Annotated in this window: 214 protein-coding genes, 3 pseudogenes and 1 riboswitch (1 of these 218 running past the window's edge); of the genes and pseudogenes, 105 read left to right on the top strand and 112 right to left on the bottom strand. The window is 62.5% G+C overall.

The features are described 5' to 3' along the window. The 3 genes from BLU35_RS10785 to BLU35_RS10775 all read left to right on the top strand — a co-directional run. Positions 1-371 carry the 3' portion of a M23 family metallopeptidase gene (locus BLU35_RS10785; RefSeq protein WP_093233045.1) on the top strand. It extends 961 nt beyond the left edge of the window, so the window shows 371 of its 1,332 coding nt (coding positions 962-1,332); its start codon lies beyond the left edge, outside the window; the stop codon is at positions 369-371. 199 nt (positions 372-570) lie between these two features. Then, complete coding sequence (locus tag BLU35_RS10780) at positions 571-2,085, top strand: DEAD/DEAH box helicase (protein ID WP_093233044.1); 1,515 nt, start codon at positions 571-573, stop codon at positions 2,083-2,085. Between the two features lie 8 nt (positions 2,086-2,093). Next, positions 2,094-2,561, top strand: a complete 468-nt coding sequence (locus BLU35_RS10775; RefSeq protein ID WP_058324141.1) for an NUDIX domain-containing protein — start codon at positions 2,094-2,096, stop codon at positions 2,559-2,561. A gap of 97 nt (positions 2,562-2,658) precedes the next feature. On the opposite strand, the gene BLU35_RS10770 is transcribed toward BLU35_RS10775, so the two are convergent. The 7 genes from BLU35_RS10770 to BLU35_RS10740 all read right to left on the bottom strand — a co-directional run bounded on the left by BLU35_RS10770 (position 2,659) and on the right by BLU35_RS10740 (position 8,422). Then, on the bottom strand, positions 2,659-2,976 hold the full coding sequence (locus BLU35_RS10770; RefSeq protein ID WP_058324140.1) for a TfoX/Sxy family protein: 318 nt from the start codon (positions 2,974-2,976) through the stop codon (positions 2,659-2,661). 4 nt (positions 2,977-2,980) lie between these two features. Next, entirely contained in the window at positions 2,981-4,597 is a 1,617-nt protein-coding gene (locus tag BLU35_RS10765) for an NTP transferase domain-containing protein (protein WP_058324139.1), read from the bottom strand. Beyond that, the gene (locus BLU35_RS10760; RefSeq protein WP_058324138.1) at positions 4,594-5,301 is read right to left on the bottom strand and encodes an XdhC family protein; all 708 of its coding nucleotides are present in this window, start codon (positions 5,299-5,301) and stop codon (positions 4,594-4,596) included. Before BLU35_RS10760 ends, BLU35_RS10765 begins: the two co-directional genes overlap by 4 nt. 2 nt (positions 5,302-5,303) lie before the next feature. Next, positions 5,304-5,636, bottom strand: a complete 333-nt coding sequence (locus BLU35_RS10755) for an XdhC family protein (RefSeq protein ID WP_058324137.1) — start codon at positions 5,634-5,636, stop codon at positions 5,304-5,306. A 24-nt stretch (positions 5,637-5,660) separates the two neighbouring features. Then, the gene (locus tag BLU35_RS10750) at positions 5,661-6,914 is read right to left on the bottom strand and encodes a vWA domain-containing protein (protein ID WP_093233043.1); all 1,254 of its coding nucleotides are present in this window, start codon (positions 6,912-6,914) and stop codon (positions 5,661-5,663) included. Between the two features lie 2 nt (positions 6,915-6,916). Next, positions 6,917-7,846 carry an AAA family ATPase gene (locus BLU35_RS10745; RefSeq protein ID WP_058324135.1) on the bottom strand — a complete coding sequence of 310 codons (930 nt, stop codon included), beginning with the start codon at positions 7,844-7,846 and terminating at the stop codon, positions 6,917-6,919. Positions 7,847-7,972: 126 nt separating this feature from the next. Next, positions 7,973-8,422: a flavin reductase family protein gene (locus BLU35_RS10740; RefSeq protein WP_093233067.1), complete on the bottom strand. Its 450-nt coding sequence runs from the start codon at positions 8,420-8,422 to the stop codon at positions 7,973-7,975. Positions 8,423-8,753: 331 nt separating this feature from the next. On the opposite strand from BLU35_RS10740, the gene BLU35_RS10735 reads away from it, so the two are divergent. The 7 genes from BLU35_RS10735 to BLU35_RS10705 all read left to right on the top strand — a co-directional run bounded on the left by BLU35_RS10735 (position 8,754) and on the right by BLU35_RS10705 (position 14,718). Continuing rightward, complete coding sequence (locus tag BLU35_RS10735) at positions 8,754-9,842, top strand: branched-chain amino acid ABC transporter substrate-binding protein (RefSeq protein ID WP_093233042.1); 1,089 nt, start codon at positions 8,754-8,756, stop codon at positions 9,840-9,842. Further along, positions 9,839-10,846, top strand: coding sequence for a P1 family peptidase (locus BLU35_RS10730; protein ID WP_176907204.1), 1,008 nt, complete (start codon positions 9,839-9,841; stop codon positions 10,844-10,846). Before BLU35_RS10735 ends, BLU35_RS10730 begins: the two co-directional genes overlap by 4 nt. Before the next feature lie 75 nt (positions 10,847-10,921). Continuing rightward, entirely contained in the window at positions 10,922-11,599 is a 678-nt protein-coding gene (gene rpe, locus BLU35_RS10725) for a ribulose-phosphate 3-epimerase (RefSeq protein WP_057250174.1), read from the top strand. Beyond that, complete coding sequence (locus BLU35_RS10720) at positions 11,596-12,339, top strand: DUF2259 domain-containing protein (protein WP_093233041.1); 744 nt, start codon at positions 11,596-11,598, stop codon at positions 12,337-12,339. The genes rpe and BLU35_RS10720 overlap by 4 nt, the downstream gene beginning before the upstream one ends. Next, positions 12,336-12,896 (top strand): hypothetical protein, encoded by a 561-nt coding sequence (locus BLU35_RS10715; protein WP_502688147.1) that lies wholly within the window; start codon positions 12,336-12,338, stop codon positions 12,894-12,896. The genes BLU35_RS10720 and BLU35_RS10715 overlap by 4 nt, the downstream gene beginning before the upstream one ends. Positions 12,897-12,958: 62 nt before the next feature. Next, the gene (purB, locus tag BLU35_RS10710; protein ID WP_057250170.1) at positions 12,959-14,260 is read left to right on the top strand and encodes an adenylosuccinate lyase; all 1,302 of its coding nucleotides are present in this window, start codon (positions 12,959-12,961) and stop codon (positions 14,258-14,260) included. A 152-nt stretch (positions 14,261-14,412) separates the two neighbouring features. Continuing rightward, entirely contained in the window at positions 14,413-14,718 is a 306-nt protein-coding gene (locus tag BLU35_RS10705) for a PilZ domain-containing protein (RefSeq protein ID WP_093233040.1), read from the top strand. A 194-nt stretch (positions 14,719-14,912) separates the two neighbouring features. Here BLU35_RS10705 and BLU35_RS10700 read toward each other — a convergent pair whose 3' ends face one another. Then, complete coding sequence (locus tag BLU35_RS10700; RefSeq protein ID WP_057248964.1) at positions 14,913-15,728, bottom strand: DUF2189 domain-containing protein; 816 nt, start codon at positions 15,726-15,728, stop codon at positions 14,913-14,915. Positions 15,729-15,985: 257 nt separating this feature from the next. Between BLU35_RS10700 and BLU35_RS10695 the strand changes: the two genes are divergently transcribed. Further along, the gene (locus BLU35_RS10695; RefSeq protein WP_057248963.1) at positions 15,986-16,540 is read left to right on the top strand and encodes an RBBP9/YdeN family alpha/beta hydrolase; all 555 of its coding nucleotides are present in this window, start codon (positions 15,986-15,988) and stop codon (positions 16,538-16,540) included. A 194-nt stretch (positions 16,541-16,734) separates the two neighbouring features. Next, complete coding sequence (locus tag BLU35_RS10690) at positions 16,735-19,269, top strand: EAL domain-containing protein (RefSeq protein ID WP_093233039.1); 2,535 nt, start codon at positions 16,735-16,737, stop codon at positions 19,267-19,269. A gap of 53 nt (positions 19,270-19,322) precedes the next feature. On the opposite strand, the gene BLU35_RS10685 is transcribed toward BLU35_RS10690, so the two are convergent. After that, positions 19,323-19,637 (bottom strand): DUF1476 domain-containing protein, encoded by a 315-nt coding sequence (locus BLU35_RS10685; RefSeq protein WP_057248961.1) that lies wholly within the window; start codon positions 19,635-19,637, stop codon positions 19,323-19,325. A 336-nt stretch (positions 19,638-19,973) separates the two neighbouring features. On the opposite strand from BLU35_RS10685, the gene purC reads away from it, so the two are divergent. From purC to BLU35_RS10665, 4 genes are all read left to right on the top strand, one after another. Next, positions 19,974-20,738, top strand: a complete 765-nt coding sequence (gene purC / locus BLU35_RS10680) for a phosphoribosylaminoimidazolesuccinocarboxamide synthase (RefSeq protein ID WP_057248960.1) — start codon at positions 19,974-19,976, stop codon at positions 20,736-20,738. A gap of 18 nt (positions 20,739-20,756) precedes the next feature. Next, positions 20,757-20,999, top strand: coding sequence for a phosphoribosylformylglycinamidine synthase subunit PurS (gene purS / locus BLU35_RS10675; protein WP_057248959.1), 243 nt, complete (start codon positions 20,757-20,759; stop codon positions 20,997-20,999). A gap of 165 nt (positions 21,000-21,164) precedes the next feature. After that, a complete protein-coding gene (purQ, locus tag BLU35_RS10670; RefSeq protein WP_058324126.1) occupies positions 21,165-21,836 on the top strand; it encodes a phosphoribosylformylglycinamidine synthase subunit PurQ in 672 nt (223 codons plus the stop codon). A 56-nt stretch (positions 21,837-21,892) separates the two neighbouring features. Next, positions 21,893-22,300: a hypothetical protein gene (locus BLU35_RS10665; protein ID WP_058324125.1), complete on the top strand. Its 408-nt coding sequence runs from the start codon at positions 21,893-21,895 to the stop codon at positions 22,298-22,300. Positions 22,301-22,396: 96 nt separating this feature from the next. Here the strand turns inward: BLU35_RS10665 and BLU35_RS36100 are convergent, their stop codons facing one another. After that, on the bottom strand, positions 22,397-22,651 hold the full coding sequence (locus BLU35_RS36100; protein WP_286161495.1) for a DUF1127 domain-containing protein: 255 nt from the start codon (positions 22,649-22,651) through the stop codon (positions 22,397-22,399). Between the two features lie 82 nt (positions 22,652-22,733). On the opposite strand from BLU35_RS36100, the gene BLU35_RS10655 reads away from it, so the two are divergent. The 8 genes from BLU35_RS10655 (at position 22,734) to BLU35_RS10620 (ending at position 31,588) form a co-directional block, all read left to right on the top strand. After that, positions 22,734-24,152, top strand: a complete 1,419-nt coding sequence (locus BLU35_RS10655) for an aminotransferase-like domain-containing protein (protein ID WP_058324124.1) — start codon at positions 22,734-22,736, stop codon at positions 24,150-24,152. 91 nt (positions 24,153-24,243) lie between these two features. Next, positions 24,244-24,825, top strand: a complete 582-nt coding sequence (locus BLU35_RS10650; RefSeq protein ID WP_093233038.1) for an acyloxyacyl hydrolase — start codon at positions 24,244-24,246, stop codon at positions 24,823-24,825. A gap of 196 nt (positions 24,826-25,021) precedes the next feature. Then, on the top strand, positions 25,022-27,253 hold the full coding sequence (gene purL / locus BLU35_RS10645; protein ID WP_093233037.1) for a phosphoribosylformylglycinamidine synthase subunit PurL: 2,232 nt from the start codon (positions 25,022-25,024) through the stop codon (positions 27,251-27,253). A gap of 234 nt (positions 27,254-27,487) precedes the next feature. Beyond that, positions 27,488-27,721: a BolA family protein gene (locus BLU35_RS10640; RefSeq protein ID WP_057248940.1), complete on the top strand. Its 234-nt coding sequence runs from the start codon at positions 27,488-27,490 to the stop codon at positions 27,719-27,721. A gap of 6 nt (positions 27,722-27,727) precedes the next feature. Continuing rightward, the gene (locus BLU35_RS10635; RefSeq protein WP_057248939.1) at positions 27,728-27,973 is read left to right on the top strand and encodes a hypothetical protein; all 246 of its coding nucleotides are present in this window, start codon (positions 27,728-27,730) and stop codon (positions 27,971-27,973) included. A gap of 234 nt (positions 27,974-28,207) precedes the next feature. Next, a complete protein-coding gene (gene grxD / locus BLU35_RS10630) occupies positions 28,208-28,546 on the top strand; it encodes a Grx4 family monothiol glutaredoxin (RefSeq protein WP_057248938.1) in 339 nt (112 codons plus the stop codon). A 461-nt stretch (positions 28,547-29,007) separates the two neighbouring features. Next, positions 29,008-30,246, top strand: coding sequence for a multidrug effflux MFS transporter (locus tag BLU35_RS10625; protein ID WP_057248937.1), 1,239 nt, complete (start codon positions 29,008-29,010; stop codon positions 30,244-30,246). 49 nt (positions 30,247-30,295) lie between these two features. Further along, the gene (locus tag BLU35_RS10620) at positions 30,296-31,588 is read left to right on the top strand and encodes a multidrug effflux MFS transporter (protein WP_057248936.1); all 1,293 of its coding nucleotides are present in this window, start codon (positions 30,296-30,298) and stop codon (positions 31,586-31,588) included. 79 nt (positions 31,589-31,667) lie between these two features. Here BLU35_RS10620 and BLU35_RS10615 read toward each other — a convergent pair whose 3' ends face one another. From BLU35_RS10615 to BLU35_RS10595, 5 genes are all read right to left on the bottom strand, one after another. Next, positions 31,668-32,492: an inositol monophosphatase family protein gene (locus BLU35_RS10615; RefSeq protein WP_057248935.1), complete on the bottom strand. Its 825-nt coding sequence runs from the start codon at positions 32,490-32,492 to the stop codon at positions 31,668-31,670. Beyond that, positions 32,489-33,373: a tRNA 2-thiocytidine(32) synthetase TtcA gene (ttcA, locus tag BLU35_RS10610; RefSeq protein ID WP_093233036.1), complete on the bottom strand. Its 885-nt coding sequence runs from the start codon at positions 33,371-33,373 to the stop codon at positions 32,489-32,491. Before ttcA ends, BLU35_RS10615 begins: the two co-directional genes overlap by 4 nt. A 129-nt stretch (positions 33,374-33,502) precedes the next feature. Beyond that, complete coding sequence (locus tag BLU35_RS10605; RefSeq protein ID WP_093233035.1) at positions 33,503-34,450, bottom strand: glutaminase; 948 nt, start codon at positions 34,448-34,450, stop codon at positions 33,503-33,505. Positions 34,451-34,586: 136 nt separating this feature from the next. Further along, positions 34,587-35,204, bottom strand: a complete 618-nt coding sequence (gene rpsD / locus BLU35_RS10600; protein ID WP_057248932.1) for a 30S ribosomal protein S4 — start codon at positions 35,202-35,204, stop codon at positions 34,587-34,589. A gap of 227 nt (positions 35,205-35,431) precedes the next feature. Continuing rightward, on the bottom strand, positions 35,432-35,959 hold the full coding sequence (locus BLU35_RS10595) for a MarR family winged helix-turn-helix transcriptional regulator (RefSeq protein ID WP_057248931.1): 528 nt from the start codon (positions 35,957-35,959) through the stop codon (positions 35,432-35,434). A 115-nt stretch (positions 35,960-36,074) separates the two neighbouring features. On the opposite strand from BLU35_RS10595, the gene BLU35_RS10590 reads away from it, so the two are divergent. Next, positions 36,075-36,410 carry a cupin domain-containing protein gene (locus tag BLU35_RS10590; protein ID WP_162730482.1) on the top strand — a complete coding sequence of 112 codons (336 nt, stop codon included), beginning with the start codon at positions 36,075-36,077 and terminating at the stop codon, positions 36,408-36,410. Between the two features lie 55 nt (positions 36,411-36,465). Here BLU35_RS10590 and BLU35_RS10585 read toward each other — a convergent pair whose 3' ends face one another. Beyond that, positions 36,466-37,983 carry a helicase HerA domain-containing protein gene (locus BLU35_RS10585; RefSeq protein WP_058328261.1) on the bottom strand — a complete coding sequence of 506 codons (1,518 nt, stop codon included), beginning with the start codon at positions 37,981-37,983 and terminating at the stop codon, positions 36,466-36,468. 329 nt (positions 37,984-38,312) lie between these two features. Here BLU35_RS10585 and BLU35_RS10580 point away from each other — a divergent pair, with 329 nt between their 5' ends. Then, on the top strand, positions 38,313-38,498 hold the full coding sequence (locus BLU35_RS10580) for a hypothetical protein (protein WP_093233033.1): 186 nt from the start codon (positions 38,313-38,315) through the stop codon (positions 38,496-38,498). On the opposite strand, the gene murI is transcribed toward BLU35_RS10580, so the two are convergent. The 3 genes from murI to BLU35_RS10565 all read right to left on the bottom strand — a co-directional run bounded on the left by murI (position 38,495) and on the right by BLU35_RS10565 (position 42,214). Next, a complete protein-coding gene (gene murI / locus BLU35_RS10575) occupies positions 38,495-39,340 on the bottom strand; it encodes a glutamate racemase (protein WP_093233032.1) in 846 nt (281 codons plus the stop codon). The two genes, BLU35_RS10580 and murI, sit on opposite strands and share 4 nt — an antisense overlap. After that, positions 39,327-40,172, bottom strand: a complete 846-nt coding sequence (locus BLU35_RS10570) for an RNA methyltransferase (RefSeq protein WP_093233031.1) — start codon at positions 40,170-40,172, stop codon at positions 39,327-39,329. The genes murI and BLU35_RS10570 overlap by 14 nt, the downstream gene beginning before the upstream one ends. A 65-nt stretch (positions 40,173-40,237) precedes the next feature. Continuing rightward, the gene (locus BLU35_RS10565) at positions 40,238-42,214 is read right to left on the bottom strand and encodes an FUSC family protein (protein ID WP_093233030.1); all 1,977 of its coding nucleotides are present in this window, start codon (positions 42,212-42,214) and stop codon (positions 40,238-40,240) included. A 275-nt stretch (positions 42,215-42,489) separates the two neighbouring features. Between BLU35_RS10565 and BLU35_RS10560 the strand changes: the two genes are divergently transcribed. Then, positions 42,490-43,704 carry an NADP-dependent isocitrate dehydrogenase gene (locus tag BLU35_RS10560; protein ID WP_057248926.1) on the top strand — a complete coding sequence of 405 codons (1,215 nt, stop codon included), beginning with the start codon at positions 42,490-42,492 and terminating at the stop codon, positions 43,702-43,704. A 146-nt stretch (positions 43,705-43,850) separates the two neighbouring features. Further along, positions 43,851-44,312, top strand: coding sequence for a GNAT family N-acetyltransferase (locus BLU35_RS10555; RefSeq protein ID WP_210185128.1), 462 nt, complete (start codon positions 43,851-43,853; stop codon positions 44,310-44,312). 237 nt (positions 44,313-44,549) lie between these two features. Here the strand turns inward: BLU35_RS10555 and BLU35_RS10550 are convergent, their stop codons facing one another. Then, on the bottom strand, positions 44,550-45,401 hold the full coding sequence (locus tag BLU35_RS10550) for an AraC family transcriptional regulator (RefSeq protein WP_057248924.1): 852 nt from the start codon (positions 45,399-45,401) through the stop codon (positions 44,550-44,552). A 191-nt stretch (positions 45,402-45,592) separates the two neighbouring features. Here BLU35_RS10550 and BLU35_RS10545 point away from each other — a divergent pair. Next, positions 45,593-47,250 (top strand): annotated as a pseudogene (locus BLU35_RS10545) (SulP family inorganic anion transporter). Between the two features lie 96 nt (positions 47,251-47,346). Here the strand turns inward: BLU35_RS10545 and alaS are convergent. Next, on the bottom strand, positions 47,347-50,010 hold the full coding sequence (alaS, locus tag BLU35_RS10540; RefSeq protein WP_093233028.1) for an alanine--tRNA ligase: 2,664 nt from the start codon (positions 50,008-50,010) through the stop codon (positions 47,347-47,349). Between the two features lie 228 nt (positions 50,011-50,238). Continuing rightward, positions 50,239-51,330 (bottom strand): recombinase RecA, encoded by a 1,092-nt coding sequence (gene recA / locus BLU35_RS10535; protein WP_057248921.1) that lies wholly within the window; start codon positions 51,328-51,330, stop codon positions 50,239-50,241. A 321-nt stretch (positions 51,331-51,651) separates the two neighbouring features. Between recA and BLU35_RS10530 the strand changes: the two genes are divergently transcribed. Together BLU35_RS10530 and BLU35_RS10525 are read left to right on the top strand one after the other, a co-directional pair. Continuing rightward, entirely contained in the window at positions 51,652-52,599 is a 948-nt protein-coding gene (locus BLU35_RS10530) for a carbohydrate kinase family protein (RefSeq protein ID WP_093233027.1), read from the top strand. Between the two features lie 31 nt (positions 52,600-52,630). Further along, entirely contained in the window at positions 52,631-53,560 is a 930-nt protein-coding gene (locus BLU35_RS10525) for a pseudouridine-5'-phosphate glycosidase (protein WP_057248919.1), read from the top strand. 99 nt (positions 53,561-53,659) lie between these two features. Here the strand turns inward: BLU35_RS10525 and cckA are convergent, their stop codons facing one another. Then, positions 53,660-56,287 (bottom strand): cell cycle histidine kinase CckA, encoded by a 2,628-nt coding sequence (gene cckA, locus BLU35_RS10520; protein ID WP_093233026.1) that lies wholly within the window; start codon positions 56,285-56,287, stop codon positions 53,660-53,662. Positions 56,288-56,551: 264 nt separating this feature from the next. Here cckA and BLU35_RS10515 point away from each other — a divergent pair, with 264 nt between their 5' ends. Beyond that, positions 56,552-57,553: a flagellar biosynthetic protein FliO gene (locus BLU35_RS10515; RefSeq protein ID WP_093233025.1), complete on the top strand. Its 1,002-nt coding sequence runs from the start codon at positions 56,552-56,554 to the stop codon at positions 57,551-57,553. Positions 57,554-57,679: 126 nt separating this feature from the next. Here the strand turns inward: BLU35_RS10515 and dksA are convergent, their stop codons facing one another. Then, positions 57,680-58,099 (bottom strand): RNA polymerase-binding protein DksA, encoded by a 420-nt coding sequence (gene dksA / locus BLU35_RS10510; RefSeq protein ID WP_034794589.1) that lies wholly within the window; start codon positions 58,097-58,099, stop codon positions 57,680-57,682. A gap of 416 nt (positions 58,100-58,515) precedes the next feature. On the opposite strand from dksA, the gene BLU35_RS10500 reads away from it, so the two are divergent. The 3 genes from BLU35_RS10500 to BLU35_RS10490 all read left to right on the top strand — a co-directional run bounded on the left by BLU35_RS10500 (position 58,516) and on the right by BLU35_RS10490 (position 61,744). Next, a complete protein-coding gene (locus BLU35_RS10500) occupies positions 58,516-59,034 on the top strand; it encodes a SixA phosphatase family protein (protein WP_093233024.1) in 519 nt (172 codons plus the stop codon). A gap of 131 nt (positions 59,035-59,165) precedes the next feature. Further along, positions 59,166-60,662, top strand: coding sequence for a YcjX family GTP-binding protein (locus tag BLU35_RS10495; RefSeq protein WP_093233023.1), 1,497 nt, complete (start codon positions 59,166-59,168; stop codon positions 60,660-60,662). Then, positions 60,659-61,744, top strand: a complete 1,086-nt coding sequence (locus tag BLU35_RS10490; protein WP_093233022.1) for a YcjF family protein — start codon at positions 60,659-60,661, stop codon at positions 61,742-61,744. Before BLU35_RS10495 ends, BLU35_RS10490 begins: the two co-directional genes overlap by 4 nt. 120 nt (positions 61,745-61,864) lie before the next feature. On the opposite strand, the gene BLU35_RS10485 is transcribed toward BLU35_RS10490, so the two are convergent. Together BLU35_RS10485 and BLU35_RS10480 are read right to left on the bottom strand one after the other, a co-directional pair. Beyond that, positions 61,865-62,656 (bottom strand): molybdopterin-binding protein, encoded by a 792-nt coding sequence (locus tag BLU35_RS10485; protein WP_093233021.1) that lies wholly within the window; start codon positions 62,654-62,656, stop codon positions 61,865-61,867. Continuing rightward, the gene (locus BLU35_RS10480; protein WP_057248911.1) at positions 62,653-63,516 is read right to left on the bottom strand and encodes a cytochrome b/b6 domain-containing protein; all 864 of its coding nucleotides are present in this window, start codon (positions 63,514-63,516) and stop codon (positions 62,653-62,655) included. The genes BLU35_RS10485 and BLU35_RS10480 overlap by 4 nt, the downstream gene beginning before the upstream one ends. Before the next feature lie 237 nt (positions 63,517-63,753). On the opposite strand from BLU35_RS10480, the gene BLU35_RS10475 reads away from it, so the two are divergent. Further along, entirely contained in the window at positions 63,754-64,305 is a 552-nt protein-coding gene (locus BLU35_RS10475; protein WP_057248910.1) for a hypothetical protein, read from the top strand. 89 nt (positions 64,306-64,394) lie between these two features. Here BLU35_RS10475 and folK read toward each other — a convergent pair whose 3' ends face one another. The 3 genes from folK to folP all read right to left on the bottom strand — a co-directional run bounded on the left by folK (position 64,395) and on the right by folP (position 66,254). Continuing rightward, positions 64,395-64,919, bottom strand: coding sequence for a 2-amino-4-hydroxy-6-hydroxymethyldihydropteridine diphosphokinase (folK, locus tag BLU35_RS10470; protein WP_058324103.1), 525 nt, complete (start codon positions 64,917-64,919; stop codon positions 64,395-64,397). Continuing rightward, a complete protein-coding gene (folB, locus tag BLU35_RS10465) occupies positions 64,909-65,277 on the bottom strand; it encodes a dihydroneopterin aldolase (RefSeq protein ID WP_093233020.1) in 369 nt (122 codons plus the stop codon). The genes folK and folB overlap by 11 nt, the downstream gene beginning before the upstream one ends. 125 nt (positions 65,278-65,402) lie before the next feature. Further along, the gene (folP, locus tag BLU35_RS10460) at positions 65,403-66,254 is read right to left on the bottom strand and encodes a dihydropteroate synthase (RefSeq protein WP_058324102.1); all 852 of its coding nucleotides are present in this window, start codon (positions 66,252-66,254) and stop codon (positions 65,403-65,405) included. 107 nt (positions 66,255-66,361) lie between these two features. Between folP and BLU35_RS10455 the strand changes: the two genes are divergently transcribed. After that, positions 66,362-66,991 carry a DUF922 domain-containing Zn-dependent protease gene (locus tag BLU35_RS10455; RefSeq protein WP_093233019.1) on the top strand — a complete coding sequence of 210 codons (630 nt, stop codon included), beginning with the start codon at positions 66,362-66,364 and terminating at the stop codon, positions 66,989-66,991. 532 nt (positions 66,992-67,523) lie between these two features. On the opposite strand, the gene BLU35_RS10450 is transcribed toward BLU35_RS10455, so the two are convergent. Further along, the gene (locus tag BLU35_RS10450) at positions 67,524-67,844 is read right to left on the bottom strand and encodes a 2Fe-2S iron-sulfur cluster-binding protein (RefSeq protein ID WP_058324100.1); all 321 of its coding nucleotides are present in this window, start codon (positions 67,842-67,844) and stop codon (positions 67,524-67,526) included. Between the two features lie 222 nt (positions 67,845-68,066). After that, positions 68,067-68,435 carry an Hpt domain-containing protein gene (locus BLU35_RS10445; protein ID WP_057248904.1) on the bottom strand — a complete coding sequence of 123 codons (369 nt, stop codon included), beginning with the start codon at positions 68,433-68,435 and terminating at the stop codon, positions 68,067-68,069. 538 nt (positions 68,436-68,973) lie between these two features. Here BLU35_RS10445 and BLU35_RS10440 point away from each other — a divergent pair. Continuing rightward, the gene (locus BLU35_RS10440) at positions 68,974-75,732 is read left to right on the top strand and encodes an apolipoprotein A-IV repeat region-like domain-containing protein (protein ID WP_093233018.1); all 6,759 of its coding nucleotides are present in this window, start codon (positions 68,974-68,976) and stop codon (positions 75,730-75,732) included. A 241-nt stretch (positions 75,733-75,973) separates the two neighbouring features. Then, entirely contained in the window at positions 75,974-76,396 is a 423-nt protein-coding gene (locus BLU35_RS10435) for a VOC family protein (protein ID WP_057248902.1), read from the top strand. A 92-nt stretch (positions 76,397-76,488) separates the two neighbouring features. Here the strand turns inward: BLU35_RS10435 and BLU35_RS10430 are convergent, their stop codons facing one another. After that, positions 76,489-77,421: a ribose-phosphate pyrophosphokinase gene (locus BLU35_RS10430; protein ID WP_058328275.1), complete on the bottom strand. Its 933-nt coding sequence runs from the start codon at positions 77,419-77,421 to the stop codon at positions 76,489-76,491. A gap of 267 nt (positions 77,422-77,688) precedes the next feature. Between BLU35_RS10430 and BLU35_RS10425 the strand changes: the two genes are divergently transcribed. Further along, a complete protein-coding gene (locus tag BLU35_RS10425; protein ID WP_210185127.1) occupies positions 77,689-78,231 on the top strand; it encodes a GrpB family protein in 543 nt (180 codons plus the stop codon). A 167-nt stretch (positions 78,232-78,398) separates the two neighbouring features. Here the strand turns inward: BLU35_RS10425 and BLU35_RS10420 are convergent, their stop codons facing one another. The 6 genes from BLU35_RS10420 to BLU35_RS34935 all read right to left on the bottom strand — a co-directional run bounded on the left by BLU35_RS10420 (position 78,399) and on the right by BLU35_RS34935 (position 85,807). Beyond that, on the bottom strand, positions 78,399-79,268 hold the full coding sequence (locus tag BLU35_RS10420; protein ID WP_057248900.1) for a cytochrome c1: 870 nt from the start codon (positions 79,266-79,268) through the stop codon (positions 78,399-78,401). 32 nt (positions 79,269-79,300) lie between these two features. Beyond that, entirely contained in the window at positions 79,301-80,581 is a 1,281-nt protein-coding gene (locus tag BLU35_RS10415) for a cytochrome b (protein ID WP_058324095.1), read from the bottom strand. A 14-nt stretch (positions 80,582-80,595) separates the two neighbouring features. Continuing rightward, positions 80,596-81,174 carry a ubiquinol-cytochrome c reductase iron-sulfur subunit gene (gene petA / locus BLU35_RS10410; RefSeq protein WP_057248898.1) on the bottom strand — a complete coding sequence of 193 codons (579 nt, stop codon included), beginning with the start codon at positions 81,172-81,174 and terminating at the stop codon, positions 80,596-80,598. Between the two features lie 369 nt (positions 81,175-81,543). Further along, entirely contained in the window at positions 81,544-83,409 is a 1,866-nt protein-coding gene (locus tag BLU35_RS10405; protein ID WP_093233016.1) for an ABC transporter ATP-binding protein, read from the bottom strand. A gap of 120 nt (positions 83,410-83,529) precedes the next feature. Next, a complete protein-coding gene (locus BLU35_RS10400; RefSeq protein ID WP_057248896.1) occupies positions 83,530-85,383 on the bottom strand; it encodes an ABC transporter ATP-binding protein in 1,854 nt (617 codons plus the stop codon). Beyond that, positions 85,367-85,807, bottom strand: coding sequence for a hypothetical protein (locus BLU35_RS34935; RefSeq protein WP_143032916.1), 441 nt, complete (start codon positions 85,805-85,807; stop codon positions 85,367-85,369). Before BLU35_RS34935 ends, BLU35_RS10400 begins: the two co-directional genes overlap by 17 nt. Here BLU35_RS34935 and BLU35_RS10395 point away from each other — a divergent pair. After that, entirely contained in the window at positions 85,795-86,367 is a 573-nt protein-coding gene (locus BLU35_RS10395) for a GNAT family N-acetyltransferase (RefSeq protein WP_093233015.1), read from the top strand. The two genes, BLU35_RS34935 and BLU35_RS10395, sit on opposite strands and share 13 nt — an antisense overlap. A 6-nt stretch (positions 86,368-86,373) precedes the next feature. Then, positions 86,374-86,835, top strand: coding sequence for a tRNA (cytidine(34)-2'-O)-methyltransferase (locus BLU35_RS10390; RefSeq protein WP_057248894.1), 462 nt, complete (start codon positions 86,374-86,376; stop codon positions 86,833-86,835). Positions 86,836-86,915: 80 nt separating this feature from the next. On the opposite strand, the gene BLU35_RS10385 is transcribed toward BLU35_RS10390, so the two are convergent. Further along, positions 86,916-87,491: an NADPH-dependent FMN reductase gene (locus BLU35_RS10385; RefSeq protein ID WP_058324092.1), complete on the bottom strand. Its 576-nt coding sequence runs from the start codon at positions 87,489-87,491 to the stop codon at positions 86,916-86,918. Positions 87,492-87,567: 76 nt separating this feature from the next. Here BLU35_RS10385 and soxR point away from each other — a divergent pair, with 76 nt between their 5' ends. Further along, positions 87,568-88,038, top strand: coding sequence for a redox-sensitive transcriptional activator SoxR (gene soxR / locus BLU35_RS10380; protein WP_093233014.1), 471 nt, complete (start codon positions 87,568-87,570; stop codon positions 88,036-88,038). A gap of 15 nt (positions 88,039-88,053) precedes the next feature. Here the strand turns inward: soxR and BLU35_RS10375 are convergent, their stop codons facing one another. Beyond that, positions 88,054-88,314: a hypothetical protein gene (locus BLU35_RS10375; protein ID WP_057248891.1), complete on the bottom strand. Its 261-nt coding sequence runs from the start codon at positions 88,312-88,314 to the stop codon at positions 88,054-88,056. Positions 88,315-88,531: 217 nt separating this feature from the next. Between BLU35_RS10375 and hemF the strand changes: the two genes are divergently transcribed. Continuing rightward, positions 88,532-89,443, top strand: a complete 912-nt coding sequence (gene hemF, locus BLU35_RS10370; protein ID WP_093233013.1) for an oxygen-dependent coproporphyrinogen oxidase — start codon at positions 88,532-88,534, stop codon at positions 89,441-89,443. 46 nt (positions 89,444-89,489) lie between these two features. Here hemF and BLU35_RS35595 read toward each other — a convergent pair whose 3' ends face one another. After that, positions 89,490-89,666, bottom strand: a complete 177-nt coding sequence (locus tag BLU35_RS35595) for a hypothetical protein (RefSeq protein ID WP_156433193.1) — start codon at positions 89,664-89,666, stop codon at positions 89,490-89,492. 153 nt (positions 89,667-89,819) lie between these two features. On the opposite strand from BLU35_RS35595, the gene BLU35_RS10365 reads away from it, so the two are divergent. Continuing rightward, a complete protein-coding gene (locus tag BLU35_RS10365) occupies positions 89,820-90,092 on the top strand; it encodes a BON domain-containing protein (RefSeq protein WP_058324195.1) in 273 nt (90 codons plus the stop codon). A 6-nt stretch (positions 90,093-90,098) separates the two neighbouring features. Here the strand turns inward: BLU35_RS10365 and BLU35_RS10360 are convergent, their stop codons facing one another. The 4 genes from BLU35_RS10360 to BLU35_RS10345 form a co-directional block, all read right to left on the bottom strand. After that, positions 90,099-90,713 carry an ABC-type transport auxiliary lipoprotein family protein gene (locus BLU35_RS10360; protein ID WP_058324090.1) on the bottom strand — a complete coding sequence of 205 codons (615 nt, stop codon included), beginning with the start codon at positions 90,711-90,713 and terminating at the stop codon, positions 90,099-90,101. An 87-nt stretch (positions 90,714-90,800) separates the two neighbouring features. Next, positions 90,801-92,171 (bottom strand): MlaD family protein, encoded by a 1,371-nt coding sequence (locus tag BLU35_RS10355; RefSeq protein ID WP_057248888.1) that lies wholly within the window; start codon positions 92,169-92,171, stop codon positions 90,801-90,803. A gap of 80 nt (positions 92,172-92,251) precedes the next feature. Further along, on the bottom strand, positions 92,252-93,061 hold the full coding sequence (locus BLU35_RS10350) for an ABC transporter ATP-binding protein (protein ID WP_058324089.1): 810 nt from the start codon (positions 93,059-93,061) through the stop codon (positions 92,252-92,254). Between the two features lie 22 nt (positions 93,062-93,083). Then, positions 93,084-94,211: an ABC transporter permease gene (locus tag BLU35_RS10345; RefSeq protein WP_082641105.1), complete on the bottom strand. Its 1,128-nt coding sequence runs from the start codon at positions 94,209-94,211 to the stop codon at positions 93,084-93,086. Positions 94,212-94,467: 256 nt separating this feature from the next. On the opposite strand from BLU35_RS10345, the gene dgcA reads away from it, so the two are divergent. Beyond that, positions 94,468-95,451: an N-acetyl-D-Glu racemase DgcA gene (gene dgcA, locus BLU35_RS10340; RefSeq protein WP_093233012.1), complete on the top strand. Its 984-nt coding sequence runs from the start codon at positions 94,468-94,470 to the stop codon at positions 95,449-95,451. On the opposite strand, the gene BLU35_RS10335 is transcribed toward dgcA, so the two are convergent. Then, a complete protein-coding gene (locus tag BLU35_RS10335) occupies positions 95,403-96,623 on the bottom strand; it encodes an MFS transporter (RefSeq protein WP_093233011.1) in 1,221 nt (406 codons plus the stop codon). The genes dgcA and BLU35_RS10335 overlap by 49 nt on opposite strands. Positions 96,624-96,720: 97 nt before the next feature. Then, positions 96,721-97,557 (bottom strand): UDP-2,3-diacylglucosamine diphosphatase, encoded by an 837-nt coding sequence (locus BLU35_RS10330; protein WP_058324085.1) that lies wholly within the window; start codon positions 97,555-97,557, stop codon positions 96,721-96,723. Positions 97,558-97,730: 173 nt separating this feature from the next. On the opposite strand from BLU35_RS10330, the gene BLU35_RS10325 reads away from it, so the two are divergent. The 4 genes from BLU35_RS10325 to BLU35_RS10310 all read left to right on the top strand — a co-directional run bounded on the left by BLU35_RS10325 (position 97,731) and on the right by BLU35_RS10310 (position 103,081). After that, entirely contained in the window at positions 97,731-100,043 is a 2,313-nt protein-coding gene (locus BLU35_RS10325) for an NADP-dependent malic enzyme (protein WP_057248882.1), read from the top strand. 282 nt (positions 100,044-100,325) lie between these two features. Continuing rightward, complete coding sequence (locus BLU35_RS10320; protein WP_057248881.1) at positions 100,326-101,063, top strand: helix-turn-helix transcriptional regulator; 738 nt, start codon at positions 100,326-100,328, stop codon at positions 101,061-101,063. Between the two features lie 142 nt (positions 101,064-101,205). After that, positions 101,206-101,847 (top strand): acyl-homoserine-lactone synthase, encoded by a 642-nt coding sequence (locus BLU35_RS10315; protein WP_058324083.1) that lies wholly within the window; start codon positions 101,206-101,208, stop codon positions 101,845-101,847. Positions 101,848-101,974: 127 nt separating this feature from the next. Next, positions 101,975-103,081 (top strand): DUF2865 domain-containing protein, encoded by a 1,107-nt coding sequence (locus BLU35_RS10310; RefSeq protein WP_093233010.1) that lies wholly within the window; start codon positions 101,975-101,977, stop codon positions 103,079-103,081. 117 nt (positions 103,082-103,198) lie between these two features. Here BLU35_RS10310 and bluB read toward each other — a convergent pair whose 3' ends face one another. The 3 genes and pseudogenes from bluB to BLU35_RS10295 form a co-directional block, all read right to left on the bottom strand. Continuing rightward, entirely contained in the window at positions 103,199-103,894 is a 696-nt protein-coding gene (bluB, locus tag BLU35_RS10305) for a 5,6-dimethylbenzimidazole synthase (RefSeq protein ID WP_093233009.1), read from the bottom strand. 46 nt (positions 103,895-103,940) lie between these two features. Next, positions 103,941-104,152, bottom strand: a riboswitch (cobalamin riboswitch). Positions 104,153-104,293: 141 nt separating this feature from the next. Next, positions 104,294-105,106 (bottom strand): SDR family oxidoreductase, encoded by an 813-nt coding sequence (locus tag BLU35_RS10300; protein WP_093233008.1) that lies wholly within the window; start codon positions 105,104-105,106, stop codon positions 104,294-104,296. A gap of 35 nt (positions 105,107-105,141) precedes the next feature. Beyond that, a pseudogene (locus tag BLU35_RS10295) lies at positions 105,142-106,381 on the bottom strand (phytanoyl-CoA dioxygenase family protein). A gap of 104 nt (positions 106,382-106,485) precedes the next feature. Here BLU35_RS10295 and BLU35_RS10290 point away from each other — a divergent pair. Further along, a complete protein-coding gene (locus tag BLU35_RS10290; RefSeq protein WP_093233007.1) occupies positions 106,486-107,505 on the top strand; it encodes a LacI family DNA-binding transcriptional regulator in 1,020 nt (339 codons plus the stop codon). Here BLU35_RS10290 and BLU35_RS10285 read toward each other — a convergent pair. From BLU35_RS10285 to BLU35_RS10260, 6 genes are all read right to left on the bottom strand, one after another. Then, on the bottom strand, positions 107,480-108,004 hold the full coding sequence (locus tag BLU35_RS10285; protein WP_286161494.1) for a GGDEF domain-containing protein: 525 nt from the start codon (positions 108,002-108,004) through the stop codon (positions 107,480-107,482). The two genes, BLU35_RS10290 and BLU35_RS10285, sit on opposite strands and share 26 nt — an antisense overlap. Next, positions 107,919-108,998 (bottom strand): CHASE4 domain-containing protein, encoded by a 1,080-nt coding sequence (locus BLU35_RS34930; protein ID WP_143032915.1) that lies wholly within the window; start codon positions 108,996-108,998, stop codon positions 107,919-107,921. The genes BLU35_RS10285 and BLU35_RS34930 overlap by 86 nt, the downstream gene beginning before the upstream one ends. 245 nt (positions 108,999-109,243) lie before the next feature. After that, positions 109,244-110,977, bottom strand: a complete 1,734-nt coding sequence (locus BLU35_RS10275; RefSeq protein ID WP_093233004.1) for an ankyrin repeat domain-containing protein — start codon at positions 110,975-110,977, stop codon at positions 109,244-109,246. A gap of 165 nt (positions 110,978-111,142) precedes the next feature. Then, positions 111,143-111,970, bottom strand: coding sequence for a TolB family protein (locus BLU35_RS10270; protein ID WP_057248872.1), 828 nt, complete (start codon positions 111,968-111,970; stop codon positions 111,143-111,145). Positions 111,971-111,997: 27 nt separating this feature from the next. Next, the gene (locus tag BLU35_RS10265; RefSeq protein WP_093233003.1) at positions 111,998-112,333 is read right to left on the bottom strand and encodes a hypothetical protein; all 336 of its coding nucleotides are present in this window, start codon (positions 112,331-112,333) and stop codon (positions 111,998-112,000) included. Positions 112,334-112,336: 3 nt separating this feature from the next. Next, positions 112,337-114,019, bottom strand: a complete 1,683-nt coding sequence (locus tag BLU35_RS10260; protein WP_057248870.1) for an NAD+ synthase — start codon at positions 114,017-114,019, stop codon at positions 112,337-112,339. Between the two features lie 268 nt (positions 114,020-114,287). On the opposite strand from BLU35_RS10260, the gene BLU35_RS10255 reads away from it, so the two are divergent. The 5 genes from BLU35_RS10255 (at position 114,288) to BLU35_RS10235 (ending at position 120,366) form a co-directional block, all read left to right on the top strand. Then, the gene (locus BLU35_RS10255) at positions 114,288-116,219 is read left to right on the top strand and encodes an LTA synthase family protein (protein ID WP_082615755.1); all 1,932 of its coding nucleotides are present in this window, start codon (positions 114,288-114,290) and stop codon (positions 116,217-116,219) included. Positions 116,220-116,356: 137 nt separating this feature from the next. Beyond that, complete coding sequence (locus tag BLU35_RS10250; protein ID WP_093233001.1) at positions 116,357-116,905, top strand: DUF1003 domain-containing protein; 549 nt, start codon at positions 116,357-116,359, stop codon at positions 116,903-116,905. Positions 116,906-117,090: 185 nt separating this feature from the next. Next, positions 117,091-117,513, top strand: coding sequence for a TadE/TadG family type IV pilus assembly protein (locus tag BLU35_RS10245; protein ID WP_058324072.1), 423 nt, complete (start codon positions 117,091-117,093; stop codon positions 117,511-117,513). A gap of 1 nt (position 117,514) precedes the next feature. Next, positions 117,515-119,254, top strand: a complete 1,740-nt coding sequence (locus BLU35_RS10240; protein ID WP_093233000.1) for a pilus assembly protein TadG-related protein — start codon at positions 117,515-117,517, stop codon at positions 119,252-119,254. A gap of 194 nt (positions 119,255-119,448) precedes the next feature. Continuing rightward, positions 119,449-120,366: a helix-turn-helix domain-containing protein gene (locus BLU35_RS10235; protein WP_093232999.1), complete on the top strand. Its 918-nt coding sequence runs from the start codon at positions 119,449-119,451 to the stop codon at positions 120,364-120,366. Positions 120,367-120,370: 4 nt separating this feature from the next. Here the strand turns inward: BLU35_RS10235 and BLU35_RS10230 are convergent, their stop codons facing one another. From BLU35_RS10230 to rpiA, 5 genes are all read right to left on the bottom strand, one after another. Continuing rightward, positions 120,371-120,769 carry a GFA family protein gene (locus BLU35_RS10230; protein WP_057248864.1) on the bottom strand — a complete coding sequence of 133 codons (399 nt, stop codon included), beginning with the start codon at positions 120,767-120,769 and terminating at the stop codon, positions 120,371-120,373. 187 nt (positions 120,770-120,956) lie between these two features. Further along, positions 120,957-122,330 carry a class II 3-deoxy-7-phosphoheptulonate synthase gene (locus BLU35_RS10225; protein ID WP_058324194.1) on the bottom strand — a complete coding sequence of 458 codons (1,374 nt, stop codon included), beginning with the start codon at positions 122,328-122,330 and terminating at the stop codon, positions 120,957-120,959. A 256-nt stretch (positions 122,331-122,586) separates the two neighbouring features. After that, the gene (gene gor, locus BLU35_RS10220) at positions 122,587-123,975 is read right to left on the bottom strand and encodes a glutathione-disulfide reductase (protein WP_093233064.1); all 1,389 of its coding nucleotides are present in this window, start codon (positions 123,973-123,975) and stop codon (positions 122,587-122,589) included. 187 nt (positions 123,976-124,162) lie between these two features. Beyond that, entirely contained in the window at positions 124,163-124,708 is a 546-nt protein-coding gene (locus BLU35_RS10215; protein WP_058328291.1) for a DUF2059 domain-containing protein, read from the bottom strand. A 121-nt stretch (positions 124,709-124,829) separates the two neighbouring features. Beyond that, positions 124,830-125,525 carry a ribose-5-phosphate isomerase RpiA gene (gene rpiA / locus BLU35_RS10210; protein WP_057248861.1) on the bottom strand — a complete coding sequence of 232 codons (696 nt, stop codon included), beginning with the start codon at positions 125,523-125,525 and terminating at the stop codon, positions 124,830-124,832. Between the two features lie 224 nt (positions 125,526-125,749). Here rpiA and BLU35_RS10205 point away from each other — a divergent pair, with 224 nt between their 5' ends. Beyond that, positions 125,750-126,427: an HAD family hydrolase gene (locus BLU35_RS10205; RefSeq protein ID WP_058328292.1), complete on the top strand. Its 678-nt coding sequence runs from the start codon at positions 125,750-125,752 to the stop codon at positions 126,425-126,427. 49 nt (positions 126,428-126,476) lie between these two features. Here BLU35_RS10205 and BLU35_RS10200 read toward each other — a convergent pair whose 3' ends face one another. Beyond that, positions 126,477-128,366, bottom strand: coding sequence for a L,D-transpeptidase family protein (locus BLU35_RS10200; protein WP_093232998.1), 1,890 nt, complete (start codon positions 128,364-128,366; stop codon positions 126,477-126,479). 345 nt (positions 128,367-128,711) lie between these two features. Here BLU35_RS10200 and fumC point away from each other — a divergent pair. Then, positions 128,712-130,269, top strand: a pseudogene (gene fumC, locus BLU35_RS10195) (class II fumarate hydratase). A gap of 191 nt (positions 130,270-130,460) precedes the next feature. Further along, entirely contained in the window at positions 130,461-131,531 is a 1,071-nt protein-coding gene (locus BLU35_RS10190) for a GGDEF domain-containing protein (RefSeq protein WP_093232996.1), read from the top strand. 107 nt (positions 131,532-131,638) lie between these two features. Here the strand turns inward: BLU35_RS10190 and BLU35_RS10185 are convergent, their stop codons facing one another. The 3 genes from BLU35_RS10185 to BLU35_RS10175 all read right to left on the bottom strand — a co-directional run bounded on the left by BLU35_RS10185 (position 131,639) and on the right by BLU35_RS10175 (position 134,143). Further along, on the bottom strand, positions 131,639-132,436 hold the full coding sequence (locus BLU35_RS10185) for a M15 family metallopeptidase (RefSeq protein ID WP_286161493.1): 798 nt from the start codon (positions 132,434-132,436) through the stop codon (positions 131,639-131,641). A 62-nt stretch (positions 132,437-132,498) separates the two neighbouring features. Next, positions 132,499-133,107 (bottom strand): pyridoxamine 5'-phosphate oxidase family protein, encoded by a 609-nt coding sequence (locus tag BLU35_RS10180; RefSeq protein WP_093232994.1) that lies wholly within the window; start codon positions 133,105-133,107, stop codon positions 132,499-132,501. A gap of 127 nt (positions 133,108-133,234) precedes the next feature. Beyond that, positions 133,235-134,143 (bottom strand): alpha/beta fold hydrolase, encoded by a 909-nt coding sequence (locus tag BLU35_RS10175; protein WP_057248855.1) that lies wholly within the window; start codon positions 134,141-134,143, stop codon positions 133,235-133,237. A 17-nt stretch (positions 134,144-134,160) separates the two neighbouring features. Here BLU35_RS10175 and BLU35_RS10170 point away from each other — a divergent pair, with 17 nt between their 5' ends. After that, positions 134,161-134,673 (top strand): MarR family winged helix-turn-helix transcriptional regulator, encoded by a 513-nt coding sequence (locus BLU35_RS10170; protein WP_093232993.1) that lies wholly within the window; start codon positions 134,161-134,163, stop codon positions 134,671-134,673. 18 nt (positions 134,674-134,691) lie between these two features. On the opposite strand, the gene BLU35_RS10165 is transcribed toward BLU35_RS10170, so the two are convergent. Continuing rightward, entirely contained in the window at positions 134,692-135,066 is a 375-nt protein-coding gene (locus tag BLU35_RS10165) for a gamma-butyrobetaine hydroxylase family protein (RefSeq protein WP_057248853.1), read from the bottom strand. A gap of 253 nt (positions 135,067-135,319) precedes the next feature. Between BLU35_RS10165 and moaA the strand changes: the two genes are divergently transcribed. Next, positions 135,320-136,369, top strand: a complete 1,050-nt coding sequence (gene moaA, locus BLU35_RS10160; protein WP_093232992.1) for a GTP 3',8-cyclase MoaA — start codon at positions 135,320-135,322, stop codon at positions 136,367-136,369. Positions 136,370-136,653: 284 nt separating this feature from the next. On the opposite strand, the gene BLU35_RS10155 is transcribed toward moaA, so the two are convergent. Further along, the gene (locus tag BLU35_RS10155) at positions 136,654-139,197 is read right to left on the bottom strand and encodes a methyl-accepting chemotaxis protein (protein ID WP_093232991.1); all 2,544 of its coding nucleotides are present in this window, start codon (positions 139,195-139,197) and stop codon (positions 136,654-136,656) included. A gap of 452 nt (positions 139,198-139,649) precedes the next feature. On the opposite strand from BLU35_RS10155, the gene BLU35_RS10150 reads away from it, so the two are divergent. From BLU35_RS10150 to mobB, 3 genes are read left to right on the top strand one after another with little or no spacing between them, the layout of a single operon-like run. Continuing rightward, positions 139,650-140,558: a DMT family transporter gene (locus tag BLU35_RS10150; protein ID WP_093232990.1), complete on the top strand. Its 909-nt coding sequence runs from the start codon at positions 139,650-139,652 to the stop codon at positions 140,556-140,558. 10 nt (positions 140,559-140,568) lie between these two features. Further along, positions 140,569-141,231, top strand: coding sequence for a molybdenum cofactor guanylyltransferase MobA (gene mobA, locus BLU35_RS10145; protein WP_058328845.1), 663 nt, complete (start codon positions 140,569-140,571; stop codon positions 141,229-141,231). Beyond that, positions 141,228-141,749 carry a molybdopterin-guanine dinucleotide biosynthesis protein B gene (gene mobB, locus BLU35_RS10140; protein WP_058328846.1) on the top strand — a complete coding sequence of 174 codons (522 nt, stop codon included), beginning with the start codon at positions 141,228-141,230 and terminating at the stop codon, positions 141,747-141,749. The genes mobA and mobB overlap by 4 nt, the downstream gene beginning before the upstream one ends. A gap of 22 nt (positions 141,750-141,771) precedes the next feature. Here mobB and BLU35_RS10135 read toward each other — a convergent pair whose 3' ends face one another. From BLU35_RS10135 to BLU35_RS10120, 4 genes are all read right to left on the bottom strand, one after another. Beyond that, on the bottom strand, positions 141,772-142,959 hold the full coding sequence (locus BLU35_RS10135) for a tetratricopeptide repeat protein (RefSeq protein ID WP_093232989.1): 1,188 nt from the start codon (positions 142,957-142,959) through the stop codon (positions 141,772-141,774). Further along, positions 142,847-143,356: a tetratricopeptide repeat protein gene (locus BLU35_RS10130; RefSeq protein WP_176907202.1), complete on the bottom strand. Its 510-nt coding sequence runs from the start codon at positions 143,354-143,356 to the stop codon at positions 142,847-142,849. The genes BLU35_RS10135 and BLU35_RS10130 overlap by 113 nt, the downstream gene beginning before the upstream one ends. Positions 143,357-143,625: 269 nt before the next feature. Further along, positions 143,626-144,273 carry a polysaccharide deacetylase family protein gene (locus BLU35_RS10125; RefSeq protein WP_093232987.1) on the bottom strand — a complete coding sequence of 216 codons (648 nt, stop codon included), beginning with the start codon at positions 144,271-144,273 and terminating at the stop codon, positions 143,626-143,628. A gap of 145 nt (positions 144,274-144,418) precedes the next feature. Next, the gene (locus BLU35_RS10120) at positions 144,419-146,743 is read right to left on the bottom strand and encodes an OmpA family protein (protein ID WP_093232986.1); all 2,325 of its coding nucleotides are present in this window, start codon (positions 146,741-146,743) and stop codon (positions 144,419-144,421) included. Positions 146,744-147,160: 417 nt separating this feature from the next. Between BLU35_RS10120 and BLU35_RS10115 the strand changes: the two genes are divergently transcribed. The 4 genes from BLU35_RS10115 (at position 147,161) to BLU35_RS10100 (ending at position 150,174) form a co-directional block, all read left to right on the top strand. Next, positions 147,161-147,943, top strand: a complete 783-nt coding sequence (locus BLU35_RS10115; RefSeq protein ID WP_057248843.1) for an ABC transporter substrate-binding protein — start codon at positions 147,161-147,163, stop codon at positions 147,941-147,943. Positions 147,944-148,111: 168 nt separating this feature from the next. Continuing rightward, positions 148,112-148,915 (top strand): ABC transporter permease, encoded by an 804-nt coding sequence (locus BLU35_RS10110; protein ID WP_057248842.1) that lies wholly within the window; start codon positions 148,112-148,114, stop codon positions 148,913-148,915. Next, positions 148,912-149,742 carry an ABC transporter permease gene (locus tag BLU35_RS10105; protein WP_057248841.1) on the top strand — a complete coding sequence of 277 codons (831 nt, stop codon included), beginning with the start codon at positions 148,912-148,914 and terminating at the stop codon, positions 149,740-149,742. Before BLU35_RS10110 ends, BLU35_RS10105 begins: the two co-directional genes overlap by 4 nt. A gap of 165 nt (positions 149,743-149,907) precedes the next feature. After that, the gene (locus BLU35_RS10100) at positions 149,908-150,174 is read left to right on the top strand and encodes an usg protein (protein WP_057248840.1); all 267 of its coding nucleotides are present in this window, start codon (positions 149,908-149,910) and stop codon (positions 150,172-150,174) included. A gap of 118 nt (positions 150,175-150,292) precedes the next feature. Here the strand turns inward: BLU35_RS10100 and BLU35_RS10095 are convergent, their stop codons facing one another. Next, positions 150,293-151,018 carry a DUF2270 domain-containing protein gene (locus tag BLU35_RS10095; RefSeq protein ID WP_057248839.1) on the bottom strand — a complete coding sequence of 242 codons (726 nt, stop codon included), beginning with the start codon at positions 151,016-151,018 and terminating at the stop codon, positions 150,293-150,295. A gap of 203 nt (positions 151,019-151,221) precedes the next feature. Between BLU35_RS10095 and BLU35_RS10090 the strand changes: the two genes are divergently transcribed. Further along, a complete protein-coding gene (locus BLU35_RS10090; protein ID WP_057248838.1) occupies positions 151,222-152,049 on the top strand; it encodes a class I SAM-dependent methyltransferase in 828 nt (275 codons plus the stop codon). A 205-nt stretch (positions 152,050-152,254) separates the two neighbouring features. Here BLU35_RS10090 and BLU35_RS10085 read toward each other — a convergent pair whose 3' ends face one another. After that, positions 152,255-153,223, bottom strand: coding sequence for a DMT family transporter (locus BLU35_RS10085; RefSeq protein ID WP_093232985.1), 969 nt, complete (start codon positions 153,221-153,223; stop codon positions 152,255-152,257). A gap of 401 nt (positions 153,224-153,624) precedes the next feature. Here BLU35_RS10085 and BLU35_RS10080 point away from each other — a divergent pair, with 401 nt between their 5' ends. Together BLU35_RS10080 and BLU35_RS10075 are read left to right on the top strand one after the other, a co-directional pair. Then, a complete protein-coding gene (locus BLU35_RS10080) occupies positions 153,625-154,494 on the top strand; it encodes an NAD(P)-dependent oxidoreductase (RefSeq protein WP_093232984.1) in 870 nt (289 codons plus the stop codon). Next, positions 154,491-155,192 (top strand): DNA alkylation repair protein, encoded by a 702-nt coding sequence (locus tag BLU35_RS10075; protein ID WP_058324056.1) that lies wholly within the window; start codon positions 154,491-154,493, stop codon positions 155,190-155,192. Before BLU35_RS10080 ends, BLU35_RS10075 begins: the two co-directional genes overlap by 4 nt. Positions 155,193-155,211: 19 nt before the next feature. On the opposite strand, the gene BLU35_RS10070 is transcribed toward BLU35_RS10075, so the two are convergent. The 3 genes from BLU35_RS10070 to BLU35_RS10060 all read right to left on the bottom strand — a co-directional run bounded on the left by BLU35_RS10070 (position 155,212) and on the right by BLU35_RS10060 (position 157,071). Then, complete coding sequence (locus BLU35_RS10070) at positions 155,212-155,700, bottom strand: Lrp/AsnC family transcriptional regulator (RefSeq protein WP_057248834.1); 489 nt, start codon at positions 155,698-155,700, stop codon at positions 155,212-155,214. 65 nt (positions 155,701-155,765) lie between these two features. Then, complete coding sequence (locus BLU35_RS10065) at positions 155,766-156,404, bottom strand: uracil-DNA glycosylase family protein (protein WP_093232983.1); 639 nt, start codon at positions 156,402-156,404, stop codon at positions 155,766-155,768. Continuing rightward, positions 156,397-157,071 carry a thermonuclease family protein gene (locus BLU35_RS10060; protein ID WP_286161491.1) on the bottom strand — a complete coding sequence of 225 codons (675 nt, stop codon included), beginning with the start codon at positions 157,069-157,071 and terminating at the stop codon, positions 156,397-156,399. Before BLU35_RS10060 ends, BLU35_RS10065 begins: the two co-directional genes overlap by 8 nt. A 227-nt stretch (positions 157,072-157,298) precedes the next feature. Between BLU35_RS10060 and BLU35_RS10055 the strand changes: the two genes are divergently transcribed. Further along, positions 157,299-158,834 carry a sensor histidine kinase gene (locus BLU35_RS10055; protein ID WP_058324053.1) on the top strand — a complete coding sequence of 512 codons (1,536 nt, stop codon included), beginning with the start codon at positions 157,299-157,301 and terminating at the stop codon, positions 158,832-158,834. Positions 158,835-158,837: 3 nt separating this feature from the next. Further along, a complete protein-coding gene (locus tag BLU35_RS10050; RefSeq protein WP_093232981.1) occupies positions 158,838-159,383 on the top strand; it encodes a GNAT family N-acetyltransferase in 546 nt (181 codons plus the stop codon). Positions 159,384-159,387: 4 nt separating this feature from the next. Here the strand turns inward: BLU35_RS10050 and BLU35_RS10045 are convergent, their stop codons facing one another. Then, positions 159,388-159,801: a diacylglycerol kinase gene (locus BLU35_RS10045; protein ID WP_058324051.1), complete on the bottom strand. Its 414-nt coding sequence runs from the start codon at positions 159,799-159,801 to the stop codon at positions 159,388-159,390. 331 nt (positions 159,802-160,132) lie between these two features. Then, entirely contained in the window at positions 160,133-161,149 is a 1,017-nt protein-coding gene (gene cobT / locus BLU35_RS10040; RefSeq protein ID WP_093232980.1) for a nicotinate-nucleotide--dimethylbenzimidazole phosphoribosyltransferase, read from the bottom strand. Between the two features lie 213 nt (positions 161,150-161,362). On the opposite strand from cobT, the gene BLU35_RS10035 reads away from it, so the two are divergent. From BLU35_RS10035 to BLU35_RS10025, 3 genes are read left to right on the top strand one after another with little or no spacing between them, the layout of a single operon-like run. Next, entirely contained in the window at positions 161,363-162,151 is a 789-nt protein-coding gene (locus tag BLU35_RS10035) for an adenosylcobinamide-GDP ribazoletransferase (RefSeq protein ID WP_058324050.1), read from the top strand. Positions 162,152-162,187: 36 nt separating this feature from the next. Continuing rightward, positions 162,188-162,409, top strand: a complete 222-nt coding sequence (locus BLU35_RS10030; RefSeq protein ID WP_093232979.1) for a DUF1289 domain-containing protein — start codon at positions 162,188-162,190, stop codon at positions 162,407-162,409. Beyond that, complete coding sequence (locus BLU35_RS10025; RefSeq protein ID WP_093232978.1) at positions 162,406-163,107, top strand: retropepsin-like aspartic protease family protein; 702 nt, start codon at positions 162,406-162,408, stop codon at positions 163,105-163,107. The genes BLU35_RS10030 and BLU35_RS10025 overlap by 4 nt, the downstream gene beginning before the upstream one ends. 38 nt (positions 163,108-163,145) lie before the next feature. Here BLU35_RS10025 and BLU35_RS10020 read toward each other — a convergent pair whose 3' ends face one another. The 8 genes from BLU35_RS10020 to BLU35_RS09985 form a co-directional block, all read right to left on the bottom strand. After that, a complete protein-coding gene (locus tag BLU35_RS10020) occupies positions 163,146-163,907 on the bottom strand; it encodes an ABC transporter permease (RefSeq protein ID WP_057248824.1) in 762 nt (253 codons plus the stop codon). Continuing rightward, on the bottom strand, positions 163,904-164,830 hold the full coding sequence (locus BLU35_RS10015; protein ID WP_057248823.1) for an ABC transporter ATP-binding protein: 927 nt from the start codon (positions 164,828-164,830) through the stop codon (positions 163,904-163,906). Before BLU35_RS10015 ends, BLU35_RS10020 begins: the two co-directional genes overlap by 4 nt. A gap of 105 nt (positions 164,831-164,935) precedes the next feature. After that, positions 164,936-165,418: a YeeE/YedE family protein gene (locus tag BLU35_RS10010; RefSeq protein ID WP_093232977.1), complete on the bottom strand. Its 483-nt coding sequence runs from the start codon at positions 165,416-165,418 to the stop codon at positions 164,936-164,938. Continuing rightward, entirely contained in the window at positions 165,415-165,822 is a 408-nt protein-coding gene (locus BLU35_RS10005; RefSeq protein WP_058328861.1) for a YeeE/YedE family protein, read from the bottom strand. The genes BLU35_RS10010 and BLU35_RS10005 overlap by 4 nt, the downstream gene beginning before the upstream one ends. Further along, complete coding sequence (locus BLU35_RS10000) at positions 165,819-166,151, bottom strand: ArsR/SmtB family transcription factor (RefSeq protein WP_057248820.1); 333 nt, start codon at positions 166,149-166,151, stop codon at positions 165,819-165,821. The genes BLU35_RS10005 and BLU35_RS10000 overlap by 4 nt, the downstream gene beginning before the upstream one ends. 634 nt (positions 166,152-166,785) lie before the next feature. Continuing rightward, the gene (locus BLU35_RS09995; protein ID WP_058328862.1) at positions 166,786-168,042 is read right to left on the bottom strand and encodes an extensin-like domain-containing protein; all 1,257 of its coding nucleotides are present in this window, start codon (positions 168,040-168,042) and stop codon (positions 166,786-166,788) included. A 320-nt stretch (positions 168,043-168,362) separates the two neighbouring features. Then, a complete protein-coding gene (locus BLU35_RS09990; protein ID WP_057248818.1) occupies positions 168,363-168,914 on the bottom strand; it encodes a Kazal-type serine protease inhibitor family protein in 552 nt (183 codons plus the stop codon). 268 nt (positions 168,915-169,182) lie between these two features. After that, the gene (locus BLU35_RS09985) at positions 169,183-170,997 is read right to left on the bottom strand and encodes a methyl-accepting chemotaxis protein (RefSeq protein WP_093232976.1); all 1,815 of its coding nucleotides are present in this window, start codon (positions 170,995-170,997) and stop codon (positions 169,183-169,185) included. A gap of 275 nt (positions 170,998-171,272) precedes the next feature. Between BLU35_RS09985 and BLU35_RS09980 the strand changes: the two genes are divergently transcribed. The 3 genes from BLU35_RS09980 (at position 171,273) to BLU35_RS09970 (ending at position 173,039) form a co-directional block, all read left to right on the top strand. Beyond that, complete coding sequence (locus tag BLU35_RS09980) at positions 171,273-171,665, top strand: acyl-CoA thioesterase (RefSeq protein WP_057248816.1); 393 nt, start codon at positions 171,273-171,275, stop codon at positions 171,663-171,665. A gap of 68 nt (positions 171,666-171,733) precedes the next feature. Continuing rightward, positions 171,734-172,267 (top strand): hypothetical protein, encoded by a 534-nt coding sequence (locus tag BLU35_RS09975; RefSeq protein ID WP_210334465.1) that lies wholly within the window; start codon positions 171,734-171,736, stop codon positions 172,265-172,267. A 136-nt stretch (positions 172,268-172,403) separates the two neighbouring features. After that, positions 172,404-173,039, top strand: coding sequence for a TerC family protein (locus BLU35_RS09970; protein WP_058324041.1), 636 nt, complete (start codon positions 172,404-172,406; stop codon positions 173,037-173,039). A gap of 104 nt (positions 173,040-173,143) precedes the next feature. Here BLU35_RS09970 and BLU35_RS09965 read toward each other — a convergent pair whose 3' ends face one another. Continuing rightward, on the bottom strand, positions 173,144-173,497 hold the full coding sequence (locus BLU35_RS09965) for a DMT family protein (RefSeq protein ID WP_057248813.1): 354 nt from the start codon (positions 173,495-173,497) through the stop codon (positions 173,144-173,146). 485 nt (positions 173,498-173,982) lie between these two features. On the opposite strand from BLU35_RS09965, the gene BLU35_RS09960 reads away from it, so the two are divergent. Next, on the top strand, positions 173,983-174,426 hold the full coding sequence (locus BLU35_RS09960) for a TIGR02594 family protein (protein ID WP_093232975.1): 444 nt from the start codon (positions 173,983-173,985) through the stop codon (positions 174,424-174,426). A 217-nt stretch (positions 174,427-174,643) separates the two neighbouring features. On the opposite strand, the gene BLU35_RS09955 is transcribed toward BLU35_RS09960, so the two are convergent. Beyond that, positions 174,644-175,120 carry a GNAT family N-acetyltransferase gene (locus tag BLU35_RS09955; RefSeq protein ID WP_210185126.1) on the bottom strand — a complete coding sequence of 159 codons (477 nt, stop codon included), beginning with the start codon at positions 175,118-175,120 and terminating at the stop codon, positions 174,644-174,646. A gap of 138 nt (positions 175,121-175,258) precedes the next feature. Then, positions 175,259-175,996 carry an aspartate/glutamate racemase family protein gene (locus BLU35_RS09950; RefSeq protein ID WP_286161490.1) on the bottom strand — a complete coding sequence of 246 codons (738 nt, stop codon included), beginning with the start codon at positions 175,994-175,996 and terminating at the stop codon, positions 175,259-175,261. Positions 175,997-176,144: 148 nt separating this feature from the next. On the opposite strand from BLU35_RS09950, the gene BLU35_RS09945 reads away from it, so the two are divergent. Together BLU35_RS09945 and BLU35_RS09940 are read left to right on the top strand one after the other, a co-directional pair. Beyond that, entirely contained in the window at positions 176,145-177,899 is a 1,755-nt protein-coding gene (locus BLU35_RS09945; protein WP_093232972.1) for an adenylate/guanylate cyclase domain-containing protein, read from the top strand. A 6-nt stretch (positions 177,900-177,905) separates the two neighbouring features. Then, positions 177,906-180,077: a CHASE2 domain-containing protein gene (locus BLU35_RS09940; protein ID WP_093232971.1), complete on the top strand. Its 2,172-nt coding sequence runs from the start codon at positions 177,906-177,908 to the stop codon at positions 180,075-180,077. A gap of 202 nt (positions 180,078-180,279) precedes the next feature. Here BLU35_RS09940 and BLU35_RS09935 read toward each other — a convergent pair whose 3' ends face one another. Together BLU35_RS09935 and BLU35_RS09930 are read right to left on the bottom strand one after the other, a co-directional pair. Further along, a complete protein-coding gene (locus BLU35_RS09935) occupies positions 180,280-181,296 on the bottom strand; it encodes a FecR family protein (RefSeq protein ID WP_093232970.1) in 1,017 nt (338 codons plus the stop codon). Between the two features lie 183 nt (positions 181,297-181,479). Continuing rightward, positions 181,480-182,454, bottom strand: a complete 975-nt coding sequence (locus BLU35_RS09930) for a FecR family protein (RefSeq protein ID WP_058324037.1) — start codon at positions 182,452-182,454, stop codon at positions 181,480-181,482. 320 nt (positions 182,455-182,774) lie between these two features. On the opposite strand from BLU35_RS09930, the gene uvrB reads away from it, so the two are divergent. From uvrB to tyrS, 3 genes are all read left to right on the top strand, one after another. Then, complete coding sequence (uvrB, locus tag BLU35_RS09925; RefSeq protein WP_093232969.1) at positions 182,775-185,732, top strand: excinuclease ABC subunit UvrB; 2,958 nt, start codon at positions 182,775-182,777, stop codon at positions 185,730-185,732. A 157-nt stretch (positions 185,733-185,889) separates the two neighbouring features. Next, a complete protein-coding gene (locus BLU35_RS09920; RefSeq protein WP_093232968.1) occupies positions 185,890-187,278 on the top strand; it encodes an RNA/DNA-binding domain-containing protein in 1,389 nt (462 codons plus the stop codon). A 224-nt stretch (positions 187,279-187,502) separates the two neighbouring features. Next, entirely contained in the window at positions 187,503-188,765 is a 1,263-nt protein-coding gene (tyrS, locus tag BLU35_RS09915; protein ID WP_093232967.1) for a tyrosine--tRNA ligase, read from the top strand. 637 nt (positions 188,766-189,402) lie between these two features. On the opposite strand, the gene BLU35_RS09910 is transcribed toward tyrS, so the two are convergent. Continuing rightward, a complete protein-coding gene (locus BLU35_RS09910; RefSeq protein ID WP_286161489.1) occupies positions 189,403-189,756 on the bottom strand; it encodes a winged helix-turn-helix transcriptional regulator in 354 nt (117 codons plus the stop codon). Between the two features lie 164 nt (positions 189,757-189,920). On the opposite strand from BLU35_RS09910, the gene BLU35_RS09905 reads away from it, so the two are divergent. Next, on the top strand, positions 189,921-190,805 hold the full coding sequence (locus tag BLU35_RS09905; protein ID WP_093232966.1) for an NAD(P)-dependent oxidoreductase: 885 nt from the start codon (positions 189,921-189,923) through the stop codon (positions 190,803-190,805). 59 nt (positions 190,806-190,864) lie between these two features. On the opposite strand, the gene BLU35_RS09900 is transcribed toward BLU35_RS09905, so the two are convergent. Together BLU35_RS09900 and BLU35_RS09895 are read right to left on the bottom strand one after the other, a co-directional pair. Then, positions 190,865-191,599 (bottom strand): LssY C-terminal domain-containing protein, encoded by a 735-nt coding sequence (locus tag BLU35_RS09900; RefSeq protein WP_093232965.1) that lies wholly within the window; start codon positions 191,597-191,599, stop codon positions 190,865-190,867. 216 nt (positions 191,600-191,815) lie between these two features. After that, complete coding sequence (locus BLU35_RS09895) at positions 191,816-192,457, bottom strand: J domain-containing protein (RefSeq protein WP_093232964.1); 642 nt, start codon at positions 192,455-192,457, stop codon at positions 191,816-191,818. 645 nt (positions 192,458-193,102) lie between these two features. Between BLU35_RS09895 and BLU35_RS09885 the strand changes: the two genes are divergently transcribed. Next, on the top strand, positions 193,103-193,315 hold the full coding sequence (locus tag BLU35_RS09885; protein WP_034788487.1) for a cold-shock protein: 213 nt from the start codon (positions 193,103-193,105) through the stop codon (positions 193,313-193,315). 267 nt (positions 193,316-193,582) lie between these two features. Here the strand turns inward: BLU35_RS09885 and dusA are convergent, their stop codons facing one another. Then, positions 193,583-194,680 carry a tRNA dihydrouridine(20/20a) synthase DusA gene (gene dusA / locus BLU35_RS09880; protein WP_093232963.1) on the bottom strand — a complete coding sequence of 366 codons (1,098 nt, stop codon included), beginning with the start codon at positions 194,678-194,680 and terminating at the stop codon, positions 193,583-193,585. Between the two features lie 291 nt (positions 194,681-194,971). Between dusA and BLU35_RS09875 the strand changes: the two genes are divergently transcribed. The 9 genes from BLU35_RS09875 to BLU35_RS09840 all read left to right on the top strand — a co-directional run bounded on the left by BLU35_RS09875 (position 194,972) and on the right by BLU35_RS09840 (position 199,541). After that, the gene (locus BLU35_RS09875; protein ID WP_093232962.1) at positions 194,972-195,355 is read left to right on the top strand and encodes a hypothetical protein; all 384 of its coding nucleotides are present in this window, start codon (positions 194,972-194,974) and stop codon (positions 195,353-195,355) included. Between the two features lie 143 nt (positions 195,356-195,498). Next, positions 195,499-195,621, top strand: a complete 123-nt coding sequence (locus tag BLU35_RS36095; protein ID WP_255570991.1) for a hypothetical protein — start codon at positions 195,499-195,501, stop codon at positions 195,619-195,621. 156 nt (positions 195,622-195,777) lie between these two features. Then, positions 195,778-196,068: a hypothetical protein gene (locus BLU35_RS09870; RefSeq protein WP_093232961.1), complete on the top strand. Its 291-nt coding sequence runs from the start codon at positions 195,778-195,780 to the stop codon at positions 196,066-196,068. A 206-nt stretch (positions 196,069-196,274) separates the two neighbouring features. After that, entirely contained in the window at positions 196,275-196,667 is a 393-nt protein-coding gene (locus tag BLU35_RS09865; protein WP_057254290.1) for a hypothetical protein, read from the top strand. A 115-nt stretch (positions 196,668-196,782) separates the two neighbouring features. Then, the gene (locus BLU35_RS09860; protein WP_093232960.1) at positions 196,783-197,019 is read left to right on the top strand and encodes a hypothetical protein; all 237 of its coding nucleotides are present in this window, start codon (positions 196,783-196,785) and stop codon (positions 197,017-197,019) included. 197 nt (positions 197,020-197,216) lie between these two features. Next, a complete protein-coding gene (locus BLU35_RS09855; protein WP_082616090.1) occupies positions 197,217-197,453 on the top strand; it encodes a DUF982 domain-containing protein in 237 nt (78 codons plus the stop codon). Positions 197,454-197,787: 334 nt separating this feature from the next. Then, on the top strand, positions 197,788-197,994 hold the full coding sequence (locus BLU35_RS09850) for a hypothetical protein (RefSeq protein WP_057254287.1): 207 nt from the start codon (positions 197,788-197,790) through the stop codon (positions 197,992-197,994). Between the two features lie 252 nt (positions 197,995-198,246). Continuing rightward, positions 198,247-198,933 carry a fumarylacetoacetate hydrolase family protein gene (locus BLU35_RS09845; protein WP_058328739.1) on the top strand — a complete coding sequence of 229 codons (687 nt, stop codon included), beginning with the start codon at positions 198,247-198,249 and terminating at the stop codon, positions 198,931-198,933. A gap of 77 nt (positions 198,934-199,010) precedes the next feature. After that, a complete protein-coding gene (locus BLU35_RS09840) occupies positions 199,011-199,541 on the top strand; it encodes a gamma carbonic anhydrase family protein (RefSeq protein ID WP_058324218.1) in 531 nt (176 codons plus the stop codon). Positions 199,542-199,592: 51 nt separating this feature from the next. Here BLU35_RS09840 and BLU35_RS09835 read toward each other — a convergent pair whose 3' ends face one another. Genes BLU35_RS09835 through BLU35_RS09825 form a run of 3 tightly spaced genes read right to left on the bottom strand, consistent with a single transcriptional unit; the run spans position 199,593 to position 201,716 of the window. After that, positions 199,593-199,988 (bottom strand): Fur family transcriptional regulator, encoded by a 396-nt coding sequence (locus tag BLU35_RS09835; protein WP_057254283.1) that lies wholly within the window; start codon positions 199,986-199,988, stop codon positions 199,593-199,595. After that, positions 199,988-200,818, bottom strand: coding sequence for a zinc ABC transporter permease subunit ZnuB (znuB, locus tag BLU35_RS09830; protein ID WP_058324217.1), 831 nt, complete (start codon positions 200,816-200,818; stop codon positions 199,988-199,990). The genes BLU35_RS09835 and znuB overlap by 1 nt, the downstream gene beginning before the upstream one ends. After that, entirely contained in the window at positions 200,811-201,716 is a 906-nt protein-coding gene (locus tag BLU35_RS09825; RefSeq protein ID WP_093232959.1) for an ATP-binding cassette domain-containing protein, read from the bottom strand. The genes znuB and BLU35_RS09825 overlap by 8 nt, the downstream gene beginning before the upstream one ends. Before the next feature lie 184 nt (positions 201,717-201,900). On the opposite strand from BLU35_RS09825, the gene znuA reads away from it, so the two are divergent. The 3 genes from znuA to BLU35_RS34925 all read left to right on the top strand — a co-directional run bounded on the left by znuA (position 201,901) and on the right by BLU35_RS34925 (position 204,703). Continuing rightward, complete coding sequence (gene znuA, locus BLU35_RS09820; RefSeq protein WP_093232958.1) at positions 201,901-202,923, top strand: zinc ABC transporter substrate-binding protein ZnuA; 1,023 nt, start codon at positions 201,901-201,903, stop codon at positions 202,921-202,923. A 365-nt stretch (positions 202,924-203,288) separates the two neighbouring features. After that, entirely contained in the window at positions 203,289-204,491 is a 1,203-nt protein-coding gene (zigA, locus tag BLU35_RS09815; protein WP_093232957.1) for a zinc metallochaperone GTPase ZigA, read from the top strand. Continuing rightward, positions 204,491-204,703, top strand: a complete 213-nt coding sequence (locus BLU35_RS34925) for a hypothetical protein (RefSeq protein WP_110878712.1) — start codon at positions 204,491-204,493, stop codon at positions 204,701-204,703. Before zigA ends, BLU35_RS34925 begins: the two co-directional genes overlap by 1 nt. A gap of 294 nt (positions 204,704-204,997) precedes the next feature. Here BLU35_RS34925 and BLU35_RS09805 read toward each other — a convergent pair whose 3' ends face one another. Both BLU35_RS09805 and BLU35_RS09800 read right to left on the bottom strand, forming a co-directional pair. After that, the gene (locus BLU35_RS09805) at positions 204,998-205,399 is read right to left on the bottom strand and encodes an RcnB family protein (protein ID WP_058324214.1); all 402 of its coding nucleotides are present in this window, start codon (positions 205,397-205,399) and stop codon (positions 204,998-205,000) included. A 125-nt stretch (positions 205,400-205,524) separates the two neighbouring features. Next, on the bottom strand, positions 205,525-207,144 hold the full coding sequence (locus tag BLU35_RS09800) for a glycoside hydrolase family 43 protein (RefSeq protein ID WP_502688149.1): 1,620 nt from the start codon (positions 207,142-207,144) through the stop codon (positions 205,525-205,527). 356 nt (positions 207,145-207,500) lie between these two features. Between BLU35_RS09800 and BLU35_RS09795 the strand changes: the two genes are divergently transcribed. Both BLU35_RS09795 and BLU35_RS09790 read left to right on the top strand, forming a co-directional pair. After that, the gene (locus BLU35_RS09795; RefSeq protein WP_058324212.1) at positions 207,501-208,076 is read left to right on the top strand and encodes a TRAP transporter small permease subunit; all 576 of its coding nucleotides are present in this window, start codon (positions 207,501-207,503) and stop codon (positions 208,074-208,076) included. Further along, positions 208,073-209,926, top strand: coding sequence for a TRAP transporter large permease (locus tag BLU35_RS09790; protein ID WP_093232954.1), 1,854 nt, complete (start codon positions 208,073-208,075; stop codon positions 209,924-209,926). Before BLU35_RS09795 ends, BLU35_RS09790 begins: the two co-directional genes overlap by 4 nt. A 305-nt stretch (positions 209,927-210,231) precedes the next feature. Here the strand turns inward: BLU35_RS09790 and BLU35_RS09785 are convergent, their stop codons facing one another. From BLU35_RS09785 to BLU35_RS09735, 11 genes are all read right to left on the bottom strand, one after another. Beyond that, complete coding sequence (locus BLU35_RS09785; RefSeq protein ID WP_057254267.1) at positions 210,232-210,645, bottom strand: cupin domain-containing protein; 414 nt, start codon at positions 210,643-210,645, stop codon at positions 210,232-210,234. A 186-nt stretch (positions 210,646-210,831) separates the two neighbouring features. Next, complete coding sequence (locus BLU35_RS09780) at positions 210,832-211,938, bottom strand: TRAP transporter substrate-binding protein (protein WP_057254265.1); 1,107 nt, start codon at positions 211,936-211,938, stop codon at positions 210,832-210,834. Between the two features lie 275 nt (positions 211,939-212,213). Next, positions 212,214-213,242 carry an L-glyceraldehyde 3-phosphate reductase gene (gene mgrA / locus BLU35_RS09775; protein ID WP_058328731.1) on the bottom strand — a complete coding sequence of 343 codons (1,029 nt, stop codon included), beginning with the start codon at positions 213,240-213,242 and terminating at the stop codon, positions 212,214-212,216. 364 nt (positions 213,243-213,606) lie between these two features. After that, positions 213,607-214,785, bottom strand: a complete 1,179-nt coding sequence (locus BLU35_RS09770) for a Gfo/Idh/MocA family protein (RefSeq protein ID WP_093232953.1) — start codon at positions 214,783-214,785, stop codon at positions 213,607-213,609. Positions 214,786-214,800: 15 nt separating this feature from the next. Further along, positions 214,801-215,562 carry a sugar phosphate isomerase/epimerase family protein gene (locus BLU35_RS09765; RefSeq protein ID WP_093232952.1) on the bottom strand — a complete coding sequence of 254 codons (762 nt, stop codon included), beginning with the start codon at positions 215,560-215,562 and terminating at the stop codon, positions 214,801-214,803. 64 nt (positions 215,563-215,626) lie between these two features. Then, positions 215,627-216,316: a D-lyxose/D-mannose family sugar isomerase gene (locus BLU35_RS09760; protein WP_093232951.1), complete on the bottom strand. Its 690-nt coding sequence runs from the start codon at positions 216,314-216,316 to the stop codon at positions 215,627-215,629. Positions 216,317-216,321: 5 nt separating this feature from the next. After that, positions 216,322-218,796 carry a beta-mannosidase gene (locus BLU35_RS09755; protein ID WP_093232950.1) on the bottom strand — a complete coding sequence of 825 codons (2,475 nt, stop codon included), beginning with the start codon at positions 218,794-218,796 and terminating at the stop codon, positions 216,322-216,324. Between the two features lie 90 nt (positions 218,797-218,886). Continuing rightward, positions 218,887-219,981 carry an ABC transporter ATP-binding protein gene (locus BLU35_RS09750; protein ID WP_093232949.1) on the bottom strand — a complete coding sequence of 365 codons (1,095 nt, stop codon included), beginning with the start codon at positions 219,979-219,981 and terminating at the stop codon, positions 218,887-218,889. 4 nt (positions 219,982-219,985) lie between these two features. Further along, a complete protein-coding gene (locus BLU35_RS09745) occupies positions 219,986-220,936 on the bottom strand; it encodes a carbohydrate ABC transporter permease (protein WP_057254252.1) in 951 nt (316 codons plus the stop codon). Then, positions 220,929-221,837, bottom strand: coding sequence for a carbohydrate ABC transporter permease (locus BLU35_RS09740; RefSeq protein WP_093232948.1), 909 nt, complete (start codon positions 221,835-221,837; stop codon positions 220,929-220,931). The genes BLU35_RS09745 and BLU35_RS09740 overlap by 8 nt, the downstream gene beginning before the upstream one ends. 208 nt (positions 221,838-222,045) lie before the next feature. After that, entirely contained in the window at positions 222,046-223,281 is a 1,236-nt protein-coding gene (locus tag BLU35_RS09735; protein ID WP_058324202.1) for an ABC transporter substrate-binding protein, read from the bottom strand. Between the two features lie 520 nt (positions 223,282-223,801). On the opposite strand from BLU35_RS09735, the gene BLU35_RS09725 reads away from it, so the two are divergent. The 4 genes from BLU35_RS09725 (at position 223,802) to BLU35_RS09710 (ending at position 227,745) form a co-directional block, all read left to right on the top strand. After that, complete coding sequence (locus BLU35_RS09725; RefSeq protein ID WP_057254246.1) at positions 223,802-224,857, top strand: LacI family transcriptional regulator; 1,056 nt, start codon at positions 223,802-223,804, stop codon at positions 224,855-224,857. 307 nt (positions 224,858-225,164) lie between these two features. Next, positions 225,165-226,787 (top strand): ABC-F family ATP-binding cassette domain-containing protein, encoded by a 1,623-nt coding sequence (locus BLU35_RS09720; protein WP_093232946.1) that lies wholly within the window; start codon positions 225,165-225,167, stop codon positions 226,785-226,787. 370 nt (positions 226,788-227,157) lie between these two features. After that, the gene (locus BLU35_RS09715; protein ID WP_058328736.1) at positions 227,158-227,388 is read left to right on the top strand and encodes a hypothetical protein; all 231 of its coding nucleotides are present in this window, start codon (positions 227,158-227,160) and stop codon (positions 227,386-227,388) included. A 168-nt stretch (positions 227,389-227,556) separates the two neighbouring features. Continuing rightward, positions 227,557-227,745 carry a hypothetical protein gene (locus BLU35_RS09710; RefSeq protein WP_058328737.1) on the top strand — a complete coding sequence of 63 codons (189 nt, stop codon included), beginning with the start codon at positions 227,557-227,559 and terminating at the stop codon, positions 227,743-227,745. A 294-nt stretch (positions 227,746-228,039) separates the two neighbouring features. Here the strand turns inward: BLU35_RS09710 and BLU35_RS09705 are convergent. Beyond that, the coding region (locus tag BLU35_RS09705; protein WP_143032913.1) for a hypothetical protein at positions 228,040-228,146 on the bottom strand (107 nt) is incomplete at its 5' end.

Genomic DNA, 228,146 nt, shown 5'->3' with positions numbered 1-228,146 from the left:
TCGGCAACCGTCTTGATCCGTTCCTCGGTCGCCTGGCGCTCCATGCCGGCATCGACTTCCGCGCGACGGTCGGCACGCGCATTCGCGCGGCCGCGCCCGGCACCGTGACGAATGCCGGCCTGACCGGCGGCTACGGGAACATGGTCGAAATCGACCACGGAAACGGCGTGTCGGGCCGATACGCCCACCTTTCCGCCGTTCTGGTGAAGGTTGGCGACCAGGTGACGGAAGGTGAAGTCATTGCCAAGTCCGGCAATACGGGTCGTTCCACCGGTCCGCACCTTCATTATGAAATCCGCCTGAATGGCGAGGCGGTGGATCCCATGCGCTTTCTCGATGCCAGCCGGAAGCTCGCCTCCTACATGAACTGACGGGTCGTTTGGCTGTCTCCAGGTCTTGCGCGGCTTGACAAGAAATGCGACAGATTCGCCACTATTTACCTTTTGCTGCTTCAACGTGCTGGATTTCTTGACTTTCAGCGACGTTCAGCTTATGAGCGCGGCCACGTCTCGTGCGTTTTCCATCGATCGATCAGTGTTCTATTGAACCGGAACGGAAACAGATTTCCCTTTGACCAATTTTGCTGACCTTGGCCTGAGCCAAAAAGTTCTCTCCGCTGTCACCGATGCGGGCTACACAATCCCGACCCCGATCCAGGCTGGCGCCATTCCGCCGGCCCTGCAGCGTCGTGACATTCTGGGCATCGCCCAGACGGGAACGGGTAAGACCGCTTCGTTCGTGCTGCCGATGTTGACGCTGCTGGAAAAGGGCCGCGCGCGCGCCCGCATGCCGCGCACGCTCATCCTGGAGCCGACGCGCGAACTCGCCGCCCAGGTCGCGGAGAACTTCGACAAGTACGGCAAGAACCACAAGCTCAACATCGCGCTTCTGATCGGCGGCGTTTCGTTCGATGAGCAGGATCGCAAGCTCGAGCGCGGCGCAGACGTTCTGATCTGCACGCCCGGCCGCCTGCTTGATCACTTCGAGCGCGGCAAGCTGCTGATGACCGGCGTCGAGATCCTGGTCATCGACGAAGCCGACCGCATGCTCGACATGGGCTTCATTCCCGACATCGAACGCATCGCCAAGATGATCCCGTTCACGCGTCAGACTCTGTTCTTCTCGGCGACCATGCCGCCGGAAATCCAGAAGCTCGCCGATCGCTTCCTGCAGAACCCGGAGCGCGTCGAAGTCGCCCGCCCGGCCTCCACGGCACAGACGGTGACACAGCGCTTCGTCGCGGCGCACGCCAAGGATTACGAAAAGCGCGCGGTGCTGCGCGATCTGATTCGCGCCCAGGACGATCTGAAGAACGCCATCATCTTCTGCAACCGCAAGAAGGATGTCGCCGACCTCTTTCGGTCGCTCGAGCGTCATGGCTTCTCGGTCGGCGCCCTGCATGGTGACATGGACCAGCGCTCGCGCATGGCCATGCTTGCCGGCTTCAAGGACAACAATATCACGCTGCTCGTTGCATCCGATGTTGCTGCCCGCGGCCTCGACATCCCCGATGTCAGCCATGTCTTCAACTTCGACGTTCCGATCCATGCGGAAGACTATGTTCACCGGATCGGCCGCACCGGCCGTGCCGGTCGCTCTGGCGCCTCCTTCACGCTTGTGACCAAGCGCGACACGAAGTTCTCCGATGCGATCGAGAAGCTGATCGGCCAGAAGGTCGAATGGCTGAACGGCGACCTTTCCAATTTGCCCGAGCCGTTGGAAAGCCACGACAGCGGTCGCCGCGATCGCGGTCGCGATCGCGATGGCCGCAAGGACCGGAAAAAAGATGGGGATCGCGGCCCGAGGGCTCGCGCCGATCATAAATCCGATACCGTGCGTGTCGATAGTGAGGCCGAAGTTGCAACAGTCGTGGAAAGGGCGGAATCGGTGAAACCGGCACGCAGCGCAGAAAACAAGCAGGGACAGAACAACCGCGCCGATCGTCCGGTGCGCGCATCGAACCCGGCCAACGATGACAATCGCGATCGCCGCAACCGTCACCGCCGCGACTATGATGACGGCCCGACGCCCGTTGGCTTCGGTGACGAAATCCCCGCTTTCATGCTGATTGCCGGCAAGGCCTGATTAAACCTATGGGCCTGCCGGGCATCGATTTTCCGGGTCTCGGCTGCGGACTTGCAATCGTGCGCGACGGCAAGATCCTGCTCTACAAGCGCGTTAACGCGCCTGAAGCCGAGCACTGGAACATCGTCGGCGGCAAGGTCGATCATATGGAACGCTCGGAAGCCGCAGCGCGGCGCGAGGCCGAAGAGGAAAGCGGCCTCCAGATCCGTTCGAGCGAGTTCCTCTGCCTCAGCGAACAGGTGATCGAGGCTGACCGCCAGCACTGGATCTCGATGATCTATGTGACCCGGGACTTTATCGGCGAGCCTGAACTCACCGAGCCGGACAAGCTTTCCGCTCTCGGCTGGTTCGATCTCGATGCCCTGCCCCAGCCGCTGTCACGTTTTACGGCCGACGCAGTCGATGCGTTGCGCAGGCTGGAACACAAGAGCGCCGTGCGTTCAAGCGAAGGCACAAAGGACGCTCTAGCACTTTGATTATAGAGCATCTTTCCGCCTCCAGTGATTCCACTTGAGAGCGGGATCCTCCAGCGGCGCAGTCGTCGCGGATTGCCTCCGCCGGCGGGTTTATCCTCTATTTTCTCGATCGTAACGCTGCTTCATAGGCAAGCCGCACCCAGCGCGCCATCTCGTCGGGGTCGTCAAAGGCGTCGTCCGGTATGCTCCAATAGGGCATCTTCACCGGCTTGCCCTTGCCATCATAGGCCCATTGCCGGGAGCCGGCCGCCTCGAAGGTCGGCGCCGTCTGCTCGTCCCCCTTCAGGAGGATTTCTCCGTCCACCTCGAGTGCGAAGATGATGCCCTGGCAATAGATCCCCTTGCCGCCGAACATCCGCTTGATGGTCACCGGCCCCAGCGTCTCGAACATCTCCTCGATGGCAGCATTGTCCACGCGTTCATTCCTCCAGGATACCGCCGGCAGCCACAATCTGCTCCGGCGTGTCGAGATCAAGCCGCGCCGCCGAACCAAGCTCGACATCGATGACCGGCAGTCCGCACTTCTCGATGATGTGCCTTGCGCCAACGTCTCCAACCAAAAGACGGACAGCGGAAAAGGTTTGCCGCGGCAGGATGACCGGATTGCCGCGTTGCCCATCGGCGGTTGCCCGAATGACGGCGCGGCCGCCTTCGGCCGCAAAACGATCGAGCAACCTGCGCAGATCGCCGCTGCTGACGCCCGGCATGTCGGCGAGCATGACCAACATGCCCGCGGATCGCTCGTTGATGGCCGAAAGTCCAATCGTCAGAGATGAGGCCATTCCGGACATGTAGTCTGGATTCGAGACGAGCTTCGCGGGCAGACCCTCCAACGCAGCGCGGATATCGGTCTCGCGGTGGCCGGTGACCACGACAACCCCGCCGGGGGCCGCAGCAATCGCTGCCTCGACGCTGCGGCGAACCAGCGGCACGCCGTCAAAGGTCGCCAGCAGCTTGTGCCCGCCGTCCGGTCCCATCCGGCTGGCGCGGCCGGCGGCCAGAACGACGATCTCGACCGGTCCTAACGGCAACGCCGTTGCTTTTTCACGCGGCTGCGGCCGGGTCGGGATTTCGCCGAGCAAACCACCGACGCCAAGGCCGGTTATGTCGTCGAAGCTCGGCCACTCGCCGGCGAGGATACGGTCGAGGATCCAGTCGAATCCGTTCTCGCGCGGGCTGCGGGCGCATCCGGGAGCCCCGATCACGGGGATCTCGCCGACACGGCCAAGAACGAGAAGATTGCCGGGATCGACGGGCATGCCGACATGATCGACGACGCCGCCTGCCCGACGAACCGCCGCGGGAATCACATCATCCGGATCGGCGACAGCGGAAGCACCGAAGACCACCAGCAGGTCATGGTCGGCCTGGAGTTCGTCGATTGCCGCGGCGACCGCGCCTTCCGTGTGTGCGACGCGTCGCTCGGTCACAAGCTCGCTTCCCGATTGCCGCAGGCGAGCCGCCAGGATGGTTTTCGTCTTGTCCATGACCTGGGGTTTCAGTGTCGGCAACTGAGTTGCTATTAGCGCTGCGCGTCGCGCGGAAAAGGGTTTTACTTCGAAGGCGGCATGGCTCCGGAGCAGCTTCTGTGCTTCCTCGACGAGTTGGCCGGCCACGGCGAGTGGAATGATCTTGATCGTCGCGACCATGTCGCCGGCCTGCACAGGCACATGGTCGGCAAGGCAGGCGAGCGTGATGGCGGGATCGATGCGGTTCAATCGGTTGACGGTGTCGCGCTTCGCGACGAAGAGGCCGGCAACCCGAGAGTAGACGTTCACACGCCCGGTTGCCGCCTGAGAGAAGCGCAGGTGGTCGGGTGCAATTGCCGCCGCAATGCGCGTTGCGGCCTCGTCTTCCATGAGATCGCCGGGGTCAAGGCGCGCAACAACCACCTCCAGCGTGCCGCAGGCGATCAAGGCGGCGATATCGGCGGGCGAAAGCCGGTGACCCTTCGGCAGCCGGATCTCATCCGTCTTGACCGCATGCGCCAGCATGGCGCCCTCCGCTTCGCTGGTCTTGACCGGCCCGAACCTCACGCAATCACTCCTTTGACATGGCTGGTATCGCGGCGCCGTAGCGCCTCGATGATTTCGGCCAGGATGGCGACGGCGATCTCGGCCGGGCTCGCCGCACCGATATCGAGGCCGATCGGTGCGCGGATGCGGGCTATGTCAACATCGGAAACACCGGCCTGTCGCAACCGTTCGACCCGTGTCGCATGGGTTTTCCGGCTGCCGAGCGCGCCGACGTAGAAACAGCCGGCTGCAAGGGCGACCCGGATTGGTTCGTCGTCGATTTTCGGATCATGGGTGACGGCCAGCACGGCGGTGAAGCGGTCGAGCGGCCTCTGTTTCAGGGCATCCTCGGGCCATTCGGCGATGAGCTCGACGCCTGCGAAACGTTCCGGCGTTGCGAAGGCAGTACGCGGATCGATGATCGTCATGTCGAAACCGGCAACGGGCGCCAGCTGGGCCAAGGCCTGTGAAATATGCACGGCGCCGATGACGAGAATGCGTGGCGGCGGCAAGTAGACATTGAGGAAGAAAGAGCCCTGCTCCGTCTCCACGATCCCGGCCTTGCCGGATTGCAGGGCGCGCGCGACCGGGCCGCGCCAGACATCCGGACAATCATCGCCCTCGAGATAGACCTGGCTGCTGCTGCCGGCTAGAGCGCTGACAGTGACAACCGCCCGACGCGCCGAACGCGCCGCATTGAGTGCTTCAAGAATCCTCCGTTCCATCGCTAGCCTTCGACCCGTTCAACAAGGACCCGGATCCTGCCGCCGCAGGAAAGTCCCACGCGCCAGGCGGTTTCGTCCGCAACGCCGAAATCGAGGATCCTTGGCGCGCCCGAAGCGATGACATCTGCCGCTTCGGTGATGACGGCGCCTTCGACGCAGCCGCCGGAAACCGAGCCCTGAAAATTGCCGTCGCCGTCGATCACCAGATGGCTGCCGACGGGGCGCGGCGCCGAGCCCCAGGTTTCGATCACGGTGGCAATCGCCACCTTACGCCCTTCCTTCATCCAGGCTTGGGCGATGTCGAGCGGATCCAGAACATTTGCAGCTTCCAGCATGTTGCCACCCTCCCGCCGGACAGATCAAGATCTGAGGAACCGCCGCGGGTTAGCCTGCCGGGAACCCTGCCCGGAAAGCGCCTTCACCAGTTCCCCAATCGATTCAAGATTGTGCACCGCCCGGAATTCGTCAACATGCGGCAGCATCGCTCTGACGCCGCGCGCACGCGCCTCGAAGCCGTCGAAGCGCAGCAGCGGGTTGAGCCAGATCAGCCGGCGGCAGGACCGGTGCAGTCGATCGATTTCGATTTCAAGATCGCCCACATCGTCACGCTCCAGGCCATCGGTGATCATCAGCACGATGGCGCCTTGTCCGAGCACGCGCCGCGACCAGCGTCTGTTGAATTCATGCAGCGTTTCGCCAATGCGCGTACCGCCGGACCAGTCCTTCACCGCAGCCACGCAGTCGTCGATCGCGGCATCCGGATCGCGATTGCGCAACTGGCGGGAGACATTGGTCAGCCGTGTGCCGAACAGGAAGGTGTGCACGCGCCGCCGCTCCTCGGTCAACGCATGCAGGAAATGCAGAAAGATGCGGGTGTACTGGCTCATCGAGCCCGAGATGTCGGCAAGCACGACGAGCGGTGGATGCACCACACGCCGCTCCCGGAACCGCGGCAGGATCAGTTCCCCGCCGAAACGCATCGCGTCACGCACGGTGGCGCGCGGGTCGATGCGGATCTGCCTCTTCGATGGGCGGAAGCGACGGGTTACGACACGGTCCATCGGCAGCGTCAGCGCGGCAAGGGCGCGTTTCGCCTCGGCAAGTTCGGCAGCACTCATCTGCGCGAAATCGGCCCGACGCAGCAGCTCGCGGCCCGAAACCGTGAAGCGCGCATCGATATCGATCTCGGGTTCCTCACGTGGCGGTCGATCCGCTTCGTGCCCGGAAAGCAACGCATCGCTGACGCGTGTCTCGCCGGCACGCCGCTGGTGCCGCTCGCTTTCGCGCTCCGGCGCCAGCGGCGACATCATCGCGATCATCTTCTCGACGAGGCCGCGCGAGCGCCAGAACAGCCGAAAGGCTTCGTCGAACACCGGCTGGTCCTCGTGGCGCTTCACGAAGACGCATTGCAGTGCGGCGTAAAACGCATCCCGGCCGCCGATTCCGATCAGTGCCACCGCATCGATGGCATCGGCGATGGCACCGGGCCCGATCTTGATGCCGGCGCGACGCAGGGCGCGTGCGAAGAAGACGATGTTGTCGGCAAGCCGGCCGTCGCTTTCCCCAAGCGGCGGGACAATGGCACCATCCCTGTGCTCCTCCCGCTCCTTCATGGTCAGCCCGCCGCCAGCAGTTCCGCCTTGACTTCGGCGAGCAGCTTGCGCCCCTCGGCACCCTCGATCCTGGCGATGTCGTCCTGATACTTGAGCAATGTTCCGAGCGTATCGGCGATCGTTTCCGGATCGAGCGCCAGCCGGTCGAGTTCCGTCAGGGCCGTTGCCCAGTCGATCGTTTCGGCGACGCCGGGGTTCTTGAAGAGGTCGATTGTCCGCAGCCGCTGCACATAGGCGATGACCTCGCGCGACAGCGTCGCGTTGCAGCCGGGTACCTTGCGGCGGATGATTTCCAGCTCCTGCGCCGCCTTGGGATAATCGACCCAATGATAGAGGCAGCGTCGCTTGAGCGCGTCATGGATTTCGCGGGTGCGGTTGGTGGTGATGATGACGATTGGCGGTTCGTCCGCCCGGATTGTTCCAAGTTCCGGTATCGTGACCTGAAAATCGGACAAAACTTCGAGCAGGAACGCCTCGAAGGCCTCATCTGTCCGGTCAAGCTCGTCGATCAGGAAGACAGGCGCGCGGCCCGCGCTGGAAGAAATTGCCTGCAGGACCGGGCGGCGGATCAGGAAGCGTTCGGAAAAGATATCGCTTTCGATCCGTTTTCGATCGACCTTGCCGGCTGCTTCCGATAGGCGGATTTCCAGCATCTGTGCCGGATAGTTCCATTCGTAGACGGCCGAGGCGACGTCGAGGCCCTCATAACATTGCAGCCGGATCAGAGGCCGATCGAGCGCCTTTGCCAGAACCTTGGCGATCTCGGTCTTGCCGACGCCTGCTTCGCCCTCGAGAAAGAGCGGGCGCTTCATCCTGAGCGCCAGAAACAGCACCGTCGCCAGCGCCGTTCCCGCGAGATAGTCATGCGCCTCCAGCAGCGCCATCGTCTCCTCGATGGACTGCGGCAGGGCTGTGGTCGCCTGTGTCGCCATGTCTCCTCCGCCACGGCTCGAATCGATAACTTGATGTTGAAAAGCGAATGAATTCACTCTTCCAACTCAAAGGCTTACGGCGATCTTCTCATGTCTCGATGGGCACGAAATCTCGCCACGTAAAACTTATAGCGAGTGGTATCCGCGGTCCACATAAATGAGTGGCGGCCGCGCCGGCCCGATAGCGACATCGACGACCTCGCCGAACAGCACCAGATGCGTGGCGATCGTCTTCACCTCGATGAGCCGGCAATCGAACGAAGCGATCGCGTTGGTGAAGATCGGAGAGCCTGTCGTCAGCTTGGTCCACTGGCCAAGGGCAAAGCGCAGATTCATGTCGAGTTGATCGCGGCCGGAAAAAGCGTGTGCCATGGCGCGATGTTCATCGCCAAGCAGATTGAGCGCGAAACTGTCGCTGCGCGTGAAGATCTCATTGCGCGGATTGGCGCCGTTGAGGCAGGCCAGAACCGTCGGCGGACTGTCGGACACGGAGCAGGATGCGGTGACCGTGACACCGCGCCGCTCGACACCATCGGCCACGGTGATGATCTGCACGTGACCGGCCAGGCGACTCATGGCGTCGCGATAACTGATGGGGTCCAGCCGGCTCTTGTCCAACAATTCTTTCTCCGAGCGAAGTCAGCCACATACATAGACAGTACCGGGAAATATGAAACCCGCTGCAAGGAGAATCTTGCAGATCTGCGACACGGCAGCGACGCGGATAGAACCATCCGCGTCCGAAGTCACATCTTTTCCTTTGACGCGGTAGGGCACATCCTTAAAACATATGGCCACTACCGTGCCGCGCGCCAGTCGCGACCGGCACGGAAAAGGCAACGTAAGGGCTCGCCGCGGGGTCAGGATCCCTCCTGATCCGGGGAAAATGCGGCAGCGGAGAAAATGGATGCTTCGATCGATCGTCGCCAGCCTTGTCGTGGCCGGACTGGTACAGGCCGCACCCGCCGCGGCAGCCGGCATCAAGGTGGCCGTCGTCGCGCCGGTCGAAGGCCCGTTTGCACCTCTCGGCAAGCAGATCATCGATGGCGCCGCGTTCCAGGCCGGCGATCGCGGCAGTGAGATCGTCGTCATTCCAGAGACTTGCGATACGGCCGGCAACGAAGCGCTGACCAAGGCGCTGCTTGCGGCAGGCGCCGAGGCAGCGATCGGGTTTCTCTGCACCGAAAGCCTGGACGCCACACTTCCGGCACTTGCCGAAGCGGGCCTTCCCGCCATCACCCTCAGTGTGCGTTCCGATGTCCTGATGGAAGATGCGCTGAAGAAGAAGTGGCCGCTCTTCCGTCTTGCGCCGAGCGGCAACGCCGAGGCTGCCAGCATCGTCGACACCATCGTCCAGCGCTGGAAGGACAAGCCGATCGCGTTGATCGACGATGGAACCATCCACAGCCGGGAACTGGTCGAAAGCGTGCGCTCCGCCCTCGGCGAAATTGGGCTGACACCGGTCTTCACCGACACCTATCGGCCCGCCCAGGAGCAGCAGGTCAACCTGGTGCGGCGACTGGTGAAGAGCGGCGCGACCCATGTCTTTACCGGTGGCGACAGGCAGGACACGGCGGTGATCGCGCGCGATGCGCAAGGCGAAGGCGCGAGCCTCACCTTGCTCGGCGGAGACGCGCTGAATGCCGCCGATCTCACCGTGCCGCTCGCCGATGGCGTTTTCGCGGTCACCCTGCCGGACGCATCGCAATCGCCCGAGGGCAAGCCGGTCGCGGACGCCTTGCGGGCCGCCGGAACCGAACCGGATGGCTACGTATTGTCCGCCTTTGCGGCGGTCTCCCTGCTCGAGCAAGCCAAGGACCAGGCGGAAAAGGACGACAAGCCCCTTCTCGACGCATTCGCCAAGGGACCCTACCCGACCGTGCTCGGCCCCATTGCCTTCAACGCGCAGCACGAGCGCGCCGAAAATCCCTATCGCCTGATGCAGTGGCAAGGCGGCCGCTTCGTGCCAGTGCCCGCCGAAGGAACCGCCCAATGATGCGCACCGGACCGCTGAACCTGATTACCGACGTCGCGGGCCTGACGGTCGGCAATGCCGAGGACCACCGACTGAAGTCCGGCGTCACCGCCATCGTCTGCGATCCGCCGGCAACCGCTGCGGTTCAGGTGCTGGGCGGCGCGCCCGGAACGCGGGAAACCGATCTGCTCGACCCGCACAATACGGTGCAGACAGTCGACGCCCTGGTGCTTTCCGGCGGTTCGGCCTTTGGCCTCGATGCTGCGTCCGGAGCCCAGGCCGCGCTAAGAGAAATGGGCCGCGGCTTTGCCGTCGGTCCGCACCGGATACCGATCGTGCCCACCGCCATCCTGTTCGACCTGATCAACGGCGGCGACAAGGATTGGGGACGTTACCCGCCCTATCGCGAACTCGGCTTCGAGGCGGTTCGTTGCGCCGGCCCGTCGTTCGCGACCGGAACCGCCGGCGCCGGTACCGGCGCTCTGACCGCCGCCTTCAAGGGCGGCCTCGGCTCGGCATCGACCGTTCTGCCAAGCGGCATCACCATCGGCGCGCTGGTTGCGGTCAACGCGCTCGGTTCGGCGACCGTTGGTGATAGTAGGCATTTCTGGTCCGCACCCTTCGAGCTTGACGGCGAGTTCGGTGCGCTCGGCCTGCCGCATCCACTGCCCGCTGACGCCGCCGATATCCGCATCAAGTTCCGGGACCGGCAGTCCGCAGCCGCCAACACGACGATCGCCGTCATCGCGACGGATGCGGTGCTTACAAAGGCCGAAGCGAAGCGCCTGGCAATCGCCGCCCATGACGGTTTTTCCCGAGCGCTCTGGCCGGCGCACACGCCGCTCGATGGCGATCTCATCTTTGCGCTTGCCACCGGCGCCAGCGGCAAGACCCCCACACTAGAGGATTTCATCGATCTCGGCGCGGTGGCGGCATCGACGATGGCACGCGCCATCGCCCGTGGCGTTCATGACGCGGCCCCGGCCGAAAACGACCTCATGCCGTGTTGGTCGCAGCTCAGGTGACGCAGCTTTGATCGCGAGCATGTTGTTTGCGCGGCCAGCCGGTGCTATTGCGCGGAAAACACGCTGGAGTGCGCCATGACCCATCCTATCCGCATTGCTCCGTCGATCCTGGCGGCCGATTTCTCCAAGCTCGGACAGGAAGTCCGCGACGTCGTCGATGCCGGCGCCGACTGGATCCATCTCGATGTCATGGACGGGCACTTCGTGCCGAACATCACCTTCGGCCCCGACGTGATCAAGTCGTTGCGCCGCTACACCGATGCGACGTTCGATTGCCACCTGATGATTTCGCCCGCCGATCCGTTCCTCGAAGCCTTTGCGAAAGCCGGCTGCGATATCCTCACCGTGCATGCCGAAGCCGGTCCGCACCTTCACCGTTCGCTGCAGACCGTCCGGTCGCTCGGCAAGAAGGCCGGTGTCTCGCTCAACCCGGCAACGCCGGAAAGCGCCATCGAATACGTGCTCGATCAGGTTGATCTCATCCTGGTCATGACCGTGAACCCGGGCTTTGGCGGACAGAAGTTCATCGAAGCTACGGCGGAAAAGATTCGCCGCATCAAGGCGATGATCGGCGATCGTCCGATCGAGATCGAAGTCGACGGCGGCATTACGCCCGACACGGCGGCTTTCGCAACCGGCGCCGGCGCCAACGTTCTCGTCGCCGGTTCGGCGATCTTCAAGGGCGGCTCCGTCGAAGCCTATCGCACGGCGATCGAGGCGATCCGCACGCCGGCAGAGAAGGCCTATCGATGACGCCGCGCGCGGCACTGCCCGGCGTGCTTTTGCTGGGCGCTGCGGCAGCCGCAGCGCCGGCCTTGGCGGGCGACTATGCCGCGCTCCAGCCGATCGGCTTTTCGGCCGACGGCAATGTCTTCGCCTTCGAGGAATACGGCGTTCAGGATGGCTCCGGCTTTCCCTATTCGACCATCTATGTGATCGATACGCGCAATGACAGCTTCTTGCCCGGTGCGCCGGTGCGCGCCGTCAGCCGCGAAGATGGCAGCCCGCTCTCCAAGGCGCGTCACGAGGCACGCCGCCGTGCGGCACCCTTGATCGACGCCTATCGCCTGGCTGATGCACCCGGGCTGCTTGCCGCCTTCAATCCGATCACCGAGGCGAACGCCAAGCCGCTGGCGCTGACCTACTATTCCTTTGCGGCCGACGAAGGGTTCCGCGAGACCTATTCGGTGACGCTCGAAGAGAAGACCTTCGAGCCCGAAGGCATCTGCAAGGACTTCCTGAAGGAGGTCAAAGGCTTTCGTCTGTCGATGACGATGAAGGCGGGCAAGCCGGCGACCGACGTCCTGCAGGAGGACAGCCGTTTGCCCGAGAGCCGCCGCTGCCCCACCGGCTATCAGGTCGGTGGCGCCGTCACCCATCGGAATGACGATGGCTCCGAAACCCACGTCATCATGGTTCTCGTCAAGTCGCTCGGCTTCGAAGGCACGACCGATGGACGCTGGATCGCGATCCCGACTCGGATCGCGAAATGAACGACGCGGTGGCCGGCGTCGAGGCAAAAGCAGATCTGGCGCCGGTAGGTGTCCTGCATCGGCGCCGGCTCGCCCAATCCCTTCCGACGATGCGGGCGCTTGTCATCGGCGCGCCACTCTGGGGCGGCGCGATGGCGTTTTCGGCCTGGTGCGGCCTCTGGCTTCGCGAGCGTGCTCTCACCTTTCATCTGTCCGAGCTGCTTCTGATCTTCGGCTTCGGGGCGCTTCTGGCCTGGGCGCCATCGCTGTTCCTGGCTCGACTTGCAGCCTTGGGGCGTCGGCCGGAAACGCGTTTTGCGGCTTACTTCTTCTTCCTTTCGCTAGGCACCGTCGCGATGACGGCGATGCTCTATGCTCTCGACTACCGGCAGTTTTACGCCCAATGGCACGCGCCTGCCGGCACCAGGACCTGGTTTTTCCAGCTCGCCTTCACCTCGCTCATCGCGTTCTACCAGTTTCTGGTGATGGGGCTTCGCCTCTATCTGCCCCTCGGTGGTGCTATACTCGTCGGCGTCAGCCTGTGGCTGGCGAGCGAGCGCACGAGCCAAACGCGTTGAGCTTCACGGCTATCTTTGCTAGAGGCACGGCCATCCTCCACTGACGACGAAAGCTAAAGCCCATGATCCCGCGCTACTCCCGTCCGGAAATGGTGGCCATCTGGTCGCCGGAAACCAAGTTCCGCATCTGGTTCGAGATCGAGGCTCATGCCTGCGATGCGCTTGCCGAAATCGGTGTGATCCCGAAGGATGCGGCCCGCACGATCTGGGAGAAGGGCGGCGCTGCCACCTTCGACGTCGCGCGCATCGATGAGATCGAAGCCGTCACCAAGCATGACGTCATCGCCTTCCTGACGCATCTTGCCGAATTCGTCGGCCCGGACAGCCGCTTCATCCACCAGGGCATGACCTCGTCCGACGTGCTCGACACCTGCTTCAACGTCCAGCTCGTCCGCGCGACCGATCTGCTGCTCGCGGATCTCGACCATCTGCTCGAAGCTCTGAAGCGCCGCGCTTTTGAACACAAGGACACGGTGACGATCGGCCGTTCGCACGGTATCCACGCCGAACCGACGACGTTCGGCGTCAAGCTGGCGCTTGCCTATGCCGAGTTCGACCGCTGCAAGCAACGCCTGCTGGCCGCACGTGAGGAAGTCGCCACCTGCGCGATCTCCGGCGCAGTCGGCACCTTCGCCAACATCGATCCGCGCGTGGAAGAACATGTCGCCAAGGCGCTTGGCCTGAAGCCGGAACCGGTTTCGACACAGGTCATCCCGCGCGACCGTCATGCCATGTACTTCGCCACCCTCGGCGTCATCGCCTCGTCGATCGAGCGCCTGGCGACGGAAATCCGTCACCTGCAGCGCACCGAAGTGCTCGAAGCCGAAGAGTATTTCTCGCCGGGCCAGAAGGGCTCGTCGGCAATGCCGCACAAGCGCAACCCTGTTCTGACCGAGAACCTGACGGGTCTCGCCCGCATGGTCCGCGCCTTCTCGGTACCCGCAATGGAAAACGTTGCCCTCTGGCACGAGCGCGACATCTCGCACTCCTCTGTCGAGCGCATGATCGGACCGGATGCGACGGTGACGCTCGACTTCGCGCTTGCCCGCCTGACCGGCGTGATCGACAAGTTGCTCGTCTACCCCGAGAACATGATCAAGAACATGAACAAGTTCCGCGGTCTGGTTCATTCGCAGCGCGTGCTGCTGGCGCTGACCCAGGCAGGGGTATCGCGTGAGGATGCCTACCGCCTCGTGCAGCGCAACGCCATGAAGGTCTGGGAACAGGGCAAGGACTTCCTTGAGGAACTGCTGGCCGATACGGAAGTCCGTGCGGCGCTTTCCGAGGAAGACATCCGCGAGAAGTTCGATCTTGGCTACCACACCAAGCACGTCGACACGATTTTCAAGCGCGTCTTCGGCTGAGCCTGACAGTGCGCGGGTCACACGCCCGCGTTGCGCCTCATGAATATGCCCGCATTTGGCGCACATCGCTCAAATGCGGGCTTTTCTTTTAGCGCGATATTCAGTGATCGTGTGTGACGATCCGGGCCTGTCAATTCAGGTTCGAGGATCACATGGCCTACAAGGACAGCACGGAGCGTGCGGGAGCACGCACACAGACGAAGATCACTGGCATGGTCACCTGCAAGACCGGGTCCAGCAACGGCGTCGTCAAGGACCTTTCGGACGAAGGCATGTGTTTCCAGCTCTATTTCGACATCGGCGCCAAGACGGGGCAGGAAGTGACGATCAGGAGCGAGGAACTGGGCTTCCTGACCGGCATGGTACGCTGGTACCGCGGCGACAAGATCGGCATCAAGCTCAATCTGTCGTCCAACACGGCGGCGCAGATTTCCTCCTACTACAAGCACTTTCGCTAGAGCAATTCCAGGAAAAGTGCGAAACGGTTTTCCGTCCGGAATTGCGTAATTTCAAAGACCTAGATCACTTCATTGTTTCGATGAAACAATGAAGTGATCTAGGCCGTAAGACCGGTCTTCGCTCACGCTTGAAAGCGCCGCAAGTCGATTGACCTGCGGCGCTTTTCGCGTTGATAGGTTGCGCCGTGACTCGCCTATCGTGAACCGGCGCGCGGACCTGGCTCCACCATCTTGCGATAGATATGCCATGTGGCGTGGCCGAAGATCGGCATGATGACGGCAAGACCGACGAAGACCGGGATCGAGCCGATCACCAAGCCAGCCGCGATGATGAAGCCCCAGAGCGCGACGGGTACCGGATTGACGAGGGTCGCGCGGATCGACGTTTCCACCGCCGCGACGGCGCCGACATCGCGATCGATCAGCAAGGGGAAGGATACGACCGTTGTCGCGAGCACGATGACCGCGAAGACGAAGCCGACGGCGTTGCCGACGAGGATCAGGTTCCAGCCCTGTTCGGTACCGATGATGCCGTTCCAGAAGGCAGCGATCGAAGCCGGCGGTTCGGCCCCGAAGATTTGTACGTAGAGCGCCTGGGCCACCAGCAGCCAAACAATGAAGACCACGAAAAGCATGGCGGCAACGGCCATGATCGATGGCAAGGCTGGAGAGCGATGCAGGCGAAGCGCATGCGGCCATGAATAGTCCATGCCGAGTTCACGCCGTCGACTGATTTCGTAAAGACCGATCGCCGCGACAGGGCCGATCAGGGCAAAGCCCGAGACCAGCGGATAAAGCAGCGGCAGCATGTTTGCGCCTGCGCTCCAGGTAATCAGCACGGCGCCGGCAATCGGGTAGATCAGGCATAGAAAGACGTAGTGCGACGGCTTTTCGCGAAAATCTTCAAATCCGAGACGCAAGGCGTCGAACACATCCGAGACACCAATCTTCTTTATCCCGGGGTGGGCGACACTCGCATCCGCCCCCGACAGAACATGGAATGTTGTCATGGCTCACTCCTCAACGAACTAGAGCGGCCGCGGAACAGAGATGCGACGAAACAAAGTCGCACCAACCGCGACCGTCATGCCGATTATACAGAAAATGAAGGCGCTGTCGCCTGCTGCCTGTTTCTCCAGGTCGTCACCGATCCAGGGATGAAAACAACAGTCCTTCGAAGTGTTGCGGCGACCATGGCGCCTCTCAAATAGCGCACGGCGTTGCAGGTCTTGACTTCGGCCGCTTTCAGCGCCACATCGCGGCCACTATGAAAGTATCCGACGCCCATATCCTCATTGTCCCTGGCTACACCAACTCCGGACCGGAGCACTGGCAGACCCGCTGGGAGCGCAAGATGTCCACCGCGCGCCGCGTCGAGCAGGCGGAGTGGGCAAAGCCCGTGCGTGAAGATTGGGTGGCGCGCATGATCGAAGAGGTCAATGCGGCGGAAAAGCCGGTCGTCATCGTCGCCCATTCGCTTGGCGTCGCGACTGCGGTGCACGCCCTGCCCCACTTCAACAAGCCGATCGCTGGCGCCTTCCTGGTAGCACCTCCGGATGTGGCCAATCCGACGATCCGCCCGAAGCATCTGATGACATTCGGCCCCTATCCGCGTGATCCCCTGCCGTTCCCGTCGCTGATGGTTGCAAGCCGCAACGATCCTTTCGGTTCCTACGAACACGCAGACGATATCGCCAAGGCCTGGGGTTCGCTGCTCGTCGACGCCGGCGAATCGGGCCATATCAACACCGAGTCCGGGCATGGCCCCTGGCCGGAGGGAACGATGGTGTTCGCTCAGTTCCTGAGCCGCCTGAAGCCCTGATGCTTCGCCGCCCCGGTTGACGGCTGCTGCGACTTCCCATTAATCCGACGTTCATTGTCCGCGGTCATCATCGGTCGGCATGGCAACGTGACTCGTCGTCAAAGGGCGTTGAGCGCTGTCGAATCTTGATTTGCAGCCTGATTTCCGGCTCCCGTGCCTTGGAAATGCGGCCGCAAACGCTGGACATGGGATAAGTGGCCGTTAACGAAGGTCTCACCAAAGGTGCGCGTGGTGCGCCAGCGAATTCGGATGTTCTCACGCAGGCCGCTCTGGAGCGCTTGCCGGCCGGAGCAATCATTGCCAATGATCTGGGACGGATCATAACGACCAACGCGCGCGCCGGCGAACTGCTGCCAAGGACACCCGCTTCGCTCCGCAAAGCCCTTCTCGCAGATCTCGTGCTGGATGAGGACCGGCCGCTGTTGCCGGCGCGGAACATCTTGGCGCCCACGACGACCGCGTCCACGACGCTCCGTTTCGAAAGCCTCTCCGGTCCGCTGCCGATGCTTGTCTCCTGGTCACCCGTGCTTTTTGCCGACCAGGACGCCTTTCTCCTGTTGATGCTCCCCGCCCATGAGCTCGTCGACGAAATCGCCGGTCTGCGCAACGACGAAACCCGCTGGAAATATGCGCTCGACAGCGCACTTGAAGGCGTGTGGGATCACGACTTCGAAACCGGGAACCTGTTTTACTCCACTACCTGGAAGCGGCTTCGTGGCCTGCCCGACGATGCCGAAGTCGACGGTAGTCTTGAGACCTGGATCCAGAACGTCCACCCCGACGACCACGCGCATGTGCGTGCCGCAATCGAGCGTCAGGATTCCGGCGAGGCTGTGTTCAACACCTTCGAGTACCGCGAGCGCCATGCGGACGGGCATTGGGTCTGGATCGAGAGCCGTGGCGCGTCCGTTGCCTATTGGCCGGATGGCAGACCCTCCCGCATCATCGGGACGGACACGGACATCACGGCGCGCAAGGAGGCGGAGGCCCGTCTCGAAGAGGTCTCTCGCCGCCTGAGGCTCGCTCTCGGCGTTTCGAAGATCGGCGTGTTCGACTTCAACCTCGACGCCCAGAGGGACGACTGGGACGAGCGCATGTTCGAGATCTACGGCCTCGACCCAAGTGATGGGCCGCCGAGCTCCGAAGCCTGGGAGAGCACGCTGCATCCCGACGACCGCGACAAGGTCATCGCTCGGACCAACGTAGGCATCGCTTCCGGCAAGCCCTACAGCAATGCCTTTCGGATCGTGCGCCCGGACGGCACGATCCGGCATATCCGCTCCAATGCGGCGACCTATATCGATCATCTCGGGACGCGAAAGCTCATCGGGGCGAACTGGGACGTCACCGAAGACATCGCTTTGCAGGAGGACTTGCGCCAGGCCCAGGCTTCCGCCGAAGCGCGCAACCGCGAGCTCGAGCTGGCGCGGATAAGGATCGAATACAACGCCCTGCACGACTACCTGACGGATCTGCCCAACCGGCGCTACCTCGACCAGATGCTGGCGGAAAACGTCGCGGTCAACGCCATCCTGCATATCGACCTTGATCGTTTCAAACAGATCAACGACACGCTTGGGCACCAGGCTGGTGATGCCATGCTGACCCATGCCGCTGCCATCCTTCGCGCGCACGCGCGACATGACGATTTCATTGCCCGCATCGGCGGCGACGAATTCGTCATTCTCTGCCGCCGCGGTCGCAACCTGCCGCAGCTCTCCGAGCTTGCCGAGCGTATCGTGCACGCCTTCCGTCGCCCCATTCCCTACGAGGGCCAGCTCTGCCGCCTGGGCGCGAGCATCGGCATTGCCTGGAAAGGGCATGACGATTTCGATGCGAAGCAGTTGTTGATGAATGCCGACATCGCGCTCTACCGGGCAAAGAGCCTCGGCCGGGACCGGGTCGAAGCCTTTTCTGAGCAGATCCAGACACAAATTCTGACAGCCAAACGGATCGGCGACGATATTCGCCAGGCGATCGAGGAAGGGCAGTTCACGGTTTACTATCAGCCGCAGTTCGATGCGCGTTCACTCGAGATAACCGGTGTCGAGGCTCTGGTTCGCTGGAACCATCCTGAGCGCGGGGTGCTTACCCCCTTCCATTTCCTGAAGGTCGCGGAGGAGATTAATGTCCTGCCGGCCATCGACCGAAAGGTCGTGGAGCTCGCCTATGCCGACTTTCAGTCCTGGCGGCAGTCCGGCTTCGCCATTCCCAAGATCTCGGTCAACATGTCGTCGCCGCGCCTGCGTGATCCCGGCCTGATCGCCGACCTGCGTGATCTGCAGATCGCCCCTGGCGTCCTCTCGTTCGAATTGCTCGAATCCATCTTCCTCGACGATCCGGAAGATGAGATCGCCGAGACCATCTCGGCCCTCGGCGCGCTTGGGATCGAGGTGGAGATCGACGACTTCGGCACCGGGCACGCCTCGATCATCGGCCTGCTCAATCTCAATCCGGCGCGGCTCAAGATCGACCGGGCGCTGGTCGGACCGATGACGGAGAGCCCGAAACAGGCCAAGCTGGTCCGCGCGATCATCGACATCGGCCATTCGCTCAACATCGAGGTCGTCGGCGAAGGCGTCGAGACCTGGGAGCATGCAGCGATGCTGCGGGATCTCGGCTGCGATGTGCTGCAGGGCTACGCGCTGGCCCGCCCGATGGATCGTCTGGAGCTTGAGCGGCGCCTGCGGCGCGGATGGAAGCCGGTCTTCGGCACGGAGGACAAATAAAAACGCCCGGCTTCATGGCCGGGCGTGAATGGTCGGCATTGGTGCCTGAAGGCTTACTTGTTCTGGATCTGCTGGACGGCTTCGCCGAGAAGCTCGAGCATCCGCAAGCGGATCTGATCTTCCGTCTGGGCAACGCCTGCAGCGTCAAAGTCGGCCTTGATCTTGCGGACGACGTCTTCGTGGCCGGCCTCTTCGAAATCGGCAACTACCACTTCGTTGGCGTAGGCGTCGGCGTCGGCCTTGCCGAGCAGACCGGCAGCCCAGAGACCGACAAGCTTGTTGCGGCGCGCTTCAGCCTTGAACTTCAGTTCTTCGTCCAGCGCAAACTTCGCCTCGAAGGCCTTTTCGCGATCCTGCATCGTCGTCATCAATCGATCTCCCTGAAAATTCCATGCCGGAAACAGTTATCGCCATAAACCAAAACGGAGGTCAAACTGCAATGCGTAGTTTTCCGGTTTGATGACTTTCATGTTACCCTCCGTATGGTTCCTGAAATCGCCTTCGATTCAAGGACTACAAACGTCGCAGCGCCCAAAGTGACACGGCGACCTTGACGCGTCCAGGTAGAGACGCGCGGGCGCCCTATGCAAATCAGGGGACGGGAAGATACGCCGATTGTGAAATCCGTTCTTTTCGGTTATGGACCCCGAGAGATATTCCACGCGCGCGACCCAAGAGCGCCAACAACCACAGAGACAGAATCCATGAATCGTCGCCGCCGTATCTACGAGGGCAAGGCCAAGATCCTCTATGAGGGTCCGGAGCCAGGTACGCTCATCCAATTTTTCAAGGACGACGCGACCGCCTTCAACAAGAAAAAGCATGACGTCATCGACGGCAAAGGCGTGCTGAACAACCGTATTTCCGAGTACATCTTCACGCATCTCAACAAGATCGGCATCCCCACACACTTCATCCGCCGCCTCAACATGCGCGAGCAGTTGATCAAGGAAGTCGAGATCATCCCGCTCGAGATTGTCGTGCGCAACGTTGCCGCCGGCTCGCTGTCCAAGCGCCTCGGCATCGAGGAAGGCACCGTTCTCCCCCGTTCGATCATCGAGTTCTACTACAAGGCCGATGCACTGGAAGACCCGATGGTCTCCGAAGAGCACATCACCGCCTTCGGCTGGGCAAGCCCCCAGGAACTCGACGACATCATGGCGCTCGCCATCCGCATCAACGACTTCCTTTCGGGCCTGTTCCTGGGCGTCGGCATTCAGCTCGTCGACTTCAAGATCGAGTGCGGCCGTCTGTTCGAGGGCGACATGATGCGCATCGTGCTCGCCGACGAGATCTCGCCGGATAGCTGCCGTCTCTGGGACATCGAGACCCGCGAGAAGCTCGACAAGGACCGCTTCCGCCGCGACCTTGGCGGCCTCGTCGAGGCCTACCAGGAAGTCGCCCGCCGTCTTGGCATCATGAACGAGAACGAACCCGTGCGCGGCACCGGTCCGGTTCTGGTGAAATAACTTTCGGGGAAAATCAAAGTGATCAAGGCACGTGTAACCGTGACGCTGAAGAACGGCGTTCTCGATCCGCAGGGCAAGGCAATCGAAGGTGCGCTCGGCGCACTCGGCTTCGACGGCATCGGCCAGGTCCGTCAGGGCAAGGTTTTCGATCTGCAGATCGAATCCACAGACAAGGCCAAGGCCGAAGAAGACCTCAAGGCGATGTGCGAAAAGCTGCTCGCCAACACGGTGATCGAGAACTACAGCATCTCGTTCGCCTGATCGATCAGGCATGAAGATCGGTCCGTGCCTTCGGGCGCGGATCCAGACGTTAAGAAACGCCGAAGCAGCACGAACGCCCAACGGAGCGGTGCTGCGATCGGGAGATGCCTGGCTCGTCGGGGTGGGGCATCAAGATTTGATCTCGCCGCTAACGGAGACAGAGATATGAAGTCAGCCGTCGTTCAGCTTCCGGGCCTCAACCGCGACCGCGACATGATCGCGGCCCTCACCAAGATTTCCGGCAAGGCTCCGGTCACCGTCTGGCAGACGGAAACGGATATCCCCGATGTCGATCTGATCGTCATCCCGGGCGGCTTCTCCTATGGCGACTATCTGCGCTGTGGCGCGATCGCAGCGCGCATGCCGGTCATGCAGGCGATCAAGGCCAAGGCGGAAAAGGGCGTCAAGGTTCTCGGCGTCTGCAACGGCTTCCAGATCCTCGTCGAGGCCGGCCTCCTGCCAGGCGCGCTGATGCGCAATGCCTCGCTCAAGTTCGTCTGCCGCGAGATCAAGCTCGAAGTGGTCAATGCCGAGACCGACTTCACCCGCGCCTATTCGAAGGGCCAGATCATCCGCTCGCCGGTCGCCCACCACGACGGCAACTACTTCGCCGATGCCGAGACGCTGAAGACGATCGAAGGCAATGGCCAGGTGGTGTTCCGCTATGCCGAAGGCACCAACCCGAACGGCTCGATGAACGATATCGCCGGCGTGATGAATGCCGAGGGCAACGTGCTCGGCATGATGCCGCATCCGGAAAACCTGATCGAAGCGGCGCATGGCGGCTCCGACGGCCGCGGCCTCTTCGCTTCGGCGCTCGAAGTAATCGCCGCTTAACCATCCGGCTGATAGAAGGCATCCGACCGACCCCCCAAATGCGAGCGAGACCGTCGATGCCTTCATTTGTCCCTGCACGCCTGGCCGGCCTTGCCTGCGCAACGTTTGGCCTGACCCTTCTCGCTTCGTGCCAATCGCCGAAGCCGCCGGCACCGAGCCCGAACACGGCTGCACTGCCGACCATGGAGCGCGTGGCGCTTGGCGCCAACGGCTGCTGGTTCAAATCGGGCGATTCCGAGTTCAAGTCCTATCGCCTGGCGCCGGAGCTTAATTCCTTCTCCGGCCGCCCGCGCATACTGATCGTGCCGCGCAAATCGCCGGAAGCACGCCCGCTCGCCGTCGTTCAGGCTGAGGGCAACCCGGCACGCCTGCAGGCCTTCGGACCGTTAATGAGCGAACCCGTCGGCACGCGCATGGCCGCCGATATCAAGCGCTGGGCTGCCGGCGGACAGGGCTGCAAGTAGACCTCAGTCGAATTGGCGAATTGATCCAAGGGCCGGTGCACCTCAGCGATGCGCCGGCCCTTTTGTATTGTTCTTGAGTGGTTCTTGCCCGAAAGGCTAGCGCCAGAACGGGACAGTCGATTCCTGGCGCGCGTCCCTCTCGGAAACACCGATGTCCCTAAGCTGCCAATCGCTCATTTCCCCGAGCGCCATGCGACCGCGTCGCTTCGCCGCCAGTTCGCAATAGAGCCCCCATAGGCGCCTCAGCACGCTTTCGCGTTCCTCCGAATAGTCGCCACCAAACAATGTGCTGGTGCGCTCAACGGATTTCGCTTCCGGGCGGGACAAACAAATTGTATCTATTGTACTCATTGATAACCCCAATGCAGCGATTGCTATCGTTGTCTTGGTAATAATTGACATATTTCGCGCTGTAATCTAAAGAATTGTCACTATGACAAATTGGCTCCCAGACATTCAGCAGGGTCACGGTCCGCTCTATGCGCGAATTGCTGACCAGATCGAACAGGCAATTGGCAACGGCGCCCTGCCCGTCGGCGCCAAATTGCCACCGCAGCGCAACCTCGCCTACGACATCGGCGTGACAATCGGCACGATTGGACGCGCCTATAACATCGTCCGCGAACGCGGACTTGTGAGCGGTGAAGTCGGTCGCGGCACCTATGTACTAGATCATCCCGAAAGCCGTCCGCCGGAGCAGGCGGATCCGCTGACGACTTCGCTCGCCGGCACCCGGCCGCTTGTGGCGCCTGCCGGCAAGTTGAGGTTCGACAGCACAGCGGCGCCCGATATCGGCCAGGGCACGGTCTTGAGCGAGGTGCTTGGCGAGATCAGTCACGACCACCATGCGGACATCGCAAGCTACGCCCGCAACTTCCCGGACCATTGGTTCGAGGCGGGTTGCCTATGGCTGGCGCGCGGCGGCTTCCGCCCGAAGCCGGAAAACATCGTGCCGACGCTCGGTGCCCATGCGGGTGTGGTTGCCGTCATCACTGCGGTTACCGCGCCTGGCGACCGTATCGCCTTCGAGACGCTCACCTATTCGCAGGTGAGCCGCAGCGCCGGCCTGGTCGGTCGCCGGACGACGCTGGTCGAAAGCGACGAGTTTGGCATGATCCCCGAGGATTTCGAGCGCGTCTGCGCGCAGCAGCATCCGAAGCTCGCGTTCCTGATGCCCAGCGCACAAAACCCGACGGTTGCCGTCATGCCGCTTGCGCGCCGCCAGGCGATCGCCGACATCGCCCGCAAATACGGTGTCTGGCTTGTTGAGGACGATCTCTATGGCGCCATGACCGGTGATCAGACGCCGCTCTTGGCCGAGCTTGCGCCGGAACGCACCTTCCTGGTTGGCGGTCTTTCGAAGTCGGTCGCTGCCGGTGTCCGTGGCGGCTGGGTCGCCTGCCCTCCGCATTTCAGCCAGCGTATTCGCATTGCCCACAAAATGGTGAGCGGCGGCTTGCCGTTCATTCTCGCTGAGCTCTGCGCGCGCCTCGTGCTTTCCGGTTCGGCTGCAATCCTGCGCAGCAAGGGCATTGAAGAGGTGCGCGCCCGCGAGGCGATGGCCCGCGAAATTTTCGAAGGCATCGAGTTCACCTCGCACCCCTGTATTCCGTTCCTTTGGATGAAGCTGCCCGACCCCTGGCTTTCAGGTACCTTCAAGCAGGCGGCTTTGCAGGAGGGTGTGCTTGTCGACGACGAGGACGAGTTCAAGGCCGGACGAACCGACCGCGTTTTCCATCGCATTCGCATCGGTTTTTCCTCGCCGCCGGACCGAGCCCAGGTAAGAGCAGGTTTTCAGGCGCTGAAGCGGCTGCTCGACAGCGGGCGGGCGGGCTACGACAGTTTTGAGTGACTATAGAAATCCACGGGGTGACTTTCGGGCAAGGTTGAGCAACATACTACTTTAGCAGTTTGCGCACATGATTCGCCTCTAAGGATTCCGCATGCCGCTACCGTTCAGCCCCGCCTTGTCGCATCGCATCGCATATCTTCTTCTCGCCACCACCACGTTGACCGCCGCCGCACCGGCTCTTGCCGCGGACGGTGTTTTCGACGAAATGCGCTTCGGCGTGACGACGTCGATCGCCGCCGGCGATAAGCAGGAAGACGGGGTCTTTCCGTCATTCACCGTGTATTTCGACCCGTTCGACGCCGATGGGGCGACCGACCTCGGCGAAAAACTGCTGCGCCCACGGGTCTATGCCGGCGCAGCGGTTGCGACGTCGTCTAACGGGGTCAATCAGGCCTATGGCGGTTTGAGCTGGACCTTCGACATGACTCAGCGCCTGTTTGTCGAATTCGGCGCCGGCGGCACGATTCATGACGGCGACCTCGATGAACCCAATGGTTCCGGTCCCCAACTCGGCTGCCGCGTCCTCTTCCGCGAATACGCTGCTACCGGCGTCCGCCTTGACGAGCACTGGAACGTCTCGGCGACCGTGGAACATGCTTCGCATGCCAATCTGTGCGACGGTCCGAACAACGGCCTGACACGCGCCGGCCTTGCGCTCGGCTACAAGTTCTGACGCTGGTCGCCGCACTGCCTTCTGCAAAGCTTTATACGGGCGTCAACCGCTGTTGATCGCCCGTATTTTTCTGTCGCGCCGCGCCGCAGCATAGGCTAAAGAAGCCGCAAAGCGCTCCCTGTGTCTGTTGCGGTTCGCACGCGCCATATTCCTCTTAAGTGGATTGCGCGCCGCCCGAAGGATTTGACGGTCGACGATGACGATTTCGAACACCCGCCCCATCACCCCGGACCTCATCGCATCGCACGGGCTGAAGCCCGACGAATACGAGCGCATCCTGAGCCTGATCGGGCGCGAGCCAACCTTCACGGAGCTCGGCATCTTTTCGGCGATGTGGAACGAGCACTGCTCCTACAAGTCTTCGAAGAAGTGGCTGCGCACGCTGCCGACCAAAGGCCCGCGCGTCATCCAGGGTCCGGGTGAAAATGCCGGTGTGGTGGATATCGGTGATGGCGATTGCGTCGTCTTCAAGATGGAGAGCCATAACCACCCGTCCTATATCGAACCCTACCAGGGCGCGGCGACCGGTGTCGGCGGCATCCTGCGTGACGTCTTCACCATGGGCGCCCGTCCGGTTGCGGCGATGAATGCGCTGCGCTTCGGCGCGCCGGACCATCCGAAGACCCGCCACCTCGTCTCCGGCGTCGTTGCCGGCGTCGGCGGCTACGGCAATTCCTTCGGTGTTCCGACCGTCGGCGGCGAAGTCGAGTTCGATGCCCGCTACAACGGCAACATCCTCGTCAACGCCTTTGCTGCCGGTCTCGCCAAGAGCGATGCGATCTTCTACTCCAAGGCCGAAGGCGTAGGTCTCCCCGTCGTCTATCTCGGCGCCAAGACCGGCCGCGATGGCGTCGGCGGCGCGACCATGGCCTCGGCCGAGTTCGACGAGTCGATCGAAGAGAAGCGCCCGACCGTGCAGGTCGGCGATCCCTTCACCGAAAAATGCCTGCTGGAAGCCTGCCTCGAGCTGATGCAGACGGGTGCGGTCATCGCCATCCAGGACATGGGTGCGGCAGGCCTCACCTGCTCGGCCGTCGAAATGGGCGCCAAGGGCGACCTCGGCATCGAGCTCAACCTTGATAGCGTTCCCGTTCGCGAAGAACGCATGACCGCTTACGAGATGATGCTGTCGGAAAGCCAGGAGCGCATGCTCATGGTGCTCGAGCCCGCCAAGGAAGAAGTCGCCAAGGCGATCTTCGTCAAGTGGGGCCTCGATTTCGCGATCGTCGGCAAGACCACAGACGATCTGCGCTTCCGCATCCTGCACCAGGGCGAAGAAGTGGCGAACCTGCCGATCAAGGAACTGGGCGACGAAGCGCCGGAATATGATCGTCCCTGGACCCCTGCCAAGACCTCGACTCCGCTGGCAACCAACGACATCCCGGCTGCTGACGTCGCCGACGCACTCGTGAAGCTCGTCGGTTCGGCCAACAACTCCTCGCGCCGCTGGGTCTACGAACAGTACGACACCCTGATCCAGGGCAACTCGCTGCAGCTTCCGGGCGGTGACGCTGGCGTCGTGCGCGTCGAGGGTCACGTCTCCAAGGCGCTGGCCTTCTCCTCCGACGTAACGCCGCGTTACGTCGAAGCCGATCCGTTCGAAGGCGGCAAGCAGGCGGTCGCCGAATGCTGGCGCAACCTGACGGCAACCGGCGCGCTGCCGCTGGCAGCCACCGACAACCTCAACTTCGGCAACCCGGAACGCCCGGAAATCATGAGCCAGCTGGTCCATGCCATCAAGGGCATCGGCGAAGCATGCACCGCGCTCGACTTTCCGATCGTTTCCGGCAACGTCTCGCTCTACAACGAGACCAATGGCCAGGCGATCCTGCCGACCCCGACCATCGGCGGCGTGGGCCTGATCAAGGACTGGTCGAAGATGGCGCGCATCCGCTTTGCTGCGGAAGGCGAAACTATCCTGCTTGCCGGTGCACCTGTTGGCCTGGGCGCCCACATCGCCCAGTCGGTCTACATGCGAGACGTTCACGGCCGTACCGACGGTCCGGCGCCGCATGTCGATCTGGCGCATGAACGCAAGGTCGGCGATTTCGTCCGCAGCCTCATCATCGATGGCCTCGTGACGGCCGTTCACGATTGCTCGTCGGGTGGCCTGGCGCTTGCGGTCGCCGAAATGGCGATGGCCTCGGGCATTGGCGCCACGGTTGATGCCGTCGCCGGTCACGACCCGATCGCGACCTTCTATGGCGAAGATCAGGGCCGCTACGTCGTAACTGTTGCCGCTGGCGCACTCGACGCGGTTACCGCCCGCGCTAAGGCCGCAGGCGTTGCCCTGCCCGTCGTCGGCAAGACCGCTGGCGATGCCGTCAAGCTCGGCGATGCCAGGGCGGTTTCGGTCGCTGAGCTGCGCTCGACCCACGAAGGCTGGTTCCCGGAATTCATGCAGGGCGATCTCGCTCCCGAGAACTGAGAAACGACGACGGGAGCCGCTGATCGGCGGCTCCCGTCTGGCTCTTCGCATGCCTCGAAAGGTGTCATCTGGGGACGCGATCAAGCGTGATCATCTGATCGTACCGGCGCCAGCAACTGGCCGCCCTCACCCAATTCAGCAATTGCGTTCCGCCCCTGAATCGTGGTTCCCTAATTTCATGGATGGCGTCGGCAGGCTGCTGACGTTGCAGAATAAAAAGGGAGTTGGCGTATCATGCCCATGACACCAGGCGACATCGAAGACATGATCAAGGCAGGGATTCCCGGTGCCAAGGTCACGATCCGCGATCTGGCCGGTGACGGCGACCACTATGCCGCCGAAGTCGTGGCCGAGGCGTTTCGTGGCAAGACCCGCGTGCAGCAGCACCAGATGGTCTACAACGCACTCAAGGGCAACATGGGCGGTGTTCTACACGCCCTCGCCCTGCAGACGAGCGCGCCGGAGTAAGCCGGAATGGCTGACCTGATCAAGGAACTCGTCAGCGGCGTCGTTGACAGTGCATTGAAGGAAATCCTCAAGAAGACCGGCGTCAAGCGAACCTCGACCAAGCGGACAAAGCGCCGGACGCGGACGACTTCGTCCGGCGGCGGCATCCTCGCGGATATCCTCGAAGCGGCCATTCGCAAGCCGGCCAAGAAGCAGGTCAGCCGTCGCAAAACGGCTGCGGCGCGCAGCAAGACCCGGCGCCGCACCGCTTGACTGCATGTTTCCTTAACTCGTCGCGGATTTATGGACGAAAACATGCAGAAAATCAAAGTGCTACAGCGACCTTTGCGCGCCTGAGAAGACGCGCGGCGCTGTAGTGGTAATAAAACCACATCTTGAGGCCCATCAATATTTGTTGCGATTGGGTGGTGAAAATCACCAATATGCATGCTATCTAGAACCCAATCGATATCCGGCCCTTGAAGCCGGCGCAGGAAGGAAGACGAGATGAGCGGAATTCACGAATTCATCGACAACGAAGTCAAGACAAACGATGTGGTGCTCTTCATGAAGGGTACGCCGCAGTTCCCGCAGTGCGGCTTCTCCGGTCAGGTTGTCCAGATTCTCGACTACATCGGTGTCGACTACAAGGGCGTCAACGTGCTCGCCGATGCTGACCTGCGCCAGGGCATCAAGGATTACTCCAACTGGCCGACGATCCCGCAGCTCTACGTCAAGGGCGAATTCGTCGGCGGTTGCGACATCGTGCGTGAAATGTTCCAGGCCGGAGAACTGCAGTCCCACCTTGAGGCGCAGGGCGTTGCCGTCAAGGGCGCCGCCGCCTGATCTAAGGACGCCTCGTCCCGATCTTTCGGAGAAGGCGGGCAACCGCCTTTTTTGATTCTGGCCGTAATTCCGCATCGCCTAATTTTCGTTGACCTTCAGAAGGACTTGCGCGTGCGATTCGCGCAGGTGCCGCCAAGATACGTTCAGAGCGTGCTTCCTTCGGGGAGCGAAGGGCCGGATGTCCGGCCTGTCATGAATCGGTTGCGATCGTTCGGCATAAGCTGCCTGTAGAGGGTCTCGCCTCGCCCCTTGGCGCCCGGAAAGTCCGGTCCCTGCCGCTCGACGCTTCCTACGCTTCATGCCGGCCCGGTCCATGCGGTTGGTTTCCAATCGCCCCGGCTGCCCCCGCTCAATTTCGATATGTCTGCTGGCATGGCGTCAGCCGACACCCTTCTTTTCCGGATTTGCTCCGGACCAACCTGTTTCGCTTGCGCCCGGTGCGCCGCTAGGACTTTTTGCAAATGACCAGCACGACCAACGAAGACGCCCGGCCCGGGGTCACGAAATTCCAGTTCATCGCGCTGATGGCCATGCTGATGGCAACCAACGCCATCTCGATTGACATCATGTTGCCAGGTCTGCAGCAGATCGGAGCCAGCCTCGGCGTCGCCTCTGAAAATGAGCGGCAGTACATCATCACCGCCTATCTGCTCGGCATGGGGGTGGCACAGCTGTTCTTCGGCCCGCTTTCGGATCGCTTCGGGCGTAAGCCACCGCTGATTGCCGGCCTTGCCCTCTATGCGCTCTGCGCGCTGGCGATCGCGATCGTACCGAGCTTCGGCCTCATGCTGGCGCTGCGCTTCGTGCAGGGCGCCGGTGCTGCGGCGACGCGCGTCATCACCATCTCGATCGTCCGCGACGTCTATGGCGGCCGACAGATGGCTGAGGTCATGTCTCTGGTCATGATGGTGTTCATGATCGTGCCAGTTGTGGCGCCTTCGATCGGCCAGCTCATCATCAGCCTTGCCGATTGGCACATGATCTTTGTCGTCGTCGCACTCTATGCCGTGATGAACATTGCAATCGTCGTGTCGAAACTCGGAGAGACGCTCGATCCGGCCCATCGCCGCGCCTTCACGCCGGCGGTCATCCTCAGCGGTTTCCGCATCGTGCTGACGAACCGGGTGTCGCTGCTTTACACGCTCGCGACCTCGGTGATCCTTGGTGCACTGTTCGGCTTCATCAACTCGGCGCAGCAGGTGCTCGTCGGCGTCTACGACCTCGGCGTGTGGTTTCCGCTTGTCTTCGCCGCCTTTGCCAGTATGATGGCGGTCGCTTCCTTCACCAATTCCCGCCTCGTCCGCCGCTTCGGCATGCGGCCGCTATCCCATGCGGCACTCATCGGCTTCACGCTGGCGAGCTTCGTCTGGATGTCGGCCTCGCTCTATGCGCCGCTGCCCTTCCCGGTCTTCGTGGTCCTCTACTGCGCCACGATGTTCCAGTTCGGGCTGATCGCGCCGAACTTCAACGCCATGGCCATGGAGCCGCTCGGCCACGTTGCCGGTACAGCGTCGTCCGTACTCGGCTTCATGCAGACGATCGGCGGCAGCGTGATCGGAGCCTTCATCGGCCAGTCCTTCGACGGCACAGCCACGCCGCTCGCCACTGGCTACTTCACTGTCGCCGCAATCGGTCTCGTTTTCGTTCTGATTGCCGAACGCGGCAAGCTCTTCAAACCGCACCATCAGCCGGCCGGTTGATCCCAGAACCGGCCAGTCCTCATTTTTGAAGAATTTACGGGCTCACCCAATGACCACCATCACCAATCAATCCGAACATATCGACGGGGTTTCCGGGGCTCAGCGCCTCAACATGGGCATCGTCGAGTTCATCATCACCATCGCCGTCATGACGGCGAGTGTCGCCATCGCCATCGACAGCATGTTGCCGGCGTTGCCGGCGATCGGCCAGTCTCTGAACGTCGCCAACACCAATGATAGCCAGTTGGTGATCGGCGTCTTCTTCCTCGGCTTCGGCATTTCGCAGATCTTCTTCGGCAGCCTCTCCGATGCCTTCGGCCGACGCCGCGTGCTGCTCGGCGGCCTCGCCTTCTTTACCGTGTCGATGTTCGCCGCCGCTCTCACCCAGAGCTTCGAGACGCTGCTCATCCTGCGTTTCATTCAGGGCATCGGCGCGGCCGCGATCCGCATCACCACCATGGCGATCGTGCGCGATTGCTTCGGCGGCCGCGAGATGGCGCGCGTCATGTCCTATGTCATGATCGTCTTCATGATCGTTCCGATCGTTGCACCCTCGATCGGCCAGCTCGTGATCCTTTATGCCAACTGGCACTGGATCTTCATCCTGATCGGCGTCATCGGCGCGATCCTGTTCGTCTGGGCCTTTTCCCGCATGAAGGAGTCCCTGCCGCGCGAGGAGCGCATGCCGCTCTCCGTCGGGGCGGTTGCCTCGGGCTTCAAGACCGTTCTCACCAACCGCATCACCTGCGGCTACATGATCGGCATGACGCTCTTCACCGCGGTCATCTGCGCCTACATCGTCACGGTTCAGCAGATCTTCGGCGAGGTCTATGGCCTCGGTGACTGGCTGCCGATCGCCTTTGCCGGCACGGCCGGCGGCATCGCGGTCGCGAACTTCGCCAACGGCTTCTTCGTCCGCAGCTTCGGCATGCGCCGGATCTCGCACGTCTCGATGATCCTGTTCACGCTGCTTTCGGTCGTCGGCTTCGTGATGTCGCTCTCCGGCACGCCGGCCTTCGTCGTCAGCTACCTGATGTTCTCGGTGCTCCTGATGTTCTTTGCGGTGATCGCGACGAACTTCACCGCGATCAGCCTTGAGCCGATGGGGCACCTTGCCGGCACGGCGACGGCGATCACCGGCTTTGTCTCGACCACCGGTGGCGCCTTGATCGGCGGCACCGTCGGCCAGCTCTTCAACGGTACGCTGCAGCCGCTCTTTGGCGGCTTTGCCCTCTTCGGCATTCTGACGGTTCTGGCGACGCTCTGGGCCGAGAAGGGGAAGCTCTTCACCCATCCTGGCGACAAGGACGTCACCATGGATCACGGTGGCGGCCATATGTGATTGGCAGCCGCATGGCAAAAACAAAACCCGCCCGGAGCGATCCGGGCGGGCTTTTCATTTGCAGTCGGCTTCAAACGGCTTAGACCGTGAAGACCTCGCGGCGAAGCGTCTCCCAGCTCTCCTTGTCGGTCGCGAGCAGCAGGCCGCCGTTGAGATGGGCAGGCAGATAGGGCGAACCGTCGAAGCGGGCCGCATAGGCACCGGCTTCCTGCGAAATCAGCGTTCCCGCCAAGTGATCCCAGGGCATCAACTTCTGGTACATCAGGAAGTGCAGATGCCCAGCCGCGAAGATGCGATACTCGTGCGCCGCACAGCGGTAGCTGGTGGCCATACGCACCTTGGCCATATTGGCCATGACTTCGCGCCGTGCTTCCTGCTGGTAAAAGCCAGTCGAGGCACCGCCGACCATGGTTTCCAGCGGCACGCCCGCCGTCACCGACATACGCTCCTGCGAGCCGTCAGGGCGGCACATCCAGGCGCCCGAGCCCTTCTCCGCGATCACCCAGTCGTTGCCGAGCGGATCGTAGATGATGCCAGCGACCGTCTCACCCTTGGAGACCACGCTCGCCATCACGCCGAAGAGCGGCAGGCCAGCGGCGAAGTTGAAGGTGCCGTCGATCGGGTCGACGACGACGGCGAGATCGGTCTCGTTGAGCTTGTCGAGAAGGGTCGGATCGGCCGCTACCGATTCTTCGCCGACGAACAGAGCGCCCGGTGCCACCTCTTCGATACGTGACTTGATCAGCCGTTCGGCCGCCTCGTCGCCTTCGGTCACGAGATCGATCGCTTCGGACTTCATCCGGACATCGCCTGCATCAAGATTGCGGAACCGCGGCAGGATCTCTTTGACCGCCGCTTCCTGCAGGAGGTTGGCAAGGCCGGCGATGTCAACGGAATGGCTCATTCTTTGGGCTCCGGTGTGAGGGACAGGAAATCGAACAGCTTGGGATCGAGCAGATGCGACGGGTTCACGTGACCGAGCGCGCGCAGCATCGTGTCCTTGCGGCCGGGCATGCGCCGCTCGATATCGGCCAGCATCGCCTTCATCGCATTGCGCTCGAGACCATCCTGCGAGCCGCAAAGGTCGCAAGGGATGATCGGAAACTCCATCGCGGAGGCAAACTTGGAAAGATCGTCCTCGGCCGCATAGGCGAGCGGGCGAAGCAACATCAGATCGCCTTCGTCGTTCAGCAGCTTTGCCGGCATCGAGGCGAGCCGGCCACCATGGAAGAAGTTCATGAAGAAGGTTTCGAGGATGTCCTCGCGGTGGTGGCCGAGCACCAGTGCGTCGCACCCCTCTTCGCGCGCAATGCGATAGAGGTTGCCGCGGCGCAGCCGCGAACAGAGCGAACAGTAGGTTGCCCCCGTCGGTACCTTTTCCTTCACGATCGAATAGGTGTCGCGATACTCGATGCGATGCTTGACGCCGATCGATTGCAGATATTCCGGCAAGATATGCTTCGGGAAGTTCGGCTGGCCCTGGTCGAGATTGCAGGCGATGAGCTCCACCGGCAGCAGCCCGCGCCATTGCAGGTCCATCAAGAGCGCCAGCAGGCTGTAGCTGTCCTTGCCGCCGGAAAGGCCGATCAGCCAGCGCTTCGCGCCCTTCAGCATGCCGAAGTCGTCGAGCGCCTGCCGCGTCTGGCGCAGGAGGCGCTTGCGCAGCTTGTTGAACGAGACGGAGGACGGCATGCGGCTGAACAGCGGATGCGCGCCGGCGTCGATCTCGCCCTCACCGAAAGTGGTTTCGGCCTGGTCTTGCGACACGTTAAGCGAAAGGTCCATGGCGGGGATCCTGTGCGGCAGGCACGGGCGCAACCCGCGCCCGGCAAATCTTGGCCTGCACTTGCCCGCTCCGGCCGTCAAGATCAAGGGAAATCGGCCGGATTGTGCTGGTTGATGACGCAGAAGGTTCTAGGACCCGAAGACCGACCAGCCGGTGCGCGCTGCCAGCATCTCAAGCGCCAGCGAGCCGAGCAACGAGTTGCCGTTTTCGTTGAGACCAGGAGACCAGACGGCAACGGACGCCTTGCCCGGCGCCACCGCCAGAATGCCGCCACCCACGCCGCTCTTGCCCGGCAAGCCGACGCGGTAGGCAAAATCGCCCGAGCCGTCATAGTGGCCGCAGGTCAGCATCAGCGCGTTGATGCGCCGCGCCCGCTGGCGCGAGACGACGTTATGGCCCGTCAGCGGATTGCTGCCGCCAGCGGCCAGAAACAGGCCGGCCTTGGCCAGCTGGCTGCAGGTCATAGCCAGGGCGCAATGGTGGAAATAGACGCCGAGTACATGCTCCACCGGATGGTCGAGCTTGCCGAAGGAGCGCATGAAATTGGCAAGCGCGAAGTTCCTGTAGCCGGTGGCCGTCTCCGAACGTGCCACCTCGTGGTCGATGACGATCTCGTCGTCGTCGGCAAGATAGCGAATGAACTGCACGATTTCGCCGATCAGTTCCCGCGGCGTATGGCCGGCGAGGATCAGGTCGCTGATGGTGATGGCGCCGGCGTTGATGAAGGGATTGCGCGGCTTGCCGCCTTCCTGCTCGAGCTGGACGATGGAGTTGAAGGCCGAACCGGATGGCTCGCGGCCGACACGGTGCCAGATGTTCTCGCCATGTTTGCCGAGTGCCAGCGTCAGCGTGAACACCTTGGAGACGCTCTGGATCGAAAACGGCACTTCGGCATCGCCGACCCGGTAGAGCTTGCCGTCGGTCGTCACGATCGCCATGCCGAAATGCTTGGCGTCGACGCGCGCGAGCTGTGGGATGTAGTCGGCAACCTTGCCCTGGCCGAACCGCGGGCTCAGTTCCCGATGGATGTCCTCGATGATCGCTTGCAAGTCTTGCGGAGCGTTCTGCTCAGGCATCGGCTTCCCTCTCACTCATCGCCTGTCGAAGGGATGAAATCGCGCCATGGACGGCAGCGCCACGGTAATCGCTACCGACAAAAAAACCGCCCGTTTCCGGGCGGTTTTCGAAACGTCACAAGGCGTGAGCCCCGGATTAACGCGAATAGAATTCGACGACCAGGTGCGGTTCCATGACGACCGGGTACGGAACGTCAGAGAGGCCCGGGACGCGGACGAAGGTCGCAACCATCTTGTTGTGGTCGGCTTCGATGTAGTCCGGAACGTCGCGCTCAGCGAGCGAAACCGATTCCAGAACGGTTACGAGCTGCTTGGACTTTTCCTTGACTTCGATAACGTCGCCCGGCTTGCAACGGTAGGAACCGATGTTGACGCGGACGCCGTTGACCTTGACGTGGCCGTGGTTGACGAACTGACGGGCAGCGAAGACCGTCGGAACGAACTTGGCGCGGTAGACGATCGCGTCGAGACGCGACTCGAGCAGGCCGATCAGGTTTTCCGGGGTGTCGCCCTTGCGGCGGGAAGCTTCAGCGAAGATCGCGCGGAACTGCTTCTCGCGGATGTCGCCGTAGTAGCCCTTGAGCTTCTGCTTGGCGCGCAGCTGTACACCGAAGTCCGAGAGCTTGGACTTGCGGCGCTGGCCGTGCTGGCCCGGGCCGTATTCGCGGCGGTTTACCGGGGACTTCGGACGGCCCCAGATGTTTTCGCCCATACGGCGGTCAATTTTGTACTTGGACGATTCGCGCTTGCTCATCGCATTTCCTTTCAAACAGTTACACCGGCCTGTTTCCAAACCGGATCAAGGAAACACGCCCTCCTCTGAACCCATTTTCGGGATTCTGACAGGTTTCTCACGATCACGCTGACGGAGAAGCCACGGGACATGTCAAATGAAACACCGGACATTTCTGCCCGGCGTTGGGGCGGCTTTAGTGCGTCCGGCCCCTATTGTCAACGAAATTGTGACAAACCGGCATCCGTTCAAGCCGGATCAACGGCTTCGGCCCGTTCCAGCGAGACGAGCAGTTTCCTGAGGAGCGCCGCCAATGCGGCGCGATCCTCCTTGCTCAGCCCTTCGAGGTACTGCGCCTCGCTGGTCATATCCGCGCGAATCGCCGTTTCCGCAAGCGCTATTCCTTTCTCGGTCAGTCCGACGACGCTGCTTCGGCCATCGGAGGCCGAGCGCTCGCGCACGATTAGCCCAGCCTTTTGCAGTCGATCGAGCCGGTGCGTGAGCCCGCCCGACGAGATCATCAGCAATGTATAAAGGTCGGTCGGCGTCAGGCGATAAGGCGAACCTGAACGCCTAAGCGTCGAGATCACATCGAACTCGCCGCGGTCGAGGCCGAAGGAGGCGAACGTCTCCTCGATCGACGGGCGCACAAGGTTGGAAAGGCGGTAGGCGCGCCCAAGGATGGTCATCGGCTCGGTATTGAGGTCGGGCAGTTCTGCCGCCCACTGCGCCTGCAGCCGGTCGACGTGATCCCTCGCCTCGTTCTCATTCTGCATTGCTCACCTCATTTCATCAATATATCTTGACGAGAAGATAGTTTCGGATAATATCTTCTCGTGAAGATAATTCATCCGCAACGGGAAGCCAACCCGACCGGAGATGGAGGCCAGCATGTTTCATGTCATTCCGCGTGCAGAGCAGAAGCAGAGCCCCAACCGAACCATCCTGTTTGAAGGCGGGCAATACGGCGCACCCATCTCGCTGTTCCTGATGGATGCCGAGCCCGGCCAGGGGCCCGCCCTTCACATCCATCCCTATCCGGAGACCTGGATCGTGCATTCCGGCGAAGCGGAGTTCACTGTCGGTGAGCAAAAGATCATGGGCAAGGCCGGCGACATCATCGTCGTCGATCCTGAGACGCCGCATCGTTTCGTCAACACTGGCACCGGCCGGCTGCAAATGACCTGCATCCACGCGTCGGATCGGGTGGTTCAGGCCTGGCTCTAGCGTTCGTGCGCTTTTGGCTGTGTCAGTACCCCAAAGGCACGGGAATGGAGGTGGCTTACTCGGCCGCGGTGGCCGGCGTGTTGCCCATATCCGGTCCGTTCGCATCCCCCGGCGCGGTTTCGCTGCCAAGGTCCGGAAAGGCGACGATGCGCTTGCCGGAAAAGTCCGCATGGATGACGATCAGCCCGTGTTCCTCGAAATATCCGAGCAGGCGGCGCGCACGACGGGCCGAATGCGTGCCATAGGCGCGCGCAATCATCGCGTCCGAAGGACACGGCAGGCGGCGGACGGCTGCTTGCGCCATCATCAGGAACACGGCCTGAAGATCCTCGGTCACACGATCGGCAAGCTGCAAGGCCTGCGCCCAGGTCTCGGTCGCCGCCGTCTCGGCGTCGACACCGGAACGGGCAACCGCCATCTTGCGGCGGAAGGCACTGAGGGAAAGTGCTGCACCTGACGGCAGGCGGCGAATGCGGCAACGGACCAGGAAGTCCTGGAACAGTTCTGCATCGGGACGGAAGGCCGCCTCCGGATTGGTGAGGATTTCCGCGAAGACGCTGTCGAGCAGGCTTTCTTTCTCGTCAGCGGTCATCTCCGGCTGAACCGGCCTCGCCTCGATTGGCGCTGCTGCTTCCGGCCGCGGGCGTGATAGTTCGGCGAGGATGTCCGTTGTCGGGCGCGGCGGCGCGACCGCGCGGCGCATGATCGGCCGGGTCAACTCGTCCGGGTCCGGCGTGAAGATCAAATCCTCGACGTCCTGCGGCGCCTCCGGCAGCGGCATGAGCTTCGGGCTCGTCGAACGGGCCGATGTCTCGACCGTGCCGATCGTCACCTTCAGCGGTCTGCGCGACAGCGCCGGGCCGAGTGCGACGAAAGAGCCGCGCTTCAGGTCACGGAACATTTCCGCCGTGCGCCGGTCCATGCCGAGCAGATCGGCCGCACGCAGCATGTCGATGTCGAGGAAGGTACGACCCATCAGGAAGTTGGAGGCTTCGGCCGCCACGTTCTTGGCAAGTTTCGCCAGACGCTGCGTGGCAATCACGCCGGCAAGTCCGCGCTTGCGGCCGCGGCACATCAGGTTGGTCATGGCGCCGAGCGAAATCTTGCGCACCTCTTCGGTGACGTCGCCGGCAACGGACGGCGCAAACATCTGTGCTTCGTCGACCACGACGAGCACCGGATACCAGAACTCGCGGTCGGCATCGAACATGGCGTTGAGGAACACGCCGGCGTTGCGCATCTGCTGCTCGATATCGAGGCCTTCGAGCGAGAGCACGCAGGAGACGCGGTGCTGGCGAATGCGGTTGGCGATGCCAATCAGCTCCGCATCGGTCCGCTCGCCCTCGACGACCACATGGCCGAACTTGTCGGCGAGCGTGACGAAATCGCCCTCGGGATCGATGATGCACTGCTGCACCCAGGGTGCCGACTGCTCCAGCAGCCGACGCAACAGGTGCGACTTGCCCGAACCGGAATTACCCTGCACCAGGAGACGGGTGGCCAGAAGCTCCTCGATATCGAGCGAGGCCGATGTCCCTTCGGACGTCGCTCCCATGTCGATGCCGACCTTCATTTCCACCTCTTCGTGCAAGAGCGTTCCGCTTGTCGAACCGCTCAATGTGTTGGTTTCATGCAATTCCGGGCGCAAATGGCTGCGCACTTCTCTGGAATGCTTTAGATGATTCGCGACCATGCGGAGACCGCCGATCGGGCGACACCTAGCACGGTTTTTCCGGAAATCGCGCCGGCGGCTGAGGAAACCCACAGAGAATACGCGCTTGCCTCTCGCGGGCACGCCATCCACCAACCACAACATAAAGTTGGGCCGACGCCGTTATCGCCCTTTCGCCAGCTGCCGCGCGAGCCCATATGTTTGGAACGCAACAAGGATCAGGGGCAAAGATGCGTCGCAGCGAGTCAGAGCAGCAACTGCAGATGAACAACCTCGATCAGCGCATGCGCGATGCCTATGAGGACGGCCAGCCCGTCCTGTCAAAGGCGCAGGCCGCCTCCGTCCGCCACAAGAACTTCCTGCTTCTATGCGGCTTGGTTTCGTTGATCGCGATCCTGTTGGCGATTCTTTTCTAACCGGTCGTTGCGACCTGCCCTACCCGGACATCGACGGTGGCATTTGGCGTGACCGTCAGGCCGAAGCCCTGCATCAGCCGCCGCGTCGCGAAATCCGGCTTTCCCGACGTGAAAATTGCCGGATCCTGTCCGTTGAGCGGCTCGAAGCCGTTCGGTTGCGGCACGAGCGAGCGCGCACGTCGCGCAATCGCCTCGGCCGGGTCCAGCCAATCGACCGGCCAGGGCGCGAGCCTGCGGAAGACATTGGCCATGAAGGGGTAATGTGTGCAGGCGAGAACGACGATATCGGTCTTCCTGCCGTCCATCTCGACGAAACACGGCGCGATTTCCGAGAGCACCTCGTCATCATCAAGCTTCTCGCCGCGGATGTAGGCCTCCGCCATCTTGGCAAGATTTTCCGAGCCGACGAGGCGCACGTGGCACTGGCTGGCGAAGGACTGGATGAGATCGCGGGTATAGGCGCGCTTGACGGTGCCCGGCGTCGCCAGAACAGACACAAGACCGGAACGTGTGCGCTCGGCTGCCGGCTTGATCGCCGGAACTGTGCCGACGAAGGTCATCTGAGGATAGGCCGCGCGCAGATCTGCGCCGACAAGCGTAAAGGCGGTGTTGCAAGCGATCACGCAGATTTCCGGATCATGCTCGGAAAGCAGCCGGCCGAAAAGCTCGATCACGCGCGCCTTCAGCGCCGCCTCTTCCCAGCCACCATAGGGAAAGCCGGCGTCGTCGGCCACATAGATGAAATGCCGCTCGGGCATCAGCACCCTCGCCTCGCGCAGCACGGTCAAGCCGCCGATGCCGCTGTCGAAGACGAGGATGGGTTTCAGTTCACTCGCTGTCACCTTTGTCTCGCGCTTTCCTGTTGTGCTCGCCCCTGCTGTGATCACCTGGAGCGCCGGAGCCCCGCGGGTTTTCCCGCGTGAACCGGTCGAGCGAAGAAATGACGCCGCGCAGCACCTGGATTTCGGATTCGGTAAAGGATGGTCTGGTCAGAACAGCGCGCAGGTTTTCGACCAATTTCGGCTTTTTGTCGGCGGAGCGGAAATAGTTGCGCGCGTCGAGCGCTTCCTCGACATGCTCGAAGAGCCCCTGCAGATGTTCCTTGGTCGCCGGCCGCTGCTCGATCGCCTGGAACGAGGTCTGGTCCTCCGATTCCATGCCGGTCTTCAGCCATTCATAGGACATCAAGAGCACGGCCTGAGCGAGATTGAGCGACGCGAAGGCCGGGTTGACCGGAAAGGTCACGATTTCGTCGGCAAGCGCCACTTCCTCGTTGGTAAGCCCGGTGCGCTCGCGCCCGAACAGGATGCCGGTCTTCTCGCCGCCCTGGAAGCGCTGGCGCAGCGTGCGCGCTGCGACAATCGGAGAGCGGACCGGCTTGTAGCCGTCGCGGTCGCGAGCGGTCGTCGCATAGACGAAGTTGAGGTCGGCGATCGCCTCTTCGACCGAACTATAGAGCTTGGCAGCGTCGATCACGTGGTCGGCACGGCTTGCGGCAGAGCGCGCCTTTTCGCTCGGCCAGCCGTCGCGCGGATTGACGAGCCGAAGCTCTGCCAGGCCGAAATTCGCCATTGCCCGCGCGACCATGCCGATGTTTTCGCCGAGCTGCGGATAGGCGAGGATGATCGCCGGTCCTTCCACCAGAAGTTCGCGCTCGCTGTTCGTACCTGCCATTTTCCCGTGCCTTCGCCTGTCGTTCGGCGCTTCCCTTGCACAAATACCGCGGAAATTAAAGTCCACTACAAATGAAGCCGGTTGAGAGAGACCCCAATCATCTCGAGACCAAGCTCCGCATCGTCCTTCGAGATCGGCAGGTGCCGATCGACCGGCGCACCGATCCGGCCGACCTCGTAGAAATAGGCGGACGCCTTGTCGCGCACCGACTGGACGAGTTCGAGATTGGCGTCGATGTCCTCTTTGAAATCGGTCCCTTCCAGCTCCGCATCCGTGCCGACGCGCCGCGCGAAGACCCGTGCCCAGTAGGTGCAGGCCATGAAGATTGCCAGCGCCTGGCGCACATGGCCGGGGCGTGTCACCAGCTGCCACGGAAGCCCGAGCGGTTTTGCCGCCGCCGCGAGCTCGCGATAGGCCCGGTCGAGAGCCTGAGAGCGAGCAACGAGAACCATGCCGGAGGTGCCGTCCCGCGCAGCCTGCAACAGGCCGATCAGTTCGTCGCACCAGGTCGCGACAGCTGCATCGAGCGTGGTGCGGGTGCGCGTCGGAAAAACGACGAAGGCGACGGCCGCACCGGCGATCGAGCCGATCATGGTTTCCTCGAGACGAAGCTGCAGGAGATGCGGCGTCAGCACGCCCATGAGGCTGTAAACCAGCGACAGCACGACGGAAATGAAGAAGGTCATCGTCGCGTAGGAAACGGCGAGGAAATAGAAGGCGAGAAAGACGCAGAGGGCGCAGAGCGGCAGCACGAGATAAATATTGCCGCCAACCAGCGTGCCGACGACGATGCCGACCACGATGCCAAAGAGGGTGCCTGCCGAGCGCTGCAGCGCCTTGACGGCCGTGTCGCCACGCGAACGTGTGTTTGTGAAGACCAGAAACGCCGCGAGCACCGCCCAGAACCAGCGCTCGCGTGACAGCATCAACCCGAAGACCATGGCGATGCCGGAAGCAAGCGTGATCTGGATCGCTGCCTTCAGCGCCGGGTCAGTAAGCGATGGCTTCCAGCGGCTTGGTCCGCCACTCATGTGTGCCTGCGGCTCTTCGAGGTCGGCTGGCGTCAGCTTTGCAAGGCTGCGGGCAAGCCTCTGCCTGACATTGCGAAGCCAGAGCAGCGCCTTCACCGTTTCCGCACGCCGTGGTGTCGCATCGCCAAGGCGCGCGATCTCCTCGTCGATCCGCTCGCCGTCCCGCGCTAGCATCGCCTCGACCAGTGCCGGCGGCGGCATCGACTGGAAGCTCACCACAATCACGCTTTCGGCCGCGAGATGCAGGTCGAAAAGATTGACGACGACATCGGCCGAGGCGAGGCCCGGCTCCGGTTCCGGCCGCCGGTTCTCGGTCGGAATGAAGCTTTCGGCCATCAGCACCGCTTCCTTCAATCGCTCCTCCGCCGTGTGCAGCCGACGCCGGTCGACCTCGGAGAGAACCGGCTTGCGGGCGATCTCCGCCAGTTGCAGCAGCATCTGGTCGACGCGGCGCTGCACGCTGGCCGTTGCCCGCAGCAGGTCCTGGTAGCGATCGTCCGGCAGCAGCCGTGTGCGAACGAGATGCGCGACCGTGGCGGAGACCGCCGCCCCGAAGAACAGCGCCGGCAGCTGGTCGAGCGTCGGCCGGAGATAGGCGCCGGTGAAATAGGACATGAACGCGAACATGCCGACGGCAAAGCCGCGCGGCCCGAAGGATCGGCCAGAGACGGCGAGAAATATGATCAGCAGGAAAACGACATCAGATGCGTAGCGATGAGTCTCTAGAACCGATGCAAGCCCGACCATGCAAACACCGACGGCGACGGCGATAATGCGCGTCAGGCGCTGGCCTGCCACCGTCGTGTCGCGAACGGCGAGACCGCCTTCGATCGACAGCGACGCAGCGAGGCCGAAGGCGGCCGGCGGCAGCGGCGCCACGAGATAGTGAAACGCCATCAGCAGCAGAATGGAAACGACGATCGTCGCGGTGATGCGGGAGGCCTGCCGCAGGCGGGAGAAGGCCGGATCGTTGGCAAGAAGCCAATCGCGCATACGGGAACGAAATGCCATCGGATGCCTTTATCTGTCTGCGTTCGCCTCACGTGCGCGTCGCTTCGCGGGGTTCTTTCTGCATAGCGGCAGGCGCGATCTTTGCAAGGCCGGCGCGCTGAAAGCCCAGCCGGAAAGGCGTGCCGAAGCCTTGTGCGAGGCCAGTTTCAACCTCCGTCCAAAGTTTCAGCCAAGCATGCTTTGCCTTGCCGGTTCTGAGTGCTATAGGGCACAGGATTTTTCAGAGAGGAAGGGACATCGCTCCCGCTGTCCCGCATAAGCTACGAGGCATATTCATGGCAAAGATCAAGGTCGCCAATCCGGTCGTCGAGCTCGACGGCGACGAGATGACCCGCATCATCTGGCAGTTCATCAAGGACAAGCTGATCCATCCCTACCTCGACGTCGATCTGGAATATTACGACCTCAGCGTCGAAAACCGCGATGCCACCGAAGACCAGGTGACGGTCGATGCTGCCAACGCGATCAAGAAGCACGGCGTCGGCGTCAAGTGCGCCACGATCACGCCGGATGAAGCCCGCGTCGAGGAATTCAAGCTGAAGAAGATGTGGAAGTCGCCGAACGGCACGATCCGCAACATCCTCGGCGGCGTTATCTTCCGCGAGCCGATCATCTGCAAGAACGTTCCGCGCCTGGTTCCGGGCTGGACCAAGCCGATCATCGTCGGCCGTCATGCCTTCGGCGACCAGTACCGCGCCACCGACTTCAAGTTCCCGGGCAAGGGCAAGCTGACGATGAAGTTCGTCGGCGAAGACGGCAAGGAAATCGAATACGACGTCTTCGACGCACCGTCGGCCGGTGTTGCCATGGGCATGTACAACCTCGACGATTCGATCACCGAATTCGCGCGTGCTTCGTTCAACTACGGCATCCAGCGCAAGGTTCCGGTCTACCTCTCGACCAAGAACACCATCCTCAAGGTCTATGACGGCCGCTTCAAGGACATCTTCCAGAAGGTCTTCGAGGAAGAATTCGCCGAGAAGTTCAAGGAACTGAAGATCTGGTACGAACACCGCCTGATCGACGACATGGTCGCCTCCGCCCTGAAGTGGTCCGGCGGTTACGTCTGGGCGTGCAAGAACTACGACGGCGACGTGCAGTCGGACATCGTCGCCCAGGGCTTCGGCTCGCTCGGACTGATGACCTCGGTTCTGATGACGCCGGATGGCAAGACGGTCGAAGCCGAAGCTGCCCACGGCACGGTTACCCGCCACTACCGCCAGCACCAGAAGGGCGAGGAAACCTCGACCAACTCGATCGCCTCGATCTTCGCCTGGACCCGTGGCCTCGCCCACCGCGCCAAGCTCGACGGCAATGCCGAACTCGCGAAGTTCGCCGACACGCTCGAGAAGGTTTGCGTCGACACCGTCGAATCCGGCTTCATGACCAAGGACCTGGCGCTGCTCATCGGTCCCGATCAGCCCTGGCTCTCGACCACCGGCTTCCTCGACAAGATCGACGAGAACCTGCAGAAGGCCATGGCTGCCTGATCGGCGCCAGACACGTCGAAAAACACGGAACCCGGCCATGCGCCGGGTTTCTTTTTTACCAGCACCGTCTTTACCAGTACCGTCGCTCAGCTGGTCTCCGCGGCGGCAAGCCCTTACGGGAACGACCGATGATCTCATTCAGACCGATGCTTGATAGCGATTACCCGGCCTATCTCGACTATTTCATTCCGGACTACGCCATTGAAATTTCGGCTAACTACGGTTTTTCCGACGCTGACGCGCTGGTGCAGGCAAGACGTGAAATCGCACAAGATCTGCCGCAGGGCGTGAAGACGCCGGGCAACGTGCTGCTCTGTGTGATCAATGAGACCGATTCCAGCCTCATAGGCTACCTCTGGTATAGACCAGACCTCGCCGGCCATTCGGTCTTCATCAGCGATTTCCACATCCTTGCCAGCCAGCAGGGGCAAGGTTTCGCCAAGCAGGCCCTCAATGCACTCGAAACCGAGCTTTCAGCGAAAGGCTTTAAGCAGATAAAGCTGCGTGTCGCCGAGAACAATCGACGTGCCAAACACGTCTACGATGTCGCAGGTTTTCGCGTTACCGGCATCAATATGAGCAAGTTGATCAAGCCTTGCGGGCGGTGAGGGGCGAAAGCCGACGGCTCAATAGCATTGCGATTGCTGGCCACGGATGTACCGGCACTGCAAAACGGCGGACGAAGAGAGGTCGGCTCAGCCGGCCTTCTTGTTTGTGTGGCCGGATGTCTGCGCCTGGATCGGCAGGTGCCATCAGGAAAAGGCCGACAAGGCTTGAAACCTTGTCGGCCGTTCAGAGGTGTTCCACTTCGCCGATCGCAACCGACCACCGACGTCTTGCAAGCCTCACTTCAGCGGCAGATAGATTTCGCTCAACAGCTCCGTCGGCGCCACTTCGCGGGGATTGTTGAGATATTTCTCGAACATCAGGCTGTCGCGGATCTCACGGCCGGACTGTGGCAGCCAGGTGCCGTAGAGCCATTGGTACGCGTTCGGCATATCCGCATAGGGACCCTTGTGGCGCAGCACGGCGTAGCGGCCGCCGTCAAGGTGCTGCTGTGTCAGGGGCGTCTCCACCGGCATCTGTTCGCGAGCGCTGACGCAGGCGAAGGAGCGCAGCTTGTCGGTCGGCACCAGTTCGGGGTCGTCGAGGTAGATGCCGATCATTTCCATGTCCGGCCGGAACAGTTGGCGCGAGAACAAGGTTCCGTAGAGCGTCTCGAACGCCCGCCCGATCTCCATGTAGGAGCCGCTATGGGCGACGCCGACGAGGTCGAAGGCCTCGACCTCCTTGAGGGTGACTTCATACATATCAGGGATTCCTTCCGTTGACGCGGTTTCAAAGGCGACATGGCTGCCCTCCTTCCGGTAGCGCGCCGGCGGCAGCCCGTAAGCTCCCTTGAAGGTGCGGTTGAAGGATTGGAGATTGGGGTAGCCAGAGCGCTGCGCGATCTCTTCGACAGGAAGATCGGACTGGGCGAGATCGGCCGAGGCCCGCTGCAGTCGCAGCCGCTTCACGGTTGCGGCCAGCGTCTCGCCATGGACCGCACGATAGATGCGGTGCCAGTGGTGCGGCGATAGACAGGCGATCTCGGAGAGACGATCGAGGTCGAGATCGCCGTCGAGATGGCCATAAATGTAGTCGCTGACCCTGTGCAGGCGCCGTTCATAGGTCGCCCACGCTACCCGATCGTCCATGTCTACCCTTTCGCGCTTTGCTCACGGATCTGTAGACCATAGATCAATTTGACAAATCCTGCGGACTTCTCCGGCGTACCGCCACAATTTTGCAAGCGCCGCGACTCAAGCTAGCTCTATGTTATTGCCGTCTTGCAGGCTCCGCCCGGAATCCACCGGATACGGAACTCTTCTGGCCGAAGGCCCAGCCGATGACCGATACTCTTGTTCCGAAGATCGTGAGCGTTTTCACTGAAGGATATGACGGCGCCCGCTTGCGCGCCGACGCGATCGCCGGCTCACTGTCGCAATCGTTGCCTTGCCCCTGTCGATGGCGATCGCCATCGCATCGGGCGTCACGCCTGATCGCGGCCTCTATACCGCCATTGTCGGCGGCTTTCTTGTCTCCTTCCTCGGCGGCAGCCGCTCCCAGATCGGCGGTCCGGCTGGCGCCTTCATCGTGCTGGTCGCTGCCACGGTCAATCGCCACGGCGTCGACGGTCTCCTGCTGGCGACGATGATGGCCGGGGTGATGCTGATTGCTGCCGGCTATTTGCGGCTCGGCAAATACATCAAGTTCATTCCTTATCCCGTCACCGTTGGCTTTACCGCCGGCATCGCGGTGATCATCTTCGCAAGCCAACTGCGCGATCTTCTCGGGATCACGCTTGAGGGCAATGAGCCCGGCCCCTTCCTCGACAAGATCACCGCCCTCGCTGCCGCGATCGACACGATCAACCCGGCGACCGTGGCAACCGCGGCACTGACGATTGCTGTTATCTTCGCCCTGCGCAAGCTGAGGCCGCATTGGCCGGGCATGCTGATCGCGATCGCCGTCGCGTCTGTCGCCGTCGCCCTGTTACACCTGCCGACCGAAACGATCGGCACCCGCTTTGGCGGCATCCCCGGCGGCCTGCCGAGGCCGGCGCTGCCGCCGTTATCCTTCGACCGGGTCGCTGCGGTCTTCCCGGATGCAGTTTCGTTCGCGCTGCTCGGAGCCATCGAATCCCTGCTTTCCGCCGTCGTCGCTGACGGCATGACCGGCCGGCGTCATCGCTCCAGCGTCGAACTGATCGGCCAGGGCATTGCCAACATCGGCTCGGCACTCTTCGGCGGCATCTGCGTCACCGGCACCATCGCACGCACGGCGACGAATGTGCGGGCCGGCGGCACCAGTCCGGTGTCGGGCATGCTGCACGCGGCTTTCCTTCTCGCTTTCATGCTCGTGGCTGCTCCACTTGCAAGCTATATCCCGCTTGCAGCCCTTGCCGGCATGCTTGCGGTCGTCGCCTGGAACATGGTCGAGAAGCCGGCCTTCATGGCGTTGTTGCGATCGTCAGGCGGCGATGCCGTGGTGCTGCTCGCCACCTTTGCCATCGTCGTCTTTCGCGATCTGACCGAAGGTATCGTCGTCGGCTTCGCGCTTGGAGCCGTCCTCTTCATCGACCGTATGGCCAAGAGCATCGCCATCGGCAAAGCGAAGCGCCCAGGATCCAGCGCGGAAGAAAATGGCGCCGAGGAACATCCCGTTGCCGCCGACGACCCGGATACGGTGATCTATCACATTTCCGGCGTCTTCTTCTTCGGCTCCGCGGCAACTGTTGGCTCGGTGCTGGACCGGATTGCCGACCAGCGCCGCAACTTCATTCTTGATTGCAGCGACGTGCCTTTCATGGATTCAACCGCGGCTAACGTGATCGAAGGCACCGTCCGAAAGGCCGAACGGACCGGCGTGCGCTTCATCGTTACCGGCGCCTCGCACCAAGTCCGGCGCATGCTGGCGAGCCACGACGTGCACGAGCCACGTGTCGCAACGTTTGCGTCCATCGAACTTGCGCTCGACAACATCCGCGGTGCGACGAAAGAATAGAGAATTCAGAGCGATGCCGACGTTTTCTAACAATTTGAGGACATCGAACAAAAAAGGGCGCCGAAGTGGCGCCCTTCTAGTTTCTGTCTTTGACGGTTACCCGGCCAGTGCAACGGCCACGGCCTCGATGGCTTCGGCCGCCTTCTCACCATCCGGACCACCGGCCTGGGCCATGTCAGGACGTCCGCCGCCACCCTTGCCGCCGAGCGCGGCTGATGCGACGCGAACGAGGTCGACGGCGCTGAGCTTCGAGGTCAGATCGTCGGTGACGGCCACGACCGCACTCGCCTTGCCATCGCCGGACACGCCGACGAAAGCGACGACGCCAGAGCCGAGGCTCTTCTTGCCGTCATCGGCAAGGCTCTTCAGATCCTTGGGCTCGACGCCCGAGACGACCTTGCCGAGGAAACGAACGCCAGCGATGTCGCGGGCTGCGTCGGCGGAACCCGCCTCGCCGCCACCGCCGAGCGCCAGCTTCTTCTTGGCTTCGGTCAGTTCGCGTTCCAGCTTGCGGCGTTCGTCGAGCAGCGCCTCGACGCGGCCGAGCACGTCGCCCGGCTGAACCTTCAGCGTGTTGGCGAGTGTCTTCACGCGCTCGTCCTGCTCGTTGAGATAGGCGCGTGCGGCTTCGCCGGTCAGCGCCTCGATGCGGCGAACGCCGGCGCCGACTGCGCTTTCCGAAACGACACGGACGAGACCGATGTCACCGGTGGCCGACACGTGGGTACCGCCGCAAAGCTCGACGGAATAGGCGCGGTTGGCCTTGGAACCGTGAATGCCGCGGCCCATCGAGACGACGCGCACTTCGTCGCCATACTTCTCGCCAAAGAGTGCCATCGCGCCTTCGGCGATCGCATCGTCGACGCTCATCAGGCGCGTGGTCACCGGCGTGTTCTGCACGATGATCTCGTTGGCCATTTCCTCCGCGATCTTCAGCTCTTCCGCCGTCATCGGCTTCGGATGCGAAACGTCGAAGCGCAGGCGTTCCGGGGCTACCAGCGAGCCCTTCTGGGCGACATGGGTGCCGAGCACTTCGCGCAGCGCCTCATGCAGCAGGTGGGTTGCCGAGTGGTTGGCGCGCAGGCGCGAGCGGCGCGCATGGTCGACGTCGAGCTGCGCGGCGTCGCCGGTCTTCACCGTACCTTCAGCAACGGTCGCGAAATGAACGAAGAGCCCCTCGCCGCGCTTCTGCGTGTCGGTCACGACAAGCTTGCCGGTTTCGGTGGTGATCGTGCCGGTGTCGCCCATCTGGCCGCCCGATTCGCCGTAGAACGGCGTCTGGTTGAGCACCACCTGGACCGTGTCGCCCTTGGCTGCCGAAGCGACGACGGCGCCGTCGCGCACGATCGCCTGGATCACGCCTTCGGCGGTCTCGGTGTCATAGCCGAGGAAGTCGGTGGCGCCGTGCTTTTCCTTGAGCTCGAACCAGATCGTCTCGGTCGCCGCTTCGCCCGAGCCGGCCCAGTTGGCGCGGGCTTCGGCCTTCTGGCGCTCCATGGCGACAGAGAAGGCGTCGGTATCGACGGTGATGCCCTTGGCGCGCAGGGCGTCCTGGGTCAGGTCGAGCGGGAAGCCGTAGGTGTCGTAGAGCTTGAAGGCGGTTTCGCCGTTGAACTGGTCGCCTTCCGAGAGATCGGCAGATGCGTCCGAAAGCAAGTTCAGACCGCGCTCCAGCGTCTTGCGGAAGCGGGTTTCCTCAAGCTTCAGCGTCTCGGAGATCAGCGCTTCTGCGCGCATCAGTTCCGGATAGGCGCGGCCCATCTGGCCGACCAGCGCCGGCAAGAGCTTCCACATCAACGGATCCCGGGCACCGAGCAATTGCGCGTGGCGCATGGCGCGGCGCATGATGCGGCGCAGCACGTAACCGCGGCCTTCGTTCGACGGCAGCACGCCGTCGGCAATCAGGAAAGCGGACGAACGCAGATGGTCGGCAATGACACGATGGCTGGCGCGCTGGTCGCCCTCGGCCTTGACGCCGGTTGCTTCCTCGGAAGCTGCGATCAGGGCGCGGAAAAGGTCGATGTCGTAGTTGTCGTGCTGGCCCTGCAGCACCGCTGCCAGGCGCTCGAGGCCCATGCCGGTGTCGATCGACGGACGCGGCAGGTTGACCCGCTCTTCCTTGGTGATCTGCTCGTACTGCATGAAGACGAGGTTCCAGATCTCGATGAAACGGTCACCGTCCTCGTCGGCCGAGCCGGGCGGTCCACCCCAGATATGGTCGCCATGGTCGTAGAAGATTTCCGAGCATGGGCCGCAGGGCCCGGTATCGCCCATGGCCCAGAAGTTGTCGCTCGTCGGAATGCGGATGATGCGGTCGTCGGAGAAGCCGGCGATCTTCTTCCAGAGATCGAAGGCTTCGTCGTCGGTGTGGTAGACCGTGACCAGCAGGCGCTTGGCGTCGAGGCCGTATTCCCTAGTGATCAGGTTCCAGGCAAGCTCGATGGCGTTCTCCTTGAAGTAATCGCCAAAGGAGAAGTTGCCGAGCATTTCGAAGAAGGTGTGATGGCGCGCGGTGTAGCCGACATTGTCGAGGTCGTTGTGCTTGCCGCCGGCGCGCACGCATTTCTGCGCGGTCACGGCCGTCGAATAGGGACGCTGTTCCAGGCCGGTGAAGACGTTCTTGAACTGCACCATGCCGGCATTGGTGAACATCAATGTCGGGTCGTTGCGCGGCACCAACGGGCTCGACGACACGACCTCATGACCGTTCCTGCGGAAATAGTCGAGAAAGGTCGACCGGATTTCATTCACGCCGCTCATCTTGCGTCCTATTCTAAAGCACCGATTCCGGCCCGGATCCGGCATCTGCCGCGCCACTAAGCCATTGTCCTTAAACCCCGTGGCCATCCATGATGGCCACGCCCTCCAACGCCCTCGGTCGCCGGAACCAAAGGCTTTTATCGTTCACGTATCATACTGTCCAGACGGCAGCAAAAAACCGGCCGTCATAGGACGACCGGTTCTCCGGAAGCTTCAGTTCCTGGTGTTTCACGCCTCGGCGGCGTCGTCGCTGCCGTCGTCGGGTTCCGGGCCGCCGTTTTCGAGGAACCGGTCGGCGATCAGGCCGGCGTTCTGGCGCAGCGCCGTCTCGATCTCACGCGCCAGGTCCGGGTTGTCGCGCAGGAACGTCTTGGCGTTCTCGCGGCCCTGGCCGAGGCGCTGGCTGTTATAGGAGAACCAGGCACCGGATTTCTCGACGATGCCGGCCTTGACGCCGAGATCGACGAGTTCGCCGGTCTTGGAAACGCCTTCGCCATACATGATGTCGAACTCGACCTGCTTGAAGGGCGGCGCCATCTTGTTCTTGACGACCTTGACACGGGTCTGGTTGCCGACGACCTCTTCGCGCTCCTTGACCGAACCGATGCGGCGGATGTCGAGGCGGACCGAGGCGTAGAACTTCAGCGCGTTGCCGCCGGTGGTGGTTTCCGGCGAACCGAACATGACGCCGATCTTCATGCGGATCTGGTTGATGAAGATGACCATGCAGTTCGACTTGGAGATCGACGCGGTCAGCTTGCGCAGCGCCTGGCTCATCAGGCGTGCCTGCATGCCCGGCAGGCTGTCGCCCATTTCGCCTTCGATTTCGGCGCGCGGCACAAGCGCTGCGACGGAGTCGACGACGAGAACGTCGATCGCACCGGAGCGCACCAGCGTGTCGGTGATCTCAAGCGCCTGCTCGCCGGTGTCCGGCTGCGAGATCAGGAGGTTTTCGAGATCGACACCGAGCTTGCGCGCATAGATCGGATCGAGCGCGTGTTCGGCGTCGACGAAGGCGCAAATGCCGCCCTTCTTCTGTGCTTCGGCGATCGTCTGCAGCGCCAGCGTCGTCTTACCCGAGCTTTCCGGGCCGTAAATTTCAACGATGCGGCCCTTCGGCAGGCCGCCGATGCCGAGCGCGATGTCGAGGCTGAGAGAACCCGTCGAGACGGTTTCGATCTCGATGATGCTGTCCTTCCCACCGAGCTTCATGATCGATCCCTTGCCGAACGACCGTTCGATCTGGGAAAGTGCCGCTTCAAGTGCCTTGCTTTTATCCACCGATTTGTCCTCTACGAGCCGCAAAGAGTTTTGTGCCATTTGGTCCACCTTTAGGTTATTGAAGCTACCGAGGCAATGAAGCCGCCGCAGGAGTTTTTGTACATGTTTTGTTCCGTATTTGCAAGAGCAGGACAATATATTGAAAAACAATGATTATCTTGGTTTCGTTCTTTTCATGTTCACGGGATTGAAACCATAGGTTCTCAAATGCGCGCAGTACGTCTTCAAACCTGCCCCTCAGGGCTTGGCCGATTCGCCTGAGACGAAGAGATCGGGCGCATGGGTCCTTGGAATTTGGACCTCGGCCATTGCAGAAAGCCAACAGATATTTCGGCCGATGGGCCAAGCAGAGGAACATTCATGACGGAAGCTGAAATCGCCGTCTTCGGCGGAGCGCATATCGACAGGCGCGGCCGCATATCGGGGACGACCGCACCGGGTTCCAGCAATCCCGGCACCTGGTTCGAAGAGGCTGGCGGTGGCGGCTTCAACGCGGCCCGCAACCTTGCGCGCCTTGGCCATGGCGTGCGCATGATCAGCACTCGCGGCGGCGATGCCGCCGGCGAGATGGTGACGGCGGCGGCGGCCGCAGCAGGGGTCATCGACAGCCCCCTCACTTTTCTCGATCGCCAGACGCCGAGCTACACCGCGATCCTTGAAAACGACGGCAATCTGGTGATCGCGCTCGCCGACATGGAACTCTACCGGCTGTTCTCGCCGCGACAATTGCAACGCCGGGCGCTCCGCGATGTCGTCGCCACGAGCAGGCTCGTGCTGACGGACGCCAACCTGCCGGAGGAAACGATCGCCGCGCTGGTCCAGTCGGCCGCGGGCAACGGGCGCCTCGTCGCCGGCATTGCCGTTTCGCCCGCCAAGGTCATCCGCTACCGGCCGTGCCTCCAGCATCTCTCCTTCCTGTTCATGAATGAATCCGAGGCACGGGCGCTGACCGGCAAGGACGCGGCCGAGGCGGAAGCATGGCCGGCGCTTTTGAGAAGCGCGGGCCTCAATGGCGGCGTGGTCACACGCGGCGGCCGCGCGGTCGTCGCCTTCGATGGCGACAGCATCTGCGTTGCCGTTCCGCCGGCGCTCCCGGCACTGGCCGACGTCACCGGCGCCGGTGATGCGCTTGCCTCCGGCTTCCTCTCCGCGCGCCTCGCCGGCTGCAATCTGACCGAGTGCCTGCGGCACGGCATCGCAGCCGCCGGAATCACATTGCGCTCTCCCTTGGCCGCATCCGAAGAGATGTCCGCGGCCAATCTCGAACAGGCGCTGGCTCTTGTGCCCACGCCCCAAATGCTGTCATGACAATTGCCAGCAGAACTCCCAAGGAAAGACCATGACCAAACCCGCTTCTCCCTCCCTGCCGATGGCATATTCCGACGAGGTCGCAGCCGCCAAGGCGCGTGGCGCGCCGATCGTGGCGCTGGAATCGACCATCATCACCCATGGCATGCCCTATCCCGGCAATCTGAACATGGCCCGCAGCGTCGAAGCGATCATCCGCGAACAGGGTGCCGTGCCGGCAACGATCGCCGTCATCCATGGCGTGCTGCATATCGGCCTTGATGACGCCAAGCTCGAGGAGTTGGCGAAGACGGAAGGTGCGATGAAGGTCTCGCGCGCCGACCTCGCGTTCGCGATCGCCGAGCGCCGCACGGGCGCAACGACCGTTGCCGCGACGATGATTGCCGCTGCCCGCGCCGGCATTCGCGTCTTTGCGACCGGCGGCATCGGTGGCGTGCACCGCGGCGCCGAACTCAGCTTCGACGTCTCCGCCGACCTCGACGAACTTGCCCGCACCGGCGTCATCGTCGTCTGCGCCGGCGCCAAGGCGATCCTCGACATTCCGAAGACGCTCGAAGTGCTCGAAACCCGCGGTGTCCCTGTCGTCACCTACGACAGCGAAGTCTTCCCGGCCTTCTGGTCGCGCGACAGCGGCCTCAAGAGCCCGCTGATGCTGAACAGCCCGGCGGCGATCGCCAACTTCCAGAACATGCGCGAACTGCTCGGCGTCGACGGCGGCATGCTGGTAGCCAATCCGGTGCCGGAAGAAAGCGAAATCCCGCGCGAAGAGATGGAAATCTACATCACCCGCGCGCTCGACAATGCCGAGAGCGACGAGATCACCGGCAAGGCCGTCACGCCTTACCTGCTCGACAATCTCTTCCACATGACCGAAGGCCGCAGCCTCGAGACCAACATCGCGCTGGTCGAGAACAATGCGCGCCTTGCCGGCGAGATCGCGGTCGCGCTCAACGCCAAGTAATTCCTATAGGATAACAGATGAAAAAGCCCGGCACGCAAGCGCCGGGCTTTTTCATGTCCGACTTCCACCGGCTGATGATTTCAGTGTCAGATCGCTGATCTAGGAGTCGAGCATTTCGCGCACGGAGACTGCGAGCTGCTTCAGCGAGAACGGCTTCGGCAGGAAGCCGAACTTCGCGTCGGCCGGCAGGTTGCGGGCAAAGGCGTCTTCGGCATAGCCGGAAACGAAGATGAACTTCAGGTCCGGGTACTTTTTGCGCAGCTCGGTCAGCAGCGTCGGTCCGTCCATCTCCGGCATCACCACGTCCGAAACGACGATATCGACCGCACCGTCGAGCTCGTCCATGATATCGAGCGCCTCGACGCCGGAGCCCGCCTCGTAGACTGTGTAGCCGCGCGTTTCCAGCATGCGCTTGCCGCCGCGGCGTACCGCCTCCTCATCCTCGACAAGCAGGACGACGGCTGAATCCCCGGTGAGATCGGCCGGCTCCTCGGTCTTTGCCGCCGGTGCTGCAATCGCCTGCGCTACCCGCGCCGGAGCCGCCTCCGCCGTTGTTGTCGCCGCCAGATTGGTCTCTTCGGCCACTACCGGCACCTCGATGTGGCGCGGCAGCAGGATGCGGAAGGTGGTGCCCTTGCCGACTTCCGATTCCGGATAGATGTAACCGCCCGACTGCTTGACGATGCCATAGACCATCGACAGGCCGAGACCAGTGCCCTTGCCGACTTCCTTGGTGGTGAAGAACGGTTCGAAAATCTTGTCGAGGATCTCCGGCGGTATGCCGGTCCCCTGGTCGGCGACCTCGACCATCACGAAATCGTCGTCCGGCAACTCGCGTCGTCCGAAGGCGGCAACCTCGGCGGCAGGCAGGTTGCGCGTCCGAAGGGTGATCGTGCCGCCCTCCGGCATTGCGTCGCGGGCATTGACCGCCAGGTTCAGCAGCACCTGTTCGAACTGGCCGAGATCGGTCTTGACCGGCCAAAGATCGCGGCCATAGTCCACCTCGACCTTGACGTTGGTTCCGGTCATGCGGTCGACCAGCATGCGCAGGTCGCCGATCACATCCGTCATATTGAGCACCGTCGGCCGCATCGTCTGCTTGCGCGAGAAGGCGAGCAATTGGCGCACAAGCACTGCAGCGCGGTTGGCGTTGCGCTTGATCTCCATGAGATCGGCAAAGCTCGGATCTGCCGTACGGGCCGACAGGAGCAGGTGGTCGGACGACAGCAGGATCGCCGTCAGTACGTTGTTGAAGTCGTGCGCGATGCCGCCGGCGAGCGTGCCCACAGCGTTCATCTTCTGGGTCTGCGCCATCTGGTTCTCGAGCGCCTTCTGCTCGGTGATTTCAAGCGCATGGATGATTGCCGCTTCCTCTGGCGACTGATCGCTCTGGTCGATTACGGCGTTGATATAGAAGCGGAAGTGGCGCTCACCATCCTTCGGGTGCAGCGCATCGATCGGCGCGATGTCACCCTGCCGGTCCTTGGCTGCCGCCAGCGCCTCGTGCAGACGGCCCTTTTCGGTTTCGTGCACCACGGCTTCGATCAGCGCTCCGCGCTCGACGTCGTCCTGCGAGACGAGGCCGGAGAAGAGCTTCAGGAACGGCGCGTTGGTGCGCAGAATCCGGCCTTTGCCATCGACGGAGGCGATCGCCATCGGCGTGTTGTTGAAGAAGCGCGTGAACCGCATTGCCGCGCTCGACGCCGATTGCTCGTTGTCCTCGCCGCCTTCGCGCGACATGACGATGGTGCGGCTTTCGCCGGGTGCTCCGTCACGCGTCGAGGAGACGCGGTGGATCATGCGCACCGGCAGGCTCTGGCCGTTCAGCTTGCGCAGATCGAGGTCGAGCATCTTGGTCTTCTTCAGGCCAGGCTCCGCCTGCACGGCCTGGACGAGCGTCAGCCCCTCGCCGGCCACCAGGTCGCCGATGCTGATCGAGCCTGGCTGGAACTTGGTCAGGTCGATGCCGAGCCAATCGGCGAGCGTGGCGTTGATGTAGAAGATCTCGCCCTTGCGCCCGGCGGAGAAGAAGCCGGCCGGCGCGTGGTCGAGATAGTCGATGGCGTTCTGCAGTTCCTTGAAGAAGCGTTCCTGGTCGTCGCGCTCCGCCGTAATGTCGGCAATCTGCCAGAGATAGAGCGGATTGCGCTCGCTGTCTTCGAGCGGCAGAACTCGCGCCTTCAGCCGGAACCAATGGGCGCCGGAGCCGCTGGAGGTGCTGGTTGCCAGCGGCTTCAGCAGGCGGAATTCCTCATGCCCCTGTTTGCCCTCGTGCAGACCGTTCGTCAGCCGATAGATCGCTTCCGTCGCCTCGCGATTGCGCGAGAGGATGGTTTCCAGCGACTGGATGCCGGCGGCGCTCTTGGCACCCGTCAGCGCGCCATAGGCGGCGTTGGCGTAGATGATCCGGCCCTTGCGGTCGGTGACGATCGTGCCGTCCTCATGGGCATCGAGAAAGGCGCGCGCCAGTTCGTCCGGGCGCGACTGCGGCATGACCTCGATGAAGCCGATGACGGAGGAGACGAGGAAGAAGATGCCGACCATGGCAAGAACGCCGAGGATGCCGAGAACGATCTCGTTTTCCATCTCGTTCTTGAAGATCACGAAGGCGATGGCTGACACGGTGAGGACGATCGCGAGCAGAACGATCCGCAGCACGGTGCCTGGCCTGACGCCACGGTCAACAACCGGCATCTGGTAGTCGCCTGACTGCCGCAGTTTCGTCATCGGATCCTCTTATGCGGCCGGCACCGCGCGCGCGGGCCGGCACTTCCGGCCGGTATCCGCGTAATCCGCCGGGCGAAATCGGTCATTCCCGATAGGCCCTCGATCATTCGGACAAGAATCATCTTTAACAATCAGAGATAACAGCAAAAAGCACCTCTGCGGAAGCATTGCAGCCAATTCACAGGGAATGTCGGCGAAGTCCTTGTCCGGGCCCGAAAAAAGCCGTCAAATACTGGCACTCGAAAGGCAGAAGGAGTTCAGCCTATGATGGAAACGATCATCGCAGACAATGGCAGCCGGTTCGTCATCGCCGCCGCAGCCGTCGCGATCGGACTTCTCTGCCTCGTGGCCGTGCTCTGGATCATGCGCAATCGCCCCTCCTCGCCCTTCATTCGCGGCGGCAAGAACCGCCAGCCGCGCCTTGCCGTGCTCGATGCCGCTGCCGTCGACACCCGTCGCCGCCTGGTGCTCGTGCGCCGCGATGATGTCGAGCATCTGATCATGATCGGCGGCCCGACGGATATCGTCATCGAGAGCCGGATCGGTGCGCCCGAGGAGCGTGCGGCCGTCGCGGAGCGCAAGGTAGCGGAACCGCTGGCAGTGGACAGCCGGCCGGCAACGCGAGAGCTTCCGCAACAAGCCGCACCTTCGCTTGAAGCTGAAACCGTCGCCGCCGTAACGCCGGTCCGCCCCGTTGCCCAACCGGAGGAACAACCGGTCACCCGTATCGAGCCGGCCGCGCCGCCGCGCGTTGTCGTGGAGCAGCGCCCGGTCGCCGCACCCGTCCTTGCGGCCGAACAACGTCCGCCTGTCCGTCCGTCCGTGCAGCAGGCTCCGGAAATCCCGGCTGTCACGGCCGCTTCGGCGCCCCAGTCGAACTTCGAAATCGCCATAAACAGGTCCGCACCGGCGGTCCAGCAAGTCCAGGCGCAGCCAATCCCCGTACAACCCGTGCAGTTGCAGCACCCGGCCCCCACCATCCAGCAGCCCCAGCCGGCGCCGGCCACTGCCCTCACGGATTTCGAGCGCCTGCTCGATGCGGAGATCAGCGGCGACCTGCAGCGTCTTGGCCCGGCCACAGTACCGAACCCAGGCACCGTTGCCTCCACGAACATGGTGGCACCGGAGAGCCGCTCCCTGGCGCCATCCGGCCGTCAGGAGCCGACGCTTGGCGCCCCCGGCGCCGAAGGCGGCCGCAAGGAGCCGACCATCGAAGAAGAAATGAACCGTATGCTGGCCGATATCTCCGCCGGCCGGAAGCCATAGCTTCCCCTCGCGGGTGACGCCGCTGGGCATCGCGAAGCGGTCCACCCTTGGTAAGCAATCGGTCCAAAAGAAAAAGGCGCGGTTTGAGCCGCGCCTTTTTTCAGACAGTTCCGATAGTCGGATATCCTATTCGTCCCGGTAGACCTTTTCCCGACGCTCGTGACGCTCTTGCGCCTCGATCGACAGGGTTGCGATTGGCCGTGCGTCCAGCCGCTTCAGGCCGATTGGCTCACCGGTCTCTTCGCAGTAGCCGTAGGTGCCTTCATCGAGCCGTTGCAGCGCCGCGTCGATCTTGGAGATCAGCTTGCGCTGACGGTCCCGGGCTCTGAGCTCAATTGCCCGATCCGTTTCGGAAGAAGCCCTGTCTGCGAGATCGGGATGATTGGCGCTCTCCTCTGCCAAGTGATCCAGTGTCTCGCGTGCCTCACGAAGGATGTCATTTTTCCAAGCATTCAACTTGGCCCGGAAATACGCCCGGTGGTTGGCATTCATGAATTCATCGTCCTCGGACAGGACGAAGGTACTAAGATCGATCTTCTCACTCAACGCGATTCTCCTGAAGAACATCTCATTGCGGCGCTGTATAGACCTATGGAAGCCTCGATTCAAGCCTCGGAACAGGCACTCAACCGTATTTTAATATTGCTCGCGATTCAGGCTAACTGACGAATATTTCATCAAAATTACACATTGGAACTTGAATTCCTGCTTGTACGTACCGCTGCGTCCGGCCGTCCTCGCTGAAAAGTGAGACTGATGTGTTTGCGTCATTGGATCGCCTGATCGCGACCGCGGCAAAGCGCAGCAGCTTGCCGATCCCCGGAAAAAAGCAGCCGGCAGCTTGATCTTTGCGGTTCCCGAGGGAAAAGGTGGAGGTCTGCCGGGCGACGCGCAAGCTGTGCCCGGACAACACCATTCGACCCTGCCGCCACAAGCGACAGGCAGCCACCGGAAACCGCTCGATGCAAGACAGCGCCCCCAAGGCCCTTCGCCTTTACCTTCTGCGGCACGCGCGTTCCGGCTGGGCGTTGCCCGGGCAACGCGACTTCGACCGGGCGCTGGACGAGGTCGGTTATGTCGATGCGGAACGGCTCGCGCAGATGGCTGCCGACCGCGGCATCCGCCCCGAGCGCATCCTCTGTTCCACCGCCGTGCGCTGCCGCGAAACCGCCGAACCGTTCTTTCGCACCGTCAGCGAAAGTCTCGATATTCGTTACATCGATGCACTCTATTCGGGACCGGCAACGGTCTACTTCGACCTCATCGACGCCCATCGGCATCTGAATTCGCTGATGCTGGTCGGGCACAACCCGATGATCGAGCAATTGCTTCACCGGCTGGTCGGAGACGACGCCGCGCGTGAGGCGTTTGCCTACGGTTATCCGCCGGCGGGGCTTTCGATCCTCGACCTGCCCGCCGTCGCGCCGAAAGATGGCGCAGCGGTCGCGACATTGGTCTCGATCCTGCTGCCCAACCAATAGAAGAATTGCCGGGTCCTCGTTGCGACCGGGGAAATATTGCCTATATCGCGGTGGCTGCCTGCGTGCGACAGTTCTGCCGGACGACGCCAGCAGAACGCCCCACGGAACTACGCCGCAAGAAAGAGCAAGATTTGGCGCCCAACCTGACCAGCTTCAAAGACGACGCCCTGATTGCGCTCGACAATCTGACCGACCGAGCTTCCGGCCTCGTCAATCCCTCCATCCGCCTCGGTGTCACCGGCCTGTCGCGCTCCGGCAAGACGGTTTTCATCTCGTCGCTGGTGCACAATCTCCTGAACGGCGGACGCCTGCCGGTGTTCGAGCCGGTGCGTTCCGGGCGGGTCTCGAAGGTCAGGCTTCAACCGCAGCCGGACGATGCCGTACCGCGCTTCCAATACGAGGACCACATCGCTGCCCTGGTGCGCGATCGCATCTGGCCGGATTCGACCCGCGCCATTTCGCAACTGCGCATCACGATCGACTATGAGAGTGCCAGCGGCTGGAACCGGCTGTTCTCTCCCGGCCGCCTGTCGCTCGATATCGTCGATTACCCCGGTGAGTGGTTGCTCGATCTGCCCCTGCTGGCACAGGATTTCCGCGCGTTCAGCAACAACGCCGTGGCACGCGCCCATGCCGCCAGCCGGAGCACCTTTTCGGCGGAGTGGCTGACGCTGGCCGCTTCGGCCGGACCGACGGCCGTTGCCGACGAGGCGAGCGCCCGCAGGCTTGCCGAAAGTTTCACGGGCTATCTGAGGGCCTGCAAGGCGGACGAACGCTCTCCTTCGACCCTCCCGCCTGGCCGCTTCCTGATGCCGGGCGATCTCGAGGGGTCACCGGCACTCACCTTCTCGCCGCTTCCCGATCTCCCGGATGGCCGCGCACCGAAAGGTTCGCTCTGGGCGATGATGGAGCGGCGCTACGAGGCCTACAAGAAGCATGTGGTGAGCCCGTTCTTTCGCGAACACTTCGCACGGCTCGACCGCCAGATCGTACTGGTCGATGCGCTTCAGGCGATCAACAACGGTCCGGAAGCGCTGCTCGATCTCGAGCAGGCGCTTGCCGACGTGCTCGCCTGCTTCCGCCCGGGAACCAACAGCTGGCTCTCCTCCTTCCTGACACGCCGGATCGACAAGGTGCTGATCGCCGCGACGAAGGCGGATCATCTGCATCACGAAAGCCACGACCGGTTGGAGCGCATCGCCGCGCGCCTGGTCGATCGCGCCGCGCAGAGCATCGGCATGAGCGGCGCCGGCCTCGAGGTCATGGCGCTTGCATCCGTCAGGGCGACCCGCGAAGCGACCGTCAACCACGACGGCCATGCGCTGCCGGTGATCGTCGGCACCCCGATCGCCGGCGAGGAGATCAACGGCGAAATCTTTGACGGCGAGAAGAAAACCGCAATATTTCCCGGTGACTTGCCGGAAGATCCTGAAGTGCTCTTCAAGGCGATCGAGATGCAGTCGGGCGGAACGACCTTCTTCGAAAGCGCCCACCCTCTGCCAGAGCTCAGCTTCGTCCGCTTCCGCCCGCCGCATCTCGAAGAAACCGGCGGCGGCTTAAAACTGTCGGTACCGCATATCCGTCTCGACCGAGCCATGCAATTTCTGTTCGGAGACCGGCTCGCATGAGTGACGATAGTAACGGCCGCAGCCGCCGACCCGGCGCCTTTTCGGTTGGAGAGGAGAAGCCTGTCCAGGCCGCCCCACAGTCGCGCGTCCCGCGTTCGCCCGCGAGCTTCGATGACAATGTGGTGCTGACGCCGGATGCGGAAGATCCGTTCCGCGAGACCACGCTGGCGGTCGAGGCGCTCGCGTTGCCGGAAGCAAGCCCGCGCAAGCGTCGCCTGTCGGTCGGCAAGATCGCGATCGGCGCTCTCGGCATCATTCTCTCGCTGGCCGCCGGCCTTTGGGTCGACCGCCTGCTGCGCGATCTCTTCACCCGCGCCGATTGGCTCGGTTACACCGCCCTTGCCGTCGTCGCGATCGGACTGCTGGCGCTGCTGATCGTCGTTGCCCGCGAGCTCTCCGGGATGATGCAGCTTACCGCCATCCAGAAGCTGAAATCGGAAACGGAGGCTGCAGCGACCTCGGGCAACACCAAGCGCGCGCGGTCGGCGCAGACGAAGCTCGTCCATCTGCTGGCCAGCAATCCACGAACGGCACGCGGCCGCACGCGGCTGAAGGAAACCGAGGGCGAGATCATCGATGGGCCGCATCTGATCGAACTCACCGAACGCGAACTCCTGAGCCCGCTCGACCGCGAGGCCCGCCGCCTCATTCTTGCCGCCTCGAAGCGCGTATCGATCGTCACAGCCGTCAGCCCGCGTGCCTTGGTCGACCTCGGTTATGTGCTCTATGAATCCGCCCGCCTGATCCGCTCCATGGCCGAACTCTACGGCGGCCGCCCCGGCACGCTCGGTCTGCTGAGGCTGATGCGCGACGTCATCGCCCATCTTGCCGTTACCGGCTCGATCGCCGCCGGTGACAGCCTCATCCAGCAGGTGCTTGGTCACGGCCTCGCCTCGAAGCTCTCGGCGCGTCTTGGCGAAGGCGTGATCAACGGCCTGATGACAGCGCGTATCGGCATCGCGGCGATGGACCTCTGCCGTCCTATGCCGTTCCGCGCGTTGAAACGCCCTGGTATCGGCGATTTTCTGGCCGACTTAAGTCCGGGTGCCGGGCGCGCCGGCAGCGAAGGCGGCGAGAAATAGGGCATGTTCGGTTGGCACTGGAGCATCCCGCTTTCAAATCGAATCACGTGAAAGCGGAAAGATGCTCCAGAAACAAAGTGCCAGAGCGGTGTTAGTGCGTTCATCTGAACGCACGGCGCTCTAGATACCGGCATACCAGTCGTAGCCGAGATCTTCCCAATAGCCGCCGCGTCCTCCGCCAATCTTCGAGAGATCGGAGACCACTTCGATCGCCCGGATGTACTTCGCCATCTTGTAGCCGAGCTGGCGTTCGATGCGCACACGCAACGGCGCGCCGTTGGCGACTGGAAGCAGCGTTCCATTCAGGCCATGGGCCAGAATCGTCTGCGGATGGCGGGCGTCGATCATGTCGATCGATTCATAGTAGGCTGCCGAGCCCGCAAGCCCGAGCGACATGCTGTCGAAGCAATGGAAGACAACGTAACGTGCGTCGCTCTTCACGCCTGCCTCATCCAGCACTCGGGCCAGCGGCACGCCCGTCCACTTGGCGACGCAACTCCAACCTTCGACGCAGTCATGCCGTGTGATCTGCGTGCGTGACGGCATGTTGCGGAGTTCGTCGAGCGTCAGTTGCATCGGTCGCTCCACGAGCCCCGAGACATTGAGCCGATAGGCAGCAAACTCCGCGTCCTTCAGCGCGATATAAGCCGGGTCGGTCGGGTCCGTCGAGCCGTTCGGCCGCTGCCCCTGACGGATCTCGCTTTCCGAGAACTCCGGTGCGAGCCGATCCACGGGGATCAAAAGTCGCTGCAACCGGTAGGTCAGTGTGTTGGCCGATGCGAGAAAGCCACGCACCGGATCGTCGCCCGCAAGCAACCCATCGAGCATATCGCAGCCGGCAAGCGGAACGGTGGATGCAGCCACCCCGGCGATGCCCATGAAACGACGGCGACTGACGAACAAGCGCGTCATCTCGCATTCCCTCCCTTGTGTCGATCGTCGAGACGGTAGCGGCCGGTAATCATCGACCGCATCTCGTTGATCGGCCCGGCGGCAAACACCATGAACAGGTGCACGACGAAGAACCCGACGAGAAGGAGCATAACGACGAAGTGGATCGTGCGGGCCGTCTGCCTCCCGCCGAAGAGGTCGAGCAGCCACGGCCAGGCAGCGTTCATGCCCGGTGACATCGTCAGGCCCGTCAGGATCATCAGCGGGAAAAACAACAGGAGAACAAGCGCGTAGGAGAGTTTCTGCAAGCTGTTGTAGCGCCCATCGTGGTCGAAGTGAAAGCGAATGTGCTCGGTCAAGGTGTGCGGCAACGCGCGGATGTCGCCCCAGCCGGGAAGGATATCGCGCCTCAGGTGCCCATTGATCACGCTTGCCATGAACCAGATAGCGTAGACCGTCGCAAAGACCCAGGCGAAGAAGAAATGCACGACCCGTCCCGTAGCAAGGTCCTGGTAAGATGGCACGGTCAGCCAGGCGGGAAAGGCCCTGTAGGCGCGTACCTGCTTGGCCCCGCTGACGCCGAGGACGCCGGTGGTATCGAAATTTCGCCCCAACACGGTCGTTATACCCCGGACCTCGCCATTCCGGTCGCGACTCGGCTGGATTGAAAAGACCCCGTTGTCGAAGGCGAAGCCGGATTGCTGGCCAATATAGAGCGCCGGATGCGCGTTGAAGATTTGCAGGCCGCTGAGCAGCAGCAAGAACAGGGCCACCGCCCACGCCCAATGGGTAAGACGCGTGACAAGTCGGTGCCGCCGGATCGTCAGTCTTGCCTGCGCGCGTGTCGTGATCGTCTGGGGATCATATTCCGTCGTGTTCATGGGAAATCTCCCGTTTCCGATGACTATACGTAGGGCGGTCGGGACAAGTTTCACACGCGTCCGCTGCGTCCGGCAGAGCACTTCCGGCCGGTGGCTCCGACACGCCGGAGACCCTGTGAACAATCGCCCCGACGGCCACAAAGAAGCCACAACATCAGGCGTCCGGAAACCGTCCGTTAACCATTTGCGCGCAAATGTGGCTTCCAGTTTCGGACGTTGACCCATCAAGGATCGTTTATGTTCTCGCGCCCCTCTTTGATCGCTCGCGGCACTGCCGCCATCGCGCTTGCGGCTACCGTCGGCGTTGCGACGCCAGCCCTTTCCGGCGCCAAGGACAAGGCCTTCTTCGAGAAGGTTGCCGGCCAGTGGAAAGGCCCGGGCGAGATCGTCGCTGGCAAGTACAAGGGTACCAAGTTCACCTGCGATCTCTCCGGCGAACCGGTTGCCGGTGACGACACGGGCATCAAGCTCGACGGCTTCTGCCGCGTCGGCGTGTTCAAGCAGCCGATGTCGGCGGTGATCACCCGCAAGGGCAACAGCTACAGCGGCAAGTTCCTCGACGGCGCCGAAGGCAAGGGCCTCGATGTCGTTTCCGGCAATGTCGCCAAGGACAAGGTCGTCGTCGGCATCAACCGCAAGAAGCTGAACGGCGCCATGATCGCCCGCCTTCAGGACGATCAGACGATGAACATCACCATTTCGGTCAAGGTCGAGGAGACGATGGTTCCGGTCATCGGCGTCAGCCTCAACCGCCAGCTCGATGCGATTGCCGTCGGCTCGATCAAGTAACTCCAAAGCACAGTCAAACAATAAAGCCCCGGCAGTATTTGCCGGGGCTTTATCGTTTTAAAAAGGTCTCATCGACTTGATGGGAGAGGTCAGGTGTCTGCGCGCCACCAGGTCATGTCGCCATCGGCAACCTCTATGCCCGCTACATCCGCCCCACCCAACCAGTCGCCGACCGTGCGCCCGCGCACCGGCAAATCGGCGGCGATGTCGGCAAGCGGCATCAGCACGAAGCCCCGGTCCGTCATTCTCGGGTGCGGCAGTTCCAGCCGTGTTTCAGCCTGGGCCACCTCTTCATAGGTCAGAACGTCGATATCCAGCGTGCGCGGTCCCCAGCGCTCGTCACGCACCCGCTTCATCGAACGTTCGATGTCGAGACACGTATCGAGCAAAGCCTCGGGCTTCAAAGTCGTCCTGACCTGAGCACAGGCGTTGAAGAACCAGGCCTGATCGGTCTTTCCCCACGGTGGTGTGCGATAGAGCCGCGACACAGCCTCGACGACGCAGTCGTCGCGCGCATCGAGAGCCCGCAGCGCCTCGGCCATCGCCTTGCGCGGATCGCCGAGGTTGCCGCCGAGGCCGAGTGTGGCGACCCGCCAGCCCGCCTCAGACGACATGCTCGACCGTCACTTCGACATAGTCGAGCACGCCGGGCACGGGCGCGTTCGGCTTGCGGATCGAGACCTTGGCGCGCTTGATCTGCGGAAATCGCACACAGAGCGTCTTGGCGACTTCCAGCGCCAGCGCCTCGATCAGGTAACGGCGGCGTCCCGTGACGATGCGCTCGATCTCCTGAAAGGCAATGCCATAATGGACGGTGTCTTCGATCGAATCATCGACGAGCGCCGTTCCCTGCTCGACTTCGAGCTCGGCATCCACGAAGAAGCGCTGCCCGAGGAGCTCTTCTTCGTCGAGGACGCCATGGCGCGCGAAGAAGGCACAGTTCTTGAGAGTGATTGTGTAAGTCGGGCTCATGCTTCTCCGTCCCGTCGGCTTTTCTGGGATCACGCTGATATTGGGTCAGGCCGACCTAATTCATGACGTGATCGATTCTGATCGGTTGCAGTCGGATGCGGGAAAAGAGCCGCACGCGCTTTTCCTCATTCCGCCCTGGCCTTGAGCATAGCATCGGCCATGGCCAGCGCATCCCTGCTGTTTGCGACATCGTGTACGCGGAAAATCGAGGCGCCGGCAGCACGCAGCAGCGCGGTGGTCGCCGCCGTCGCCACATCCCTGTCGCCCGCCTCGCGGCCGCTCACCGCCCCAACGAAGCGCTTCCGGGACGTTCCGACCAGGAACGGAAGCTCGAAACGGTGCAACTCGGCAAATCGCGCCATGAGTTCGAGGTTTTCATCCGTATCCTTGGCAAAGCCGAAGCCCGGATCCAAGACGATATGGTCGCGCGTGACACCAGCGGCTTCGGCAATTTCGAGGGACCGTTCGAGGAAATGGAACTGATCGTCGATCACGTCGGCGAGCTTCTGTCGGTCGCGGCCCGTATGCATGATGCAGAGCCCTGCTCCGGTATCCGCGGCAACGGTCGCGATATCCGGCTCGCGCTGCAGGCCGTGCACGTCATTGACGATGTGCGCGCCTGCCTCGACCGCCAGCCGAGCCGTCGAGGCCCTGTAGGTATCGACCGAGATCAACGCATCGGTGTCGCGGCTGAGCGCGGAGATCACCGGCAGGATGCGCGCCTGCTCCTCCTCGGCGCTCACTGTCGCCGCATCCGGCCGGGTCGATTCACCGCCGATATCGAGGATCAATGCGCCCTCCTCAAGGCACCGCACGCCCTGCGCTGCCGCTGCAACAGCATCGATGAAACGTCCGCCATCGGAAAAAGAATCCGGGGTAACATTGACGATCGCCATCAAAACGCCACGCGGCCCGAGTTCCAGGCTGCGCCCATGCGCCAGCTTCCAGCTAATTTTCTGAAATGGATTGTAAGTCATTTTCCCTCACGATCCGCATTCGGCCGAGAGCCCTCGATTTGCTGTTGCGCCGGTCGTGGCTATGCCCCAAGCTTGATCGAAGTTCAACTGAAGAGAACCACGCATTGATGTCCCGAGTACGCGTCCCGTTCAAAGCCGCCCTCCTCGCTCTCCTGGTCGCCGCCCCCTTGAGCGCTGCGTCGGGCGAAACCGTGATCAACAAGAGCTTTTCCTATTTCACGATCGGTGGACGGACTGCGGAGGAACTCGACAAGGCGCTTTCTGCCGGCGGCCCGATGATGAAATCCACCGGCGCGCGCCACCCGGGCGCCACCCGGATAAAGTTCGGCGGCTCCATCACCTACGTCAACCGTGGCGGCCGCTGCGCGGTCGGCTCGGCGCGCGTAACGCTCAGCACCCGCATCATTCTGCCGCGCTGGAAATACCGCCGTCAGGCCGGTCGTGACCTGGCTCTGGTCTGGGACACACTCTCGAGCGACATCAAGCGCCATGAGGAGCGGCACGCCGAAATTGCCCGCAACCACGCCCGCCGCATGGAAAAGATGTTCCTCGCCCTGAAGCCGGAAGCGGATTGCGAACGCATGCAGGCAAGCGTCGCGCGGGTCAGCATCACGGCAATCGAAGCGCACGACAAGGATCAGGCGCGCTTTGATCGCACCGAAGCCGCCAATTTCGACAAGCGCATGATCCGGCTTTTGCAATACCGGCTCGAAGCGCTGAAGAAAGTGCAACAATAGGTAGCGGCGCCCATACCCTGAAGAAGAGCCTGACTATAGTCGGGCTCGCCGCGATTTCAGCGGCAATACCCACAGTATTTTATTGGTGAAATATAACGATGGCTGGCTGCCGCCGACTCATCTATATTGAAACCATGGAGCGAGGGGCCGGGATAAAGACTAGCCTCCGCCGAATGAGCGGGTTAAGCGCGGCGCAGTAGTTTTGCGAAGAGCTTAAATGTTGCCGTTACTTTAGTTTAGGCGGCGTTGTTCAATATTAAAAAGAAGAAACTGAACAGCGAGGCCAACGTGGGTTCTCCTGGCGTGTCTTGGTGCTGCAGATGTCCCCTCCCTCATCTGTCAGCGATACGCCCTCCTCGCCTCGCTTGTCCAACGACTGGCGAGGCGCTTTTTTTGAGCGTCAGCTACAAATTGGCAAGGCGCCGCAGTACGGCGCGGAGGGCTAAGACATGTCGCGCAAAACTGCGCAGCGGTTTTGCGCCAACGACATGAGAAAGCGCGAGGAGCGAAACAAAAAAGATCGCGGCGCGCTTTAGGCCTGGCGCTCCGGCACATGCACGACGAGACCGTCGAGTGCGTCGCTCATCTTAATCTGACAGGAAAGCCGCGACGTCGGCCGGACATCATAGGCAAAGTCCAGCATGTCTTCTTCCATGGCTTCCGGAGCGCCGACTGCAGCCGACCAGGCGTCGTCGACATAGACATGACAGGTCGCACAAGCGCAGGCTCCGCCGCATTCGGCTTCGATGCCGGGAACCGAATTGCGAACGGCATTTTCCATGACCGTCGAGCCGTTTTCGACATCAAGTTCATGGCGCGCGCCATCAAAGGCAACGATCGTAAGTTTTGTCATGTCTCTTTCCGGAGTGAACTGCTGGGACTGGCAAGGCGCAAAGCCTGTTCAGAACGCACGCCGCTCGGGCGCAAATTCAGTGGAAGTTCTTCCAACAAATCCGCCGGCCAGTCAACAACGGCAATCGCCGGGTGCCTCGCGCGCAGCAGGCGCGAGGCCGCTATCTTGAAATGTGGGACGCCGGGAGAGCGTTGGCCGTCTCCGGCGACGTCGGGCCGCGATTTAGCGGCTGAGCTTCAATATGAAGAGCTCGGCCTCCAGCACAGCGGCCGAAAGCGTGTCGGAGAGCGAGGCGTCTGCCGGGTCCTGCTCGATCGCGCCGGCAATGCTGGCAACATCGACGGCGCCGACTGCAAGTGCAGCGCCCTTCAGCCGATGGGCAGCCTGAGCGCGAAGCGTGCTCTCTCCCTCGACGATCTCTTTCATGACCTGGCGCGCCTGGCGCGCGAAGAGTTGCAGCACTTCTATTTCAAGTGCCTTGTCACCCATCGTCTGTGCCGCAAGGTGGGCGAAGTCGATCGGCTTCTTGCCGGTCGCTGCAGAGTTTCCCGGGGTGTCCGGAGCTTCGAAGGCAATCCTGAGGGCCGCCATGAGCCAAATTCCCTATTGTTTATTGCATGTTGGTCTTGTTTTCGGTGTCGCCATATTGCCCACACCTACACGCGCAAACTCAGATACACATCCTTTGCGGGTGCGGGCTGCTATCAGCTTAAATCGGGGCGCAATATGGGCAGGAATCTGGGGAAATGGTTAACGGCTGTTAAACCGTCTGATTTCCTTGTATTTTCTGGCTTTGGCACCGCTATCACATTAAGATTTCATTAGGATTTTAATCAAGCCCGAGCGCTCATAATTGTAAGAACCCAGCTAATGTGTCACTACGATACGCTTAGGAACTTGCCTGCGTACGAAAATGGCAACCGTTCCGGTGGATAAGCTCAACTCGTGGTCCCTTTCGGCCACAAATGTGACTATCCGTCGAGGCAATGCAGTGTGTGATCAGTAGGGTATTGCGTAGATCCGATGCGCGTATCTTGCCGTCACAGCCCGCGAGGAAGGAGCCGGCCCGCCCGTTGTGCGCGAGCGCTGGCAGCTTTGTCGCTGGCAAAAGGTAATGAGGCGTATCCCTATGGCGACGAAAAAGAGCAATGAGTCAATCGACGAGAAGGCCTTCCAGGCTTTGGAAGCGGCCCTGACGATCGATTTCGACGAGCTTAACTCGAGCCCGAACGACAAGACTTCCTTGGATGATCCGGAGGAAAATGTGTCTCAGCCCGGCAATCAGGCGCCCGCGCCCGATCAGAATAAAAGAGCAAAGTCTCAACCGGAGCCATCCCGCGCTGCGCGTGCTGCCGAAGCGGCCAAGACGCTCGCCCCGGAACCTGCGCCCAAATCCCCTTCCCTTTCCGCCGCCAACGACGATGGCCGCCGTTCGCCGGCTGCGATGCTGCGCGCACTCGACGTGCGCTCCAATCGCGCCGCGATCCGGGTTGCCGCGCTGGTGTCGATCATGTGGGCCATCGCCGGCCTCGGCATTGCCAACCTGCTCTATGGCCCGCAGATCTGGCAGATCCGCTCCCTGAGCGATCTGGCTGCGACGCCCGGCGCCATTGGCGTTGCAATCGGCATCCTGCTGCCGGTCATGCTTTTCTTCTCCTTCGCCATCATGATCGCCCGTGCGCAGGAACTGCGCAACGCCGCCCGCTCCATGGCTGAAGTGGCACTGCGCCTTGCCGAGCCCGAAACAGCCGCAGCCGATCGCGTCATGACTGTCGGTCAGGCCGTTCGCCGCGAAGTCTCGGCGATGAACGAGGGTATCGAGCGCACCATCGCACGCGCCACCGAACTCGAAACGCTTGTTCATTCCGAAGTCAACGCGCTCGAGCGCAGCTACAGCGAAAACGAACTGCGCGTCCGCACGCTGGTCCAGGAACTCGGCCTCGAGCGCGAAGCGATCATTGGTCATTCGGAGCGTATCCGCTCGGCCATATCTGGCGCCCACGGCAAGCTGAAGGATGACCTGGAACAGGCGAGCGACGACATCGCCTCGCGCATCGCGATTTCGGGCGAAGCCTTCGCCTCGCTGATCGACACGCGCGCCGCAGCCCTTAGCGAAAAGTCGGACACCGCCCTGCAGTCGATCGGCACCATGCTGTCATCCCGCACGGATGCGCTGCTTTCCGGCCTGACGGCGGCCGGCCTTGGCCTCAGCACCGAATTCGATACACGGCTCGACCAGTTGAGCGAGACGCTGACGAAGCGCGGCGACGACCTGCTCAGCCAGTTCGAGACGCGCGCGTCCTCGCTCGACGCCAGCACCGAAAGGCTGAACGCGGCATTGAACGACCGCGCACGCCAGCTCAACGAGACGCTGATCGCCCGCACGCGTGACCTGAATGAAAGTCTCAGCGTCGGCCAGCAGGCGATCACCGGCGGCCTCGATCATGTCCTCGCCTCGCTCAACGCCACGCTCGACGAGAAAGGCGCAAGCTTCCGTCAGAGCCTGCGTTCCAGCGCCGACGATGCGATCATGGATCTTGACCTGCGCGGCGGCTTCTTCGAAGAAAAGCTGCAGACCACCGTCGGCCAGCTCGCGACCGCCTTCGACGAGCGCTTCCACGAGTTTGCCTCGGCCTTCGACAAGCGCGCAAGCATGCTCGACACCAAGCTCATGGAAAGCCTGCACCGCATCAACGAGACCGTCTCCGGCGGCTCGGAAGCGATCGGCGGCGCGCTCGACAGCAGCATCGAGAAGATCGGCTCCGCCCTCTCCGACCAGTCGTTGACGCTGGCCGCGACGCTCGGCGCGACCCAGGACTTCATCGAGGAAACGATCACCAGCCGGACCTCGGAGCTCGGCAACCTGGTCGGCGATGCGCACAGCCGCATCGACAGCGTTCTTTCCGAGAAGACCAGCGGCCTCATGGGCGCCCTCTCCCAGGCGCAGGAGCGCATCGAAAACGGCTTCGGCCAGCGCGCCGACGCGCTTGCAAGCGCGCTCACCACCAGCGAACAGCGCCTGACCGAGGGGCTCGACACCCGCACCGCCGCCTTCGTTGACGGCCTGCACGCCGCCCATGCCCGCATCGAACAGACGCTCAGCGGCTCGACCGACGAAATCACCAGCGCGATCGCTGCCAGCCAGCACCGCCTGGACAACACGCTCTCCGAGCGCACGCTCACCCTTTCGACCATTCTGTCCATGGGCGCGGACTCTATCGACAACGCCGTCAGCGGCACGGCCGACCGGCTGGAGCGCGTTCTGTCCGAGCGTGGCGAAGCGATCTCCGAAGCGCTCACGACCCAGACGTCGGCCCTCGATGGCGTCCTCGCCGAACGCGCCGCCGCCATTACCTCGACGATGTCGTCGCGCGCCAATGAAATGGCCAACACGCTGAGCCGTCACGCCGAAGACGTGGCCGACAGCCTGACGTTCCGCGCAACGGCCGTCGCCGAAACCATGACCGACCGCGTCGGCGATATCGAGCAGAAGCTCTCCGAGAGCGTCAGCTCGATCGCAGAAAACCTCGGCGGCCGCGTCAGCCTGATCTCCGATACCCTCACCCAGACGAGCGCCCGCATCGCCGAGGATCTCAGTGGCCGCGTCGGCAAGATTTCCGACACGCTGACCGAGACCAGCGCTCACATCGCCGATGCCCTGACCGCACGCACGACCGAGGCGACCGCCTCGCTCGCCGGCAAGGCAGCCGAAATCGAGCAGACGCTGAGCGGCCGCGCCGAGCATCTGCGCGATACGCTGTCGTCAACGCACGAACAGATCCGCGCCACGCTCGACGACCGGATCAATGCGATCAATCTCGCTGTCGGCCAGGGTCGCTATCAGCTCGAAGGCATGCTGGCCGATCAGTCGACCGCTATCGCCACCACGCTCGCCACCAGCGCCAGCATGCTGGAAATGTCGCTGGAAGAGCGCCAGTCCGCGCTTGCCGGCGTCATCGACCGCAGCGGCGAAACGCTCGACACGCGCATGCGTTCGACGACGGGGCACATCGCAGACCGGCTGGCCGAGACCGCCAACCAGATCAGCCTCGCGGCCGACAGCCTCACCAACCGCGTCGACATGTCGATCAACGGCATCAACGACCGCCTCGACGATACCGGCCTGCGCATCGAGACGAGCCTTGGCTCCCTTGAGGAGCGCATGCGCGAAAGCGCGGGCAACATCGGCTCGATCGTCGATGAAACGGGCATGCATATCGAAACCCGCGTCGGTGTGCTCGAAGATCGCATTCGCAACACCGTCGGCAATGTCGGCACGGTCGTCGACGACACCGGCGCCCGCATCGAAAGCAACCTCGGCGCGCTTGAAAACCGCATCCGTGGCAGCGTTGCCAATGTCGGCTCCGTCGTCGACGATGCCGCTGCCCGTGTCGAAGGCGGCCTCAGTGCGCTGGAAGATCGGATCCGCGGCAGCGTCACCAGCGTCGGTTCGGTTGTCGGCGATACCGGCACCCTCATCGAAAACAGCCTCGGCGCCCTGCAGGACCGCATCCGCGGCAGCGTCAACGACGTCAACGCCCTGGTCGACGATACCGGCCTCCGCCTGGAAGTCAGCCTCAGCTCGCTTGAAGAACGCGTCCGTGACAGCGTCGGCAGCGTCAACGAGGTCGTCGACGGCGCCGGCCAGCGCATCGCCGACAGCCTCGGCGACCGGGCGGGCGACATCGATCGCATGAGCGAGACGGCGGCAAGCCGGATCTCCGGCGCCATCGAGGCTGGTGCGGAACGCATCGCCGAACGCCTCGGCACCATGGATCGTGCCCTGAACATCGGCCTTGAAAACGTCAACCGGACAATCGAAGGCAAGGCTGCCGTTCTCGTCAGCAGCCTGCGTGGTGCGGTCAGCGAAGCGACGCAGGATCTGGACGCGGAAGCCTCCCGCCTCGAAGGCAAGACCACCGATCTCGTCAGCAATCTGCGCAGCGCAGTCGGCGACGTGGCTCAGGAGTTCGATGCAGAGACCGTCCGCATCGAGGACAAGGCTTCCGGCCTCATCACAACGCTTCGCGGCGCAGTCGGCAACGTGGCCAAGGAGTTCGATGCAGAAGCCGTCCGCATCGAGGACCAGGCCGCCGGCCTCGTCACCACGCTTCGCGGCGCTGTCGGCAACGTGGCCCAGGAGTTCGATGCAGAAACCGCTCGCATCGAGGACCAGGCTGCCGGCCTCGTCACCACACTTCGCGGCGTTGTCGGCGATGTCGCTCAGGAACTCGGCGCAGAAGCCATCCGCATTGAGGACAAGGCTGCTGGCCTCGCCACCACCCTTCGTGGCGCCGTCAGCGACGTTGCCCGGGAGATCGACGCGGAAGCGGCACGCTCGGCCGAACTCCTCTCCAGGGCCGGCGACGACTTCGCTTCGGCGCTCGCGGCCCGTCAGGCTGAGTTCGCCAACACGATCGACCAGACGGCAGCGGCAACCGCCGCCCGCCATGCGGACCTTGCCAATACGATCGAGCAGAAGGCTGCTGCCAGCGCAGCGCGTCACGCCGATCTTGCCCGGTCGATCGCCGACGCGGCCGATACGGCAACGGCACGGCTTGCTGCCACGCACAGCCAGATCGCCAGCCACGCCGACAACATCCACCAGGGCCTTGCCAACACCGAGAAGGCACTGGAAGCGCGCGGCGAAGCGATCCGCAACACACTCGACGACCGCACCCGCGAGCTCAACTCGATGCTCGCCGGCCGCTCGCTGGAGCTGTCGCGCCTGATCGACGAGCAGGCCCGCCCGGTCATCGACCAATATGCCGCCACTGGCCGCGAGGCCGCCGAACGCATCGCCGCCGTGACCCAGGAAAGCGCCGATCGCCTGCGCGCGGAAAATGCAGCCCTGGTCAATGCCATTGCCGAGCGCACGGGTGAAACGCTGAACGCGATCTCGCACCGCGCCGAGGAAACGGCGAAGGCGATGAAGATGGTCGAGAACCGTCTGCAGTCGACCGCCATGGGCCTGATCGACCAGCTCGCCAACAACAACGCTGCGATCGCCACGGTCATCGACCAGGCAAGCAACAACCTCGGCGAAATGGACCAGCGTCTGGAATCGACGATAGCCCGCGTGTCGGAATCGACCCGTCAGGCCTCCGACATGCTCTCGACCTCGACCCGCCTCATCGAAGGCAAGGTCGACAAGCTGTCCGACATTTCCGCCTCCACCCTGTCGAAGATCGGCGGCATCGTCGGCCGCTTCGAGGACCATTCGAAGGTGCTCGGCCAGGCGTCCGACCTGCTCGGCGCCGCCCAGTCGAACCTCGTCAGCACGCTCGAAGAACGCCAGGATGCATTGCGCACCCTGTCGGTCGGGCTCGTTCAGCGCTCGGAAGAGATCGAACGGACGATGCGTGCGCTCGAAGGCTTCGTCGATGGCGCCTTCCAGCGGGCCGAAGAACGCTCGGGCCTTGTCGCCGGCAACCTGCGCAGCGGCATCCAGCAGTCCTTCTCGGATGTTGGCCGCCTGCTGACCAGCGCCGAACAGCGCGCAGCCGAAGCAGCCGAAGCGATGCGAAACACGCTGGCCCAGGCCGGCGACGAAGCAGGCGCCTCGGTCGAGCAGGTCTTCAGCCGAGCCGAGGAGCGCTCGCGCCAGATCGCCGACACGCTCCGCTCCGGCGTCGAGACCTCGTTTGCCGACGTCAACAAGACGCTCTCCTCGGTCGAGGGCCGTGCGCTCGGCGCCTCCGAAGCGCTGCGCCAGGCGATCGCCAAGGTCGGCGAAGATGCCGGTGCATCGATCGAAGGCGCATTTGCCAACGCCGAGGAACGCTCCAAGGAAGTCGCCTCGCGTCTACGCGGCAGCGTCGCAGCCTCGGTGTCCGACATCGAGCGCATGCTCGCCGAAAGCGGCAAGAAGTCTGACGGCGTCGCAGGGCAACTGCGCGACGCGGTTCGCGTTGCGATCGACGAGGCTATCGGCCGCTTCAGCGGTGCGACCGACGAAATCCGTCGCTCTGCCGGCGAGATCCGCAAGGAACTCGATATGACCCGCGAAGAACTGAAGCGCGGTGCCTTTGACCTGCCGGAAGAGGCCAAGGAAAATGCGGCGGTCATGCGTCGCGCCGTCGGCGAACAGATCAAGGCGCTGCAGGAACTGTCCGACATCATCGGCAAGTCCTCGACGCAGCTCGAGGTCGCCCAGCCGCTGCGTCAGCAGCCTGCCGCCGCTCCGGTCGCTCGTCCGGTGCAGCAGCAGCCGGCGCCGCAGCCGGTCATCCAGCCCCAGCCTGTTGCCCAGCAGCCTGTTGCCCAGCAGCCCGTAGTCCAGCAGCCCGTGGTGCAGCAGCCAGCCGAGCAGACGCGCCGGCAGGAACCGGCCCCGGCGCTGCGCGGCAGCCTCGGCATCGAACAGCCGGCCGTTCGCCAGCCCGCTCCGTCGCAGGCGGTGACCAGCGAGGTTGCAGAAGGTGGTGGCTGGATGCGCGATCTGCTGCGTGCGGCATCGCGCGAAGAGGCCCCCTCGCCGGCGCCACAGCGCCCGGCCGAAGCACAGCCTGCGGCGCGCACCGGCGACAGCCGCAACCCGCGCCACGTCGTCGAGTCGCTGAACTCGCTCTCGGTCGACATCGCCCGCGCCATCGATCACGATGCCTCGGTCGAACTGTGGCGCCGTTACCAGCGCGGCGAGCGCGACGTCTTCACCCGTCGCCTCTATACGCTGAAGGGCCAGCAGACCTTCGACGAGATCAAGCGCAAGTATGATCGCGAACCGGAGTTCCGCACCGCCGTCGACCGCTACATCGCCGACTTCGAGAAGCTGCTCGCCGATGTTGCCCGCAACGATCCGGACAAGCGCATCACCCAGACCTATCTGACGTCGGATACCGGCAAGGTCTACACGATGCTCGCCCACGCCGCCGGCCGCTTCAGCTAAGCGGCGCTGGCATATGATAAAGAAACGGCCCCGTCGCAAGACGGGGCCGTTTCGCTTATGCAAACCCGCCAAGACCAACCGGGACCGGTAGCAGGGGCAGTGCTACCTTCGTGCATGGGCTCGGCCGTCACGCCGACCGCCATTACTACCGCTCAAAAAGCAGGCGTCCTCCGTTATAATGTATTGGAAGCAGCGCGGCCCATCCGGCAGCGTCTCTCCGTTTTCAGATCAGGAGGCGGACATGAAACCACGGTTGAAAGTCCTTACGCTCGCGGTAAACGATCTCGAAAAGTCTCTGGCCTTCTATCGCGACGGCATGGAGCTGCCGACGAAAGGAATTATCGGCCAGGAGTTCGAAGACGGCGCAGTGGTCTTCTTCCATATGGGCGACGACCTGATACTGGCGCTCTATCCCGCGCCGTCACTTGCCAAAGATGCAAAAATAACCGCGACGCAGACGCGGCTCGGCGCAGTGTCGATCGGGCACATCGTCAAATCAAAGGAGGAGGTCGATGTGGTCATGAAACAGGCCGAAGACGCCGGCGCGACCATCACCGATCGCCCACACGACCGCTTCTGGGGCGGCTATTCCGGCTACTTCCAGGATCCCGACGGCCACCTTTGGGAGATCGCCTGGAACCCGCAATGGACTGTCGCGGATTGAAAGGCTCGGGTGGCGCCCGCTACGATCAACAAAGCGGCCGGCGGTGTTAGAAAACACAACGGCCCGTCGCAAGACGGCCGGCTTGTGTCGGCTTAGTTGAAAAGGCTTGAAACGCTTTGCTCTCTCGCCGTGCGAGCTAGCGCTTCGCCTATCAACGGCGCGATGGTGATGCGTCTGATGTTGGGGGTCTCACGTTGCGCTTCGGTTTCGTGAATGGAGTCGGTCACGACCAATTCCTTGAGCTGGCTGGCACCAATGCGTTCGCAGGCACCTTCGGAAAGAACGCCATGGGTGATATAGGCCGAAACGTCCTTGGCGCCAGACATCAACAACGCTTCAGCCGCGTTGATCAACGTGCCGCCGCTATCTACGATGTCGTCGACCAGAAGACATCTCTTCCCGGAAACATCGCCAATAATGTTCATCACTTCGGACACGCCAGCACGGGGTCGCCGTTTGTCGACGATCGCAAGATCGGTACCAATGCGCTTGGCGATGGCACGAGCGCGCGCCACGCCGCCCACATCAGGCGAAACGACCATTAAGTTCTCGATGTCGTAGTGCTGCTCAATGTCACGGGTCATCACGGGTGCTGAATAAAGATTATCGGTGGGGATATCGAAAAACCCCTGTATCTGGTCAGTGTGGAGATCGAGCGTTATCACGCGGTTGACGCCTGCAGCGGCAATCATATTGGCTACCAACTTCGCCGAGATCGGTGTACGGCCAGTGGCACGGCGATCCTGACGGGCATAGCCGAAGTAAGGGATAACGGCGGTGATACGGCGAGCGGATGAGCGGCGCAGCGTATCGGCCAGGAGAAGCAACTCCATAAGATTGCCGTCGGCGGGGGCACTTGTCGACTGGAGAACATAGACGTCCTCCCCGCGTACATTTTCATGAAGTTGAACGTGGATTTCCTGGTCGGCGAAGCGCTTGACCGTACAATCTGTGAGGGAAAGATTTAAGTGGTTGGCAATGGCTTCGGCAAGGGCGCGGTTCGAGTTACCGGTCACCAGCTTCATTAGCGCGATCCTGTTTCAAGGAACCTTCGGGAGCAGAAGTTTGAGCTTGGGCACATTTAGAGACATGTGCGTGAAATCACAACCAAGCGCTGTGCATTCTTGCGAGATGATCGGTCTCCGCTGGACCGCGGCCTTGGCCGGCTTGCCGATTGCGGACGACGAACCTATTTACGCCGTCGTCTCCAAACCAGCCGGTTAATCCGCCAGGGTAGAGCCCGACACGAGCTTGATCTCTCAACGCCAATGAACACAGCGCCGGCAAATACGATGCAACCGATTGAAATCTGCGCCTGGTGTCCCGAATGGCCAACTCAGTTCGCCGTCAAGGCAAAGTTCATCCGAAGCGTGTTGGACGCGCACGCTATGCGCATCGACCACATTGGCTCGACGGCGATCCGAGGTCTGGCGGCAAAGCCGATCATCGACATTCAAATTTCGGTGGCCGATCTGCAATCCGTCGAAGTCCTGAGGGAGAGGATGACGGCCATTGGATACGTGTGGCGATCATCGAATGCTGACCTGACCAAGCGCTATTTCCGAGAGGCGCCAGGCAACGAGCGTACGCATGTTCATGTGCGCGGGCGCGGAAGCTGGAGCGAGCAATGGTCCTTGCTGTTCCGGGATTACATGCGTGCCCACGCCCATGAGCACGCGCCCTATGGAGAACTCAAGCGCGCCTTGGCGGCGCGATACCAGAATGATCGAGTGGCCTACACCGAGGCCAAGTCCGAACACCTCTGGACAATTATCCATCGTGCAGATCGCTGGGCGGCCCAAACCGGCTGGCAGCCGGGCCCGTCCGACGCTTGACCGCACGCGCCACAGCGAGCGCGAGCACTCTGCGGCCAGCGCCAGGTCGGCTGGCCCCCTGCAAGGCCTGCATCCCGCCGCGACCGGACTTCCAAAAGAAAAGGCCCCGGACGAACCGGGGCCTTTTCTTTGGATCTTAATCAGAGCCGGCTTAAGCCGGCCGACGATCAATGTTCCTTGTTGGCGTAGACCGACTTCTTCGTAAGGTAGACGAGGCCGGTGAAGATCAGTAGGAACACCATGACCATGAAGCCGGTGCGCTTGCGGTCTTCGAGGTGCGGCTCGGCCGCCCACATCAGGAACGACGCAACGTCCTTGGCGTACTGGTCGACCGTCTGCGGCGTGCCGTCGTCGTAGGTGACCTGGTCGTTGGAAATCGGCTGCGCCATCGCCAGAGCGGCAGCGTTCGCGAAGTACGGGTTGTAGTGCGTGCCTTCGGCGACTTCGACGCCCTGCGGCGGCTCCTGGTAGCCTGTCAGCAGCGCGTGGATGTAGTCCGGGCCGCCTTCCTGGTAGGGCCAGAACATGTCGAAGACGAACTGCGGGAAGCCGCGTTCGATGCCGCGTGCCTTGGCGATCAGCGAGAAGTCCGGCGGAGCTGCACCGTTGTTCGATGCCGCAGCCGCTTCCTTGTTCGCGTAAGGCGACGGGAAGTGGTCGGACGGCAGAGCCTTGCGGGTGAACATCTCCCCATCGGCATTCGGGCCGTCCTGAACTTCGTAGTTGGCCGCAAACGCCTTCACCTGTGCTTCCGAATAGCCGAGGCCCTCGAGCGTACGGAAGGGCACCAGGTTCATCGAATGGCAGGCCGAACAGACTTCGGCGTAGACCTTCAGGCCGCGCTGAAGCTGGCCCTTGTCATAGTGGCCGAAGGGGCCGGCAAAGCTCCATTCCTGCTGTTCCGGCTTGTGGATCGGATAGTGAGGCGTACCGCCGCCGTGCTCCTCGCCGCCCTTCGCCTCTTCGGCGATAGCTGCACCGAGACCGAGACCAGCGACGACAGCGAGTGACAGAATGCCTGTAACAAGCTTTTTCATTGTTGTGGGTTCCTTATCAATCGCTGTTCTGATCAGGCGCGCGCGGCGGCCGGCTGCGCCTTGGCATTCTGCTTTTCCAGCACCGCTTCGGTGATGGAGTTCGGAATGCGCTTCGGCGTTTCGATCAGACCGAGAACCGGCATGACGACGAAGAAGAAGCCGAAGTAGTAGAGCGTGCCGATCTGCGACATCACGACGTAGAGGCCTTCTGCAGGGCGCGAGCCGAGCCAGCCGAGCATGATGGCGTTGACGACGAAGATCCAGAAGAACAGCTTGTACCACGGACGGTAGACGGCCGAACGGACCTTGGACGTATCGAGCCAGGGCAGGAAGAACAGGACGATGATCGAGCCGAACATCACCAGAACGCCGCCGAGCTTGGAGTCGATCGGGCCGATGTTGAAGGTGATGGCGCGCAGCATCGCGTAGAACGGCAGGTAGTACCATTCCGGAACGATGTGAGCGGGCGTCTTCAGCGCGTCAGCCGGGATGTAGTTGTCCGGGTGGCCGAGGAAGTTCGGCATGTAGAAGACGAACCAGGCATAGACGAGCAGGAAAACGGAGACGCCGAGCGCATCCTTCAGCGTCGCATAGGGAGTGAAGGCAACGGTATCGGTCTTGGACTTCACTTCAACGCCGGTCGGGTTGGTCTGGCCGACGACGTGCAGCGCCCAGATGTGCAGCACGACAACGCCGGCGATCATGAAGGGCAGCAGGTAGTGCAGCGAGAAGAAGCGGTTCAGCGTCGGCTGGTCAACGGCAAAGCCGCCAAGCAGGAACTGCTGGATCCACTCACCCACCAGCGGGAAGGCGGTGAAGAAGCCGGTGATAACGGTCGCGCCCCAGAAGGACATCTGACCCCAGGGCAGAACGTAGCCCATGAAGCCGGTCGCCATCATCAGCAGGTAGATGACTACGCCGAGGATCCAGAGGATTTCGCGCGGAGCCTTGTAGGAACCGTAGTAGAGACCACGGGCGATGTGCAGGTAAACGGCGATGAAGAAGAAGGATGCGCCGTTGGCGTGCATGTAGCGCAGCAACCAACCCTGGTTGACGTCGCGCATGATCTTTTCGACCGAGTTGAACGCAACGGTCGTTTCGGCGGCGTAGTGCATCGCCAGAACGATACCGGTGAGGATCTGGACGACCAGCATCACCGAAAGCATGGCACCGAAGGTGTATGCGTAGTTCAGGTTCCGCGGAACCGGATAGGTGATGAAGCTGTCGTGAATCATACGCGGCAACGGCAGACGGGAATCAACCCATTTCTCAATGCCAGTCGTCGGCGTGTAGGTTGAATGTTCAGCACTCATTATCAGTAGTCCCCTCAACCGATCTTGATAACTGTGTCGGAAACGAACGTGAAGGTCGGCACGTGAAGGTTCTCCGGCGCCGGACCCTTACGGATGCGGCCGGCCGTATCGTAGTGCGAACCGTGGCAGGGACAGAACCAGCCACCGAAGTCACCGGCCTGACCAAGCGGCACGCAGCCGAGATGGGTGCAGGAACCGATCATGACGATCCAGTTTTCCTTGCCTTCGCCGGCAGAGCGATCGACGTCGCTTGCCGATGCGTCGGCCGGAAGGTTGGCATTGCGCGCAACCGGATCCTTCAGGTCGTCGAGCTTGACGGCCTTTGCCTCTTCGACTTCCTTCTCAGTACGGTTGCGGATGAAGATCGGCTTGCCGCGCCATTTCGCCGTCAGCGACATGCCGGGCTGCAGGCTCGAAACATCAACCTCGATCGAGGCGAGCGCGAGCGTCGATGCATCCGGACGCATCTGGTCGATGAACGGCCAAGCGACAGCACCGGCGCCGACGACGCCTGCCATACCGGTAGCCAGATAAAGGAAATCGCGGCGAGTGGGCTCGCCCAAGGCCTCGCTTGAAGTGTCGTGTTCGCTCACGGCTAAACCATCCTCTCACGCAATGTTGCGGAAACCGCATCCGCCCCCGGCGAAATTCCTGCCCCTTGCGGTTTGATCCAGGTCAAGGAACCACGCCCTATTCATAGTGCTAACGCCCCCGCCGTTTTGCGCCTGCAAACACGACATCGGCACCAGAATCCGAAAAAATTCTGCGCACCCACGGCACACAGATTCCCCGTCAATCCGGCGCGTTCTATGCTTGATCGCAAATTATGTCCAGCCTTGACAAGGGGATGTGGGCAGATTGTCGCGGCGAAAAGCGCGGCCAATCGGCACAAGGACTTGACGGTCGCCAGTTAGGCTGAATTCGGGCCGGCCGAGCGGGCGTTGAAGCGGTCTTGAACCGCCCTACTCCGCCGCTTCCTCGCGGGCGAGAAATCCACCCGACTGACGCGACCAGAGCCCGGCGTAAAGTCCGTCGCGGGCAACGAGTTCCGCATGGGTTCCCTCTTCGACGATCCGCCCCTCGTCCATCACCACGAGCCGGTCGAGCGCCGCGATCGTCGACAGCCGGTGCGCGATCGCCAGCACCGTCTTGCCCTGCATCAGGCGGTCGAGATTGGACTGGATCGCCGCTTCGACCTCAGAATCGAGCGCCGAGGTCGCCTCGTCGAGCACGAGGATCGGCGCATCCTTCAGCATCACCCGGGCAATGGCGATGCGCTGGCGCTGACCGCCCGAAAGCTTGACGCCGCGCTCGCCGACATGGGCATCGAACCCCTGGCGGCCGCGCTGGTCCTGCAGTCCGAGGATGAAGTCGTAGGCTTCGGCCTTGCGCGCGGCGGCAATCAGTTGCTCCTCGCTCGCATCCGGCCGGCCGAAGAGGATGTTGTCGCGGATCGAGCGGTGTAGCAGCGAAGTATCCTGGCTGACCATGCCGACCTGGGCGCGCAGTGACTCCTGCGTGACCGCTGCGATATCCTGCCCGTCGATACGGATCCGGCCGCCCTCGAGGTCATAGAAGCGCAGCAGCAGATTGACGAGCGTCGACTTGCCGGCGCCGGAACGGCCGACGATACCCACCTTCTCACCCGGGCGAACGATCAGCGAAAAATCGTCGATGACGCGCTCGCCCTTGCCGTAGTGGAAACGGACGTGTTCGAAGCGGATTTCCGGCTGGCTGACGGCGAGCTCTGCGGCATCGGGCCGGTCGACCAGACCAATCGGCTGCGACACGAGTTCGGCCGAGTTCTGGATCGTGCCGATGTTGCGCATGATCGAATTGAACTGGGTCATCATGCGGCCGAGCAGCATGTTGAGCCGGAGCACCAGCGCCAGCGTGAAGGCGACGGCGCCGGAACTGATCGCGCCGCCGAGCCAGAGATGGATCGCATAGATGGCGATGGCCGTGATCATCATGCCGGAAAGCAGCGCCAGCGAAGCGCGCACCGCCGTCAGAAGCCGCGTGAACGGAATGACCGCGTGCTGGAACCGATCGAAACCGGAGCGGATATAGCGGTCGTTCTCGTCGTCGCGACCGAAGAGCTTCAGCGTCTGGATATTGGAATAGGCATCGACCATGCGGCCATTCAGCATCGAGGCCATCTCAGCCGTATCGCGGGCATGTTTGCGGATGCGCGGTACGAAGTAGCGGGCGAGCGCCAGGAAGACGACGATCCAGAAGGCGACCATCGCCGCCAGACGCCAGTCGAGTTGCGCCACCAGCGCCATGGTCGAGGCGGTGTAGATGACGATGAACCAGACGACCTGCAGCAGCGAGACGATCAGATCGCTCGTCGCCTGGGCGCCTGCCCAGACCTTGGTGACGATGCGGCCGGAAAAGTCGTTCTGGAAGAAGGTCAGCGACTGGCGGGCCACATGCACATAGGACTGCCAGCGCACCAGATTGAGAAAGCCCGTGATGATCGATTGTTCTTCGACGAGCGCCGCCAGCGACACCGCAATAAAGCGGAACACCATCACCGTCAGCAGCATGAACAAAAGTTCGGGCCCGTTCGCGGCGATGAGCCCGCTCCAGCCGGCTTCCGGCTTCACCGTGTCGAGAACGTCGACCAGTCGCCCGACGAAATAGAACAGCCCGGCTTCGAGCATGGCGACGAGACCGCCGAGCACGGCCATCGCGATGAACGGTCCCTTCGCCTGTCTGGCGTAGAACCAGGCGAAACCCCAGAGCGATTTGGGCGGCTGCAGGCGCTCGCGCGGCGCGAACGGCTTGATCCAGTTCTCGAAGAGGCGGACGATGGCGCTGAGCATGGTTCCGATATAGGCGGTTCGGCGGGAACAGCAATCGGTTTCCGCACAATTGCAGATTACAAATGCGTAACGTCTAAGAGAGCGGCCCACCGCTCTTTCGAACGGCGGGCCGACAGCATCTTACTCCGCCGCCTCTTCCTTCTCGACGTCGTCGGCGATGAAGCCGCCAGACTGGCGCGACCAGAGGTCGGCATAAAGGCCGCCCTTGGCGACGAGTTCGCCGTGCGAGCCGGTCTCGACGATCCGGCCCGCTTCGAGGATCACCAGCCGGTCCATCTCCGTCAGCGTCGACAGGCGGTGGGCGATCGCGATCACCGTCTTGCCGGACATCAGCGCGAAGAGGTTTTCCTGGATCGCCGCTTCGACTTCGGAATCGAGCGCCGAGGTCGCCTCGTCGAGGATCAGGATCGGCGCGTCCTTGAGGAAAACGCGCGCGATCGCGACGCGCTGCCGCTGGCCGCCGGAAAGCTTGACGCCACGTTCGCCGACCTGGGCGTCCAGCGCCTTGCGGCCCTGGTTGTCCTCGAGCCCCTGGATGAAGTCCCAGGCGTTCGCCTTCTTCGCCGCGGTAATGATCGCCTCGTCGTCCGCCTCCGGATGTCCATAGGCGATATTATCGCGAATGGAGCGGTGCAGCAGCGAGGTGTCCTGCGTGACGACGCCGATTTGGGCGCGCAGGCTGTCCTGCGTGACGGTGGAGATATCCTTGCCGTCGATCCGAATTGCGCCGTCCTCGAGATCGTAGAAGCGCAACAGCAGGTTCATCAGCGTCGTCTTGCCGGCGCCTGAGCGACCAACGAGACCGATCTTCTCGCCCGGCTTGATGTCGAGCGACAGGTGATCGATGACGCCCTTGGCCTTGCCGTAGTGGAAGCGGATGTTGTCGAAGGCAATCGCCCCCTTGTCCGCCTTCAGCGCCTTGGCATCCGGTTCATCGACGATATCGTGTGCCTTTGTCATCATGCCGATGCCGTCATAGACCGTACCGATGTTCTCGAAGAGCGCCGAGACTTCCCACATGATCCACTGCGACATGCCGTTGATGCGCATCGCCAGACCGACCGCAATCGCGATTGCGCCGACCGAGATGGCACTCGTCAGCCAGAGATGGATGCCAAGCGTGGCGATGGCAAAGAGTGCGATGCTGTTGTTGGCATAAACGAGGATGTGGAACAGCGTCACCTTGCGCATCTGGCGATGTACGGTGTCGAGGAAACCGTCCATGCCGTCACGCGCATAGCCTTCCTCGCGGCCGGCATGGGAGAACAGCTTGACCGTGCCGATATTGGTGTAGCTGTCGACGATCCGGCCCGTCATCATCGAGCGCGCGTCGGCCTGCTCCTTGGAGATCTTCTGCAGGCGCGGCACGAAATAGCTGACGATGCAGATGTAGATCGCGAGCCAGATGGTGAGCGGGATAACGAGGCGCCAGTCGGCTGTCGCCACGACCGCGAGCATGGTGACGAAGTAGCTGACGACATAGACGAAGACGTCGAGGATCTTCATCACCGTTTCGCGCACCGCAAGCGACGTCTGCATCACCTTCGTCGCCACGCGTCCAGCGAACTCGTTGGCAAAGAAGGTCATGCTCTGACGCAGCAGGTAGCGGTGCATCTGCCAGCGGGCGATCATCGGATAGTTGCCGAGCAGCACCTGGTGCATGATCAGCGAGTCGATCGCCACCAGGCCAGGCAGGCCGATGAGGACGAGCGCGCCCATCCAGAAGAGCCTGCCGCCCTCGGCCTCCAGGAACGTGTCGCGGTTGGCGCTCGACAGCCAGTCGACCATGTTGCCGAGGAACTGGAACAGCGCCACTTCGCCGACGGCGATCAGCATCGTGCAGACGGACATAATCAGCAGCCACGGCACGGCCGGCTTGGAATAATGCCAGCAGAAGCCGAAAAGGCTTTTCGGCGGGAGCGTCGGCTCCTCCGCCGGATAAGGATTGAGGCGGGATTCAAACCAGCCGAACATTGCATTGCTCCTTCAGAGTATTTTGAAGGAAAGCGGGGTTTCCCCGCATTCTTATGATGAAAAGGTCAGTCCGGAAATGCAGCCCGAAAGAGGGCTTCGTCTTCCGGAGTCCCGGAAGCGCGTCGATCTCTTTTAAAAGATAGGTCGCGGAACCGGTCAGGCCAAACGGTGGCCCACTACTCCAGGAAGGCGTGTCAACATCAATACATTCATGTTTGCCTCCGTCGGTTCGCGTTGAAGAGGTTCGATCTCTACCCTTATTCGCGCCGGCATGCCAGATTGTCGCAGGCTGTTTCTTGCACATTTTTTCACCGTTCGGGTATCTGTTGCCGTTTCGGCACAGATTAGCGCCGGCAATATCAGCGACCGCAAAAGCAAGCAGCGCCGAGTTTTTCGCAGCGGAGAACACGGATGAATGCTTCATCGGATACGCCTCCTGATCTTCAAGGTGTCGGTTTCGTCCTTCGCCGCCCCCGCGACGGTGATGTGGATGCGCGCCTGAGGCTCGGCCGCCATCCGGAAATCTACCGAATGTTCGGTGCGGGCCGGTCCTTTCCCGGCCTCTTCAGTTACGGAGAGGCAGCCGCCTGGGTTGCGCGGATTGCCGGACACCCGGCGGCCTGGATCATCGATCAGGACGGCCTCACCGGCGAAGTGAGGCTCGACAATCTCAATCACGTCGATCGGCGTGCGAGCTTCGCCATCGGCATTTTCGATCCGGAACGCCTCGGCAAGGGGCTTGGCACGGCGGTCACCAAGCGGGTATTGGCCTATGCCTTCGATGAACTTGCCCTTCATCGGGTGTCGCTCAGGGTTCTCGTCTTCAATGAGCGGGCGATTGCCGCCTATCGCAAGTCCGGCTTCTCCATCGAGGGCCGCGAACGTGAGTCGGCTCTGATCGACGGCGAGTGGCATGACGACATCATGATGGGCATCCTGGCCGCGGAATTTGACGCGCGGCGTGATGCTACCGGAAACGAGTGACCTGACGTGAGCAATCTGCGCATCGCCCTCTACCAGCCCGACATTCCCGGCAATACCGGCACGATCCTGCGCCTTGCCGCCTGCCTCGGGCTTTGCGTCGACGTGATCGAACCGGCTGGCTTCGACCTCTCCGACCGCAACCTGAAGCGCGCCGGCATGGACTATATCGCCTCGGTGGCGCTCACCCGCCATGTCAACTGGGAGCGCTTCGAAGAGTGGCGAGCGGCGAGCGGACGCCGACTGGTGCTCGCATCTACCAAGGCTGCCCTGCCCTATACGCGCTACGAGTTTCGCCCCGACGACATCCTGCTCTTCGGACGGGAGAGCGCCGGCGTGCCCGACCACGTGCACGAGCGTGCCGACGGCCGAATCCTCATTCCAATGGCGGAGGGCCAGCGCTCGCTGAACATCGCAATCTCCGCCGCAATGATCGCCGGCGAAGCGATCCGGCAGGTTTCTCCAGCCTGACAGTGTAAACATTGCTACCTCCTTGGCTGTCGATCGAGGGGCGCTGCAAGCCGAACCGGCCACCGTCAGTGGTCGGCGCGTTACGCCGCCACCTCGTTGTAGGGTGCGCTCTTGCGCGCCTGTTTCAGAACACGTGCCCACCAGGTCAGCCGGTCGATCATCACGAACAGCGGCGCACGCAATTCCTCGGGCTTGTAGAGGTTGCCGGCAGCGTCGAACTTCGACCACGCTTTGGGGAAAGTGATGCCATCGCGCAGCGTCACCGTATGCAGCTCCCCGAACACCTGGCGCAATTGCTCGACGGCCCGGATGCCGCCCGAGGCGCCGCCATAGGAGACGAAGGAGACAGGCTTTGCGTGCCAGGGCTCGTAGACCGAATCGATCAGTTCCTTGAGCGCCGCCGGATAGCCGTGATTGTATTCGGGCGTGACGATGATGAAGGCGTCGGCCTCGGCGATCTTGCGCTCGAGCCACTCGCCCGGATTGACCGCAGCGCCCAGCCCACGTGACGTCCTCAGCCGCGCCGGATCGATGACCGTCAGGGTGAACACATCAGAAGCCGAAAGTTCCCGGATCAGCCAGTTGGCGACCGTATCGCAGAAGCGACCCTGGCGCGCACTGCCATAGATCACGGCAAGGGTCATTTTCTCAGTCATGGGATCAAGCTCCTGTTGTCGACGTTATGGAGCCAATGCTATAGAACCTCAACAATAGTTGAGGTCAATAGCCATCATGACAATTGTGAAAAGCAGCGAATTGCGCCGCGAACTGACGGTCGGCGAAGTGGCGGAGCGAAGCGGCGTCGCCGTCTCCACCCTGCACTTCTACGAGGCCAAGGGGCTGATCCGCAGCAACCGCACCCGCGGCAACCAGCGCCGTTATCCGCGCAGCGTGCTGCGACGGGTCGCCGTCATCAAGGTGGCCCAGCGCACCGGCATCCCTCTGTCGGAGATCCAGGACGCTTTGTCTGTCCTTCCGGACGATCGTCCGCTTGCGGTCGAAGATTGGGGCAGATTGTCCGAAAATTGGCGCGAACAGCTGAACGAACGCATCGCCAACCTGATGGCTTTGCGCGATCACCTGACGGGCTGTATCGGCTGCGGCTGCCTGTCGCTGCGTGAATGTCCGCTGCGCAACCCGCACGACGTGCTGTCGATGGAAGGCGCCGGACCGCGGCTCATGGATGACGATGGCCACCCGTGAGGGCAGTGAAATGGGTCAATCCGCACTCGGCAGGCGGCGCATGGTGAATTCGATCTCGTCGCCATCGAGCTGCCGCCAGCTTTCGACCTCGGTCCAGTAGGCGGCCTTCGGCCAGGTGTCGAACCATTCCCGTGCCTTCGCGCGGGCGGCACTGCGATCGAGCCGAAAGGTTTCCCGCACGAAAAGGCCATCGCCTCGTGTCGGTTTGTCCCGGCGATGCCGGGCGATCTGCCGCCGCAATCCATCGAGCGGCGGGCCTGCAGGTATTCTTGCCATGGGCTATACCTCTGATAACTAAGATAGTGACGGCGCTTGAGCTTTGCCAGAGGATTGTTCTGCGGCAGGCTCGCGCTGCCCATCAGCGCTCTGGTGCGACAGACCGCCCCGAGGTGCTGGACCGGCGTTGCCATCGGCGCGAAAGTGTGAACTGTGGCGACTTCAATCGAATCGGCGGCATTTCATCGGGAAACCCGCCAACAGGACGCAACTTTCCATGGAACGACCGCAGCTCGCCCCGGGCCTCCCCGCAGATATCGAAGTGAAGAAGGCCGAGGCGCGTGCGTGGTTCGAAGGGCTGCGCGACACCATCTGCGCTGCCTTTGAAGGCATCGAGGATGAACTGACGGGTCCCCTCTCCGATCGCGCGCCAGGGCGGTTCGTCGCCAAGGATTGGAGCCGCGACGATGGCAAGGGCGGCGGTGGCCGCATGTCGATGATGGAAGGCCGCGTCTTCGAAAAGGTGGGCGTCCATACCTCGACCGTCTTTGGTGAATTCTCGCCTGAATTCCGCGGCCAGATTCCGGGTGCTGCCGAGGATCCGCGCTTCTGGGCCTCCGGCATTTCGTTGATTGCCCACCCCGTGAACCCCAACGTGCCCGCCGTGCATATGAACACCCGCATGGTGGTGACGACGAGCAACTGGTTCGGCGGCGGCGCCGATCTGACGCCGGTGCTCGATCGTCGTCGCGTCATGACCGATGCGGACACGCAGCTCTTCCATCGCGCTATGGAAATCACCTGCAGCCGCCATGCGGTCGCCGACCACGCCAAGTTCAAGACGTGGTGCGATGACTACTTCTTCCTGCCGCACCGCAACGAGCCGCGTGGCACCGGCGGCATCTTCTACGACTGGCTGCGCTCGTCGGAGGAACAGGGTGGCTGGGATGCGGACTTCGCCTTCACCCGCGACGTGGGCAAGGCCTTTGCCCTCGTCTACCCGAAGATCGTCCGCACCAACTTCAACATGCCCTGGACCGAGGAAGACCGGGATGAGCAGCTCGTGCGGCGCGGTCGCTACGTCGAGTTCAACCTGCTCTATGACCGCGGCACGATCTTCGGCCTGAAGACCGGCGGCAACGTGGAGTCGATCCTGTCGTCGCTGCCCCCGGTGGTGCGCTGGCCCTAAGACAAGCACAGAGAGCGTTTCGCCAGGCAAGAACGCTCTCGCCACCTCAACTGCAGATCCGCACCTTCTTAGGGATGACCCGGCCATAGGCGCCGTAGGTCTTGACGGTTTTGACGACGCAGCTCTGCCTGTAGCCATAGCTGTAGTTCCCGGCCTGCGCCGGTATGCCGAAGGCAAGTGCCATCGCTATCGCCAGAGCCATGGCGAAAAAAGAGCCGCGCATCGATATGTCCCCTGCATGCTGATCGTGACCGCGACAGATCCCGTCGCTTGAGGAGACACATGGCACGACTGAGGATTTCCCGCTGTTTCGAATGAAACAGGCGAACAAAGCGTGGCATCCAACGTTTCCTCTGCGTTGAGCGAGGTGGATGCCATGATTTTCAAGAAGCGAACATTCTACGGCGACGAGCCGGAGCGGCAGGCCGCGGATCACCCGGCCGAGCTCGAGCGCCGCGTTGCCCATTTTCTGGCGGTAGCCCCCGGCCTCGATGCCGCCGATCTCACGGTGACTGCCAAGGGCAACACGATCATCCTTGCCGGCTTCGTCGCGACCGCGGCCGAAGTTGCCCGCGCCGAAGAGGCAGCAAGGCACATGCAAGGCGTCGCGGAAGTGGTCAACCGGATCGAAATAGCCGGCGCAAAATAGAAGGCGTCAGATAGAGCCCAGCGTCCAGCTGACGATCTCGGCGGAAACGCTGGCAAAGGCCTGGTCCATCGCCTTGATGAAGGCCGGGTTGCCCGCACCCTTCACGCTGGCCGTGGCGCGAAACGCCTTTTGCACCCGCACCGTGCCATTGCGGTCGTTGAGGATTTTCGCGAAGATTTCGACAACGGCCGTATCTGCACCTTCCGTCGAGATCTCGAAGGCGCGGATTTCGGTGATGAGCTGGTAGTCGATCGCAAGGCCCTGGCCCGGCTTGCCGACGCCGCCGATCTTGCCGGTGTCTTCGAAGGCCTGCACGAGCTTCGATTGCACCAGCTTCGGCAGGCGGTCGCTCCATTGTGCCTTGGAGAGAAATTGCAGCTCGGAACCGGACAGGCGGATGACGACCTGGTCGCTGTCGAGCGCCTTCAGCGCCGTCGGCTCGGGCACCAGGATTTGTTTGCCGGTCGATGCCCGTCCTTCAACGAGAGGTGTAGCCGAAAGGCTGTACGTGTCGTTGACGGCTTTCGTACCGCAGCCGGCAAGTCCGGCTGCCAGCACGAAAATCAGGGCGGAGCGCCATGCTCCTGCTACTCGCACACCCACCAGCCCCGGAAAACTCATACTGCCAATACCCTTGTCCCACACACCTTGGCGCGCCCTTGATCGAAAGCACACCGCTTGGCCCCACACCGGTCCTGCCGCCCCGAATCAGCGCCGGGTACGGCCATCATATTGCTTCACCGTCTCGCCGCCAAAGAGAAGACGCTGCGGGTTCTTGTCGAATGTGGAGATGGTGTTCTCCAGGCTCTGGACCGTACGCCGCGTATCGGTGACGAGTGCTTCGACGTCGCGCAGGCCCGAGCCCGAGAAGCGCTTGAGGTTGTCGGCGATCGGGCCGATCTGCGCATTGAGATTGTCGGCCATCTTGCGGAATGACGCGAGCGTCGCGCGGGCGTCAGCCGAAAGCGAAGGCGCATCCGCATCACCAAGGAAACCATCGACCTTGACGAGAATGCTGTCGACCCGGTTGGCAGAGGCGTTCAACTTGCTTGCCAACTGGGTGACATCGGTGATGGTACGGTCGATATCCTGCTGCCGCGCCGTGATCTTTTCGGCAAATGCGGAAATGTTGGCGACCGTCTTTCGGGCGTCTGCGGTCGCTGCTGTGATGTCGTTGACGACGAGCTCGACCTTCTCCTTGTCCACCGAGGCCACCAGCGTATCGACCCGCTCCAGCGTCTTCTGGGCGTTCTTGCCGAACTGGTCATAGGTCTCGACCGTTCGACGCAGCGCAGCAAGCGTCTCCGTCACTCCGCCCGAAGCCGCCTTCAGGTCGTTGCTGATCTGCTCGACGTTCGAAACGATGTGGTCGATCTTCTTCGGATCCACCGACTTCACCAGGGTCTCGGCAGCCTCGAGGGTCGAATCGAGTTTCTTGGAGGCTGCGCTGACCGAACCGGAAAGCTCCGTCACGCTTCTGAGGAAATCGTCAATCGCGCCGGAATTGTTGGCAAGCGCCGTCGAGAACGTCTCCGCATTGCCGATTGTTTTCGTCAGCGGGCCGCGCACATCGGTCACAAAACCCTGGATGTCGGTGATGGCGTCGTTGGCCCGGTCCATGATCTGGTCGGCAGTCGCCAGCAGGCTGGTAACGCTCGACTGATCCGCAAGGATGCGCGCCTGTGTGCCATTTTCGATCGCGGATCTCAGGATGTTCTCGTCGCCCTTGCGGCCGCCGCTGAGCTCGATATAGGCGGCGCCCGTCAGGCCCTGCACTTCCAGCGTCGCCTTGGTCGATTTCAGTACCGGCGCATCGATCGAAACCTCGGTGACGGCAATCGAATAGCGCGGGTCATTGGCGTCGATCGCAAGATTGCGCACCGTGCCGACGGGGATACCGTTGAAGCGTACCGGCGAACCGACGGAAAGACCGTTGGCGGAACCCGGAATATTGACCACCAGCTCGACCATCTCGCCGCTGCGGCCATATTGCGACATCCAGTAGACGAAGCCGAATGCGGCCGCGATCACGAACACCGTGAAGAAACCGACAATGGCGTAATTCGCTTTCGTTTCCATTCGTACCGACTACCTTCGTGGCCGCTTCACCGGCTCTTGCTCCGATCTCGACACGTGAGCGTCAAAACCGCCTTCTCGAATCATTGATCGTTCCGCACGATCGAACGCGCCCGCTTGCCCCTGAAGTAGGACTGCACCCAGGGGTCGTCGCAGGCCAGCATGTCCTCCACGGTCCCTTCGACCAGAACCTTCTTCTTGCCGAGAACCGCGATGCGGTCACAGACGGAAAACAGGCTGTCGAGGTCGTGAGTCACCATATACACGGTCAATCCCAGCGTGTCGCGCAGCTTGGCAATCAACTCGTCGAACTCGGCAGCCCCGATCGGGTCGAGACCCGAGGTCGGCTCGTCCAGGAAGACCAGGTCGGGATCGAGCGCCAGTGCGCGTGCGAGAGCCGCGCGCTTGATCATGCCACCCGAAAGCTCCGACGGGTATTTTTCCGCCGCTTCCGGCTCCAGGCCGACCAACTCGATCTTCACCCGCGCCAGTTCGTCCATCAGGCTCTGCGGCAGATCGAGATATTCCCGCATCGGCACCTGGATGTTCTCGCGCACCGTCAGCGCCGAAAAGAGCGCGCCATGCTGGAAGAGAACGCCGAGGCGCATGTCGAGCGCGATGCGCTCGGCTTCGGTGATCTTGTCGTAGTCGGCGCCCAAGATCTCGATCTTGCCGGAACGCTTCGCCAGCAACCTGAGCACGGTGCGCATCAGCACCGACTTGCCCGTGCCGGAAGCGCCGACGAAACCAAGGATCTCGCCGCGGTAGATTTCGAGGTTCAGCTTGTCGAGCACGATGTTGGAGCCGAAGCCCACCGTCAGGTCACGGACGGAAAGAACGGACTCCCGCCCGTTCGCCTCGGTCGCCTGGTACGCATCGTGCTGTTTTTCCAATGGGTTCACGCTGTTCTCCGCCTCAAAAATCGATTGACGCGTAGAACATGGCGAAGAGCCCGTCGATCAGGATCACGACGAAGATCGATTTGACCACCGAGGACGTCACGTGGCGGCCAAGCGATTCCGCGCTGCCGCCGACCTTCAACCCCTCGACGGCCGCCACCACCCCGATGATCAGCGCCATGAACGGCGCCTTGATCATGCCGGCGGCGACGGACGAAAAATCGACCGCTTCCTGCAGACGGGCGAGGAAGGTCGGGATAGTGATGCCGGAATAGCCCCAGGCAACCAGAGCGGCACCGGTCAAGGCCGCGAAGTTCGCGATGATCGTCAAGAGCGGCAGCGCGACGGTGAGCGCGACGAGGCGCGGAAAGACGAGAACGCCGATCGGGCTCAGCCCCATCACCTTCAGCGCGTCCACTTCCTCGCGCATCTTCATCGAACCGATTTCGGCGGTGATGGCACTGCCGGAACGGCCGGCGATCATGATCGCCGTGAGAAGAACGCCGATTTCACGCAATTGCAGGATGCCGACGAGATCGACGACGAAGACTTCCGCACCGAAGTAGCGGAGCTGGAACGCGCCCTGCTGCGCAATGATCGCACCGATCAGGAACGACATCAGCATGATGATCGGCACTGCCATCACGCCCATCCGGTCGATCTGATGAACGATCGCCGCCGGCGAGACACCGCTGTGCCGCCCAAGCTTCAGCTGGGCGCCGCGCACCGCAGAGCCAAGAATGTACATGGCAGCGACGATATCTTCCCAGGTCGCGATCATGACCTCGCCGACCGGCGCGAATATGCGCTGGAACAGCGGCACCCGCTCCTTGCCTTCATCGGGCGAACGCAGTTCTGCCGGCAAGGCGTCGATCAGCTCGACATAACGCTGCCCGCCGTCGGCGAAGTGAACGTCATCTCTGGACGGCCCGACGACACGGGTCACGAAGCGGCGGATGATCCAGGCCCCGGCCGTATCCATCGCGGTCACGCCGGACAGGTCGAACTGAGCGGCGCTGTCACCCTTGCGCGCGAGCTGGTCCAGCTTCGCCGCCATCGCCTCGGCTGTTTCATGCCGCCAGACGCCGGTGAAGACATAGCTTCGCTCGCCACCACTTTCGGCCAGCGCGACATCAGCGGTCATCTTGCGGGCAGGTTGCGACACGTGGCTTCTGTTTTCCCGAATTTCTACTGCATAATTCCCTGGATCGGGGTCGGTCTCAGGACAAATTTATGCAGCGGGCCTAAAGTGTTACAGCGAACTTTGCGCATCTCAACGCACGTCGCCGTAAAGATTCGTAAATCCTTACACCGTCATAACCGCTCGTATCGTTGCTGTCACCCGAACCTTCGACCGGTGGCGATACCAGCCCTTCAGAATGCAGGCCGGAGACGTTTTCATGTCACTTTCTCTCGATGCAGCGGTGGAACATTTCCCGATCGCAGGCACCTTTACGATCTCGCGCGGCTCCAAGACGACGGCGAGCGTCGTTACTTGCCGAATCAGTGACGGCACCCACACCGGTTCCGGCGAGTGCGTGCCCTACGGCCGCTACGGTGAAACGATCGATTCAGTGTTGGCCGAGATCGCTTCCATTCGCCCGCGCATCGAGGCTGGCCTGACCCGTGTCGAACTGCAGCGCCAAATGAAACCAGGCGCCGCACGAAATGCCGTCGATTGTGCACTGTGGGACCTGGAGGCCAAACAGAAAAACAAGCCTGTTCATGCGCTTGCGGGCACAGCCTCACCCGACGCACTGACCACCGCCTACACGTTATCGCTCGCCGAGCCAGACGCCATGCGCGAACAGGCGGCGAAATATGCCCACCGCGCACTCCTCAAGATCAAGGTCGGCACACCGGACGATGCCGCGCGTATCCGCGCCGTACGGGCCGGCGCGCCTGAGAGCCGCATCATCCTCGATGCCAATGAGGGTTGGACGCCCGAAACCCTCGCCTATCACTTCGCAATCTGCGCCGAGGAACGGATCGACCTGATCGAACAACCGCTGCCCGCCGGGCGCGACGAGGCACTGGCGACGATTGCCCGCCCCGTACCCATTTGTGCGGATGAAAGCGTGCACGCGACCGAGGACCTCGCCGCGCTCGTCGGCCGCTACGACGCGGTCAACATCAAGCTCGACAAGACCGGCGGCCTCACCGAGGCGTTGCGCATGCGTGATGAAGCCGTATCCCTCGGCCTTAAGGTCATGGTCGGCTGCATGGTCGGCAGTTCGCTGGCGATGGCGCCGGCGATCCTGGTGGCCCAGGGCGCCGATTTCGTCGACCTCGACGGACCGCTGCTGCTCGCCGAAGACCGCACGCCCGGCCTGCGCTACGAGGCTTCCCTGGTCTTCCCGCCGGAGCCGCGCCTCTGGGGCTGAAGATACCAGGCGGCGACCGCAAAGCAGCAGCCGGCAAAGGCGACGACCGACATCGAATAGAACCCCTTCACCCCGTACCAAGCGTAGAAGTAGCCCGATAGGAACGTCAAGATCGCGGTGAAGATGCCGGTGTAGAAGAAGTAGAGCCCCTGGGCGGACGCTTCCTGGGATTCCACCACCCGCTCGACGAGCTTGTGCTGCATGCCGGTGTGCATGATCGCATAGGTGAAGGCGTGGAAGCACTGGAGGATGAAGTAGCCGCTGAAACCGAGATCCATCGGGAAGATGATCCAGCGCACCACGGCGAGCGAACAGCCCGACAGGATCATCACCCAGACGCTGAAACGGCGGCTGATCGCCTTGGCGAAGATGAACATCGTCACTTCGGCGGCCACGCCCGCGCTCCAGAGCAGGCCGATCTCGGTGCCGCTGTAGCCGATGTGCTGCCAGTAGATCGCCGAGAAGGCAAAAAGCATCGCGTGGCTGGCATTGACCAGCGTCACACCGATCAGGAGCAGCTGCAGGTCGAGCTGCTTGAGCGACTTCGGCGGCGGCTCGGTGAGTGCAGTGATCGGCGATGGCCGGCGCGGCTTTCCCACGCGCGGCGCCGCATAGGCCATGGCAATTGTCAGGCCGAAACCGATCGCCATCGCCGGCAGCACCATGTCGCTGCCGAATATGCCGACCATCCAGCCACCGAGCATTGTCGCACCGATGAAGGCGACCGAGCCCCAGAGCCGCATGTGGGCGTAGTCGAAGCCCCAGCGGCGGACGCCGGAAAGCGCGATCGCCTCGACGATCGGCACATAGGGCGAATAGACCGCCGATTGCAGCGTGTAGATGACCAGCACCGGCCAGAAGTCGCGAAAGTAAAACAACACCAGAGCGGTTGCAAGCGACAGGAAGCCGGACCAGATCAGCACGATCGTCCGCTCGCCAAGGCGGTCGGCGATGACGCCGGCGATCGGCGCGGTGATGACGCGCACGAACATCGGCAGCGCCAGCACGACGCCGATCTCGAAGTCGCTCATCGAGAGCGTGCTGAGCCACATCGGAAAATACGGCATCGCGAAGCCGTTGACGATCAACGGCGCGCAGAAGAGCAAGGCGATGCGAAGCGCGAAATGGCGCGGCGGAGGGCCCACGGATGCGGGCGCTGAGGAGGGAATCATCGGCTGACCTGATGGCTGTGCTCAATCTCTAGCACAGCCCTGGCATGCCTCGCCATAACCTAGTTTTCGCGACAGGAGGTGACCTGTCGCTCTCCGGTTACGCAGCGCGCTGTGTCAGCAATTGGGCAAGCAGCTTGTCGGCTTCACCAGAGGCTTCGCCCTCAAGCGCGCCACCGCGCATCTGATGCCAGGTGATGAGTTCCATCGTGCCATCATGGTGCTCGGCGATCGCCGTGCAGCTTTCCACCCAGTCACCGGTATTGATGTAGCGGATATCGCCGATGTCCTCGATGACGGCATGGTGTATGTGGCCGCAGATCACCCCTTGAGCGTCGTGGCGGCGGGCTTCCTCGGCAACCACCTTCTGGAATTCGCCGATGAAGTTGACGGCGTGCTTCACCTGGAGCTTGGCCCAGGAGGAGAACGACCAATAGGGCATGCCGAGGCGGCGGCGAATGGCGGCCAGGCCGATGTTGATGGCGATCGCCGTGTCATAGGCCCAGTCGCCGAGATAGGCGAGTACGCGGGCATTGCGGACCACGACGTCGAATTCGTCGCCGTGCAGCACCAGATAGTTACGGCCGTCGGCACCCTCGTGCATGTAGCGCTGCGCCACCTCGATGCCGCCGAAGTGCACGCCGGGAAAATCGCGCAGGAACTCGTCGTGATTGCCGGGGATGTAGACGATGCGGGTGCCCTTGCGGGCCTTGCGCAAGAGCTTCTGGACGACGTCGTTGCAGTTCTGCGGCCAGTACCAGCTGCGCTTCAGCCTCCAGCCGTCGACGATGTCGCCGACCAGCACGATCGTCTCCGCTTCGTGATGCCGCAGGAAATCGAGCAGGAAGTCCGTCTTGGCGGCCTTCGACCCGAGATGGACGTCGGAGATGAACAACGTCCTGAGCTTTCGTACGGAGTTGTCTTGCTGCGCCGTCATGCCAGCCTCGTCTTTAATTACGCTTCCTGCCCCCGTGAAAACCAGACTCGTGTTTCAGGAAGATGACATGAGCGCCTTGCCGCCGGTCTGGCCGCCGAAATCAGCACGGCAAAACTGTACCTCGCTCCGAATTCATGCCAAAAGGCACGACCACGAATGAGGAATGTGAGAGCATGAACACGGGCGACAAGACGAAATCCCACATCGGTCCGGCCAGCGGCGACATCGACCAGCAGGCCCTTTTCTTCCACCGTTACCCGCGCCCGGGAAAGCTCGAAATCCAGCCCACCAAGCCGCTCGGCAACCAGCGCGATCTGGCACTCGCCTATTCGCCCGGCGTGGCCGCGCCATGCATCGCCATCCGCGACAACCCGGAAACGGCCGCCGACTACACGGCGCGCGCCAACCTGGTCGCGGTCATCTCCAACGGCACGGCCGTGCTCGGTCTCGGCAATATCGGGCCGCTCGCCTCCAAGCCGGTGATGGAAGGCAAGGCCGTCCTTTTCAAGAAGTTCGCCGGCATTGACGTCTTCGACATCGAGATCGACGCTTCGTCCATCGAGCGCATGGTCGACGTGATCTCGGCGCTGGAGCCGACCTTCGGCGGCATCAACCTTGAAGACATCAAGGCACCGGAATGTTTCGAGGTTGAGCGCCAGCTGCGTGAAAAGATGCAGATCCCGGTCTTCCATGACGACCAGCACGGAACCGCGATCATCGTCGCCGCCGCCATCCTCAACGGCCTGGAACTCGCCGGCAAGGATATCGCCAAGGCGAAGATCGTGACGTCGGGTGCCGGTGCGGCAGCACTCGCCTGCCTCAACCTGCTCGTCATCCTCGGCGCCAAGCGCGAGAACATCTGGGTGCACGATCTCGAGGGCCTCGTCTACAAGGGCCGCGAGGTGCTGATGGACGAGTGGAAGTCCATCTACGCCCAGGAGAGCGACAACCGCGTGCTCGCCGACAGCATCGGCGGCGCAGACGTCTTCCTCGGCCTTTCCGCTGCCGGCGTCCTGAAGCCGGAGCTGCTGGTTCAGATGGCCGAAAAGCCGCTGATCATGGCGCTTGCCAACCCGACGCCGGAAATCATGCCGGAAGAGGCCCGTGCCGCCCGCCCGGATGCGATGATCTGCACCGGCCGCTCGGACTTCCCGAACCAGGTCAACAACGTTCTGTGCTTCCCGCACATCTTCCGCGGCGCGCTCGATTGCGGCGCAAGCACGATCAACGAAGAAATGAAGATGGCGGCGGTCCGCGCCATTGCCGGCCTTGCCCGCGAGGAGCCGTCCGACGTTGCCGCCCGCGCCTATTCCGGCGAAACCCCGGTCTTCGGCCCCGACTACCTGATCCCCTCGCCCTTCGATCAGCGCCTGATCCTCAGGATCGCGCCGGCCGTCGCCAAGGCGGCCGAGGAAAGCGGCGTCGCCACCCGCCCGATCCAGGATTATGACGCCTATCTCGACAAGCTGAACCGCTTCGTATTCCGCTCGGGCTTCATCATGAAGCCGGTGTTTGCCGCCGCGAAGAACGCCCAGAAAAACCGCGTGATCTTTGCCGAGGGCGAAGACGAGCGCGTGCTTCGCGCCGCCCAGGTGCTGCTGGAAGAAAGCACGGCCCGGCCGATCCTGATCGGGCGTCCGCAAATTATCGAGACGCGCCTGCGCCGTTATGGCCTGCGCATCCGTCCGGATGTCGATTTCGAAGTGGTGAACCCCGAAGGCGATCCGCGCTACCGCGACTATGTCGAGGATTACTTCGCCCTTGTCGGACGCCTCGGAGTCATCCCGGAAGCGGCCCGTACGATCGTGCGCACCAATACGACGGTGATCGGTGCGCTTGCAGTCAAGCGCGGCGAAGCCGATGCGCTGATCTGCGGCGTCGAAGGCCGGTACTCCAGGCACATGCGCGACGTTTCGCAGATCATCGGCAAGCGTGAAGGCGTGCTCGACTTCTCGGCGCTCAGCCTGCTGATCTCGCAGCGCGGCGCGACCTTCTTCACCGACACCTATGTCAGCTACTGCCCGAGCGCCGAGGAGATCGCGCAGACAACCGTCATGGCCGCGCAGGAAATCCGCCGCTTCGGCATCACGCCGCGTGCAGCGCTCGTCTCGCATTCGAACTTCGGTTCGCGCGATTCGGAAAGCGCCACCAAGATGCGCAAGGCGCTTCAGCTCGTGCGCGAACTCGCACCCGATCTCGAAGTCGACGGCGAAATGCACGGCGATGCGGCGATCTCGGAAGCGCTGCGCCAACGCGTCATGCCGGACAGCAGCCTGCCGGGCGAAGCCAACCTCCTGGTCTTCCCCAATCTCGATGCCGCCAACATCACGCTCGGCGTCGTCAAGACCATGACCGACAGCCTGCATGTCGGTCCAATCCTGCTGGGTTCGGCGCTTCCCGCGCACATCCTTTCGCCTTCGGTCACATCGCGCGGTGTCGTCAACATGGCGGCCCTCGCGGTCGTCGAAGCCAGCCATCCGGGCTGAAATGATACCGCGGAGATCGCCTTCGATCTTCGCAGCTATCAGGCGCCAGACCGGCGCCCCCAATGCCATATCCAGACGTCGCGCAATTGTTGAGCGCGACGCTCTATCGCCCGAGAATCACAGCGGAATCATCCTCTGCTGCCCGCTCGCGCGATCCGGTCGCAAGAACCGGCAATCGAAAATTGCAAAATTGGCATCACACACCAAACGGGTAAGTTTGCGCTGGACAAAAGGTGAACCTCTAACCATGCTGTGGCTTCGGACGAGATTCGGTGTTGTGGCATGACTGAGCAGCAGGCTGTCCTCGACATGCTGGAAATCCTGGAAGGCGGGGGCTGTGTCGAGCCCGCTCATTTCTTTACGCTGATGCGCCGCACGTTCCGCATTGCCCATCTCCTGTACCTCGAAGCCGAGCCCTATGCGGACGAGCTCAAGATCTGCCGCCTGCATCACACCTTCGGCGCCTATGCCGCCGAGATCTACCGTTCGCGCGGCCTTCACCGAATCGATCCGATCCTGAAGCTCGCGCTTGGCGGCGTGCGCCCGGTGGAATGGACGATGGCGCGACATCGGTTCCCGGAATGCGAGCCTTTGTTTCAGGCCGCGCAGGAAATCGGCATTTCCACCGAGGGCGTTGCCTTGCCGCTGCCATCACCCGCAGGTCGGACGGCGCTGCTGGCAATCAACGTCAACATGCCGGCCGACGAATGGACGGCCTATCGGCGCCAACATCTGCGCGATTTCCAGCTCGCCGCGAATCTCTTCCATGCGGCCATGCTGGAACACGGCGCAATGGCCGGCGGCCTTTCGGCGCGTGACATGCGCCTCACCGGTCGCGAAACCGAGGTTTTGACCTGGGCCGCCGCCGGCAAGAGCTATTGGGAAATCGCCACTATCCTCGGCATTTCCGAACGCACCGTGCGCTTCTTCATGACCAATGCGAGGCGCAAGCTGAATGTCGTCTCCAACACGCAGGCCGTCGCCCAAGCCGTCCGCCATGCACTGATCCCCACCGTTTGACGCAGCTCGCGCCAAGGCCCTCCCAAAACCCCTCGAAATCTAGTGGGAAATATCGCTGATTTAAACTGTCACTACCGACAGTTACGCGACCGCCGCCAGCCTGACAGCATCCGCCCATCCCAAGACAAGGATGGAGAAAAAGATGATCAGGATCCTGAACGGAAAGACCCGAGCACAGCACCCGCAGGCCGTCGACGACATGTTCCGGCTGCGCAAGCGCGTCTTCCACGACTTCCTGAAGTGGGACGTTCAGACGGACGGCGCATGGGAAATCGACAACTACGACACGGCGAACCCGCTCTACGTGCTATCCTACGCTCCCGACGGCCGGCTGCGTGGCTCGCTGAGGCTGCTGCCGACGCTCGGCCCCAACATGCTGGACGATACCTTCCCGATCCTGCTCGGCGACAATCCGGAAATCCGCAGCGCCTCGGTGTGGGAATCGAGCCGCTTCTGCATCGAGCCCGAGATTTCGCAGGACCGCGCCTCCAATCAGGTGACGATCGCCGCCGCCGAGTTGATGTGCGGTGTCGGCGAACTCGGTCTCGCCTCCGGCATCAGCCACATCGTCACGGTCACCGACGTGTTCCTGGAGCGCATGTTCCGCCGCATGGGATGCCCGGGCGAGCGCATTGCCGAACCCCATCGCATCGGCTCGGTCTTCGCCGTTGCCGTCGCCTGGGAAGTGACTAACGACCTGCTTCAGCGCATGAAGGCCATTGCCGCCATCGAAGGCACCGTTCTCGAACGCCCGATGTCGCTCGAAACCGCCCGCGCCGCTTGAATGCCATCGCCGGCCGGAGCCGTTAACGCAAACCGCCGCTTGTCGTTGCACGATCACCGACAAGCTCTATGATGGAGGTGAAACAGGAATTGCCGCTGGCAGCCGCCCATATCAGAAGGCCGGCATCATGCGGCATCAGGAAGAGACTTCGCCCGTGTTCCCGCGCTTGAAACACGTCGCTGTGGTGCTTGTGCCGCTGGCCCTGGTCGGTGCCGATCCTTCGCTGGCATCGACCGTGTGCGACCGGCTGAATACCCGGCTTGCGCAACTGCCCGACATGGTCGCCACCACTGCGGATGCCCGGGACTATGCCAGCGCCATCTCACGACAGAATATCGAGCTGCGCCGGGCGAAGAACGACCGCCGCCGCGCGGGCTGCGGTGGCGGCAGCGTCGTCACCTACGATGGCGGCGACCCCGACAGCTGCGGGGAGCTCGACAGCCTCATCGCCGAGATGGAAGACAATCTGCGCATGCTGAAGTCGGAGCGCGAGCAGATCTTCGCCGGCGGCAGCGAAGACAGCCGCCGCCGCATCCTTGCCGCGCTTGAAATCAACGGCTGCTACAGCGACAGCGAGGAGTTCGCCAGCGTCGAGCCCGAAGAGCCCGAAACGCACCGCAACATCATTGCCGACCTGCCACCTGAGGACGCCTACGGGCCGATGCTCGGGCATAACGAAGACAGTTATGCGCCGCAGGATGGCTATTACCGCGGAACGTTGCGGACCATGTGCGTGCGCACCTGCGACGGCGCCTTCTTCCCGATCTCCTCGGATGCGACGCCGGCCGACTTCCCGCGTGACGAACAGGCCTGCCGGGCGCGCTGCCCTGGCGCCGAAACGGAACTCTACTTCCACGATATCAACACGGAAGAGAGCGAACAGATGGTCTCGGCCGTGACCGGGCTACCCTATACCGAAATGCCCAATGCGTTTGCCTATCGCACCCGCGGCATCAGCAAGCCTGGCATGTGCGGCTGCCAGATACCGCAGACTGCCGCAACCTCGCCGAAGACGACCGGCACCAAGATCGGCGACGATCAGTCGTCCATCGTCGTGATCGAAACCAAGAAACCGGCGGACACCACGACCGCCAAGGCGCCGGCCGAGGAGCGGCCCTACGACCCGTCCAAGAGCAAGGTGCGCGTCGTCGGCCCGACCTTCCTGCCGCAGGAAGAAACCTCGATCGACCTGAAGCACCCGAAGGGACCGGCCTATCAACCGGTCCAGAACTGATCCTGGCGCCGCCTTAAAGCGCGTCGCGATCTTTTAGATTCGCTCATTGCACTTTAAGTTTTTGATACTTCGCACGTCGTTATCGCAAAACCGCTGCGCACTTTTGCGAGACGGGTTTTAGGAACTCTCGCCGCAGTTCCCCCAGCCTTCCTCAAACACCAGCTCTTCCAGCGGCAGGCGTTGCCGCCATCCCTTCACCGCCAGTTCGGGCTGCTGGTAAAGGCGATCGACATAACCGAGGCAGAGCCAGGCGACGATCTCGATATGATCGGGAATGCCGAGGATCGCCTTGATCTCGGCCTCGTGAAAGATGCTGACCCAGCCGACGCCAACTCCTTCGGCGCGGGCCGCAAGCCACAGGTTTTGCACGGCGCAAACCGTCGAATAGACATCCATCTGCGGATTGTGCGTGCGGCCGAGAACGACGGCGCCGCCGCGCGTGCGGTCACAGGTGACGCAAATGCTGAGCGGTGCCTTGCGAATGCCTTCGAGTTTCAGCGAGCGGTATTTGGTCTGCTGCTCTACCTCGAACATCAGCGCCGCCTCATCATTGGCGCGACGAAACGCCTGCCAGACGCGCTCGCGCGTTTCTGCCCCCCGCACCAGTACGAAATTCCAGGGCTGCATGAAGCCAACCGACGGTGCACTGTGCGCCGCCGTAAGCAGGCGTTTCACCAGATCGTCGGGAAGAGGTTCTGCCAAGAATTCGTCGCGCACGTCGCGGCGTGTTTCGATAGCGCGGTAGACAGCCTCCCGCTCATCCAGCGAGAAGGCACCGGCAGCCGCAAGGCCGCCCTTCGGTTCAGTCAGCATCGTTCGATCCCCAACAATGCGAAAACCTCCCGCCGTCCGCGCGGGGTTCGGTCTATCTCGCCAGGCCGGTCTTCTGACTTCGGTTCAACCGGTCGCCTCACCTTCCCAGATCGATTTAAGATCCAGTGGCAAAACCTTGAATCAATTCAAGGCACTTGTAGAGGCGACTGTCCCCGTCACAGCGTTGGGCACGTTCCGGAATGACACCGGATTCCCGATTCTCCCGCTTGCGCGGGCACCTGACGGCGTCATAAGGGCACAGCCACTAGCGAAAGACAAGCGCCCGTCAGAGCGGGATGAGGAAAAGTGCACGCAGTTTTCCGCCCGCATTCCGCTCTAACTTCTAAGGACCGATCACGTTTATGATTTTGGATCGATCCGACCCAAAATCATCGTGATCTAGAGCGGCGCCACCGGATGGGGCGAACCGTCATAGCCGCCCCAGACCGATTGGTCGAAGCAGATCACCGATCCGGTCATCAGCCCGGATTCCGCCGAAGACAGGTAGGCGCAGGCTCGCGCCACCTCGGCCGGATCGACGAGCCTGCCGAAGGGTTGGCTGGCGGCCGCCTTTTCGAGCCAATCCGCGGCAGCGCCGTGAAATTCGCGCTGGATGCGGTCCTCGCCTTCGGAAGCCATCCAGCCGATATTCAGGCCGTTGACGCGGATGCGGTTGCGCAGAAGCGCATAGGCAGTGTTCTTGGTCAGCGTCTCCAGAGCGCCTTTCGACGAGCAATAGGCCGCAATGAAGGGCTGCCCGGCCATTGCCGACATCGAGCCGATATTGACGATGGTGCCTTCCGTTCGCTCGCGCCGCATCACCTTCACCGTCTCCTGCATCAGGAAGAACGGCGCCCGCACATTGATGGCGAACATCCGGTCGAAGAGTTCCGGTGTCGTGTCCAGGATCGTGCCGCGATCGGTGATGGCGGCGGCATTGACCAGCGCATCGACCCGACCGAATTCCGCATCGCAGGCGGCAACGACCTTGCGCGCGTCGTCCACCTTTTCAAGATCGGCCTCGACATAGACCACTTTCGCGGCGCTGGCCTTGCCGATTTGCTCGGCCTTCGCCCGCCCCTTGGCGGCATTGCGCCCACAAATGACGATGCCCGCCGCACCGCGTTCGGCGAATAGGCCGGCGATCGTTGCGCCCAGCCCTTGCGTGCCGCCGGTGACGATGGCGACCTTGCCTTGCATCTGTCCGTTCATCGAGTTCCTCCCTCGCAAATGATGATGTGAAACAGCTACGGCTCCCGAGCGAAATGCGCCGGGAGCCTGTCAATTGTGAGACTGACCCAACTCAGCTTGCGCTTCGCCTGCGCGTCGAGTGAGGCCCGAAAATCCTGCTCGCTTGCTCCCGCGGCAAGCGCCTCGCGCATCAACTGCGCCTGGGTCTTTGGCGCCAGCCCGCCAAGCGGCGGATCGCGGTCGAGATTGGTTGGGAAGGAATAGCCCTCGGCGCAGGACGCGATGGCATTGGCCGCTTCTGCATTGGTCAGTTTGCCCCCGCCAAGCAAAACCTTCAACGCCGGATAGAGCGTCGCGCTCATCGTCAGTCGATCGACCGTTTCCATTGTCCGGCCAAAGGCCGAGGACACCTGCAGCAGGTTCGCCACGCGGCGGATGTCGGTGGAGCGGTTGTTGCCGGCCGCGTGGAAGAGCGCCGGATTGAAGAAGACGACATCGCCCTTTTCGAGCGGGAGCTGGACATGGTGCTCGTCGAAATAGGCTCGGAACTCGGGCCGATTGAGCGCCAGATAACCCGGCACATAGGTCTGGCTATAGGGCAGGAACAGGGTCGGCCCGCTTTCAAGCGGCATGTCGCAGTGGGCGACCGCGCCCTGCAGCGTCAGCACCGGCGAGAGCTTGTGGACATGCGCTGGATAGCGCTCGATCACCGCGGCGGTCTGGAAGCCGAGATGGTAGTCCCGGTGCGCCGATTGTGCCGCGCCGCCCGGATTGACGCGGTTCACCTGCGCCGTCATCTGGTAATTCGGCCCAAGCCAGGCTTCGCTGACAAGCGCAATGATGGCATTGCCGTAGTAGGCGGCAAAATTCGCCGGCGCCTTCAGGCAGTGCTTTTCCAGCGAGTTCCAGATGCGATCATTGGCGCCAGGCTTGGCGAAGTGGTCGCCGCCGCCGCTGTTGCTGCGATGCTGCTCCTCGATGATCTCGTCGAAGACGGTGCTCGCGACATCCACCGCGGCGGTATCGGCAAAGGCGCGCTTGAACACCGCCACACCCGGGCCGGTCGCCAGCGCCTCACAGATTTCGGCAAGCACCGCCCGCCGCGTTTCTGCATCGCCGCAGGCGGCAATCAGCTCGTCGCTGTTGTAGATCAACACGTTCTGGTCGCAGCTCGAAGCATAGGGATAGTCGGCCAGGCTGGTCCGGCGCTCGACCTCCGCCCGGAACGCCTCGATATCGCAGGCCGCTTCGGCAGATGCGCTCGATCCGCTGCCTCGCCCTGTTGTCGGTCTTCATCGCGTTTCCTCCTCCGGAACATCTTGATGGGCACGACTATAGGCGGCGGCAAAACATGATATAGAGCAGGAATCCATCAAAAATCCATCAGGAGAGCAGCGGCGGTGGCCCATCCCTTTCTGGTCAAGGACATCGCCTTTCAGGCCGGTCTCAGCACCGCGACGGTCGATCGCGTACTCAACGAGCGCCCGGGTGTCCGCCGCCAGACCGTCGCCAGGGTTCGCGCAGCCATCGAGGAACTGGAGAAGCAGCAGGCGGGACTCGACATTCAAGGCCGCAAGTTCGCGATCGATATCGTCATGGAGGCGCCGGAGCGCTTTACCGATGCGGTACGACGGGCCTTTGAAAGCGAAGCCATGACACTGGCGCCGACGAGCTTTCGCTGCCGTTTTCACTTCGCCGAGACCATGCGGCCGCAGGACATCGTGCAACTGCTCGGCCGCATCCGCCTGCGCGGAACCGACGGGCTGGTATTGAAGGCGCCGGATGTGCCCGAGATCGTTGGCGCCGTCGCACGCTTCGAGACAGGCGGCATTCCCGTCGTGACGCTGGCGACCGACCTTCCCAACTCCCAGCGCACCGCCTATGCGGGCGCCGACAACCGGGCGGCCGGAGAAACGGCTGCCTATCTGATTGGCGAACGCTTTGCAGGTGCCGCGGCCACGGTCCTCGTGACGCTATCCAGCGGCCGCTTCCGCGGCGAGGAAGAGCGGGAGATCGGCTTTCGCCGAGTGCTGCGTCAGCACTATCCGACAATCAGGATCGTCGAGATCAGCGAGGGGCATGGTCGCGATAGCGAAACCGGCGCGCTGGCGGACGCAGCGCTCGCCGCCAACCCCGACATCAATGCCGCCTATTCGATCGGCGGCGGCAACCGCTCGGTGCTGGCAGCCTTCGATCGCCTCAACCGCAACTGCGCACTCTACATCGCCCATGATCTCGACGATGACAATCTGGCGCTGCTGCGCGCGCGGCGCATTCATTTCGTCCTGCATCACGACCTGAAGACCGACGCGCGCACGGCCTTCCGCACCATCATGCTTTACGGCCGCGTGCCGTCCGCCGCAGTCGGCCCTCAGCTTTCGGCCGTGGTGGTCATCACGCTCTATAACGTACCGGAGTAGAAAAATCGCCCAGGCCGCTTGGCCCGGCGGTTGGCTGCTCGCCGGTGGTTTCACCCGGCAGCACCGTATCGTCAGCGGTCTCGACGCGGTTGCGGCCACGTCGCTTGGCAAGATAGAGCGCCTCATCTGCCGCCAGCAGCAAGGCACGCGCGGTCAAACCATGGCGCGGCGCGAAGGCGATGCCGGCGCTGCCGCCGACGACCAGCAGCTGGCCGTTGAACCCAACCGGTGTCTGCGCATCGGCGACAAGACCGGCCGCAAGCCCACGGGCTTCGGCCTCGCTGCAATCGCCGAGGATGATTGCGAACTCGTCGCCGCCGAGCCGTGCCACAGTACCGTTGGGTCCGGCGCGGTTCCGGAAACGCTCGGCCATGGCGACCAGAACAGCGTCGCCTGCCGCATGACCATAGCGGTCATTGACCGCCTTGAACGCGTCGAGGTCGGCATAGACGAGCGTGAACGGGTGCGTCTTTGCCTTCAACAGCGCCGCTGCCAGCATGTCGTCGAAACCGCTGCGATTGAGCAGCCCCGTCAGCCGATCGTGCTTGGCGAGATGCCGGTTGAGCGCCTCGCTCTGCTGCAAGGCGGCAAAGAGCGTCGAGAAGCGGAAGGCAACGAACGCCATCAGTAGCGCTGCGACGATTGGCGCGCACGAACCCGCCAGGAGATTGCGGCATCCAAGCCGCCACCAGACAGGAGGCGTCGGAACAGCGGCCGACCGATGTGTAAACGCTGCCCTCCGGCCGCTCGGTCAATGGCACGAAAGCAAGCCCCCGGACGCCCAAACGCGCCGCGATCTCTCGCGTCATCTTGGCCGTCACCGGTCGCACCGAAACCATGAGCACCGGTGCCCGGCGCTCCGCTGGAACGACCAGCGTTTCCGGGATGACCGCCTGCACCACCGCGACGCTCATGCGCCCGTCGATCTCACGCAAGTCCATGGCGTGGATCCCGGGTACGGACGGCATCAGCGATTGCGGGTCGGGCGTCACGACATCCAGCACGTAGGAGCCGTGGTTGTTTCTGAGCACATTATCGTAACGGCGTTTGGCCTCGTCGAGCAGGTCATCGACCTCTTCGAGCGGGACACGGGCCGTCTCGCTCGGCACGGCAACACCGTCCTTCAACACAGTCGACGTGCTGTGATCCACGTCCGTCATGATCAGCCAGGAGAAGCCGTAGTCTTCCCACAGCCAGCCCGACAGCTCGTCCGCAACGAATGCGTCGCTGACGTGCCCCTTGGCCAGTTCTTCGTAGGTCTTGTCCCAGAAGGAAAGCTGCGCCTGAAACTGAACGACGGCATCCATCTGGTGGCGCAGTTCGGTTGCCACCAGCCGGCGCTCCGCCGAAAGGCCGAAGCGATCGGCCTCGGCGACGGACCGATCCAGAACGAAAATGAGGCTCGCGATGATCAGAACCGCGACCAGCGTGCAGGCGGCATGGATCGCCCAAACCGTTCTGCTCCGCTTCGCCAGCCGCAAAGTCTTGTCCATGATGCGATCGCCCCCTCGTCCGGCCGGCTGTCGCGCGCATTCTCGCGCCTCTCCAAGCGCGATACGCAGCCACGGCGGCCAACTTGGGCAGCACCGTAGCGATCAAAATCAAAGTTTGGCTTAAATAAGCTGGTGTTGAAATACTTAACGATTTCAACCGGCTGAATCCGCCAGCAATCAGCAGTCGCAGGCGGATAATAGGGAGCGCAAACCAATGTCAGCGCTCCCCGTTTGGACAGAGCGTTCTACTTCGGAGCAGCTGCCGGCCGCAGCAATGCGATGATCACCTCATTGCCCTTGTCACGCGCCAGATCGCGTATCGAGGGACCTGCGACGCCGTCACGGATGCCGGCATTTGCGCCTCGATCGAGAAGCAGCCGCACAACGGCCGCCTGCCCGTTGACCACGGCGAAGGCCAGTGGCGTCATCCAGTCCTGTTGCGGTTCCGGACGGCCGCGCGCCCGGAACGTTCCGAACGGCGTTTCGAGCAACTCCGGCTGCCGATCGAGGATTTCGGCAACCCGTTCGACCACGCCAAAGGATGCGGCCGCAAAGATATCGAGCGGCTGCTCCTTAAGGAATCGCACCATCTCGGCCTTGCCGTTGTACTCGGCCCAGCCGATGGGCGGCGCGTGGTGGTAGGGATCACGGGCCGTTGAATTGGCGCCGTGATCGAGCAACAGCTTCGCCATCTCAACATTGCCGTGCAGCGCCGCCTCGTGCAGCGGCGCGCGCGATGTCATGCGGTTGACGTCGAAGCCGAGCGACAACATGAGCGCGGCATCAACACGCCTGTCGTCACCCGCCGCCTCGTGCAGAAGCGCCGGATGCGCGGCCTGCGCGCGTGTGATCAGCGTCGGATCCGCATTAACGAGCGCCCTCGCCGCATCGGCCTTCATTTCTGAGATAGCCCGGGCCAGCCGGTCAACATCGTCCAGCGGTGCCTCCGTTGCCCCGCGCGAAACGAGAAACGCAGCCAGCGCCGCATCACCGCCGAGCTCTGCCCATTGATAGGGCGTCCGGCCCTTGATGGGACGATTGACGTCGGCACCATGCTCGACCAGCAGGCGCACGCGCTCGCCCATGCGTTTTTCGAGCGCCCAGGCGAGCTGGTAGTCGAAAACGCGTTCGCCGTTTTCAACGAAACCGCCATCGTTGCGAACCAGCCAATTGTTCCGATCGTTGGCGCCAAGGCCATAGTCGAGCAAAAGCTTGAGGCACGTGTTGTCCGGCTCGAACATCCGGTTGTACAGCGCCTGGCTGTCATTCGCCCTGGCACCGGCATCGAGCAGCAGCCGCGCGAAAGCGACGCAATCCGGATGTTGCGGCTGCCGCTCGGGGCCGGCCTCGCCTTCGCCGAAGACGCCCGTCAGCGCCGTGAAGCGGTACTGACCGTCGTCAAGCCAATGCGCATCGGGACTGGCACCCCGTTCGATCAGGCGTCGGCCGGCGGGCAGAGAGGAATGGCCGGGAACCCGGGCATAGGCAGCGTAGAGCAACGGCTCCCAGTCATACGGCCCGCCGCGTTTGCCTACGAGTTTCGGATCGCGATCGAGCCAGCGGTCAATTGCCTCTACGTCGCCGTGCGCGGCTGCAACGTGGATGCTGTCGCCGGCGATTTCGGGATGTTCTTCCAGCAGTGCAAGCGCCTGGGTGAACCGCTCGGGATCAGCGGCTATGTCGCCGAAGTAGGAGACGGTCGCCAGAGACAGAAAGCGGTTTGCAAGCTGCTCGGTTGCAGGTGCATTGCTCCCGGATTTCTCAAGATGCCGCTTCAGCCGTGTCCAGCTCGAAAAGCCGAACTCGCGGGCGAGCACCAGTTGCGCATCCTGGAGCCCCATTGCAGCGGGATCGGCAAAATAGGGAAACGCCCGCTGCCTTGCACTGGCATCATCGGCCTTCACGGCTTTCAGAAAAGCCTTGGCCTGCTTGCGGATCGTTTCGAGGGTAAGGTTCGCGGGAAGATCGCGCGCGATCATGAAAGACCTCCTTTCATTCACGTCCGGTATCCGCGCCCACAGACTGAAAAGAGGTGTGGCAACCAAGTTCAGTGAGACAGGTGGGCCTTGCCCTTCCCGCGGATCGGATGCGCCCTGCGAACGAGGTCATCGCTAGCACGCTGCCCTTATACTTGTCCAGCGCGCTCAGCTTTCAGGCTGATACCGAACGAAGGCGAAGCGATCGCCTGACGGCGACCAGTTGGGAACGTTGATGGTTCCCTGCCCGCCGAAAAGTTCGAACAGGATGCGCGGGTTGCCGCCGTCCATATCCATCAGCCGCAGGCGGACATCGAGATCCCTCGGATGATCGAAAACGTCACCGTCATAGGAGAGCACCAGCAGATGCTTCCCATCCGGCGACGGATGCGGAAACCAGTCGCCATAGGGGCTGTCGGTGATGCGCGTGACGTCACTGCCATCGGGGCGGATGCGCCAGATCTGCATGCGTCCGGTGCGGCTGGAGTTGAAATAGATCCATTCGCCATCCGCCGACCAATCGGGTCCGTCGTTGCGCCCTTCCCCGTGGGTCAGCCGCTGCTCCTCGCCGCCATCAACCGAAATCGTATAGATGTCGAAGACCTGGTCGCGGATGCCGCAATAGGTCACTCTTCGCCCATCCGGCGACCAGCCGTGCCAATAGGACGGCAGGTTGCGGGTGACGAGCCGCGGCGTGCCGCCTCTAGCCGGCAGCAGGTAGATCGCCGACTTGCCGAACTCGGTCTTGTCGCTGATCGCGATGGTGGCGCCATCGGGCGAAATGCCGTGGTCGTTGTTGCAGAGCGCGGCAAAGCCGGTATCGATCTCCACCGGCTCCGAACCGTCGAAACCGAGGCGATAAAGACGGCCATCGCCGTTGATGACCAGGTGCGTGCCGTCCCGCGACCAGTTCGGCGCCTCGACCAGCCGATCGGTCTGCCAGACGACGCGCGTTTCACCGGTAACGATGTCATAGGTCTCGATGGAACTGCGCATCCCGTTCTCCCGCCGCGACCAAGGCAGCTATTTGCGTTCTTCGCCGGCCGGCAGCGTCGCCGCGACCTTGGCGCAGATCGACTGCATCAAATTGGAATTGCGTTGATCTCGCCAGGTCGAGACGACGCCCCAAGCCAACAGCACAAGGATGCAGACGAAGGCCACGCCGACGATGGCGATACTGCCGCTTGCAAGACCATAGATGCCGAAGACCGCCGGCGTCGCGAAATAGGCGATCTGCGCCGAGAGCTGCCGGCCAGCAGAAACGTCGCTCAGCGACCACAGCCGGATCAGCCGGATTTCCTCGTCCGTGAACTCCGGACAGCTTTCATTGCCGTCCCGCCCTTGGCCGAACGCGCTCATCGGCTACCCTCGATCGCGGAAGCGGTTGGTGATCGGGTACCGCCGGTCGCGGCCAAAATTCTTCTTGGTGATCTTGACGCCCGGCGCCGATTGCCGCCGCTTGTATTCGGCAATGTAGAGCAGGTGTTCGACCCGGTGAACCGTCGCCTCGTCATGGCCGCGGGCGACGATCTCGTCGGTCCCCATCTCCTTTTCCACCAGGCATTCGAGAATGTCGTCGAGCACCGGATAGGGCGGCAAAGAATCCTGGTCCGTCTGGTTGGGACGCAATTCAGCCGAGGGCGCCTTGTCGATAATATTTGGGGGAATGACGACGCCGGAGGGTCCAAGCGCGCCCGGCGGAACCGTGGTGTTGCGCCAGCGCGAGATGGCATAGACCTCCATCTTGTAGAGATCCTTGATCGGATTGAAGCCGCCGTTCATGTCGCCATAGAGCGTGGCATAGCCGACCGACATTTCCGACTTGTTGCCCGTCGTCACCACCATCGAGCCGAACTTGTTGGAGATCGCCATCAGGATGGTGCCGCGGGTACGGCTCTGCAGGTTCTCCTCGGTGATGCCGGATTCGGTCCCCTCGAACATGTCGGAGAGCGCGCTTAAGAACCCTTCGACCGGCTCGGAGATCGGCACGATATCGTAGCGGCAGCCGAGCGCTGCGGCACATTCCTTGGCGTCCTTCAGCGATTCCTGCGAGGTGTAGCGATAGGGCAGCATGACGGTGCGCACCCGCTCCTCGCCGAGCGCATCGACCGCCAGCGCCGCGCAGATCGCGGAATCGATACCGCCGGAAAGGCCGAGTACGACGTTCTTGAAGCCGTTTTTGTTCACATAGTCACGGAAGCCGAGCATGCAGGCGCGGTAGTCCGCCTCCTCGCGCTCCGGCAGGCGCGACTGCAGCCCGCTTTCGCAATGCCAGCCGCTTTCGCCCTTCTTCCATTCGACGATCGAAATCGCCTCTTCGAACTGGCTCATCTGGAAGGCGAGAGACTTGTCGGTGTTGAAGGCGAAGCTTGCGCCGTCGAACACCAGTTCGTCCTGGCCGCCGAGCTGGTTGGCATAGATCATCGGCAGGCCGGTCTCGAGCACCTGCTTGAGGACCACCTGGTGGCGCACATCCACCTTGCCACGAAAATAGGGCGAACCGTTCGGCGACAGCAGGATTTCCGCGCCGCTTTCCGCTAGTGTCTCGCAAACGCCGAGATCGCCCCAGATGTCCTCGCAGATCGGAATGCCGATGCGCACGCCGCGGAAATTCACCGGGCCCGGCATCTCGCCCTGGTCGAAGACGCGCTTCTCGTCGAACTCGCCATAGTTCGGCAGATCGACCTTGTCGCGGAACGCGATCACCTTGCCATCGTCAAGCACGGCCACCGAATTGTGCCGGCCGGTCTTGGCCTGGCGCGGGAAGCCGATGATGACGCCCGGGCCGCCGTCCGCCGTGTCGCTCGCGAGCTTCTCGACCGCCTGGAGGCAGGCCTTCAGGAATGCCGGCTTCAGCACGAGATCTTCGGGCGGATAGCCGGAAATGAACAGCTCCGTCAAAAGCAGGAGATCGGCGCCCTGGCGCGCCGCATCGGCACGCGCCTCACGCGCCTTGGCCAGGTTTCCGGCGATGTCGCCCACCGTCGGATTGAGCTGGGCGATTGCGATGCGCAGGAGCGAGGGGGCGATCTTGTGAGCGGTCATGAGCGGGCCTGTCGGTCTGTTCTGAGCGATTGCGTCTGACTTTCGCAATGTTCTTTAGCGCAATCCGCAGGAAAATACCCACAGGCAATCGCCGCTCCGCGAAAAAAACCGAAAAATTCTGTCTTTCCCGGTTCTTATGAAGGGCCGTTGCAGCGCCCTCACGCCACGAAAAGCTGTTCCCAAACCCCGTTAAGAAACCATTCATCCCCTGTTCAAAATGACGGGCGTATGACAGTTACACGACACATTTATGAAACTGGAGAACATGTTGGCTAGTATCGATTCCGCTGTCGCGAGAGGTTCGCGCGTCTATGTCGATAGACCCGGCTTCACCGCACGGCACGCCAAGACGCTTGCGGCCACCCGCAGCGCATTGTTCTCCCTTTTTGTCGCAGCCGCTCTCGTCTTCGCCGTCGAGCTGATCGTGCGCCAGTCGATGGCCGATACGCTCGCCTATATGCTCGACCCGACGCGCCCGGCGCTGACGACTGTCGGTGCATTCTTCCTGATGCTGCTGGCCGTCGACGGCATTTTCGGCCGCGAACATAAGTCGGCCGTGGTGATTGCGCCGCTCGCCATCATACCCGCCGTCGTCTGCCAGCAGAAGCAGGTCTTCCTGTCCGATCCGCTTTATCCGACCGATTTCCTGTTCGGCCGCCAGATCATGGAATTGATGCCGGTGCTGGTGAAGGACCGCCCCTGGACCGCCGTCGGCATCGTCGTCGGCCTCATCGCCGCCGTTGCCGCCATCGGCCTCTTGCTGCGCTACGCCTGGCGCAATTTCCCCAAGCTGACGCGCCGCGAGCGCATCGCTCGTGCGGCCTTTGCGCTGCCGCTGCTCTTCGCCTTCTGGCACATCATGGATTACAACCAGTTCTCCTGGATCCGTGATCGCCTGAAGGTCATCCCCATCATGTGGGACCAGACCGAGAACTATAAGCACAACGGCTTTGCGCTTGCCTTCGCCATCAACCTGCCGATGGCCAATGTCAGCGCGCCCGCTGGCTACATGGCCGACGCCATCGATCGCATTCCGGTGAAGCCGCTTCCGGCTGGCACCTCGCACCGCGGCAAGCCCGACGTCATCGTGCTGATGAGCGAATCCTTCTGGGATCCGACCCGCCTGCCCAACGTCAAGCTCTCGCCCGATCCGATGCCGACGATCCGCGAGATGCAGTCGGGCAACGTCTTCTCGCCGGAATTCGGCGGCATGACCGCCAATGTCGAGTTCGAGGCGCTGACCGGCTTCTCCAACGCCTTCCTGCCCTATGGCAGCATTCCGTACCAGCAGTACATCCGCAACCCGATCCCGTCGCTCGCTACCTTCTTCCGTGGCGAAGGCTATGTCTCGCGCGCCATCCATCCCTTCCAGAGCTGGTTCTGGAACCGTACCGCCGTCTACAAGGCCTTCGGTTTCGACACCTTCAAGTCGGAAGAGAACATGCCGCCGATGCAGAAGCGCGGCATCTTTGCCTCGGACGAGTCGCTGACGCATGAGATCATCCGCCAGGCCGACGCCATGGACGATCCGTTCTTCTTCTTTGCGGTGACACTGCAGGGCCATGGCCCCTATGAGGCAAACCGCTATGCCAAGAACACCATCAAGGTCGAAGGCAACCTGCCCGAAAGCGACCGGCAGGTGCTGGAAACCTATGCTCAAGGCATCAAGGAAGCCGACGAGAGCCTGAAGAAGCTGATGGACTGGGCAAAGAAGCGCGATCGCGAAACGATCATCGTGCTGTTCGGCGACCACCTGCCGCCGCTCAACACGGTCTATACCAGCACCGGCTTCATGAAGGGCGTCACGGCGGAGCGCAAGGGCTCGAAGGACCAGATGAAGGCGCAGCACGAAACGCCGCTCGTCGTCTGGTCGAACAAAACAGGCCCGAGAAAGAACGTCGGCACGATCAGCCCGGCCTTCCTCTCCTACCAGATCCTCAAGCAGTCCGGCTACGAGCACCCCTATTACACCGGGTTCCTCGGCAAGGTTCATGACCAATACCGGGTCGTCGACCGCTACATGCTGATCCGCAGGAACGGCAAGGAAGTCGCCGAGTGGTCGCGCCAGCCGAAGGTGCCGGCTCTCTTGCGTGACTATCGCTTCCTGCAGCACGACATGATGTTTGGAGACCGCTTCTCGACCGACCGGTTCTTCAAGTCCCACGCCGACCTCTTCGCAAGCGCGGCCGAGACCCACTGAACCACGAGCGCCGGACCGGCCACACCCGGTCCGGCTCTTCATGCTCTCGGTCGGCCAGATTTTTCCGCGACGCAAAACCGCCACGCACATTTGCTGGAAATGCTCTAGATTTTCTCCGGTCAACCCCGGAGATCGCCATGCCGCATTTCAACAACATCTCGCACCAGTTCTTCGGCAAGCCGCTCAGCGAACTCGGCGAGATCGAGCGCCGCATCCTCGCCTACGCCCGCGAGCGGCGCACGCTGACCACCGATACCAATGCGGCCTTCGCTGCCGAGCAAACCTTAGGCGACAGGCTCGCCGACAACATTGCCCGCGTTGGCGGCTCCTGGAGCTTCATCGTCACCTTCTGCAGTTTTCTCGTCTGCTGGGTCATCGTGAACTCGGTGCTGTTGGTGACCGGAGCGTTCGACCCCTACCCCTACATCTTTCTCAACCTCGTGCTTTCCATGCTTGCCGCACTGCAGGCCCCAATCATCATGATGTCGCAGAACCGTCAGGCCGAACGCGACCGCTTCGCAACGTCCAAGGACTACGAGGTCAATCTCAAGTCGGAAGTCGAACTGATCGCCCTGCATCACAAGGTCGACGACGTGTTGCTGCGTGAGATTTCGGAACTGCGTGCCGACCTCGCAACGCTCAACCGCCAGCTCGAGCACTACCGTCCAGCACCCGGGCAGGACTGACCGAACACCCACGACACGCAGGATCAGATCCCGCGGTGCCGCGCCGTAGCGCGGGCGCCCACACCCCCGCTTCGCTGCCATCGGCAACTTATTGGAGTATGAAAAAATTAATATTTGAGGACCATCTTATGGGTGCAGGGACATTCGAAAAAAATACAGCAACGTGGGTACGCGGAGATGCTGCAATGTCCAACTTCAAGCGCCTTTTCGGCGGCCGAGACGGCGCCGCTGCAATCGAATTCGCAATCATAGCGCCGCTCTTCTTCCTTTGCGTGCTGACCTTGATCGCCTACGGCGTCTATCTCAGCACAGCGCATTCCATACAGCAGATCGCCGCCGATGCCGCGCGCACAGCCATCGCTGGACTATCCCAAGGCGAGCGTGAACGCCTCGCGACCGACTACATCCGCCGCACCACGATGGATCAGGCCTTCATAAAATCCTCGCGTATGACCGTGACCGTCAAAGACGACGCCAGCAACGCCAACCAGTTCACCGTTCGGATCAAATACGACGCCGCCGACCTCCCGATTTTTAACCTTTTCACGTTCGCGATGCCGAGCAGCCAGATCGAGCGCTTTGCAACCATACGCGTGGGAGGGGTCTGACATGGCGTGGAAATCAACGCGACTGCGCACGCTGCTCCGATCACAAGACGCCAATATCGGCATCTCTGCCGCACTGGTTATGCCACTGGTCATCGCCTCAATGGGGCTCGGCATCGACTACGGCTATCTCACCGTGCAGAAACGTGAGATGCAGTCGGCGGTCGACCTTGCCGCGATCGCAGCGGCCGCCAATATCACGTCGGCCGAGAAGGCCGTGCTCAACCATTTCTCCAACAATGGCCTCAACTACGCCGTGGCCACGCCGACCGGGCTGATGACGGTCGATGGCAAGGTGCTGCCGCTGAGCGATGTCGGCACGGGCAAGGTGGATGGCGTGGCCACGCTGGCGCGCGGCCGCTATATCCCCGACCCGTCCGTCGAGGCCGGACAGCGCTTCATCAAGGACGCAACGCCGACCGATGCCGTTCAGGTTCTGCTGGAAAAGAAAGGCCAGATCTTCCTTGCCTCCATGTTCAGCGCGCCGCCGGATTTAAGCGTCATCGGCACGGCCGCCAGCTCCAAGATTGCCGCCTTCTCTGTCGGCTCGCGTCTCGCCAGCCTGAACGACGGGTTGCTGAATTCGATCCTCGGGCAAATGCTCGGCACGACCATCTCCCTCAAGGTCATGGATTATCAGGCGCTCATCGACGCCGACATCGACGTCCAGCCGTTCCTGGAGATCGTCGCGACAAAGCTGAACCTGACCACCGCCTCCTATGAGGACGTGCTGAAGGCCAATCTGACCATGCCGCAGTTGCTCTCCTCGATGCGGCTCGTCCAGGGTCTTTCAGGCACAGTGACAGCCGCGCTGAAGAGCATCGAGCTTTCGACCGCAAACAACAAGAAGACCGTCACACTGGCCCAGATCCTCAACCTCGATCCGAAAAAGAGCCTGCAGATCGATGCCGGTTCCGATTGGGCGATGAAGATCAGCGCGCTGCAGATCGTCTCCGCGGCCGCCGCAATTGCCAATGGCGAACACCAGATCGCGCTCAACGCCGTGACCGGGCTTCCCGGCATCGCTTCTGCCAAGGTCAAGCTCGCGATCGGCGAGCCGCCGGTCCAGACGCCCAGCCACCGCCTCGGAACCCCGGGGGCGGCCGTGCGCACCGCCCAGACCCGCCTCGCAGTCGAAGTCAACGTCGATGGCCTTGCGGCCCTTGCCGGCATCCGCATCAGACTGCCGATCTACGTCGAACTTGCCTATGCCGAGGCGAAACTTGCCGACATCCGCTGCTACGGCGGTACTCCGGAAAACGCGGCGGTCAGCGTCGACGCGGTGCCGGGCATTGCCGAGATCGCGATCGGCGACGTCGACCCGACAGTGCTCTCGAACTTCTCGTCGGATGCCCGCGTGCAAAGGGCCCGCCTCGTCGATGCCCTCGTCGTCAAGATCGATGCGCTCGCTCATGTCGAAGCACAGAACCTCAAGGTCTCGCGCCTGAGCTTCAGCCCATCCGAGATTGCGGCTCGATCGATCAAGAGCGTCTCCACGAAGGATATTCTCACCTCCACGACCCAAACGCTGCTCAACAACCTCGACGTCAACATCCAGGTTCTGTTCCTCACGCTCGGCAGCCCGACGATCGTCCAGCAAGCCCTGGCCCAGACCTTGGGTTCCGTCACCAAGCCGGTCGATGATCTCCTCTACAACCTGCTCCTGCTCGTCGGCGTCCGGGTCGGCGAGGCCGATGTACGCGTCACCGGCGTCAAGTGCCAGCCGCCTGTGCTGGTGCAATGATCGAGATCCAGCAATCGAACGGGGCGCCTGACGGCTGAACGTCAGGTGCCCCGTTTGAACAAAATCGGTTGTTCGCACGTTATGGGCAAGCTACTCCTACTAAAAGGGGTTAGGCTGAGTGGCGGCTGGCGACCGGGCATCTTGAAATTCAAGCATCCGGCACGCCGCGCAAGCTTCGGGGGTGTGCGCAGCAAATGCGTGTCGTGGCAGAGCATGAGGGCGTTGCGCCAGTTGGTGCGCTTGCCTTCATCGCAGAAGATTTTCGCAATCATCCGAACTTCCGGGCGATCCTTCAGGCGAGCGCCCGCGATCTGATGTCGGTGTTTGATGTCTTCCCTCGAGTTGCCCGCCTCGTCGCCTCCCATCAGAAATGGACGCTGAGCCAAGCCGTCTACACACTTCACCTCGAGCGCGATCCAGCGAATCCGGAGACGGGTATCACCACCGCGCGCCTGCTAAAGTTCATGCATGAGATGGGCGGCGCCAGCCGCAATACCGCTGCCGCCTTCATTGCCGAACTGCTGACCTACAAGCTGCTGCGCGATACCAATGGCGGTCGTGCCAGAAAGAAAGTGCGGCCCCTGGAGCCGACCGAAATCAGCGAAGGGGCGATGTTGCGCTGGTTCATGAGCCAGATGGGCACGCTCGACCGTTTCGACGGCAAGGGCCGCCTTCAGCGCGTCGAAGCCGATCGGACGATCTTTGAGCGCGCCCAACCGATCGCCACCCGCCTTCTGCTCGCCGACCGGCGGTGGAACGAGCCGCCGGAAGCTGTGGCCGCCTTCGTCTGGACCGAATGCGGCGGCCTGCTGCTCGACGATCTCATGTCGCGGCCGCAAAGCCTCGATCCGGTCGACGGCAAAGTCTGGCTCGAAGCGAGCCTCTCGGAACTCGCCACGCACTACATGATCTCCAACACGCATATCAGGCGCATTTTCACCCGCGCCCAGGATGCGGGCCTCATCGGCCGCGCCGGCGAAGGCCAGCGCGGGCTGTTCTGGCTAGGCGAACGCCTGCTCGACGAATATTGTCAGTGGCAATCGGTCAAGATGGCCGGCCTTGCCAATGGCTATGAGCAGGCGGTTCGGCAGGCAACAAGCATGCCGGAGTGATCGCTCAGCTGCGTCCGGCCGCATATTTCGGCAAGTCGTCGGTGATTTCGTAGAAGTCGCCCTGGTCTTCGCAGAAGATGTGATAGCCACCCTTCAGCACGGTCGGCTTCTCGAAGGCCCCAGCCATGATCGAGATGTAATCCTGCCCGTCGCCCTTCCAGAACAGGGCCGAGCCGCAGATCCGGCAAAAGCCACGGCTGGCGCTGTCGCTTGCCCGATACCAAGTGACATGCTCCATTCCCTCGACCTCAAGGCCGTCGTTCCGGACATTCGTCGCGGCGTAGTAGAGCCCGGTCTGCTTCCGGCATTGGCTGCAATGGCAGTAGATCAGCTCGCGCAGCTCGCCCTGTGCGGCAAAGCGCACTGCCCCGCAAAGACAGCTTCCCTTGTGAACGTCCGGCATTGTTCCCCCAAAGCGAAATCGTGATGCATCACCCTGTCATGCGGTGGATAAGGCGGCACGATTGCGCGCGCCGCTTCCTGCTCCAGACACGAAAATGCCGGACCAGCTTCCAGAGCTGGCCCGGCATTGTCAAATTCAAAACTCCCAAGCGACGTTCAGAAAGCCTGAACGATGCCAGGGGATTAGATCAGCCGTTGACGACCATCTTCTTCTCGTCGCGGCCGCCCTTCATGCGCTCGGCCAGCAGGAACGCGAGTTCCAGCGCCTGGTCCGCATTGAGGCGCGGATCGCAATGGGTGTGGTAGCGGTCGGCAAGATCGTCGCCGGAAAGCGCGCGCGCACCGCCGGTGCATTCCGTCACGTCGTTGCCGGTCATCTCGATATGGATGCCGCCCGGATGCGTGCCCTCTGCCCGGTGAATCTGGAAGAAGCTCTCGACTTCCGACAGGATCCGCTCGAACGGGCGGGTCTTGTAGTTGTTGAGCGTGATCGTGTTGCCGTGCATCGGATCGCAGGACCAGACGACCTTCTTGCCTTCGCGCTCGACCGCACGGATGAGGCGCGGCAGATGCTCCGCCACCTTGTCATGGCCGAAGCGGCAGATCAGCGTCAGGCGGCCGGCTTCGTTGGCCGGGTTCAGAAGATCGATCAGCTCCAGGAGACCATCGGCCGTCAGCGACGGGCCGCACTTGAGACCGAGCGGGTTCTTGATACCGCGGCAGTATTCGATGTGCGCATGGTCGGGCTGGCGGGTACGGTCGCCGATCCAGATCATGTGGCCGGAGGTGGCGTACCAGTCGCCCGAGGTCGAGTCGACACGCGTCAGCGCCTGCTCGTAACCGAGCAGCAGCGCCTCGTGGCTGGTGAAGAAATCGGTCTCGCGCAGGCTCGGATGGTTTTCCGAGGTGATGCCGATCGCCTTCATGAAGTCCATGGTCTCGGAGATGCGGTCGGCGAGCTTGCGGTAGCGCTCTGCCTGCGGGCTATCCTTGACGAAGCCGAGCATCCACTGGTGCACGTTGTCGAGGTTGGCATAGCCACCCATGGCGAAGGCGCGCAGAAGGTTCAGCGTTGCAGCCGACTGACGGTAGGCCATGATCTGGCGTTCCGGGTTCGGGATACGCGCTTCCTCGGTGAACTCGATGCCGTTGATGATGTCGCCACGGTAGGACGGCAGCGTCACGTCGCCCTGCTTCTCGACGCCCGAAGAACGGGGCTTGGCGAACTGGCCGGCTATGCGGCCGACCTTCACCACCGGCTGCTGCGCGCCGAAGGTCAAGACGACGGCCATCTGCAGGAAGGCGCGGAAGAAGTCGCGGATCGTGTCGGCGCCATGCTCGGCGAAACTTTCAGCGCAGTCGCCGCCCTGCAGCAGGAAGCCGCGGCCTTCGGCAACATTGGCAAGGGCACTCTTCAGACGGCGCGCTTCGCCTGCAAACACCAGCGGCGGATACTTCGCGAGGCTCGCTTCGGTCGCCTCAAGCGCTGCCAGGTCCGGATAGTCCGGCACCTGCTGGATGGGTTTCTGCCGCCAGCTGTTTGGAGTCCAAGTCTGTGCCATTTCGATCACCTGTTGTCTGCCGCGGATCTATCCGCGCGGGTCGCGCCCTGACGGCCGAAGGTGGCCGCCCGGTATTCGGAAATTTCACTCATGTCCGCGTGCCCTGCCCCAACGCAAGATTATTGCGCCAAGCTCGCCCGAAGCCGGTGACTTCGCGGATGCGGGCTTATAGACGTTAAGCGAAGGCTTGGAAAGACATCCTACCAGAATTCATCGGCTCCGGCGCCTGCAAAGCAAGGCACCGGCTGCCGGGGCCTCAGACCCGCTCGCCCTTGCGGATGCGGTAGGACGGCGAATACATCGTCACCAGTTCTTCCGCCGCCGACGGGTGCACCGCCATCGTCCGGTCGAAATCGTCCTTGGTGCAGCCGGCCTTCAGCGAGATGCCGAGCAGCTGGGCCATCTCGCCCGCATCATGGCCGAGGATGTGGGCACCGAGCACCTTGCGGTCGGCAGCGTTGACGATCAGCTTCATGATCATCTTTTCCTTGCGGCCCGAAAGCGTCGCCCTCATCGGCCGGAATTCGGCGCGATAAACGTCCAGCTCGTCGAAGCGGCGCGTCGCCTCTTCTTCCGTCAGACCGACGGTGCCGATCTCCGGCTGCGAGAAGACGGCGGTGGGGATCAGGTCGTGATCCGGCGACACCGGATTGTTCTTGTACTCGGTCTCGATGAAGCACATGGCCTCGTGGATCGCGACCGGCGTCAGTTGCACGCGGTCGGTGACATCGCCAAGCGCATAGATGCCAGGCGCACTGGTGCGCGAGAACGCATCGACGATGATGGCGCCGCGCTCATCGGTCTTGACGCCAGCCGCTTCGAGGCCGAGGCCCGTGGTGTTCGGCACGCGGCCAAGCGCCAGCATCACCTGATCGACGGCGATGTCGCCGTGTTTCATCGTGCGCGCGACACGCTTCCCAGCATCATCGAGGGCGACCGACTGGATAAGGTCCTCGCACAGGATACGGATGCCCTTCTCTTCCATGGCCACATGCAGCCCGCGGCGCAGGTCTTGGTCGAAGCGCGACAGAATTTCCTTGCCGCGATAGATCAGCGTCGTCTCGACGCCGAGGCCGTGGAAGATGTTGGCGAATTCGACGGCGATGTAGCCGCCGCCCGCAATCAGGATCGACTTCGGCAGCTCCTCGAGATCGAAAGCCTCGTTCGAGGAAATGCAGTGCTCGTGTCCCGGCAGCGCGTCATGCGGCGTCGGATGACCGCCGACGGCGATCACAATCCGCTCGGCCGTCGCCGTGCGGCCGCTGTCGAGCAGGCGAACCGTATTGGGACCGACCAGCTCGGCGCGCGTATGCAGGATTTCGGCGCCGGCATTGTTCAGACCCTTCTGGTAGAGCCCTTCGAGCCGGGTGATTTCCTGTTCCTTGGCGGCGACCAGTTTCTGCCAGTCGAACCGGCTTTCGCCGACCGACCAGCCGAAACCGGCTGCGTCCTCGAAATGTTCGGAAAACTGCGACGCGTAGACATAGAGCTTCTTCGGCACGCAGCCGCGAATGACGCAGGTGCCGCCGTAGCGAAACTCCTCCGCAATCGCCACCTTCTTGCCGAGGCTCGCTGCCAGGCGCCCGCTCCTGACGCCGCCGGATCCGCCACCGATTACGAAGAGGTCATAGTCGAAAGCGGGCATGGACAGTCTCCTGAAAGCAGCGGCCGAAATGGCGAAATGGAAAGCGCGCCGAACGATCTCGCGTTCGGCAGCCGGTGCGACCAGCCGAAGGCCGCGCCGCAGGCACATATAGTGGTGCCTCCGGCCAAAAGAAAAGCCCGGATCTCTCCGGGCTCCTCGAAACGTGATGAACCGTGGCCGGCGACGGTTATTGCGCCGGCGCCTGGACGGCGCCCTCGGCAGCCGGCTGCGTGCTGCCAACCTTTTCGTCGAGCGACTTGGTGGCTTCCTGGGTCAGATCGCGGGAAACGCCTGCGGCCCAGATGTCGGCGGCCTTCAGCAGTTCGCGCGAAGCGATCGGGCCGTTATCCAGGAGCTTCTTGCCGGCGGACGAGCCGTAAAATTCGGTGATCGCGTTCAGTTCTTCGAGCGAGAAGGTCTTGGCGTAGATCGTCGCCGCTTCGTTCTCGAGATCGGCACGGCGCGCGGCAAGGCTAAGTGCCTTCTCGTCGACGGTTGCCGTGATCAGTTCCTGATGGTTCGGCGATGACTGGATCAGCGTGTTCTTCAGCCGCTCGGCAAGGTTCGGCAGAATGTTGTCGAAGCTGTTGGTCACGCCAAGCGCTGCGATCGTCGCGCGCGCTGCCTTGATCTGCTCTTCGGAGACGTCCTGGGCCTGCACCGCCGGAATCGATGCGGAAAGCAGAATCGCGGTGGCAGCGAATGTGCGGACAAGACCTGCGAGTTTGTTCATTTTTACCCTTGCTCCTGTGTTTGTCGCATGCTGCCCGGGCGATTTCCGCCGCCAGGCCCGCATGTGTGGAAACCTGTTGTCTTTACCGCTCCCAGCCCATTGCGGGCTGTCGGGAGCCAGCTCAGGACGCAGTCAGAATGCGTGCCTGCTCCGGCCCTGCAATGATTGCCAGCGACGCGATGTCGATGAAAAGCCCGTGCTCGACGACGCCGGGAATGGCATTCAGCTCCCCCGCGAGCGCATCTGCATCAGGAATACGGCCAAAAGATGCATCGAGAATGAGGTGTCCACCGTCGGTCTTGAAGGCGCCGTCGTGCGATTGACGCACGGCGATTTCGCCGGAAAGGCCGAGCCGCGAAGCGACTTTCTCGATCGCGATCCGCGTTGCCACCTGACCGAAGGGATTGACCTCGATCGGCAGCTTGAAGGCACCGAGGACCTCGACCACCTTCGATTCGTCGGCGATCACGATCATTCGCTTCGACGTGCTCGCGACGATCTTTTCGCGCAGCAATGCGCCGCCGCCGCCCTTGATCAGCCGCAGCCGGCCATCGACCTCGTCGGCGCCGTCGATCGTCAGGTCCAGTTCCGGCAGCTCATCGAGCGATTTCAACGGCACACCGAGTTCGAGGCAGAGCCGCGCCGTGCGCTCCGAAGTGGGAACGCCTTCGATACGGAAGCCGGAGGCGACCTTCTCGGCCAGCAGCCGGACAAATTCCTCAGCCGTGGAGCCCGTACCGATGCCGAGGCGCATGCCGTCTTCGACATATTCCAGAGCCGCAGCCGCGGCTTTGATTTTCATTTCGCGGGCGTCCATGCGCCAGTCGCTCCCTTGTAATTCCGACGGACGGCTTTGCTGCAAGCAGCGAACGGCCGGCCCGTTTTCCGCTGAGACACTTACACGCCCGGCGACGCAAACAAAAGTCAAAATGAAATTGCCGCCAAGGATTCCGCAGGACTTGGGACATGTACTCCCCATTGCATTCTGCTGTCACTTCGCCTACCCGAACGGCAACGTTTCCGGTGCCATGAGGTTTTTCGGTGTCATCTCCCATAGTCGTCTTCGATCTCGATGGAACGCTTGTCGATACCGCGCCGGACCTGGTCGCGAGCCTCAACCATGCGGTGACCCAGGCCGGCATCGCACCGGTCGGCTATGCGGATCTGACCCATCTTGTCGGGCACGGCGCACGCGCCATGATCGAGCGCACCTTCGCGCTCCGGCAAAAGCCGCTCGCTGAAGACGTCCTGGAATGGCAGCTCAAGGAGTTCGTCGATTTCTACCACGGCTCGATGCCCGGCGATTCGCTGCCCTATCCGGGCCTCATCGACGCGCTCGACCGGCTCTCCGGCGCCGGCTTCAAGCTGGCGGTCTGCACCAACAAGCCGGAAAAGCTGGCAACGCGCCTGCTCGAACGCCTGGGGCTGATCGAACGCTTCGCCGCGATTTCGGGTGGCGACACTTTCGAAGTGCGCAAGCCGAATGCTGAGCACCTCCTGAGAACCGTCACCAATGCCGGCGGCTCGGCCGAACGCTCGGTGATGGTCGGCGACAGCCTCAACGACTTCCTCGTCGCGCGCAATGCAGCGGTGCCGTCGATTGCGGTTCCTTTCGGCTACTCGGACGTCCCCGTCGAAAGCCTCGAACCGACGAAAATCATCAGCCACTTCGACGAGCTGACACCGGAACTGGTCTCGGCGCTGCTCGAAGCCCGATGATCGAATAGAAAAAAGGCCGCTCGAAGCGGCCTTTTCTTATTCTTGTGTCTTATCCTTCGGCCCTGCGGGCGCCGCGCGTCGCGTCAAAGGCGCGGTTCATGTACATGTCACGCTCATAGACGTCGTCGAAATACTCGACGACACCGTCCTTGTTCGGCCAGGCCGTGAAGTAGGCGACATAAACCGGCACCTTCACCGGAACCTGCAGCGCCTTGTTGCCGCCGCCGGCAATCTCCTTGCCGACGTCCTCGACGCTCGTACCGAGCACGGCCGCCGCCATCAGGCGAGGATCGGCAAGCCGCACGCAACCGTGGCTGAGTGCCCGGTTGTCGCGCTTGAAGAAGCTCTTCGACGGAGTGTCGTGCATGTAGATCGCATGCGCGTTGGGGAACAGGATTTTCAGCTCGCCGAGCGCGTTGTCGCTGCTCGGCGGCTGGCGTACTGCGACCGAAGCGGTCGAGCCGTTCCAGTTGACCGACGCCGACGGAACCGGCCGGCCGCCGACTTCGACCTGGTAGCCCATGCGATCGAGATAGTTCGGGTCGCTGCGGAGCTTCGGCAGCATCTCGTTGACGATGATCGACTGCGGCACGCCCCAATACGGATTGACCTCGACGGTCTGGATCTCGTCCTGGAAGAAATAGGTCTGGTTCGTCTTCGAGCCGACGACCACGCGCATCGAGAACTGCTCGGCGCCCTGGTCGGTATAGGTCGCGGTGAAGGCCGGCTGGTTGATGAAGACGTAGCGGCCGCCGAGGCCATCCGGCAGCCAGCGCGCCTGCTCCATGGCGATCTCGAGCTTGTTGATCTTGTTCGCCACGCTGTCGCCACCCGTCAGGATGCGCACCGACGCCTGGCCGACGACGCCATCAGCCTTCAGCCCGTGTTCCTTCTGGAAGGCCTCGACCACGGTTACCAGTTCCGGCGTGTATTCCGGCGCTCCCTGATAAGCGGCAAGAACCGCCGCATGTTCGGTCTTCAGCACTTCCGAGCCCTTGAGGCGAATACCGGCAATGATGTTGGCGAGCTCGGGATTGCTCTGGCCCGGCTTCAGCAGCGTGCCGGGCGCGATCTCGACGCGCTGCTCGGCGCCTGTTTCCGCCCTCAGCTTCTCCAGTTCGACGGAGAGTGCCGCAAATTGCGCGCTCTTCGGGTTCTGGTCGTTGAGAAGCGTGGCGACGTCGTTGCTCGCAGACAGCTTGTCGAGAAGCGGGGCGAGTTCGACAGTCTTGCGCTTGAAGTCGTGGTAGCCGGAGATCTTGTTCGGATCGATGCGGCCGCGCACGGTGTCCTGCGCATAGGTCAGCGTTGCCGCCGACAGCGCGATTTCGAACTGCAGCAGCTCCTTTTCGCGCGCGATCATGTCGCCGCGGTCGAAAGTGTCTGCCGGTACGTTGACGGCATAGTCCTGCGGGTCGAGGCCGACCTTGGCTGCATCGGCGAGAACGGCGACCGCCGCCTTTGCCTTGGAGTTCACGCCTTCGGCGCCGATCCAGATGTAATCCATGCGGGCGCCGTAATGGGCTTCGACCGCCTTGGCGACGTCGCCGGACGCGCGAACGTTGATATCCGGCAGGAACTGCCGCGCGTCGGCAAGCGGCGTGCGCAGCATCGGCGGCAGCGCATCGTTGCGCACGGAGCCGGTAACGACCGGATCGAGCAGCTTGTCGGTCGAGATGCGACGCAGCGGCTCCGCCTTGTAGGTGTAATATTTGGGGCCCGTGACCTTCGGCAGCGGCTTGGCCGCCTGCTGCGGGTCGACCATCGTGCCCATGCCCGGCAGCGGCTGGGTCGGCTGAACCTGCTGAGCCTCGGTCTTCTTCCGGCCCGCCCGGATGAAATCGCCAAATGTGAAGGCCGAAGCCGGCCGCACATCCATGGTCGCGATCGCACAGCCGCTCATGAGCGCCACGACCGCTGCCGTCTTAATTACTCTCATATGAAACTACGTCCCCGTATCGCGTTGTCGCCGAATTCGACTGAAGCCAGATTCTCGCCACGCCCTCGTGCACTGAAAGTTATAGAAAAGGATGGTGAATGAAAAGGAAACGCGCCCGCGAACATCGACCTTGAATCTCCTTCCTCGCCCCGGCAATCGCCTCGATTCCATAACGTTCGAAGGGGGATAAAAATTTGATCCATATGGATTTTATTTCAGCGGGAGGTCATGGGCCGGTTGCAGCCGCCGATCGGCGCCTAAAAAGAACGCCGCGCCTGTGACCGAAACATCACAACGGCGCCCGCGGCCCGCAAGCGACCGAATCACCATCGTTCCGGGCCGGCCTTGTTGCACGGCAACGTTTCAAACGATTGTAGCATGGCAAGCCGAGCCACGCCCCTTTACAAGCTCCGGCAGGCGGGGCAGAGAGAGGCCCGGCACCCTGGGGAGATGCGCCACCCGGCCGCTCGCCCAGGCTTCATGAACCGCATGATCCAAGGCAGGTATCACGATGACATCGACGCGCACGGAAACAGACACGTTCGGCCCCATCGAAGTGGCAAGCGACCGCTATTGGGGCGCCCAGGCCCAGCGCTCGCTCGGCAATTTCAAGATCGGTTGGGAAAAGCAGCCGGCCTCGATCGTCCGGGCGCTCGGCATCGTCAAGCAGGCAGCTGCCCGCACCAACCAGGCGCTCGGCCGTCTGGATTCCACCGTCGCCGATGCCATCGTCAAGGCATCGCAGGAAGTGATCGACGGCAAGCTCAACGACCATTTCCCGCTCGTCGTCTGGCAGACCGGTTCGGGCACCCAGTCGAACATGAATGCCAACGAGGTGATTTCGAACCGCGCCATCGAACTGCTCGGCGGCGTCATGGGCTCGAAGAAGCCGGTGCATCCGAACGATCACGTCAACATGAGCCAGTCGTCGAACGACACCTATCCGACGGCGATGCACATCGCCTGCGCAGAACGGGTGATCCATGACCTGCTGCCGGCGCTGAAGCATCTGCATAAGGCGCTGGAAGCCAAGGTCAAGGCATTCGATCACATCATCAAGATCGGCCGCACCCACACCCAGGATGCAACGCCGCTGACGCTCGGCCAGGAATTTTCCGGCTACTCAGCCCAGGTCGCCTCCTCGATCAAGCGCATCGAGATGACGCTGCCCGGCCTTTGCGAACTGGCCCAGGGCGGCACGGCCGTCGGTACCGGCCTCAACGCACCGGTCGGCTTTGCCGAGAAGGTCGCCGAAGAGATCGCCAAGATCACCGGCATCGCCTTCACCTCTGCGCCAAACAAGTTCGAGGCGCTTGCCGCCCATGATTCCATGGTCTTCAGCCATGGCGCGATCAACGCGACGGCCGCCGCCCTCTTCAAGATCGCCAACGACATCCGCTTCCTCGGTTCCGGCCCGCGCTCCGGTCTCGGCGAACTGTCGCTGCCTGAAAACGAGCCTGGCTCGTCGATCATGCCCGGCAAGGTCAACCCGACCCAGTGCGAAGCACTGACCCAGGTCTGCGCCCAGGTCTTCGGCAACCATGCCTCTCTCACCTTTGCCGGCAGCCAGGGCCACTTCGAGCTCAACGTCTTCAACCCGCTGATGGCCTACAACTTCCTGCAGTCGGTGCAGCTGCTTTCCGATGCGGCCGTGTCCTTCACCGACAATTGCGTCGTCGGCATCGAGGCACGCGAAGACAACATCAAGGCGGCACTCGACCGCTCACTGATGCTGGTCACCGCGCTCGCCCCGAAGATCGGCTACGACAACGCCGCCAAGATTGCCAAGACCGCACACAAGAACGGCACGACGCTGCGCGAAGAAGCTGTCGGCGGCGGCTACGTGACGAACGAAGAGTTCGACGCGATCGTGCGTCCGGAAACGATGATCAGCCCAGCCTGATCCATTTTGATACACCACGGCGCCTCAACGGCGCCGTGGGTTCAAGTCGCAAACGCTAGGATAGATCGGCGGAAATGGCCGCAATCGATCGAACTGCGGTGCACAGCGGCGGCAAATATTAAGACTTCGCAAATCATTTGCCCCTAAAAATCATAACCCGTAAGCAGTGATTAATATTAGGGGGTTTGCACATGCAAACGGCAAACTCGGGCAAAGCACAGACGCCCGATATCGCAGCGCAAGTAACCCATGCCATGCGCATGATGGGTGTCGCGCCTATCCCCCGCAACTACGAGCTCTATTACGAAGCCTATCTCGGCTCCAACCCGCAGCTGTCGAAAGAACTCGCAGCGCTAGGCAGCCGCGCGACCCAGGAAGAGCTGGATGCGATCGGCGCGCAGTACTTCAGCCACATTCACCGCTCGACCGGCATCGAGCGCGCCCACACGACGCTTGCAGCCAAGCTCGCCGAACTCGTCACCCTTTTGAAGGACGAGCAATACGCGCTCGAGAACTACAACAAGGTTCTGGACGAAGCCTATGTCAACATCGTCAGCAAGAGTGCGTCGAGCGCCGATATCCTGCGCCATGCAATCGGCATCCTGACCGAGGCGACCGCCGAGACGATGAGCCAGGGCAAGGAGCGCGTGCAAACGGTCGTGCAGAAATCCTTCGAGATGGAAGTCATCCGGCAGGAGCTCGACGAGTACAAGCGCATCGCCAACACGGATTCGCTGACGCGCCTCGCCAACCGCCGCGCCTTCGACGACAATCTGGCCGCCGTCTACAACAATGAGCATCTGAGAAACTTCACCGGCCTGCTCGTCGCCGACATCGACCATTTCAAGAAGGTCAACGACACCTTCGGCCATCCGGTCGGCGACAAGATCCTCGCGACCGTCGGTGGCGTTCTACGCGCAAACCTGCGCCGCGAGGCCTTCGTTGCCCGCACCGGCGGCGAGGAGTTCGCCATCATCCTTGGCGACAGCACCCAGGAAGAATGCCTGCAGATCGCCGATCGCATCCGCACGGTTCTTGCGGCAACGCCGTTCCGCAATTCGAAGACCGGGGTCAACTACGGCCCGATCACGCTTTCCGTCGGTGTCTGCATGGCGACCGCAGCCGAAGACCCGGTCGATCTCTACAACAAGGCGGATATCGCGCTCTATTCGGCCAAGAATGGCGGGCGCAACAAAACCGTTCTCTTCGAAGACGGCATGCGCAAGGAATCCGGCCGCAACTGGCTGATCTATCGACGCTGACCTACGGAGCTCTGCGATCGAACTGACAATCGGCGCCCTCTATGGGCGCTTTTTGTTTGCCAGGATTTGCGAGAAGTTAGCCCCTCTGGACATTGCGAGGCGGCCGATTAGCGGCCGCAGGCGTCCCCACCGGCAGCCCGAGCGATCGCGATCAGTTCCGGCCGGTACTCGAAATGCATCGTATCGAAGTGGTACCAGCGGCCACCCCAGATGAAGCCGTGCTTCTCGAAAATCTCGACGATTTTGAGCGGATAGCGGTTGCGATAGCCGTGCGCTCCCTTGGCCTTCCCGGCCCAGCGCCAGTAGTCGGCGAAATCGGTGTTGATGTCGATAGCCGCGCCGAAGCTATGGACCGACAGCGTGGCAGCCCCGGCAATCGGCCGCCAATTGAAGGTGCCGGCGCTTGGGCTGAGATAGCGCCGGAGTTCGGCATGCTGCGAAAGGTCCGCGGCGACCGCCTTCAGCGCCGCGGCCGTTCCGTGTTTCCTCGTCACCCGCAGCCGTTCGCCGAACCAGTCCACAGTGACGAGATCCCGCCTGACAGCCGTAGCACTGCTGCCATAGAGCCGCTTCAACAGTGCTTCGCTGCGGATGCGACCCGGATCGAAATCGACGGCCGGCGCTTTCGCACACGCGCCCAGCGGATAGATCTGTGACAGGCTGTCCTCGATATCCGCCGCGGCCAGCTTCTCTGCATGGCTCTTCTTCCTGCCGTCGTCGATGGAGAGCGGCCCTCCACCATCCCGCAGAACCAGGACATTGCCGTCGATCCGCTCGATGGCATCGGGGTAGGCCGTAGCCAGCAGGCTGAGCTTCTCGGATAGACTGGGCTCGCCGGCTGTCGCCTTGCCGGCCAAGAGAGCGAAAAGGAGTGCTGATGCACCTGTCAGAGCCTGCCGCCGCACCCTCGCCTCCACCCGCGCGCTTCGCTGAGATGGCGACCGTACCGGTCGGCCCCCGCAGCAGCCTACCACATGGTCTTGGCTGCGCGCTCCGGCCATTCGCGGTCATAGGTTTCGCGGTCGAAATCCGTCTTGGCAGCCTTCAGCAGCGTGCCGGGCGTCGGCAGCGATGCCGGAGCGAGGAAGCGTTCCGGGTTCCAAAGCTGCGCGCGCATCACCGCACGGGCGCACTGAAAATAGACTTCACCGATGGTCACGACAATCACGCTGCGCGGGTGCTTGCCGTCGACCTCGAAGCTATCGGTAAGCTCCGGATCGATACTGAGGACGGCTGTGCCGTTGATGCGCATCGTCGTGTTCGAGCCGGGGATCAGGAACATCAGCGCCACGCGCGGGTCACGCACGATATTGGCGAGCGAATCGACCCGGTTGTTGCCGCGCCAGTCGGGAAGCAGCACCGTCTTGTCGTCGGCGATCCGAACGACGCAATCGTCGTCACCGCGCGGCGAACAATCGAGGCCCTCCGGCCCGACGGTTGCGAGCGCGCAGAAGGGCGAAGCCTCGATCATCAGCCGATACTCCGCCGTCAGCGTTTTGGTGACCTTGGCCACCGATGCTTCGCTAACACCGCCATAGAGCGCGTTGAGTTCCTCGACCGAGGTGATGACCGACATGCCGTCCTCCAATACCGAAAGATCTCCGGATCGATGGCAGGGCGCGGATTGCGAAGCGATTCCGGAGGCTAAAGCGACCCTTTGACCGATAGCATGACAGTCTGATGACGGCAGCAACGAAAAATAGTCAGGCGGCGGCTTTTTGATCTTCCGCGTGTATGAAGGCATTGATCCGCGCGATCACGGGTGCGGCCGAGACGATGCGGCGATGGCCGAAGCCGTTTGCCCAAAACATCTCCACGTTCGGCCCAGCGGCTGCATAGCGGCGGGCATGATCGGCCGCGACCTCCTTGTCGTCCTCCGCATGGATGACCAGCGTCGGCACGGCGAGGACGCCGATGATCCGCGCGGCGTCGAAATCCTCGAGGCGTCTGCCGGCGAGACGCTCGACAACATCTTCGAAGGCCGCCTGCGTCTTCGGCGCCAGGCGAAGAATTTTGCCGAAACCTTTGAAAAGCCAAGTCATCTCGCTCGGCGCGCCGATCAGCACCAGCTTCTTCGCCACATGGCTGCGCACGTCGCAGACGATGCCGCCCGCCGCACAAGCAAGGCTTCCCCCGCCAAAGGAATGACCGACGCAGACATCGAAATTGCCGAAATGCCGCCAGGCGGCGTCGATCGCCCTGACCGCTGCAGGCATCGTGAGTGTGCGTCCCGGCGAACCGCCATGCCCCGGCCAGTCGAGCGTCACCACTTCAGCGCCGCCTTTGACCAGGCCATCGATCATCGCAGCCAAGTAGTCGCTGCGCGATCCCCAGCCATGCACGAGCAGGATGCGCTTGGCGTTGGCGGCATTGCGCGGAGCGGCGAACTGGCGTGCCAGCACCCAGCCGCCGGCATAGGAAAGCGTCACCGGCTGCCCCGTGGCGATCACGGGCGCCGCGGCCGCGAGCGCCGCCCTCTCCTTGGCGTTCTTAGGCTTCCGGCCGGGCGTCACGCTGAAAAGCTTGAAGGCAAGCCTGCCGGCCGCCTCGGGCGAGAACGCTGCCACGCCTTTCAGCGTGTGGCGGATGACCTTGATCGCAAAGGGTGCCATAGTGGGAATCTCTTGTTATGTTCAATGCTGAACATAATTGTACAACGTTGAACAAAAATCAAGTGACGACAGAACACCATTTCCCTTGGGATCACCCCCGTTTCCGCAGCTGGATCGCGGTTGCGCGCGCCTGCCAGCTCATGCAGCAGACGGTGACGCGCGAGATCGCCCATCTCGACATCAAGCCGCCACACCTCGATATCCTGATCAACCTCTACCGCTTCGACGGCATTTCGCAGCAGGAACTGGCACGCAAACTGCTGGTGGGCCGCTCCAACATGAGCATGCTGTTGCCGCAGCTGGAAAAGCGCGGCCTGATCCTGCGCCGCGGTGACGAGAAGGACAAACGGGTGCTGCGGTTGTCGCTGACACAGGAGGGCCGCAACCTTACGGAGGCAGCCATGGAGATCCACACGGCGCTGATCGAGAAATTGCTGGACGACGAGCCGTTGGAGGACTGCATGGTGGTCACCCGATCCATGGAGCGGCTGATCGGGATACTGCTGAAAGAAGAGGACGAACTGGCCTGACGACAGGCGCAGCCGAGATCAGCGCGGCTTTTCCGTCTTGTCGCGCGACATGCCCTTCTCAGCGAGTTCCTGTTCATAAGCACCGAAGAGCTCTCCACCCTTCTCGCCGAGTTCGCGCAGATAGCTCCAGGTGAAGATGCCGGTATCGTGAAAATCGTCGAAACCGATGCGCACCGCGTAGTTGCCGGTTGGCTGCACTGAAATGATCTGCACGTTGCGCTTGCCGGGCACCGTCACCCGTTGGCCCGGCCCATGGCCCTGCACTTCGGCAGACGGCGATAGTACCCGCAGCATCTCCGCCGAGAGATCGAAGGATGCGCCATCGTTGAAGGCGACGACGAGCCGGTGGCGATCCTTGGAGACACGCAGTTCCGTCGGCCAGATTTCACTCATATTGCCTGCTCCTGTTCGCGAACGGCAAACGCGATGCCGTCCATTCGCCGTGATCCGCCTGAAAGCTTCATCGCACCTTGCTTGCTGAAACCTCCTATCCCTGATGCGGCTTTGACTTAGGGATGAGTATGCACTAGCGCAGAAATCGGCTGGCGAGAATTACCCTGCTCTTCCGATCAACACTTTGCGACAGTATGCGCCTTGACGCGAGCAGGTTCGACAACGACATTGAAAGGGCTGGGAGAAAGACGTTTTGAATACAGCCACGATAGACAGGTTCGGCGCCAGGCCGCTAGAGCAGAAGACCGTTCCAATGATCGACCCCTTCGGTCGGGCGATTACCTATCTGCGCGTGTCGGTCACCGATCGCTGCGATTTCCGCTGCACCTATTGCATGGCGGAACACATGACCTTCCTGCCGAAGAAGGATCTGCTGACGCTCGAAGAATTGCACCGGCTCTGTTCCGCCTTCATCGCCAAGGGCGTGCGCAAGCTGCGGCTCACCGGCGGCGAGCCGCTGGTGCGCAAGAACATCATGTTCCTGGTGCGTGAACTCGGCAAGGAGATCGAGGCCGGCCGGCTCGACGAGTTGACGCTGACGACCAATGGCTCGCAGCTCGCGAAATATGCCTCCGAGCTTGTCGAGTGCGGCGTCAAGCGCATCAACGTCTCGCTCGACACGCTCGACGCGGCGAAGTTCCACCAGATCACCCGCTGGGGCGACCTCTCCAAGGTCATGGAAGGCATCGACGCGGCCCAGGCTGCCGGCCTCAAGATCAAGATCAACGCCGTGGCGCTGAAAGGTTTCAACGACGCGGAGATCCCCGATCTCATGCGCTGGGCCCATGGCCGCGGCATGGACCTGACGCTGATCGAAACCATGCCGATGGGCGAGATCGAAGAAGACCGCACCGACCACTACCTGCCGCTCTCCGAGATGCGCCGGCAATTGGAACAGAGCTTCACGTTCTCGGACATTCCCTATCGCACCGGCGGCCCTGCCCGTTATCTCGAGGTTGCGGAAACCGGCGGACGGCTCGGCCTTATCACGCCGATGACGCATAACTTCTGCGAAAGCTGCAACCGCGTCCGCCTCACCTGCACCGGCACGCTCTATATGTGCCTCGGCCAGAACGACGCGGCCGACCTGCGCACTGCGCTCCGCGCCTCCGAAGACGATGCCTATTTGAGCCAGGTGATTGACGAGGCGATCGGCCGCAAGCCGAAAGGCCACGACTTCATCATCGACCGGGAGCACAACCGTCCCGCCGTCGCCCGCCACATGAGCGTCACCGGCGGCTGACCGTCCCGCACGATACCAACTTTGGATGAACAACCGGCAGGCGGCCCCTCAACCGCCTGCCGGCACCTTCTCCCTCGCCAAGCGGGGAGAAGGGAATGTGGGGCACACGCTCGTGTCCCCACGTACTCCGCACAGATGCGTCGACGGCTTGCGCTTTCCGGCGACCTACATTGGGATGTCTTGCCGCAGTGCACGCCCCCTCGCCCCGCTTGCGGGGAGAGGGTTAGGGTGAGGGGCTGACAAGCCGGGCGGCAAGCCTTGAAAGCCGCCGTCGGAGGAACAGATCAGGCCGCGTAGCTCCCGCGCCCCTGCGCCTGCGCACCCATTCCCTCCGTACCGGTGCGGAAGCGCTCGATCTTCTCGTTAAGCGCTTCCACCTGCCGGCGCAGCCCGTGGATCTCGGCGGTGTTCTCCTCGACCATCGCGGCGTTCTGCTGGGTGATCAGCTCGACCTCATGCACTGCAGAATTGACCTCGTTGAGGCCGGTGTACTGGTCGGCTGCCGAAGCCTCGATATTGCTGACGAGGTCGTGGATCGTGGTGATGTGGCTGTTGATGACGGTGAGCGCATCGCCCGTTTCCTGCACCAGAGCAACGCCGCTCCGCACCTGCGCCGAGCTTTCGGAAATCAGCCCCTTGATCTCGCGAGCAGCTCCTGCGCAACGCTGGGCAAGCTCGCGCACTTCCTGCGCCACGACGGCAAAGCCACGGCCCGCCTCGCCTGCCCGCGCCGCCTCGACGCCGGCATTGAGCGCCAGGAGGTTGGTCTGGAAAGCGATCTCGTCGATGACGCCGATGATCGTGCTGATCTTCTCCGACGAGCGATTGATCTCCGCCATGGCGTCGATCGCCTTGGCCACCACCTGGCCGGAATGCTTGGCATAAGAATTGGTTTCGCCCACCGACACCGTCGTCTTGCGCGCACTTTCCGCCGTCGTGCGAACGATCTCCGTCAACTGCCGAAGGGCACGCGAGCTTTCCTCGAGTGCGGCCGCCTGCTGCTCGGTGCGGCGTGCCAGGTCGTCAGCCGACGACGCGAGATTGCCGGTGCCACCGGTGATCTCGCCGGTAACGACACGCACGTCGGCCAGCGTCACGCGCAACGCCTCGACCGCATTGTTGTAGGTGCGGGCCATGATGACGTAGTCGGCCGGCAGGTCCTCGGCCATGCCTTCCTCGAGATTGCCGTCGGCGAGAGCGGCGAGAACATCCGAAAGCGCATTCAGCGCCTGCATCTGCTCGGCCTCGACACGGGCACGCTCCGCGGCGCGGCGCGCTTCTTCTTCTGCCGAAAGCGCACGCGCCGCCTCCGCCTCGCGCCCCAGCCGCACGTTCTCGACGGCATTGTCGCGGAACACGGCAACGGAGCGCACCATGTCGCCGATCTCGTCGCCGCGGTTGCGACCCTCGATGGCAACGTCGAGATCGCCGCCGGCAAGCCGCGTCATCGTTTCGGTCACGCGCTTCAGCGGGCCACGCAGCGTTTCGACCAGCATCAGGCCACCGATGATGGCGAGCAGCGTGCCGGCAATCATGGCGACGATCGAGACATCGGCCGAGCGCTGGCTGTCGACCTTGCCGGCTTCCTGCGCGCTGCTGACGAAACTCTCAAGTGTGGTGCTGGCGGACGCGACCAGGGCCGAGGCTTCGGCCTTCGCCGCCTGCCAGCGGCCGCCGACGTCGATCAGTGCCGCGGTGTCCTTGTCGATGTTGCCGAGCGAGGGCCCAAGCTTCGCCGGAAGATCGCGGAGAGCCGCGTTCTTGCCGCCGAGTTCCCCGAGCTTGCCCGCCGTTTCGCGAACCGCCTGGATGTCAGCCATGACCGGCTCGCGGCCCGCGGCATCGAGCTTGCGGTGCAGCTCGCTGATATGCAGCCGCGTGCTGTCGAGCCCCTTGAAGGTATCGCCCATCAGCGCGATCAGGGTCTTCAGTTGCGAAATCTCGGCATCCATGCCGACGAAGCGCTTGGCCGCCGTATCCGAGTTCTTGGCTGCCTCCTTGGCGAAGTCCGCTTCATACTTGGAGAACTTGCTGAGGATCGGCACCAGCGCGTTCTTCTTCGCCTCGCTGTCTTCGGCACCGGCAAGGATCGCCTGAACCCTGAGCGCCTGTTCCTTCACGTCGGCAATCGGCGCCTGCACCTTTTCCGAGGCAATCTTTTCGGCCTCATCGATCTGCTTCACGAGATGCGGCAGCAGCTTACCCGCCTGGTCGATTTTGGCATCCGGATTGACGGCCATCGTGACCGGCAGTCGGAATTTCTTGATGCGTTCGGCCAGGCCCTGATAGGCGGCGGCATCGAAAAGCAGCGCCTTGGCGAAGGCTTCCTTCTCGCCGGATTCCCTGCGGATGATATCGATCTGCTTGTAGGCACTGTTGCCCTGCTCGGTCATGTCGGCGAGCGCCGTTTCCAGCGATGCCGTTACCTGGTCCCGCTCGAGCTTGGTCACCCAGAGTTTGTCCGTCTGGCTGCGCATCGTCTCACCCAGCGCCAGCACCGAGGCGATCTCCGCCTTGTCCTCACCGCGCGTCAGCAGGCCGTCCAGCGTCTTCACGCCGCTTTCCTGCTCGTCGATCTGGCTCGCCAAAGCAGCCCGAGTTTCCTCGCTCGGCGCATCGGCAAAAGCCTGCAGCGCGCTGCGCAGCGCCTGGAAGTCCGAGAGATTGTTGATGGTTTCCCGCGTCACGGTCATATGGCCGTTGAGCGTGCGGGCGGTGAAGAAGCCAATGAGACCAATACCGGCAATCAGCGCCACAAGCGGAACCACGAAAAGCAGAACCTTGGTGACGATCCGCAAACGCTGCAGCAGGCGATCGATGAAAGACATTGCGCACCCCTGAATTATTCTTATGGGAAGCAGGCCCGCGCGGCGGCTTTTCTTGGTGGAAACACCGATGGGACGAGTGCCGAAGGCTCTCCTAAGCCTGGGCAGACGTCCCTGGAATGGCCACCCTGCAAGGTTACTGCGGCGCCACCCCGCCGATCGCGTCATGCGAATGGATGCGGAATTGCAGCGACGATAGGCAGCGAAACTTAAGATTCCGCGAATAAGCTCAGTTCGCCGGCGGACGTTTTAGCGGCCTGCCACAGTCTTCCGGGCAATTGAACTCGGCCGGGGCTGACCGTTCTACTTGCGCTGAAAGAAAAACGGCCGCCGCATGCGAACCCGTTTGCACAAGCCGGCAGCCAATGCTTAAACATTGGGCGATCCATCCCGTGGATTCGCCTCCCCATTCGTCGACAGCGTAGCCCGCTTTCCGGCGCCGCAGGACAGCCAGCATGCAAGCCTCCACCAATTTCCGCGGCATTCTTTTCATGTGCCTGGCGATGATCACGTTCTCCTGCAACGACGCGCTGGTCAAATCTGTCACCGGCGCGATGAATGTCGGCCAGATCATCTTCGTGCGCGGGCTGCTGACGACGCTGATGGTGGTGCTCGCCGCCTGGCAGTTTCGCGCCTTTCGGCCGCTCCGCACCCTGATGAAGCCGGTGATCCTGCTGCGCATCGCCATGGAGGCGCTCGCCTCGGTAACCTATATCTCCGCCCTCGGCCAGATCCCGCTCGCCAATGCCTCGGCGATCATGCAGGCGCTGCCCTTGGCCGTCACGCTCGGCGCCGCCCTGTTCCTCGGCGAGCCAGTTGGCTGGCGGCGCTGGACGGCGATCATCGCCGGCTTCATCGGCGTGCTGATCGTGCTTCGGCCCGGTCCCGAGGGCTTCACGCCGGCGGCACTGACCGTCGTCGCCTGCGTGTTCGTCACGGCAACCCGCGATCTCTGCACCCGCCGCATCGGCCATGACGTGCCCTCGCTTTACATCACCGTGTCGACCTCCCTTGTCACAACCATCGTCGGTGCCGTCCTCATCCAGCCGATGGGCGGCTGGCAGCCAATGTCGGCGACGACCTTCAGCCACATCGCCGCCGCGAGCATCCTGCTGATGCTCGGTTACCAGACGATCGTGCTGGCAATGCGCGCCGGCGATATCTCGGTCATTGCGCCCTTCCGCTACACCAGCCTGATCTGGTCGATCGCGATCGGCATCTTCTTCTTTACGGAAGTGCCCGATACCTGGATGCTGGTCGGCGTTGCGGTCATTATCGGTTCGGGCCTCTACACCTTCTACCGCGAGACCCTGCGCGGCCGAAAAGCGGTCGCCCAGCGCTCGCTGACCGGCCCTTTGGAATAGGAGCCGCGCGATGCCGGACACCTCACGCCGTCTGATCAGCGAACCGCTACCCGCCGTCATCCTCGCAGGCGGACTGTCGCGCCGCATGGGAAGCCCCAAGCCCGACCTTCACCTGGGTGGCCGCACGATGCTTTCGCACATCATCGAGCGGCTTCGTCCCCAGGTCACCAGCATAGCCGTCAACCTCAACGCCGAACCGGCAGACGCCGTCGACGGAAATACGCCCGTCATTGCCGATACGGTTCCGGGTTTTCTCGGACCGCTCGCCGGCGTGCTGACGGCCATGCGCCATGTGGCAGGGGCTACGCCGGAAGCATCCCATGTCTTGGTCGTTCCCACCGACACGCCCTTCTTTCCCGATGACCTCGTCGCGCGACTGATCGCCGCCTTGACCCAACGTCAACAGATTGCCGTGGCGGCATCCGTCGGCCAGATGCATCCACTGTTTGCGCTCTGGCCAGTTGCGCTCGCCGACGAGCTGGAGACCTGGCTGACGAGCGACCCGAAGCGCCGCGTCCGTGCCTTCATCGAACGCCATGCCTCGGTAACGGTCGACTTTCCTGTCACCATGACGCCGAAGGGCGCATTCGATCCCTTCTTCAACGTCAACACTCCTGCGGATCTCACCGAGGCGAAGGAATGGTTGAGTTTTTTCGAGGACAGCAGAGCATGAACGCCATGAAGATCTTCGGCATCGCCGGCTGGAAGAATTCCGGCAAGACCGGACTGATGGTGCGGCTCGTCACCGAATTGACGCAGCGCGGCTACGTGGTTTCCACCGTCAAGCACGCGCACCACGACTTCGACATCGACAAGGTCGGCGCCGACAGCTACCGCCATCGCGAGGCTGGCGCCCACGAGGTGACGATCGTCTCCGGCACGCGGTTTGCGATCATGCACGAATTGCGCGGCGCACCGGAACCGTCCTTCGAGAACATCCTTGCGCGGCTTGCCCCTTGCGATCTTGTGCTCGTCGAAGGCTACAAGCGCGAACCGATCCCGAAAATCGAGGCCCGGCGCCTGGAATCGGCGAACCGAGAGCCGCTGGCCCCCACCGATCCGCACATCTGCGCGATCGCTGCCGATCACCCGGTTGCCAATGCCGATCTTCCGCTTTTCGACCTCGACGACACCATCGCGATCGCCGATTTCGTGGAGAAGGTCACAGGGTTGCAGCGCAAAGGCGTCTGAAAGGCGCGAAGGCGCTGCAGGCTCAACGCTGCGAGGCGCGGCGATACTCTTCGGGCAGCTTCGCCAGCAACTCCTGCGCCTTCCGCATCCCCTGCGCGGCGGCCTTGGCATACCATTCGGCCGCGGCTGAAAGGTCCTGCTCCACCCCATCGCCTCTCGCATAGGCGATACCGAGAAAGAATTGCGCGTCGGCATTTCCTTGCTCCGCCGCCTTGCGGAACCACCGGACGGCAGCCGGAGCGTCAATCTCCACGCCGATGCCGTTCAGATAGGCCATGGCGAGATTGAACTGCGCCAAGGCATAACCCTGGTCAGCCGAAAGCTTGTAGAGCCGCGCCGCTTCCTTCACGTTCTTCTCTATACCTTGGCCGTTCGCATACATGACCGCCAGGTTGAATTGCCCCTTGGGATCTCCGCGATCAGCAAGCATCAGGAACCAGCGGTGCGCCACCGCGTAGTTTTCATTAACGCCGGCACCCGTCAGGTACATGGCGCCGACATTCATCTGGGCTTGCGGGTTCCCCTGTTTTGCCGCCTTCAGGAACAGCTCGAATGCCTGAGCCTCGTCCTTCTCGACGCCGCGACCCAGCATGTAGAAGATTGCCAGATCCACCTGCGCCGAGGCCATGCCCCGGTCGGCCGCCAAGCGGCACCACTTTACCGCTTCCCGATCGTCGCGCCCGACGCCGAATGCGCACACGTAGATGGTGCAGAGGAGATTTTGTGCCTGCCCATTTCCGCCACGCGCAGCAAGCCGCAGCCAGCGATCCCCCTCCTTGGTATCGACCCGCCCGGCCTCGCTGTTGAAATAGAGCCTGCCGGCATTCGTTTGTCCTTCGATGTTCCCCTGCTCGGCTGCTCGCACATACCAGTTGAGCGCCTCGGGAACGCTACGTTCGACACCGGTGCCTCTCTCGTACATGACTCCGAGATTGAACTGAGCGCGGGGTTCCCCGCCGATCGCGGCGCGCGACTCCCATCGGTAGGCCGCTGCGTCATTTCTCAGCGTGCCGTTGCCCTGCAAGTAGGCGACGGCGAGATTGTGCATGGCCGCAACCAGCCCCTGCTCTGCCGCCTTGCGATACCATTCGAAGGCCTCAGCAAGGTCGCGCTTCGTTCCACGCCCCTCCTGGAGCAGGGGCGGTGGCGTAACCTTGTTCCGCAGCCAACCGATAGTAGACGATAGCCTGCGCCTCGTCCTTCGCGACACCCAAGCCGCGTTCGTAGTGAACCCCGAGACTGAATTGGGCGGCCGGCATCTTCTGCTCGGCTGAAGGCCGATACCAGCGTAGCGCCTCGGCATAGTTCTGCCTCACGCCCTCGGCACCGTTGAAATAGATAGTGCCAAGCAGGAATTGCGCTTTCGCGTTACCCTTCTCGGCCGGCCCCCGATACCAGCCGATGGCTTTCAAAACGTCGCGCGCAACACCCTCACCTGTCTGGTAGCGTATGCCGATATCGACCTCAGCCTCGACATCGCCTTTCTCGGCGCGCTCCAGCACTTGCTCGAACGGCTGCAATGGCGCACTCGCACCATCTGCGCGCGCAGGCGACGCGAATGCCTGCGATAGCAGCGCGACAACGAACCCGATAACGATACGCTTCATCCACTCCTCCAGAGCCAGACGCATAGCTCGACAAGCCTAAGGGGGAGCTGCCGGCAACGGAAAATGGAATTCGACAAGCCGCTACTTTGCGTCGAGCAGCGGCCTTGCAACTGTCATGAGAGAAACGGCTTGGTCGAGCACGCACAATCCACCACGAGATATGGGATATGGAACGTCGCCGCGCTCGGGGAGATATCACTCGACGCAGACATTTTCCGGCGCTGACCATTTCCTGACGGACATTTTCCGCAGCCAGCCGCCAAAATCCGTCAATTCGTCGCGCCGACTGTCATTTCATCCGGGATGTCGTTTAGCCGGACGCCGTCCTTCGCTGCGCGAATGCGCTTTTCGGCGACGGCTGCGCCGAGCAGCGAGCCGCCGTCGCCGTTCACCGAGTAGCCGGCGATGCGATAACCCATGGCGCGGATCTGGCTCATCGACGAATGGGTATATTTGGCGGTTGCCCCACGGAACCAGTGCGGCGCCGGCAGGCCATGCGCCTTGATCGCCGTCGCACCGCCATCGACTTCGGCCGCAACCGCAGCCTCCGACCCGGCCGCCGCCAGACCATAGACCGAGACCTTGACGTCGATCGGCGGCACATGCATCGCGCCGTGATCCTCGATCTCGAACAGATCCGGATGCGCCTTCATCACCTCGACGACGAGGCCGTTGCGCTTCAGCCAGCGCGCGGTCACGAAGATCGTCGCCGGAATGTGGTTCTCGATCAGGGTGCCGAGGATGCGCATGTCGGTCGCGCCGCTGCAGGCATCGAGCGTCAGGGCGACGCGCGGCGCCCCGCTCTTTCCATCTGGATTGGCCGGCAGCCGCAGATCCGGCTCCACGAGCCCCGGTGCTGCGACAGCCGATTGGGTGAGCATGGCGAAGGCGAGGAACGGCAGGGCAACGGCTTTCATGGCAATCCGGAAATTAAAGAGGCTGGAGATCTGTGAAACGACGGAAACCCGCCTTTTGCGAGGCGGGTTTCCTAGAGCTATTCGGACATTCCTGCCCGAAGCTTGATCAGCGCTGTGCGACTTTGATCAGCGCTGGGCGACTTTGTTAGCGCTGCGCGACCGGACGGACCAGCGGCGTGACGCGGCGAATGGTGACGCGGCGGTTCTGCTGTTCGGCCTCCTCAGTCCGCACCTTGAGGAAGCGCTCGCCGTAGCCCTGGGTCACAAGGTTTTCCGGCGGAATACCGTAGACCTCGGTCAGCAGCGATGCGACCGATTCGGCGCGCTTATCCGAAAGCACGAGGTTCGAGCGGTCCGAGCCGACGGCATCAGTGTGGCCTTCGATGAAGAAGGTTTCACCCGGATCCTTCGCCAGAACCTTCTCCATTGCGGCCGCGACCTTGCGCATGGTTTTCGCCTGCGACATCGACACTTCGGCGCTGCCCGTCGGGAAGGTGATCGTATCGAGATCGATACGGCGAACCTTGTCGCGCAGGCGGGCCGAATGACGCACCTCGTCCATCGTGTAGACGCGCTCGACACGCTCGACCGGCGGCTCGGCCAGGAACTCGTAGTAGTCACGGTCCGGGTCGTCGGAAACGTCGGCAATATAATCACTCACCGGGATGCGCAGGCGCATCGGCGGCAGTTCGTAGCCGACGTCGATGATCGCCGGACGCGGACCTTCGTCACGCTCGGGCGCGTAGATCATCAGGTATTCGTTGCCGTCACGGTCAACGCGCGAGCGCTGCAGGATGTCGCCGTAACGGTTGTAGACGGTGACGATCCTGTAGCCGCCCGGACGCAGGATGGTTTCGCGGGTGCGGCCGCGCGGAAGTTCGTCGTAATAGGTCTCTTCCGCATCGTGGCGCAGGCGCGGACGATCGTCGCCACGCACGAAGATCTGGTCGCCGACGCCGAGGATGACCCGATTGTCGACCTGCTCGACGACCTTCACCTCGGTGATGTTGTTGGTGACGTTGTTGACGGTCGTGTTGTTGTTGATCACCGTGTTGTTGATGACGGTGTTGTTGACGATGTTGGTCGTCTCCGGAACCACGAAGACCGGCGCCTCATCGACGCGCGTGCCCTTTTCGTTGAGGTTCGCCTCAATCTTCTGCGTCAGGTCGGCCGGGGTCTCGGCGGTGATGGCAGCCTGGGATGCGGCATCGTCTGCCGGCGCCGGCGCGTCTTCTTCCTTGGCGCGCAGCTCCTCGCGCAGCTTCTGGCGCTCTTCGCGCGCCTGGTTGCCGCCGGCATTGTCGGCGTCCTTGTCGCTGTCGAGCACGGCCGCACCGTTTTCAACCGGCAGAACGACGGTCTCGTCGGTCGCCGCCGGGTCTTCGGCGATCTTCACCTTTTCTTCTTCGGTGCGGGTGTCGACCACTTCCGGAACCGGCTGCTGCACCTGCGGCTGCTGCTCGGCGGTCGCCGGCTGCTCGGTCCCCGGGACGGGTTGACCTTCGCCGGTCTGCGGCTGCTCGGTGCCAGGCACAGGCTGGCCCTCGCCGGTCTGCGGTTGCTCCGTGCCCGGTACAAGCTGGCCTTCGCCAGTCTGGGGTTGCGGCTCCGTGCCCGGCGCCGTTTCGGTCGGCGCGGGCTGTTCGCCTGCCTTCTGCTCTTCGGTCACGGGCGGCTGCTCGCCGGCCTTCTGCTCTTCGGTGGTCGCAGGCTGTTCGGCTGCCTTGCCGCCTTCCGGCGGGCATGCGGTCGATGCATCCTGACCTTCCGGTACGACGCAGGTACCGGGCTGAGCCTGCTCCGCAGCTTTCTGCTGTTCTTCAGCTGCCTTCTGCTGTTCGGCAGCCTGGCGGGCAGCTTCGTCTTCTGCAGCCTTCTGCTGTTCAGCGGCTTTCTGTTGCTCTTCGGCGGCCTTCTGCTCTTCCGCAGCCTTCTGCTCGTCAGCGGCCTTCTGCTGCTCAGCCGCCTGGCGCGCAGCTTCTTCTTCAGCAGCTTTCTGTTGTTCGGCAGCCTGGCGGGTAGCCTCTTCCTCAGCAGCCTTCTGCTGTTCAGCGGCTGCACGGGCAGCCTCTTCCTCGGCAGCCTTCTGCTGTTCAGCGGCCTGGCGAGCGGCTTCTTCTTCAGCGGCCTTCTGTTGTTCTGCAGCCTGGCGGGCAGCTTCTTCCTCAGCGGCCTTCTGTTGTTCAGCAGCCTGGCGCGCGGCTTCTTCCTCAGCAGCCTTTTGTTGCTCGGCAGCCTGGCGCGCGGCCTCTTCTTCCGCAGCCTTCTGCTGTTCGACCGCCTGGCGTGCTGCCTCTTCTTCAGCCTGGCGCTGCTTCTGCAGCAGCAGCTCTTCCTCAGACTGACCGCCGCCCTCCTGTGCAACCTCGAATGGCTTCATCAGGTTGTCGGCGACAGCGGGCGGAACCGCGACGGACACCGACAGCACCGGCAGCGCGACGGTTGCAAACAGTTTGGATCGAATCGACATTTGTCTTCCTTCCTCTTCTTGGGAGGTCCTGGTCCCGCATCCTCTTCCCAGCATATGACACGGCTAAGAATGGGTGCGAACGCGAATACTCACGGGGCCTTGACCCAAGGTTCCGGCTTTTTTGTGTTGCCAACGACACGCGCCGTCAAGTGCAATGCCCGAGCCACGCGCCGGTTCCTTGATAAGGGCTAGCGGAGGCAAGATTAACCGGCGCTGAACGCACCGTTCATGTTCATTGCGCGACCCGCCACCACAATCTGCGGTCGAAATCCTTTTCCCGGTGAGCACCTTCGCTTTCCTGTTGATTTTTACAGGAAAAGAGTACGAATATCGCCGCAACCGGAGGCAAACGCTCCGGCAGAAATTGGCATCCGTGAAAAACAAAAAACCGGATGTCGGCCAACAGAGAGGACTATCATGCGTATTTCCAAGCGGCTGGCAGCCGCCGCATCGGCTGCCGTTTTCGTGCTCATGGCAGGCTCGGCCATGGCCGACGGCGAAAAGGTCGTTATCGGCACGGAAGGCGCCTACCCGCCCTTCAACAACCTTGCAGCGGATGGCACGCTGACGGGCTTCGACATCGACATCGCCAAGGCACTGTGCACGGAAATGAAGGCCGAATGCACCTTCGTCACGCAGGACTGGGACGGCATCATTCCGGCGCTGATCGCCAAGAAGTTCGACGCCATCATCGCATCCATGTCGATCACTGCCGAGCGCAAGGAAAAGGTCGACTTTACCAACAAGTACTACAACACGCCGCCGGCAATCGTCGTGCCGAAGGATTCGCCGATCACCGAGGCGACCGAGGCAGCGCTTGCGGGCAAGACGCTCGGCGCGCAGGGCTCCACCACCCATTCCAACTATGCCGAAGCGCATATGAAGGGTGCCGACATCAAGCTCTATCCGACGGCTGACGAATACAAGCTCGACATCGCCAACGGCCGTATCGACGCCGTCATCGACGACGTCGTCGTGCTCTCCGAATGGCTGAAGTCGACAGACGGCGCCTGCTGCAAGCTGCTCGGCACGCTGCCGATCGACCCCGTCATCAACGGTGAAGGCGCCGGCATTGCCGTGCGCAAGGGCGACGACGCGCTGCGCGAAAAGTTCAACAAGGCAATCGAAGCGATCCGCGCCAACGGCAAGTACAAGGAAATCAACGAAAAGTACTTCCCGTTCGACGTTTATGGCAGCTGATTGACGGGATCCGGCGCGATTTCCTAGTGAATCATGCCGGAGAAACGTCAGTTCATGCGAAAAATGCAACGGCGGACGGCTTGCCCTTCCGCCGTTTTTGTTTGACAAGAGCCTAAAACAAAGCGCGATCGATACACACAAAAACGGCGCAAAGGGGAAACTTCTGACATGAGCGGGTTGTTTGCCGGCTTCTATTCCATCCTTTCCTGGATCGGATCGATCGTCGATCCATTCTGCGGCCCCGTCGGGGTCTTTCGTTGGCTGGCGCCCGGCACCTTGCTGGCCTGCGGCGACACAGGCTGGGGCGACGATATCGCCTACGGCTTCGTGGTTACCGCGAGCCTTGCCATCGCGACGCTGCCCGTCGGCCTGCTGATCGGCTTTTTCATCGCTCTCGGAAAGCAGTCCGAAGAGCGCACCATACGGTTGGCCGCCAACATCTACACGACGATCTTCCGCGGCCTGCCCGAACTGCTGACGCTCTTCATCGTCTATTACGGCCTGCAGATCCTCGTTCAGCAGCTGCTGGCGACGCTCGGCTACGAGGGGCCGGTGGAGATCAACGCCTTCTTCGCCGGCATGATCGCGCTCGGCGTCGTGTTCTCCGCCTATTGTTCCGAAGTGCTGCTCTCAGCCTTCAAGGCCATTCCACATGGACAATACGAGGCCGGCGATGCCCTTGGTTTGCATCGCGGCAGGACCATGCGCCTCATCATCCTGCCGCAGCTCGTGCGCATCGCGCTGCCCGGTCTCGGCAATCTCTGGATGGCGCTGCTCAAGGACACCGCCCTCGTCTCGGTGGTGGGCCTGACCGACATCCTGCGCCAGACCGGCGTCGCCGCCCGCGTTACCAAGCAAGCCTTTGAATTCTATGGTGTCGCCTGCGTGCTCTTCCTGATCCTCGCGATGATTTCCTCGATCGTCTTTGCGAACCTGGAACGCTGGACCAAACGTGCGGAGATGGGCCGATGAGCACTGTTGCAACGATGATCCCGCCGCAGGCCCCGCCTCCGGTTCCGCCAAGGCCCTATACGCTGACCCGCTTCGTCGGCAGCGTCGCGCTCGGCGTCTGGCTGGCGCTTGGCGTCGGCATCTTCCTGACCGTCGTCAATGGCTGGGACCCGGAGAAATTCGCGAAATACGGTCCGCGCTTCCTCTCCGGCCTCGGCGTCACGCTGATGCTGGTCTCGATCTCGATCGTCCTCGGCGCCCTTCTGTCGCTGCCGATCGCGTTTGCCCGCATGTCGAAGAACAAGCTCTGGTCGTGGCTCGCCTACGGCTATGTTTATTTTTTCCGCGGCACGCCGCTGCTCGCGCAGCTCTTCCTGATCTATTACGGCCTCGGCAGTTTCCGCCCGCAGCTGGAAACGGTCGGCCTGTGGTGGTTTTTCCGCGATGCGTGGAACTGCGCGCTCTTCGCCTTCACGCTCAACACCGCAGCCTACCAGGCGGAAATCCTGCGTGGCGCAATCGGGAGCGTGCCGCGCGGACAGCGTGAAGGTGCCGCCGCCCTTGGCCTGCCCGAGCGCGTCGCTTTCTGGAAGATCATCCTGCCGCAGGCGATGATCGTGGCGCTACGCCCCTACGGCAATGAAATCATCCTGATGATCAAGGGCTCGGCGATCGTCGCGATCGTCACCGTCTTCGACCTGATGGGCGAAACCCGTTACGCCTTTTCCCGCACCTTCGACTTCCAGATGTATATCTGGGCGGCCATTCTCTACCTGATCATGGTCGAGATCCTGCGCAACATCTGGAGCATGCTGGAAGCGCGGCTAACCCGTCACCTCAAGCGCTGATTCCGGAAATCACCGACGAGCAAAGCTTGGCAGCACTCTCCGTGAGATGCTGCCAAGCTTTTGTTATTTCTTACGAAAGTTTCATTTCAGGGCAAATATTAGCCCTTGATTAAGAAATCGGGCGTTTCATCATAGAGACCAACCTTTGCGAGAAGTGAGGTCCTAATGACGAACGAAATGGAACTGCAACTGAAGGGCTACGGCCTGACGACCGCTCAGATCCTCTACCACATGCCGGATCATCCAACCTTCCTCCAGACCTATGTGTGGCAGCACTACGACCTGGCACCGGACTTTCCGGAAATGCGCAGCTTCCTGAAATTCTGGGAAGAGAAGCTGGATGGACCGCTGCATTCGGTGCGCTATGTGCATCGCAAGCTGATCTCGGCGACGGAATGGCGCGCGCTCAAAGGCGAGTTCATTCTGCACTGAACCGCCGATCGAAACCGAGGAGCCTAAGGTGGCCTTCGGTCAGGCTACCGGCGTTGCGATCGGCAAGCCCTGATAACCGCGATCGCTCAGCGTTGCGGACGCTGCAGCCGATGCGCTCTCAGACATGTACCTCGCCATGCGCCAGTTCGCCTTCACGCGGCTCCCTGTGCAGCGAGCCGTAAAGGACAAGCGCATAGAACAGCAGAACGCCCAGGACCACCGGCCAGCCAGGCAAAGGGCCGAGTGCGGCATTCTCGGCGACATCGGTCCAGGACCGCACATGCCCGAAGGGTTCGCCATTGGCCGACATCTTCGGCGAGGAGATCTTCAGCGCCCAGGCCAGCAGCAGGATCAGATACATCCAGCAATAGTTGCGCTGCAGCCGCCGACAGAGCGCCTCGCGATAGGTCATCAGAAATGCCGGCTTGCGCAGGCTCTTGGCGATCGCCGCCGCCCAATTGAAGTTCGGCGCGCCGTCCGGCGCCAGGATTTGCGCGAAGTATCCGCGTTCCAACTGCCGCACGCGGGCGCGATAGACATCGAAGAAGCGGTAACGCCGCGCCTCGATCAAGAGCAGCAGCGTAATCAGCAGCATCGCGAAGAGCAGCACGCCGTGATGTGACGTCGGCGTCGACAGCGATACCGAAAGCAGCGCCGCAACTACGGTGATCGCCCAGTTCGAGGTTCGGTCGATGCGGTCGCGCCAGCCGGCCATACGGCCCATTTCACCGCGATAATAGTGCACGACCGCGTTGATCTGCTCCTGGGATGTTTGCGGCAGCGGCGGGCCCTTCGGCTCCTTGACCTCCGCACTGATGATCAGCGGACCGAGCTCGGCGGACATCGTCGTTCCTCCCGTCTTTTCTTATGCTTGCGATGATGACTCCTTTCCTCTCGCCGATAAATCCCGACGGCGTCGCAGGGCGCCGTTTTTCGTTCAAAAGGCCAATGAAAACCTATTTGTCGTCCGGATACCGATTAATCCGCTCCGGTAAACGATCGCCGACGGCGATTGCCAAAGCGCCTCTGCGGACGTAAGAAGCGCCCATGACCCAGAAGAGCACGAAAATCGACGAGGAAGCGCTGGCGGAAGCCTATAACCGCGCCCTCTCCCTGGAAAAATCCGGCAAGTTCGATGCCGCCGCCGATGCCTATGCCGAAGTGCTGGCGCTCGACCCGGAAGACCACGGCGGCGCTGCCGTGCGCCTGGCCTCGATGGGACGCGGCGAGACGCCGGTGAAGGCGCCTGACGCCTATGTCGCCACCCTCTTCGACCAGCATGCCGAAGTGTTCGACAACGTGCTCGTCGACCAGCTCGGCTACTGCGTGCCGCTCCTCGTGCGCCAGCGGCTGCAGGCGCTTGAGCTTGGCCCGTTCGATCGTGTGCTCGATCTTGGCTGCGGCACGGGCCTCACCGGCGGCGCGCTCCGCGACATGGCCGACGACATCACCGGCATCGACCTCTCCGAAAACATGGTCGAGATCGCCCATGAGAAGGATCTCTACGAGACGCTCTACGTCGCCGAAGCGGTCGATTATCTCGACGACAACGACGACGAGCCCTTCGACCTGATCGTTGCGACCGACGTGCTTCCCTACATGGGCGCGCTCGAAGCGCTGTTTTTCGGCGCGGTCGACAACATGGTGCCCGGCGGCCTGCTGATCTTCTCCAGCGAGACCCTGCCAACCGAGACCTTCGCCGGCCGCGATTTCATGGTCGGCCCGCACCAGCGCTTCGCCCACGCCGAGAGCTACCTGCGCAACCGCCTGGCCGCCACCGGTTTCGAGATCGTCGAAGTCGGCGACATCACCGTGCGTCTGGAAGAAGGCGAGCCGATCGCCGGCCATCTGGTGATCGCGCGCTTCAAGCCCTGATCACCTGCAGCTTCCTTAAGTCGTCTGCTATGTAAGGATAAAAATAGGGTGCCGCGGCGCTGAAGGCGGCGCGGCATGACCGCATGAAAAGGGCGCATCCCACTTTGCGCCCTTCCCTCTTTTCGAGAGCTATCTAACAGGTGCCACCAGTCGCACCTTTTGGCCCATAGCGACTGGGCGCCGACAAAGATCGGGCGCGGAGCCCTTACTGGTGCGCCAGCGCCGTCTTGCCCAATGAAAACTGCCTTTCGTAGAAAATCCGGACGGACAGAACGACCCCGCCAATGAGGATCGCGATCCCTGCAGCTTCCATCGCGGTCGGCCATCGAGCATGAACGACGAGACCGCCGATGACCCCAAATGCCGTTTCCGAAACGATCAATTGCGCGGCCAGTGCAACGGGCAAGGTTCGAGACGCGACATTCCACGCCCACACTCCGCATACGGTTGCCAGAAGCGCGAAGGATGTACCCCAAAGATAGAGTGAGCCGGCGGCGTGCCACCCAAAACCGAGTTTTGGAAGCTGAAAAAGACCCATCGCTGCTCCAGCCGGGTAGAAGGCCAGCATCAAGATACCTCCGCCAACGAGGATAAGCGCGGACCACACACCGGAGGGCATTTCAGGTCGGACGGCCAAGGCGGCCTGATTGGCAATCGCAAACCAGACCCACAATGCCACCGCCGCAAGCGCCAGCGGAACACCGATCCAGAAGGAACGGACGGATTCCAGTCCCTCTGCCGTGAACGCTGTGCCATTGACGAAAACAAGACCGAGCAGCACCAGCATGAGAGGCACCGTCAGGGATTGCCATGACACCGATCCCTGCCGCTGGTTGCCGACCACCATCAGAACGAGCGGAACCAAACCGAGAAAGGCGGGAGCAATCACCGGCCCAGCAAAGATGGCAGCTCCTGTCACCGTCAGGAAGTAGCCGACGTAGCCGATGAAGGCGAGCCAGATTGCTGAAAGCCAGTTTCGGAGCGTCAGGTGTTGTATCACCCCCCGATCCGAAAACAGAATAAAGAGGCCGACCAGAGCCGAGACCACATGACGGACAAGAGCAAAATCAAAGGTGGAGTAGTCGCCGATGATGAAAGGCACAACGAAGTTGAGCGAAAAGGCGAAGGCCGCGAAGAGTGCGGCAAGAACGCCTACGTAGAAACTCTTGTCCATAGTCCGGCCTCATTGGTTTTTCGGACGCTAATGCTTCCCTTCACGGTCCGCCATGCATGTGTTTGACAAACACCTTTTCCAGATTGGAAGTCGGCGCTTGAACGACCTAGCAATTGAGCGAACTGTGCCTGGAAGGGCGCGTTGGACTTCAACTTCGGAGCCAACGTCGCTGGATTAGAGCGGCTCCATGTATACGGCGTGTGTTTGGCGAGCGCAGATGTGTACCAGAATGTACGGCGGGCGGGTTTTCTCGGCAGTTGAGGCACCTGGTGACTGCTCGCGGTACGCAACTGCCAACGCCACCCTCGTCACCATTGCTGGCCTGTGCCACATAACAGCACTCTTTTCCGCTCCCGTTCCATCGGCTACACCAAAGCGAAAGCAATGGGAGTATTCGGAAAATGGCAAAGGTCGCATTCATCGGTCTCGGCGTCATGGGCTATCCCATGGCCGGCCACCTCAAGGTCCGCGGCGGACACGAGCTGACGGTCTACAACCGTACCTTCGCCAAGGCCGAGAAATGGGCGGCCGAGTTCGGCGGCCGCGCAGCGCGGACACCGGCCGAAGCCGCCGATGGCGCCGAGTTCGTCTTCTCTTGCGTCGGCAATGACGACGACCTGCGCTCGGTAACGACCGGCAAGGACGGCGCCTTCGAAACGCTGAAGGCCGACGCCGTCTTCATCGACAACACCACCGCTTCGGCCGAAGTCGCCCGCGAACTCTATGCGGCAGCGAAGGCGCGCACCGCTCACTTCATCGATGCGCCGGTCTCCGGCGGCCAGGCCGGCGCCGAAAACGGCGTACTGACCGTCATGTGCGGCGGCGATGAACCGGCTTTCTATCGCGCCAAGCCGGTCATCGAAGCCTTTGCCCGCATGGTTGGCCTGATGGGCCCGGCCGGCGCCGGCCAGATCACCAAGATGATCAACCAGATCTGCATCGCCGGCCTCGTCCAGGGACTGGCCGAAGGCATCCACTTCGGCAAGAAGGCCGGGCTCGACATCGAGAAGGTTGTGGACGTCATCTCCAAGGGTGCTGCCGGCTCCTGGCAGATGGAAAACCGCCACAAGACGATGAACGCCGGTAAGTACGACTTCGGCTTTGCGGTCGACTGGATGCGCAAGGATCTCGACATCGTGCTGGCGGAGGCCCGCCGCAACGGTGCCAAGCTGCCGGTGACCGCTCTCATCGACCAGTTCTACGGCGATGTCCAGGAAATGGGCGGCAACCGCTGGGATACGTCCTCGTTGCTCGCCCGCCTCGAAAAATGAGCCTCGGCCCGTCCTCGACCGCAGACGAGATCATCGCTCACCTGCGGTCGCTCGGCTCTGAAGACAATCTCGCCGGCATGGCGCGCTTCGGCATCGTCACCGAAGCCGCCCTCGGGCTCTCCAATGTCGAGCTGCACAAGGTGACGCGGCAGGTGAAGGTGGATCACCGCCGCGCGCTGAAGCTTTGGCAGTCCGGCATCCGCGAGGCGCGCATCCTGGCCGCGTTTACCGCCGACCCGAAAGAACTGACGCTGGAAGAGGCGCGCCGCTGGGGCGACGATTGCAATTCGTGGGAAGTGGTCGACACCGTTGCCGACCTTTTCATCGCCGCCCGCTTCGAGCGCGAACTGATCCCGGAATTCGCGGCCGACGAACGTGAATTCGTCCGGCGCATCGCCTTCGCGATGATTGCGACCGCTGCGGTCCACCTGAAGAAGGAACCGGACGCGACGCTCCTGAACTGGTTGCCGCTGATCGAGCGGCACGCAACCGACGAGCGGAACTTCGTGAAGAAGGCGGTCAACTGGGCGCTCCGACAGATCGGCAAGCGCAATTCCGCCTGCCATGGTCCTGCACTGGCGCTCGCAGAGCGCCTGGCCGAAAGCGCAAACCGCGCCGCCCGCTGGACGGGCAAGGACGCGGTTCGCGAACTTAAGAGCGACAAGGTGCTCGCGCGGCTTGGTCTCGATCAAAGCTGAGCCCGCTAGCGCAGGCGCCTCAATCCTCGGCGGATTTCGCCTGGTCGATCATCATGTAATCGAGCGGAAGCTCGGTCGTGTACTTGATCTGCTCCATGGCGAAGGCAGAAGAGACGTCACGGATCTCGATCTTGGCAATCATGCGCTTGTAGAATGCGTCGTAGGCGGCAATGTCAGGCACGACCACGCGCAGAAGATAGTCGACGTCGCCGCTCATGCGGTAGAATTCGACCACCTCGGGAAACTCGGACACCACTTCGGAGAAGCGGCGAAGCCATTCCATCGAGTGCGAGTTTGTGCGGATCGACACGAACACCGTGACCTTGGTGTTGATCTTCACCGGATCGAGAAGGGCGACACGGCGGCGGATGACGCCGTCCTCTTCCATCTTCTGGATGCGCCGCCAGCACGGCGTGGTCGAAAGTCCCACCTTCTTGGCAAGGTCGGCAACGGCCAGCGTGGAATCCTCCTGCAACAGGCGCAGGATTTTGCGGTCTAGGCGGTCCATGAAAGTCCCTCTCGAATTATTTTTCCCTCTATAGCGCGAAATTGGTGAAGATAAAGAAAATTGTTTCAGGTTGTGAGCATAAGAACCCGCTCCCGCAGGAACGGCAGAACATCGGCCTCGAACCAGGGATTGCGCTTCAGCCAGCCGGTGTTGCGCCAGCTCGGATGCGGCAGCGGCAGAATGGCGGGATCCGCATTGCGCATCGCGTAGCGCCGCCAGTCCTTTACCGTCTCCGTCATCGATTTCGGGCATTCCGGACTGATGTGCCAGCGCTGCGCATAATGCCCGATCGCCAGCACCAGCTCGACCTGCGGCATCTGATCCATCACCCGCTGCCGCCAGAGCGGCGCGCATTCCCGACGCGGCGGCAGGTCGCTGCCATGGGCGTCATAACCGGGAAAGCAGAAGCCCATCGGCACGATCGCGAATTTCGCCGGATCGTAGAAGCTCTCGCGGTCCACCCCCAGCCATTGGCGGAGCCGATCGCCGGATGCATCGTTGAACGGCAACCCGCTGCCATGCACACGAAGCCCGGGCGCCTGTCCTGCGATCAGGATGCGTGCCGTGGTCGAGATCACCGCCACCGGTCGCGGCTCATGCGGCAGGCGGTCGTCGTCGCCACGCAGCGGACTGTCGCGGCAGATGCGGCAGGCGGCAATTTCTGCTCTCAGCCGCTCCAGGTCCGGGACATCGTTCTCAGGCATTGCCGATACCCGCAAACAAGGCGGTCAGCCGCTCCAGCAGCCAGCGCCTGATGGTCTCGAGCCAACCATCGACCAAATGCGGCCCCTCGTCCGGATGGCCATTCGTGTGGCGCCATTCCTGCGGGGTCGTGAACGTGCCGACCCAGATGCCGCGCCGCTCTTTCTCTGCCCGTGCCTCTTCCGCTTGATAGTGCCCATAGCTGACCGCATACCCGGAGAGCACCATCTCACGGCCAATGTCCCGCCCGCCCGCTTCGCATGTGCCGAGGTCGCGGCCGTACCGATCGCGTCCGTGAAAACGACAGCGGACATCGCCGGCGGAAATCAGCGCCCTCAGGCGTTCGCGCGCCTGGCGGCCGCAATCCCAGGTCTCGCCGTCGCGCTCGCAGCTCTGGTCGAGTTCCGGCGCATCGATCCCCTCGATGCGAATGCGCTTGCCGTCAAGGCGAAGACTGTCGCCGTCGCTCGCGGACGCCGCTCCACGCGCCTCCCCGGTTGTGGCACGCTCCCCCACGGGCAGCTTGTCGGCGTAATAGGCGACGATCGAAAGCAGCAGAAGAATGATCCATCCGCCGAGCATGCCGCCACGGCCGGCCGATCGCGATCGCCCCGAAGACCCTCCGCCTCGCCCGCCGGTGAAGCGGTATCTCGCCCAGCCCGATTTCACGTTTCCTGCACCTTTATCGCTACGCGCGCTCCCTGATCGAACCGGGACCGCATCACAAACATCGACGATTCCAAAAACTTAGAGGCGGAACCTCATGTGCCGGCTCTCAACTTTTGGCCCATGGACACCACCGCGCCATAATGGTTGTCGAATCCTTCACACACGGCAGCAACTTCTTAAGGATTGCTCACTAGACTGCAACGAAACCATAACCTTCGCATAAGAGCATGAGTATCGCTGCCAGCACCTCGACAGATAAGATCATTGTCGACAAGTCGCGAAACCATCGAAACAAGGCCGTTTCGAGGACGGTTCGCGCGACGCGAGAGCGGCTGCAAACGGGCTCGTCCGTGCCTTCGGGCTTCGAGCGCGAAATGCTCAATCTTTACATCGATTCGGCCCTGCACGGCGCCATCGCCATACCGGTGCTCGTCGCCCTGATTGCCGCCGTCGGGGTCTATCTCTCCGGCAATCTCAGCATCATCGTCTGGGCCGTCATGACCCTTTCGGCGCATGCGGTGACGCTGGTGCTAGCGAGGAAGGCGTGCAAGAAGGACATCGTTGCCGAAAAGGTCCCGGTCTGGCGCCGGCGCTTCCTGCTCGGCCAGGTGTTGATTGGTCTTTGCTGGGCCGCCTTCGTTGCGCAGGATTGCGCGTCGTGCGGCGATGTCCGCTTCGGTTTCTTCGAGGGCACTGCCCTGCTTTTCGCGCTTGCGGCCACTGCCATGGGCACGTTCCTGCTGCGCAATGCCCTGCTCTGCACCTTCACGCCCGTGGTCGCCGCACTGGCCTTCGTCTCGCTGACGACGGGCAATCCGATCTATATCGGCCTCACGGGCATCATCTCGCTGGCGCTGCTCTTCCTCGTGTTCATGACCGATCGCATGAACCGCGCCAATGTCCACATCCTCTCGGTTCAATCGGAGAAGGATGACCTGATCGCCGAGCTCGAAGTGGCAAAGTCGATGTCGGACGAGGCGCGGCGCCGGGCGGAGGAAGCGAACCTCGCCAAGTCGCGCTTCCTGGCCTCCATGTCGCATGAATTGCGCACGCCGCTGAACGCCATTCTTGGCTTCTCCGAGGTCATGTCGACGGAGGTTCTGGGTCCGCTCAGCAACCCGACCTACAAGGAATACACCAACGATATCCACCGTTCCGGCGAGCATCTGCTGAACCTGATCAACGAGATCCTCGACCTGTCGCGCATCGAAGCAGGCCGCTACGACCTGAACGAGGATGCGGTCAGCCTCGTCGAGATCGCCGAGGACTGCGTCGGCATGGTGCAACTGAGGGCGCGCGCCAAGAACATTACCATCCACTCGCAGTTCGAACTTGGCATGCCCTCGGTCTGGGTCGACGAGAAGGCAATGCGGCAGGTCATCCTCAATCTGCTGTCCAACGCCGTGAAATTCACCAATTCGGGCGGCGAAGTCACCTTCAAGGTCGGCTGGACGGCCGGCGGCGGACAATATCTCTCGATCAAGGACAACGGTCCGGGCATCCCGGAAGAGGAAATCCCGATCGTTCTGTCGGCCTTCGGTCAGGGCTCGATCGCCATCAAGAGCGCCGAGCAGGGCACCGGCCTCGGCCTGCCCATCGTCCAGGCCATTCTCGCCAAGCACAATGGCGAATTCATCCTGCGCTCCAAGCTTCGGGAAGGCACCGAGGCGATCGCCATCCTGCCGGCCCGCCGCGTGCTCGAAAGCCTGCCGGCGGTTGAGGACGTGGCAGCCCCGATCCGCCGTCGCAAGAGTTTCGCCTGATCCATGTTCATCGAAACGCAACGCTTGAGGCTTCGGCCCTGGGAGCAGCGCGACGTCGCGCCGTTTGCGGTCGCCAATGCCGATCCGGACGTGCGCCGCTACTACTTTCCCGACGTGCTGACGCTGGAGGAAACGACGGCGATGGTTGCCGACTGCGACCGGCACCTGCGCAGGCACGGTTTCGGCTTTGTGGCCGTCGAGCGCACGGCGGACGGAGCGCTCATCGGTGGTCTTGGCCTTTCGCATGCCGGAAACGAAATTCCCGGTGGCCCGCATGTCGAAATCGGTTGGATCCTCGCCCACCCCTACTGGCGCCAAGGATATGCGCTCGAAGCGGCAAGCGCCTGCCTGCACCACGCATGGTCGGCACTCGGGCTTGCCGAGGTCATCGGCTATACCTCGCGCATCAACGAACCATCCCGCGCGCTTATGGAAAAGCTCGGCATGCGCTCGGATCCGGCGGAGGATTTCGATGACGTGACGATGCCGGAGGGTAATCCGCTGCGCCCGCACGTGCTCTATCGGATCACGCCGAACGATCGGCGGTAGCGGATCAGTTCATGAAGCCGTCGAAGATCACGACGTAGCCGGCATAGACGCCGTTGGCGATGATCAGGCAGAGGCAGGCGAAGGAGCCGAGGTCCTTGGCGTTCTTGCCCATTTCCGAGATTTCCGGCGAAACGCGATCGACGATCTCCTCGATTGCCGTGTTGATCGCCTCAAAGGCCATCATCAGCAGGAACAGGATCGCCATCGCCACAAACTGGAAGAAGGTCGCGCCGACGATGGCGAAGGCAACCATGGCGATGCCGAAGGCGATCAGTTCATGGCGGAAAGCAGCTTCGCTGATCAGCCGTTTCGCGCCGCCCAGCGAATAGCTGGCGGCAGCGAAGAGATGCCGAATGCCGGTCTGCTTCTCGACGGGACTCGTCTGTCCGATGCGGTGCGTGGTGTTCTTGGCGTCCATTTCTTCTCGACAAGGCTTGAAACTGCGCTTGCTTCGACATCGTGAATGAGGCGAATGCAAGGCGTTTGCCGGTTGCAGGCGTCTGCTGCATGTTTCCTTAGATTCCATCCGACTTAAGGATGAAAACATGCGGCACTTCAAAGTGCTGCAGCGACCTTTGCGCGTCTGACGAGACGCGCGGCGCTGTCAGACAATAGTTAGGGCTGCATGTGCGCTTTGGATAGGCGAGAAGCACGCGGCCATCAAGGCCCGCCACACGCGGGAATAGCGCCCGCGACAGGCTTTGGACAGCAATCGGCCGGCTTTGCCGTGAAAGCCGGCCGTATCTTGATTATTCCTTGTTGCTGACGCCAGCCTGCGCGAAGGTCGCCATGCCGCTGTGGCAGGCCGCCGCCGCCTTGACGATGCCGGCGGCAAGGGCCGCACCCGTGCCCTCGCCGAGCCGCATGCCGAGCGCCAGCAGCGGCGTCTTGCCGAGCTTCTCGATCGCGCGGATATGGCCCGGTTCGCCCGAGACGTGGCCGATCAGGCAATGGTCGAGGGCTGACGGATTGGCCGCCTTCAGGATTGCCGCTGCCGCAGTCGCCACGTAGCCATCGATGATGACGGGCACCTTCTGCACGCGGGCCGCGAGGATCGCGCCCGCCATCGCCGCGATCTCACGGCCCCCGAGGCGGCGCATCAGCTCGAGCGGGTCGGAAAGGTGATCGCGATGCAGCGCCACTGCCTTCTCGACAGCGGCGATCTTGCGCTTCAGTACCTCGCCTTCGGAACCGGTACCCGGACCGACCCATTCCTCGGCCGTACCACCATAGAGGCCGAGATTGATCGCCGCCGCAATGGTGGTGTTGCCGATGCCCATCTCGCCGATGCACAGCAGATCCGGGCCGCCGGCGATCGCCTCCATGCCGAAAGCCATGGTGGCAGCACAATCCCGCTCCGAAAGTGCCGCTTCCTCGGTGATGTCGCCGGTCGGATATTCAAGTGCCAGGTCGAAGACCTTGAGGCCGAGGTCGTGGCTGACGCAGATCTGGTTGATCGCAGCACCACCGGCGGCGAAATTCTCGACCATCTGGGCCGTCACGGACGACGGGAACGGGGTAACACCCTGACGGGTGACGCCGTGGTTGCCGGCGAAGATCGCCACCAGCGGCCGGTTAACGGCCGGCGCCTTGCCGGTCCAGGCGGCGAGCCAGAAGGCGATTTCTTCAAGACGTCCGAGCGCGCCCGGCGGCTTTGTCAGCTGTGCGTCCCGCTCGCGCGCCGCGACCAGCGCTGCCGCATCCGGCCCCGGCAGGTTACGCAACAATTCGCGGAAATCATCAAACGGCAGACCGCTGGCACTCATGCTGGGAATCCTTGCATATCGTGAATCTACGCTCCTCATAGAGGGCGTCGAATATTCGGGCAACGGCATTTGCGCCAATCGGCGTCGCCGGAGCATGATCCGTCACGGGACGGACGATTCGACGCACGGCGTTTTGCATGCTCACCCTGCTCTCACTTGCGGGCGGCGGTGACATCTGCGATTGCGGCTGAGGGCCGGATCTTTGGAGGAGCCATGGGCTTTCTGGGCGATTTCTGTGACGACGTGGCGCGCTCGATCGGCTTCCTGAGCCGCATTCCCATGCCGGGACGCCACTTCGTCGGATATGACGGACGGCTGGACCGGGCCGTGCGCGCCTTCCCGCTCGCCGGCATCGTGATCGTCCTGCCCTCCGCAGCCGCTGCCAGCGCGATGATCGCGCTGCATGTGAGTTCGCTTTTTGCCGCCTTCGTCGTCGTCGCCATCCAGGCGCTGCTGACCGGCGCACTGCACGAGGACGGACTCGGCGACACGGCCGACGGCTTCGGCGGGGGACGCGACCGCGACGCGGCGCTCGCGATCATGAAGGACAGCCGCATCGGTACCTATGGCGCCGTCGCGCTCATTCTCTCCTTTGGCCTGCGCGTCTCGGCGCTCGCCTCCATCCTGCCGCTGTTCACGCCGCTTGGCGCCGGCATGGTGATCCTTGGTGCTGCAGCGCTCAGCCGCGCCGCCATGGTCTGGCACTGGTCCAGCCTGCCGCCGGCACGCAGTGGCGGTGTTGCAGCTTCCGCCGGCGTACCGGAGCCGGGAGCTGGCCGCTTCGCCCTCGGCTTTGGTCTTCTCGCCGCAATGCTGCTCTTCTATTTCGCCAAGGTACCGGCCTTCGGCCTGATCGCAACACTCCTCGCCTTCCTTGCCACTGTCAAAGGCTTCGGCCGGCTCGCAGCCGCCAAGATCGGGGGACATACGGGTGACACGATCGGTGCCACGCAGCAGCTCACGGAAATCGCAGTGCTCGGCGCCCTTGCGCTGACGGTTTGAAAGATCGATATATTCCGGGAAAAACTGGGCAACGCCATGGAATCTCCCTGCATTCTCGTCTGTTCCATCGATGACAAGACCGGCTATTGTTTCGGCTGCGGCCGCACGCGTGACGAGATAGGCCGCTGGACGCTCTACACCGACGCCGAACGGCGGGCGATCATGACCACGCTGCCCGACCGGCTAGAGACGGTCGAACGCAAGCCTCGGCGCGAAACGCGCCGCAGCCGCATGGCGAGGGAACGCGGAGAAGCATGACCCGTCTCGCCACCCTGCTCTCGATCCTGGCCATTGGGCTCATCCTGCTGATCGTCAACCACGATGCCGGCCGCACCATGGGCCTTGCCAACGACGATTTCGGCCGGCTGGTCTCGTTGGGTGCGATCGCCACGCTGATCGGCGCCGGGGTCCTGCAAAGCCGCCGCCGTTTCGGCGAAGGGCTGCGCCAGGTCGCCATCTGGCTCCTCATCACGCTCGCCCTCGTCTCGGCCTATGTCTACCGCTTCGAACTGCAGGGCTTCGGCAATCGCCTGCTCGCCGGCCTCGTTCCCGGCCGCGCGACCGTGATCACCGACAGCGAAGGCCGGCAGGAAGTGGTGCTGCACAAGATGCTGAACGGTCATTTCGAAACCAGCGCGACGGTCAACGGCAAGGACATCAACATGCTGGTCGATACCGGCGCCAGCAGCATCGCGCTGACCTACGAGGATGCCGAGCGGATCGGCCTTGATCCGGAAAACCTCAGCTACATCGTCACCGTCATGACGGCGAACGGCCGGGCGCAGGCGGCACCCGTCATGCTCCAGGAAATCTCCGTCGGCCCGATCACCCGGCGCAACATCGGCGCGACCGTGGCCGCCAAGGGGCGGCTCGACCAGAGCCTGCTCGGCATGAGTTTCCTGTCGACGCTGGAGATGCTGCAGATGCGCACCGACGAGCTGCGCCTGCGCGACTGAGCCACAGGCGTCAGAACAAACCGCAGCGGCGCCTGCCGTCAGTTTCTGAGCCGGTAGCCGGTGCGGAAGATCCAGGCGAGGATCGACATGCAGGCCGTCAGGAAGGCGAGGATGATCACGGCGCTGAAGATCGGGTTGACGTCGGAAACCTCGAAGAAGCTCCAGCGGAAACCGCTGATCAGATAGAGCACCGGATTGAAGTGACTGACCGCCTGCCAGAAGGGTGGCAGCATCTTCACCGAATAGAAGCTGCCGCCGAGGAAGACGAGCGGCGGGATCACCAGCATCGGGATCAGGTTCAGCTGCTCGAAGTCCTTGGCCCAGATGCCGATAATGAAGCCGAACAGGCTGAAGGAAATGGCCGTCAACACGAAGAAGAACACCATCACGAACGGATGCGCGATCGTCAGGTCGACGAACAGCGAAGCCGTCAAAAGGATGATCGTCCCGATCATCAGCCCCTTGGTCGCCGCCGCGCCGACATAGCCGAGCACGATCTCGACCATCGACACCGGCGAGGACAGAACCTCGTAGATCGTGCCGGTGAATTTCGGGAAATAGATGCCGAAGGAGCCGTTGCCGATGCATTGCGTCAAGAGCGTCAGCATCATCAGGCCGGGCGTGATGAACGCGCCGTAGGAAACGCCGTCGATCTCCTGGATGCGTCCGCCGATCGCGGCGCCGAAGACGATGAAATAGAGAGAAGTGGAGATGACTGGCGACACCACGCTCTGCAGCAGGGTGCGCCGGGTACGGGCCATCTCGAAGAAATAGATCGACTTGATCGCTTCGATATTCATCGCCCTGCCCCCACGATTTCGACGAAGATGTCTTCCAGCGAGCTCTGCCGCGTGGAAATGTCCTTGAGCCGGATACCGGCTTCGGCGAGGGCCGCCAGCAGAGTGGTAATGCCGGTGCGTTCAGCGCTCGTGTCGTAATCGTAGATCAGACAGTGCCCATCGCCCTCGAGCGTCAGATTGTAGCTCGACAGCGTTTCGGGAACGCCATCCAGTGGATTGGCGAGATCGACCCGCAACTGCTTGCGCCCGAGCTTCGACATCAGTGCCGCCTTGTCTTCGACCAGCAGGATCTTGCCGCCGTTGATGACGCCGATGCGGTCGGCGATTTCTTCCGCTTCTTCAATGTAATGCGTCGTCAGGATGATGGTGACGCCGGAAGCGCGCAGCCGCTCGACGACCTCCCACATGCTCTTGCGCAGATTGACGTCGACGCCGGCTGTCGGTTCGTCGAGGAAGAGGACCCTCGGTTCGTGCGACAGCGCCTTGGCGATCAGCACGCGCCGTTTCATGCCGCCGGAGAGTTCGCGCAGCATGTTGTCCTTCTTGTCCCAGAGCGACAGGTCCTTCAGCACCTTCTCGATATGGGCGGGGTTCGGCTTCTTGCCGTGCAGGCCGCGGGAGAAGGAGACCGTGTTCCACACGGTTTCGAAGGCGTCGGTCGTCAGTTCCTGGGGTACGAGCCCGATCATCGCGCGCGTCTCGCGAAACTCGCGCACCACGTCATTGCCGCCAACCGTCACCGTTCCGCCGCTCGGATTGACGATGCCGCAGATGATCGAGATCAGCGTCGTCTTGCCGGCGCCGTTCGGCCCGAGCAGCGCCAGGATCTCGCCTTCCTCGATATCCAGGCTGACGCCCTTCAGCGCCTGAAAGCCGGAGGCATAGGTCTTCGACAGATTGGAAACGGAAACGATAGGCGCCATGAAGCAGATCCGGATGCGGGGGGCAAAGTCGGCAGGTTTCGCCTATATGGGACAATTGATTGCGATTTGCAGCCTACCGGATGGAAAAAACAAGGTGACGCTTTGTCAATGCGGCTGCGACAGGCGAGCTGCCGTCCCCGCGCCGCCGCCCATTTGCGAAGGTTTGCGCGCCACCAGCCGGTCATGGATGAGCATGCCCGCAACCATCGCCGCGACGAAAAGGAACGTCGACGGCAAACCGAGCGACAGCGAAGCGAGCGCCGGGCCCGGGCAAAGCCCCACCAGCCCCCAGCCGATGCCGAAGATTGCCGCGCCGACAATCAGTCGCCTGTCGATAACCTGATTGTCCGGCAAATGGAAGGTTTCGTCGAACAAAGGATGCTTGAGCCGGCGCGTCAGCAGGACACCGAGCGCGGAAACAAAGACGGCGCCGCCGAGCACGAAGGCAAGGCTCGGGTTCCAGTTGCCGGTGATATCCAGAAACGCCCGCACGCGTGCCGGATCGAGCATGCCGGACAGCGAAAGACCAAAACCGAACACGAGGCCGGAGACGAGCGTCGCCGCGAGGCGAAAGAAGGCTCCGTTCATGCAAGCAAGCCCATGACAAAGACCGTGACGATCGCCGCGGTCATGAAGGTCGCAACCGCCGCAATCGAACGTCGCGACAGCCTTGCAAGACCGACGACGCCGTGGCCGCTGGTGCAGCCGGAGCCCATGCGGGACCCGAAGCCGACCAGCAGCCCGCCAGCCACCAGAAGCGGCCAAGAGGTTGTGACCGTCACCACCGGCCAGGCGCCGACGACGAGGCGAAAAAGCAGCGGCCCCGCCATCAGTCCCAAAACAAACAACATGCCGGTAGGAACCTGCGCGCCCTGCAGCAGACGTCCGACGATACCGCTGATCCCGGCCACCCGGCCATTGGCCACCATCAGGATCGCTGCCGAAAGGCCAATCAACAGCCCACCCGCCAGCGCATTCTCGTATTCATTCATGTTTTGGAACCATCCCGACAGAAGATCTGATAGAGCGCGCCAACCAGACGCGCCACCTTGTCGTGACTAAGCCGATAGAACACTTGCTTGGCCTGCCGACGGGTCGAGACAATGCCGGCATCACGCAACACCGTCAATTGCTGCGAGAGGGTCGGCTGGCGAATGCTCAGGCTCTCTTCGAGTGCCGCCACCGAGTGCTCACCCTCCAGCAAAGCACTCACGATCAACAGACGATTTCGATTGGCGAGAGTTCTCAGTATTTTCGAAACTTCGGCAGCGTGCACGGCCATATCCGTGCGCACCCCCGGAAATTGCATAACAGTTCCCATAACTTCCTCCTGTCGTTGCCCTAGGAGTGAGTGGAGCCCCAATGCTTGCTGCGGTTTGCCGACTACTATCCGTGATTGTTATACGAAGTAATATATTATCGTATTACTTATTAATAAACCAGACGAAACAAGACAGCGCGATCAACCCTAGTCCCCCTGGCCTGTCCGTTGACTGTCAAATCATATAGAAAATTCAGATCGTTACAACGAGACCGCAACAGGGATGAAAACGCCATATTTGGGGCAACCGCCCGGACTATCTCAGGCAGCGGTAAAACTTCTGGTATAGTGATCTCAAATACGAGCCTGCGACGACACTTCGGCCCCCGGCCCGAACGCCCGAAACTGCATTTCGGCGGAGGGTAAACGCCGGCGCAAATGCAGGCATCATCCGTTATCCGGCGAAAGATCTGCGAATGAATCGTCGCCAATCCCGTTCCCTCGTCACGAAACGGTGATGGTCTTCGAGCAATTTGCTCGCGCGGCGCGATATCGCCCTTTTGATTCGCGCTCGTGATTTGCACGCCGGAGCCTCCCCCTTTTGCTCCGCTTGTTGGGCCGGCCTCCCCGCCGGCCTCTTTTTTTGCCGCATGCCATTTTCGCAGCCGCCAGCAGGAAGGTCCCGCACGCCACGTCAGTCGCAGTGACGGTAGCCGGTCTTGCGGGTTCTCAGATCGAAGTGGAAATGGTCCTTGTGGAACGGGTCGCTGCCCGGCCCGAGCACGGTGTTGAAATATTTGCAGCTATCGGAGCGCACAGCCTTCAGGAGGCCGCGTTCGCGGAACGCGAAGAAGCCCTTCTTGCGGACATCGATTTCCTTGCCGTTCTTCAAGACAAACTTGCCGACATCGATGGCGTTGCCGTGCGCATGTTCGGACATCGGATTGCCGCGGCGGGAATTCATCGTGCGGCAGGAATAACCGCCGAGCGGCTTGATCGTCTTGACGCCCGACCAGTAGCGGTAGCGGGACGACGGCGCGAGTTCGTACTTCACCCACTTGGCGAAGGCTTCCGTCACCTCGCAATTGAGCTTGACCGCCGGCTTCACGCCAATACCGCCGGAGAGACCGCTGAGCTCGATCGGGTAGTCGATGCCGCAGGACGGCCCGTTGCTGATGCGCGGAATATCACGGAACACCACGCCGAGTTTCTTCAGGCGCTGGCGGCAGGCAATCTCGGAAGCCGGCATTTCGCCGGTGTAGTCGGGCGCCGACATCGGATTGCGCACGCGCGGCAGGAAGGCGACCTGCTCCGGCTCCTGGGTCCGCTGAATGGCGCGTCGCTCTTCCATGGCGCGTGCACGCTGCGCATCTTCGGCTGCAGCCTTCTCGGGAGAAAGCGGCGGCAGGTCCGGATCGTAGCCAAGGTTCGCCTCGTCCGCAGGCGCAGCCCCGGACGCCCCGCCGAGCTGGCGCACATTGTCTTCGCCGATGCCGTCGACGACCGGCTGGCTGGCATTGCCCTCGGCGATCTCGTTGCTCTGCTCTTGCGCCAGGCCGACGACCGGCTGCTCGACGCCGAGCATGGCATCCATGTTGACGCCTTCATCGGGAATGGCCGTGGAACCCGCATTCGCCGGCTGCGCACCGGAGGAGACCGCCTCGTCGCTATCGATCATCGGCAGCGAGCGCCGCGTTTGTTGAGGCGCCGCCTGCGCCGGTGCAACATAGTCCGGATTGCCGTTGCCCGTCGAAGCCGATGTTGCAGCGGGATAGGCCGCCACCTCGTCTTGCGGCACCGCGTCGACCGGCACGGGCCCGATCGAACCGACCCGGGAGCCGCCATCGATGCGGCCCGGCGGCGAAAGCGCGTCGTCGGTCGAACAGGCGACAAGCGATAGTGTCAGAACGAGTGCCGTCAGCGGGCGATGGAGACGAGTAACATACGCCATACCGGACTGCGCCTTCCTTCGGGCGGTCAGCAGACCACCACTCATCACCCCACCGCCCCCGCAACGGCGTACCCAGAGGCACGCAAGGATCGCTGCAGCACTTCGAATTGCTGCCTTTCGCCTGTGTCGCAAACCGGGCACAGCTGTCGAAAGACCTGATTTCGGGGGCATTTTATTCAAATACGGTAAACGAAGCCTTGCGTCCGATACCCGCGATCAAGGGTGCGGATGCTTGCCGTTCCGACTGACCGCCGATAGCAAGAAGCCCGCGTCTTCGTCAGACGCGGGCTTCAAGTTTTCAGCTACGGATCCGCTGGATATCAGCGGCACTCGCCGCGATGCACGACTCGGAAGCCAGCACCGCCAGCCTCGCAGGCGTTCGAGAAGGTTTGCACGCGGCCGCCGCGCTGGCCGCAGACCGGCGCGAATTCGCGGGTGCAGAACTGGCCTTCGGAGGGACGGTCATCGTCGCGACGGCATTCGCCGCGGCCGATCACCTGGAAGCCCTCCGAGCGCGCCTGGCAGGCGTTCGAGAAGGTCTGCGTGCGCCGTCCGCGCTGGCCGCACACCGGATTGTACTCCATGGTGCAGGCCTGCGGTTCGCGATCCGGCGGGCGATAGTCCGGACGGCATTCGCCACGGTGGATCACATTGAAACCGTCGGCCCTTGCCTGGCAGGAATTAGGGAAGGTGCGCATGCGATTGCCACGCTCGCCGCACACGGGCGCATATTCCATCGTGCAGACCGGCGGGCGGGTCGGCCTCGGCCCCGGACGAGGCTCGTCGACGACCACCGTACAGGCCGAGAGGAAGCCGAGCGCCAGCATCAGCACGGCGATCGGGCGCGTCAGAAGCAGTTTGAGAAGTGCCATGGATGTCCCCTCTAAAGCGGCGGTCAGCAACCGGAGCGACGCCCCGTCGAACACCTCCCGCATCTCGCGTATCTATCCGCAGCTATCGTAAGGTCAAGACTGTGCGGCCTGCTTTGCACGGCAATCACGGACGCAGGTTGCGGGGGCACTGCCCGGATCACGGAACGATGTGGAGCTCGATTGCAGCCGCGCGACATTTCTTCTTGTCAGCGCACAAGGCCCGCGTGGTATCGCCACGCGGGCCTTGTGCGATTCCAGACTATAGCGATCAGGCGGCGCGGCCGTAAGCCGAGTGCGATGCCGAGGACTGCAGCCGGAACTTCGTCAGCAGCGACTTCAGTTCCCGGCTCTCGGCAGCCAGCGTCTGGCTTGCGGCAGTCGTTTCCTCGACCATCGCGGCGTTCTGCTGGGTCATCTGGTCCATGCTGTTGACGGCGACATTGACCTCCTGCAAGCCGGTCGCCTGCTCGCGCGCGGCGGTCGCGATGGAGGCCACCTGTTCGTTGACCCGATTGACCAGCGTCTCGATCTCCGTCAGCGCTTCGCCGGTCGACCGGACCAGTTGGACACCGGCACCGACCTCGCGCACCGACGCGCCGATCAGTTCCTTGATTTCCTTGGCGGCACCCGCCGAGCGCTGCGCCAGTTCACGCACCTCCTGCGCGACGACGGCAAAGCCACGGCCGGCCTCGCCGGCGCGCGCTGCCTCGACGCCGGCGTTGAGCGCCAGCAGGTTCGTCTGGAAGGCGATCTCGTCGATCACCCCGATGATCTGGCCGATCCGGCCGGACGAGCCTTCGATCCGCCCCATGGCGTCGATGGCATTGCGCACGATGCCGCCGGACTTGGCAGCGCTCGCCTTGGTCTCGTTGACCATGTCGCGCGCCTCGTTCGCCCGCTCGGAAGCGTGGCGGACCGTCGAGGTGATCTCGTCAAGTGCTGCCGCCGTCTCTTCGAGGGCCGCTGCCTGCTGCTCCGTCCGGCGCGAGAGATTGTTCGCCGCTTCCGAAATGTCGCCGGCGCTGGCGGTGACGATCTCGGTAGAGTGCGAGATGGAGCCGATGACATCGCGAAGCGCGGCAACGGCCGTGTTGAAGTCCTCTCTCAGCTTGCCGTATTCCGGCGCGATATGGCCGATCTCGGCGGTCAGGTCGCCGCTTGCCAAGAGCTCGAGCGCGGCACCGACGGTCTCCATCGCATCCGCCTGCGCTTCCGCCGTTGCCCGCTGGCGCTGCTCGTTGCCGCGGCGCTCGGAACTCAGCCGCTCCTGCTGCTCGGCCTCGCGTGAACGCAGTTCCAGCCGTTCGCGAAGGGAATCGCGCAGCACCACCAGCACCTTGGCCATCTGGCCGATCTCGTCGCCGCGGTCCGTCTCCGGCACCTCAGACGAAAGGTCCTCATCGGCGATCGCCCGCATCGACGCCTTCAGCTTCTCGACCGGCTTGACGACGCTGCGCACGATCGCAAGCGCCGCCATCAGAATGGCGAGTGCGGCGGCGGCGAGGATGCCGGCGACCTGCCAGGCGCGTTCGCGGAACATCGCCGCCAGGTCGTCGGCATAGACGCCGGTACCGACCACCCAGCCCCAGGGCTTGAAGCCGGCAACGTGCGAATATTTCAGCACCGGCGCGTCAGCGCCCGGTTTCGGCCAATAGTAATCGACGAAGCCCTGGCCACTCTTTTCGACGGTCTTGACGAACTCGACGAAGAGGTGCTTGCCGTTCGGATCCTTGTTTTCGGTGAGGTCCTTGCCGTCGAGCTCGGGCTTGATCGGATGCATCACCATGGTCGGATGCATGTCGTTGATCCAGAAATAGCCGTTGCCCTGGTAGCGCATCGCCTTGATCGCCTCGAGAGCGCGTTTCTGCGCCTCCTCACGCGAAAGCGTGCCGGCCACCTCCTGCTTGTGATAGGCGTCGAACACCGCGATCGCGTTCTCGTCCATTGCCGCGAGCATCGCCTTGCGCTCGCCGACGAGTTTGTCCTGCGCCTGAAACAGACCGAATGTCAGCGCTGCTGCCATGGTCAAAAGCGCAAATGCCACCAGCGCGTAGAGACGCGCCGAGATCCTGAATTTCTTCATTGCCAATCCCCTGCCCCTTCGGCGCTCTCGGCGCCGCCCCTTCGCAACCTGGCCGCCGCCGGCATGGCCGGCCGCACTCCAAGAGCCTGCAGGATAGGGAAAGGTCTTTGCAAAGCCCCTAACAACCGATCCCTAAATTTCACATTTCTCAAGCACCCCTTCGAAAGTCTAACGCGACAGCACGGCGCGATGCTGCTCGCATTTGTGCGGCGGCGGGCCTTCCCTCGGCAAGCGCGGTCGGGTTACATCTTTCATCCAACAGGGAGACAGGCCGCATGACCGAACAGACCAAACCGACCGGCGAGCTGACCTTGCGCACGCTCGCCATGCCCGGCGACGCCAATGCGGCCGGCGATATCTTCGGCGGCTGGGTGATGGCACAGATGGACCTTTCCTGCGGTATCCGTGCGGCCGAGCGCGCCCGCGGCCGTGTGGTCACCGCGGCAGTCAAGGAGATGGCCTTCGCGCTTCCGGTCAAGATCGGCGACACGCTCTGCATCTATACCGATGTCGTCAAGGTCGGCCGCACCTCGATGACGCTCAAGGTCGAGGCCTGGGCCCAGCGCTATCTCTCTTCGCATCGCATGGAAAAAGTGACGGATGCGATCTTCGTCATGGTCGCGCTCGACGAAAACGGCAAGCCCAAGCCGGTGCCGGCGGAGGAATAGGAGCGGCCGCCGTGGATCAGGTTCCGACCAACCCGGAAATCTTCCCGCATATCCGCACCGTCATGGGCATGGTCGTCAGCCTGAGCCTGGCGAGACTACTCAGCGGACTGGCGCTCTTCGTGCAGCACCCCGGCAAGACGCGCGTCTATTGGATCCACCTCGGCTGGGTCCTGTTCATGTTCGTGTTCCTCGTGCATTTCTGGTGGTGGGAGTTCCACCTGCATTCGCTCGCCGTGATCGACGTCAGCGTCTACCTGTTCGTCATCCTCTATTGCTGCGTCTTCTTCTTCCTCTGCGTGATGCTGTTCCCGACGACGCTCGAGGACTATAGCGACTACGAACACTATTTCATGTCGCGCCGTGCCTGGTTCTTCGGTTTCCTCGCGCTTGCCTTTGCCGTCGACCTCGTCGACACCGCGCTGAAGGGCAAGCAGTATTTTGCCTCCTACGGTCTCGAATACCCCGCCCGCAACACCGCCTATATCCTCTTCTGTATCGCCGCCGCCTGGACGGCGAATCGGCGCTTCCATGCCGCCTTCGTTGTCGCTGCTGTCGCCTATCAGCTTCTCTGGATGTATCGGGCCTTCGACCTCCTGGATTGAGACCGTCGATCGGATCGTCTGCGGAGGTTTTCCGCCTGGGGGTGCACCTCGCCCCTTGATCCCGAGGCGAGGCGATGCTTTATCCGTTAGACATATTTGAATCTCGCATCATGGCACGTCGGGGGACTGTCGCATCATGGAAATCTTTACCGCCGCCGGTCTGGCAGCGCTTCTGCAAGTCATCGTCATCGACCTCGTTCTCGCCGGCGACAACGCCGTCGTCATCGGCCTTGCCGCGGCCGGGCTGCCGACGGAGCAGCGCAAGAAGGTCATCCTCGTCGGCATCATCGCGGCAACCGTGCTGCGCATCGCGCTCGCCAGCGTCACGGTCCAGCTCCTGGAAATCATCGGCCTTTTGCTCGCCGGTGGCATTTTGCTGCTGTGGGTCTGCTGGAAGATGTGGCGCGAAATCCGCGAGCAGCAGGCAGCGCACGCGGCAGGCGAAAGCGGCGTTGGCAGCAATGCGCCCCAGAAGACCTTCATGCAGGCGGCCATCCAGATCGTCATCGCCGACATCTCGATGTCGCTCGACAACGTGCTGGCCGTCGCAGGCGCCGCCCGCGAACATCCGACGATCCTGGTTATCGGCCTTGCGCTTTCGATTGCGATGATGGGCGTGGCAGCCGGTTTCATCGCCCGGCTGCTCAACCGTTATCACTGGATCGCCTATATCGGCCTCGCAATCATCCTCTATGTCGCGCTCGACATGATCTATCGCGGCTGGGTCGAGGTCTGGCCGCACGTCGCGCCGGCCGTGGCAGCCATGGTCTGACGCCAGCGCGACGCGCTGCAGACCGTTAACAATGCAAAAGGCAGGGCTTGGGCCCTGTCTTTTTGTTTGCAGCGGTCTTAACCGCTACAGCGGCCGGACGCCTCTTAGCCCTTGAAGATGAACGAGGCGCCTAAGGCGATCAGGGCGAAACCGACCAGATGGTTCCAGCCGATCGACTCCTTCAGCCAGAAAACCGAGAAGGCGGCAAAGACCAGAAGCGTGATCACCTCCTGCATCGTCTTCAGCTGTGCGGCGGAATAGACCTGATGGCCGATGCGGTTGGCCGGCACCGCCAGGCAATATTCGAAGAAGGCAATGCCCCAGCTTGCCACGATCGCCATGTAGAGCGGTGACGACGTGTATTTCAGATGCCCATACCAGGCGAAGGTCATGAAGACGTTGGAAAACAGGAGCAGAAGAATCGGCCAGAGATAGGCCGGAGAGAGAGTGAAGGACATAGAGAACCTCGGGGCGCGAATCATGCTCCGACGATGCCCCGCAGCCCCGTCCGGGCGCAAGTCCTGCCGGCCTTCCATTGGCTCAAGTGACGCCTCGGAGCGAGCCGATACGGGATTTTCTGCCGGTCAGGGTGTCGAATCGACGACGAACCGGCATTTTTTCCGTCATTTAGCAAGTCATGCCCCAATATTTTACGGGTTTTGCCACAATTTTGTACTGGCGCATGAGCAATGTCGCTCGACTGTCCGACGGGACAGGCAGGGGAATACCACACTTCGAAACGGCGGTTGCCGTGAAGTTGGCTCCGCGCCTTGCGCGCGGTTCGCCGACACGCCGATGCTGCGTATCAGACGCTGGGCACGCGCATGTCCGCTGAAATTTCCCATGGGAACATTGGAAACAGTTGAGCAACCGGGTGCCATGCCGGCGATCGCCAGGCCGCCCCGACCGTTCGCACCCAGCAACTTGTCAAGGAGACCTGACCATGAAGGTCCTGGCGTTTCTTGCGGCTGCCTATGTCGCGCTCCTATCGCCATCTCTTACCAGCGCGGGCATGCTTGCCCAGGCGCAGCAATACAAAGGCCTGCACGAGGTGAAGAACAACAAGACCCTTCGCGCAGCGCTCGGCATCAACCCGGCACGTACCCCCTGGTGCGGCCATTTCATGGGCATGGTTGCCCGCAAGTCCGGCCGCAGTCCACCGCAGAGCTTCGGCTTCGCCCGCTCGTGGCTTCGGTTCGGTGCACCGGTGAAGCTCGCCTATGCGCGCGCCGGCGATATTGTCGTCGTGCGCACCGGTCGTGGCTACCACGTCGGCATCCTGTCCGCGATGTCGAAGTCGACGGCCCAGTTGATCGGCGGCAATCAGTCCGGCGGCGTCAGGGTCTCGCAGTTCGCCCGGGGCCAGGTCGTCGGCGTCCGGCGCTAGAGCATCCCGCTTCAAGTGGAATCACTTGAAGCGGAAAGATGCTCTAGAAACAATGTGCTAGAGCGACCCTAGTGCGTTCATCTGAACGCACGGCGCTCTGGAGCGGCAAGCCAAGGGCGAGGAACCACTTCGCACCAGGCCTTGTGCCGGAGGGCCTAAAGCCCAACCGGACCAGAGATCAGCATCGCCGCATCGGGCGGACCGCTGACGCGCGTCCTCACGCAAGCGCCAGGCGCATTGAACAGCGCCGCTCTGGCGGGAGGCCGTGCGCGGCCTCGTTTGCAAGGATCTGCGCGAGACGCGCGTCGAGTTCGTCCCCGGCAAGCGTAGCGAAGCCGAGTGTGCGGTAGAAGTGCTCGTTCCATTTGAGATCGCGGAACGTCGTCAGCGTTACCGCGGCAAGCGAACGGGCGCGCGCATGCGCGATCGCAGCCAGCATCATGGCGCGCCCAAGCCCGCGGCCCTGGCTTTCCTCCAACACGGCAAGCTGCCAGATGTGCAGCGCGCCCTCGGCGCTCGCCGCACAAAGGAAGCCGAGCGGTCGATCCTGCTCGTCGACCGCCACCAGGGACAGGCCGGTGCCCAGGAAGTCGGCATGAGCTTGCGCGGACTGGACATCGTCGTCGGCAATCCAGGCCAGGTCGGGGATGGTCCGAAATAGCGCGCCGGAGGAGCGCTCGATATCGGGCAGCAAAGCTGTATCGTCTTCACGTGTGGGTCGAATCAGGGTCATAGTGACCGCATCCTACAGCGCAGGCCGTCGTAGGGGTGCGCGAAGTTCGCTGCCGCCCTTCAAAATCGCGAGAATCATTAGCCGGATAACGGAATATCGCTAGTCGGCGATCATATTCATGGCCGACTCGAGCCCGGCCGCCGGACTCGACAGCGGCCGCGGTCCGTTGCGGACATGATCGGCGGCGCCAGCCATGGACGCCTGGGCCAGCGCAACGATGGAGGCTCCATCCTCATAGGCCGCTTCTGCCGCCCGGGCGATCGCAGCAAGGTAGCCGTCACGGCTTCCCGCCTTGAACAGCGCCCACGCACCCTCGACGAGACGAACCTCGAGGACAGCGCCGGAACGATGCGCCGCCTCGGCAAAAAGCGCCGTGGTGGGTGCGACCGTTGTTTCCACCGCGCAAAGCACTACCAGCTTGCCGCCGGTCGCGGCCGCCTTCTCCGCCAGCGCCGCATCGACGCGCAGGATCGGGACGGCGGTGCCCAACCCGGCCCTCACAACGCTCGGCCCGAGCGTCGAGCAGGTCAGCAGCACGGCGTCGGCCTTCGCCGCCAGCGCCGAGAGAACCGCCGCTGTCTGCTGCGTGATGTCCTCGGTCAGGCCGCCCGCTTCCTCCGCCGCGCGCAGCAGATCGGCGCGGACCGTATGGCGCAAGTTCGCGGAGGACAATCCGAGTTCTCGCGCAGCATTCTCGAAAACGGCGACGTTGCTGTCGGCCGTATGCAGGCAGGAGATGATCAATTGGCGGCCTTTGAATGACGAACGCCTGACCGCGCGGTTCTGACTTTGCGAAACTTGCACAATCGCCGCACGCCGGGAAGCGTCGCTGGACACAATCTGTCGTAGAGGCCACACGAACCGTCTATTTGCGCCTCCGGCCCAGCAATGGACACAAATCGGGGCAATTTATGCTTCTCGACTTTTCTAATTTAAGTTACGCTTATTTTCCTTCTGACCAGATGCCGCGGGAGGGGCTGCCCTCTTGGAACGGAAGCTCGCCGTGATCCTTGCTGCCGATGTCGCTGGCTACAGTCGCCTTGTCGCGATTGACGAGGAAGGTGCGCTCGCAACGCTTGCCACCTATTGTGCAACGATTTCAAGCCTTGTGACCGAGCATGGCGGGCGCATCTTCGGCGCCGCTGGCGATAGCCTTGTCGCGGAATTCCAGAGTGCAGTGCAGGCGGTTCGGGCAGCGGTCGCCATCCAGCGGACCCTGCAGCGGAGAAACGCCGACCTCGCGCCGGAGCGGCGCATGGAGTTCCGCATCGGCCTCAATCTCGGCGACGTCGTGGTCGACGGCGGCAACCTGCTCGGCGACGGGGTGAATGTGGCGGCGCGGCTGCAGCAGGTGGCGAAGCCGGCCGACATCTGCATCTCCGGTGCGTTGCACGACCAGATCGTCGGCAAGCTGGAGTTTCCCGTGCACCGGCTTGGCGATCGCGCGCTCAAGAACATGCCGCGCCCGGTGCCGGTGCACCGCGTCGACTGGCATGAGGACCCGGTGAGGCCGGATCTGCCCGGCATGCCGCTTGCCCTGCCCGACAAGCCGTCGATCGCCGTTCTGCCCTTCGTCAATATGTCCGGCGACCCCGAACAGGACTTCTTCGCCGACGGTCTGACCGAGGACATCATCACGGCGTTGTCGCTCTACCGCTGGTTCTTCGTCATCGCCCGCAACTCCTCTTTCGCCTACAAGGGCCGCGCCGTCGACGTCAAACAGATCGGCCGCGATCTCGGCGTGCGCTACATCGTCGAGGGCAGCGTGCGCCGCTCAGGCTCGCGCGTGCGCGTCACCGGACAGTTGATCGAGGCGGAAACCGGCATCCATCTCTGGGCGCAGCGCTACGAGCGCGAATTCGCCGACATTTTCGCCATCCAGGATGAGATCACCCAACATGTGGTCGCGGCGATCGAGCCGGAGATCCTGATTGGCGAAAACCGCCGGGCGCTGCTACGCGGCAGCGACAATCTCGACGCCTACGAATGCCACATGCGCGGCACGCTGCTGCATAATGCGCAGGACTCCGCCGCGCACTTCGACGACGCGATCGAGTGGCAACGCCGCGCGATCGCCCTCGACCCCGAATTCGGCCGCGCGCACATGATGCTGGCCCGCTCGCTGTTTGCCCGCTGCTATTTCGGCTTCAGCGACGACATTGACCGGGACAGCGCGGAGTTGGCGGCGGAGGCTGCGCGCGCCGTCGTGATCGAGGCTCACGATCCCTATTGCCACTATGTCATGTGCCTCGCCAATTTCGCTGCCCGGCGGCCGCATGCCGCGGTCCAGGAGGCGCAACAGGCGATCGATCTCAACCCCAACTTTGCGCTCGCTCACATGGCGCTCGGCTGGGCGCGCATCTACATCGGCCGTTTCGCCGAGGCATTGGACCCGCTGCACAAGGCGCTGCGGCTGAGCCCGCACGATCCGCTGACCTACCTCTTCTTCAACCGCATCGCTCTCGCCCATTACCACCTCGGCAATTACGAGGAAGCCCTGCGCCACGCCGAACGGGCGCTGCTCCTGCGCCGCACCTATTTCAACCTGGTCATTCTGCTCGCCTGCCTTGGCCAGCTCGACCGCAACGAGGAAGCCCGCAGGATCGTTCCCGAGGCCGTCGCCAACGCGCCTGTCGATTTACCGCGCTACTGGCGCTTCTTCACCGGCTATGTCGACCCTGCCGACCACGCGCATTTCAAAGACGGGCTCGTCAAGGCGGGCCTGCCCATCGTCCCGTAGGCCGCCATGACACGAGCCCAGCTGTTCGGCGTTATCATCGGCCTCACAGTGGTGGCGTTCTTCACGGTCCTGCGCGCAAACGATCCGCAGCTTCTGAGGCAGGCGCGCGACGTCACCTTCGACGAATACCAGCGGATCGCGCCGCGCGGCTTCGAGACCATGCCGGTCAAGGTGATCGATATCGACGAGGCGTCGCTGCGTGAATTCGGCCAATGGCCCTGGCCGCGCGACCGCCTGGCGAATTTGACCAACCGGCTGACCGAGATGGGCGCGGCAGCGATTGCCTTCGACGTGCTCTTTGCCGAGCCCGACCGCCTGTCGCCGCGCACGGTCGTGCGCGACGTCGGCGGCGTCGATCCATCCTTCGTCGCAACCCTGCCCGATAATGACGAGATCTTTGCCCAGGCGATCCAAGACAAGCCGGTCGTGCTCGGTTTCGGCCTCACCAACGACGGCAGTTACCTGCCGTCGGTCAAGGCGGGCTTTGCCTTCACCGGCGAAACCGCTGCCGAGGCGCCGCCGCGCCTGCACGCCGCAACGCCGCTACGGCCCCAGCTCGAAGCCAACGCCGCCGGGCTCGGCCATATCAGCCTCAATCCCGGCTCCTCCTCCGCGGTGGTGCGGGCCGCACCGCTGTTTCTCAGCGACGGGCAGCAGTTCTATCCGAGCCTCGCTCTGGAGGCGCTGCGCGTGGCGCAGGGCGCCTCGACCTATGTGCTCGCCGCAGCACCCAACGTCGCCAACACGCTCACCGCCGTCAAGATCGGTGACTTCGTCGTGCCGCTCACCTCGACCGGCGAACTCTGGCTCTACGTCACGCCGGACACGACGGAGCGCTACATTTCCGCCCGGCGGGTTCTTACCGACGAAGCCTCCTCGCCGGACGTTCGCGCCGCGATCGAAGGCAGCATCGTCTTCATCGGCACGTCGGCTGCCGGGCTGCAGGACGTGCGCACCACGGCGCTCGGGCAGAACGTGCCCGGCGTTTCCATCCATGCCCAGATCGTCGAGCAGATCCTCTCCGGCCGCTATCTCTCGCGTCCCGACTGGGCCGACGGGCTCGAAATCCTCTCGATCGCAGTGGCCGGCACGCTGCTCGTGCTGCTGACCACTTTCGTCAGCCCCGTGGTGGCGCTGGTCTGCGGCCTCGCGGTCACGGTGTTGGGGCTCGCAGCCTCCTGGCTCGCCTTCTACTATGGCGGGCTGCTCGTCGATCCGCTGGCGCCGATCCTCGCCGCCTCGATCACCCATTTCTCCGCCACCGCCTATCGCTTCCTGGTGACGGATCGCGAACGACGCGAGGTCCGCCAGGCCTTCGGGCGCTACCTCTCGCCATCGCTGCTCTATCGCATCGAGCACACGCGCAATGCGCTGAGCCTTGGCGGCGACGACCGCTCGCTGACGGTGATGTTCGTCGACGTGCGCAGCTTCACCGAGATGAGCGAGCGCATGACGCCGACCGAGGTCGTCGCCTTCCTCAACACGCTGCTCGACGCGCTGAGCCGCCATGTGCTCGCCAATGAGGGCACGCTCGACAAGTTCATCGGCGATTCCATCATGGCCTTCTGGAACGCCCCGGTCGATGTGGTCAACCATCCGCAAAAGGCGCTTCGCGCCGCGCTCGGCATGCGCGAGACTCTGGCCCGGCTGAATGCCGAAGACGCATTCGGTTTCGGCACCGGCCACGAGGTCCGCATCGGCATCGGCATCCATACCGGGCTCGCCTGCGTCGGCAACATGGGCGCCGAAACCCGCTTCAACTATTCGGCAGTCGGCGACACCGTCAACATCGCGGCCCGCATCGAAGCGGCCTGCAAGGATGTCAACTTCGACGTGCTCGTGTCGGAAGCGACCGCCGAGGCATTGCCGGATTGCGCGCTGCTGGATGCGGGAAGCCTGGGCCTCAAGGGAAAGACGACGCGCACCCGGCTTTTCGCAGTCGCCGGAGACGAGAACCTGGCCGCCTCGCCCGCCTTCGCGGAATTGCGGCTCCTGCATGACAGGCTGGTCTCGGTGCTACGCACGCGCGCGACCTCGAGCCGAAGCATCATCAACGCCGCGAAGCTGAAGTCTGCCGCCCTGGCACCGGGCCTGGTCGGCTTCTACGCCCGGATGTCGCGCCGATCGGAGCATTTCGCCGAAACGCCGGTCGAAGACGCCAAGCGCCCGGCGGAGTGAAACGTGCCGGACCTCAGCCGCAGACGACCGCCCGGCACATCGCCTCGACCTGGACTCTCGGATCGTTCGCAAAGCTTTGATTTGTCGTTGGTTGAGCGCCGGCCCGCTTGTGCCTAGCGACAGGTCGTTGCCGACGCATCGTGAACGCTGCGCCGAAAGCGTTGGCAAACGCCAGGCCGTCAGCGGCGCACACGGTCGGCGCTCAATTCTGGCTTTGGGTCTGGCTCTGGCTTTGGCTCTGTTCCTGGCGCTGCGTTCCACCGCCCTGTTGCGACTGTTCCTGCCGCTGTTCCTGTTCCTGGCGTTGGCTGCCCTGGCCCTGCCCTTGTTCCTGCTCCTGCCGCTGGGACTGTTCCTGCCGTTGGCTACCCTGTCCTTGTCCCTGTTCCTGGCGCTGCTCCTGCCGCTGCCGCTGGCTCTGTCCGCTCTGCTGCTGCCGCTGCCTTTGTTCCTGGCGCTGCGTCCTGGGTATCAGCGGTATTGGTTGACGCTGCTCGACGGCGAGGGGTTGCACAGTTTGCGGTTGGCGTTCGAGATCCTCCTGGAACATCGCCGCAAGGCTGCAGCCACCTCCCGCCCAGCCCAGCGCTCCGGACAGTCGTTGCCCACCGGAGAGGAAAGGAAGGGCTTGCGCATTGCCTAGCGATTTCAATGTATTGCGACTGACTCTTCTCGGATCGCTGATGCCGCCGCCAGGCTTGGCGACGACGCAGTCGCAACGCTGCGTCAATTGCCGGCAGCCGCCGGCGCCACAGAAGCTTGCGGCGCCGCTGAGCAGCACGACGGCGGTGGTGCCGTCGCGGCCGACATAAAAATCGAAGGCGGTGCCGCGAACGCCGATCGTGCCGGCCGGCGTGACGATTTGATAGGCGGAGTGCCCGGACTTGCCGCTGATCCAGCGGAACGTGCCCTTCGCGGCCATGATCGTCAGTTTCTTCACCGACTTGGCATCGTCATAGACGAACTTGTCGATGACCACCGACGAGCCCCAGCCGACCGCAAGCTTGGTGCCATCCTGGAAGACGAACTGGCCGAGACCGGACTTCGATGTCGAAATCCGTTCGTCCTTGTAGACCGGGTCCTTGACCGCGATCGGACCGCGTGCGCCGCTGACTGACGTGCGAATCTGCACCGCCTGGCCGACAGGTTCGGCGGCGATGGTCGGACTGAATGTCACGGCACAAAACGCGATGAGTGCGGCACCACGCAAGCAGAACATGGCACCCTCCAAAGTGCTATTGTTATCACGTCACAGGGATTTATGTCTTGTCGCCCAATCGGGGTAACGCCATGCCGCAACCGTAAGAGTTAGGCGGTCATGGCCGCTCGCCCAGTCGTGGCCATTGGAGGCAATCGGCGGCGTGCGCGGAAGGTACCGAGCGTCAGGCGGCCTGCCGGTTCGTCAGTCATTGTGATGACTGCGCCCCTTCTGATGCCCCTTGTTCTGATGGTCGTTGGCATGTTCGAGCACATCCTTGTGGTTGGCATCCTCGCCGCGGATATCCGGATGTTTCATCTCCCAGTGGCGATTGCGGTAGCCTTCTTCCTGCACAGGCTTCTGAGGTTTTTCCTCCGGCTTCTGAGGTTTCTCCTCCGGCTTGTGCGGCCTCTCCTCGGGCTTCGGTTTTTCCTCGGGAGGCCTTTCTTCGACGGCGGGGGGTTGCACAGTTCGCGGTTGGCGTTCGAGATCCTCCTGGAACACCGCCGCAAGGCTGCAGCCGCCCCCCGCCCAGCCCAGCGCTCCGGACAGTCGTTGCCCACCGGAGAGGAAAGGAAGGGCTTGCGCATTGCCTAGCGATTTCAATGTATTGCGACTGACCCTTCTCGGATCGCTGATGCCGCCGCCCGGCTTGGCGACGACGCAGTCGCAGCGCTGCGTCAATTGCCGGCAGCCGCCGGCGCCACAGAAGCTTGCGGCGCCGCTGAGCAGCACGACAGCGGTGGTGCCGTCGCGGCCGACATAAAAATCGAAGGCGGTGCCGCGAACGCCGATCGTGCCGGCCGGCGTGACGATTTCATAGGCGGAGTGCCCGGACTTGCCGCTGATCCAGCGGAACGTGCCCTTGGCGGCCATGATCGTCAGCTTCTTCACCGACTTGGCATCATCGTAGACGAATTTGTCGATGACCACGGACGAACCCCAGCCGACCGCAAGCTTGGTGCCATCCTGGAAGACGAACTGGCCGAGACCGGACTTCGATGTCGAAATCCGTTCGTCCTTGTAGACCGGGTCCTTGACCGCGATCGGACCTCGCGCGCCGCTGACTGACGTGCGAATCTGCACCGCCTGGCCGACAGGTTCGGCAGCGCTGACAGGAAGCGGTTGGCAAAACGCAGCACAAATCGAGATGAGTGCGGCGCCACGCAAGTAGAACATGGCACCCTCCAAAGTGTTATTGTTATCACGCTGCAGGGATTTATGTCTTGTCGCCCAATTGGAGTAACGTAACGGCACATCGCAACCGTAAGAGTTATATCAACGAGCCAGTCCGGCTCGTCGCGGTTGAGGCAAGCGTGACCCGGCCGTCGGCCCGAGTGGTGGCGCTGCCACTCGTTGGGCGCCCAGTCGTCCGCAAATTCAACGCCACGCCCCTGCCGTTTCGCGTGCAAAGTTGTCGCCGAAGCACTGCGAAATGTTGCCTTTTTGTACTCACTCGCCCCTTTTCTTTCGACCGGACTCTCGCCATATTCCCCGCCATGACCAAAGCTCCGAAGAATGCCCCGCCGAAGCCCTCCACGCCGTCCGGTTTCGAAGAAGCGCCGCAGGCGCCCTTGTCCGGCACCCCGCTCAGCGGCAACGTCTCGGATTGGGTGAAGCAGCTCGAGGCGGATGCGGAAGCCTCCGCTTTCGAAACCCAGCGTCAGATCGCCTCCAAGGCCGGCAAGCACCGCAAGACGGTAGAGATCGCCGCCTCCAAGGCGGCGCGCAAGGCCGCGGGCGCGGATGACGAAGCACAGCCGAAGAAGGCCGGGAAGAAGAGCAAGGTCGAGATCGTCGGCAGCAAGTCCGCGCGCGGCACGTCGATGGGCGGCTCGACCGATCCGAAGACCCGCGCCGCCGCCGGCCTCAACCCGGTCGCCGGCCTGGACGTGTCGCTGGAGGATGCCGACAGGCTGACGGCCAAATCCGGCGTCACCGCCACGGTGGAAGCGCTGTCGGCGCTGATCGAAAGCGGCAACCCGCTGTTCAAGGACGGCAAGCTCTGGACGCCGCACCGGCCTGCCCGGCCGCCGAAATCCGAAGGCGGCGTCGAGATCCAGATGGTCTCCGATTACGAGCCGGCCGGCGACCAGCCGACGGCGATCGCCGATCTGGTCGAGGGCCTGACCTCCGGCGAGCGCAGCCAGGTGCTGCTCGGCGTCACCGGTTCCGGCAAGACCTTCACCATGGCCAAGGTAATCGAGGCGACGCAACGTCCCGCCGTCATCCTCGCGCCCAACAAGACGCTGGCCGCGCAGCTCTATTCCGAGTTCAAGAACTTCTTTCCCAACAACGCGGTCGAGTACTTCGTCTCCTACTACGACTACTACCAGCCGGAAGCCTACGTGCCGCGCTCGGATACCTTCATCGAGAAGGAATCCTCGATCAACGAGCAGATCGACCGCATGCGCCACTCGGCCACCCGCTCGCTGCTGGAGCGCGACGACTGCATCATCGTCGCGTCTGTCTCGTGCATCTACGGTATCGGCTCGGTCGAGACCTATACCGCCATGACCTTCCAGATGAGCGTCGGCGACCGGCTCGACCAGCGGCAACTGCTCGCCGACCTGGTGGCGCAGCAGTACAAGCGCCGCGACATGGATTTCCAGCGCGGTTCTTTTCGCGTGCGCGGGGATACCATCGAGATTTTCCCGGCCCACTTGGAGGATGCCGCCTGGCGCATCTCCATGTTCGGCGACGAGATCGACGCGATCACCGAATTCGACCCGCTGACCGGCCAGAAGACCGGTGATCTGAAATCGGTGAAGATCTACGCCAACTCGCACTATGTCACCCCGCGCCCGACGCTGAACGGCGCCATCAAGGCGATCAAGGAAGAGCTGGTGCACCGCCTCGCCGAACTGGAAAAGGGCGGCCGTCTGCTCGAAGCGCAGCGGCTGGAACAGCGCACCCGCTATGACATCGAGATGCTGGAGGCGACCGGCTCCTGCGCCGGCATCGAGAACTATTCGCGCTACCTCACCGGCCGCAATCCCGGCGAGCCGCCGCCGACGCTGTTCGAATACATCCCCGACAACGCGCTGCTGTTCATCGACGAGAGCCACGTCTCCGTCAGCCAGATCGGCGGCATGTATCGCGGCGACTTCCGCCGCAAGGCGACGCTGGCCGAATACGGCTTCCGCCTGCCTTCCTGCATGGACAACCGCCCCTTGCGCTTCGAGGAATGGGACGCGATGCGCCCGGACACGATCGCTGTTTCGGCCACCCCCGGCTCATGGGAACTGGAACAATCCGGCGGCGTCTTTGCCGAACAGGTCATCCGCCCGACCGGCCTGATCGACCCGCCGGTGGAAGTGCGCTCGGCGAAAACCCAGGTCGACGACGTGCTTGGCGAAATCCGCGAGACGGCCGCCGCCGGCTACCGCACGCTCGTCACCGTGCTCACCAAGCGCATGGCCGAAGACCTCACCGAATACCTGCACGAACAGGGCATTCGCGTGCGCTATATGCACTCCGACATCGATACGCTGGAGCGCATCGAGATCATCCGCGATCTTCGCTTGGGTGCTTTCGACGTTCTAGTCGGCATCAACCTGTTGCGCGAAGGCCTCGACATTCCCGAATGCGGCTTCGTCGCCATTCTCGACGCCGACAAGGAAGGGTTCCTGCGCTCCGAAACGTCGCTGGTGCAGACCATCGGCCGCGCCGCCCGTAACGTCGACGGCAAGGTCATCCTCTATGCCGACCAGATCACCGGCTCGATGCAGCGCGCCATGGACGAGACCAGCCGCCGCCGAGAAAAGCAGATGGCCTATAACGAGGCCAACGGCATCACCCCGGAATCGGTGAAGGCGAAGATCTCCGACATTCTCGACAGCGTCTACGAAAAGGACCACGTCCGCGCCGACATCTCCGGCGTCGCCGGCAAGGGCTTTGCCGACGGCGGCCACCTCGTCGGTAACAACCTGCAGGCGCACCTCAACGCGCTGGAAAAACAGATGCGCGACGCCGCCGCCGACCTCGACTTCGAAAAGGCCGCCCGCCTGCGCGACGAGATCAAGCGCCTCAAGGCCGCCGAACTCGCCGCCATGGACGACCCGATGGCACGGGAAGAGGCAAGGTCGCAGGAGGGCCGCAAGGGCGCCTCCTCGTCGGCATCTCCATCTTCTCCGTCATCCTCGTCCTCGGGTTCAACCCGAGGATCGACCCCAGGATCCAAACCCACGGACGAAAAGTCCCTCTTCCAGAAGCCCCACCTCGACGACATGGGCCGCGACGTCGCGACGCCGGCCGGCTCGGACCGGTCCCTGTTCCGCAGGAACACTCTGGACGAAATGACCGTCGGCCGCACCGAAAAGCCGGTGATCGGCCACGTCCCGGAAAAACCGATCCTCACCCGCGCGAAACCGGGCGTCGGGTCCTATGAGGATCCGGCGGACGAGAAGCGGCAGAAGGGCCGGACGAAGGGCAAGACCGGGCGGCCGGGGCGGTGATGCGAACGGTTGCAGACATCGTCCGTGAGCAGACAATTCAGTGAAATTTACACTTAAAGATGCGCCCGCGATAGGAACACCCCGAAGGTTGCGGTAGACGTAGTCTAGTTGAGGATTTCTACGGTAGCGCTTCCGCGAAATTGTGAAGGAAAAGCCGGTGGAAGTTAGAAGTATTGACGATAACGAAATTAATTCCTTGCTCTCGCTGAACGAAGACCATTTTAACGATGTAAAGAGCAAGCGTATAGCCCCAGCAAAGGTACAAGATACGTTTGTGGCATTTGCCAACTCCGACGGCGGCGATCTATACATAGGAATCGAAGACAAATCCGGCAACGGCGACAGAATAGATGGTTTGAGCGAACAAGAAGAAGCAAATGCGATAATCTCAACTTTGTTAGAAGAAACTCAGCCGGCAGTGGAGAATGTTCTGTTAGAGTTCTTGCAGGTCGATGGTAAAGGATTAATTCTTCACCTCGCTGTCCCGAAGAGTCCGAAGGTCCACTATACGGCCTCGGGAGACTGCTATATCCGCGTGAACGCCCAAAAAAGAAAGATAAAGGGCGAGAGAGTAACCCAACTCGGGTACTCCAAGGGAGCGGAACCCTATGAAGTGAAAGCCGTTGCTGAGGTCGAGATAGGAGACATTTGTCAAAGCCATACGCTCCAGGAATATATGGCCAGAGTTCAGACTCATCTTCCTGCGGGAGTGTTCCTGAGAAAACAGAGACTCTTGAGCTTAAAAGACGGCGAACGCGTTCCGAACGTGGGCTGCGTCCTTCTCTTCGACGAGTCGCCGCAAGCGACTTTGGAAACGCGATGCGCGGTGAAAGTCTATCGACTCCGCACCACAGATTTCGAGTACAAAAGAGAACAGCTCGAGGAAATGCCCATAACAATAAATGGCGGCATTGAGGAAGTTATAAGAAAGACGATTGATCAGGTATCAAAATACATTGATGGCGCTTCATTTCAAGACAATGGCAAACTCGTAAGCCTTCAGTATCCATCAGAAGCATCAAAGAAAATTCTAGTTAATGCTGTGATACATCGCGACTACAGTCTCAATGACGACATCCACGTAAGGATATTTGATAATAGAATAGAGGTCCAAAGCCCAGGAAAGCTCCCAGAGTTCATGAGAATTGAAAACTTGTACGAGGAGCGTTTCTCAAGAAACCCGAATGTCGTGCGGATGCTCCACAATCTTCCAAATCCGGTAAATCACGACATTGGCGAAGGGTTAGACACGGCCAAAAACGAACTGAAAAAAGCGGGCCTAGTAGATCCTGTCTTCCAAGAAAAAGAGAATGCATTTCTAGTTATAATTAAGCACCAAAAAATCGCTTCGATCGAAGATGTAATCCTAAGTTACATCGAGGAAAATCCGGAAGCTGAACTAACAAATAAGCTTGTTAGGCAGCTTAGCGGGGAAGATGACATGCAAAAAGTTAAGCTCGCTCTTCAGAAATTGAGAGGCAACGGCCGTATCAAGCCCGTTGATGAAAATGCGTCGGCATTCAACTTTCGCTACATCAAATCATAGTTTTTGACCGACCATAGGGCGGCAGTGTTTGCTCGCCCACCCCTTGCCGCCTCCCCCATTCACCGCTACAACCACACGATGATCAAGAGCGCGCTCATCGCTGCCAACTATTATGCGAGTCCCCATAGGGAGCGGCGCGTTTCGATCATGTCTTGAAACAAGCCGCCGTCAGGCGGCTTTGTTTTGTTCAGTGCTCCCTGGCGGCAATGCCATGGAGAGCCCTAATGACCGATTCCGACAATCCCACCGATGCCTTTCAGCCGCGCTCCGCGATCACCCGGACGCTGGTCGAGCGCGGTTATGTCAACCAGGTGACCGACCTTGCGGGCATCGACGGCGCCTTCGCGGCTGGCATCGTGCCGGTTTACGCCGGTTTCGACGCAACGGCGGACAGTCTGCATGTCGGCCATCTCATGCCGATCATGGCGCTGCGGCGGCTGCAGCAGGCCGGCCACAAGCCGATCGTGCTGATCGGCGGCGGCACCACGCGCATCGGCGATCCGAGTTTTCGCTCGGCGGCGCGGCCGATGCTGTCGGAGGAGGAAATCGCGGCCAATGTCGCCGGCATCCGCAAAGTGTTCGAGCGGCTGCTCACCTTCGGCGACGGGCCGAGCGATGCTGTCATGGTCAACAATGCGGACTGGCTGGACCGGATGGCCTGGATCGACATGCTGCGGGACGTCGGAAAGCACTTCTCCGTCAACCGCATGCTCTCCTTCGACAGCGTGAAGACGCGGCTGGAGCAACAGGAGAACCTGAGCTTCCTCGAGTTCAACTACATGATCCTGCAGGCGGTCGATTTCCTCGAACTGTTCCGCCGCACCGGTTGCCGGCTGCAGCTCGGCGGCGGCGATCAGTGGGGCAATATCGTCGGCGGCGTCGATCTCTTGCGCCGGATCGAGGGCGCGGAAGTCTTCGGCATGACCACGCCGCTGCTAACCACCGCCTCGGGCGTCAAGATGGGCAAGACAGCAGCCGGCGCCGTCTGGGTCAACGCGGACCGCCTTTCGCCCTACGACTACTGGCAGTTCTGGCGGAACGCCGAGGATGCCGACGTGGTGCACTTCCTGAAACTCTTCACCGAGCTTTCGCTCGACGAGATCGAAAGGCTGGGTCGCGCCGAGGGCGCGGACCTCAACGCGGTGAAGGAACGGCTCGCCAACGAGGCGACGGCGCTGGTGCATGGGGCGGAGGCTGCCCGGCGGGCGCAGGCGACGGCGCGGCAGGCATTCGGCGAAGGTGAAGCGGCCGAGGGGCTGCCGACCGTGGTGCTGAGCGAGGCCGAGCGACTGAAGGGCATAGGTCTCGTTGACCTCGTAGTGCGGGCAGGACTGGCCTCATCAAAGGGCGAGGCACGGCGGGCAATCGCCGGGCGTGGTGTCCGCCTGGACGGAGAAGTCGTTGAGGATGCAGAGACAATCGTCTCACTCGGCGAGCATCCGGTTCGGCTCTCGCTTGGCCGCAAGCGCCATGCCGTGGTGAAGTAGCGCGGCGATCACGCGTCCCACCGCCCGCATTCCCATGTCTGTCACAGGCATCCCCCTGCCGCGCTGCGGCGGGGGGATGCGCCGACCATTACGAGAAAGTCTTCGTTATGGCTCGGGATCTCTCGCCGCGCGGACGTGCGGCTGCTGGATCTCTGTGACAAGCACAGAGATGAGGGTGGACAGAAGATCGTTGCCCCAAGGGAACCGGATGCCAGGGATGAAAATTCCGCAGGCGCAGGAAATCGCGGGCACCCGGAGCCACAGGAATCGGCGTCACAACGGCATCTGACGAAGTGCCGCGGCCGCGTCACCACCTCGCTCATTCCTGTGCTTGTCACAGGAATCCAGCCGCGCCGAGTCGGCGGCACGAGGGGATGCGTTGCCCCGAATGCGCGAGCACCCAGCGTGCCGGCTCGGCATACCCCGCCGCGCGGACGTGCGGCTGCTAGATCTTTGTGACAAGCACAGAGATGAGGGGCGAGCGGGCTGTGACCGCTAAGATCGCCGCTCCGGAGGGAGGTGCTCAGGGGCGTGGACACAAAGGCGTGGACACAGGGGCGCGGTCATAAGGGCGTGCTCAAAGGCGCGCGCGTTTGCGGGCGCCGCCACTGTTTCACCCGGGCGACGCTACCACCGGTCAGCCCGCAGCAACCACCCTCGCCTCCGGCCGCACCTCGTCATCGCCGCCAAATTCCTCGCCCCACTTGCAGAGAGCCGCCGCCGCCACGTTCAGCGCCGCGCCGCGTTCGGTCAGCGCGTACACCACCTTTGGCGGGATTTCCGGATAGGTGGTGCGGCTGACGAGGCCGTCGGCCTCCAATTCACGCAACTGCTGCGCCAGCATCTTCTCGCTGATTAAAGGGATCGCCTGGCGCAGGCGTCCGAAGCGGCGGGCGGCCTTGCCGAGTTCGCAGAGAATATCGACCTTCCACTTGCCCTCGATCGCCCTGAGCGCGGTGGCAAAGCCGCAGTTTTCCATTGCTGTCGTCACGTCATCCTCCCTTACGTCGCGGTAAGCACTTACCATCCGGTGCGTATTGCGACCCGGGCCGCCCACCTTACGTCTGAACCGCGACGACAACCGCGTCGCTGTGGAAATCAGGGCGGGATAAGGGTGCAGGCGCCCTTCCCGCGCCATGGATATGGAGACTGGGAATGCAACCTGCAATCAGCGTATTGGGAATGGGGCGCATGGGATCGGCGCTGGCGCATGCGCTTCTCAAGGCCGGGCACCCGACGACGGTGTGGAACCGCACGCCGGCAAAGGCGGCGCCGCTCGCTGCCGCCGGGGCCGAGGTGGCGGCAAGCGTGCGCAATGCGGTCGCCGCATCGCAGGTCGTCATCGTCAATGTCAGCGACTACCAGGCGACGCAAAGCCTTCTGCGCGACAAGGAGGTCGCCGGTGCCCTCGAGGGCAGACTGATCATCGAACTCACGTCAGGCACGCCCGATGGTGGCCGCGAGGCGCACGGCTGGGCGCAGCGGCAGGGTGCCCGCTATCTCGACGGCGCGATCCTGGCGACGCCGGACTTCATCGGCACCGAGGCGGGCACGCTGCTTGTCTCCGGCCCTTCAGGTGTTTTCGAGGAAGGCCGTAACGTGCTCGGCGCCCTCGGCGGCAATGTCCAGTTCATCGGCGAGGATCCGGGCCTCGCCAATGCGCTCGACAGCGCCGTGCTGGCGCTGATGTGGGGCGCATTGTTCGGCGCGCTGCAGTCGATCGCCGTTTGCCGGGCCGAGGCGATCGATCTCGGCGTGCTGGCAAGACAATGGACGGCGACGGCGCCGGTGGTCGAGGGGCTCGTCTCCGACCTCATCAAACGCAGCGCCGCCGGGCGCTATGACGCTGATGCCGAAACGCTCTCGTCCGTATCGCCGCATTACAGCGCGTTTCACCATTTGGTCGACCTGATGGAAGCCCGCGGCATCGACCGCACGATCACCGGGGGATACGAGGCGATCTTCCGCCGGGCGATCGAGGCCGGCCACCTGCACGACGATTTCGCATCGCTGTCGCAGTTCATGGGGCAGTCGGCGTAAGTCGAAAGGCGCGCTGGGGGCTTGGCTCCACAAGGCGAGGCAGCACGAGCCGCCGAACCTCACTTGGCAATCCCCGCGCCGCTGCCCACTGTTGCCGGCCTGAGCACCCCAACCAAAGCCTTGCCGTCGGTGAAATAGGGGTCGCCGCCGCCGTTGCGGCCGGTCTTAGTGGCACCGACGCCGGGGACTTCGTAGGTCGACGAAACCTGCCCCGCCTTCTTGAGGTCGCCGATCACCAGATCGCGTTCGGCATCGAGATCGGGACCGATGTGGTGGGTGATCTGGCCGGTGTCGTGGCTCAAGCCCACGCCGCGGTCGAAGCTCGCCGAACCGAGCCAGAGCGGGCCACCGCCCTCGGCAGGCGTCGCGGTCTGCCAGAAGCGCACATGGTTGCGCTGGTCGGCGCTGCGGCCGACCGGCTTCTCGAAGGCCAGATCCTGCTTGCGACCCTCGTAGAACAGCGGACTGACGGGCGCATCGAGATCCGGGCGGTCGAGCACGACACTGAGGCCTATATCGACGGACGATCGCAGCGTGACCTTGTCGGCGGCATCCCAGCCTGCGGCGTTAAAGGCGCGGATGATCTGCTCCTTGGTGCCGACCAGCCCGACATTGATCGGATCACCGGGAATGCCCTGCTCCGTGGATGTCACCATGGGATTGAGCGGAACCTTCCGGCGGTCATCGTGGAAGAGCCATAGCTCCGGGACCAGGAAGTAGCTGACCGCGAGGTAGGCGGCGAGCACGATCCCCAGAAGAAGAAAGGCAACGCGCATGTTCAAGCGACGGCTCATGCCACTCTCCTTCGCTCCAGACGATGACGGAGATCCCAAGGCCCCGGGACAGGGAGAGAGTATGACACCGACAGAGGCGGCTGCACAGCGGCGGCGTGTAGGCGAACGCCGCCGACAGCAGGATCGGCGATCAGGGAGCCGGCAGCCGCATATCAAGCGCGGCCATGCCTTTCGTCGCAAAGCCAGAACGAACGCGACAGCGCCCGAGGCGGCGCCTTACTCCGCCGCATGCGCCTTCATCTCCAGCGCCTCCAGCTCGTAGCTGTAGCCTTCCAGCATCTCATAGGCCTGCTCGATCGTCTTGATCTGCTCGTCGGCATTCTTGATCGCCTCGGCGATTGACCGCGAGCGGGCGCGCAGCATCGAGCCGAGCACGTCGGTCTCCGGCCGGCGGCCGAGGCGGTCGAGGTGCTTGCGCACGCGGGCGCGGTGACGCTCGAGCTCGAGAATATGGAAGCGGCTCTTGACGATATCGTCGGAGAGCTTGCGCCGCATGGCGGCGACAGGATCGAAGGTTCCGGGCTCGCGCTCGTCGAGAATGAACTCGTTGACCAGCGTTTCCAGCATCATCAGCCCCTTGAGGTCGCGCGGATCGGCGAGCTGCGGATCGTAGCCGGTGTCGTCATAGACCTTGCGGCGCACGGGATCCTTGAGCAGCTCATAGGCCACCTGCAGCCGCGCAAACTGTTCGGGATCGCCGCCGGAATCCGGATGCGCGGATTTCGCCGCCTTGCGATAGGCGCTGCGGATCGCCTGATTGTCGGCGTCGCGTTCCAGTCCAAGCAATTCGTAAGGGTCGATCACGCTGTCCCCACTTCGTCTGTCATTTCCGCCACCCGGTCGTGCCAGCCGGCGCATTCTCTGGGCGACACTTCGCCCAGTCTTCCCGGTTATCGCCCGGCCAAGGCGACTTAATCGTCCAGGCTAGGCGACCTTCGTCCGCTCCAGGCGGAATGTCGGCCCGTCGCCTTTGCCAGTGGCTACGCCATCGCCAGCGAAGACGGAACCAACCTTCGGTAAAGCCTGCGCGTTATCCCGAGGATGTGCAAGCCTTAGGCACGCGGCCAAGCGCAACGACAGCATCCGCTGCGATCCGCGACCGGCCCCGTCGGCGGCGCGCACGTTCGGTCGCGGTCGGGACGAAATTGTGTCGAGAAACGGACCGTCCCCGATTTTTCTGCCGGAGGCGTGAATGGAGTGGCGAGAAATCGGCCAAAGCCTTGCAAAGCCTGACACTCCGCGCCTTGATGCGTCGTACAAGGCGCTTGCCTTTTTCTGCAAATCCTGTCACTTCTTGCGCCGTTCGGGCGATTTCTATCCCGGAGACTGGACTTTCAACTGCGCCCGGCTTCGTGCCGGACCGCCGGCATCGGCACCGTAGACGTCTTTTCCCCGATATCGTGACCACTCGACGCCTTTCCGCTTGCAAGCGGAAGACGAGATGCCCACATCCCCTCGGGGGCGCGGGCAACGCAAATTGACTGAAGGAAAAGGACTTCTTCCATGGCCACCAAGGGCATCGTAAAATTCTTCAACCAGGACAAGGGCTTCGGCTTCATCACGCCGGATGGCGGCGCGAAGGACGTGTTCGTACACATCTCCGCCGTTCAGGCCGCTGGCCTCGCAACGCTCAAGGATGGCCAGCAGGTCACCTTCGACACCGAGCCGGATCGCATGGGCAAGGGCCCGAAGGCCGTCAACATCCAGGCTGCCTAAGCCGGATCGTCCAGTCGGACATTCATTTGGAAACGGCGCTCCGCAAGGGGCGCCGTTTTCGTTTGGGGCACGAGGTTTTGGAAGGCACGACTTCTGCTCCCCTCATGCCTGTGCTTGTCACAGGCATCCAGCCGCCGCGCGTCGGCGCGGCGAGACCTCCCCCGACGACTATTGACCTCTGTCCTCTTCTGCGCCGCGGACGCGGCGCTGCTGGATTCCTGTGACAAGCACAGGAATGAGGGAAGAAACCTCAGGCGCTAGCCGACCCTATTCCGCCGCCTGCTTGGCCGCCATGGCCTCGAACACCGCGTCGAAGGCAGCGTGGATCACTTCGGGCCCGGCGCCCTTGCGCGTCGCGTCGGCGGAAAGCAACTGCCGATAGCGCCGCGCGCCCGGCCAGCCCTGGAACAGGCCGACCATATGCCGCGTCACGTGGATCAGGCGACCGCCGTTGGCGATATGCGCGGCGGCATAATCCGACATCACGTCACGAACATCCGCCCAGAAATCGAGATCGAGGCGATGGCCGCGCTCGGAGAACGCACCGGCTTCCTGTGCCGCCGGCGTGGCCCCGGTCAGCGGATGCGGGAAATGCCCATCCGCCGCCGTCAGCATGGCGCTGTCGTGATAGGCCGCACGGCCAAGCATGACGCCGTCCAGATGCTGCAACTGCTCAAGCGCCTGACTCAACGTCTGAAGGCCGCCATTGATACCGATGAAAAGATTGGGATTTTCCTGCTTCAGCCGATGCACCAGACCATAGTCGAGCGGCGGGATCTCGCGGTTTTCCCTCGGGCTCAGCCCCTGCAGCCAGGCCTTGCGCGCATGCACCCAGACGGCATCGGTGCCGGCCGCGACCACTTGCTCAACGAACACCCTCAGCGCCACTTCAGGGTCCTGATCGTCGACGCCGATGCGGCACTTGACCGTGACCGGGATCTTGACCGCCGCCTTCATCGCCGCAACGCAAGCAGCCACCGTTTCCGGCTCCTGCATCAGGCACGCGCCGAAGGTGCCGGATTGCACCCGGTCTGACGGGCAGCCGACATTCATGTTGATCTCGTCGTAGCCGAAGGCTTCGGCGATAACAGCCGCCTCCGCCATCTTCCGCGGATCGCTGCCGCCAAGCTGAAGCGCGACCGGATGCTCGGAAGCATCAAAACCGAGCAGCTTCTGCTTGTCGCCGCGCAGGATCGCATCGGCGACGATCATCTCCGTATAGAGCAGCGCATGCCGCGACAGCCGCCGCGCAAAGAACCGGTAGTGCCTGTCCGTCCAATCGATCATAGGCGCCACGGCGAAAACCGGTGCGTTGAAATAGTGACGGCTGCCCGGATTTCCGGGCTGTGCGCGGCCTTCTGCCATGCTCGATCAGCTCTCGTTATTCTGGTTTTGCGCGCCGGCGCTACACTGTAGCACTCACGGCAGATTTGCAGCACTGGCGCCCGCTTGGCGCCAAAGCCCCCTGATGGGACGGCGCCTTATACAGTGCAACGCCGAAGAATGCGAGACCGTCTCGAACGACACGGCCCATCCCCCGATTCTCGCCCCCTGCAATGCGGTGATAGCCGCATGACGGCCCCTATCCGATTGATATTGCAGCCGCGCGACGCGCCGGATACAACCTGCGCGGCAACGACACATGGGGAACAACGAATGCTGAAATACCTCTCTCTCGCACTGGCCGCTCTTGCGCTCTCCGGCTGCCAGCCGCCGGCGCCGGAATCCGTTCTGGCGACGCAAAAACCGCCGTCGGCAGCGGTGCGCAAGGAGTATGTTGCAGTGATGCGGGCCATCGACGCCAAGGGCGCCCAGTTCAAGATGGCTGAGATATCGAGTGTGGTCTTGCTCAATCCCGAAGCCAAGATCTATGCCTTTTGTGTCCGCTTCAGGGAAACCCGGATCCAGGAGGTATTGCAGGTCGGCGGCTATGCCTTGCGCGATGGGAAGATCGTCGACTCGAGCTCGTACGATTCCCGCTGCAGCGACAAGCGACTGCGCTGGTACGACTTTCCAGAACTCCGCTCGATGCGCAGCTGATGGGATCACCACTCGAGCCGCGGCAGAGCGCCTCAGCGAGGAGCGCTCGCCCTCCGGTCCCCCCGCCGGCAGCCTGGTTTCCATTTTGTTAAGCAGAATCTCCGATTGTTCCGCTTTGACATGATCGTCGTCGGAGCGAAGACATGAGCTACGATTGGAGCGGCGCACGGCGCCGGCGGACAATAGCGACCGTCATAGGGGCAGCGTTCCTTCTGGCGGCGCTGGCCGCCACGGTTGCCGCGGCAGTGGCCGGCAGTATCTTCTGAGATACCCCTTTTGGGTGAGGCAGGCGGCCAAGGCCGCCTGCCTGTATTTGAAGGACCAACGCCGGACCGAACCGCTTGCCGAACTCCGGCCAACTTGCCTTCTTCGTCGGCAAATGATCGCCTTTCGCCGCAACCAGCAAGCGAAGGAATCATGCGATGTCGAAATCCCCGGACGAAATGAGCAATGAAGAGCTGCGCCTCCATGGCGACGCGGCCCGGCTCGGGCAACTCTCGATCCTGAATGCGACGGTCGCGGCTCTCGTCATGCAGGCCGGAGACAAACAGGCGATCGTCGATTCCATCGCCAATTGCCTCGCCGATCTCAAGGCCGCCTGGCAGAACGAAACGGATGCGAGCTCTTTTGGCGAAGCGGCGATGGCCGGCGCGCAGGGGTCCGCCAATCTCTTTCTCTACTTCGCAGGCCCGCCCACGCGGCACGACGCGTGACGCGATCCGCCGTCACCACCGCTTCCTGGACTTGACAGAAGCGACCGAAGGCGATTACAGCGCCGCGCGTCTATCGAGATGCCAGCGGTCGCTGTCCAGGAACCTGCTCCCTAGTTTCGCCCATCAATCGATTCCGAACTAAGGATTTGCACGGTAAGGCAGTGCCCCCTGTATCGATACAGTCGACAGGAAAAAGGACGGACGGCATGAAACGCGCGATCGCGGCACTGCTCACGCTTCTCTTGGCCGGATGCCAGTCGATGGAGTTGGAGGCGCCTGAAGTCGCAAGGCCGAGACCGGCTGCCCCCTCCGTACCGACGCTTTCCGGCGACGCGCTCCAGGCCTTCCTCGTCGGAAAGACGCTGCGCTACAACCTCAACGGCGTCAATTCCACTTTCTACGCCGACGGCCGCTACGGCTATCGCGACTACGAGGTGCGCGACGGCGGCAGCTACACGATCACTGGCGACGAGGTTTGCATCACCTTCGAGGACGGCGGGCGGCGCTGCGACCAGTATGCGCAGATCGGCCCCGACTATTATCGCATCGAGGAAGGCGGTCGCCGCACCAAGGTCGACCGCGTCGTGCCCGCGGCCTGATAGCCGATCTCCGATTAATCGCTAGACCACTGGAACCCCTCATTCCCAAGGGGTCAAATTCGCTTGCGTTCTGCCATAGTGCCGGGCGGGGAAATGGGTGCTGCGGGAGGAACAGGTGGCCCCTTTGCGAGCGACACAATGCCTTGCCCTGTCGAAGGGTGACATGGAGAGGCTGCAACGTGTCTTCGACGAGCTTTGCCGGGAACAGGGCTGGGCACGCGACGGCGAACGGGCGCGGCGCCATGCCCGCATGCTGATCGACGACTACCTTGCCGGCAATACCAACGAGATGCACCTGCTTCTTGCAGGACGCGCCTTTGCCGAGCGCCTGCGGCACGACGTCTCCCTTTAGGGTCGTGGCGTCCTTTTCGGCCATCGCCGCACGCCGCCAGCGCGTGCAGCGCGCTGATCAAACACGGAAAAGCTGCTTACAAATCCCTCCTCCTGCGCTACATTAGCAAGATCGACTGTCGATGCCGCTTGAGAGGAGCCAGGGGGCCGACAGCCGCAGTGCCGACATTCATTGAGATGATCTCGAGGAGGAGACGCATGCAAGTAGTCTGGAAACAGCCGATCGAGCTCGACTTTGTTGGCGGCATGTGCCGCACCGTGAAAGGCCCCTCAGACGCGCTCGCCTGCCTTGCCGACCATTGGCCCCGCCGCGGGCCGTTCTATGTTGCCGCCCGCAGTGCCTGCCGCGCCGCAATCGATGGTCGCCGCACGGCCGAGGAGGCGCGAACGCTGTTCATATCGGCTGCCGAAGAGGCCGAACTGGACGCTCACTGAGGCGCAACCGCGCCGGACCGTATCCCGCCGCACGAAGCGGCGCACGCTCGCCAGCGGCGGGCGCAAGATGACCTTTTAGTTGAAGCCGCTTAGTTGAAGCCGCAGACCCAATACCCGTCGACGAACGGCTCAGATACCGGGCATTTGCTCAAAAACCGCATCATTTCGGCGCATTATCGCCCAATCATGCATGATTTTTCCAGAAACGGCCCGATTTCTGTCGTGAAGCCTTCACTTCTTCCGGCTATATTCTGAGGTGCCTCACAAAAACCAATTTCGGAGCGCTTTATTCCCCGCAAGGGAATTAAAAAAAACGATATACGGGAGAGAACATATGAGCGAGAGCAATCTCTATCGCATCGTTGAAGTCAGCGTGAAGCGTGAAGGTGGCCGCCGTGACGTCGGTATCATGACGGTGCGCCAGGCCCTTGAGCTTCCCCAAGTTCCCAGTCTCGAATACAGCCATCCGGAGCTCAATTCGCGTTCCGACGGCAGGTTCCTGACCCGCGATCAGCTTCAGGCCTACGCACACTGCGCCTGAGTTTGCCGCTCACGGCATCCTCTCGGCTGCTGTGATCTCGCGCGCCCGTCCGGGCGCGTTTTAGTCCAAAATCCTTCTCAAACCTTCGTCTTATTTTTCATAGGATCGATTCCGATTCGCGGATTTATGCAGTAACGTCCGGATTCTTCCCTGCCTCGCTCGAAACCGCACTCGGTCGACGGCGAGCGCCTATCAAACGCGCAGCGATCTTTCTGTCCGTTGAGACCGATGGACGCCCAAGACCGGACGATCATGGAAACTATCATCCCTCCTCCGCTTCCCGTGCTGCTGCCGATCTCAGGCAGTCTGGTCGGCTTTCCGGTTCGCCGGGTCTATTGCGTCGGTCGCAACTATGCTGCCCACGCCATCGAGATGGGTCACGATCCGGACCGCGAACCGCCGTTCTTCTTCCAGAAGAATCCGGACAACCTGCTTGCCGCCGGTAGCGCCTTCCCCTATCCGCCGCTGACCGCCGACGTCCATCACGAGGTCGAACTCGTCGTGGCGCTGAAGCGCGGCGGCAGCGACATCGCCGTCGAGGATGCGCTGGATTGCGTCTACGGCTATGCCGTCGGCATCGACTTCACCCGCCGCGATCTGCAGGCCGAGGCCAAGAAGGCAGGCAAGCCCTGGGCCGCCGCCAAGGCCTTCGAACATTCCGCCCCGGTCTCGGTGATCGTGCCGGCCGAAGCGATCGGCCACCCGGTCAACGGCAATATCTGGTTGAAGGTGAATGGCGAAATGCGCCAGCAGGGCGATCTCGATCAGATGATCTGGAAGGTACCAGAGATCATCGCCGAGCTCTCCAAGCTCTTCACGCTGGCTCCCGGCGACGTCATCATGACCGGCACGCCGTCGGGCGTTGGTGCCGTCGTGCGCGGCGACGAGGTCACCTGCGGCGTCGACGGCGTCGCGGCGCTTGCGGTTAGCGTCCTTTAGAAAAATTGTGCCAGGAACGGCGTGACGCGCACTTCCTGGCACCCCATCATTTCAGACGACACGAAGGATATCTGCCGATGCCGCTTTATGCCCTTGGATCGCTTCGCCCGCAGACCCCGCCGAACGGCGGCTACTGGGTGGCCCCGGACGCAAACGTCATCGGACAGGTCGAGATCGGCGACGAGGTTGGCATCTGGTTCGGCGTGACGCTGCGCGGCGACAATGAGCCGATCCGGCTCGGTGCCCGCACCAATATCCAGGAAAACGTCGTCATCCATGTCGACCCGGGCTTCCCGGTCACGATCGGCGAAGGCTGCACCATCGGCCATGGTGCCATCATCCACGGCTGCACCATCGGCGAGAACTCGCTGATCGGCATGGGTGCGACGGTGCTCAACGGCGCCAAGATCGGCCGCAACTGCCTGGTCGGTGCCAATGCGCTAGTGACCGAGGGCAAGGAGTTTCCGGACAATTCGCTGATCGTCGGCGCGCCGGCCAAGGCGATCCGTACGCTGGACGACGCTGCTGTTGAAGGGCTGAAGCGTTCGGCAGCGCACTACGTCAAGAACTGGCGGCGCTACGCCTCCGATCTCACCCGGCTGGATTGAACTCCAGGCTTGTCCGAAAAAGCGGTTCCGCCCTGATCGGCGGAATCGGACTCAGACGCAGCTCTGGCAATGGCCGCGGATCTCGATCGTGGTCTTCTCGGTCTTGAAGTTCTGCGCCCGCGTCAGCGTCGAAAGCCGCTGCTCGATCGCCTCGTCATGAAACTCCGTCACCTGGCCGCAGCCTTCGCAGATGGTGAAGGCGGTGACGCCGTGGTCGTGCTCGTGATCATGCGGGCAGCTACAGGCGACGAAGGCGTTCAGGCTCTCCAGCCGGTGCACGAGGCCGTATTCGAGCAGCTTGTCGAGTGCCCGATAAACCTGCAGCGGCGCACGAAAACCATGATCGCGCAGCTTGTCGAGAATGGTGTAGGCGCTCATCGGCCCTTCGGAATGGCTGAGCGCATCCATCACCAGCGTCTGGTTCTTGGTCAGTTGCGGCGTCGCCATCAGTGGTGTCCTCCGGGCGTGGAATGGTGCGCTGCCTCGATCGGGCGGCGGCCGATCGGTAGCAGACTCAGAACGAAAAGCCCAACCGCAGCAACGACGATAGACGGTCCCGATGGCGTATCCCAGTGCAGCGAGCCGAAAAGTCCGCCGGTAACCGCAAGCGCACCAATGACCGAGGCAAGAACCGCCATCACTTCCGGCGAGGTCGAAAAGCGCCGTGCAGTCGCCGCCGGGATGATGAGCAGCGAGGTGATGAGCAGGATGCCGACGATCTTCATGGCGATCGCGATCACCAGCGCCATCAAAAGCATGAAGAAGAGCCGCGTGCGCTCGGGCTGCAACCCCTCCGCCTCCGCCAGTTCCGGATTGACGGTGGACGCCAAGAGCGGCCGCCAGAGATAGACGATGGCGAAGATGACGAGGATGCCGCCGCCCCAGATGATGTCGATGTCGGATTCGGAGACGGCGAGGATGTCGCCGAAGAGGAAGCCGACGAGATCGATGCGCACCCACGTCATGAAGGCGACGATGACGAGGCCGAAGGAGAGCGCCGAGTGCGAGAGGATGCCGAGCAGCGCATCGGTCGAAAGCGCCCCTCGCCGCTGCAGGAAGAGGAGCAGTACCGAGACGACGGCGGCAACGATGAAGACGCTGAGCATCAGGTTGAGCTCGAGAAGCAGCGACAGCGCCACGCCGAGCAGCGCCGAATGCGCCATGGTGTCGCCGAAATAGGCCATGCGCCGCCAGATGACGAAGCAGCCGAGCGGCCCGGCCATGACGGCGATGCCGATGCCGGCGATCAGCGCGCGCACGAAGAAATCATCAAGCATCGCGCTTCTCCTTCACGTCATAACCATGCAGCCGCGCGTGGTGGCCGCAGCCGCAATCCTCGCCGTGGTCGTGCACGTTTTCCTCGTCGTCGTGATGGTGGCCGTCGCCGGGGAAGCAATGTTCCGTAATCGAGCCGTCGGCATGCAGCACCCGGCCATCGGGCAGATGGGTGTGGTCATGGTAGTGACTGTAGACCGCCAGCGCGCTGGCCGCGCGCCTGCCGAAGAGCTTCTGGTATTCCGGGCTTTGGCTGACGGCCTGCGGCGTGCCGCGGCAGCAGACATGGCCATTCAGGCAGACTACCGTATCGGTCTCCGCCATGACGATGTGCAGGTCGTGCGAGATCAAAAGGATGCCGCAGCCGGTGCGGTTGCGGATCTGCTTGATCAGTTCGTAAAGCGCGATCTCGCCGCTGAAATCGACCCCTTGTACCGGTTCGTCGAGCACCAACAGGTCGGGCTTGCGGGCGATGGCACGGGCGAGCAGCGCCCGCTGGAACTCGCCGCCCGAGAGATGCTGGACCTCGGCTTTGGCAAGATGCAGCACGCCGGTCGCCGAAAGCGCTTCCTCGATCTCCCTGCCCTTCAAGGGGCCCGTCAGCGTCATCAGCCGCTCCACCGTCAAGGGCAGCGTCCAGTCGACGGCGAGCTTCTGCGGCACGTAGCCGACTTTCAGGCCCGGCTTGCGCTCGACATAGCCCTCGTCGGGCTTCAACACGCCGATCGCCGCCTTTGCCGTCGTCGATTTGCCCGAGCCGTTCGGCCCGATCAGCGTGACGATCTCGCCCGGGCTGATCGAGAACTCGACGCCGCGCACCAGCCAGCGGCCGTTGCGGCGCACGCCGGCATTGCTGAGATTGACCAACGGCAGCGTGTCTGGGGAGCGGAAATTCAGCATGAAAAAATTCCGGATTGGATAGTTGCCACTGGCTATCGCACACGTTATAGCATAACGCAATTGATGTAATAACATTACATGATTGCTTCAAGCCCTTCAATGGCCTGTTGCATCGATGCTTTGCATGCCCGACAGCGTGCCCGGGCGATAGGGCCAGGCGCGCCATTCAAGCCCGGAGAACCCGATGAAATCGACTTCCGCCCTGCTTTTTGCCTCCACCATGCTTCTCGCCGCGCCCGCTGCCGCCGCCGGCCCCAATGTGGTGGTTTCGATCAAGCCGATCCACTCCCTCGTCGCCTCGATCATGCAGGGCGTCGGCGAACCGTCGCTGATCGTCGAGGGCGCCGCTTCGCCGCACACCTACAACATGAAACCTTCCAACGCCTCTGCCCTGCAGGCGGCAAAGGTGGTCTTCTGGGTCGGCCCCGGCCTTGAAGCCTTCCTCGACAAGCCGCTTGACGCGCTGAGTGGCAGCGCCAAGGTGGTGGAACTCAGCGAAGCGCCAGGCCTCGAGAAGCTGAAATTCCGCGAGGGTGGCGCGTTTGAGGCGCATGACCATGGCGATGAAGGACACGGCGACGAAGGCCACAAGCATGCGGAAGGCGAAACGGAGCATGATGACGCCGCAGCGCCGGAAGCGGCCGCCGGGCACGATCACGGCCATGATCATGAGCACGGCCACGGCGATACTGACATGCACATGTGGCTCGACCCTGTGAATGCCAAGGCGATGGCTGCCGAGATCGAGAAGACGCTCGCCGAAGCCGATCCGGACAATGCCGGCGCCTACAAGGCCAATCTTGAGGCGTTGAACAAGCGGCTGGACGACCTTGATGCAAAGCTTGCCGAAACGGTCGCGCCGGTGAAAGACAAGCCCTTCGTCGTCTTCCACGATGCCTATCAGTATTTCGAGCACCGCTACAAGGTCCGCGTCGCCGGCTCGATCACGGTCAGCCCGGAAGTGCTGCCGGGCGCCGAGCGACTTTCCCAGATCCATGCCAAGATCAAGGAGCTAGGTGCGACCTGTGTTTTTGCCGAGCCGCAGTTCGAGCCGAAGCTGATCAATGTGGTGATCGAAGGAACGCCGGCGAAATCCGGCACGCTCGACCCGGAAGCCGGCACGCTCGACGCCGGCCCGGATCTCTACTTCCAGCTGATGGAAAACATCGGCACATCGCTGAAAACCTGCCTCGCCTCGGCAAGCTGATCCGTCCTCCCAAGACGGCAAAGGCGGGCGTTCGCTTCTCTCGAATGTGGGGAGCGCCCGCCTCGCTCCGCTGGCAAAGCGTGAGATGGCATGCTTGCGAGCGGTTATCCCACACTCCGTCATCCTCGCCCTTGTGGCGGGATGCAGTGACCCGACGTCCGTCGGGTAAAAAAACTCTTTCGACCCAAGGACTTGGGCCAGCTGGATTCCTGTGACAGGCACAGGAATGACGGAGGTGTTGACCCTGCCTTCATCGGCGGGCCCTCCCGATCGGAGGCGGCTTTGTCAGCAGGCTGAAGCGGGCGATCGTGCTCGCCTTTTTTACCCGCAACAATCGTAACGATATAACATACAGGAAACAATCGATGGAAAAGCTTCCCGTTACCGTTCTCTCCGGCTTCCTCGGCGCCGGCAAGACGACGCTGCTCAACCACGTGCTTTCCAACCGCGACGGCCTGCGCGTCGCCGTCATCGTCAACGACATGAGCGAAGTCAACATCGACGCGGCGCTGGTGCGCGACGGCGGCGCCGGCCTCTCGCGCACGGAAGAGCAGCTGGTGGAAATGACCAATGGCTGCATCTGTTGCACGCTGCGCGAGGATCTGCTGAAGGAGGTCCGCAACCTCGCCGAACAGAACCGCTTCGACTATCTGCTGATCGAATCGAGCGGCATTTCCGAGCCCCTGCCCGTCGCCACCACCTTCGACTTTCGCGACGAGGACGGCGAGAGCCTGGCCGATGTCGCGCGCCTCGACACGATGGTCACCGTCGTCGATGCCGTGAACCTGATCGCGGACTATTCCTCGCTCGATTTCCTTGCCGATCGCGGTGAGACGGCGGGTGAAGGCGATACACGCACGCTCGTCGACTTGCTTGTCGAGCAGATCGAATTCGCCGATGTCGTCGTTTTGAACAAGATCGGCACCGCCACGCCCGAGCAGCTGGACGCCGCCCGCAAGATCATCGTCAGCCTTAATCCCGATGCGCAGCTGATCGAGACCGATTTCGGCAAGGTCAAGCTGCGCGATGTGCTCGGAACCGGCCGCTTCGATATCGTCCAGGCCGAGCAGCATCCCCTCTGGTACAAGGAACTGCACGGTTTCAAGGATCATGTTCCGGAGACAGAGGAATACGGCATCCACTCCTTCGTCTATCGCGCCCGCCGGCCTCTCGATCCCATGCGTTTCCAGGCTTTTCTCAATCGCTCCTGGCCGGGCGTGCTCAGGGCCAAGGGTTTCTTCTGGCTCGCGACCCGGCCGCACTATGTCGGCGAGATCAGCCAGGCGGGTCCGCTCGTCAGAACCGGCAAGATGGGCCTCTGGTGGTCCGCGGTGCCGAAGGAGCAATGGCCGCGCGACCCTGGCTTCCTGAAGGCTGTCGGTCCCTATATCGATCCGGTCTGGGGCGACCGACGCCAGGAGATCGTCTTCATCGGCGCAGATCCGATGAGCGAGACAGAGATTCGCGCCGAACTCGACGCCTGCCTCATCGCCGACGAAGCCTTCCAACCAGAGCGCTGGCGCGATCTCGCCGATCCCTTCGCCAACTGGTCGCCGCGGGCCGCCTGATGGCAGAGGCCGCGCCAATTCCTCGTCGGCCGCGCTTCATGTGCATGGCGCTCAACACCGCCGGGCGGCCGGTGCCGATGTTCGATCCGTTCTTAGGGGAAACGGCTGGGGAGGAAGAGGCATTGGAGCCAATGGGCGAGATCGAAGGCATGTTGTTCGGAGAGCGGGAATACTCGCCGACCCTCGGAACGGTAGCGGTGCGCGCCAAGTGAAGGGGCAAACAAGACTCGAAGAGGCGCTTGTGAAGTGCAACAGCCGCAAAAACCTCCCTCATTCCTGTGCTTGTCACAGGAATCCAGCCGCGCCGCGTCGGCGGCGCGAGAAAACTCCAGGCGTCCAGCATTCCTTTCGCCGTGCCGACGCACGGCGGCTGGATCTCTGTGACAAGCACAGAGATGAGGGAGGTCTTGGTCGGCGCCGGGCGTCCGGGGGCATCCTCAGAATGATAGAAATGCCATTGCTGGCCAGCGGCGGCGCAACCGCCGCCCCTGGCCAGAAGATTGTCCTCACCGTGCCGTCGCCAGGCCGACGATGACGCCGGTTGCAAGGCTGATCAGAAGGAAGTCGTTGTCGACCCGCACCCACTGCTGGCCGCGCGGCGGCGGACGCAGCTTGTAATAGCGATAGTCGCGCACCTGGGCCATGTGGCGGCGGTCGGCCGGCGACAGGCGATGGCCGCGCGCCCAGCGTTCCTTCTTCTTGACGATCACCCGTTTCTCGATCGTGACGTGCTTGTCGACGTGGCGGTCGACGTGACGATCCATCTGGCGATCGCCATTCCGGTCGATTGGGCGGCGGGAGCGGTCATAGTTCTGCGCCACCTCGAAGGATCCTGCCGGCTGGGCAAGTGCCGCGACCGGCGCGATCAGAACGGAGCTGGCGACGAGCGCGATCAGGAGACGTTTCATTCGGGTGTCCTTTCGTTGTCTTCACCCGAAAATTAGCCCCCTCTTCCTGAACCGAATATGAAAGCGCTACATTACAAATACGTAATGATATCTGACGCTTATGCTGTATTCCTAATATCCATTACTCAACCTTCCGCAAGGCTGACGTAGCGGAAATGGTCGAAATCGGCGGCCTTGCCCACCCCCGACGTGTCGAAGGCGAACATCCCGGCAAAAGCACCGGTGAAGGATCCATGCTCGCCGCGACCGCCCTCGTCCGAAACGACGCCCGCATCGAGAACCGGGCCGATCGCGCGCCAATCCCCTGTTCGTGTCTCCCGCCAGAAGAACTGCAGATCGTTGTCGCGGATCTCCATGGCAAGGTCGATCGGTCCATCCGGAATGGCGATGCCGCTGCCGACAGGGAACTCCAGCCGGCCATGCGGGAAATCGCCGGGGCATGAGAGAATGGTCAGCGCACGCCCGAGCGTTTCGTGCCACGTCACGCCGAGCGCGTGGAATTTGTGACGATTGTAGTACTGCGTCAGGCCCGCGACCTGCTGATAGGTTTCGGCCTTGAAATCCACCGTCGTCTCGGCGCGGAAGGCGTGATGTTCCTGTCGGCGGGCGACCAGCGCCTGCTCGAACCAACTGCCCATGCTCTCGCGCCCGAAGAGCCGGAGATGCCCGGGCCGCCATTCGAGCGAAAAGATCCGCTCCGGCTGCGGTGTGCGCAGCCACTGGAACTCGATCGGCAGCGCACTGTCGTTGAAATCCGTCTCTACGACGGTCGCTGCCGGTATCCGCTCGACCTGAACTGGAGCGGGCACGAGCACCTCCGGCACCGGGCCACCGCTTTCGAGATAGAGCCAGCCGTCATCGCGCCAGACGCATTTCTGCAGCGCCGTCTCGCGGCCGAGCGTGCAGCGACGCTGCGGCGGCAGCGGCCGGCCGCAGAGATGCGTGTGATAGGCCTGACCATCAGGTGTTTCGACATATTGCCCGTGTCCCGCGCGCTGCAGCGGCGCCTCCGGGTGATCCTTTGATGTCATCAGGTAGGTATCCGGATGCATCTCGTAGGGACCATCGATCGTGCGCGACCGCGCCATGGTCACGGCATGATCATATCCGGTGCCGCCTTCCGCCGTCGTCAGGTAGTACCAGCCATTGCGTTTGAAGAGATGCGGCCCCTCGACCAGGCCGAGCGCCGAGCCCGCAAAGATGTTCTTCACCGGACCGACAAGCTTGCGTGTGCGCTCGTCCCACTCCTGCAGCAAAATGCCGTCGAAAGCCGGATGCTTGGGCGAACCGCCGAAACTCTCGGTGCGGTGATTCCACTGCATGTTGAGGAACCACTTGCGGCCGTCATCGTCGTGGAAGAGCGACGGATCGAATCCGGAGGAATTGACGTAGACCGGATCCGACCAGGTCGCCTCGATCGCTTCCGCCGTGACGATGTAGTTGTGCGCGTCCTTGAAGTTGCCGTCGAAGCGCTTGACGTCTGTGTAAACCAGCCAGAACAGCCCGTCGTTGTAGGACAGGCACGGCGCCCAGACGCCGCAGCTATCAGGGTTGCCGCGCATGTCGAGCTGGCTTGCCCGCTCCAGCGGCCGACGCACGAGCCGCCAGTTCACCAGGTCACGCGAGTGATGGATCTGCACGCCCGGATACCATTCGAAGGTGGAGGTCGCGATGTAGTAATCGTCGCCGACGCGGCAGATCGAAGGGTCCGGGTTGAACCCCTTCAGGATCGGGTTGCGGATCATGGCAGTCATGGGTTTCGGCGTCCTCCGTTGGTGCGCACATCCGATCTCAAAAATCATACGATTTCAAGACTGCAACGTTGCAGTAAGACGTTCAAGCACCTCTCTATGGCCGTCTTTCCACACCGATTCGCACCGCTGACGCGCCGGCGGGAACCGTCCGCTCACGCTCAGACCGACGAAGCGGTACGGGTTTGCACAAACAATGGGCAGAGCGCCGGGACAGCTTATTCTACTTTAGTCGGAGGCGGCCGAACTACACGGGAAAATCGTACCTCGGACTTGAACGCGCGCTTGAAATCGGCACTCTGGCTGTGCTTGGCACAAGAACCATAAGAGCCATCGCGGGGAGGAAATCGATGAGAGCTTTGCTCGGCTTCAGCCGATTAATAGACACGATCACGGAATTCATCGGAAAGAGCGTTTCATGGCTGATCCTGGCGGCAGTGCTCGTCAGCGCCGGCAATGCCGTGATCCGAAAAATCTTCAACATGTCGTCGAACGCCTGGCTCGAGGCGCAATGGTACCTGTTCGGCGCCGCCTTCATGTTTGCCGCCGCCTACACGCTCAGCCAGAACGAACACATCCGTATCGACGTGGTCTACGGCCAGTTCTCGCGTCGCGTGCAGCACTGGATCGATCTGCTCGGACACCTGCTGTTCCTGATGCCCTTCGTTCTCCTGGTGCTCTACTACCTCTTCCCCTACGTGAAGATGTCCTACGTCTCGGGCGAGGTCTCCTCCTCGGCCGGCGGCCTGATCATCTGGCCGGCCAAGGCCATCCTGCTGGTCGGCTTCCTGCTGCTCGCCTTCCAGGGTGTGTCGGAAATCATCAAGAAGATCGCGATCATGACCGGAAACATGGAAGACCCGACACCCTATGTGCCGACCCATGCGCCGCTTGACGATGTCGTGTCTCCGGAGACCCGTCCATGATCGAATTCATTGCTGAAAACCTGGCGCCGATCATGTTCGCGTCGCTGATCGTGTTCCTGCTCTTGGGATACCCGGTCGCCTTCTCGCTCGCCGCCAACGGCCTGCTGTTCTTCATCATCGGCGTCGAGCTCGCGCCGCTGTCGGACTCGATCAATCTTTCCTGGCCGCTGCTCAATGCACTGCCGGACCGGTTCTGGGGGGTGATGTCAAACGACACATTGCTCGCCATCCCATTCTTTACCTTCATGGGGATCGTGCTCGAGAAATCGGGCATGGCTGAAGACCTGCTCGATACCGTCGGCCAGCTCTTCGGCCCGATCCGCGGCGGTCTTGCCTATGCGGTCATCTTCGTCGGCGCGCTGCTCGCAGCCACCACCGGTGTCGTTGCCGCCTCGGTCATCGCCATGGGCCTGATCTCGCTGCCGATCATGCTGCGCTACGGCTATGACCGGAAGGTCGCCTCGGGCGTCATCGCGGCTTCGGGCACGCTTGCCCAGATCATCCCGCCGTCGCTCGTGCTCATCGTTCTTGCCGACCAGCTCGGCCGCTCGGTCGGCGACATGTACGCCGGCGCCCTGATCCCGGGCCTCGTGCTGACCGGCCTTTACATGGTCTACATCCTGCTGATGACCTTCATCCGGCGCGATTCGATGCCGGCCCTGCCGCTGGAAGCCCGCACGCTCGGTTCCGGCGTCACGTCGCTCGCCGTTGCGCTGGCGGTGGCGGCAGGCATCGCGTATGCCGCCCACGTCTATCTCTACCCGACCCAGGGCGAGAATGCCGACATCCTCGGCGGCACCGTCGGCGTCATCGTCATCTACGTCGTCGCGCTTATCGACCGCGGCCTGAAGATCAATGCGATGTCGAGGCTTGCCCAGCAGGTCATCATCGTGCTGATTCCGCCCTTGGCGCTGATCTTCCTCGTCCTCGGCACCATCTTCCTCGGCATCGCGACGCCGACCGAAGGCGGTGCGATGGGCGCCGTCGGTGCGCTGATCATGGCAGCCGCCAAGGGCCGTCTCAACATGGACGTGGTGCGCGGGGCGCTCACGGCAACGACCCGGCTTTCGGCCTTCGTGCTGTTCATCCTGATCGGTGCGCGCGTCTTCTCGCTCACCTTCTATGGCGTCAACGGCCACATCTGGGTCGAACACCTGCTGACGGCGATGCCGGGCGGCGAAACCGGCTTCCTCATTACCGTCAACCTGCTCGTCTTCTTCCTGGCCTTCTTCCTGGATTTCTTCGAGCTCGCCTTCATCATCGTGCCGCTCCTGGCGCCCGCCGCCGACAAGCTCGGCATCGACCTCATCTGGTTCGGCGTTCTGCTCGGCATCAACATGCAGACGAGCTTCATGCACCCACCCTTCGGCTTCGCGCTCTTCTATCTGCGTTCGGTCGCGGCAAAGGTGCCCTATCTCGACAAAATCACCGGCAAGACGATCCAGCCCGTCACGACCGGGCAGATCTACTGGGGTGCGGTGCCTTTCGTCGGCATCCAGATCCTGATGGTGGCGCTGACGATCATGTTCCCGCAGATGGTCATGCACTACAAGGGAACGGGCATGGGCGTCGATCCGAACACAATCAAGATCGAGGTGCCGGGCTTTGCGCCGGGTGGTGGCCTGACGCTTCCGGACAATGGCGGTGGCCTCGGCCTTCCGGGCGGCCTGCAGCTTCCAGGCGGCAGCCCGCTCGACCAGAAGCCTGCGGATCAGGGCGGCGGCTCCGGCGCCCAGCCGCAGACCGCGCCCTCGAACGACCTCAGCCAGCCGCCTTCGTTCGGCGGCACGGGTGCCCAGCCGCAGACGGCACCGTCAAACGACCTCAGCCAGCCGCCTTCGTTCAAGTAAGACGGCTGGCACACAAAACATAAGGGCGGCCCCGCAAGGGCCGCCCTTTTCGTTTGCCGACAACAATACTCGATGCCTGTAGGAGGTCGAGCGCAAACCACACTCTCCCCCATTCCTGTGCCTGTCACAGGAATCTAGCCAGCCCAAGTCCTTGGGCTGAAAAGAGTCTTTCGATCCGACGGACGTCGGATCGCTGGATCCCCGCCACCAGGGCGAGGATGAGGGAGAACGGGGCACGCATATCGCCGCAGGCCATCGTCGAGGTCTGTCAGCAATCTCAGGGCAGCCACACCAAACGCACTTGCTCAATCGATCCTCTTGGCCGGATTGTCGCGATACCAGTCGACGATCATGGGCATCATCTCCTCGAACGGTCCGCCGACATAGACGTTGAGCAGACCCATGCGCGATGCGCTCTCATTGCGGAAATCATGCATCGTTCCGCGCGGGATGACGCAGAGCGAGCCCTTGGCCATCTGGTGCCAGGTGTCGCCGACCAGGATGCTGGCGGTGCCCTCGATGACGTAGAAAATCTCGTCATTGTCGTCGTGCTTGTGAGCGCCGGGTCCTTCATGCCGAGCATCGAGCCACCATTCCGAGATCGAAAAGCGGCCTAGGGTTTCCGGGCGATCGGCTTTGAAGACAGCCTGTATGGCACCCATGTCGTACCGGCGGCCCTGATGGGGACCGAGCACGACCGATTGGCCTTCGCTTGGCATTGCACCTTCTCCCTTTCATCAAGGCCGCAACCATACCACGAAACCGCTGCCGTGCCGCGCCTCCTGCGCATGCGTAGGGATCAGAAATGCAGGGTCGTCGGGACGCCGGCGGCCTCCGGCCGAAACGAAAAGCCGCCCGCAACAGACGTTGCGAGCGGCCCTTTGTCATCAGCAACAGGCGAAAGCTTAGAGCTTGCCGCCGCGCTGCTGGATCATCATGAAGGTGTCGTAGTTGTATTCGGCGATCTGGGCGTTGAGGTAGTACTCGCCGCGGAAGGCCTTGATCGAGTCCCAGATCTTCTTGAAGGTCGGGTTCGAGTCTTCCATTTCGGCATAGACTTCGTTCGCCTTGTCGAAGCAGGCCGACAGGATTTCGGCGCTGAACGGGCTGAGCTTGGCACCGGAAGCCACCAGGCGCTTGATCGCCGACGGGTTCAGGTAGTCGTACTTCTGCAGCATGTTCGCGTCGGTCGCCTGGCAGGCGGTGCGCAGCAGCGACTGGTAGTTCTTCGGCAAGCCGTCGAAGGCCGCCTTGTTGAACATGGCGTGGACCGTCGGGCCACCTTCCCACCAGCCGGGATAGTAGTAGTAGGGCGCGACCTTGTAGAAGCCGAGCTTCTCGTCGTCATAGGGGCCGACCCATTCGGCGGCGTCGATGGTGCCCTTTTCGAGCGCCGGATAGATGTCGCCGCCGGCGATCTGCTGCGGCACGACGCCGAGCTTCTCGACGACCTTGCCGGCGAAGCCCCCGATGCGCATCTTCAGGCCCTGCATGTCGGCGACCGTCTTGATCTCCTTGCGGAACCAGCCGCCCATCTGCACGCCGGTATTACCGTTGGGGAAACCGACGAGGCCCTGGGTTCCCAGGAACTCGTTGAAGAGATCGATGCCGCCGCCGTGGTAGTGCCAGGCGTTCATGCCGCGCGCATTGAGCGCGAAGGGAACGGCGGCACCAAGCGCCCAAGTCGGGTCCTTGCCCCAGTAATAATAGGAAACCGTGTGGCAAGCCTCGACCGTACCGGCAGCCGCCGCGTCAGCAGCCTGCAGGCCGGGCACGATTTCGCCGGCGGCGAAGACCTGAATCTGGAAGTTGCCGTCGGTCGCTTCCGACACATGCTTCGCTAGCACTTCACCGCCGCCATAGATCGTGTCGAGCGACTTTGGGAACGACGATGCCAGGCGCCAGTTGATCTTGGGGTTTGCCTGCGCAATGGCCGGCGTTGCAAGCGCGGCAGCACCCGCTGCGGCCAAGCCACCGAGGCTTGCGTTTTTGATAAATGAACGGCGATCCATGGTTCCTCCCCTAGTTCTCGCCAAAAGGGCGGCCGCGATCAGCGCTACCACCCATCAATCCACCCTGCCCCTTCCCGGGCGACGGTGGCTCCTCCTCGTTAACCTGCCGAAACGACGCAAATCGGCGTCGCAATCGACCGGCATTGCAGCACCTTACAGAAACACCGGACCATGTCCAGAAGGCGCTTTCCGGCACCTATTCGACTTTTGTCTAATGCGCCGGAAAGCAGGCAGTTTTGCCCAAAATGCAGGCAAATCAATGTTTTCAGCAGAACTTAGCGTTCGGCCGACGATGCCCAGAGGTTGATATCGGCCTCACGGGCATAGAGATCGATCTCGGCCAGCTCCTCCGCCGTGAACGTGTCGTTTTCGAGCGCCTTGACGCAATCGACGATCTGTTCGGAGCGGCTGGCGCCGATCAGCGCCGAGGTGATCCGGCCGTTGCGCAGCACCCAGGCAAGCGCCATCTGCGCCAGAGTCTGGCCGCGCTTTTCGGCGATGCCGTTCAGCTTGCGGATGTTGTCGATGATCTCCGGGCGGATGAAGTCCTTCTTGAGGAAGTGGTTCTGCGCCGCCCGGCTGTCGCTCGGAATGCCCTGCAGATACTTGGTCGTCAGCATGCCCTGGGCAAGCGGCGAAAAGACGATCGAGCCGATGCCGAGATCTTCGAGCGTGTGGATCAGGCCATCGTCCTCGATCCAGCGGTTGAGCATCGAATAGCTCGGCTGATGGATGAGGCACGGTGTGCCGAGATCCTTGAGAATTGCAGCCGCTTCGCGGGTGCGCTGCGAATTGTAGGAGGAAATGCCGACATAAAGCGCCCTGCCCGAACGCACGATATGGTCGAGCGCGCCACAGGTTTCTTCAAGCGGCGTGTCCGGATCGAAACGGTGCGAATAGAAGATGTCGACATAGTCGAGCCCCATGCGCTTCAGGCTCTGGTCGCAGGAAGCGATCATGTACTTGCGGCTGCCCCATTCGCCGTAAGGACCGGCCCACATATCGTAGCCGGCCTTGGACGAGATGATCAGCTCATCGCGCAGATGGGCGAAATCCGTGCGCATGATTTCGCCGAAGGCGGTCTCGGCCGAGCCCGGAGGCGGGCCGTAATTGTTGGCGAGATCGAAATGGGTAATGCCGAGGTCAAACGCGGTGCGGCACATGTCGACCTTGCGGTCATGCGGCGTGTCACCGCCGAAATTGTGCCAGAGCCCCAGCGAGATCGCCGGCAGCTTCAGGCCGGAGCGGCCGACGCGGTTATACTTCATGGTGTCGTAGCGGTTTTCCGCCGGTAGCCAGGTCATCGCACAATCCTCCGCGATCCGTATCCGGATGGCGGCATGCACCTACCATCCCTCAAAACGAGAAGGGTTTCCGTGATCACGGAAACCCAAGCTTGCTGTCAAAGATATCTCTAATCGCCGAACGCTCGCGAGGGAAGCTTTGCCCCAGCCAAAATCTCCGTCATTCCTGTGCTTGTCACAGGAATCCAGCCAGCCCAAGTCCTTGGGCTGAATAGTCTTTTGACCCGACAGACGTCGTGTCGCTGGATCCCCGCCACAAGGGCGAGGATGAGGGAGGTTGGGGTGCAGCTCTCCCCCGGAAGCCTCTCTTCCGAGTTTGCAGAGGGCCCCCTGGTCCGCGGCGCGCGTGCCGGACGGCTGCCCCCTATGAAGCCGCAGCGACGCGATTTCCCGACATTTCTTCTTGCCGCTCCCGCAGCAGCGCCCGCGCCTCCTCGATGCCGAGCGCGGCCGGCTGCGTGCAGGTGGTGGAGAGCTCGATGAAGCGGCCCTCCTCGCCCGATTTCAGGATCGAGACCATGACGTCGACGCCGTGCAGCGCCCGGTCGAGCGAGCAGCGGGCATCGCGGCCTTCAAGGATCGCCTGCGCCATGTCGGCTAGGCCGGCGGTGCGGTAGTTCGCCATCGGTCCCTGCGGATGCTCCTGGTTTTCGACGCCGAAGGGATGATCCCAGGGTTCCAGTGGCTCAATGTTCCTGTCGCGACCGCTTATCTCCACCTTGCCGCCGAAGAAGTTCGGATCGGGCACGTAGAGCGAGCCTTCGGTGCCATAGAGCTCCATATTGGCATGGCGATGCGACCAGACATCCCAGCTCGCCGACAGGGTGATCGTCGCGCCATTTTGGAACTCGAGCAGCGCGTGGATGTTGGTCGGGGTCTTGACCGGGATCTCCTCGCCCTTGCGTGGCTCGCTGGTGATGGTGCGGGTCGGGTTGGCCATGGAGGACAGTGCTGCGACGCGCTTCACCGGCCCGATCAGGTTGATCAGGTTGGCGATGTAATAGGGGCCGAGATCGAGGATCGGGCCGCCGCCGGGCAGGAAGAAGAAGTCCGGGTTCGGATGCCACATCTCCATGCCCGGGCTCATCACGTGGCAGGTGCCAGACGTCACCCGGCCGATCTTGCCGGCATCGATGGTGCTGCGGGCCAGCTGGTGCGCGCCGCCGAGGAAGGTGTCCGGTGCGCAACCGACGGAAAGGCCTTTGTCCCTAGCGATCGCCCTGAGGTCTTCGCCCTGTTCGAGCGAAAGCACCAATGGCTTTTCAGAGTAGACGTGCTTGCCGGCCTCGAGGATCGCCTTCGACACCGGGTAGTGCGCGTCCGGGATCGTCAGGTTGACGACGATGTCGACGTCAGGATTGGCGAGCAGCGCTTCGATGCTCTGCGCCTCGACGCCGTATTCGGCTGCCCGCGCCTCGGCTGCCGCCGGGTTGATGTCGGCGCAGGCGACGACCTTGATGCCCTTAAAGAGGGGAGCGAGCTTGAAGTAGGTGGTGGAGATGTTGCCGCATCCGATGATGCCGACGCCAAGTTCCTTGGTCATGGATGAACCTGCTTCTCAATAGGATTGGATGGAGGCGAGCGAACGCTTGGCGAAGCGCTTGAAATCGCTCGGATTGTCATGTTCCGCAATGAAGTAGCGGGCCTTGGTTCCTGAGAGCGCCTGGAACAGGCCTTTCCAGTCGACTGTGCCCTCGCCGACATCGGCCCAGCCGTCCTCGTCCTTCTTCTCGCCGGTGGGCGCGATGTCCTTCACGTGGACGGCGGTGATGCGGTCGCCGTATTTCCTGATCCAGGCGATCGGGTCGGCACCGCCGCGGATGATCCAGGCGATGTCGGCTTCCCAGGAAAGATCCGGTCCGCCTTCGAAGATCAGGTCCTGCGGAATGCTGCCGTCAGGAAGGGCAAAGAATTCGAAGTCGTGGTTGTGCCAGCCGAAGATCAGCCCGGCATCGCGATAGGGCTTGCCGGCCTTCTGCAGCCGCTCTCCGAAGGCACGCCAGCCGGCCGCATCCGTCGGGCGCTGGTCGGGCATCAGGTACGGGCAATAGATCGCCTGGATGCCGAGCGCCTTGGCGATCTCCAGCACGCGGCCCGGATCGCTTTCGAGCATGTCCAAGCCAAAGTGCGCCGTCGGCATGGCGAGGCCATTGCTGTCGAGCCCTTCCTTGAAGCTCGCGATCTCCGCGTCGCTGAGCGCCGCATAGAGTGCGCCATAGCCTTCGACCTGGCTGTAGCCGGCCTGTCCGAGTGCCTCGAGCACATTGGCGAACGGCGGGAAATTGCGGGCGCTATAAAGCTGGAAACTGACGTCCTTCATGAAATCCTCCTCGAAAGATCGTTTGGTCTTGGGTCAATTGCCCTTGGGGGTTGGGGTCCTGGGATCACTTGAGCCAGGTGTCGTAGTCCGACACCAGCAGGTGGGTGGGTGCCGCGTCCTCCTCGATCGCCGAGAAGCGACCGACGGGCTCGCGGAAATAGTTGTCGGTGAGATCGTCGTTGACGGTCGAAACCTCGCCCATCAGCACGTCCGTGGCTTCGGCCCAGAAGGCGTGCCAGTTGCCGGGCAAAAGCGTGACGCTTTCGCCGGCCTTGAGCTTCAAGAGTTCGCCAGCCTTGAGTGTGCGAAGTCGCGCATCGGTGGCGACGACGACATCGCTCTCCTCGTCGACGGTGCCATCAGGCCTCGAATTGTACATCTGCAGCACCAGCGAGCCGCCGCCGCGGTTGATGATGTCCTCGGTCTTCACCGCATGGCGGTGCAGCGGATTGACCTGGTCCTTGGCGGTGATCATCAGCTTCTCGGCATAGACCATGCCGTGGCCGGTCGTGAGGTTCGCGGCGTTGCCATTGCGCAGCGTGAAGAGCACGAGCCCGAATTCATCGAAGCGTCCCTTGCCGTAGTCGGTGATGTCCCAGCCGAGCCGGGCATCGAAGATCGTCGGGCTGTCAGAGGCGACCCGCGCCTTCAGTTGTTCTGGCGACCAGTAGGCAAAGGGCGGCAGTGTGAAGCCGTAGCTCTTCATGAAGGCACCGCTCTCGGCGATGATATCGTTGACGTGGCTGCGTTTCATGGCGGTCAACCTTTTCCCTGGCAGGATTCAAGATCGAAGGCGGCAAAGCGCGGAAGCTCGCCTGCGGCGAGCGGCACCTTCGGCGTGAAGCGGACAAGCTTGGTTTCCCCGGCCAGCAGATCAAAGGCATTGTCGGAGTATCGGCCGGCGACATCGGCCTCGATCATCACATGCAGCGCCAGGCCGCTTGCCTTGACGCTGACGTCGAAAGCGCCTTCGCCCGCCGGCGCCACATCGAGTGTCAAACCGGACGGTTGCAGGTCGAGTGCCTTGTAGGTGCCGTTGGCGTGGTGCCCCTCGCCGCGCATGCCGTTCGATGCATCGAACGACCAGAACAACAGGTGATCCGCCGGAATATCGGAAGCCGCAAGCGTCACCAGGGTCGCCGCGCGATCCGGGCTGCAGGTGCCGGCGGCCGCCGTCAGCGGCGTGCGCTTGCAATCGAGCGAAACCAAGAAGGTCTGAAGCTCGACCGTCACCGGCTCCGCCGTATCGTTGACCATCGAGAAGGCGATCTCTCTGCCATCCGCCGATGGGATGGCCGCGACCGAAACCGGCTGGAAGAACCGGCGGACCATATAGTGCATCGCCTTCCAGCTACTACCATAGTCGAGGCTCGACCAGGAGGCGACCGGCCAGGTGTCGTTGAGCTGCCAGTAGAGCGTGCCCATGCAATGGGGTTTTAGCGAGCGCCAATAGTCGACGGCCGTGCGGATCGCCAGCCCCTGCTGGACCTGGCTGAGATAAACGAAAGCCGGGAAATCCTTGGGGAAGCGGAAATATCGGAACATCGTGCCGGCGATGCGCTCATTGCCGCCGACATTCTTCTGGTGGCTCTCGATCACAGGCGACGCGATGTTGAGGTCCTTCTCCGCCGCAAACTGCCGGATGACCGGCATCGACGTATAGGACTGGAAGCCGAACTCCGAGCAGAAACGTGGGCGCACGGTGCGGTAATTGTCGAAGGACTTGTTCTCGTGCCAAACCGACCAGTAGTGCATGTCGCCGGAACCATCGGCATGCCAGGCGTCGCCGAAATCGAGATAGCCGGACGCCGGGCTCGACGGCCACCAGATCGCTTCGGGAAGTGCGGCCTTCAGCGCCACCTCGATCGTGCGGTTCAGCCGATCATAGGAGACGAGATAGCGGTCGCGATCCTTGCGCGGCTCGTCGAACCAGGTGAGTGCACCGACCAGCTCGTTGTCACCGCACCAGACCGTGATCGATGGATGCGACGACAGGCGCTTTGCCTGATAATCCACCTCTGCCGCGACATTCTCCAGGAAATCCGGGGTCGAGGGATAGAGGTTGCAGGCGAACATGAAGTCCTGCCACACCAAAAGCCCGAGCCGGTCGCAGAGATCGTAGAACCAGTTCGGCTCGTAGAAGCCGCCGCCCCAGACCCGGATCATGTTCATGTTGGCGTCCACTGCCGAGGTCAGCAGATCCTCGACGCCCTCTGGCGTCACCCGCGACATCAGCGCATCGGCCGGGATCCAGTTGGCACCCTTGCAGAAGATCTCGCGGCCGTTGACGCGGAAGGCAAAGCGGCTGCCGGCCTCGTCCTTGTCGGTCACCAGCTCGATCGTGCGGAAACCGATCTGGCGGCTCACTTGCTCCTGCGGCACCTCGACCGTCAGATGTGACAAATGCTGCTCGCCGCTACCCGCCGGCCACCAGCGCTTTGGTTTTGCGACGGTGAAGACATGGGTGATGCGCGTCTCGCCCTTGCCGACGGCGCAGTCCAGCCGCTCGCGGTCCTCGTCGAGCGAAAAATGTATGGGGACGATGCCGGGCGCGTCGGCAAACAGCGTCACCGTCACCAGAAGGTCGACCGAACCGTCCTCAAGCCAGACCTGCTTGGTCGTCACATGCTCGATGCGGGCGATCTCCAGCCGGCAGAGCGCGAGCTCGCCGTAGACGCCGAGCGGCGCGATTGCGATGTTCCAGTCCCAGCCGAAATGGCACTGGGGCTTGCGCAGCATGTTGCCATTGGCGATCGGCGAATTGCCGGGATGGTAAGGCACGTAGAAGGGCTGCTCGGCCTGCCGGCGCGCGCCTTCGGCGATCGAGGAATGCAGCACGATGCGGATGCGGTTCTCCCCGGCGACGAGAGCGCGGGAAACATCGGGTCTATAGCGGCGGAAGCAGTTCTCCGCTTCGAGCACCAGCGTGTCGTTGACGAAGACCGAGGCAACGGTATCGAGGCATTCGAGGTCGAGATACCAGTAGCCCGCGAGTTCGTCGGCGGCGACCGTGACTGTTCGCTCGATCACCCAGTCCTTGTGCGCCACCCACTGCACGTCATTCTCGTTGCGACCGACATAGGGGTCTTCGATCACGCCCGCTTTCTGCAAGGCCGAGTGCACGTCGCCCGGCAGCGCCATAGCCAAGCTGTGGCTGTTGTCGACCGAGCTGAGCTGCCAATCCCCTGAAATGTCGAGACGGATGGCGGTTCGGGTGTAGTCCTCAGAGAGCATTGTCGTATTTCCATGGATCAACCGGCGACGCCGGCGCTGTCATTGCTGGGAGACGCCGGACAGAGGTCTCTGTCCGGCACGTCCTTTATCTCAGATCCGGTTCTCACTCGTCGCATCGAAGATCGAGGCAACCGCCATGTCGAAGGAGAGCGTGACGGCCGTGCCTGGCGCATAGCGCCGCTGGCCGGCGATGCGCACCGACATCGACTGACCGGCGAGTTTCAGCCACAACAGATTGTCGGCGCCCATCGGTTCCTCGATATCGACCACCGCCCGGTGCAAGGCCGCAGCCCCGCTTGCCGCCTCGTCGACGCGCACATGTTCGGGCCTGAGGCCAAGGACAACCTTCTGCCCGTGCACGAGGGGTGCCCGCGACGGATAGGCGGACACGTCGAAATCGACGCCGTTGGCGTGGACGTAGGCGCGCTGGTCCCCAAGCAGCAGCTCGCCGCGGAAGAAGTTCATCGACGGCGAGCCAATGAAGCCGGCGACGAACAGGTTTTCCGGGGCGTTGTAGATCGTCATCGGATCGGCCAGCTGCTGGATCACACCGCTCTTCATGACAGCGATGCGGTCAGCCAGCGTCAGCGCCTCGATCTGATCGTGGGTGACGTAGATCATCGTGTTCTTCAGCGACTGGTGCAGCCGCTTGATCTCGACGCGCAGCTCCGAGCGCAGCTTGGCGTCAAGGTTGGAGAGCGGCTCGTCGAACAGAAACACGTCGACGTCGCGCACCAGCGCCCGGCCAATCGCCACGCGCTGGCGCTGGCCACCGGAAAGCTCAGACGGTTTGCGCTTCAGGAGCGGCTGGATCTGCAGGATCTCGGAGGCGCGGCGCACACGTTTGTCGATCTCCTCCTTCGGGACCTTCGCAACCTGCAGGCCGAAGGAAAGGTTCTTCTCCACCGACATCTGCGGATAGAGCGCGTAGGACTGGAACACCATGCCGATGCCGCGGTCCTTCGGCTCCTCCCAGGTGACATTCTTGTTCTTGATGAAGATCTGCCCGTCGCTGACATCGAGCAGGCCGGCGATGCAATTGAGCAGGGTCGACTTGCCGCAGCCGGACGAGCCGAGCAGCACCAGGAATTCGCCGTCCTTGATGTCGAGGTTGAGCGTGTCGAGCACAGTGACGGCACCGAAGCTCAACGACAGGTCTTTGACCGATACGCTGACGTTTTGCATGTCCTTACCCTTTCACTGCGCCGGCGGCGATGCCGCGAACAAAAAGCCGTCCGGAGACGAAGTAGACGAAGAGCGGCACGGCACCCGTCAGGATCGTCGCCGCCATGTTGACGTTGTATTCCTTCACGCCCTGGACCGAGTTGACGATGTTGTTGAGCTGAACCGTCATCGGGTAGTATTCCGGCCGGGTGAACACGACGCCGAACAGGAAGTCGTTCCAGATGCCGGTGACCTGCAGGATCATCGCCACGACGAAGATCGGCAGCGACATCGGCAGCATGATCCTGAAGTAGATCGTCCAGAACCCGGCGCCATCGACGCGCGCCGCCTTGAACAGTTCCTCCGGCAGGCCGGCGAAATAGTTGCGGAAGAGCAGCGTCAGGATCGGCATGCCGAAGATGGTGTGCACGATGATGAGGCCGGTCAGCGTGCCGTAGATGCCCATTTCCCGGAGCACGATGACGATCGGGTAGATCATCACCTGATAGGGAATGAAGGCGCCGACGATCAGGATCGTGAAGAACAGCTCCGCGCCCTTGAAGCGCCAGTTGGCAAGCGCATAGCCGTTGACCGAGGCGATCGCGATCGAGACGATCGTCGAGGGAACGGTGATGCGCACCGAGTTCCAGAAGCCGCGCGAAAGGCCGTCGCAGTTAAGCCCGGTGCAGGCACTCGCCCAGGCCTTCGCCCACGGCTCGAAGGTAATTTCGACCGGCGGCGCGAAGATGTTGCCGAGCCGGATTTCCGGCATGCCCTTGAGCGAGGTCATGACCATCACATAGAGCGGCAGCAGGTAGTAGAGCGCCACGACGATCAGCGTGCCGTAGATCATGATGTTACGGCCCGACAGCGCCCGGCGGGGTTTGCGACCGCGTGGGCCGGCGATAACCCTGTCGGCTTGCGCCTGGGGTGCGGCTTCGTCAGCCACCGAATTGAAAGCAACGATATCAGACACGCTTGCGCCCTCCCCCGAATTCCAGATAGGCCCAAGGCACGATGATGATGGCGACGGTGATCAGCATCATGGTCGAGGCGGCGAAGCCCTGACCGAGGTTCTGCGCCTGGAACATGTAGTCGTAGACGTACTTGGCCGGCACTTCCGACGCGATGCCGGGGCCGCCGCTCGTCTGCGCCACCACAAGGTCGTAGACCTTGACGATGCCGCTCGCGATAATCACCAGCGTGGTGATGAAGACGCCGCGCATCATCGGGATGACGACGAAGATGTAGGTCTTCCACATCGGAATGCCATCGACGCGCGCCGCCTTCCAGATGTCCTCGTCGATGCCGCGCAGCCCAGCGAGCATCAGGCACATGACGAGCCCGGTGCCCTGCCAGAGCGCGGCGATCAGGATGCCGTAAATGACGATGTCGGCGTTATAGAGCGGGTCGAAGGTAAAACTCTCCCAGCCGGCCGAACGCACCACAGACTGGATGCCGAATTCCGGATTGAGCAGCCATTGCCACACCAGGCCCGTCACGATGAAGGACAGGGCGAAGGGATAGAGCATGATCGTGCGGAAGGTATTTTCGAAGCGGATCTTCTGATCCATCAGCGCCGCCAGCACGAAGCCGATGACCAGGCTGAAGATCAGCGAAAAGACGCCGTAGATCGCCAGATTCTGCACCGAGACCAGCCAACGCGGCGCGTCCCAGAGGCGCTCGTACTGATCGAGGCCGACGAAGGATAGCCGCGGCAAGAGCTTGGAATTGGTGAAGGAATAGACGACCGTCCAGATCGTGCCGCCGAGGAAAATCACCACGGCCGTCAGGATCATCGGGACGGAGGCAATCTTCGCGTTCAGGTTCCGCAGCCACTGGTTCGGTCGGCCCGAACCTTGTGTGTAGCCTGCCATGTTTCGTTCCTCCGGAACTGCAATGGGTTTCGGACGATGGGCAGCGCCGCGCGATCAACGTCGACGTCGTGCCGCATCAGGGCGACAACCGCTCCCTAAGTGCCGCGTGAAGGCGAACGCACGCGCGGCTGTCGGCACGTCGTGCCGAAAGGGAGGCCTTGGCCGGCCCACGCCATTACGGCGGGACCGGTCAATCAGGCAGTTGCGGTTACTCCGCGTTCGCGATGATGTCGGCGAAACGCTTCTGCGCGTCTTCCGGCGTGATCGACGAGTTGGCGAAGAATTCGGAGAACAGGTCCTCCTTCTGCTTCTGGCTGTCGGCCGAAAGCAGCTGGTCGGTGCCCTGGATCACGTTGCCCTTGGCAAGGATGTCCAGGCCCTTCTTCATGCAGTCGTTGGCGGCTGCGAGGTCGACGTCGCCACGCACCGGCAGCGAGCCCTTCTTGAGATTGAAGGCGACCTGGGTCTTCGGATCGAGCAGCGTCGAAGCCAACGCCTCCTGCGCCTTGGACTTTTCTTCGTCCTTCAGCAGCGGGAAGTAGAATGCGTCGCCACCGGTCGAAATGATCTCGTTGACGCCGAGACCCGGAAGGCAGGTGTAATCCGTTCCGGCTTTCTGGCCGGCAAGCGCGAATTCACCTTGAGCCCAGTCACCCATGATCTGGCCGCCGGCCTTGCCGGTGATGACCATGTTCGTCGCCTGGTTCCAGTCCTGGACATTGGTGCCCTTGGACATGCGGCGGGCGTCGTCAGCGGCCTTGAAGACCTTGGCGATCTCAGGACCGGCCGCCACTTCCTCGTCCTTGTCGCCAAAGACCTTCTGGAACGTGTCCTTGCCGGCGATCGCCACCATCAGCACGTCGAAGGCGCCGGCTGCCTGCCAGGGCTGGCCACCGACTGCGAGCGGCACGATGCCGGCCTTTTCCAGCGCCGGTGCGGCGGCAACAAACTCGTCCCAGTTCTTCGGAACTTCGACGCCGGCCGTCTTGAAGGCGGCGTTCGACAGCCACAGCCACTGCCAGGAGTGGATGTTGACCGGGGCGCAATAGATCTTGCCGTCGATGGTGCAGGAATCGAGCAGGCTTGCCGGCTTGATGATGTCCTTCCACTTCTCGCGGGTCGCGACGTCGGTCAGGTCGCGCATCAGGCCGGCCTGAACCAGCTCTTCTGCCTGGCGGCCGTGGTTGAACTGCGTGGCGCCCATCGGATCACCGCCGGTGATGCGGCTGATCATGATCGGGCGGGCAGTGCCGCCGGAGCCGGCGATTGCGCCGTCAACCCAGTGATTGCCCGTTGCGTCGAAGGCCTTCGCGAGTTCCGCGACCGCGGCTGCTTCGCCGCCGGACGTCCACCAATGGGTTACTTCAAGATCGGCGGCACTGGCCGCACCGAGTGGCAGGGCCACCGCGGTCGCGAGCATGGCTGCAAAAGAACGTATTTTCATGAGTCTCCTCCCTCACTGTAACGTTACCGTAAAAAACTTAATGCAATCGATTACAGGACGCAACACCCACCACAATCGATTTAAACAGAATCTTAGAAAACACCTATTGCGTGCAGATGACAGCGGAAGTCCAAAGCGCTTTGCGCCCGGCGCCTGCCCCTTCGCGTCTTGCAGAAGACTCGCTTATATAGCTGATATTTATAGAACTTCAGCGAGTGCCTTGCGCCGTTGTGGAGATCATCGTCTCGCAAGCGCAAAAGACACCCGCCCCAAGGTGCGATTCAACCAGACCGCTTCAGATTCCGCAGTGCAGCAACGAAAACGCTCGACATCGCAACTGTATCGTTACAGATTTGAAGCAATTTTATCGGTCCAAAGCAGGATAGCCGCTCGCTGCTTTTCGTATATAAGGCGATAAAGTGACGCGGCAGGCAGCAGTGGACAGGGCTGAACCGACGCGTTTCGCCGCCGGGCGGGCAAAACTGGCGGCGCGCGGGCAGAGAGTGGGCGGGTGACGGCAATGGACAGCAAGACGAAAAACAGGCCGCAAACACTGCCGGATGGCGGCCGGCCAACGCTGAAGACGATCGCCTTCATGACCGGGCTCGGCATCACCACGGTTTCCCGGGCGCTGAAGGATGCGCCCGATATCGGCGCGGAAACCAAGGAACGCGTGCGTCTCGTCGCCAAGCAGATCGGCTACCAGCCGAACCGCGCCGGCGTGCGGCTCAGAACCGGCAAGACCAACGTCATCAGTCTCGTATTGACGCTGGAAGAAGAGATCATGGGCATCACCAGCCCGATGGTCGTCGGCATCACCGAGATCCTCGCGGGCACGCCCTATCACCTCGTGGTCACCCCCTATAGCGCCGTCAAGGATGCCCTGGCGCCGATCCGCTACATCCTCGACACGGGCGCTGCCGACGGCGTGATCATCTCGCGCACCGAGCCGCACGATCCGCGCGTGGCACTTCTGACCGAGCGCGGCCTGCCTTTCGTTACCCACGGCCGCACCGAAATGGGCATCGTCCACCCCTATCACGACTTCGACAACGAGCGCTTCGCCTATGAGGCGGTGCGCAAGCTCGTCGCGCGCGGCCGGCGGCGCCTGGTGCTGCTCGAGCCGCCGCCGCATCTCACCTTTTATTCGCATATGCGCGCCGGCTTCGAACGGGGCCTTCGCGACTTTCAGGCCGATGCAATCGGCTTCCACCAGACCAATATCGACCATTCTCTGGTCGAAATCCGCGACGCCTTCGAGGTGCTGATGCGCTCGGAGGACGCGCCCGACGGCATCATCTCGGGGAGCGGTTCAGGCGCGATCGCGCTGATCGCCGGTCTGGAGATGGCCAAGAAGAAGCTCGGCGAAGACTGCGACATGGTTTCGAAGTCCCCGAGCGACTTCCTGCGCTGGCTTCGCCCGGAGGTGATGACCATGTACGAGGACATCCGCGTTGCCGGTCGCGAACTGGCAAAGGCGGTCATCGGCCATATCGACGGCCAACCGCCGGAAACGCTGCAGAGCCTCAGCCAGCCGGAGTTCCAGCCGCCGATCACGCGCGGTCTGCGGGCCTGAGCCGAAAACATCTCCGCCCTCATCCCTGTGCCCTGTCACAGGGATCCAGCAGCGCCGCGTCCGCGGCGCGGAAGAGTCTTTTCGGCCCAAAGACTTGGGCCTGACTGGATTCCTGTGACAGGCACAGGAATGAGGATCTGGGAGACGGCGTGCCCCTCTGTCGTCGACCAGCGACAGTTTGCCATGGGCGTCGTGAAACGACGCGGAAGCACCCTGAAGTCTTGCTTGTGACGCAGAAACCTGCGACAGGCCGGGGCAACAATCGGGCGCGACGGCGCCCCACACCTCCCTTCAGGCTACAGCAGACATGATCCGCATCGAAAACATCAGCAAGCAGCTCAGCCACCGCATCCTTTTCATCGAAGCCTCCGCCGCCCTCAACCGCGGCGAAAAGGTCGGCCTCGTCGGCCCGAACGGCGCCGGCAAAACCTCGCTCTTCCGCATGATTACCGGCGAGGAAGTGCCTGACGAAGGCCAGGTCGCCGTCGATAAGGGCATCACCATCGGCTACTTCAACCAGGACGTCGGCGAGATGGCGGGCGGCAGCGCGGTTGCCGAGGTCATGAACGGCGCCGGGCCGGTCAGCGAAGTCGCCGCCGAACTGCGCGAGCTTGAAGCCGCGATGGTCGATCCGGATCGGCTCGACGAGATGGATGCGATCATCGAGCGCTACGGCGAGGTGCAGGCACGCTACGAGGAGCTCGACGGCTACGCGCTGGAAGGCCGCGCCCGCGAGGTGCTGGCGGGCTTGAGCTTCAGCCAGGAGATGATGGACGGCGATGTCGGCGCGCTCTCGGGCGGCTGGAAGATGCGCGTGGCGCTTGCCCGTATTCTTCTGATGCGGCCCGACGTGATGCTGCTCGACGAGCCGAGCAACCATCTGGATCTCGAAAGCCTGATCTGGCTCGAGGACTTCCTCAAGAACTACGACGGCGCGCTGATGATGACCTCGCACGACCGCGAGTTCATGAACCGCATCATCACCAAGATCATCGAGATCGACGGCGGCTCGCTCAACGCCTATTCGGGCGACTACGGCTTCTACGAGCAGCAGCGCGCCCAGAACGAGAAGCAGCAGCAGGCGCAGTTCGAGCGCCAGCAGGCTATGCTCGCCAAGGAGATCAAGTTCATCGAGCGCTTCAAGGCCCGCGCCTCGCACGCCTCTCAGGTTCAGAGCCGGGTGAAGAAGCTCGACAAGATCGACCGGGTCGAGCCGCCGAAGCGCCGCCAGAGCGTCGCTTTCGAATTCCGCCCGGCGCCACGCTCCGGCGAAGACGTCATCAACATCAAGGGCGTGCACAAGAAATACGGCAGCCGCAGCATCTATGAAGGGTTCGACTTCATGGTGCGCCGGCGCGAGCGCTGGTGCATTATGGGCATCAACGGCGCCGGCAAGTCGACGCTCCTGAAGCTCGTTGCCGGCTCGACCGAACCGGACGTAGGCAACGTCGCGCTTGGCGCCAGCGTCAAGCTGGGTTACTTCGCCCAGCATGCCATGGACGTGCTCGATGGCGACCGCACGGTGCTGCAGCAGCTTGAGGACACGTTCCCGCAGGCAGGCCAGGCACCGCTTCGCGCGCTTGCCGGCTGCTTCGGCTTTTCCGGCGACGATGTCGAGAAGAAGTGCCGGGTGCTTTCCGGTGGCGAGAAGGCCCGCCTGGTGATGGCAATCATGCTGTTCGATCCGCCGAACCTGCTGGTTCTCGACGAGCCGACCAACCACCTCGACCTCGACACCAAGGAAATGCTGATCAAGGCGCTGGCGGACTACGAAGGCACCATGCTCTTCGTCTCGCACGACCGCCACTTCCTCGCCGCACTGTCCAACCGTGTGCTCGAACTGACGCCGGACGGCATCCACCAGTATGGCGGCGGCTACACCGAATATGTCGCCCGCACCGGCCAGGAAGCTCCCGGTCTGCGGAGCTGACACGAAAATAGGCGAGCTGGGCGTCGCGCGCCGGCGCCCAGCATTCGCAGTGCCCGCCTTCCTCGGCGGGGACCGAGGGTCCACAAGCAAAGTCCGAACGCACAACGCGACTCCGCTCTAAATCGGTACTGAAAAAACTAGGTTCTTGTGAAGTGCTACCGTAGCAGCTGCTACAGATCCTACCGGATGGCCGCTTGAAATCGATGGGACTTTGGTCCGATTCGCGCAGTCAAAGGTCCGAGTGTCATTGTCGCGACGCTCACCATTCACATATTGCTGGGCTGGCTGGGGCGCCATCGCAGCATCTGCTGCCAATCACTTCAGACAGGTGATGTTCGGCATGACACCGAAAATTGCATGGAAAGACCGAATGACGAACCGCGTATGGGGCTTTGTATCCAACCCCTTCACCATCGGCATCTACCTTGCGCTGGCCACCCTTTGCGCTTTCTTCGGCAGCGCGGCGACCGGCATCCCGGCATACGTGCTTATGGCCGTCGGGTTTCTGCTGGTGATCTTTGTCGATCCGCCGAAAAGGCTGGGCAAGCTGCGGGCACAGCGCCGCCGCTCGGGTGGCGACCGCAACGCCTATCGGCGTTAGTTACGCCCATCGGCGAAAGCGCCTGGCGGCAATCGCAGCGCCAGGCGCCCTTCCCGGAACAATACACGACGTCAGCAGTTTCCCGACGAAGCAAGCAAATTCACATGAACGGACGTATGACGTCCACGGTGCACGGAAGCCATCATGCGCAGATGGCGATGAAAGCGCGTGGGCACGATGAAGACCAAGCACTATGTGCTGCAGATCTTTCGAGCCACCTTCACCGACAGGCTGGTGCTGATCATTATTGTGCTGATGATTGCCTCGGTGTTCGCCGTCCTGCCAATCAAATCCTGCTCCAATCCGGGTGCATCGGGCGGCACAGGGATATCAGCGACCTCATCGATGACGGGCTAAAGCGTGTCGCGCAAAAGTGCGCAGCGGTTTTGCGATAACGACATGCGAAATATCGAAAACTTAAAGCGCTAGGAGCAAATCTGGAAGATCGCGACGCGCTTTAGCATCTTGTCCGAACGAAGCGGCGGCGGCAGCCCCAACGCAAAACGGGGCAGCCAAGGCCGCCCCGTCTCAAGCTGCTCTGTCGTCGAGACTTAGATCACTTCATTGTTTCATCGAAACTGAAGCGATCTAAGTCTTTGAAATCACGCAGTTCCGGACGGAAAACCGCTTTGCACTTTTCCTGGAATTGCTTTAGCCGTTGAGGCCGCTGCCCCACGGACCGTGATGGCTGTCGGCGCCGTCAATGCGGTCGAAGCCGTGGGCGCCGAAGAAGTCGCGCTGCGCCTGGATGACGTTGG

The sequence above is a fragment of the Sinorhizobium sp. NFACC03 genome, from assembly GCF_900103435.1.
Taxonomy (GTDB): Bacteria; Pseudomonadota; Alphaproteobacteria; order Rhizobiales; family Rhizobiaceae; genus Ensifer.
This window is presented reverse-complemented; position numbering and strand designations above follow the sequence as displayed.

Bases quoted from the DNA above. Each gene is read 5' to 3' on its own strand.
- BLU35_RS10775 (WP_058324141.1), top strand. From the start codon at position 2,094: ATGGGCCTGCCGGGCATCGATTTTCCGGGTCTCGGCTGCGGACTTGCA.
- BLU35_RS10760 (WP_058324138.1), bottom strand. From the start codon at position 5,301: ATGGAACGGAGGATTCTTGAAGCACTCAATGCGGCGCGTTCGGCGCGT.
- BLU35_RS10755 (WP_058324137.1), bottom strand. From the start codon at position 5,636: ATGCTGGAAGCTGCAAATGTTCTGGATCCGCTCGACATCGCCCAAGCC.
- BLU35_RS10750 (WP_093233043.1), bottom strand. From the start codon at position 6,914: ATGAAGGAGCGGGAGGAGCACAGGGATGGTGCCATTGTCCCGCCGCTT.
- BLU35_RS10745 (WP_058324135.1), bottom strand. From the start codon at position 7,846: ATGGCGACACAGGCGACCACAGCCCTGCCGCAGTCCATCGAGGAGACG.
- BLU35_RS10740 (WP_093233067.1), bottom strand. From the start codon at position 8,422: ATGAGTCGCCTGGCCGGTCACGTGCAGATCATCACCGTGGCCGATGGT.
- BLU35_RS10735 (WP_093233042.1), top strand. From the start codon at position 8,754: ATGCTTCGATCGATCGTCGCCAGCCTTGTCGTGGCCGGACTGGTACAG.
- BLU35_RS10730 (WP_176907204.1), top strand. From the start codon at position 9,839: ATGATGCGCACCGGACCGCTGAACCTGATTACCGACGTCGCGGGCCTG.
- rpe (WP_057250174.1), top strand. From the start codon at position 10,922: ATGACCCATCCTATCCGCATTGCTCCGTCGATCCTGGCGGCCGATTTC.
- BLU35_RS10720 (WP_093233041.1), top strand. From the start codon at position 11,596: ATGACGCCGCGCGCGGCACTGCCCGGCGTGCTTTTGCTGGGCGCTGCG.
- BLU35_RS10715 (WP_502688147.1), top strand. From the start codon at position 12,336: ATGAACGACGCGGTGGCCGGCGTCGAGGCAAAAGCAGATCTGGCGCCG.
- purB (WP_057250170.1), top strand. From the start codon at position 12,959: ATGATCCCGCGCTACTCCCGTCCGGAAATGGTGGCCATCTGGTCGCCG.
- BLU35_RS10705 (WP_093233040.1), top strand. From the start codon at position 14,413: ATGGCCTACAAGGACAGCACGGAGCGTGCGGGAGCACGCACACAGACG.
- BLU35_RS10700 (WP_057248964.1), bottom strand. From the start codon at position 15,728: ATGACAACATTCCATGTTCTGTCGGGGGCGGATGCGAGTGTCGCCCAC.
- BLU35_RS10695 (WP_057248963.1), top strand. From the start codon at position 15,986: ATGAAAGTATCCGACGCCCATATCCTCATTGTCCCTGGCTACACCAAC.
- BLU35_RS10685 (WP_057248961.1), bottom strand. From the start codon at position 19,637: ATGACGACGATGCAGGATCGCGAAAAGGCCTTCGAGGCGAAGTTTGCG.
- purC (WP_057248960.1), top strand. From the start codon at position 19,974: ATGAATCGTCGCCGCCGTATCTACGAGGGCAAGGCCAAGATCCTCTAT.
- purQ (WP_058324126.1), top strand. From the start codon at position 21,165: ATGAAGTCAGCCGTCGTTCAGCTTCCGGGCCTCAACCGCGACCGCGAC.
- BLU35_RS10665 (WP_058324125.1), top strand. From the start codon at position 21,893: ATGCCTTCATTTGTCCCTGCACGCCTGGCCGGCCTTGCCTGCGCAACG.
- BLU35_RS36100 (WP_286161495.1), bottom strand. From the start codon at position 22,651: ATGAGTACAATAGATACAATTTGTTTGTCCCGCCCGGAAGCGAAATCC.
- BLU35_RS10655 (WP_058324124.1), top strand. From the start codon at position 22,734: ATGACAAATTGGCTCCCAGACATTCAGCAGGGTCACGGTCCGCTCTAT.
- BLU35_RS10650 (WP_093233038.1), top strand. From the start codon at position 24,244: ATGCCGCTACCGTTCAGCCCCGCCTTGTCGCATCGCATCGCATATCTT.
- purL (WP_093233037.1), top strand. From the start codon at position 25,022: ATGACGATTTCGAACACCCGCCCCATCACCCCGGACCTCATCGCATCG.
- BLU35_RS10640 (WP_057248940.1), top strand. From the start codon at position 27,488: ATGCCCATGACACCAGGCGACATCGAAGACATGATCAAGGCAGGGATT.
- BLU35_RS10635 (WP_057248939.1), top strand. From the start codon at position 27,728: ATGGCTGACCTGATCAAGGAACTCGTCAGCGGCGTCGTTGACAGTGCA.
- grxD (WP_057248938.1), top strand. From the start codon at position 28,208: ATGAGCGGAATTCACGAATTCATCGACAACGAAGTCAAGACAAACGAT.
- BLU35_RS10625 (WP_057248937.1), top strand. From the start codon at position 29,008: ATGACCAGCACGACCAACGAAGACGCCCGGCCCGGGGTCACGAAATTC.
- BLU35_RS10620 (WP_057248936.1), top strand. From the start codon at position 30,296: ATGACCACCATCACCAATCAATCCGAACATATCGACGGGGTTTCCGGG.
- BLU35_RS10615 (WP_057248935.1), bottom strand. From the start codon at position 32,492: ATGAGCCATTCCGTTGACATCGCCGGCCTTGCCAACCTCCTGCAGGAA.
- ttcA (WP_093233036.1), bottom strand. From the start codon at position 33,373: ATGGACCTTTCGCTTAACGTGTCGCAAGACCAGGCCGAAACCACTTTC.
- BLU35_RS10605 (WP_093233035.1), bottom strand. From the start codon at position 34,450: ATGCCTGAGCAGAACGCTCCGCAAGACTTGCAAGCGATCATCGAGGAC.
- rpsD (WP_057248932.1), bottom strand. From the start codon at position 35,204: ATGAGCAAGCGCGAATCGTCCAAGTACAAAATTGACCGCCGTATGGGC.
- BLU35_RS10595 (WP_057248931.1), bottom strand. From the start codon at position 35,959: ATGCAGAATGAGAACGAGGCGAGGGATCACGTCGACCGGCTGCAGGCG.
- BLU35_RS10590 (WP_162730482.1), top strand. From the start codon at position 36,075: ATGTTTCATGTCATTCCGCGTGCAGAGCAGAAGCAGAGCCCCAACCGA.
- BLU35_RS10585 (WP_058328261.1), bottom strand. From the start codon at position 37,983: ATGAAGGTCGGCATCGACATGGGAGCGACGTCCGAAGGGACATCGGCC.
- BLU35_RS10580 (WP_093233033.1), top strand. From the start codon at position 38,313: ATGCGTCGCAGCGAGTCAGAGCAGCAACTGCAGATGAACAACCTCGAT.
- BLU35_RS10570 (WP_093233031.1), bottom strand. From the start codon at position 40,172: ATGGCAGGTACGAACAGCGAGCGCGAACTTCTGGTGGAAGGACCGGCG.
- BLU35_RS10565 (WP_093233030.1), bottom strand. From the start codon at position 42,214: ATGGCATTTCGTTCCCGTATGCGCGATTGGCTTCTTGCCAACGATCCG.
- BLU35_RS10560 (WP_057248926.1), top strand. From the start codon at position 42,490: ATGGCAAAGATCAAGGTCGCCAATCCGGTCGTCGAGCTCGACGGCGAC.
- BLU35_RS10555 (WP_210185128.1), top strand. From the start codon at position 43,851: ATGCTTGATAGCGATTACCCGGCCTATCTCGACTATTTCATTCCGGAC.
- BLU35_RS10550 (WP_057248924.1), bottom strand. From the start codon at position 45,401: ATGGACGATCGGGTAGCGTGGGCGACCTATGAACGGCGCCTGCACAGG.
- alaS (WP_093233028.1), bottom strand. From the start codon at position 50,010: ATGAGCGGCGTGAATGAAATCCGGTCGACCTTTCTCGACTATTTCCGC.
- recA (WP_057248921.1), bottom strand. From the start codon at position 51,330: ATGGCACAAAACTCTTTGCGGCTCGTAGAGGACAAATCGGTGGATAAA.
- BLU35_RS10530 (WP_093233027.1), top strand. From the start codon at position 51,652: ATGACGGAAGCTGAAATCGCCGTCTTCGGCGGAGCGCATATCGACAGG.
- BLU35_RS10525 (WP_057248919.1), top strand. From the start codon at position 52,631: ATGACCAAACCCGCTTCTCCCTCCCTGCCGATGGCATATTCCGACGAG.
- cckA (WP_093233026.1), bottom strand. From the start codon at position 56,287: ATGACGAAACTGCGGCAGTCAGGCGACTACCAGATGCCGGTTGTTGAC.
- BLU35_RS10515 (WP_093233025.1), top strand. From the start codon at position 56,552: ATGATGGAAACGATCATCGCAGACAATGGCAGCCGGTTCGTCATCGCC.
- BLU35_RS10500 (WP_093233024.1), top strand. From the start codon at position 58,516: ATGCAAGACAGCGCCCCCAAGGCCCTTCGCCTTTACCTTCTGCGGCAC.
- BLU35_RS10490 (WP_093233022.1), top strand. From the start codon at position 60,659: ATGAGTGACGATAGTAACGGCCGCAGCCGCCGACCCGGCGCCTTTTCG.
- BLU35_RS10485 (WP_093233021.1), bottom strand. From the start codon at position 62,656: ATGACGCGCTTGTTCGTCAGTCGCCGTCGTTTCATGGGCATCGCCGGG.
- BLU35_RS10480 (WP_057248911.1), bottom strand. From the start codon at position 63,516: ATGAACACGACGGAATATGATCCCCAGACGATCACGACACGCGCGCAG.
- BLU35_RS10475 (WP_057248910.1), top strand. From the start codon at position 63,754: ATGTTCTCGCGCCCCTCTTTGATCGCTCGCGGCACTGCCGCCATCGCG.
- folK (WP_058324103.1), bottom strand. From the start codon at position 64,919: ATGTCGTCTGAGGCGGGCTGGCGGGTCGCCACACTCGGCCTCGGCGGC.
- folB (WP_093233020.1), bottom strand. From the start codon at position 65,277: ATGAGCCCGACTTACACAATCACTCTCAAGAACTGTGCCTTCTTCGCG.
- folP (WP_058324102.1), bottom strand. From the start codon at position 66,254: ATGACTTACAATCCATTTCAGAAAATTAGCTGGAAGCTGGCGCATGGG.
- BLU35_RS10455 (WP_093233019.1), top strand. From the start codon at position 66,362: ATGTCCCGAGTACGCGTCCCGTTCAAAGCCGCCCTCCTCGCTCTCCTG.
- BLU35_RS10450 (WP_058324100.1), bottom strand. From the start codon at position 67,844: ATGACAAAACTTACGATCGTTGCCTTTGATGGCGCGCGCCATGAACTT.
- BLU35_RS10445 (WP_057248904.1), bottom strand. From the start codon at position 68,435: ATGGCGGCCCTCAGGATTGCCTTCGAAGCTCCGGACACCCCGGGAAAC.
- BLU35_RS10440 (WP_093233018.1), top strand. From the start codon at position 68,974: ATGGCGACGAAAAAGAGCAATGAGTCAATCGACGAGAAGGCCTTCCAG.
- BLU35_RS10435 (WP_057248902.1), top strand. From the start codon at position 75,974: ATGAAACCACGGTTGAAAGTCCTTACGCTCGCGGTAAACGATCTCGAA.
- BLU35_RS10430 (WP_058328275.1), bottom strand. From the start codon at position 77,421: ATGAAGCTGGTGACCGGTAACTCGAACCGCGCCCTTGCCGAAGCCATT.
- BLU35_RS10425 (WP_210185127.1), top strand. From the start codon at position 77,689: ATGCAACCGATTGAAATCTGCGCCTGGTGTCCCGAATGGCCAACTCAG.
- BLU35_RS10420 (WP_057248900.1), bottom strand. From the start codon at position 79,268: ATGAAAAAGCTTGTTACAGGCATTCTGTCACTCGCTGTCGTCGCTGGT.
- BLU35_RS10415 (WP_058324095.1), bottom strand. From the start codon at position 80,581: ATGAGTGCTGAACATTCAACCTACACGCCGACGACTGGCATTGAGAAA.
- BLU35_RS10405 (WP_093233016.1), bottom strand. From the start codon at position 83,409: ATGCTCAGCGCCATCGTCCGCCTCTTCGAGAACTGGATCAAGCCGTTC.
- BLU35_RS10400 (WP_057248896.1), bottom strand. From the start codon at position 85,383: ATGTTCGGCTGGTTTGAATCCCGCCTCAATCCTTATCCGGCGGAGGAG.
- BLU35_RS10395 (WP_093233015.1), top strand. From the start codon at position 85,795: ATGAATGCTTCATCGGATACGCCTCCTGATCTTCAAGGTGTCGGTTTC.
- BLU35_RS34935 (WP_143032916.1), bottom strand. From the start codon at position 85,807: ATGAAGCATTCATCCGTGTTCTCCGCTGCGAAAAACTCGGCGCTGCTT.
- BLU35_RS10385 (WP_058324092.1), bottom strand. From the start codon at position 87,491: ATGACTGAGAAAATGACCCTTGCCGTGATCTATGGCAGTGCGCGCCAG.
- soxR (WP_093233014.1), top strand. From the start codon at position 87,568: ATGACAATTGTGAAAAGCAGCGAATTGCGCCGCGAACTGACGGTCGGC.
- BLU35_RS10375 (WP_057248891.1), bottom strand. From the start codon at position 88,314: ATGGCAAGAATACCTGCAGGCCCGCCGCTCGATGGATTGCGGCGGCAG.
- hemF (WP_093233013.1), top strand. From the start codon at position 88,532: ATGGAACGACCGCAGCTCGCCCCGGGCCTCCCCGCAGATATCGAAGTG.
- BLU35_RS35595 (WP_156433193.1), bottom strand. From the start codon at position 89,666: ATGCGCGGCTCTTTTTTCGCCATGGCTCTGGCGATAGCGATGGCACTT.
- BLU35_RS10365 (WP_058324195.1), top strand. From the start codon at position 89,820: ATGATTTTCAAGAAGCGAACATTCTACGGCGACGAGCCGGAGCGGCAG.
- BLU35_RS10360 (WP_058324090.1), bottom strand. From the start codon at position 90,713: ATGAGTTTTCCGGGGCTGGTGGGTGTGCGAGTAGCAGGAGCATGGCGC.
- BLU35_RS10355 (WP_057248888.1), bottom strand. From the start codon at position 92,171: ATGGAAACGAAAGCGAATTACGCCATTGTCGGTTTCTTCACGGTGTTC.
- BLU35_RS10345 (WP_082641105.1), bottom strand. From the start codon at position 94,211: ATGACCGCTGATGTCGCGCTGGCCGAAAGTGGTGGCGAGCGAAGCTAT.
- dgcA (WP_093233012.1), top strand. From the start codon at position 94,468: ATGTCACTTTCTCTCGATGCAGCGGTGGAACATTTCCCGATCGCAGGC.
- BLU35_RS10335 (WP_093233011.1), bottom strand. From the start codon at position 96,623: ATGATTCCCTCCTCAGCGCCCGCATCCGTGGGCCCTCCGCCGCGCCAT.
- BLU35_RS10330 (WP_058324085.1), bottom strand. From the start codon at position 97,557: ATGACGGCGCAGCAAGACAACTCCGTACGAAAGCTCAGGACGTTGTTC.
- BLU35_RS10325 (WP_057248882.1), top strand. From the start codon at position 97,731: ATGAACACGGGCGACAAGACGAAATCCCACATCGGTCCGGCCAGCGGC.
- BLU35_RS10320 (WP_057248881.1), top strand. From the start codon at position 100,326: ATGACTGAGCAGCAGGCTGTCCTCGACATGCTGGAAATCCTGGAAGGC.
- BLU35_RS10315 (WP_058324083.1), top strand. From the start codon at position 101,206: ATGATCAGGATCCTGAACGGAAAGACCCGAGCACAGCACCCGCAGGCC.
- BLU35_RS10310 (WP_093233010.1), top strand. From the start codon at position 101,975: ATGCGGCATCAGGAAGAGACTTCGCCCGTGTTCCCGCGCTTGAAACAC.
- bluB (WP_093233009.1), bottom strand. From the start codon at position 103,894: ATGCTGACTGAACCGAAGGGCGGCCTTGCGGCTGCCGGTGCCTTCTCG.
- BLU35_RS10300 (WP_093233008.1), bottom strand. From the start codon at position 105,106: ATGAACGGACAGATGCAAGGCAAGGTCGCCATCGTCACCGGCGGCACG.
- BLU35_RS10285 (WP_286161494.1), bottom strand. From the start codon at position 108,004: ATGCTGGCAGCGGCGCTGTTGAAGGCAAAGACGCACCCGTTCACGCTC.
- BLU35_RS34930 (WP_143032915.1), bottom strand. From the start codon at position 108,998: ATGGACAAGACTTTGCGGCTGGCGAAGCGGAGCAGAACGGTTTGGGCG.
- BLU35_RS10275 (WP_093233004.1), bottom strand. From the start codon at position 110,977: ATGATCGCGCGCGATCTTCCCGCGAACCTTACCCTCGAAACGATCCGC.
- BLU35_RS10270 (WP_057248872.1), bottom strand. From the start codon at position 111,970: ATGCGCAGTTCCATCGAGACCTATGACATCGTTACCGGTGAAACGCGC.
- BLU35_RS10265 (WP_093233003.1), bottom strand. From the start codon at position 112,333: ATGAGCGCGTTCGGCCAAGGGCGGGACGGCAATGAAAGCTGTCCGGAG.
- BLU35_RS10260 (WP_057248870.1), bottom strand. From the start codon at position 114,019: ATGACCGCTCACAAGATCGCCCCCTCGCTCCTGCGCATCGCAATCGCC.
- BLU35_RS10250 (WP_093233001.1), top strand. From the start codon at position 116,357: ATGCCGCATTTCAACAACATCTCGCACCAGTTCTTCGGCAAGCCGCTC.
- BLU35_RS10245 (WP_058324072.1), top strand. From the start codon at position 117,091: ATGTCCAACTTCAAGCGCCTTTTCGGCGGCCGAGACGGCGCCGCTGCA.
- BLU35_RS10240 (WP_093233000.1), top strand. From the start codon at position 117,515: ATGGCGTGGAAATCAACGCGACTGCGCACGCTGCTCCGATCACAAGAC.
- BLU35_RS10235 (WP_093232999.1), top strand. From the start codon at position 119,449: ATGCGTGTCGTGGCAGAGCATGAGGGCGTTGCGCCAGTTGGTGCGCTT.
- BLU35_RS10230 (WP_057248864.1), bottom strand. From the start codon at position 120,769: ATGCCGGACGTTCACAAGGGAAGCTGTCTTTGCGGGGCAGTGCGCTTT.
- BLU35_RS10225 (WP_058324194.1), bottom strand. From the start codon at position 122,330: ATGGCACAGACTTGGACTCCAAACAGCTGGCGGCAGAAACCCATCCAG.
- gor (WP_093233064.1), bottom strand. From the start codon at position 123,975: ATGCCCGCTTTCGACTATGACCTCTTCGTAATCGGTGGCGGATCCGGC.
- BLU35_RS10215 (WP_058328291.1), bottom strand. From the start codon at position 124,708: ATGAACAAACTCGCAGGTCTTGTCCGCACATTCGCTGCCACCGCGATT.
- rpiA (WP_057248861.1), bottom strand. From the start codon at position 125,525: ATGGACGCCCGCGAAATGAAAATCAAAGCCGCGGCTGCGGCTCTGGAA.
- BLU35_RS10200 (WP_093232998.1), bottom strand. From the start codon at position 128,366: ATGAGAGTAATTAAGACGGCAGCGGTCGTGGCGCTCATGAGCGGCTGT.
- BLU35_RS10190 (WP_093232996.1), top strand. From the start codon at position 130,461: ATGCAAACGGCAAACTCGGGCAAAGCACAGACGCCCGATATCGCAGCG.
- BLU35_RS10180 (WP_093232994.1), bottom strand. From the start codon at position 133,107: ATGTCGGTCATCACCTCGGTCGAGGAACTCAACGCGCTCTATGGCGGT.
- BLU35_RS10175 (WP_057248855.1), bottom strand. From the start codon at position 134,143: ATGGCACCCTTTGCGATCAAGGTCATCCGCCACACGCTGAAAGGCGTG.
- BLU35_RS10170 (WP_093232993.1), top strand. From the start codon at position 134,161: ATGTTCAATGCTGAACATAATTGTACAACGTTGAACAAAAATCAAGTG.
- BLU35_RS10165 (WP_057248853.1), bottom strand. From the start codon at position 135,066: ATGAGTGAAATCTGGCCGACGGAACTGCGTGTCTCCAAGGATCGCCAC.
- BLU35_RS10155 (WP_093232991.1), bottom strand. From the start codon at position 139,197: ATGTCTTTCATCGATCGCCTGCTGCAGCGTTTGCGGATCGTCACCAAG.
- BLU35_RS10150 (WP_093232990.1), top strand. From the start codon at position 139,650: ATGCAAGCCTCCACCAATTTCCGCGGCATTCTTTTCATGTGCCTGGCG.
- mobA (WP_058328845.1), top strand. From the start codon at position 140,569: ATGCCGGACACCTCACGCCGTCTGATCAGCGAACCGCTACCCGCCGTC.
- mobB (WP_058328846.1), top strand. From the start codon at position 141,228: ATGAACGCCATGAAGATCTTCGGCATCGCCGGCTGGAAGAATTCCGGC.
- BLU35_RS10130 (WP_176907202.1), bottom strand. From the start codon at position 143,356: ATGAAGCGTATCGTTATCGGGTTCGTTGTCGCGCTGCTATCGCAGGCA.
- BLU35_RS10125 (WP_093232987.1), bottom strand. From the start codon at position 144,273: ATGAAAGCCGTTGCCCTGCCGTTCCTCGCCTTCGCCATGCTCACCCAA.
- BLU35_RS10120 (WP_093232986.1), bottom strand. From the start codon at position 146,743: ATGTCGATTCGATCCAAACTGTTTGCAACCGTCGCGCTGCCGGTGCTG.
- BLU35_RS10115 (WP_057248843.1), top strand. From the start codon at position 147,161: ATGCGTATTTCCAAGCGGCTGGCAGCCGCCGCATCGGCTGCCGTTTTC.
- BLU35_RS10110 (WP_057248842.1), top strand. From the start codon at position 148,112: ATGAGCGGGTTGTTTGCCGGCTTCTATTCCATCCTTTCCTGGATCGGA.
- BLU35_RS10105 (WP_057248841.1), top strand. From the start codon at position 148,912: ATGAGCACTGTTGCAACGATGATCCCGCCGCAGGCCCCGCCTCCGGTT.
- BLU35_RS10100 (WP_057248840.1), top strand. From the start codon at position 149,908: ATGACGAACGAAATGGAACTGCAACTGAAGGGCTACGGCCTGACGACC.
- BLU35_RS10095 (WP_057248839.1), bottom strand. From the start codon at position 151,018: ATGTCCGCCGAGCTCGGTCCGCTGATCATCAGTGCGGAGGTCAAGGAG.
- BLU35_RS10090 (WP_057248838.1), top strand. From the start codon at position 151,222: ATGACCCAGAAGAGCACGAAAATCGACGAGGAAGCGCTGGCGGAAGCC.
- BLU35_RS10085 (WP_093232985.1), bottom strand. From the start codon at position 153,223: ATGGACAAGAGTTTCTACGTAGGCGTTCTTGCCGCACTCTTCGCGGCC.
- BLU35_RS10080 (WP_093232984.1), top strand. From the start codon at position 153,625: ATGGCAAAGGTCGCATTCATCGGTCTCGGCGTCATGGGCTATCCCATG.
- BLU35_RS10075 (WP_058324056.1), top strand. From the start codon at position 154,491: ATGAGCCTCGGCCCGTCCTCGACCGCAGACGAGATCATCGCTCACCTG.
- BLU35_RS10070 (WP_057248834.1), bottom strand. From the start codon at position 155,700: ATGGACCGCCTAGACCGCAAAATCCTGCGCCTGTTGCAGGAGGATTCC.
- BLU35_RS10065 (WP_093232983.1), bottom strand. From the start codon at position 156,404: ATGCCTGAGAACGATGTCCCGGACCTGGAGCGGCTGAGAGCAGAAATT.
- BLU35_RS10055 (WP_058324053.1), top strand. From the start codon at position 157,299: ATGAGTATCGCTGCCAGCACCTCGACAGATAAGATCATTGTCGACAAG.
- BLU35_RS10050 (WP_093232981.1), top strand. From the start codon at position 158,838: ATGTTCATCGAAACGCAACGCTTGAGGCTTCGGCCCTGGGAGCAGCGC.
- BLU35_RS10045 (WP_058324051.1), bottom strand. From the start codon at position 159,801: ATGGACGCCAAGAACACCACGCACCGCATCGGACAGACGAGTCCCGTC.
- cobT (WP_093232980.1), bottom strand. From the start codon at position 161,149: ATGAGTGCCAGCGGTCTGCCGTTTGATGATTTCCGCGAATTGTTGCGT.
- BLU35_RS10035 (WP_058324050.1), top strand. From the start codon at position 161,363: ATGGGCTTTCTGGGCGATTTCTGTGACGACGTGGCGCGCTCGATCGGC.
- BLU35_RS10030 (WP_093232979.1), top strand. From the start codon at position 162,188: ATGGAATCTCCCTGCATTCTCGTCTGTTCCATCGATGACAAGACCGGC.
- BLU35_RS10025 (WP_093232978.1), top strand. From the start codon at position 162,406: ATGACCCGTCTCGCCACCCTGCTCTCGATCCTGGCCATTGGGCTCATC.
- BLU35_RS10020 (WP_057248824.1), bottom strand. From the start codon at position 163,907: ATGAATATCGAAGCGATCAAGTCGATCTATTTCTTCGAGATGGCCCGT.
- BLU35_RS10015 (WP_057248823.1), bottom strand. From the start codon at position 164,830: ATGGCGCCTATCGTTTCCGTTTCCAATCTGTCGAAGACCTATGCCTCC.
- BLU35_RS10010 (WP_093232977.1), bottom strand. From the start codon at position 165,418: ATGAACGGAGCCTTCTTTCGCCTCGCGGCGACGCTCGTCTCCGGCCTC.
- BLU35_RS10005 (WP_058328861.1), bottom strand. From the start codon at position 165,822: ATGAATGAATACGAGAATGCGCTGGCGGGTGGGCTGTTGATTGGCCTT.
- BLU35_RS10000 (WP_057248820.1), bottom strand. From the start codon at position 166,151: ATGGGAACTGTTATGCAATTTCCGGGGGTGCGCACGGATATGGCCGTG.
- BLU35_RS09995 (WP_058328862.1), bottom strand. From the start codon at position 168,042: ATGGCGTATGTTACTCGTCTCCATCGCCCGCTGACGGCACTCGTTCTG.
- BLU35_RS09990 (WP_057248818.1), bottom strand. From the start codon at position 168,914: ATGGCACTTCTCAAACTGCTTCTGACGCGCCCGATCGCCGTGCTGATG.
- BLU35_RS09985 (WP_093232976.1), bottom strand. From the start codon at position 170,997: ATGAAGAAATTCAGGATCTCGGCGCGTCTCTACGCGCTGGTGGCATTT.
- BLU35_RS09980 (WP_057248816.1), top strand. From the start codon at position 171,273: ATGACCGAACAGACCAAACCGACCGGCGAGCTGACCTTGCGCACGCTC.
- BLU35_RS09975 (WP_210334465.1), top strand. From the start codon at position 171,734: ATGGTCGTCAGCCTGAGCCTGGCGAGACTACTCAGCGGACTGGCGCTC.
- BLU35_RS09970 (WP_058324041.1), top strand. From the start codon at position 172,404: ATGGAAATCTTTACCGCCGCCGGTCTGGCAGCGCTTCTGCAAGTCATC.
- BLU35_RS09965 (WP_057248813.1), bottom strand. From the start codon at position 173,497: ATGTCCTTCACTCTCTCTCCGGCCTATCTCTGGCCGATTCTTCTGCTC.
- BLU35_RS09960 (WP_093232975.1), top strand. From the start codon at position 173,983: ATGAAGGTCCTGGCGTTTCTTGCGGCTGCCTATGTCGCGCTCCTATCG.
- BLU35_RS09940 (WP_093232971.1), top strand. From the start codon at position 177,906: ATGACACGAGCCCAGCTGTTCGGCGTTATCATCGGCCTCACAGTGGTG.
- BLU35_RS09935 (WP_093232970.1), bottom strand. From the start codon at position 181,296: ATGTTCTGCTTGCGTGGTGCCGCACTCATCGCGTTTTGTGCCGTGACA.
- BLU35_RS09930 (WP_058324037.1), bottom strand. From the start codon at position 182,454: ATGTTCTACTTGCGTGGCGCCGCACTCATCTCGATTTGTGCTGCGTTT.
- uvrB (WP_093232969.1), top strand. From the start codon at position 182,775: ATGACCAAAGCTCCGAAGAATGCCCCGCCGAAGCCCTCCACGCCGTCC.
- tyrS (WP_093232967.1), top strand. From the start codon at position 187,503: ATGACCGATTCCGACAATCCCACCGATGCCTTTCAGCCGCGCTCCGCG.
- BLU35_RS09905 (WP_093232966.1), top strand. From the start codon at position 189,921: ATGCAACCTGCAATCAGCGTATTGGGAATGGGGCGCATGGGATCGGCG.
- BLU35_RS09900 (WP_093232965.1), bottom strand. From the start codon at position 191,599: ATGAGCCGTCGCTTGAACATGCGCGTTGCCTTTCTTCTTCTGGGGATC.
- BLU35_RS09895 (WP_093232964.1), bottom strand. From the start codon at position 192,457: ATGCGCCGGCTGGCACGACCGGGTGGCGGAAATGACAGACGAAGTGGG.
- BLU35_RS09885 (WP_034788487.1), top strand. From the start codon at position 193,103: ATGGCCACCAAGGGCATCGTAAAATTCTTCAACCAGGACAAGGGCTTC.
- dusA (WP_093232963.1), bottom strand. From the start codon at position 194,680: ATGGCAGAAGGCCGCGCACAGCCCGGAAATCCGGGCAGCCGTCACTAT.
- BLU35_RS09875 (WP_093232962.1), top strand. From the start codon at position 194,972: ATGCTGAAATACCTCTCTCTCGCACTGGCCGCTCTTGCGCTCTCCGGC.
- BLU35_RS36095 (WP_255570991.1), top strand. From the start codon at position 195,499: ATGAGCTACGATTGGAGCGGCGCACGGCGCCGGCGGACAATAGCGACC.
- BLU35_RS09870 (WP_093232961.1), top strand. From the start codon at position 195,778: ATGTCGAAATCCCCGGACGAAATGAGCAATGAAGAGCTGCGCCTCCAT.
- BLU35_RS09865 (WP_057254290.1), top strand. From the start codon at position 196,275: ATGAAACGCGCGATCGCGGCACTGCTCACGCTTCTCTTGGCCGGATGC.
- BLU35_RS09855 (WP_082616090.1), top strand. From the start codon at position 197,217: ATGCAAGTAGTCTGGAAACAGCCGATCGAGCTCGACTTTGTTGGCGGC.
- BLU35_RS09850 (WP_057254287.1), top strand. From the start codon at position 197,788: ATGAGCGAGAGCAATCTCTATCGCATCGTTGAAGTCAGCGTGAAGCGT.
- BLU35_RS09845 (WP_058328739.1), top strand. From the start codon at position 198,247: ATGGAAACTATCATCCCTCCTCCGCTTCCCGTGCTGCTGCCGATCTCA.
- BLU35_RS09840 (WP_058324218.1), top strand. From the start codon at position 199,011: ATGCCGCTTTATGCCCTTGGATCGCTTCGCCCGCAGACCCCGCCGAAC.
- BLU35_RS09835 (WP_057254283.1), bottom strand. From the start codon at position 199,988: ATGGCGACGCCGCAACTGACCAAGAACCAGACGCTGGTGATGGATGCG.
- znuB (WP_058324217.1), bottom strand. From the start codon at position 200,818: ATGCTTGATGATTTCTTCGTGCGCGCGCTGATCGCCGGCATCGGCATC.
- BLU35_RS09825 (WP_093232959.1), bottom strand. From the start codon at position 201,716: ATGCTGAATTTCCGCTCCCCAGACACGCTGCCGTTGGTCAATCTCAGC.
- znuA (WP_093232958.1), top strand. From the start codon at position 201,901: ATGAAATCGACTTCCGCCCTGCTTTTTGCCTCCACCATGCTTCTCGCC.
- zigA (WP_093232957.1), top strand. From the start codon at position 203,289: ATGGAAAAGCTTCCCGTTACCGTTCTCTCCGGCTTCCTCGGCGCCGGC.
- BLU35_RS34925 (WP_110878712.1), top strand. From the start codon at position 204,491: ATGGCAGAGGCCGCGCCAATTCCTCGTCGGCCGCGCTTCATGTGCATG.
- BLU35_RS09805 (WP_058324214.1), bottom strand. From the start codon at position 205,399: ATGAAACGTCTCCTGATCGCGCTCGTCGCCAGCTCCGTTCTGATCGCG.
- BLU35_RS09800 (WP_502688149.1), bottom strand. From the start codon at position 207,144: ATGATCCGCAACCCGATCCTGAAGGGGTTCAACCCGGACCCTTCGATC.
- BLU35_RS09795 (WP_058324212.1), top strand. From the start codon at position 207,501: ATGAGAGCTTTGCTCGGCTTCAGCCGATTAATAGACACGATCACGGAA.
- BLU35_RS09790 (WP_093232954.1), top strand. From the start codon at position 208,073: ATGATCGAATTCATTGCTGAAAACCTGGCGCCGATCATGTTCGCGTCG.
- BLU35_RS09785 (WP_057254267.1), bottom strand. From the start codon at position 210,645: ATGCCAAGCGAAGGCCAATCGGTCGTGCTCGGTCCCCATCAGGGCCGC.
- BLU35_RS09780 (WP_057254265.1), bottom strand. From the start codon at position 211,938: ATGGATCGCCGTTCATTTATCAAAAACGCAAGCCTCGGTGGCTTGGCC.
- mgrA (WP_058328731.1), bottom strand. From the start codon at position 213,242: ATGACCTGGCTACCGGCGGAAAACCGCTACGACACCATGAAGTATAAC.
- BLU35_RS09770 (WP_093232953.1), bottom strand. From the start codon at position 214,785: ATGACCAAGGAACTTGGCGTCGGCATCATCGGATGCGGCAACATCTCC.
- BLU35_RS09765 (WP_093232952.1), bottom strand. From the start codon at position 215,562: ATGAAGGACGTCAGTTTCCAGCTTTATAGCGCCCGCAATTTCCCGCCG.
- BLU35_RS09760 (WP_093232951.1), bottom strand. From the start codon at position 216,316: ATGAAACGCAGCCACGTCAACGATATCATCGCCGAGAGCGGTGCCTTC.
- BLU35_RS09755 (WP_093232950.1), bottom strand. From the start codon at position 218,796: ATGCTCTCTGAGGACTACACCCGAACCGCCATCCGTCTCGACATTTCA.
- BLU35_RS09750 (WP_093232949.1), bottom strand. From the start codon at position 219,981: ATGCAAAACGTCAGCGTATCGGTCAAAGACCTGTCGTTGAGCTTCGGT.
- BLU35_RS09740 (WP_093232948.1), bottom strand. From the start codon at position 221,837: ATGGCAGGCTACACACAAGGTTCGGGCCGACCGAACCAGTGGCTGCGG.
- BLU35_RS09735 (WP_058324202.1), bottom strand. From the start codon at position 223,281: ATGAAAATACGTTCTTTTGCAGCCATGCTCGCGACCGCGGTGGCCCTG.
- BLU35_RS09725 (WP_057254246.1), top strand. From the start codon at position 223,802: ATGGACAGCAAGACGAAAAACAGGCCGCAAACACTGCCGGATGGCGGC.
- BLU35_RS09720 (WP_093232946.1), top strand. From the start codon at position 225,165: ATGATCCGCATCGAAAACATCAGCAAGCAGCTCAGCCACCGCATCCTT.
- BLU35_RS09715 (WP_058328736.1), top strand. From the start codon at position 227,158: ATGACGAACCGCGTATGGGGCTTTGTATCCAACCCCTTCACCATCGGC.